Here is a 230,686-nt window from a genome sequence, read left to right on the forward strand (position 1 = left end):
ACGTATGATCGTGGATAAGTCGTTTCGGATCGCGCAAGTTGATAACCGTATTTATGGTTCGTTCATTGAACATCTAGGCCGCGCTGTATATGGTGGGATTTACGAACCCGGCCATGAAACCGCGGATGCAGGAGGTTTTCGTAACGACGTAAAGGAACTGATCAAGGAACTGGATGTCCCGATTATAAGATATCCCGGCGGGAATTTTGTATCGGGCTATAACTGGGAAGATGGCGTAGGTCCTGTTGCCGAACGGCCAAAGCGGCTGGAGCTGGCCTGGAGAACGCTGGAGCCGAACGATGTCGGCACGAACGAGTTTATATCCTGGGCCAAGGAAGTGGGTTCGGATGTCATGATGGCCGTGAACCTGGGTACTCGGGGGATCGATGCCGCCAGAAATCTGCTGGAATACACCAACCATCCCGGAGGCACATATTGGAGTGATCTAAGACGCAGTCATGGTTATGAACAGCCGCACAAGATCAAGACCTGGTGTCTTGGCAACGAGATGGATGGACCTTGGCAGATCGGACATAAGACCTCGACGGAATACGGCCGGCTTGCGCTGGAGACGGCAAAAGCCATGCGGCTTGTCGACCCGACCATTGAACTGGTTTCATGCGGAAGCTCGAGCACGGGGATGCCGACATTCCCTGAATGGGAAGCCGTGACGCTGGATCATACGTACGAGGCGGTTGATTACATATCGCTGCATCAATATTACGGTAACCGCGATAACGATACCGCCAACTATCTGGCCCTTTCCCTGGATATGGATCACTTTATTCATACGGTCAAATCCACCTGCGATTACATCAAGGCTAAGAAACGCAGCAAAAAGACAATGTATCTCAGCTTCGACGAGTGGAATGTCTGGTACCATTCCAATGACGCCGACAGGCAGATTGATCCATGGAGCATTGCTCCGCCGCAGCTGGAGGATGTGTATAATTTCGAGGATGCCATTCTTGTCGGCAGCATGCTGATCACCTTCCTGCGCCACGCAGACCGGGTGAAGATGGCTTGCCTGGCACAGCTCGTCAACGTAATCGCGCCGATTATGACCGAGAACGGTGGCCGTTCTTGGAAGCAGACGATCTTTTATCCGTATCTGCATGCTTCCAGATTTGGCCGGGGCGTATCGCTGCTGCCGATCGTTGAGTCACCGAAGTATGATTCCAAGGATTTTACCGATGTTCCGTATTTGGACAGCGCGGTTGTTCATAACGAAGAGGATGAAGAAATTACGATCTTTGCCGTGAATCGTCATCTGGAGGAAGCATTGGAGCTCGAATGTGATGTGCGCAGCTTTGAAGGCTACCGGCTGTTGGAGCATATCGTGATGGAGCATGAGGATCTGAAAGCGGTGAATACCGCATCCGAGGAAAGAGTCAAGCCTCATCACCAGGGTGGAGCTAAGCTTGATAATGGCATGGTTACCGCAAGGCTTGGCAAAGCATCATGGAACGTTATTCGCTTGAAAAAAGCTTAAGGAAATTCACGGGGCAGTTGAATCATGGGCTGCCCCATCTCCCAACTACTCATATCAAATTACACACATTATGAAAGCGCTTTATTTCTGGAGGAGAGCAGAAGTACGATTTTTGAAGTGTAGGTTTGTATGAACGAACATTAAGGGAGGTCCAGTAGGATGATGAAAAAATGGATGGTTGTATTCATGGTGTTATGTTTGACGCTGTTTCTGTGGGGGTGCGGTAAATCGAACAATGCCGGCGGCGAAACCTCGGTTCTGGATGGCGGGGCAGGGGAAAGCGCTACGGAGTTGTCTTATTGGACGTTTGTTGAGCTGCATGGACAGCATTTCGAGAAAATGCTGGGTAAATGGAACGCTGAGAATCCCGAACGCCAAATCAAGCTGAACGTGACGGTCATGCCGTATGACGACATGCATAACAAATTGTCTATTGCGGTTCAATCGGGGACAGGGGCACCCGACATTGCGGATATCGAGCTTGGGAAGTTTCCAGATTTCCTGTCCGGTACGCCGCAGCTGGAACCGCTCAATGACGTGATTGATCCATACCGGGATACCATCGTCAAATCCCGAATTGACTTATACAGCAAGGAAGATGTTAACTACGGCATCCCGACCCATGTTGGCGCATCCGTAGCCTTCTATAATACCGAGATTTTGGAGGAGGCCGGGGTCAACTTTGAGGATATCGTAACTTGGGAGGATTTCAAGCAGGCGGGTATCCAGGTGTATGAAAAAACGGGCAAGTACATGGGAACAGCCGATACAAGCGCAGCCTGGCAAGCTTCCATGCTATTGGCGCAGCAAGGCGCGGATCTGACGGACGATTCCGGCAATCCGATCGTGAACTCGGAAGCGATGGTGAAGGCCATGACGCTGCTCAAGGACTTGCAGGATAACAATGTCATAGCGACCATTGCCGGCGGCCAGCCCGATACCGAGGAAGCCTATGGGGAGTTTAATGCAGGAAATTACGCTACGGCCTTTATGCCGCTGTGGCAAATGTCCAGATACACCAACTACATGTCCGACTTGTCCGGGAAAATAGCCATCGCGCCGATTCCGGTCATTGAAGAAGGAATGCCAAGATCGGTTGGCGGCGGCGGCACCGGCACGGTCGTTACCAAGACCGCAAAAGACGTACAGCTGGCGAAAGACTTTCTGGCATTCGCCAAGCTGTCCCTGGATGCCAATAAAGAGATCTGGAACACGCTTGGATTCGATCCGGTTAATATGGACGTTTGGGACATGAAGGATGTTACGCACAATGCCGAGAATCAGTTCGTGAAATATTTTGTCAATAACCCGTTTGATGTGTTGAATGAGATCCGGGATGAAATCCGGTTAATCAAATCGACCTCCGCATCGCCTACCATCAACAACGTCCTGTGCACCACGACCTTCAACGAGATTTTTGAGGATGGCAAGGACATTACCGAAGCACTGAATGATGCCCAAAAGCAAATTGAACAGGAATTGAAATGACACTCGCTCATACGGTACTAAAACGAAGAGCTGCTCATGGATTCGTCGGTGAGCGGATCTCATTAAAGGAGTAGAATCATGATTAAAAAATTTCTGTACTCGCAAAAGGTTGCTCCTTACGTGTTTGTCCTGCCCTTTATTCTGGTATTCCTCATATTCTGGGTGTTTCCGCTGGGCAGCTCGCTTAGCATGAGCTTTCAGAAGACGCAGCTCGGGCAGGAGGCGGATTGGATCGGCTTGGCTAACTACGGGAAGCTGATGGGGGACGGCGTCTTTCTGAAGGCGGTGACGAACAGCGCGATATACATGATCCTGACGCTCCTTATCCTGATTCCGTTCCCCATGCTGTTTGCTGTGCTGATCAACAATAAGTTTATGTGGGGAAGAGAGTTTTTTAAGTCATCCTTTTTCTTCCCGGCACTGACGTCGGTTGTTGTAGCAGGCACCATTTTTCGGCTGATGTTCGGCGAGATGGAAGGGTCGCTCATTAACAGTATACTGGGGTGGTTCGGGATCGACCCGGTGAAGTTTCTGAAGGGACAGGTTACCGGTTTTATTGCTCTGGTGGCTCTTGCCACATGGCGGTGGACGGGAGTGAATATGCTCTATTTTTTATCTGGGCTCAAAAACATCCCGGGCGAATATTACGAGGCGGCATCCATCGATGGGGCTTCGGCCTTTCAGAAGTTTACCAAAATCACGATGCCTTTGTTGAAGCCGACCACGATTTATGTGTTAACGATCAGCATTTATGCGGGGCTTGCCATGTTTATCGAGAGCATGATGCTCTGGAACGGCAACAACTCCCCGAAAAATATCGGTCTCACGATCGTCGGTTATCTGTACCGTCAAGGCATTGAGAAGAACAATCTGGGTTATGCGGCCGCTGTAGGGATTGTGCTGCTGGCAATCACCATGCTCATTAACCTGACGCAGCTGAAGCTCTCCGGCATGTTCAAGAAGGAGGATTGAGGATGAGAAGAGAAACGCTGGTCAAAATAATCCTCTTCATTTTGTTCTCCATACTGTGCTTTCTAATCCTGGTCCCTTTCTATGCCGTCACCATTGCCTCGTTTAAACCCGGCGAGGATTTGATCCGGTATGGACTGAATCTGAAATTTGATCTGTCGGTGATGAGCCTGGACAATTTCACCTACCTGTTTACGGGCGATCACTCCTACTTCATGTGGTTTTTTAACTCCTTGCTCCTTACGGTGGTGCAGGTTACGTTAACCCTGCTGGTCAGTGCAACCGTTGCCTACGGGTTTGCAGCCTACGATTTCATCGGCAAGAACTTCTTGTTTATCTGCGTGCTTCTGATTATGATGGTTCCTTTTGAAATTCTTCTTCTTCCGCTATACTCCCTGACGTACAACCTGGGCCTAATGAATTCATATTCGGCGATAGTCCTGCCGGGGATCGCGAGCGCGGCCACGATTTTCTTCTTCAGGCAGTATTTAAGAGGGGTTCCAAAAGAAATGATTGCGGCAGGGCGGGTGGACGGCGCGACCGAATACGGAATCTATATGCGGCTGATCCTGCCTGTGATGAAGCCATCCTTCGCTGCTATGGCGATTCTGAACGGCATGAACAGCTGGAACAACTTTCTATGGCCGTTCATGGTGCTCAGCGACGATAGCAAGTATACCCTTCCGATCGGATTGAAGACGCTCTTGACCCCTTACGGGAACAACTATGATTTATTAATTGTCGGCTCCTTTTTCTCGATCATCCCGATCTTTATTTTATTCATGGCCTTCCAGAAGTATTTTATCGACGGAATGACGGCTGGGGCAGTGAAAGGATGATCGCTTGATTGACAGGAAGGACCCGACCTTGCAGGCGGCACCTCAAATCCGTTATGATACAAGGAAACCTGCGTGCTTATGTGTTTGATTTGATGAATGAGGTGAGCGTACCCTTGCATCCTGTAACTCGGGCTCTAATATGGATAGGTGGCGCTCTAATTGTGATCGGGCTGCTGTGGCCTGTCATTGGACGATTTGTCGGCCGGCTGCCAGGTGACATCGTGGTGGATAAACCCCATGTCAAAATTTATTTCCCGATTGTAACCTGCCTCGTCATCAGCGTGGTGGGCTCGTTGATTCTGTTTCTGATCCAGCAGTTTCGTAAATAGCAGGGATATCATAAGAAAAACGTCTTAGGGATGTTTTTCTTGTGATATCAGGAAGGCCTAAGCTTCGGAGTTTATACTCCTGATATCTTAAAAAAAACAGGCTGAAGTGACCCCCAAAAGTTAGACACGGTTATTTCATTAGGCAGCTTTCTCAAAATGAGTTCGGTACTGTACCGGACTCATTTTTAATTTTGCCTTTAACCGTTTGGTATTGTAGTATTCAACATACTTTTTCAGTTCTTCCTTAAAATGTTCCACACTTTCAAACTCTTTGTAGTACAGAAATTCCGACTTGAGAATGCCGAAGAAATTCTCTATGACGGCATTGTCGTAACAATTCCCTTTTCGTGACATGCTTTGGAGAATGCCACTCGACTTAAGCGCATGGCGATACGGCTTTATTTGGTAATGCCATCCTTGATCTGAATGAAGGAGAAGTTGGTGTTCTTCTGGCAGACGCTTCAGTCCTGCATCCAGCATCTCGGATACCAGAGAATAGGTTGGTCGTGAACCCATGGTATAGGAGAAATTTCCCCGTTGAATAAGTCCAAAATGGGCGATAGATACAGCTTTTCTCCAAATAACTTAAACTCCGTAATGTCCGTCACCCATTTCTCATTTGGCACCCCAGCCGCGAACTGGCGGTCCAGATGATTCGGTGCAATCTTGCCGACGGTTCCTTTATATGACTTATACTTTTTCATGCGAACCAGGCATTGAAGGCCCATCTTCTTCATGAGTCTCTGAACCTTTTTGTGGTTAACTTTCCACCCACGGACTGCCAGTTCATCACGAATACGGCGATATCCGTAACGTCCATCATGTTCCACGTAAATGGACTGGATTTCAGCCCCCAACTCGGCATTCGGATCTGGTTGGTTCATACGCTTTATAAGGTTGTAATAGGTGCTGCGCGGGATACCAGCCAGCTGTACGAGTGCCTTCACCGGATATTTATGCCTTAGTTGCCAGACGGCTTGTGCTTTGTCTTGTTTGGTGATTTTTCCTTGTTTCGAACTAAGGCATTCAACTTTTTTAGATACTCATTTTCCATTTCAAGCTGTTTGATACGTTCTTCGAGTGCTTCGACAGACCCTTGAACTATGGATCGTTTGGTAGACGAATTGGAATTTTTCTTCATGGATGGACGCCCTTTCTTTTTTGGCTCAAGGGCTTCTAAACCGCCTGTCTCCATCTTTCTCTGCCAGGAATACAGCATGGAGAAGTCCGGAAGCTTAAACAAAACAGCGGTATCCATGAGAGAAGCGTCTGATTGAGCCATATGATTGAGTACGTCCAGTTTAAAGCTTACCGGATAATTTGTATAGCCGTTAGTAAAGGCAGGCTCACCATGCATCTCATAGAGCTTCAACCAATATTGGAATTGAGACTTGGTAACGCCCATTTGATTTGCGTATTCTGTCTGAGATAGAAGATCGGAGTCATACCCTTGAATTAATGCCAATTTGCTATCCTTAGTAAATATAGTCATAAAAAAACTGCACCTCCAACTGTTAGATGTGTCTAACAATTGGGGTGCAGTTCATTTACATGTTAGAGAGAAACTTACTCCTGGATGATGGTAATCTCGGCATTCGGATCCAGGCTTCTCACAATGGATTTGAACCTGGGCATCTCCAAAATGTGAACCCGATAGACCAGCTGCCTCGAACCGATGGTGTCGCCATCATGCATAGCGTCATCTTTCGTGTCAGCAGCTTGGGAATCATACCCCATGATGGATTTCATGCTGTGTCTGATTACCGCTTCGCTCACGCTTCGAATCCGGACCTCACGTTTAAGCGGAAGGCTTGAAGTCGTAATACGTCCGGTCTCCAGCGCCATCAGGCAGGCGATCGCAGAGTACATCGCTCGTTCCCAGCCGAGCAGCAGTCCGGCCAATGACAGCACGAATGTATTGACCATGATATGGACGTATGGCAGCTTTAAACGGGTTAGCAGATGTGATATCTGCTGCGGCATCTTGGGCATTTGGAGTGTGTCCAGAACGACGCCGTAACGAAGGCCGAGTCCAATGCCCAGCCCAAGGATAATGCCGCCGATGCCTGCGCTCCCAATCTTGCTGTCAATGAGAGCGGGAACCGGAAAAAACAGGATCGAGCATACAGAAAAAGTAAGCAGCCCGACGGTGGCAATGACGGCTCTTTCACGGTTGGACCTACGGTAGACCAGCAGGAGCAGAGGCAGGTTTAATGCAAACAGAAACATGCCTGTATGAAGTCCCGTCAGATGCGAAGCGAGGGCAGAGATTCCTGTGACGCCGCCCGCGATGATGCCGCTGGGAACAAGAAATAAATCTAAACCGAATGCCGCTATCAGTCCTCCGATGGCAGCCATGCTCATTCTTCTTCGTGTACTTGCCTTATTTACGGCCTTTTGCGGACCGTTCGTTACCCGAACCGGGGCTTGAACCATAGGCAATGTACCCTCCTTTATCCGCTAGCACTTTCATCCTTTAGCTTCGGTTTAACCGGTTTCTTCTCCTTATAGTCTTTAAATTTAATGATTTTGTTCAAAAAGTTATACACATGCTTGGACTCCTTGGTGAGCAGCGGTCCGAGTATCGCCAGTATCAGCACATACAGGGCTGCAAACGGCTGAATGAAGGTTGCAAGTCCGCCCGCTTTACCCATATTCGCGAGAATAATGGAGAATTCTCCGCGAGATACGATGGTCAGACCGATATTGGAGGATGCTTTGGAGGACAATCCCGCACTGCGTCCTGCAAGCATGCCTGCAATAAAGTTACCAAGGAGCGTGATGATCACGGCGATCAGCGATAACCACACAGCTCCGCCAAGCTCGGAAGGTACAATCGTTAAACCGAAGCTAAAGAAGAATATGGCTCCAAAGAAATCACGGAATGGTAATATCAAATGCTCAATGCGTTCACGATGCTCTGTCTCAGCCAGGACAAGCCCGACGAGAAGAGCGCCGATGGCCTCAGCGACATGAATCGTCTCGGCGAATCCTGCGAGCAGGAACAACGCGCCAAAAACAACCAAGGCAAACAATTCGTTCGACCGTATATTTAATGCTTTATTCAGAAGTGGTACGGCTTTACGGCCAAGAATAAGGACAAGCAGCATAAATCCGAGGGCGATCACCGCAGATATCAGTACTCCGCCCAGCGATGATGATCCGCTCAATACGAGTCCGGAAAGAATAGAGATATAGACAGCCAGGAAAACATCCTCGAACATGATAATACCAAGAATCATCTCGGTTTCGGGATTCGCCGTTCTTTTCAGGTCAACCAGCACCTTCGCTACGATCGCGCTTGAGGAGATCGTGGTTATTCCCGCAACAATGAGTGTTTCCGCCACGGGGAAACCGGAAAAGATCCCGATCATCAGTCCAAGCGTAAAGTTAATGGCAATATAGATGCTGCCGCCGACAACGATGGACTTCCCTGATTTGATTAACCGGCCGACCGAGAATTCAAGGCCGAGATAGAACAGAAGGAACAGTACGCCGATGCGACCCATGAAGTCGATGAACGGGGCACTTTCTATAAAACGAAAATCGAATGATCCAAAATGAAAAGCATGAGGCCCTACCGCCATCCCCACCAGAATGTAGAAAGGGACGACGGAAAACCGGAGTTTAGCTGATAGCAACCCCGCCAGGGCGATCAGGAAAATCGCCAGTCCAACTTCTAAAACCAAATGATCCATTCATCAACCACGTCCGTTCATCAAGATTTGTTTAAATAGCCGCTGTTGTTGACGTTCACCGACGACAACGAGTGTCGAGTCCGTCGTAATAATAACGTCAGGTCCGGGATTGATTTGTTTACTGTTTTTATCAACTGTCGCAATGATGGTTGCACCTGAGGCTTGGCGTACGCCCAAATCACCAATCGATTTGCCAGCCCCGTAATAATGGGGCTCGATGCGATACCATTCGATAATCAATTCGTCCAGCGCGATGTCGATCGTTTCCAGCGCTTTAGGTTTATAAGTGAGACCGCCAACGATGGCGGCAATTTGGCGAGCCTCATCATCATCCAGGGAAATCATGGAGATGCTTTCGTCCGGATCGTCATGCTCATAATGGTACATTTCACGGCGGCCGTCATCGTGGATGATAATGACCAGTTTATCGCCTCCGCGGGTATCAATTACGAACTTCTTACCAATTCCGGGCAAATCTGTTTCGCGAACATGCATAGGTTAAAATCCTCCTAAAAATACACTTTTTTAGTTTTTTGCAGACCGGTCACACGGATCTCAAAATATACGCAGCCAAATAAAACAATCCATTCAGGATGAAATTGCACAGTCTTTAATAAACCCATGTGCATACGTAAATCATCACAGGTTGATCGTAGGGTTGCCTGAGAAATGAGAAATTGGGCGAATTTAAGAAACCGCAGTCAGTTTGAATGCGAAAAAGGGGAGGATACTAAACGAACTTCGATGTGTATTTAATGGGGAATAATAATAAAAGCCGGAGTCGAAGCGGAATGATCGGCCGATAAGGCAGACGTGTTTTGGGAGCCTGCAGCATGAGAACGGCCGACATCAATAAGAACAGCGGCAAGGCATTGCCGGCTGCCTTAAGTTTGGAGAGAATTTGCGAGTGTTTCAGAACAGCCGCTTTCAGATGATGGTCATGCTTGTATACATACCGCTCATCATGGGCTTCGCTGCTGTAGTACTCCTGGACGGGAATGTAAAGGGCAAATGCCGTGACCAGAACAAGTACCAGCATCCAAAGAATTCTTGCTGTTTTTAAGAAACAGTTCACGGTTACTCCCCCTTCGTCCCAAGCTTCTATGTTAATCATAACATAAAAATAATCGTTCTCAAAATGAGAACGATAAATTATTTTTGAACACTTTAACAGATTGATTATATTTTTTACATTATATTGAAACGGGACTTGTCTTACTTTTTACGAAGTTTATCGTAATTTTCCGTATCGGGATCGATATCGATTTTCGATTCATCTTTGTCTTCCAAAACGCCAAGGACCAGATCGTCGAGTTTGTCGGTTGCGGCTTGATCCGGACGATCGGGCTCGGGAATAGGGTCAACGCCGGGGAACTGTCCATCATATTCAGGTTTCTTTTTATTCATCAGGGTCTCATTCCTTTCTGGCAATATTTTGGCACAAAAGGATCTGTTATATGTAACGAATAAACGCGGGGGTTGAGAATGAAACAAGGCAAGCGATCATCAGCATGCAATAGTCTTTCTTTTATATTATGTAGCCCTCTATATATCCATCTGCTATATAAGAGATATGCTAGAATGTAGTGGAGGAATATTATACCAGGGGGTAATGTTAGTTATGAAGAAAAAAATGCTGTGCTGCACCATCGCTTTATTGCTTGTGTCCGGTTCGGTTGTTTCTGCTCATCCGGGAAGAACGGATGCCAATGGCGGGCATACCTGCCGTACCAATTGCGAACGCTGGGGTCTGTCTTATGGCGAGTATCATTATCATAACGGCGGAGGGAGCTCTTCAGGCAGCACATCGCCTTCATCGACGCCTAAAGCCAAATCATCGAAGAACAGTACGACAAAATCCGCTGTGCCGAAGCCGGCAGCGCCTGCTTATGCCAAGTCGGGTCTTAAAGTTTTCGTGAACGGCAGCGTGGTGAAGTTTGGCAGTGAGCCGTTGGTGTATAACAACGTCAATTTGGTGCCGCTGCGGGAAATCGCTGAAGGAATGGGAGCTGAGGTTACCTGGAATCGCGAAGCGGCCAGCATTGGCGTGCAAAGAGGCAATCATAAAATAACACTTACGATTGGCAGCAAAACCGTCTTTTACAACGGCAAATCGGAATCCGTTACGGTCGCTCCAAAAGTGATCGACGGCGTGACGTACGTTCCGATTCAGGTGTTTGCAAGAGGCCTTGGTGCTGGCGTGAACTATACCGATCATGATAAAATTCTGAGAATCTCCTTGTAGGAATAAAAATAAATTCTGCTTCAAACGGGTGAATAGAGAGGGGAGAGCATACTTGAGTTTTTTTGATAAATTTAAGGCCGGTGTGTCCGACGCCGGAAACAAAGCCAAAACGTTGGTGGAGATCAATCGGTTAAAGCTGCAAAACAACGGTAAAAAAAGCGACATCGATGAACAGCTTCTGGAAATCGGCAAGGTTGTATTTGCTGCAACCGAAGCTGGGAAGTGGCCGCCTGTTCAGGAAAGTATTCAGAGCTACGTGGCCAAGATTCATCAATTGAATTTTGAAATCGAACAAAATCTGCTTCAAATCGCCAATCTTACGGATGAGAAGGTATGCAGAGGCTGTGGAAACAGCTCCGCTATGAACGCTAAGTTTTGTGCCCACTGTGGCCGTACGTTCGAAGTGATCCAAGTGCAATCGGAAGAGCAGCCTAAAGAAATTCCGCTTCTGGAAGAAGGCAGCGGGCAAGAGGAACCGAAATAATATTATGGGTCTAACTGTCCTCACTATTTTGGGCGGGCCGATCACTTGGAGCGGGAGCTTATTCTTGCATGTGTGTTGTGCCAAACAATAACACGAGCTGTAAAAAGGGACGTCATGGTCCTTGATGTCAGGATGAATGTTTTTGTTATAGATAGAGCCGCACCCTGGTTTGGGAAGACCGGGGACGGCTCTTTTCTTTTTGTCCGGGGTGAAGGAAGCTGCAAAACATTACAGAATGATTATAAAGGTGAGCTAACTCACCATAAAATCGTTATATAGTAATATTAGCTTACTAGCTGAGGGAGTGAGGACATATGCCGATGAACAAGGCCTGTAATGATGAGTTATTTCAACATGGGAATCGAAGGGTGTCAAGGCTGCTTAAAGGTAACGTTCTATTGCTTCCCGTCTGTGTATTTCTGATGCTCCTTGCTGCCGGGTGTAACAAGACGGACTCTGAGGGAGAACATCCGCCGGAGAATCAACCGAAGAGCGCATCCATCAGCATCGTTATTTCCAGTCTCGGGATGACGTTTCCTGCCGGCATGGACGAGAATGACAATCCGTATCTGAATTACATTGAAGAGCGCACGGGACTTGAAATCGGAGTTAATCTTCCGCCGCCTGAGGTATACAACGAGAAGCTGGATGTCATTATGTCCTCCGGCAACTTGCCGGATATGCTTCATACGTATGAACCGGTGTGGTTCGACAATTATGTCAAACAAAAGGCATTTATGCCGCTGGATGAGTTAATCGACAAGCATGGTCCCCATCTAAAAGAGAAAATTCCGCCGGAGGTCTGGGATCGGGTTCGATATGGCGGTAAAATTTATGCGGTGCCAAGCTTGAATGAGGTGACCGGGGCAGAGCTAATGTATGTCCGAAAGGATTGGCTTGATCGGCTTGGCCTGGAACCGCCTGAAACACTGGAGGAATATTACGAAGTCATCCGTGCCTTCACGCTCGATGATCCGGACGGCAACGGCGTGCAGGATACGATCGGCCTTACCCTGACATCGAAGTTGGGCAGGTCTTCCCCGTTCTTCGGCGCCTTCGGCACGCAGCGGAATACGTGGTTTGAACGGGATGGGCAGTTGGTGAACGGAAGTATTCTGCCTGAAACAAAGGAGACCCTCGCGTTTTTTGCCAAGCTGTATCAGGAGAATCTGCTCGATCGGGAATTTCCTCTTAACCTGCAAAATAATCTGTTCGAAAAAATAGAAAATGGCACGGTGGGCCTCTTCTCCGCAGCTTGGTACGACACGCGGGGACCGATTGCGGCCAATATGAGCAAGGATCCGGAGGCAAAGTGGATTCCGCTACCGTATCCCACGGGACCGGACGGACTCAAAGGGGTAGAGGGCAAGGATATTATCCGCGGCTACAATGTCATTCCCGCCGAATCGGTGAAAGCAGCCGAAGTGATTAAGTTTCTGGACTTTATTGCCAGTGACTATAAGACGCTGAAGCTCGGCTTCGAGAACGAAATCTGGCGTTGGGAGGACGGGGCGATCGTGACGGATTTTGCGCTTCACGACAAGCATTTGTACCGTGGAATTTATCAGTCGCTTGTTGATGTGCCGGACCAAATGCTGTTTAAGGAGCGGCTTGACTCACTAGGCGATTTCAACCTATACAACAACTTGCAGATGATTCATTCGCATATAACCCCGAATGCATTTTATGGCGTTCCCACACCTGCCATGACGAAGTACAGCAATAAGCTTAAAAATCTGGAGGACGTGTTTACGAAGATCATTATGGGGCTGGAACCGCTGGATGCCTTCGATGACTATGTGAAGAGGTGGAAGGAAGAAGGAGGAGATGAAATCACGAAGGAAGTGAATGAATGGTACTCCAAACAATGATGTCGGCCGCCAAAGGAGGGGGGACTCGAATGATGGCGTTGATTCGCTGGGTACGGGATCGGTTTTCGCAAAATATTCAAACCCGCTTAACCGGTTATTTTCTGCTGATCCTGCTGCCGCTGGTCATCATCAGCCTGTTTGCGGTGGAACGGTCCCGGGATATTCTGTATGAACAGGCGGTCGAGCGGACGGAGATGGCGCTTTCGTCAGCGATGAATCATTTTGATCTGGCGCTGCAAAACGTGGAGGAGATATCCACCCTGATTGCAAGCGATCCTGGAATGAATGAGCTGTTGAACAAAAACAGCACCAACTTCTCCCCTCATTCGATCGTGGATTTCTCGGATATATTGGATCAGTTATTGAATTCCGTTTCGGTGAACCGGTTTGTATCCCAAATTTCGGTGTATCATCCGGCGTCCAGCAGGTTAATCTCTACTCATTATGGCGTCAAAGAGCTGACGGGTGAGACGCAGCGGGAATGGCTTGTCGAAGCTGCCCGGAGGAACGGAACTGGGATTTCCTACGTGATGTCGGAATCCCCAGTGGCGGAGGGTATCACTTTTGGCCAGATGACGAATACGGACAGCGTCTCCTTGATTCGTGCGATGGACCTGTACAACAGCGAGCGGCAGTCGAATCTGCTGGTGGTGTCCTTTAACAAGAGCAAGCTGTTAAATATCATCAAGACGCTGCTTCCCTCCGAGAACAGCCGTATCGCCCTGTTGAACGAAAAGGGACAAGTGGTGGTGGAGACAGGCAGAGTGCATGAGGATAACATTTCCGACAAGGATATGACCGTAGCGATTGACTCGGATTACTCCGCATGGCGCCTCGCGCTGGTTCAGCCGAAAAGCGAGCTGTACAAAGAGACTGATCAGCTGCGCCTGTTCACGGTTGCGATCATCGGGCTGAGCATCCTGCTGGCCATCATTATTTCATGGGTGGTTTACAGCGGAATTGCCTCCCCTGTGTTGAAGTTGTCGCGTGGGATGAAGCGGCTCAGCAGCGGGGAGCTGAATATTCATGTCGATACCAAGCGGAAGGACGAGTTCGGCTTTCTCATTCAGTCGTTTAACAAGATGGCCGTCGTACAGAAGCATCTGATCGAGGATCATTATGAGCAGCAGCTGCGATTAACGACTACCGAGCTGAAGTTTCTGCAATCCCAGATCAACCCGCATTTTCTATACAATACCCTCGATTCGATTTACTGGACGGCCAAAAACTACGATGCGGATGAGATCAGCGAGATGGTGATGAATCTGTCGAAGTTTTTTCGGCTGAGCCTAAATAAGGGCAGGCAGGTGTTCACGATTGAGGAGAGCATCACCCATCTGCACTACTATTTACGAATTCAGCAGCTTCGTTTCATGGACAATTTCACCGTGGATTATCACATTTCGAAAGAGAGTAAGGATGTTCCGCTCCTCAAGCTCCTGCTCCAGCCTTTGGTGGAAAATGCCATCATTCATGGCATGGAGGGTAAATCCTCCGGAGGGAGCCTGGTCATATCCAGCAGGATCGAAAAGGGGCAGACCGTGGTTATTAGCGTACAGGATAACGGGCCGGGGATTAAGGAAGAACGACTGCGTTATATCCAGCATGAGCTGGAGATGATGAGTTCGCGAAGCGTGCCGGCGTCTTCTCAGGATGAAGAGCATGTGAAGGATCTGTTCGGTCTTCGGAACGTGCTGAGCCGAATGAAGCTGTATTATGGGAAGGAAGCTCAACTCACGGTTCACAGTGTCTCAGGCGAAGGCACAACTGTCACGATCTCCATTCCACTGGATCGCTGCAAGGAAGTTAACCTGAAGTAGGTACTCATATATAGATCGCTCGAAAGGGAGGACCTGAATGAATCTCATGATTGTGGAAGACGAACCCCGGCTGCGTAATGCACTGGCTTACAATATCCCGTGGGACAAGCATGGAATTGAAGTGGTGGGTATGGCGTCCAACGGTGTCGAAGCCCTTGAGCTTGTAAGTCGGAAGAAACCGGATATAATGCTGATCGATGTGCAGATGCCTGAAATGGATGGATTGACGCTCCTTGGCGAGCTTCGAAGCCGGCAGGATATCAGCCGATTGACGAAAATGATCATTCTGAGCGGACATGACAACTTCGAGTTTGCGCAGCTGGCGCTGGAATACGGGGTGTCCAAATATTTATTGAAGCCCGCCGGCGAGGAGGATATTCTCGAAGCGGTCCTTGAAGCGAGGCAGCAGCTACGGGAGGATTTGGAGCAGTGGCAGCGCAAGGCGGCGTTGGAACAGAAATGGAAGGACAATCTTCCGCACTTGCAAAATCTCTTTTTTATTCAATGGGTCAGCGGTAAATATACAAAACCGGATGTTCTTAATAAGAGCAAGGAATTATATATTCCGTTGAAGGAGGACGACCGTATTGCGGTAGCTGTGGTGGACCTTGACCCGCTGCCGGAGTGTGAGACCCGGTTTCAACGGGGGGATGTCGAGCTGCTGCAGTTTACGATGCAGTGCCTGGCCAAGGAGCTGTTGTCCCATCCCTCTCTCTGGATCACGTCGGATTCCGGCAGTATGCTGCTGATGGTGTGGATCGTGGAGGAAAACCAAGACGCCAAGGAGGCTATGCTGCGGCTGAATGCGGATGTATCCAAGCTGCTCTCTCAGACGAGGGAAGTGCTGAAGTTAACGGCAAGCGCAGGCATCTGTGCATCCATCGGGACGATCGAGGAGATGAGTCTCTTGTATGCGCAGGCCTGCCGGGCGCTTCAGGAGCGCGTCGTGTATGGACACGACCTTGCGATTCCTTACCGGGAGCAGCTCCAGCGGGATATCCAGGGCGTGATCGTGCAGCAGAATCTGGAGAAGACGCTGGAGATCGCGCTGGAAACGGCCGACGAGACGAAAGCGCTGGAGGCGCTGAAGGGGTTATGGGAAGAAGCCTTCTCCAGATCCGAATCCTCGGACGAATTTCATGAGGCGGTTCTGTACATGAACAGCTTCTTTACCCGGATGATCCAGAAACAGGGCTGGACGGTAAAAAAAGTCGTCGGCGAGGATATCGAATATTTTCATAACGTCAAGCTGCTGAGCACCAAAATGCAAACCTGGTCGCTCTTGGAGCGCACGGTGAAGCATATCGTCTCCTTTATGAGCGAGCAGCGGAAAACGACGAGCAATCAGGTGGTGAAAGATATTCTGAACCTGCTTGAAGAGGAAATGGATCAGGAAATTACGCTGCATACGGTGGCGGACCGGCTTTATGTCAATTCTTCCTATCTTAGCCGGCTGTTCAAGCAGGAAATGGGGGTTGTCTTCTCGACCTATGTGCTGGAACGCAAAATGGAGCGGGCCAAGTCGCTGCTGCAGGAAGGACTTAAGGTGTACGATGCCGCCCGGCTGGTCGGGTACCGCGATGTCAGTTATTTCACCAAGGTGTTTCGGAAGTATTGGGGGGTGAATCCGGGGGAGTTTAAGGGGTAAGGGTGTGGGAGAGGCTGTACGGCACTATTGCACACATCTGAAAGTCCGCTGCGCGGTCGTATCGTTCTCCAATCTCTGTTGTCGCCGAATTTTCAGAATGATGATACAGCAGAAGAAATTCAGCTCCAGCCTATGCTTTCGATGCGAGTAGGGGAAGCGCAGCGCAGCAGAGCGCGCGCAGTTTACATAAACAAACCAAACGAGCCGTTCGGGGCATACATCCCGAACGGCTTGTTTGCTTTTACTCCCAGCCTTAACCATCGGCTGGACGGAAGTAATCACCCGCGCAACATGGTTGAGGCTAGGTTAGGCCAAGCTCGGAGCGGAGCAGCGTGGGCCTTGCTTGGCGATGAAGCACGGCAATGCCGTGTGCTTCGAATGCCAACTTCATTCCTGAGCCAAGCTTCAACGGAGCAGGCGGAATTGTTCTGGAGAAGCGGCAGCGGTCCCCTTTATTCCCGGATTTCAACATGGTTTTATTCATTCAGAAGAAATCTGGGGGTAACAGGGATCGGAAGAACAATCCGTATGCGGAGTGATGAACAAGCATCTTGATAATGAGTCAATGGTTTGTGCTGACTCATGTCCACGATTTTATGTTCTGATCGTCACAAGTTAACACCCCATGAAACACCCACCGCAACCTCATGGCACAATTACTGACGTCCATGCCCCAACACAACATCATATTACCATAAATAGTAATGATCCTCGCCTACTCAGTCCCTGCGCCGGGAATTACAATTTGTAGTAACCAAGGAGATTGAATCAATAGAAAGGGGGAGACGAGTCGATGAAACCCACGCTAGAACCATCGCCGGCACCGTATAGAGAGATGAAGAAAAAACGAGGGTACTGGGGCCGTTTAGGGTCGGACATATGGAAAGAGTGGGATCTTTATTTGCTGCTCGTACCGGGCATCTTGTTCATTTTGCTGTTCAAGTACACGCCGATGTACGGCATAACGATTGCATTTAAGGATTTCAACATATTCACCGGATTTGCCGACAGCCCGTGGGTGGGATGGAAGCACTTCGAGAAGCTGTTCACGTCGCCGGATTTTGCTCAGGTATTCAAAAATACGGTCATCATCAGCTTCCTGAAAATCGTGATCTTGTTTCCGCTCCCCATCATTATCGCCCTGATGCTCAATGAGCTGAGGAATATGGTATTTAAGCGCACGGTGCAAACCGTCATCTATCTTCCGCATTTCTTGTCCTGGGTCATCGTCGGCGGATTGTTTATCGATATCCTCTCAACAAACGGAGGAATCGTCAATAAAGTTTTGGTATCCCTAGGGATGGAGCAGATTGCTTTTTTCCTGGATAACAGCGTGTTCCGAGGCGTGCTGATCACCTCGGCAGGCTGGAAGGAAACGGGCTGGAGCACCATCGTATACTTGGCAGCGTTTACAATGATCGACCCGATGCTGTATGAAGCCGCGAAGATCGACGGGGCCGGACGATGGAAGCAGCTGTGGCACATTACGCTCCCGGGGATTGCCCCGATTATTGTCCTGATGTTTATCCTGCGGCTCGGAAACGTGCTGGAAGCGGGAACGGAACAGATTCTCGTCATGTACAATCCGGTGGTGTACCAGGTATCGGATGTCATTGGAACCTATGTATACCGGCAGGGTCTCGGGAACCAGGATTACAGCTTCTCGACCGCGGTTGGCTTGTTCGAAGCCGTTATATCCTTCACATTGGTCATCATGGGCAATGCCATGAGCAGAAAATACTTACAGCGCGGGATCTGGTAAAGAAAGGGTGGCGCAAATGGATCACAAAAAAGCTTTGGAAGGAACAAACACCACCCGAGGTGTCATCCAAACGTCGTTTTCGGAGAAATGCTTCTCGGTATTCAATTATACGTTCTTCATCATGATGGGCTTAACGACCCTGCTGCCTTTCATGAACCTGATCGCGAAATCCTTGAGCAGCGAGGGAGCCGTCATATCGGGTCAGGTTGGGCTGCTCCCGGTCGGGGTTCAATTCGAAACGTACAAGTACGTGCTGCAGGATTCCATGTTCTTGAATTCGCTCAAGGTATCCATTTTTCTGACGATCATCGGAACAGCTTGCAGCTTGTTTTTGACCACCCTGACAGCTTATCCGTTGTCCAAATACCGGTTGCGGGGACGGAAAGGCCTGCTGTTGATTTTCGTATTCACGATGCTCTTCAGCGGCGGACTGATTCCGACGTACCTGCTCATGCAAAATTTGAATCTGGTGAACTCCTTCCCGGTGTTATTCCTGCCGGCGATGGTGAACGTGTACAACATGCTCATCATTAAAAACTATTTCGAGGGGCTTCCGGATGAGCTGGAAGAGTCCGCCAAGCTGGATGGCGCGGGGAATATCCGTATCCTGGTCTCGGTCATTGTACCGCTCTCGCTTCCCGTTATGGCAACGATCGGATTGTTCTTTGCGGTTGCTTTCTGGAATGACTATTTTGCGGCGATGATCTACATTACCGACCCGGCGATCAAGCCGATGCAGCTGTACCTGAAGGAGCTGCTGGTTTCGTCCAGCGGGGACTTCCTGAAGGATAATGTCGACGCCGCGATTAATGCAACACCTCAGTCCATACAAGCTTCCTCGATCCTGCTGGCAACGATCCCGATTTTGCTGGTGTATCCATTCCTGCAAAAGTATTTTGTTAAAGGCGTGCTGGTAGGTTCGGTTAAAGGTTAGATTCATCAGAGCTTACTTAATAAAGGTGGTGATGCGCTTCGTATTGTCAGATGGCAGAATTCATTGAATTTCTCAATCACAAGGAGGGTTATCCATGATCAAGATTAAAAAATCCGCGGTACTGGCCGGGATTCTCGGATTCACGCTGGCGCTGTCCGGATGCGGCGGCGGGGGAGGCGGCACGACGGACACGCCGGCGGCTCAACCATCGGACACACCGGCAAGCACCCCGAAGGATGAGGGGAACAAAGACACAACGGCTGAAAAACCGGGTCTGCGCATGATCATGCAATATGGATTGTTTGATCCGAAGACTGAGTATGTGGCCAAGTACATCCAGGAAAGAACCGGATTCAATGTGGAATACGAACTGCTGCCGGCAGAGAACGCGGATGAGAAGCTGAACCTGCTCGTATCCAGTAAAGATAACTATGATTTGGTGAAATTGAATGCACTTCAGTTCTACAATCTGGCCTCTGCAGGAGCGCTCGAGCCGATCGATGAGCTTCTGGAATCCCACGGCAATTATATTAATCAATCCATTAAGCAGGAGTCCTTCGGCAGTGCCACCATCGACGGGAAGATTTACGGCATTCCCGAGACTGGGGCAGGAGTAAGTATCGGCGAGGCACTGGTGGTCAGACAGGATTGGATGGATGAATTAGGACTGTCCATACCGACGAACGCCGATGAACTGTACAATGTGCTCAAAACGATCAAAGAGAAGAAGAATGTTATTCCACTCACAGTGAGCAATAAGGCTCCAGCTATCTATGGTAACATTGCCGCAACATTTGGCGTTTTCACCGATTGGAAGGAAGTCGATGGCAAATTGGTGCATCGGGCTGAACTGCCTGAAATGAAAGAATATCTTACTTTTATGAACAAACTGTACAAAGAAGGATTGCTTGATACCGAGACTCCGATTAATACCGCACAGAAATCCATTGAAAAATTCTCGGGTGGTAAAGCTGCGATGTATGAACTGCCTTGGTGGAGCGCCGGGACAACGATTGAGGCACTGACGAAAAATTTCCCGGAAGCAAAAACATCCATTATCCCTTACCTGAAGGGCAAAGATGGTAAGGCTGCTATTGGAGTTAAAACGAATACAACTTGGTATGTGGCTATCCTGAAATCTTCGAAGAATAAGGAAGCTGCCATGGATTTCCTCAATGCGAAGTTGGAGCCTGAGACATTTAAAGGCATAGCCCTTGGTAAGGAAGGCGTACACCATGAAGTTAAGGATGAGAAATACTATCCGATTCTGCCGATATTTAACGATGAACTGAATAATGCAAGCAACTTCCTAACCGGGGTAGATGAAGAAAAGTATCCGATCTACTGGCAAGCACGTGTACGTAAAGATCCTGTTCTTCAGGCGCATTTCGAAGAGTATCAGAAAAATGCCGAAGGAATTATGGTTGTAGATCCTATGTCGACAGCTCCGCCTATTGATGCCGTATCCAAAAACCAGCTGAAATTGTCTACTATGCTCGATGACAATGTGCTGCAATTCATTTCCGGAGCGAAGCCGATTGATGCTTACGATCAATTCCTGGCTCAGTGGAGAGCCGAAGGTGGAGCCGATATGGTGACCGCAGCCAATGAATGGTTTCAATCCACGAAGTAAATGATTCATTTGAAAAAGCAGTCTGCGCTGGCGGCTGCTTTTTCAAAATTCGTAAAGGGGGTGACCGTTGAATTTCATATTCACGTGATCGTTCATTCTGAATAGGAGAAAGGTGGTAATCATTTGATGTATCGTTTATTTCGCAGGCGAATCGCGCTGTTTCTCAGTCTGTCACTGATCGTTTCTTTCATTGTTCCGGTTGGGTCTTCCGCGTTCGCGGATAACGAAATTCCTCCGGTTCAAAGCGCGGCTCCCGAACCGGTTACCCTGGTCTCCCAAGGCGGAGAGAGTCTGGAGTTCACGGATATCAACGTGGCTGGCGATACGGTGGAAGGGAAAAATGATTATTTGGCGCTGTATACCAGCGGCGTAGCGGTCACGGGTTCCGTATATAAAGATGAGGTATGGGTGCCTACGCTTCATGTCGCGGTCTCTGTGGATGCGAGCGGCATTGTCCAGAATGTGGTTGGACCGAACGGCGATCCTCCGACTTCTTGGGATCCGGGAACATTGCTTCCAATTCCGGCCGGTGGTTACGTTGTAGTGGCTGGCGGCACCCATGCGTGGGATCAATCCGTTTTTCAGAAACCTCTCTTCAATCATAACAAAACGGGAGATACGGTAAAGCTGATGCGGGCGGGCGAAGAAGTGACAGCGGCTGATTTCCTGCCGGAGCAGCCGGGGCCGGGTCCAGGGCCGGATCCGCTGCCACCCGAGCTGCATCTGATTACGCAAACTGATACGACTGTGGATATTCCGGTCATTGAGATAGCGGGTTTTGTGGCGAATTATGCCGCGGATCAGGATTTAAGCGTAACGGTTAATGGCGATGAAACTGCGATTACGGCGGAAGGCATGTTTCGCACGAATGTTTATTTGGAGCCGGGCCCGAACAAGGCTGAGGTGAAACTGTTTAAGGGAGATGGCGAACTGGCAGTCCAAACACTGAATATCGTGTACGAACCGATCGAGAACCAGGATTATATTGAAGTCGAAGCGGCACCGAAGGATATTACGATCGACATTGAAGGTCCGCGGAAGAAGCTGGACTATGTCGACAAGGATGTCACGGGCGTGCCAAACATCGTGGCGATTTTTACAAGAGATTACGGCAATTCCATCACGATTCCTCAGACCAATGTCGCCGTGCAGGTGGATGCCAACAACCGCGTATTACGGGTGATCAATCCTTCGATCAACGGGAAGCCGCCTGTATGGACAGGGCCGACCGAGCTTGAAATTCCCGAAGGCGGTTATGTGCTGATGGCACAGGATAACAGCTACGCAGGTAATAACATCAAGCGCTATTTGGCCGAGAATTTTAAGGTCGGGGATATGATCAAGCTGCGGAAGAACGGGGAAGTGGTTCAGGTACGCGATATCATGAGCGGCAATGGTCTTATTGCACGGCTCACGCTGGATAACCAGATGATGTACACCGTAACGGAAGGCAGCACCGCCATCACGGGGCGCATCGACAACATGGACGACATTACCGCGATCAAACTTCTTGTGAACGGTATCGAGGTTCCTTTTGAAGCGGATGGTACCTTCACGCATAACTACACGTTAACAAACGGCACCAATTATATCGAAGTCAAAGTAATGAAAAATGACATTGAGCAGGATGTGCGTCATCTTGCGGTGTTTGCAAGACCTGATTTCTCCCCGGAAAAAGAAGTCATTCTCTGGGTGGACCAGGCTTCCAATGTCAGAAAGTTTAAAACGAGCGAGGATGTTTTGGCATTCTTGCAAAAAGCCAAGGAAACGGGCGTTACCTCGGTGGCATTTGATGTGAAGGGCGTTGAAGGTTATGTCTCTTATAAAAAGAACGATTTGACGGGCAGACCTTATGTCAGCGAGATCAAGGCACCTGAAAAAGCAGGCGCAAGCCCGGATTTGGACCTCCTGCAGGAGTTTATTGATCATGGTCATGCACTGGGATTAGAGATTCATGCGGCGATCAACGTGTTTGCCGAAGGATCGATCGCCCATAACGAGTATGCGGTTCTGAACGATCACCTCGATTGGGAGGAACGTGTATATTTCGCGGAGAACAACGGCGAGATCAAGCGACTGCGCGAGAGCAAAAAGCAGGGCCTGGTAGCCTTCGTCAACCCGTCCAATGACGAGGTTCGCAATTATCAGCTTCGAACATTCGAAGAAATCATTAAGAACTATGATGTGGACGGCGTTGTCCATGACCGGAGCCGATATGACAACGAGGGGGCCGACTTTAGCGACGAGACCCGCGTGAAGTTCGAGCAGTTTTTGCAGGCCCGAGGCAGGCAGCTTAACCAATGGCCAAACGATATCTTTTACTATGAAAACAATGTTCGGGTATACGGTCCGCTGATTCAGGACTGGTGGGAATTCCGCTCGGGGACGATTCAGAGCTTTTTCGCCGAAGTGAAGGATCTGGTGGATTCCTATGAAGTTTCAACAGGCAGAAAGATCGAGGTATCCTCTTATGTTGGATCCTGGTATGAAACGTATTATTTGAACGGCGTGAACTGGGGCAGCAAGAACTTCCGGTTCAATCCCGCGCTCGGCATGCCGGACGAATCGGTGTATACGCCGGAATACTATCAAACCGGGTATATCGAGTATTTGGATTTTCTGATGATCGGGGCTTATCAAACCACCAGCCAGGAAATCCAGAAATATATAACGCTCGGCAATATCGTAACGAACGGTGAAATTCCGCTGTATGCAGGCATTGCCATGAACAATGTGCAGGCACCGGCCGTGCAGCGCGAAGTGTTCCAGGCGGGGCTGAAGTCCACGAACGGACTGATGCTGTTTGATGCATCCCAGGTCAACTGGCCGATCGCGGCGGCTGCTCTCCAAGATAAGGAGTGGGTGAAGGATTACCAGCTCGGCATGAGCTTGCCGGGAAGTCCGGATTCGTTCCTGGAAGGCAATTTCTATAATATCAACCGGATCGAGGGCAACGTCAACGTGATGACGGAAGCTTTCGGATACTCCACGGGTACGAACCGCTTCGGGGTTGAAGTGGTTGTGGATAATACGGGTCACGTGACGCGCGTAGTCAACCGGAACCAAGCGATCAACTGGAGCTGGGGAGCGCCCGAAGAGAATAACAGCGTTATTCCGCAGGGAGGTTTTGTCATTTCCACCCTGGACCCGTCAGGCACAAGAACGCTGCGTCAGCTCGTTGCCAATGCCTACAATACCGGGGATCAGGTTCGTTCAGCCGTATTAAGCGGGCTGATGGATGACGAGGGCAAAGAGACGCGCGACAGTCAGCTTGCGTTGAAAGGGCTTGTGGAAGTTCTCGGGCCCGGTAATGCAACTGTCAAGGTGAACGGCGCCGATGCGACTCTGTCGGCGAAAGGTGAATTTACAGCTAATGTGCCTCTGCAAACAGGCGTCAATTCGATTACCGTAGACGTGTTCGTTGACGAATTCAAAACCAACAGCAAGACGTTTGAGGTCATCCGGACTACTACAGGAGACGGCGGATCCGATCCGGGTACTCCGGGCGGAGGATCCGGTTCACCCGGTGGAGGATCGACAACACCACCTCCTAAACCGTCAGAGCCAGAGCGGTTGAGCATCAAGAAAGAGACAACACCGGGCGGTGGGACGGTTATCGTAGCGGATGCGAGCGAGAAGGGCATGCTCAGCGACGTGGCACGGCTCAGCAAGCTGCCGGCGGCTTCACGCGTGCTTACGTATTCGGTGGCCGACGCTTCGGATTCCGTCGTTCTTCACTTGCCGGTTCAAGGACTGAGTGCTGCCGTGAAGGACCTGCCGGGGGGCTCCATCGTGCTGGAATCCTCCCAAGGCCGATTGGAAATTCCGCTGCATTCGCTGTCGGAAGCTTTACAACAACGGGGTACGGCGGAAAGTCTGCAAATTCGCGTTGGTGTAGCTTCAAAAGAAGAAGAGGATCGGGTAAAGGCAGCGTTGGAGGCAGGAGCCTCCAAGCTGGATGCGTCACTTTCCATAAACTTGGCTTGGAAACAGGGGGATACGTTATCTGCGTTGCCGGCGCTTAAGGGACCTTACGCTAAGTTTACCAAGGTTCTATCCAGTGTCGTCAGCCCATCCCAAACGACGGTGCTGCGGATGGATCCGGCATCCGGCAAGCTGGTCTTCGTACCGGCACTCATTCGCACGTCGAAAGGCAAATCCGAAGCGGAGTTTAAGTGGAGGGAGAGCGGGGCCTATTCCGTAGTTTCCCATGCGAAGACGTTTGAGGATTTAAGCAGCCATTGGGCCCGCGAGGACATTACGCTGTTGGCCTCGAAACAATTGATCGAGGGATTAAGCGATACGCGTTTTGGTCCAAACGAGGCGATCACGAGAGCGCAGTTCACGGCGATGCTCGTCCGTGCGCTCGGATTGAAGGATCAGGGAGATCATGCGAGCTTCCAGGATGTGAAGGCAAACGATTGGTATGCAGCCGCAGTCGCTACGGCAGTGGAGCATGGGCTGATCGAAGGCTTCAGCAATGGTACGTTCCGTCCGAACGAGGAGATCACCCGTGAGCAGATGAGTGTCTTGCTGCTCCGTGCACTGAAGCTTGCCGGTGCGGATCTGGAGACAGGAAATACGGACACCAATTTGGAAGGGTTCAAGGATCGCGAACGCATTGCGTCCTGGTCCGAAGAGGCCGTGTCGGCCATCGTCAAATCCGGGTTGATGGAAGGACGTTCTTCTGACCGGTTCGTTCCGGAAGCCCATTCTACCCGGGCTGAGGGAGCGGTCGTATTAACTCGAATGCTGCAAATGGCTGAATTCATTAACCGTTAAACGCAGAAGACCCGTTCGTTAATAACGAACGGGTCTTTGTTGTACGTAAGGCTTTTGAAGTAACGTAGCAGTGAACTTGAAGTGCTACTTTTTTTGAAGAAGTCGCACTGGTCGCCCTGGGGTAGGGGAAATCCTCATAACAGCTTCATGATCCATCGTGGAATGTAGAGAATAACATCAAATATGAGAGTAGTGGTTATCTCCATTCGCTCCAATTTTGTTCTTCCGGGCCAGTAAATCTTTTTCATATGATGAACCTCATTTCAAGTGGATTTGTTGGACTCGTATCGAATCAAATTCTTAAAGATAAATACGCAGGGATTAAATGGAAGTTCCAGTGAATAAGAGGTAGTATATGTACAAGCCAAGTGTGAATTTTGGAATGCGGAGTTCCCAGCAGAAGAAAGCGTGAGTGAAATGGAATTAGAAGTTCAGGAGGTAGCGGAATGAGTAGAGATTGGCATGAGGATATGGAGTACTGCAATAGGCTAGATGACAAAGGCCAGAGTTTTATTTCGCCGGAGGTTTTAAAATACTGGCTCCAGCAAGCAGATGAAGAGAAAAAACGTGCAGATGAACTCAGTAAAGCAGTAGAAGAAGCCATCGAAATTTGTGAGCAGGTGGAGGACTCAAATGACCCGTTAGAGCTCCTTGAACAAGTGCTGATTCAATTGCAATTGGTGGCGTCCTTCCAAGGGAGGAAAAAGCATTATGCATAATAGTTAGCAATTGATAAATACAATACCCCGTATCCTTGGTCGGGGTGGCGTTATATGGTAATATATCCCTACAGACAGTTATATCATAATGGGGGTTATAAGGTACAGTATGATGAGCGGTCAGGTTGGTGTTCCTGAATCCGCATATGTAACCATCCTTGGTCGGGTACCTGTCCATATTTATAGAGCAGATACATAGCTTGAACATCGGTTAAAGGAGGCTGAAATGGGACAAGAGAATGAAATTCAAGAGCTTAAAGATCGATTGAATGCAGTGGAGCAGCAGTTGGAGAAGAGATCAAGGGGATTCAAAGCGCTTCGAACAGGCGTAATCATTATACTTGTTATTTTTCTGCTTTTGACACTTATTGGGATAATCCAATTTGTGAGTAGTGGTTAAAAGGCTGCCACAGGGTGGTCTTTTTCTTTTTCTGAAAATTAATCAAGCATGCGGATCGGGCAGCTCCTGAGCAGGATTTTTAGCCAATCAAAGACGTGTAGATGCGATTTGTCGAAGACTTTGAAAACAAATCCTACAACGTCAAAAATGGGATCATCAACGGCCTGCAGTCTGGTTTCCCTGACCTTGATGGCATCACGTAAGGACTGCAACGGAGTGATCTGATCATCGTAGCTGCGCGACCATTCGAGGGGAAGACAGCCTTCGCATTGAACGTTACTCAGAAAGTTGCCAAATCTACTGACGAAGCAGTGGCGTTGTCCAGTCTAGAGATATCAGAAGGTCAGTTCGCAAGACGGTTGGTGAGCTCCGAAGGGCAAATTATCGCCAATACAATCAACAATGGTGATATGCACGGCTCTGATTGGATCAAGATGGCTGAAGCGGTAGGAGTTCAAGGAGAAACCAATATCTTCTTGGATAACTCTTCTGGGATCAGCAGTCATGATATCTGCTCCAAATTTCGTAGACTGAAAAAGCAGCAGGGGCTCGCACTGGTCATGATTGCCCCGTTTTTTCAAAGTGGCGACTTTGCAAATCATCTACGATAACGACGGCTGACAGATAGTTAGAGGTTTTCGTGCTCCGTGGCTGGTCGAAGTCCACAAGAAAAAGGAGGGCCGAGCAAACATGGAAGTACGAAACGAAATCAAAAGGGTAATCGGAGACCTTTAAATGAAGGTAGAGTTCGTCGATAACGAAGCAACTGCTGCAGCTTACCGGTATGCCACCGAAGAGTTAAAGACGGTGGGGATATGAATCGATACGTATGAGTTGACCACTCAACGAAAACGGGGCTAGCTATATTGGACCCGAACGGTAACGTATTTATGAGGATCGAGATACAAGCGGACGGTGCGTTAGATGCTGCATGGATCAACGATGTAATTGTACGGACACTCCAGTTAATCATGCTACCCGATAAAGTGGCCATCGAAGGATTCTCTCATGGGTCGACTGGTTCGTTTGTAGGACGATAGTATGCAATAGGTTGTGCAATCCCCGTATCGGACTGCATGACGAAAGCAGAATTAAGTCGAAGTAGCACCTACCCAGCTCAAAAAATTCGCTACTGGGTTGGGGAAGGATCAAAAGAGGATTAGATCTTGCCTATATACAAACGTTGGATGGTATGGGAAGGAAATCTCATGCATTTAATAAATGAAATGACCCCCATATCCTTGGTGGGGCGGGGGTTAATCGGTAATATATTCCTCTCTATAATTATATCGTAAAGGGGATTGAGGGTAATGGCGATGGCATGGGGACAAGGAGAGCTCTTTCCAAAAGCAAATGAAGAGGTGCACAAAACTCCTGCTCGGAAAATATAAAGAGATGACGATGCCCTTAGCAGGATTTTGAAATAATCGAAGAAAATTTAAAACAATTGGCCATCGATGGTGAAGCTGCTCGCCGCAACGATCAGGAAGATCTGAATGCTGATAAGACGGCCAACGCTACGATTCTGATTGAAAAGCAGCGTTGGGTATATCAGAGATATCAGTTTTATACACATCAGCTCCGGAGGGCATTCGACTTGATCCAAGGTGATGATGAAAGGAAGGCTGTCGGCTTTTTTGAATGTGACTACATATTTTAAATTCTATTGAATAAAAAACTTTAGAATTTTGTAGTTATAAAGTGAAAGCCTCTTCAGAGAAAAAACGGCTTTGCTTATTTTTTTCGGTTTTTAAAATAAATCATGAAAGAAATTATAATTAGCAATATTCCTATTCCTATGGTGATATTACTTATATTCCAGATAAAATTAGGAGTGCTCAAAATTAAATATTTTAATTCGTTAGTATTAGTATCTAGTTTTAGGTAAAGTAGTATTTTTTCAAATAAGCCAATAACAACGATGAATATACCTGATAAAAAGATATTTGAGATATCTCTCAATTATAACTGACCTCCTTAGTTATTAAGATAAACCCAACCTGGTAACAGGTTGGGTTATTTATACTATTTTACTTTAAGACTATACCCCATATTCCATCTGCTTCACCAGAAGAAAGTTTAATAGGTGATTGCCCCCATACATCCTTAGTTCCTAATCTTTCATAGACACCATTGAAAATTCCAGCATATGTTATTGTTCCAACAGATACTTTATATCTAGGAGTGAATTGAAGATATCCTATTTCCCCTTTTGGAATGCTCCAACCATATGAATAGGTAACGGTAGCAGATGTAGACCAAGTAAAAGAAGCACCCATCTTAATATAATTCTTGTCTCCACCTGTTACGTTACTACTATAGGATTCAGTAGTTGTTTTACCATCTGCCTTATTTATTGTACAGTGAGTAGCGCTGTATTTACAGTCAATATCTGGAGTCATCTTTAATGGAGTTCCTAAGGAATTATAATTATTGGATTCTGTATAAAAGTCCATATTAATATAAGACAATGGGGTAACAGATTGATCTTGAAATGGTGATGATCCCGCAAGAATATTTTTTTTAGAATAATCGAGTGAATCGTTCAATAAATTTCTGTATTCCTCTAGGCTAACCTCAGATCCATCAAGATTGAATGCTTCGACGATGAAGGTATCATCTGTTTTATTATAAATAGCTGGTTTTCCATCTTTATCGACCAAGATATAATTTTCAGAATTATCATTAACGACATCGGCGTATGTGACATTATTAGATGCCACTCCAGAGAACAAGAATGTAAAACAGAGAGTTAGAACTAGTGTGATTTTAGACTTCATTTAGTAGACCTCCGAAATATAGATTTATTATTTGAAAGCTGCGCAGCAATTCAAAATAACCACCCAAATTATACTAATAATTTGAAATCATTACCATGAATATATTTGAATTAAAGCAATTAAATGTTAAAGTATTAAAAAATATTATAAAAAAGTAAAATATATCTTTTTACTTTATGTTATTTTTTATGAAGTAAATTAAGAAAGGTTATCAGTTAATAAGGCATCGTATTTTTGAAAAGTTATTGGAATTGAATGGAAAATGAACACAATATAAATAAGTATGACTCTACTAAAACACCGCTACGAATTTCTGTGATGGGATGTAAGCATAGAAAAAGACGAGAATGACACGCACGGCTGCATGAAGGCGGTATTTGACCGTTGCGTCGATTCTCCACAAGTTATTTCTAAGTGTGCAATTAAAAATATAACTCCCCGATTAGCAGAAAACATAGATCTAACACCGAAGAATTGGACCTTTGAAGGTTGGAATGACCAATCAAGCATGGGGCATTCTTGATACTTGGGAAAATGAAAGTAATTGGGTTTCTGGTGAGAAAAGAGAGTATGTTTTTGTTTATACCACTCAATACAAAAAATATCGTATTAATGTGACGGCTAACAACGGTGGTATATATGTAAGCATTGACGAATTAGAAATGATGAGTTAGATCACTGAACAAACTGAACCATCCACAGAGCCTACCGAACCTCTGACAGAGCCAGATAACAATCGCGCACTGCTTGAAACTACATTGCATGACGAGGCTATAAAATTTGATCTTTCAATGAGTGAAGTAAACGCGTTTATCAATTGGTATGAAGATAAAGCATCAGGAAGTGGCTCAATATCATTCGCTATTGATAAACATTGGAACAACGAGGGGCAATTTAAGTCCATGACGGCAAGATGGTCGCCATGTCGCTCAGCTACCGGTTAAGGGAATCATTATCGCCCCTTCGGCGGCTTCTTTTATTGCGGCCATCAAGAAGCGTGGTATCCTGCGTGTCATTAAGGCGGCAAATGAGGTTGTGAATGGGATCCATCACGTAGCTTCAGCATTAGTTGAAGGACTCATCAAAACAATGACTGCTTGCTGTAAAGAGACATTCCGGGAGTTTAGCTCCTATGTTTGGGATGAGAAGGCAGTTGCTTGCGGCGAAGATAAGCCGGTCAAAGAGAACGATCACAAAATGGACGGTCATCGTTATTTGTTCATACCATCGTGAAGCGTCGGGGTGGAGTGTTCTTCCCGGGGCAAGCGTGAAAGGAGGAAAACCGTGTCATTACTGTGTCCGACAAATGAATATCAAAAGGAAGTTGAAGACATTATCATCCGGGTGCCCTAACTGCCGCATCACTGGAGGAAATGGAGCCACTACGAATGAAGCATCAGGCTGGCTAAACAGTGTCATAACTCTTATTGTAGACTGGCGGAGCGAAAAGTTATGACCACAAGCCATGTCGCTCCAGATATATGTCTGGAGCTGGAGACAATAAATGCCGAGCAGTGTAGATTGCGATAGACCCGGGATCTCTGCACCCCCTATTCCATTTCCCTTCGGATTTGCTCCAGCATATCGCCGGCAAACGCGATGAGTTCATCCGGTTCGGAATCCGCAGATTTCTGAGCTCCGCCGCTATATTGATGCAAGGCACGTTCTATAATCCGATGATACCTGGGAGGAAGGGTGCGCAGACCCCATTCACCGCCTTCTTGTTTAGAGGAAACCACGCCGGCCTTTAGATAGTACAGCACTCGGCACAGGTTTAGCGTGTAGTACATAGGAGAGTCAGTGATGTCTTGTACCGCACCCTCCACGTCATGGAGAATGGCTTGTATGTAATGCTGCCGGTCAACGTGGGTAAAGATCTCTTGAACGGGTTTGCCGTATAGGGCAATGCCCCGATGAAAAATCACAGTGTAATGGGCGGCCAGGTCGGCGTCTTGGAATCCGCCGCATAGGTAATCGTCATCGGTCAGGTATTTCTCGCGATGAAAGGCGGAATAGTGGAATTCAAATGGAGGCGGATAGACGAGCTCCTGCAGACTGGATTCGAGGACTAGGCTCAGCTCCAACCCCTGTCGATTGGGCATTCCATCGTGGAACGCTATGATTTTTTTGGCCAGCCGTCTCATATGATCCCGGGTAAGCTTGTCCGCTACCACGAGCAGCAGATCGATATCGCTTGTGTCCGGGTTGAAGCAGCCCATAGCCAACGAGCCATGTAAGTAAATGCCGACCAGATTGTCGCCGAGCTCCTCCTTAAACAAGTCGACCGCTTGATCCAAAACCCTTTGCATGTCCACTCGCCCCCCACCTTTCACCCTGTAAGATATTTATCCATTATGTTCAGGAATTCTTTCCTTTGTCAATCTATTGATCCGTTCGTCCGTTTATAGTTGGAATTGGGGAGAGGGAGTCTAATAAAGCAAGCAGGGGATCTGAACGTACATATCGAAGTGAACACGTGACTATGTTTTATATTGAAAGGACGGAGTTATGAACATTTTTCATGCTGACCAACCAAGTCATATTGAAGTATATGCAATCAAGAATTCGGACCAAATTCACGATGAGACGTTCCGTGCCTTGTTCAAGACGTTATCGCCCGATCGACAGGATTATGTATCCAAATTCAGAAGAGCGAGCGATTATCAGCGATCAGTACTTGGTGATGCCATGGTCCATCGAATCCTTCGGGATAAGCTGGGACTTGATCCGATGCATATGGAAATCATAAGAAACGCATATGGCAAGCCGTTCTTAAAGGAGCATGACAACCTGCATTTTAACATCTCCCATTCCGGGCATTGGATTGTATGCGCCGTTAGCAGCACGCCGGTCGGGATTGACGTGGAGAAAATGGAGGCGATCGATATGGATATCGCCAAACGCTATTTTCATATAACCGAGTTTAACGCGCTGTTAGACTGTGATCCTTCCGTCCGGCTTTCCCGCTTCTTTGATCTATGGACGTTAAAGGAAAGCTATATCAAGGCCGTTGGCAAAGGCCTGCATTTGCCGTTGGATTCTTTTGCATTGGAGCTGCAAGGAAGCGGGTGGGCACCTGTGCTTGGCGAGGACGGAGAGACCTACTATTTTAAACAGTATGCGGTGGAAGAAGGTTACAAGCTGTCGGTGTGCGGCATTAGCCGTCATTTCCCTGAGGATGTCCAATTCGTAACCGCTGAGGAGTTATGAGTTACGAGATATAAGTTATGAACGGGACCGGGAAAAACCAGCCCAAGGACGGTGCCCTTGAGCTGGTTTCTTGGCGTTCTATAATAGAGGTGGATCAGACAGGGCGCAGTGCCGGCCATGCCAGCTCGATGCCTTCACTGACGAGCTTTTGCTGGAAGCTGGCGAGTCTTTCTTCGTCGTTCCGGACTTCCGTCGGCAGAATATCATGGTCCAGGCAGTAGCTGAGACAATATCCGGCGGCCTCGCCGATGTTCCATTCTACGGGATGCAGCCGGTAGCAGCCATTGGTAATGTGGGTGACCCCGATGTTTTTGCTGGCAGCCAGCACATTCTTCATCCGTTTCGGAATTAAGCTGCCCAGCGGGATTTGGAACGGCAGGGACGAGATATCAATGTATGGGCGCTCGCCCGTGCTCGGATGCAGATCGATCCGGTAACAGCCGATACCGACGGAATCAGGGAACGTTTCCGAAGCGCTGTCCGGCCGCGATTCGGTTGCCACATGCTGCTCCAGGACCGTGAACTCGGCCTGAATTCTTCTCGACTCACGGATGTAAGGATACATGGCCATCCCGTCTTCCGTTCCGACCACATCGGGACGCAGGCGAAGTCCGGGATAACCCTTCCCGCCATCCGGCCGCGGCACCTCGGTCTGCAGCCAATACAGCAGGGACAAGCTAAGCTGTTTGGCTTGATAGATATGATGGTCGACCTCTTCCTTCGGAACATCGATAATGGAGCCCAGCCAGTAGTCGTTTTGCGGCCAGTTCACAAGCGATACCGAGCTTTCGAACGTACCTTCCGCGAAATGTTTCGGGTCCAGGATTTGCCGGTATTGATAGAGCGGAAACTTACCGTGTCCCGGAAAGATCTCATACTCGACCGGCTCATTTGTGGACGGCTTGACGGCGGTCAGGCTTAACAGCTTATCCGGCCAGAAATCGGGTTTATATTCCCGCCAAAAATCGTAAAGGGCAGGCTTCTCGATCGTGTGGTCCTCCCCCTCCAGATAATCCACGGCAAAACAATACGTAAAGCCCTGCATGTCCTGCGGCAGCGGATCGCCGTCAACGGCATGCGGTTCCCCTGTTTGGGATTTGGACTCGGCGCCGGTAACATATTCGATGCCCGCCAGCGGAAGCAAATCGCCGAGCTCGGTGGCATCCACGAAGAACGGAGCGTGAAGCGTAATTTGATCCTGCGTCTCAAGATGACGAACGGTTACGTTGTTCACGCGATCCCCTGAAACGTCGGCAGACTCTGGCGCATATTGATAGAGGATCTTAAGCCGACCGCTGTGAATGTACGGGGCCAGCATTTGTTGCAGGACGGCGAGGGCCGTGCGCGGCTCATGGCACAGCCGGCTCACGATGCCGCTGCCGGGGTTTAATTGCACATTGGATCTTGCCTTGGGAGTCATGGGGAAGTAATCGCGATAGTACTGGCGGACGCCTTCGCGGAACTGCCGGTAGCTGCGCGTGCAACCAAAGGATTCAATCCACGGATGCTCGTCGGGCGGAACCGCCTGGCTGGTTAGCTGTCCCCCGATCCAAGTGGTCTCCTCGGTCATGATGACCGTCTTTCCTGATTTAGCGGCGGCAAGCGCAGCGGCAGTTCCCCCTGTCCCGCCGCCGAGAATGACGATATCGGCCTGCATTTCTCGTATCATTGACAGATTCTCCTTTTGGGATAGTTTCATAAATGATCCACAAGATAGCACCACAAACAAGTGACTATTCTAATTGTAGATTCTCTCCTGCAGGAAAAGTACGGGACACAGGTGACCTTTTTTGGTAATCTGATGCCGTTTTTTAAGGCTTATTGTCCGGTTTTGTATTTGCTGCGATATTGTCCGGGCGTCATCCCCTCCAGCTTGCGGAAGGAGCGGATAAAGTTCTGCGAATTGTTGTAACTTAGCTTCTCCGCAATATCCTTAATGGGCATGTCGGTTTCGACAAGCCATTTCTTGGACATTTTGAAGCGGTACTGGGACAGGTATTCGCTGAAGGACATATTGGTTTCTTTTTTGAACACGCTGCTAAGATAAAAATTGTTGTAATGGAGGCGGGAAGCACATTCCTCGAGTGTAATATTGCGATCAAACTCATTGCGGATAATCTCGATCATCTGCTCGGAAAGATTCTGGTATTGAGAGTCCTGGCGATCCCGGAATACACTAACCATCGGCCGGATGATGCGTGATTTAAACCAGCTTTCGATATCGTGATTGGTGTAGAGCCGAAGAAGCTCTTCCACGAGAGAGCTGTCCCGGATGTCGAGCTGCTCGAGCATGATCCCGTTCTCCTGCATTACGATCATCAAATCATTTAACAGCCGGATGAGCGAGATTTGATAATCATGCGGGGTCCGATCCTTCCGAAACACTTCGAGCAGCCACTGCTTTAGAAGCTCCACTGCTCGATCTTCATCAGCCAGCTTGATGGCATCAATCAGCTCGTTCTCCACCTGCATCGGGTAGAAATAGACCCGGGTGTGCTTGCCCGAGTTCAGGCTGAAATAAGGGATAATGACACCGGTTCCCAGCTTGATGCGGTGTTTAAGGGCTTCGAGCCCTTCCTGGTACGCGCGTGCCGTTTTGGATAGGTTCTCGTAAGGCAGACTGATGCCGATGCTGACCTCCAGATCGAGAACACTGCGCGTCGTCTTTTGGATCTCCTCCGATAATGTGTAGATATAGTCATTGAATTCTTCCAGCGTGATGCCGCCTCGTCCGATGAGCGTAACCTGCGTGAGATCGATAATGACAGAGGGGAGGCGATGGGAGGAGGGGATCATCTCCTCGATAATATTGTTGATGGCAAACAGCAGCAGGTCACTATCCTTGCGCTCATAGCGGGTTTCGTCCAGCATGTCGATCTGGAGGGTGAATACCGCCAGATGCTCCCAAGCGGATATTTGCTCCTTGAAGCCAAACAGCTCGATCTGCTCCATGACTTCCGGCGGACTGCTCTTGCCCAAAAACAGCTTTTGGAGGAAAAAGGTGCGCACCTGCTGGCTCGTCTGCCGAAGCTCGCTGCGGAGCTTCGTGTTTGAATTGAACATATCCCGGATATGCTCATCGATGATTTGCAGCTCGCTCTTTTTGTTGGCTTGGATTTCCGGCAGACGCTCCACGATATTTTCAAAAATGTGCCGGATTGGCGTGTACATCTTCCGCGTTCCAAGCCATACCAGCAGAATGCTGAAACCGATCATCAGCATGCAGATATACAGCGTAAACCAGCCGATGGAGCGGGACTCCTTGGTAATGGCGGACATTTCGGTAAAGGAGGCATACAACCAGCCGTTAAAATCGGACCGGACGAACGTTACGGACACCGGCTTGTTGTCAATCTTCGTCTCGAACTGCCCCGATTTACTGTCAAAATGGTCCAGCTCCGTCTCCGCATACCCGGTATCGGTCAGATATTGCCCGAGCTTTCCTTGCTCGGGATGTACAACGATCCGGTAATTATGGTCCAGAACCATCACCTCCCGGGTTTCGGGAGGGGTATCCATCATAGCCGCAAGACTGCAGCTGGGAATGGTGGCGAGTGCGACACCCCGGGCGCTGGAGGAGGAGAGCGGCATTTTCTTCACCAGCGCAATCGTGTAGGGGCAGGCATAACTGAGCGTATCGCTGGACCCGAGAGATTCCGTCTCGAGCATCACCCAATTGGAGTTCCCTTGAAGCTCCATGAGTGTCAACAGCGCATCCTTGGAAGCGTATTCATTAAATTTGTACATGCCCCGGTTATTGATCAGCCAGTTGGTTGTCGTGTTCGCAAGGATGACGTCTGTAACCTTGGTCTCCGGAGATTGCAGCAGACTCATCTCTTCTCTCAGTTTGTTATACAATTGGAAGTCATAATAGGACAGGGGCCGATACAACGCGCTTTGCAGAATATTGGAATTAATGACGTAATTCAGTGTATAATCCACAGTCCGCAGCACCTGTTCGAGATTGCTGTTCGTTTGATTCATAATCTGGATATTGCTGCTGTTGACGTGATTTTGGACGGAGGTGGATGATTTCATGAACGAGAAGAAGCCGAGGGCCACGAGAGGAATGATGCTGATGAAACAGCCGTACAGGACCATTTTAGAATAAAAGCTACTTTTTGGATGCAATAGGTACACCTTCCTGTTTAACAAAGTGTATAATCATTGTATGGGCAACCCGGGTTACATTCAATAATCATTTCAAAAAGAATAATCACTGTATTTGATCATCACGGTTTGTCATGAAAAAAGATGTACATATGTTAGGATCATCCCAAACACACGGGATCCGCAAGAAACATGGGGGAACGGAGGTAGAACGGATTGATGACCCGTCTGTCAAACTATGTCATTCTTACGCTTGCTATCCTGATGGTGTCGGCCGCGTGCATCAGCATGGCACGATCATCGGGAGCGGATGGCGGAAGTACGTCTTCTGATCGCAAAACCAGCATTTCAATTATGGCCAACCTGCACACCACCGAGGTTCCCTCCGATCGGATCGAGAAATGGATCGAGGAAAAAACGGGCGTGCAGCTTAACATTCAGTGGGTACCCGACGGGAGTTACGATGAGAAGGTGTTTGCTTCGCTTGCAACAGGGACTTTGCCGCAAGCGCTGTATCTGAAGAATGCCGCATCCTTATCCTATTTCAGGGATGAGATTCGGAGTGGGCTATTCTGGGAAATCGGCCCGTATCTTAAGGACTATCCGAATTTGCAGAGATTGAAGCCCGAGGTTTTGAAGAATACGGCCATCGACGGTAAATTGTACAGCCTGTACCAGGAGCGAGCCTTAGCCCGTTCAGGCATCATTTACCGTAAGGACTGGGCAGATCGGCTGGGGCTATCGGCACCGGAAACGCTTGATGATTTATATGAAATGTTGAAAGGGTTTACATATAACGATCCGGACAATAACGGTATCGATGACACCATCGGTTTGACGGATCGCAACGATTTAATCTACGGGGCTTTCAAGACGATCAGCTCCTATTATGGAACACCGAACAATTGGGGATGGTATAACGATTCATTGCAGCCGGAATTCGTCTTTCCGAAATATATGGAAACGATGAAGTTCTTCAAGAAGCTTCATAACGAAGGACTGATCAATGAAGACTTCCCGATTACCAGCAAGACCGACCAGCTGGAGCTGTTCGTAACGGGAAAAGCCGGGGTTTATATCGGCGCGATGGGAGATGTCCTGTCCCTGGAGTCAAGGCTGCTGGCGAATGATCCCAAGGCAGTGCTGGACGTTCACAATCGGGTTCTCGGGCCGGAAGGGTACGGGGTATGGGCTTCGCAGGGGTACGGGACGGTGATTCTGTTTCCGAAGTCCGCGATTGCTACGGAAGAGGAGTTGAAGAGCGTACTCTCCTTCTATGACGCGCTGATGAGTCCTGAACTTGCAAACCTGATGTATTGGGGAATCGAAGGGATCCATTATACCGTTCAGAATGGCAAAGCGATGGCGGTGGATGCCTTTGAATTAAGGGAAAAGGATGTAAAGCCCTATCAGGCTTTGATGACCGGAGGATTCAGCACCATACCGGGCATGCTGCAGCCGGTTAACACGAATCAGGTTAAGGATAAAGCCGAGCGGCTGATTTACGATAATGAGAGTTTCCTCATTTACGATCCCACCGCACCGCTGGAGTCTCCAATGTATAACGAAATCGGCGTCAGGTTGAATGAACGCATACGGGATGCCACCTATCAATTTATGTTAGGAATGATCGATGAGCAGGGTTTCGAAGCCGAGATCGACCGTTGGCTGGAAGAGGGGGGCAGGCAGATTATCGAGGAATATAATGCTTCCTACCGAAGCACGGTCGGACCCTATTTACATGATAAATACCGCTAGGGGATTAATTTCCCCGGCGGTATTTTTGTTTTGCAATGCGTGAGCGATCTCATTGACAATATAATCATTAGATTTGATTCCACAGCATTAAATATCGGGCGTGACCGAACTCTCCATATCCAATCTCAGGATTATATACGTACCGGGCTTCCCTCAACTAAGCTGTTTCTTGTCAGTCCCTATTCAAATTTAAAACGGAGGTCAGAAGATGAAGAAGAAGAAAGCCAGTACCATCCTGGCAATTGTAACCGCTTTATCCGTGTTGGCTGGCTGTGGCGGCAACTCCGCCCCTGCAGCAACCGGCAGCTCAAACGGAAGTTCGGCCCAAGGCGAGAACAAGAACGAACCGGTATCCATCTCGATTATGGCCAACCTCCATACCCCTGAAGTTCCCTCCGACATGATTGAGAAGCTGCTGGAAGAGAAAACGGGCACCAAGCTCGACATTCAGTGGGTGCCGGACGGCACTTATGATGAAAAGGTCAATGCCTCCTTTGCAACCGGAACGCTGCCGCAGGTGACGTATCTGAAGAATGCCGCTTCGCTTGTGAATATGCGTGATGCGATCCGTAACGGGCAATTTTGGGAAATCGGGCCATTGCTGGATCAGTATCCGAACCTCAGCAAGTTGAAACCTGAAGTGTTAAAGAACACGGCGGTGGACGGCAAAATCTATGCGCTTTACCGTGAAGTGCCTTTGTCACGCCAGGGCATCATTTACCGCAAGGATTGGGCCGACAAGCTTGGGCTCAGCGCCCCGACCAATGTGGACGAATTCTATAATATGCTGAAGCAGTTCAAGGAGAAGGATCCTGACGGCAACGGCAAAGATGACACCATCCCGCTGACGGATCGAAATGACCTGATTTATGGCGCGTTCAAAACGATCAGCTCGTGGCTCGGCACGCCGAATAACTGGGGCGAGAAGGACGGCAAGCTGGCTCCCGAATTTATGTTCCCCGAATATATGGAGACGATGAAATTCTTCAAGAAACTTCACCAGGAAGGCCTGATCAATCAGGATTTCCCGGTTACCAGCAAAACCGATCAACAAAATCTGTTCATTACCGGAAAGTCGGGCGTTTATATCGGAGCGATGGGGGACGTATCCAGCCTTCATCCCAAGGTCGTCGAAGTGAATCCGGATGCGGAGCTCGATGTTCAGAATAAAATCGAAGGTGGCCCGAATGGCTTCGGAATCTGGTCGGTTCCCGGCTATGGCTCGGTGATTCTCTTTCCGAAATCAGCTATCAAATCGGAAGAAGAGCTAAAGGATGTGCTTGCCTTCATGGATCAGTTGATGAGTCCGGAACTTGGCAACCTCATCTATTGGGGGGTTGAAGGACAGCATCACAAGCTGGAGGAAGGCAAGGTCATCCCTTCGGAAGACACGAAGCTGACTGATCGCGAAGTGAAGCCGTATCAAGCCATGCAGGTCGGCGGACCATTAACGATTGAAGGATTTTATGAGGCAAAGCATATGCTCCCGGTCAAAGCGAAATCCGAGGAAATGATTATGGAGAATAATGAATACCTCATAGAGGATCCTTCGGCTTCACTGGATTCCAAGACATTTAACGAAAAGGGCGTACAGCTGCAGGAGATGATTAAAGACGGCACGTATCGATTTATGCTTGGTGATATCGATGAGGCCGGATTCCAGGCTGTGGTGGATAACTGGCTTAAGAGCGGCGGTCAGCAAATCATCGATGAGTTCAACGTTTCCTACGAATCTTCCAAATAATGAACAAGCCAGCATCCCGAACGGCCGGAGACTGCAATGCTGCATTCTCCGGCAGGCTTCGGGACAGAAAGGAAGTCTGAGATCATGAGCGAAACCGCAGTGAAGACCGGGTTGAGCAAGAGCGCCCGTAAAATACCGGAGACCGGTCGAATGAGAAGAATAATAAAAAACCGGGCGATCTACCTCATGATTCTTCCGGGATTTTTATACTTCCTGATCTTTAAATATATCCCGATGTCGGGATTGATCATAGCCTTCCAGGATTATCAGGCTTATCTCGGCGTTACGGGAAGCCCCTGGGTGGGGCTCAAGCATTTTGAACGGCTGTTTACCGAGCCGATGTTTTTCACGATTTTGGGCAACACGCTGCTGCTGTTTTTCTTGAACCTGGCATTCTATTTTCCGGTGCCAATCATTCTTGCCTTAATGCTCAACGAGGTTCGGCGCGAAGTGTTTAAACGATTTATCCAGACGCTGGTGTACATTCCCCACTTCATGTCTTGGGTTATCATCGTATCCATTTCGTTTGTCATGTTATCGATGGATCGCGGCATCATTAATGAATTGCTGGTTATGGCCGGATTCGAAAAAATCAATTTTCTGATGAGCAGCGAATGGTTCCGGCCGATGTATGTCCTGCAGATTATCTGGCGGGAGGCAGGCTGGGGAACAATCATCTATTTGGCTGCCATGGCGGCGATTGATCCCGGCCTATACGAAGCGTCCCGGATTGACGGGGCCAGCCGCTTTCGGCAAATGTGGCATATTACGCTTCCTTCGATTCGAAGCGTGATCGTCGTTTTGTTGATTTTGAAAATCGGCGACGTGCTGGAACTTGGGTTCGAACATATCTATCTCCTCTTAAACTCGATGAACCGGGATGTGGCGGAGATATTCGATACGTATGTTTATACCGCAGGTCTTAAGCAAGGTCAGTTCAGCTTCAGTACGGCGGTCGGGTTCTTTAAATCGCTGATCGGTCTCATTCTGGTAATGCTGGCCAATTGGCTGGCCAAAAAAGCCGGAGAAGAAGGCATCTATTAACTACAGAAAGGTGGACCGCTATGGTACAAGATAAAACGATATCGAGCCGAATCTTCGATATCGTGAATTATACGCTGCTGTTGATCATTGGCCTGGTTACCATCCTGCCTTTCCTTCATGTCATCGCCGGATCCTTCACAACAGTGACGGAGCTGGCGCAGAAGCAGTTTGTCCTGTTTCCGACCGTTTGGTCCCTTGATGCTTACAAATATGTGTTTTCAACCAATACGGTATTTCGCTCGCTTGGCGTTTCCGTTGGAGTCACCTTCTTAGGCACCTTGTTCAGCATGCTGTTAACCTGCTTGATGGCCTACGGGCTGTCGCGCAGGGATCTGGATGGCCGAAATTTCATCATGTTCATGGTCTTGTTCACGATGCTGTTCAGCGGCGGAATGATCCCAACGTTTCTCGTGGTGAAGGAGATGGGGCTGATCGATACGTATGCGGCCCTGATTGTCCCGACGGCGATCAATGCCTTCAATCTTATCATCATGCGAAACTTCTTTCAGAACCTGCCTGAGGGACTGGAGGAATCCGCGAAGATCGACGGGGCCGGCGATTGGGGCATCCTGTTTCGAATCGTGATTCCGCTTTCGATGCCTGCCATTGCGACCATATCGCTCTTTTATGCGGTTACTTACTGGAACACGTATATGTCGGCGATTCTGTACCTGAATGATGCGGCCAAATGGCCGGTGCAGGTCATCCTGCGGCAGATCGTCATCCTGGCCAGCGGTTTGGCGGCGGACACCTCCGGCATGGACGAATTTGTCCGACCGCCGGAGCAAACGGTGAAGATGGCGGTCATCGTCATTGCTACGCTTCCGATTCTGTGCGTGTATCCGTTCCTGCAGAAGCATTTTGCGAAGGGTGCGCTGCTGGGTTCCATCAAGGGATAGAGAGGAGCGAAGGTTGGTGTTGGAAAAGAAACGATATGCGCCGATCATTGCCGGCAATTATGCGGACCCGTCGATCATCCGGGTCGGCGAGGATTATTACATGACGCATTCCTCCTACAAGCTGACGCCCGGGCTCGTCATCTGGCATTCGCGCGATTTGCTCAATTGGAGCCAAGTTGGGGCTGCGCTGCCCTACTACGAGGGGAATGTGTGGGCGCCGGATTTCGTAGCGCATAACGGGATGTATTATATTTATTATCCGGCTGGGCGGACGAACTGGGTCGTTACCGCGTCCAGTCCGGCGGGACCGTGGAGCAAACCGATCAATCTGGGGATCAAGGGAATTGATCCGGGGCATACGGCAGGACCGGACGGGAAGCGTTATTTGCATATGTCAGGCGGTGATTTTGTAGAGCTTACGGCGGACGGACTCGCGATCGCGGGTGAAGTCAGACATGTGTATAACGGCTGGCGGTATCCGGACGATTGGGTCGTGGAGGCGTACAGCCTGGAGGGGCCGAAAATTACCGTTCACGATGGTTATTACTATCTGACGGCAGCCGTCGGAGGGACGGCCGGTCCGCCTACAAGCCATATGGCTGTATCGTCAAGATCCAGAACGCCATGGGGGCCCTGGGAACACTCTCCGTACAACCCGATTATCCATACGGAATCCAGGGATGAACGCTGGTGGTCCAAAGGACACGCCTCGTTGATCGACTCGCCGGATGGCCAGTGGTGGATGGTCTACCATGCTTATGCCAATGGGTTCCATTCACTGGGCAGACAGACCTTGCTTGAACCGATCGAATGGACTTCCGATGGATGGTTTCGTGCTGCAGGAGGCCGTGAGAGTCTTATTGACCAGTACGATCGGCCGCATGATGATGGAAAAACCAATGCTGGGAATCAAGGAGCCTCATTCAGGGATCCCTTTGACGGTCCTGAGCTGGGGTTGCACTGGCAGTGCGAAGGCGTGGAGCCTTCTGCACGGTTCCGTCCGGGGAATCATGAATTGGTAGCCGAGGCCGCCTCCGAGGCAAAAGCTTCTCCGCTGCTCTATATGGCGGGCCATAAGCGTTATTCAGCAGAGGTTGAGATCATCGTGGAGGGTCCGGCAGAAGGCCGCCTGCTCCTCTATTATAACGATGCGGCATATCTTGGTATGGGAGTCAACGAGCATGGAGTGCGGCATTTCCGGTCATTCAAGAGCTACGGCACGATGCAGAACCATACTCGCAGGGCTTTTTTGCGGTTGGTTAATGATGCGCATATCGTTTCATTCTATTACAGCTTCGATGGGGTGGAATGGATCCGGTATGACAAAGTGGCGGATGTTTCAGGATTCCATCACAACACGTTTGGCGGGTTTCAGAGCCTCCGCATCGGACTGGATGCCGTCGGCAAAGGCACGGTGATTTTTCGGGATTTTTCATATAACGTCATAAGCAACTGAAAGAAGGGATAGGCCATGACAAAGGGATTAGAGAACATTCTGGAGGGGGGCGATAGGCTGTTTGAAGGTTTCTTCGAATGGCTCGAAGGACAATATGACGCTGCTTCCGGCGGTTTTTATTACGCCCGCAGTTCCAGGGATTCCGATGCGTTCACGCCGGACATCGAATCGACGGCACAAGCATTGGGCATTATCGAGCGCTGCGGACTTCGGCAAAGGCTGACCGATGACATCAAGGCGGATCTTGTGCGTTTTTTCCAGTCCAAGCAAGACCCTGGGACGGGGTATTTCTATGATGCTGATCCCAAGATGAGAAAAGACGATGTGATGGTGGGCCGTGCACTTGGCTACAGCGTAGGAGCACTCCGAACGTTGGGCGCATCCCCATTGCATCCGCTGCCGGGCAATCGGAATAGGGCTCCGGCATACTGCCGTTCTCCTAAGGCTTATGCGGAGTGGCTGCGTTCCATCAGTCTTGCGAACAGCTGGCGCGGCTGCGACCGGCTGTGTAACTCAGCCCCCTATTTATATCAGATGACGCCGGGGGATCGGGAGTCGTTCTTATCTGAAGCCCTATCTTATTTTGCAAGTATACAAGACCCCGAAACCGGGTTGTGGGGTGAAGGCACTCCTTATGTGCGAATATCGGGAACCTTCAAGCTGTTGACGTTCTATAATCGGTTTCAGGTTCCTCTGCCACGGACGCCGGAAATATACCGATCCCTGCAGCACGCTTTGCGGAGCGAGAATGCCGTTGATATGTGTTATATTCGGAACCCGATCAGCCTTCTGACCTCGATGAAGCTGCGGATTCCGGAAGAGGACGTTCTGGAGATCGCGGAAATCACCTTGCGGAACATGGCGCGGCTCAAGCGGGCGGACGGCGGCTTTTCCAGGGAAATCGATCATTCCCCGCCGGCACCGAATGTGGCTCAAGTGAAGCAAGGTGAGTATTATCCTGACATGCCGGAGGCGGTTCCACTGGGCAAGGGTGAGGTTGAAGGGGACATGAATGCGGGAACACAGGCGATTCTTATCCGCTATTCGCTGCATGAGCTCGGGGGGCTGCAGGGACGAAAGCTGGATATTGCGGATTCTGTGTTCTCATCTCTACGAGCAGGTACGGGCAGATGATCTATGAGCCAGGACCTCTAGATGTATTGGATCAGTCAGCCGGGATGACGCTCTGAATTTTTATGACTTGGATAATAGGAATACATAGCCCCTTCGGCGAAGAAGTATAAAGGTTTTTTTTATTTAATGAATCGATGAACACGTAAATTCGGTACTTGGATTAGCAGAGGAGGAGGATCATGGCGGAAATCGGCGTTTGGGAACAAGCGGAGCCCGGGGTGACAAGGAAGGTGTTTCAACCCGGAACGGGGCTGATGATGATGGAGGTGCATTTTGAAGAAGGGGCGGAAGGTGCCTGGCATAGTCATCCCCATGAGCAGATGAGCTACTGCCTGAAGGGTGCCATTGAATTTTATATCAACGGTGAGACGACCCTGGTGCGGCAGGGTGATACCATCGTCATTCCCGGCGGGGCGGAGCATGGGGTAAAAGCTCTGGAACCTTCCGCTCTTTTGGATACGTTTACACCGCTGAGACTGGATTTGCTTGGTCTCTGAGTGCCTAAAGCTAAAAGAAATGTTGAAGAAATGAATGAATAGACGACTGGATATGAAGACAGAAAGGAATGGATATGATGAATCTTTGGGAACAGAATATTCCAGGACAAGAATCGGTGGAAGAGAAGTTCACACCCTACATGACACCTTATCTATTACAAAATGAAACCCCTCACGGAGCCGTGCTTGTGCTTCCGGGGGGCGGGTACGAGCGGCGCGCGGATCATGAGGGTGATCCGATTGCCATGTGGCTGAATTCAATTGGGCTATCTGCCTTTGTCGTTCATTACCGTGTGGCCCCTTATCGCCATCCCTATCCGCTGGGCGATGCCCAGCGTGCAGTCCGGCTTGTAAGGCATCACGCCAAGGAGTGGAACATCGATCCGGATCGTATCGGAATCCTTGGGTTCTCGGCAGGCGGACATCTCGCGGCGAGCGCCAGCACTCATTTCGACGAAGGAAACCCGGAGGCCGTGGATGCTGTGGACCGGCAGAGCTCCCGCCCGAACGCTTCCATCCTGTGTTACCCGGTCATTTCTTTTAAGGATTATTACCATGAGGGCTCCATGTCCAGGCTGTTGGGAGAGAACCCGCCGGAAGAGTTGAGAAATGCGTTGTCGCTTGAGCTTGCGGTGAAACCGGAGACCCCTCCTTCCTTTCTATGGCATACCGCTGACGACGGCGCGGTTCCCGTTGAGAACAGCCTCATGTATGCCAAAGCGCTAAGCGAGCAGCGCATCCCGTTTGAGCTTCATGTTTTTCCGGAGGGCCGGCATGGTCTTGGTCTTGCGGAAGAAGATGCCAGTGTTTCGCAATGGACGGGCCTGTGCGCGGGCTGGCTGCAGAAGATCGGATTCCTGTCGCAAGCGGTCGTGCAGGGAAGGTAGGACTGAGCAGCATAACTTGAGAACTCATGCAAAAAAACAAGCTCATCTGATAAATTCAGATGAGCTTGTTCGCATAACCTAAAAATCAGGACCGGCCTCTAATCTCCTGTCGGAGGAACAGGACGTAAGAGATGGCGAAGCAGATCAGCGTGGCTGCGGTCAGTCCGGTAATTTGCGGCCAGACGAGCAGCAGGCTTTGACCAAACGGCAGCGGACTAGCAATGGCACCGTACACCTGCTCCTGCGTGAGCGGTCCGAGATTGCGGATGGACGGCATCAGCAGAGTGCTCGTTGCCTCATTAAACAGGGTATATGGCGACAGCCGGCCAAGCCAGAGCATCAGATTCTGATAGCTCACGACATCATGGGCCGTGGCTGAGGCGGAGTCCGGAGCCAATCCCCGTGCCAGCAATTGCAGGATCATATCAAAAAAGAAGCTGAAGAACAGCCAGACCGAAATGCTTGACAGGGCGGAAGTCGCCGGCTGGCGGAATCTTACGGAGAACATAATGGACAGATTCAGCCAGAAGCCAACGTAAAAAATGGTCACGACCAGAAAGCTGATGGTTCTCAAAAATTCCTCGAAGGTTGGCGGTATGCCGATAATCAGGGTGCCCAGCGCCATGGTCAGCAGCCCGAGCGTGATAAACATGATGCTGATCACGATCAGGGAAGCGGCGAACTTCGCATTGAGCAGGTCGTCGCGGTGAATCGGCTGGGCCATGATTCGGCTGAGCGTCCCTTTGTTCCGTTCACTGTTGATGGCATCAAAGCCCATGCCGATTCCGAGCAATGGACCTAAGAAACCAACAAATCCGATGAAGGTCGGAAGGGTTCCGTCCGAGAGGGTGAACAGTTTCAGGATGACAAAATCATCGACCCCGTTCTCCGAGCCGAGAGCTTCCCGGATGCTGTTCATAGCCGTATAAAGCGAAGCCACGCAGGTTAAGGCAATGATGCCCAGCAGTAATATGAAGCGCCAGCTCCAGATATGGTCCGCGATCTCTTTGCGGACCAGCACGCCGAAAGCTGAAGGCGTGGTCGATTTGACTGATTCTCCTGTCGCTGATTGACCGGGCGTGTTGGTTCGCTTGGAAAATGTTTTTTTGAAGTTTTCAGAGTAGGACTGCAGCCGGCGGCCAATGTCAGCCAGCTTATCCTGTACGCTCGGCACTCTTCGCTCTGCCATGCTCATCACCTCCTGCAAAATAACGGTGGTAGATTTCATCCAAACCGTACTGCTGGCGGTTCAGCGAGAATAGCTGGACACCTGCATTCACAACCGCTCGGGCAATTTCAGGGCTGCAATCCTTATCGGCCCGGATCAGAACCTTAGCTGGAAGGTCTCTGATCCGGGTGTCCGCATGCTTAGCCGGATCGCTTTCGACAGCCGGAACCTCGATCAGGTGAACCCCTTCGATAGCGCTGATCTCATCACGCAATTCGGGCCGCAGCTCATCCAGCTCCACCGTGATCATAATCGGATCATCGGCGAACAGGGTCCGGGACAGCCCCTCGACATCCCCTTCGGCGAGAAGCCGTCCCCGCACGAACAGGCCGACGCGGTCGCAAATCTGCTGAACCTGGTGCAGTTGGTGGGACGATAGCAGTACGGTAAGGCCCTGCTCACGGCTTAGCTTCCGGATCAAACGCAGCAGCTCCTCCATTCCTGTTGGATCGATGCCCAAGGTCGGTTCATCGAGGATGATAATCTCCGGGGATTTCATCAAGACGTCCGCGAGTCCGAGCCGCTGTCGCATCCCGCGGGAATAGGCTCCTGTCTTCTTATGGGCTGCCTGCGTGAGCCCGACTTGCTCCAACAGCTCCAGTGCCCTTTCCCGGGCTTGGGAATCGGGGATTCGATTCAGCCGGGCCGTTAGCATCAGGTTCTCCAATCCAGTTCGGTCCTCGTAAAAGCCGACGTCATCAGGCAGGTATCCGACCCGCCGCTTGACCGGGATCGGTTCTCTTGTCGGATTGAGGCCGAGCACGTTAATCGTTCCTGAATCCGGTTCGCTGAGTCCGAGCAGCATCAGGATCGTGGTGGACTTGCCCGCACCGTTCGGGCCGAGCAGACCGAAGATCTCGCCGCGTTTAATTTGGAGGGATAAACGGTCTACCGCCTTCGTTTCGTTGTAGCTCTTCGTCAATTCGTGAATGTCAATGACCGTATCCATCAAGGTTATCTCCTTCCGTATTTACGAATGAGAACATAGATGCCTCCCAGAATAGCAACGATGACAAGCACGCCGATCCAGCCCCACAGCATGGAGCCTTTGACGGCTACGCGGAATTGGGCGTCGGAGCTTGCTTCAGCCGCGGCAGCCTTCAGGCTGGTGACATAATCACCCGCAATGGCTTTGTCGCTTGACGTCAGTTTGGCCTCAACCGTTGTGGATTTGCCTGCGGGCAGATTTTCGATCGTTTTCGGGTTGAAGCTTACTTCCCAGTCCACCGGCGTATCGGAGCTAAGATTAATATCCGAGAGAGGTGCGGTCCCCGTATTCTTGACCAGCAGCTCAATGGTTTTGCTGCCGCCCGCATTGACGTTTGTACTGAGCAAACCGCTTGGTGTTGTAAGCTCCAGCCCATAAGATCCCGTAATGACGGCCTCCAGCGCAAGCTCGGAGGATGTCGATGAATTGGAGGCACGGATCGGAATGGAGAAGGAGCCTTCCGTCACTTCGGCAGGCGGTTTGATATCGACGGTGATAGATTGGCTTGCACCCGCTTCGATTTCGACGGAGGATACCTGCTTGCCGCCTGAGGTGAATGTAACGTCCCAACCGGCCTGAGCATCGGCCTGAAGGGCATAGTTTTGTTTATTGGCGGTTCGGTTTTGCAGATTCACCGTGTAGGTAAACGTGGAATCGGCATGCCCCTCCAGATTGGCTTGATCGGTTGTGAGCTCTGTTTGATAGGTTCCTTTTTCCGTGATATCCACGGTTAAAGGCAGACTGGCCATGGATCCCGCCGTTACTTGAAACCGATAGGAGCCTTTATCTACTTTAAGCGGTACGGTAACCTCCAAGGACACCGATTCCGATTCGCCCGGCTTCACGGACACTTCTTTCAGCTGCCAGCCTCCGCCGTTAAGCTTGGTGCTCCAGCCGCTCGGCAGGCTGTTGATTTGGAGCGGGACCGTAATGACGCCGCTCGTATTGTTTTTGACTTCAAGGGGATAATTGATGACTTCCCCCGGTGGAACGGAAATCGAGGTGTAAGGTGTGTACAAGGTGATTTCCCCGGCGGCGAACGCGGTATTTCCTCCACTTAACAAGTAAGTACCCAGGATGAACAAGAGCAGCAGGTTCAGCTGCTTGGCTCTCTTTCTAAGCAATTTCATGACACTACCCCTCCTAATTTATTGATTCATAATGAGTACGTTGGAAGCACCGGGTTTGGATTTATCGGAAAGATTAAAATTACCTAAAAAATTCATTAAAGGAAGCTGAAAAGTGACCCAATTTATTCAAAAGACAAGGAGCGTTTGCTAAAATATTGATCGAAAATGGCCGTGCGCAGGCAGGCCATCATGATGTGTGAGAGGAGAACAGGTAAGGAGGAGTTCGGGGATGAACGATCATTCTGCGATGTGGCTGGAGGAGATTGCAGAAGGTTCGGCCACAGCGTTCCGGCGCTTCTATGATACCCATGCCCGCCTGGTTTACCGGCTGGCTTTGCAGATGACCAAGGATCCGGCCGAGGCGGAGGAACTATGCCAGGATATCTTCATGGAAGTGCTGCATAAGGCGGATCAGTATGATCCCGCACGTGGCAGCGTTGAGGCTTGGCTGGCCGTGAGAACACGGTGCAGGGCGATGGATCGGCTGCGCAAACGGCAGCGTATGGCTGAAGCCGAATGGACGGAAGAGGCTCTGCCGGAAACGGTATGGAGCGAAGGTCAGGAATCGGTAGAGTTGGCCGCCTTGCGCCGGGTGGAGCTGGAGCAGGTAAAGGAGGCGCTTCAGGGGATTCCGCCCCTTCAGAGGATGGCGGTTTACGGGAGTTATGTCGAGCAGCGCTCCCACCGGGAAATGGCGGAATTGTTAAACCGGCCTGTCGGAACCGTCAAATCTTTAATCCGGTACGGCATCCACAATGTCAGGCGGCGGCTGGATGCGATGAGCGGGAAGGAAGGGGGGAGCTCGCAGCATGAAACATTCAAGGCAAGACCATGAGTTTCTCGCTCAAGACAACGTTGACTGCTCGTTATACCCCGAGGAAAAGCTTGTTGATTACGTTATGAAGCGATTGCCGTACGCGGAGAGCATGAATATCGAGCGACATCTTAAAGAATGTGAGATATGTTCCGGCACAGCGGCGGAATGGGCGAAGCTAATGGGGGCTGTAGATCTCGTCATGCCTTCTTATCCTGTCGATGAACATGAGTCACAGCTGGATCGAGGCTGTGATCATGGAGAACCACTCGTCAGATCGACACAGCCGGCAGGCGCGGGAATGGCCATGGGTGAGTCAACGAATAAGAATAAATTCTCTGATGAACCTAGGCCTCAAAGCCGGGTGCGCAGCAGGCTCATGCGTGCGGCTTATATACGGTCAATCCAAGGCCGACTCCGAATCAAAAAGCACGTTGTCCTGCAGGCGTTGTCGGGAGCGCTGCTCATTCTGTTGATTGCGGGTTTATTCGTCATGAAGGGAAACGAGGGGCAGACTCATGCGGCCTTCGAACATGCGGTGAGCCAGCGCATTGCCGATATGCAAAGCGAGGATACCGAGCGGTATGTCATACAGCCGATTGAACCTTTCTACGGCAGCGGCTCAGTATGGTTGAAACGCGGCTCGGGAGAAATGCTGATCGTTGTCAATGGCCTGCATTCCTTGGAGGAGAAAGACTATCAGGTGTGGCTTCAGGATGAGGATCGGCTGTCGAGCGCGGGTTTTATGCTAGTACAGGGCCCGCAGGGAAAGAGTTATTATTACGGTTACGGAGCAGAGAAAGCGAAGCGGATTGTCGTCAGCATGGAGCCCAAAGGGGGAAGCCGGAGACCGACAGGGCCCGAAGCCGTCCTGGTGAATATGGGGCCTTGATGCCCAGATATACAGGTGAAATGCGTGATCTGATCCAGGGGAACACCTTGTCTAAAAACAGGGAGTAAATGGAAGGCGGTGAATACGGGATGTGGCGCGCGGATGCTTTGCTGGAATCCATGTATAACGAAGCAATGGGACGAACGAAAGACAGGCAGGTTTCCATGAGTGCTGAAGAGCGCAAGGGGCATTTGAAGCAGACGCTTCGGCAATTGATCGGCGAATTCGAAGCCAATGAAGGGCACAAACCTGTACTGCTTGAGCAGGAGCGGTGTGACGGATATATTCGGGAGAGGGTAGAGCTATCCGCCATACCGGGCGTGTCCTTTGCGGCATATGTATTAATTCCGGAAGGGGATCAGATGAAGCCGATGCCGGCAGCCGTCGCCGTTCATGGTCATGGCTATGGAAGCAGGGAAATTGTCGGGCTGAGGCAGGACGGATCAAGCGATCCCGATACATCTGGTATACATCGGCATTTTGCTGTCCAGTTGGTACGACGAGGCATGGTGGTGATCGCTCCGGATGTTGCCGGTTTCGGTGAGCGGCGCCTTGATGCGGATCTCGCGCGGAATCCGGATGCCCCGAACTCCTGCCACCGGCTGTCCACCGGGCTCATGATGCATGGCAAGACACTCGCCGGTCTCCGCGTAGCCGAGACGCTAAAGGCATTGGAGTATGTGGCCGAGCGTCCTGAGGTTCAGGCTGACCAAATCGGCATCATGGGTTTTTCGGGAGGCGGGCTAATCTCGTTTTTGAGCGCGGCGCTGGATGAACGAATACGGGCTGCCGTGCTTGCCGGGTACCCTAATACTTTCAAGGACAGCATTATGGCGATGCAGCACTGTGTATGCAATTACATCCCCGGCATCCTGAACCACGCCGAGCTGCCGGAATGGTTGGGACTGATCTGTCCCAGACCCTTGTTTCTGGAGTCTGGAACCTATGATCGGATATTTCCTGCTGCCGGCTTTGAAGCAGCAGCTCATGAGCTCAGGGAAATATATCGGCGCACCGGTGCGGAGGAGAGGCTTCGAACCGATCTGTTCCCCGGAGCACACGAAATTAGCGGCCGGTATTCGTACGACTGGTTGTTTGAACGGCTAAGCAGCCCGGACTTGTGAAGGCTATCTAGTTTACCTAGCCTCTGCTTATCAGTACTTCGTGTGACAGGCCTTGCGCGTATGGACCGCAAGATTCATTAGTACAGGTAAATTAAAGCAAAAAGTGACTCCCAAATCATCAGGAGTCACTTTTTTTATATGTTAGCATGGTTGCGGCTTTAGCGTATTTCGTTTACTTCAAGCCAGCCTGCCAATCTTGGAGCAGGAACTCAGCATCGGTATTCAATGCTGTTTTGGCTTGATCACTGACGTTACGCCCCATCGCCTCCTTGTTCAGGTGCTTGGTGAAATTCAGCATATGCTTGACGGCCTGATCCCGTCTTCCCTTATCCAGATGATGCTGTACCTGGTTAAGTGCGTTGGTCAGCTGAGGAATGATCGCTCCGCGTACATCCCCTGAATCCACGAATCGGGCGATTAATTGCTTCATGGAATGCACGCTCGTGATGACTTGGAACTGGATTGTTTTCTGAAGCTTGTTACCGGACCGATCTTCAGTCGTAACGGTTGCCGTTATGTCGCCCAAATTCCCTGCCAGATCGATGTCGATGGCATCCTTGGTCAATGGATCCAGCGTATAGGCTTTGCCGTTGATGGTTATTTCGGCAAATCGAATGGCGGAAGTGTCCATGATTTTGAAGCTGAGGACCATGTAATCCTCCAAAGCATCGCCATCTTCCAAGCTCTTTCCATTGGCGGTCAGAGAGAAGGAAGGAGAATCGGTAACCTCGATGGTGACTCCCTGCGAAACATTCCCGGACCGATCAACGGACCGGATGAAGAGCGAGTAATCCTTGCCCGTCTCGATTCCCTGTATCACCGCTGTTTGAATTCCCCGATTCACCTCGATGACGTCGCCGACCTGCTGTCCATCGCTCCGCAGCGTAATTTGCACTTTTTGAGCATCGATATCATAGGGACCATCCCAAGTCAGCGTGATGCTGCCCTCGCCGCGCTTCGCCTGAACATTCTCTACCTCCCCGGGAGCAATATGGTCCTCTTCTGGTATAGGAGGAGGTGGAGTCTCTGTAAATACGGCCGGATCGCCAAATGTGAATTTATCAAAATTATATAACCAGTCTCCGCCTTTAAAAGACAGGAATACAATATGTTTTCCCGTTACAGGGGCAGTAACATCCGTCGAGAAAACTTTGAAATTCTGCCAACCTCCGGTCCCTGAGACGGTGGCTGTTGCAATGACCGGACCGCCCAGACTGTCCAGTCTGACCTCGACCGTCCCGCCAGCCGTGGCGCTGGCTGCGTTGACATGGAATTGCGTAGGGCTTTCGCTGCCAAAATCGATATAGTTGTACATGGCATAAGGGTTATTCGGACCAAACATTCCGGCCAGGTAAGTTTCCCCGCCGCCGGTTTCTCTGCCGAAGCCTACCCCGTTCGTATAGTTTTCAGCTTCCAGCTTGCCGGAAGCATCCCTTGCTTTTCCTTTCATGGTGGTAAAGGTGAACCACTCCAGATTGAGAGGATAGTCGCTGCCGTTTGCTCCCTTGAAAACCAGGTATACGTCATGAACGCCTACAGCCAAGCTGTCATCGATATTCGCCATGATATCGACCCAGTTATCCCAGCTTCCCAGCGCTGGAATCTGAACGACACCTGCGGTAGGTCCATCCAGACTGTCCAATTTAACCTCGATCGTTCCGCCTTGATTGCCGCTCGCCACATGAACAGTGATACCAGCCGCGCCGGATCCAAAATCAATTCCTTCATAAGAGGCATAGGCATTGTGATGGATTCCGTCCAAATACCCGAATTCGGCATGCTTGCTAAGTCCTTCGCTGCTGTCATAATTTCCGGCCTTCAGTTTGGCATAGGCGTCAGTTTCCGTCGGATCCGTGGTCGTAAATTGAATCCAGTTTAAATTGAATAGATAATCGTCATTCGTCTTGGTGAAGACAAGATACAGATCATGGACGCCAGTAATGGTGCTTGGCGCTCCTTGGTCATCCTTAAGGAGGGTGACGGCATCGATATAACGATTCCAGTCGCCCGTTCCCTCTACGTTCAACGTCCCGACTTTGGGGCCGTCCTTGGAATCAAGCCGGATCTCGATGTTACCTCCGCCCGTTCCGCTGGACGCTCTGGCAATGAAGCCGATCGCGCCTTCTGATCCGAAATCCACATTTTTGTAAGCGGCATATGAGCCATGCTGGATTCCGCCTAATTGCAGCGAGCCTTCGAACGCACCTTCCAGAACGAATCCGGTCCCGATATTGTAGCGTTCCGCTTCGATTTTCTCGAAGGGGTTTTTAACGGCGTAACGAAGCTCCGCTTCCATTGGCTTGATCACGTTTAAAGCTTGAACGGCAGCGGCTGAGGACCAGGATTCATAGGTTCCGGACAGCAGTTGTCCCGCCCAGTTCCCATCCACGATATGATCCGAATTGCGGTGGCTCCAGGCCATCTCGACATTGAATGCAAGCCATTCGTCGAATTCAGCGCTGAATTCCGGGTATTGGCCGGTTTCATCCAGCGTCTTTTGCAGATGGGCCAGATTTCGCATCAGGATCGTTTTGCCGCCTTTCAGATCTCCGTTAGGTCCTTCGTAATTCAACACCCCGTTTGAATCCACCAGATGGTTTTTGGTGAATTTAGCAGCCTTGACCGCGTCATCGAGGTAAACGGCATTTCCGGTCGCTTTATACAATCCAACGGCCGACCCGATGTATGTACCCTGATTGTAGTGGGTAGCATCCGGAACCGCGCCATGCTCAATTTCGATCCGGTCGAACACTTTTCCGTTTCCGTCCGTCAGCATCGTTTTGCCCCATCTGAATATTTTGGTTGCCGCGTTCAGATAATGTTCATCTTCCGTAATATCATAAAGATAAAGTGCAGCTTGCGCCGCCGGGAAATTAATGCATGCATTTTTGGTATTATGCTCGCTGTTCAGCCACCAAATGCCGCCGCTTGCGAACTCTTCATCCCACTGCGTATCGTACACAAAATCAAAATGATCTCTCGCGGCCTCCAAATATCTTGGATTCCCGGTGATTTGATAGGCTCTGGCGCTTCCCATCGCCCACCACATAATATCGTCATTGAACGGATTATTCGTCCAATCTTGTCCGTACTTCGCAACGGTGCCGTCATAAACATCGTCGATCTGCGTTTTAAGCTCGGCTTTCAAGGCGGGATCGGATGTATGCTGATACGCATCCATGACCAATTCCCACAGCTCTGCTTCCACCCAGAAGTCCTGATGCTTTTCGCGTTTGGAGTCCTTCCAGAACATCTTGGCGTTTGGATCCCAGAATGTATCGTTAAATGCTCTCATCGCTGTATCCCCATCCGATGCGGTATAGGCGTAGGCCTTGGACGATCCGATGCCGGGCATGGAGCCGAGCATGAGCGCGATAGCCAGAGGCACTGCCAGAAATTTGAATAGTTGACCTGATCTGAGTGACATGAATGTTCCTCCTTTATTTTCAAATCGAAGCCGATCCATTCCATTCATGATCGGCTTCATGAGTTTAGCGATCCCGGTTACTACCTACTTGCCGGTCGTAATCACTTTATTGATTTTTTCGGCCATCACATCCAGTTCGGTGATCGGGGCTTTGCCCATCAGAATGTTTTTCCATGATGCTTCGATGAACGGGTACGCTTTGCCTGCCCATGTCGACAGGAAACGAACCGGCTGCGTATTCTGGGATTTCAGGATATGATCAAGGCCTTCGCCCACTTCAGGATGTCCGGCCGTTTTCAGCGCTTCGTAATAAGCAGCGGAAGAGGCTTGATAGGCTGCAGGAGCCACCGGAGTTGAAGGGAGGACTTCCTCGTACATTTTGGAATCCAGGTACTTGAGCACTTTCCAGACCGCTTCCGGATTTTGGAGCGTTGCCGGACTGGACCAGCCTACGGCGTCATAAATCTCGGTCTGGCTGTTTACGACCGGCATGGGAGCGTAGCCCCATTCCAATTCTTTCGGAGCCGTGCGGATCAAGTCATCGGCTACCCACTGCCCCTGCAGGGTCATCGGGACTTTACCTTGTTTGAATGAACTCATGGCATTGGTTAAGTCAAAGGTCGGGGGATTCATATGGCCATTTGCAATGGCTGACTTATATTTCTCGACGCCTTCCCTGAACGGGTCGCTGATTTCCACCTTCGTTGGATTGATGATGGCATCAGCGAAGGGAGCACCGCCGGCGGAAACCGAATAGAGAGAGACGTGGAAAGGGTCAAGGGGGGCGTAATAACCGAATTGCTGCACACCGCCCTGATTGCTCGAAAGTTTCTCCATCGCCGTGAAGAATTCATCGTAGGTCCAGCCGATTTTCGGTTCCGGAAGGCCTGCATCCTGGAATGATTTTTTATTGTAAAAAATGCCGTAGGTGTTCAAGAGGCCTGGCAATCCGACCAGTTTGCCTTCATAGTACCAGCTGTCTACCACGCCGTCGTAAAAGCCTTCCATGAACGCTTTGTCCTGTGCTGCAAGCTCCGTCCAGTCATAGAGAAGTCCTTTGCCGGCATTATCGAGCAGCATGTCGTTACCGGTCATGAAGATGTCAGGCGCTTTCTTCGCCGTGATCATTCCGTTAATCTTGACACCGTAATTGTCCAATGGAGTAGGGATGAGTTTCACTTTGATGTCGGGGTTTTCCTCTTCGAATTTTTTCATGGATGCCATGATTTTTTCGTTCATGGCCGCCGACTCCCAGGTAATCATCGTGACTTCGACGGGTTTCTTGGACCCGGTGTTATCTTCCCCGGATGGCGTGTTTCCGGGGCTCGCCGGACTTGAGCTTCCGCCGCTGTTGCCGCCGCAAGCGGCTAGCAGACTTGAAAATAGCAGTAAAGCGATGATTCCACTGGCCCACCTTCTAACACCCTGTCTCATTGAAAGACCTCCCCAATGGCAATTTAATGAACTAAACATCCCATGTTTTTTACTTCAGTCAATCCCGGTCGGCATCACCTCCCAAATGGTCGGAAGCTTTACTTTAAACCCGCGGAATTCATGGAGCCGAGCCCCTGCATAAAAAACTTCTGGCCAAAGAAGAAGAGCAGCAGCATCGGCAGGATATAAATTAAATCCGCGGCCATGAACAGATTCCAGGCTGTCGCATAGGTGCCCGTATAGGTGGCCATCGCCAGCGACAACGTCCACTTGCTTGGATCGATAATATAGAGCAGAGGTTCCAAATATTGATTCCATGCCCCTTGGAATGCAAAGATCACCATGGTCATGATGACCGGCATGGACATCGGCACCAATACCTTGAGCAGCACATAAAGGTCCGATGCTCCGTCGATTTTGGCAGCCTCGTCAAATGAAACGGAGATCGTTTTGATATACTGGACAAACAGGAACGAGAACGTGGCGTTTCCAAAAAAGGCGGGCACGATAATCGGCAGCCAGGAATCGTACCATCCAATGCTGGTGTACAGGTTAAACATAGGGATCATGCCTACAAATCCGGGAAGCATAAGGCTCCCTATAAAAAGCGAGAACCACAGTTTACGTCCTGGGAACTTGAGCCGTGCGAGCCCGTAGCCCACCAGTACCGAGCTTATAATCTGTCCGATTGTGCAGGTAATCGCGATAAACAGGGAGTTGCCAAACGTTTGCCAAAAGTTGATTTCTTTTGTTCCGGTTACAAAATTGGACCAATGAAATTCCCGCGGAAACCATTCGGGCGGAATTTTGAACACATCATTGTTGCTCTTCAGCGCAATGGTAACCATCCAGAAGAGGGGGAACAGCATCGCAATGGCGCCGATCGCCAATAAGATAAAACGAATGGCGTCTATCCAGTTCAACCGTACTCTTCGCTTTACGCGTATGTCCGCTGTATTCAAATTTCCTCGTTGTTTGGGCCGTACTTCCGCTTGCATCATTTCTTACCCCCTTATTTGTCGCTTTCGTAATATACGAACCGGTTGGAGTACCGGTAAGAAATCACGGTAAAAATCATGATGATGACAAACAGTACCCACACCTCCGCGATGGCATAACCAAACATTCTTCCATTGAAGGCGTCGGTATAGATTTTGTAATTCAGCAGGGAGGTGGAAAAGTTCGGGCCGCCTCCGGTCAGCACCTGAACCTGGTTAAACGCCTGGAATGCGCCGATGATGCCGAGTATAAGCTGCAGGAACAGGATCGGGGTGATCATGGGCAGCGTAATGTTTAACGACATCCGCCACCTGGAGGCGCCGTCGACTTCCGCCGCTTCATACATTTCCTGGGGAACCGACTGCAGACCGCTCAGAAAAATGATGACACTGGATCCGACCTGCCATAAACCGATTAACACGATGGATGGAAGCGCTGTCGTTTCGCTGGTCAACCAAGTGCCCGGCGGCAGTCCGAACTCTCTTAGCAGCGAATTCGCCAGACCGTATTGCGGCTCATAAATAAATTGCCACAACGTGAGCGTGGCGATGGAGGGAACGACAACGGGAAGATAAAAGATCGTGCGGAACCATTTGATGCCGGTCAAGTTTTTGTTCAGCATCATGGCCAATAACAAACCTAGGATTAGCGATAAAGGAACACTCAGGATCACGAAGTAAAACGTTGCCCGGATCGAAGGCCAAAAAGCAGGATCCTCGGTGAAGAGGTATCTAAAGTTCTCAAAGCCGACAAAACGTGGGGAATCGTACCCGCTCCATTCTGTCAAAGCGTAATACATGGACGACAACAGGGGATAGGCGACAAAAACGCTGAAGCCGATAATGGACGGTAAAATGAACAGATATCCGATGACCCAGCCGCGAAGCTTCCTATTGGTTCCCATGGTGATCTCGATGACCTCCTCCAATATCATTCGCTTTGACTCGAATGCCGCAGTAATCCATGATCAGCTCGCAAAACATCATGTTAGCCCAGGAAAACCATGGGCGGGTATAACGTGCAGGGTCGTCGACCAGAAATCCTTCATGCATCATGCCGGTGCCTGCATCGGTATCCGCCATCAGCCGAAGCAGCCGAAATTTCTCTTCCCGATCGGTAGTCGTCAAGCCTTGAATCGCCAGCGCAATCGGCCAGATATAACGATCAGGCGTATGGGGGCTTCCAACGCCCGCAGCGGCAGTGCCCTGATAATAGTACGGATTGGCGCGGCTCAGCACGAACCTGCGGGTATTTTGATAGACCGGGTCATCAGCGCTTGTATAGCCCAAATACGGAATGGACAAAAGGCTGGGAACGTTGGCATCATCCATCAGCAGATGGTTTCCCATCCCGTCCGTTTCATAGGCATAAATTTTTCCATATTCGGGGTGATCAACCACGCCGTACGACGCAATGCCATGACGGATCTCATCGGCTAGTTTCTCCGCCTCCGCTTCCAATTCGGAATCGCGCAGGACTTCACGGCAAATCTCCGCCAGATAACCAAGCACAACGACGGCGAACATATTGGACGGTATGAGGTATCCGTAGGCGCAGGCGTCGTCGCTTGGGCGGAATCCGGACCAGGTCATTCCCGTGTAAGCCACCTCAGCCCCTTTTCCGCCGCGAGGCAGCGTGTCGCTTGGAGGACAATCGAAGCGTTCGAAGTAATACGGCGATTTCGATTCATGATGCTGCTCGGTTCGCCAGATGTCCAGAATGACCCTGGCGGCTGCATGGAACGTTTGATCCAGATGCGAGGTCCTGCCGGTTTCTTTCCATAACAGGTAAGCAAGCTGGAGGGGATAGCATAACGAATCGATCTCATATTTGCGCTCCCATAGCCATGGATTCATGGCGGTGCGGTCGTGCTGGTGGCCTTGACCGGAAGGCGAATCATTGAATGCATTGGCGTATGGATCAAGCAGGATGAATTCTGTTTGCCTGCGTACGAGCCCCTCGATCAAATCGGCCAGATTGTCGTCTTGACCCGCCGGAACGAGGAAGGGGCGGATTTGCGCAGCCGAATCCCTCAGCCACATGGCCGGAATATCGCCGGTAATGACAAAGGTGGTACCATCGGGCTGTCGTTGAATGGTTGAACTTAGGGTATTGTCCAGCATGTTTCTAAACATATGTCCGAGCTTCGGATAAGCTGAGGTACCTTCGATGATCGTGCGGTTCAAATCATGTAATACAGAAAAATAGTCCAACGTATACATGGTAAGCTCTGCTCCCTTCCATTCTTCAGGGTTGTTAATCATTTTGTAGGTCGTTATATAAAACGCTTACATTCAATATAATTACATACCAATTTAATGTCAATATATTATTTTAATTAAAATTATGGCTGTTATATTATATGGATGCAATGAATATCTTGTCGGTCATGCTGCCGGTTCTTAATTGTATATTTGCCAAAAGTCAACTTCCCTCGTTTTGATGTAGACATGCCGGATATTGAATGATTGATTTGAGGCAAAAGCATGAATTTATATTAGAAACATCCCGTGGCGGAAAAAGCAATTCATGGGGCGTTATGGCCTTATTTATAACATGATATATTAGTATGTATTGAAGGGGGTGACTCTTTGTCGCTGTTGTTCGCTGCTTGGTTGAGGAATCGGCAAACGTTTTTGCGAATCACTTTCCCGCGTACAGGCACTTCTGGGCCGTTGCCTACATACAATGAGAAGACCGAGAGACCGAGCGCGATAAGGGCCGGTTGCATTGTAACTTCGCAGGAGGTGTCCCAAAGTGCCTGGATTGTTTACCGCAATTGCTTTGTTCATAAAAGAGTTGACCCTGCTCGTTTCGTACGTGAAAAACAACGCGTTTCCCCAGCCTCTGACCGAGGAAGAGGAAGCTAAACATCTGCAGCGAATGGCCGAAGGCGATCCTCAGTCGCGGAATAAACTGATTGAGCATAATCTTCGGCTGGTCGCACACATCGTCAAAAAGTTTGATAACACCGGCGAGGATTTGGAAGATTTGATTTCCATCGGGACGATAGGACTCATCAAGGCGATTGAAAGCTTCAGGCCGAATAAAGGCACGAAGCTGGCGACATTTGCTGCCCGTTGCATAGAAAATGAAATACTGATGCATTTGCGTTCACTCAAGAAAACCCGCAAGGACGTATCCCTCCATGATCCGATCGGAACGGACAAAGAGGGGAACGAGATTACACTGATCGATATCCTCGGGACAGAAGCGGATGATATCGTGGACGCCGTGCAGTTAAAGATTGAGAAGAGTAAGATCTATCGGAACCTCGATATATTGGACGACCGGGAGAAGGAAGTTGTTATTGGTCGTTTTGGGCTGGAAGCGGGTGGAGAAGAACGGACGCAGCGGGAGATCGCCAAAGAACTCGGCATATCGCGCAGCTATGTGTCACGGATTGAGAAGCGGGCATTGATGAAGCTGTATCATGAGTTTTACAAGCAGAAGCGGTAGGAAGAAGCGGCGTGTTAACCGCTGATGACCGAAACGGGAAGTGGCTTTAGCTTGTTTTCGGGACTGAGATAACCCAATCTCATACTCACTGCCAAGAGGCTTCTTTCATGGGGGTCAGATGATTATTCTGTATGTGAGCTGAGGATTTGCTGGTTATCGTTTGAAATTATCATGAGCGGAACGTGGATAAAACATCAAGCGAGCGGCAGCCTGTGAGGCGCCGCTCGCTTGATTTATGTAGGGCTCAGTTTACCTGTCCTGCTGAGTGTACGCAGCCCAAAGTGCACATGCCGCTCGGATATGCGCTGCTGCCATTGCAGCACGCGGCGAATGGCTATCGGAGCGATCATGCTGCCGATCATCCCGAACAGATCGGATTGAAGCGCTTTTTGAGCGATGATGAACCCGCAAGAACCGCCGATAAATTCAATGGACATGTAGCGCTTTACACTCGATAACGTGACAACATAAATCACGAATTCATCCTGCTTCTTGTTGGACATGATGTCCTCCCCCACTCCTTCACGTCTATGTATTTGCCGACAACGGTTTTCTGTCTTCTGAGAAAGTGCGCTGACCGACGGTTTTTATATGCCATATTATGTATTTTTATAGGCCGTTATGCTTCCGATGTGGAAGATACAAGCCCTGTTACGACAAAAACCAACCGTCTTGTCCAAAGAACGACGGTTGGTTTTTAGGTTGGAGCTACTCGGGTTTCTGTTGTCCCGGATCCGCTTGAATGCTCTCGTCTTCACCGGGATACTCCCGCTCGATTCCCATGTGCAGGTTGCGATCCTCATAATCAAACCGATTAGGAGGACGTTGATCCTTCCGCCATGGACTGCTTTTACCAAGCGTTTCGGTCCGCAGGCTGGATCCGTAAGGACCCTCCGGGAATTCCTCCGCGGTTAAATCGTTTCGCTGGGACTCCACGGTAGATAGATCCGTAAATTTATCCCGTTCCTCTTTCTCAAATCCGTTCATACCTGAAACCTCCCGAAAAGGTACTTAACCTACCATTTCAGTGTTTCCCTGTACAGGTGGAATCATTCCGTTATGTGGCCTGGATCCTCTACTACAGTCCTGCAGCACCGAATACGCTATCGAAGGCTCGCCGTGATTTAGCAACCAATTCTTCAGGGGTCCCGGTCGGCGTGGAAGGCGTCAATATTTCTTGTGTCACCGGGCCTGCATAGCCGATATAATTCAGAGCCTGAAGGAACCCAGGCAGATTTATTACGCCTTCACCGGGATAAAGCCGGTCGTTATCAAGCACATCTCCCACGGGTATGTTCTTGGCATCGTTAATATGGACATGAACGATTTGTTCAGCGCGCAGCTGCCGGATATCCGCGACCGTCATCTCATTGGTGTACCAGTGATATGCATCATACAGCAGCCCGACATTCGGCTCCCCGATGGCATCAATCCAATCCAAAGTTTCTTGTACCGTCCAGATGAACGGGTTCTTCCATTGGGTGCGCAGATGATGCGGTCCTACGAACTCCAAGGCCAATCGAATTCCGTATGCCCCCAAAATGTTGGCACATGCCCGCAGTCTGGTGGTGGCCAGCGCCATGAAATGAGCAGCGGGTGCATCGGTGGAAGGAAGAATGTATGTACAGCACCGTGTGCAGCCGAGAGCCTTGGCGGCTGCTGCAGCTGCTGGGAGTTTCTCGAGGCCGCTTAGGAACTGCTCGTCCGTTCCTCTCCATTCTACGGGAAGGCCGATGGCCCCGATCTCCAGTTGCCGGGATTTCAACATATCGGCTGCCGCCTCCACGCCAAGGCGGTCTACAAGACCTTTGGCATCGATATCGATGCATTGGAAATCGTATTTGGCCGCGAGTTCGATAAACTGTAAATCGCTTTCAAGTTTTCCGAGTCCTGCGCTTGTTAAACCTTGCAGCATATTCATCGTCTCCATTCGCTATTAGATGTCGTGTTGCTAGAGGCGGGTCTTCGTTTATATCAACCCATTGGTTTCATAGTTTCTATTATGATATGTTCCACTTTATAAATCTATGATCACTTTTAATATTTTTTGAGAAAGATAGCGATTGGAGCCACTGCCGATTCGTTATTGTTGAGAAGGGTTTTAAATAAACCGCCATGAATTCCTACCGCTTCGAAGGGGATTACATATGTTTTGCCGAAATAACCATGTCATATGAACTTCCACTTTACTCGCGAAAAGGAGATTTAAACTCAGAATGAATACCATTGATCAGCGTAAGAACGAGCTTGGTAACTTGTATCCGGAGCCCACGATCGACGAGCAGGTTTTGAATCGATTTTGGGAGGAAGTATTGAAGTCGTATGGCAATAAGCCGCTCCACATGGTTAGTCAACCGGAAACGACGCCATATCCTTACATGGAAGTATCTAAGGTTACTTATCATGGTTATGATGATACGCCCATCCATGCTTGGTATATAACTCCCGCTAATCCTTCTGCGGACGAGAAGCCTCGAGGGTGTATCGTAACCTTCCCGGGTTATACCGGAGACCGTGGATTTCCGGAACGATATGCCCATTGGCTGATGCTCGGTTATGCGGTGTTTGCCGTGGACGTAAGGGGGCAGGGCGGCGAGACGGGGAATCTGCTTCCATTGGACAGCGGCGTGGTTAAGGGCTGGGTGACGCAGGGGCTTATGGATATTCGTCGCTCCTATTACATGGCAGTTGTAATGGATGCTGTGAGGGCAGTGGATGCGGCATCGGAGCAGCCTGGAGTGGATCCGAAAAAAATTGCCGTGGTTGGCGGCAGCCAGGGCGGCGGACTGGCACTGCTTGCAGGGGCTCTGAATCCGAAGGTCGCGGCCATTGTGGCGGACATTCCCAACATGTGCAGGATGGACTACGGGATTCTGCATTCGGCTAGCTCTTTGAACGAAATCGCCCAATACATAAAACGCTACCCGGAGCAATTGAATCAAATCCTGGAGCATCTCTCGTATTTCGACATGCTGAATCTGGCGCCGCGAATCCAGGTGCCGGTCATGGTATCCGTCGGTTGGAAGGATACGGTCTGCATGCCCGAAACCATATATGCCGCATACAACCGAATGAAAGCGGCAAAAGAAATAAGAGACTATCCGTTCTCTGGCCATGAAGTCAATGAGTACCAGAAGAGGGAGGGCGTCTTGTTCCTGGAACGGGTTTTTAACGGGAGATAGAACATGGAGACAGGAAGGGGGCAGCGCATGACGATTGCTCAGGACTGCTCTATATATAGCGTCAGTGGACAGAAGCAAACGAATCACATTTAAGTCTATGGTATATAAATGTTATATAAAATAACACGAATCAAATATTTGTTATCTTTTTTAACGTAGGTGTATTGACAATTACCCAAATTCACCTATAATTATACCCAAGGACAGAAAAAACTCGATAAACACCCTATACCTACCCCGGTCAATGTAATATTAATTTACACAAAGGGATGTTGAACCATGATGACAGCAGGCGAACTCAAACAGGATCTTTTGAGGGTTTACAACGCGATAAATAAGAAAATATTTAACGTGGGTGTAAAGCAGCAAAAAGTCGATTTCGTTGGCAACAAAATCATCATTGTATCGAGAAATAGTAGAGTCCCCGTCCTCAAACTGCTGGATGAGAATTACCCCCTCTCTACCCGGCAGTTGGACCACCTTTTATTCCAGGTGTTCAAGCAGGAGATTAAAGCTTCCCTGGAACAGCAGTTTCAATTTAAAATCATCTCCATTCTTAAAGACTATGATGCAGAGACCGAGTTTTCCGGTACCATCGTAATCTTGGAGAAGGAGGTCGAAGCATATCTGAACGACATGCCGGAACTCTTGTAGAGAGCGGGCCGATCGTCAGTTTAGTACCAAGGCACATACATGTGTGCGGCTTGGGGCTGGACTGGCGATTTTTTGTTACATCCGCTTTTGAAAATAAATGTCTGTTGTTTCTGAAAAAAATATGAAACTCAAAGGAGAGGGAGGAAGGGCCATGACTCACAAAATTGAAATTTCGGGTGTCAGCAAATGGTTTCGCCGAAACGGGGAAGAGATCCCGGCCATGCGGGAGACGAGTCTGGCGATTGAGGAGGGGCGTTTTGTCAGCATTATCGGTCCCAGCGGCTGCGGCAAGTCAACTTTGTTTAACATTATCGCCGGTTTGATGCCGCCCTCCACGGGCAAAGTGACGGCTGACGGAAAGGATATCGTCGGGACAACCGGTTATGTGGGCTATATGCTGCAAAAGGACATGCTTCTGCCTTGGCGCACTATCCTCGACAACATCATTCTGGGTATGGAGGTTCGGGGCGTACCCTACAAGGAAGCCGTGGAGAGGGCGCTGCCCCTGATGGATAAATACGGTCTGAAGGGCTTTGACAAGCATTATCCGAAGGAGCTTTCAGGAGGGATGAAACAGCGTGCCGCGCTGCTGCGGACGCTGCTCTACGACAGGGACATCATTTTGCTGGACGAGCCCTTCGGCGCATTGGATGCCCAGACTCGGCTGACCATGCAGAACTGGCTGCTGCAGATCTGGGAGGATTTTGGCAAGACGGTGCTGTTTGTCACCCACGACATTGACGAAGCGATTTATTTATCAGATGACATCTATGTATTCTCGTCCAGACCCGGGCGGATCAAGTCCAAAATTACCGTAACGATGGAGCGTCCCCGGAAAACGGAAGACATGACGTCTCCGGCCTTCATGGAGCTGAAGCATCATCTCATGGATTTACTGTCAGCTGGACAAGATGAAGAACAAATCTCTTAGGGAATAAAAAAATGAGGAGGGAACTGGAATGGAAACTGCACGCAAAGAGGCTTTTATCGTACATGCCGTGACGTCTGCGGAGCCTGCAGCGGGATCGTCCAAAAGGCCGGAGGTTGTGCCGTACATCTTGGATGAAGAGGCGCTGGAGCGCCGCAGAAGCCGGCGAATCGTTTGGGGGCGGGCCGCTGTGGCTGTTCTTGTTTTTCTGGTATGGGAGGTGTTCACCCGGATCGGCCTGCTGGATTCCTACTATTGGAGCAGCCCCAGCGCGATTCTTCGCACGACCTGGACCCAGATGACCGAAGGAACCCTTCTCCGGGACATTACGTATACATCCGGCTCGACGATTCTCGGTTTTGTGTTCGGAACCTTTCTCGGCGCACTGCTCGGACTGTCGTTCTGGTGGTCAAGATCGTATGCCGGCATCAGCGAGCCGTATCTGATCATTTTAAATGCGATGCCCAAGCTCGCACTGGCACCTGTACTCGTCATTCTGCTGGGAATCGGATTTTTTTCCAAGGTGGCGCTGGCTTTCTCTATGACGGTTGTCGTTTCGGCGCTTTCCGCATACAGCGGCGTGAAGAGTGTCGATCCGGATATGGAGAAGCTGATGTATTCCCTGGGCGCCAAGCGGTATCAGGTTTTTACCAAGGTTGTCGTACCATGGTCTATGCCCTGGATCATCAGCAGCTTGCGGATTAATATTGCCCTTGCGCTGGCAGGTGCCATCGTGGGCGAGTTCATCGCTTCAAGCCAGGGCGTCGGCCGGATGATTATGTATGCAGGAACGATACTGGATATCAACCTCGTGTGGGTAGGTGTCGTCGTCCTGTCGCTGCTGTCCATGGTGATGTACTGGGGCGTGGTGGTGCTGGAGAAGTGGTTATCCAAGGGATTGACCAAACAATAGACAGAATAACCGAACTCATTATTTCTATTAAAAGGGGAATTCATATGAACCAAAAAATGAAGAAACGTTCACTGCTGTTCGCACTGCTCATGGTCACCGGTCTGCTTGGAGCCTGCGGCAATGAAAAAAACGATAACAGCACCGCGTCCGCTTCCGGTGACGGGAAGCTGAAGAAAATCGTGATCGCCGAGCCGCTTCACTCCACGGGCTATCTGCCGATGTACGTCGCGCAGCGGGAAGGCTTCTTTGAGAAAAGAGGGCTCGACGTTGAGGTCATCCAAGCGGCCGGAGGAGCGCACGTAACCGCCGTGGTCAGCGGGGATGCCTGGGGCGTGATCGGCGGGACGGAGTCCAATGCCTTGGCTAACAACAATAATTCCGATCCGATCATTTCGGTCGTGAATGTCGTCAACCGGGCGAACGTGTATTTAATGGCCAAGAAAGGCACCGCACCTGCGAGCAATTCCCCCGAAGACCTGAAGGCATTTTTACAAGGGAAAAAGATTAACGCCGGTCGCCACGGCGGTACGCCCAACCTTCTAACCCGCTATCTCCTGATTCAGCTCGGACTCGATCCGGAGAAGGATGTGCAGCTGCTCGAACCGGCAGATGGCTCCACGGTGGTGACGATGGTCCAACAGGGCGCGGCTGACATTGCGAACGGAGCCGAGCCGCAGATTAGCGACGGGATATCAAAGAATGTATGGGAAGAGCCGTTTTACAAGTTTCATGATCTGGGGGATTTCTCGTACTCGGTTCTCAGCGTGAAGAAGTCAACCATCGAGAAGGACCCGGAAGCCGTTCAAAGTTTCACGGATGCCATGATCGAAGCGCTTGCAGTCGTGCAAACGGATAAGGAACTAGCCAAGAAGAATCTGATAGCCGAATTCCCGACGTTGTCCGATGATGCGATCCAAGCTGCCTTGGACCGGGCCTATGCCGACAATCTCTGGAGCTTGGACGGGATGATTTCGGAAGAGGCGTTGAAGCACGATATGGATGTCATGATCGAGACGGGGATATTTAAAGGGGACTATACCTATGATGCGCTGGTGGATATGCAGTTTGTAAACAATTCCAAGAAGTGATCGGAAGGTGCATGATGTACAAATACACGACCTGGAAGGGAGAGAGTCATGATGAAATCTTTAAATCAGCTGATGCTTGGCAGCAAAACGGCGGTTATGGTGGTCGATGTGCAAAATGATTATTGTCATCCCGAGGGGGCGCTGTCTCAAGCGGGCTGCGATGTTAGTGGGGTAGCGGAGATGATGCCGCAGCTCCATAAGCTGCTTCAGAGGGCCAGGGAGCTGAAGGTGCCCATCATTTTCATTCAGACGCTTCATGAGAAAGCGACGGATTCCGACGCTTGGACCACCAGGTCCTCGGGCCGATCGGCGAACGTATGCCGGAGAGGGAGCTGGGGCGCGGAATTTTACGAGGTATCGCCGAAGGAGGATGATATCATTGTCAATAAACACCGATACAGCGCTTTTGTAAATACTAGGCTGGATTCGGTATTAAAGACGCTGAAGATCGAGACCCTGATCATGACGGGAGTCAGCACCAATGTGTGCGTGGAATCGACGGCAAGGGACGGTTTTATGCTGGATTATCATATTGTGCTTACAGCGGACGCTTGCGCATCGTATTCTCCAGCGGCGCATGACATGACGCTTGAGAATATTGAAGGCTATTTCGGGAAAGTTAGTGAAGTGGCGGAGCTTATCGATATTTGGATGGATCAAATGCCTGAGGAGCCGCTGCGATCGATATCGACCGCTCAGCCTGCCGTTGGCTAGTTTGTCAGAACGTGGTTCAACTCATTGGGAAGCTCTCCGCATGCGGGAGCTTTTTCTATAAGCGGCACAGAAATTAATGAATAAAGCTGGTGAGTCCTGCATGAATAACAGATCAAGGATGATCGTCCAATATACCATTTGTTTAGGGGCATTTCTGTCCAATCTGTCGGCTGGCATGTTCAACATTGCGCTTGTTGATATCGCCAGAACGTTCGACTCCACCATCCCTACGGCCCAGTGGATCGTCACCGCTTATTTGCTTGTCATCTCCATATTGCTTCCTGTCATGGGAAAGCTGGGGGATATGCTGGGCCGGCGGAAAATACACAATATCGGCTATTTTGTGTTTATGGCAGGGGCGCTCTGCTGCGCCTTGTCACCTTCATTAAACGGACTGATATCTTCTCGAATTTTGCAAGGCGTAGGAGCGGCCATGTATCAGGCCACCAATATGGCGCTGATCGTCTCCGTATTTCCTAAGGAGCAGCGCGGCAAAGCGCTTGGGCTCATCAGCACGTTTGTTGCCGCAGGCTCGATGGTCGGACCGAGCCTTGGGGGAATACTGATTCAGTGGTTTTCGTGGCGGAGCAATTTCTGGCTGCTGACGGCCATATCTTTGATTGCATGGTTGTTCGCCCAGCGCTTCATTCCGAAGGACGAACCTGAAAAAGTCGTAAGCCGATTGGATGTGCCGGGGGCTGCTTTTTTTGCGATATCGCTAACCGGACTGGTTACGGCCGTGAATTTGGGGGCTCAGTGGGGCTGGGGTTCATGGGAGGTTTCGGTGCTGTTCATCGTGTTCGGTGCGGGAGCTGTCGCATTCATCGGATGGTGTCTTTCGTCGCGGTGGAAACGAGCAGGGGAAGGGAAACTCCCGTTTATGAAGCTGGACCTGTTTCGAGATGCAGGCGTTAGCGTGGGAATCATCATCACCATCATTACCTACATGGCGGCTTTCTCGGCTCAGCTTGTGCTGCCCGTGTTTTTGTTGAGCGAGCTTGGCGTTGAACCTGCTACGGCAGGGCTGATCATGATGGGATATCCGTTGTCGCTGATCATATTCTCGCCTCTGAGCGGGAGCCTGTCGGACAAGCTGGGGACATTCCCGTTATTGTCAGCCGGGCTGCTGCTCATGACAGCAGCGTTAACCGTGCTCGGTTTTGTATCGCCGGCATATCCGATCTTCTTTCTGATTGTGCTTATCGTCCTGCTCGGCGGTTCCATGGGCATCATTACGCCGCCGAACAATTCTCTGGTGATGGGCAGGACATCCAAAACGGACCTCGGCCTGATCAGCAGCATTTTGGCACTGTCGCGAAATCTGGGGATGATGTTTGGTACGGCGGCGGGAGGTGCCATGCTGGCGCTTCCAGCCCAAGGGGCAGGGGGGCTTACCGGATTTCGGATGATATTCGTACTGAATACGGCGCTGGTTGTCATCGTTTATGTAACGATGCTCATATCGTTTCGCTTTGGCAGGCATAAGGAGACGCTATCTTCTTAGAGGAAGGGAAAAGAGAAAAAGGGTATCCCGAGGTCTATTCCAGACCTGCAGGATACCCTTTTTTCATTTAGCTTACGCGCGGTCCAGAATCGTCTGAAGTGTCGTACGATCCAAACCTTTCACGAGCTTGATCAGAAGTTCTTTAGCAGCTTCGTAGTCGTCCGTGTGGATGATGGACGAAGATGTATGAATATAGCGGGAGCATATGCCGATGATGGTGGACGGAACGCCGATGCCGCTAAGATGCACTTGGCCTGCGTCCGTGCCGCCCGGCGAGACGAAGTATTGGTATTTGATTTTGTTGGTCTCCGCCGTATCTTGAACGTACTCTACCATGCCGCGGTGAGTCAGCATGGTCGGATCGAAGATGCGAAGCAGTGCGCCTTGACCCAATTGGCCGAACTGGCTCTTGTCACCCATCATGTCGTTCGCCGCGCTGGCATCCAGTCCGAAGAAAATATCCGGCTGAATCAGATTGGCTGAAGTACGTGCTCCGCGCAGTCCGAGCTCTTCTTGGACGGTTGCGCCGGCGTAAACGGTGTTAGGCAGCTTCTCGCCATGGAGCGCCTGTACAAGCTCGATCGCGAGGCCAACGCCATAACGGTTATCCCACGCTTTGGCCATGATTTTTTTCGGATTAGCGAGCGGCGTGAATTCACAGATCGGAACCACTTGCAATCCGGGACGAATGCCGAACGACTCTGCTTCCGCCTTGTTATCGGCGCCGATATCGATATACATGGTCTTGATGTCGACCGGCTTGCTGCGCTGCGCTTCATCCAGCAGGTGCGTCGGGATGGAGCCTACAACTCCGACGACAGGACCGTTGTCCGTGATGATTTGCAGGCGCTGAGCAAGCACGGCTTGGCTCCACCAACCGCCAAGCGGCTGGAAACGGACCATCCCCGCTTCGGTTATGCCGGTTACCATGAACCCGACTTCATCCATGTGACCGGCCACCATGACTTTTGGACCTTCATCGTTACCGCGAAGAACGGCGAACAGACTACCCAGCCGATCCTGCACGAACTCATCTGTATATGGCGAAAGGGCATTCTTCAACCAGGAACGAAGCTCCCTCTCAAAGCCCGGTGCAGCCGGGAATTCAGTCAAAGTACGAAATAATTCCAGTGTTGATTCATTCATTACGAAATCGCTCCTTTAGAAAAGGTATGTAAGAGTGTTTTCTTTTCTAGTATGCCCCTATACATCTGAAAAGTCTACAAAACCCGTGCCGCATAGGAGCACGTCATTTTAAAAATAAATGAAACAAGCACCCTGCACCCGGGATAGGAATACGATATAGAAACGAAGTGGAATTTTTGTCGTCCGAGGGAAGGGGCAGAGTATGAAGCACCATGGGATAAACGTCTATCATGCCGAAGTCAGAGAACTTCTGCTCATTATGGTCCTGTTCATCCTCCTCGTCATTTTGCTGAAATACATTCTTATATAATGACCGGCTCCAGCAACGATGGCAGGCGAGTCTTACTTCAGCTTTCAGGGATTCCTGGAGGCTGATTTTCGTGCGGGGCGACTTTTATGTTAGGACAAGCTGTGGTTGCCAAGTGAGAAGGATGATTTTCCAAACATAAAGGGAGTTCATTCAAAGCATAATGATATCGAGTGATATCCATAATGGCTCTTTAGCGTTTTTAAAGGATTCCATACTTAAATAAAAGCGGAGGTGTATTGAAATGTCAGGCTCTAACCAAAAGCCTAAGTCTGATATCACCACAATGAGCTCGGCAGAATATCAGGCGATTGCCAAAAAGCATGAACCTCCTCGCGCCGTACTTAAAAATTGTCTGCGCGCTTTTTTGATTGGAGGTCTCATCTGTGTGATCGGCCAATGCATTCAGCAGTTTTTTATGACCGTATTCGATATGAGCACCACCGAAGCGAGCAACCCGACAGTTGCCGTGCTGATTATACTCTCCGTCATTCTGACCTCCTTCGGCGTGTATGACAAAATCGCGCAATGGGCGGGAGCAGGCAGCGCCGTGCCGGTCACGGGGTTTGCGAATTCCATGTGCTCCGCTGCGCTCGAGCACCGCGCGGAGGGTTTGGTTCTTGGGGTCGGGGCCAGTATGTTTAAGCTGGCGGGATCTGTCATTGTATTTGGTACCGTGGCTGCGTTTATTATCGGTATCATTTACGCTATTTTTGGCATTGAGGGGAGGTAACGAGAGATGAAGGTGATCGGCCAAACCTGGCAGTTCGAGAACAAACCCGTCATTATCGGCACGGGGACGATTGTGGGACCTGAGGAAGGCGAAGGGCCACTCGCCGATGATTTCGACTATATCTACGACAATATTGAGATTAACGAAAAAACATGGGAAAAGGCGGAACGGAAACTGCTGGAGGATGCCTCGAGAAAAGCGGTTGAGAAGGCGGGCATCAAGGAAGACGAGCTGCAGTTTTTTGTGGGCGGGGACTTGATGAACCAGATCATCAGCAGTTCGTTTGCTGCAAGACAATTGGGTGTGCCTTACATCGGCGTATTCGGTGCTTGCTCTACATCCATGGAGAGCCTCGCGGTGGCCTCCATGCTCGTGGATTCAGGAGGGGCCAAGTATGTCATGGCCGGTACTGCAAGCCACAACTGTACGGTTGAGAAGCAGTTTCGTTATCCGACGGAGTACGGATCGCAGAAGCCGCCGTATGCGCAATATACAATAACGGGAGCTGGCTGCTCCGTCATTTCGGACAAGGGAGACGGCCCTGCTGTCACGTATGCCACCATCGGCAAGGTGGTGGATCTGGGCATCAAGGATCCGTTCAATATGGGTGCGGCGATGGCTCCGGCAGCAGCCGATACAATAACAAAGCACTTCAAAGACACAGGCCGGCAAGCGAAGGATTATGATCTGATCGTGACCGGTGACCTGGCCTCCGTGGGGCTTCCAATCGCGAAGGATCTTTTGCAACAAAACGATGTCATCATGGACGGTACGGTGTTTGCAGACTGCGGCTTAATGATTTACGACCTGGAAACACAAAAATACGTCAATGCAGGGGGCAGCGGCTGTGGCTGCTCGGCTGTTGTCACGTATGGCCATATTTTAAAACGGATGCGAAAAGGCGAATTGAAAAAGGTGCTGGTCGTTGCTACCGGGGCTTTGCTGTCGCCTCTTTCTTACCAGCAGGGTGAGAGCATACCGTGCATCGCTCACGCTGTAGCCTTAGAGATGGGAGGATAACACAATGCAGTTTCTATGGGCATTTATTATTGGCGGTCTGATTTGCGTCATTGGGCAAATTATGATGGACGTTATTAAACTAACGCCGGCACATACGATGAGTACGTTAGTAGTCGCCGGAGCCATCGCCGACGGGTTCGGATTATATGAGCCGCTTGTCAAATTCGCGGGAGCGGGAGCCTCCGTGCCGATCACCAGCTTTGGTAATTCGCTTGTGCATGGCGCATTGACGGAACTGGGGAGGGACGGCTGGATCGGGGTCGTGACGGGGATATTCGAAGTCACCAGTGCAGGGATATCCTCAGCGATCATTTTCTCCTTCCTGGCCGCTCTGTTTGTTCGTCCGAAGGGATAACCATCATCAACAAGAAGAAAAAGACCCTGGCATGATGCCGGGTCTTTTTCTGTTTAGAGCGGCGATAAAAAGGTGAATACCCAAAATATCTCATCGAATGTACTCCGGGACCTCGATCATGTACAATAGTACTAAAATAAGTATTTATTCCCTTACAGGAGGTTAGTCATACATGCCCGTAAGCCAAGAATCCATGAAAATCATTACCTCGGTGCGAACCAATCTGGAGTCGTGCCTGTTAGGCAAAGAATTTGAGATCCAATTACTCCTTACGGCGCTGCTCGCTGGCGGACATGTACTGATCGAGGATGTGCCTGGCACAGGAAAGACCCAACTGATCAAAGCATTAGCGAAATCCATGCAGGGAGACTATCGCCGCATTCAGTGTAACCCGGATATTCTCCCCAGCGATATAACGGGCGTGTCCGTGTTCCATCCTCGAGATGAAATGTTTTACTTCCGACCTGGTCCGGTCATGACCAACATATTGCTGGCGGATGAAATCAACCGGGCGACAACCAAGACGCAATCGGCCCTGCTTGAGGTCATGGAGGAGCGCAGCGTAACGGTGGATGGGGCTACTCACGAACTTCCGCATCCCTTCATGTTATGCGCGACCCAGAACCCGATCGATTTTGAAGGCACCTATATGCTCCCTGAAGCGCAGCTGGACCGGTTTATGCTGAAGCTGAGCCTGGGTTACCCTGATGCTGCTACGGAGAAGCAGCTGATGTACCGTTCACGCGACGGACAACTGGCGGATAAGATTCAGCCGGTGACACATATGGATACCATTTCGGCTATTCAACGCGAGATTCGCGAGGTATTCATCGGTGACCCGGTCGCCGATTACTTGCTGAATATTACCCGGTCGACGCGCGAGCATCCTTCCGTTATGCTGGGCGCAAGTCCCCGTGCGACGCTGTCATTCATGAATGCCGTTAAAGCCTATGCCTTCTTGCAAGAGAGGGATTACGTTCTGCCAGATGATGTGAAGACGCTGGCACCATACGTGCTTTCGCACCGGATCATGCTGCGTCCGGAAGCCAGGCTCGACAATGCGAGTCCCGAATCGGTGCTCGAGTTTATACTGCGTCAGGTCAAAGTGCCTGTTCAGATGGGGAGATAGGCATGCGCCGCGCGGTATCGTTATTTTTGAATGGCATGCAGCCGTCTAGACTCGCAGCGGTATTGGCGGTATGGTGCCTATGTCTTTTGTACGTATTATTTCAGGGGGGCAAAACCTCGCTCATGCTATTCTCCATGGTCAGCCTTCTGACGATCTATTTGATCGGTGCTGGCTTTGGCGGAGTCAATCGGGTGAAAGCCCAGCGAAGGGTGCTGGGAGGAGCGGAGCATGGGGGTGAACAGCTTCATGCCGGTGAACAGGTCCGCGTGAAGCTGGAGGTCCATGTTCCTGGTTTGCTGCCGATGCCCTATATGATCGTTCGTGAAGTATTGCAAAGGCATAACGGCGACTCCTGGTCTTTTGAAGATAGCGTCATTCCGAACCTTCGCGGTGCGGGCAAGCTTGTATTTCAGACCCCTCCGCTTGAACGAGGGCGGTACGCTTTTTCAAAGACAGAATGCATTAGTGAGGATATTTTCGGATTAATGGAGCACAAGGGACGCATTGAGGTTCAGACCGATTTCCGCGTTCTGCCGAGAACCATATATATTCCCAAATGGCAGCGAAACATACGGAATTCGAGATTGGGCGGTACACATACCACAATTTCGGCTTCCAGACGGGAAACCACACAGATCAACGGAGTCCGCGATTATGTGTACGGTGATCGGATCTCCCGGATACACTGGAATGCAACGGCGAAGACCGGCTCGTGGAAGTCGAAGGAATTTGAGCATGAATCCTTTCCCAGAACGATGATTGTGCTGGACTGTTCCGCGGACGGATATGCTCATGCCCAGCAGTTCGAGCTGGCCGTATCGGCAGCTGCATCGCTGATCGAATATGGTGCCAAGGAGCATGCAGGTACAGGCTTGTTCACGGCTACCCGAGAAGCTCAGATGTTCGCTCCCGCCGATCAAGCTGGAGAGCGGATGCGCATGATTCAGCATTTGGTTGACGTGGATTATGACCGTAAAACCAAATTGATTGCTTCCCTGGAGAAATCCTATCGCCATTTTCCAAAAGGGGCCCTGTTCCTGCTGATCAGCCCGATGAGCGGCAAGGACGCTTCAGAGATCATGCGCTGGGTTGAAACCCGGGGAATGAACCCATGTTTCTTGCAAATAACCAATTCCAATGAAACGAAAAAACGCGATGATTCCATTTCGCTTCTGCAATCCCGGGGGATTTCCAGCTATTCGGTTTCTTCCCTTGACGAGCTGCCGGCTGCGCTGGGAGGTGGTGCATGATGAAGTTGTGGCTGGACAAACTATCTACTACCTTCTTCAGTACTTTAACGATGCTATGGATCTGGATCATCGGGATGCAGTGGGTATCCTTTACCGAGACGATATGGCTCTCGGAAACGACAGCCATTGTTATTGCAGCATTAACCATTACGGCGGTTACCGAAGCGCTGCTTCCGATCAAGCAAGGTTACCGGGTGCTTATCCAGTTTATTTTGATCTTGTATTGTGTATACAGTTTGCTGAAAACTCACGGTAATCCGGTTCCTGTCCTTGGCGCTGAAGGCGATCTGACCGAGGAACTCATGTATCTTTTTCCATATTTGTGGTTTGCTATCGCCGCTTGGGCCGCTTTTCTGTTCCTTGCGCGGTGGGCCAAAACCAAGGGGCGCGTGCTTTTTGTAGTCGGGATCAACGTCATCGGTTTTGCCGTGCTGGATTCCTTTACAAAAATCGTGCTGTGGGATGAAATCGCTTGGGTTGTCGGAGCGGGTATGGGCTGGCTCGTATCCAGCCATTTTAACCGGTTCCGCAGACGCTTTCCGCAGGGATGGGTCAATTTATCAAAGTATCCGTTCAAGATTGTTGCCAACATCCTGGTCATCTTCTCTTTGATCATTGTAGCCGGTGTGAATATGCCGCACGTGAAGCCCACGTTAACCGATCCTTACACGGCGTGGCGGGAGTGGAACGGGGTGCCGTTATCCGGCGGCAGTACAACCGGTACCGGAACCCTTATCGAGTCACCGTCTGAAAGCATGTCCGGATATGGACGGGAGGACAACGACCTTGGCGGCGGTTTTAACTTTGACTATTCACCGGTGATGTCGATTACCTCGGATGAACGCAGCTATTGGCGAGGGGAAACCAGAGCCGTATACTCGGGAACGGGTTGGGCGGACGGAGCCAGCAGCCGGCGTTCCGGCACGGGCGTGGACATCGGGGAGGAATTGCCGGGGGAAGCCAGCGGATCCGTACCTACCAAAACATTGGAGCAATCGGTAACGATGCTGAGTGATACGGTGTATCCGGTATTGTTCGGCGCCTACTCCGTTCGTCAGCTGGAGAGCCTGGATGAGGATATCGATTCGGATCGGCTTAGCTGGGTGACCGAAGGCGCGGAGATGCATCTGGACGACGCTCGTAATGCGGACTACCCGAAGAGTTATACCTTAACGTCGGAAGTGCCGGTGATTCCCATCGATGAGCTGAGCACCAGAACTTATGATGAACTTTATTCCGGCTCGATTGACGATGCGTATATCCAGATGCCGAGAAACTTCCCTGACCGGGTGTCCGATCTGGCCGAAGAAATTGCCGCGGGCGGAGATACGCCGTATGAGAAGGTCATGCTCCTGCAACAATATTTAACGAGCAATTTCACCTATACCAATACGCCGGATCTTACACGCAAGAAGAGCGATGATTTTGTGGATGCGTTTCTGTTTGAAATCCAGGAAGGGTATTGCGATTATTTCTCGACCTCCCTGGTGATGATGACACGGTCGCTGGATATTCCTGCACGCTGGGTCAAAGGCTACGCGCCGGGAAGAATGACGGCATCGGAGTACGTTCCTCTCGAGGGTCAAACCTCGATTGAGCCCGGAAACTATACCGTTACGAATGCCGACGCTCATTCCTGGGTTGAAGTGTACTTCGGCGAATACGGCTGGGTACCGATTGAAGCAACACCGGGCTTTAGCATGCCGATTCTGACGGCTGACACAGACGCTGAGCCTGTCATTGAGGAAGAAGTTGAAGAAGAAGAGGCAGAGGACAAGGCTGCGCCAGCCGCTACCTCCGATCATCAGCAGCCCGGCTGGGTTAAAGTTGTTGTAACGGCCGCGGTGGTTGTTATCGTATTATGGATTCTGTACATCGTATGGCGAATGCGCATCAGCCTGCGTTTTGCCGGAGCGCGTATTCGGGCAGGCAAGCCGCTGACGGCCGCGGATAAAGTCATTGCCGAAACCGAACGATGGATACGTTCCGTACAGCGCAGAGGCTTGGTAAGGCAGGAACATGAAACCCTTCGTGAATCGGTAGGCCGCTGGGTAAGTGCACACCCTGAGCTGGGAGCGGAGCTGAGACCGCTGCTGCAGCAATTTGAAGCTGCCCGGTACAGCCCGGCTGAAGTGAAGGAAGAGCAATGGCGCTCCGTCCAACAGGATGCCCTGAAGCTGAAGAAGTCTATTAAGAAGGTTCGCATTGTATCCGAGAAACGGCTATCTACCTAATCCAAGAAGACAGACCGCGTGATGGTGGTTGTTCTTGCGTGTATCAGGATAACTCGGTATGAAACGTTCTGATATCGATGATTTCAAGACCGCCCGGTCCGCTTCCAAACAGCCGCCGGGTGGTCTTTTGCCGGTAAAGGCAGCGACGCGGTATACGGGAAGAAAAAGGCTCGTGATTATTTTTACTAAGGAACCGGAATATGGTATAGTTTTTCGTATGAAATTGAGGTGACGAACTTGTTTGAAATGTTAATCCCAAAGCTCCGTGTGAATACGGTTTTTGATATTAACCTTGAGGAATTATATGAGCAGGGGTATCGCGGAATCATTACGGATTTGGACAATACCCTTGTAGGGGCCAAGGCGCCGCTTGCGACACCGGAACTGGTCGTTTGGTTCAAAAGGGTAAAGGAGATCGGTTTCCAGCTCATCATCGTCTCGAATAACCAGCTTGAACGCGTGTCTAAATTTGCGACGCCGCTGGATATCCAGTATGTGCATGAAGCCCGTAAACCAAGTAATACCCCGTTCCGCAAAGCGATGAAAATGATGGAGCTCACGCCGGAGAAAACGGTTGTGGTCGGCGACCAGATGCTGACCGACGTTTATGGCGGGAATCGGCTGGGCCTGTATACGGTGCTGGTTATGCCTATCGCCATCAACGATGAGGGATGGTTTACGCGCCTGGTCAATCGCCGGGTGGAGCGGATCGCATTGACCCGTTTGCGCAAGAAAGGATTATGGATGGAGGAGGAACCGAAATCATGACGTTGCCTACTGGCGGAGAAGACATCAAGAAGTGCAGCGGCTGCGGCATACCGCTTCAGAGTGAAGTACAGGACAAGCCGGGCTATTTGCCGGAGAAGGCCTGGGACCGCGACCCGGTTATTTGCCAGCGCTGTTTCCGGATCAAGAATTATAATGAAGCCTCCTCGGTTGCCGTAGACCAGGATGAATTTTTACGGCTGCTGGGACAGATTGGCGGCAAGAATGCGCTTGTCATTCATATCGTGGACCTCTTTGATTTTGAAGGGAGCCTGATTTCGGGGCTGCAGCGGTTTGTCGGCAACAATCCGGTTATTCTGGCCGTTAACAAGACCGATCTTCTGCCGAAGGTCACCAATTGGAACAAGGTACTCAATTGGGTACAGAAGCAGTGCAAGGAGCATGGACTGAGAACGGAAGACATCGTGCTCTGCAGCGCGAAGAAGAATCAAGGCTTTGAGCGGCTGCTGGAGACGGTTGCGCATTATCGAGGAGACCGGGACGTCTACGTGGTTGGCGCCACGAATGTGGGTAAATCCAGCTTGATCAATCGTCTGATCCGCGACTACAGCGATTTGGATCAGGAGCTGACCGTTTCCCGTTATCCTGGAACGACGCTGGATATGGTCAATATTCCGCTGGATGACGGCCGGTATATTATAGATACGCCGGGCATCGTATACCCATGGCGCTACAGCGAGCTTGTGAGCCGTGAGGATCTGGGGACGGTCATGCCGGAGAATCCGCTGAAGCCGATGGTATACCAGTTGAACGAAGGGCAGACTCTGTTCTTCGGAGGTTTTGGCCGCTTTGATTTTCTGCAAGGCGAGCACCAATCCTTTACTTGCTTTATCAGCGGCAGATTAGGGATTCATCGGACCAAGCTGGAGCGGGCGGATTCGTTATTTGCCGAACATGCCGGAGAGCTTCTTTCACCGCCGACCAAGGAACGGCTTGAAGAACTGCCGGAATGGACAAGACATGAAATCCGTATTCCTAAGGGAACCCGCCAAGACGTGTTTATCTCGGGGCTCGGCTGGATCAAGATCAATGGTGAACAAGGTGCGCTTGTGGCGGTTCATGTACCTAAAGGAATCAAAGTTCTGTCGCGTCCATCCTTGATATAAGAGATAAAATCGCTTGGGTACAGCCTGGTTTATCATGGGAGAGATAGGGGAGAAATGAAAGTGAATCCAATGATCGAGCGTGATTATTTGCTCCTTGGCGTAATGGGGGACCCTATCGGTCACTCCAAATCACCGGCTATGCATGATGCGGCGATTACCGCCCTGGGATTGTCAGGGGCTTATGTGCCCCTTCATATACGTCCGGAGGGGCTTCGTGACGCTATCCATGCTGTCAGAGCCCTGGGATTCCGCGGAGTGAATGTAACGATCCCGCACAAGGTGGAGGTTATGGAGTATCTGGATGTCGTCGATGAAGGGGCCCGGCGCATCGGTGCCGTGAATACCATCGTCAACGACAATGGCAAATTGACGGGTTATAATACGGATGGCATCGGATATGTTCGTTCATTAAAGGATGAAGCCTGTCCGAACCTTAAAGGGAAACGCATCGTTGTTTACGGCGCCGGCGGAGCGGCCAGGGGAATCATCTACGCCCTTACCGGCGAAGAGCCTGAGAAGATTTCCATTGTGAATCGGACATCCGACAAAGCGCTGGCAGTGGCCGAGGAGTGGAGCTCGCTTGCTGACTTGAGGGGATACGGAGAGGATCATGCCAGGGAGGCATTGTCAGATGCCGATGTCTTGATCAACACAACCTCGGTGGGCATGTTTCCCCGGGTTTCCGAGCTTCCTGTTCCAGCGGAGTATATACCCGAAGGGATCGTTGTCAGCGATCTGATCTATAATCCGTTGAAGACCGAGCTGCTGCGGCAAAGCGAGCTTCGGCAATGCACGGTGCATGGCGGTCTCGGGATGTTCATCAACCAGGGGGCGTATGCATTTGAGTATTGGACAGGTCTGAGGGCGCCCGTACAGGCGATGAAGGAAGCGGTTCTGACCAGCTTCCAATCCGAGGTTTAATCTTGTGTTTATTGATTAATGCTTATGCAGAAGCTACAATATAGCTTTCGACAAGCTGCAGGCTTTAAGAGGTTGTTCAAAAAGTCCGATTTTGATAAGAAAACCAATCGAGGCAAATTCAAGGCTGAGCGACCGCGATTCAGAAGTTGGTTTTCTTGCGATATAGAATTTCATCAACTCCGTTGATAACTTATAAATCCTATATCTAACACGAAGTGAATCAAGAAGCAACTCGGCATCGAATCTTGAATTCAGCCGGGCCTTCCGGTGCTCACGTACAAACTACGTACGCTCCGCTCCTGACGTCCCTAGCTTCATCCAACTGAAGCGTTTTGAAAAAACGCACATCGGAAGCATAAGCCTCGGTGCTGAAAATCGACCTTTTTGAACACGCACTTTAATAATTGAATATTTAAGGAGTAATGACCAAGCATGTTAACAGGAAAGCAAAAACGACATTTACGTTCGCTTGCGCATCATCTGGATCCGCTGTTCCAGGTAGGCAAGGGAGGAAGCAATGAGCATCTGATCCGGCATATTTCCGAGGCCATTGAGAAGCGGGAGCTCATGAAAATATCCGTACTCAACAACTGTCTCGAAAATCCTCGCGAAATCGCCGAGGAGCTTGCTGAAGGTGCCGGGGCCGAGCTGGTACAGGTTATCGGCAAGACGATCGTGCTTTATAAAGAATCAAAAGACCACAAAACCATCGAGCTGCCGTAAGGGAGCCTTGATGGCGATTAGCTTAATGAATATAGAGAGACTCTCTTATTAGGGGAGGTGAACCCGGATGAAAATAGGGATAATGGGCGGAACCTTCGATCCCATTCATATCGGGCATATGCTCGCAGCCGAATCAGCTCGGGACGCTTACGGTCTGGAAGAGGTATGGTTTATGCCCAGCCACATTCCCCCGCACAAGGAAGATGCCGGCGTAACCGGCCTGATGAGGCTGGAGATGACCGCTGAGGCTGTAGCCGACCATCCATCTTTTCGTACATTGGATTGGGAAGTGAAACGCGGCGGCGTATCCTATACGGTAGACACGATCAGAGAGCTGAGGGACACGTATCCCGAGCATGACTTCTCGTTCATTATCGGGGCGGATATGGTAGCGTATCTTCCCAAGTGGAATCGGATCGGGGAGCTGGCGGAAATGCTCACTTTTATTGGGCTTAACCGTCCCGGAACCAAGCTATCGGTGGATGATCTGCCTGATTTCCTGCAAAAGGTGGTAGTGACAGCGGAGATGCCGCTGATTGAAATATCGTCCACCATGATTCGGAGCAGAGCCGCATCGGGCTTGTCCATCCGTTATATGGTCCCGGACCGTGTATACGATTATATTGTTAGGAGCGGTATTTATGGAGTACAGCCGTGATGAACTCATTCAAGCGGTATCCTCACAGATGCCGGCCAAGCGCTGGGAGCATACAAAAGGCGTAATGGAAACCGCGGTCATCCTTGCCAATCGGTTCGGGGCCGACCCGGTCAAGGCAGAATTAGCCGCCATCCTGCATGACGTGGCCAAATATTGGCCCGTGCAAAAGCTTCAACAAATGATGGTGGAGCATGCGCTATCCGAAGAGCTGCTCCGTTACGATAAGCAGCTTTGGCATGCTGAGGTAGGCGCGTTCGTAGCAGAGCACGAATATGGCGTAACGGATACCGATGTGCTTAACGCCATCCGTTACCATACGTCGGGGCGCGTCGGCATGACACTGCTTGATAAGGTGGTCTGCCTTGCGGATTATATGGAACCGGGACGGGATTTCCCCGGCGTGAATAATATTCGCGAACTGGCCAACCATAGCCTTGAAGAGGCGCTTGCAGCCGGTTTTGATTCGACGATTGGACATCTGCTTTCGCGCAGACAAATCATTTTTCCGTTGACGGTACTAGCCCGCAACGATCTAATTAAGCAATTGGAGGCGAATTCATGACGTTGAAACCGAATGAATTGTTAAATGTGGCAGTGACTGCCGCTGAAGATAAAAAAGCGATGGATATCGTGGTCCTGGATCTTAGAGGAATTTCCCTGATCGCAGACTATTTTGTCATTTGCCACGGTAACTCGGATACTCAGGTGCAGGCGATCGCAACTGAAATCCGTAAACAGGCTCATGATGCGGGAGTAGCTTTGCGCGGACTGGAGGGAATGGATGCAGCCCGCTGGGTGCTGATGGACCTCGGAGACGTGATCGTTCATATCTTCCATCGCGATGAGCGGGAATATTACAACATCGAGCGATTGTGGTCCGATGCTAAAGTGGTGGAGAACGTATGAGTCTGATTGCCGGCACATTAACGAAACTCGTCGTTTCCAGAGAAGTGTCCCCTTACGGTTATTTCCTGGATGGCGGAGATCGGGATGTGCTTCTTCACTATTCGGAGCTCACGGGTAAAATCGAACCGGGGGATACGGTCGAGGTCTTTATATTCTTCGATACGGAAGACCGCCTGGCCGCAACGATGAAGAAACCTTACCTTACGTTAGGTGAAACCGCTAAGCTTGAGGTGGCGGATGTTCACCCGCGCTTGGGATGTTTCCTCGAGATGGGGCTTGGCAGGCAGCTTCTGCTTCCGATCCGAGAATTGCCGGAGATGCGGGAGCTTCATCCTCAAGTGGGAGATCATGTATTTGTCATCATGGAGCATGATAAGCAAGGACGGCTCCGCGCGAAACTCGCCGGAGAACAAGAGCTTGCTCCGCTTGCGTTTCATGCGCCTGAATCGTGGAAGGGCCAGTGGTTCACTGCCCTGGTGTACAAACCGCTCCAGATGGGCACGTTTGTTATTATCGATGGCGGTGTGATCGGTTTCGGCGCCATTGGCATGATCCACTCCTCCGAACGGACGCGTATGCTGCGGCTTGGCGAAGAGGTGAAGGTTCGGGTAAGCCATATCCGGGAAGATGGCAGGGCTAACCTGTCGATGGTACCGCAAAAAGAGATTGGCCGGACGGATGATGCAGACCGACTGCTCGCTTTTCTGAAGGAGCGACCGGGCCATGCGATGCCGTATTCGGATGAAACGCCCCCCGACATCATCAAGCAGCGGTTCGGCATTAGCAAATCCGCCTTTAAACGCGCGCTTGGCAAGCTGATGAAGGACGGTTTGGTTACCCAAAAGGACAGCTGGACGTATATGGTCAATAAAGAGGAGAACTCCGGTTCAAACGAATAACCCGGCAAGGTAGGGGAAGCTTCTAAGGAAAGTGGTGTCATCATGTTGTCTTACCGCAAGTTTGCTTACGTATATGATCAACTCATGGAAGACATGCCGTACCCGGACTGGATTCGCTTTGCGAGAACGGCCTGGGATAAGCACGGAATGCCAAAAAGCGTCGTTGAGCTCGGATGCGGGACAGGCAGCATCACCATTCCGCTCGTAAACTCCGGTTTCGAGGTAACGGGAATCGATCTGTCGGCAGATATGCTCTCGGTTGCCAGACGCAAGCTGGAGGGTACACCCCAGGGGCATCGATTGTTCCGGGAAGGCAGCGTCCGCTGGGTCCAACAGGACATGCGTTCGTGGGAGCTGCCCGAGCAGGTGGATTCCGTCATTTCATTTTGTGATTGTGTGAACTACCTGCTGGAGGAAAAGGACATCCGTTCCGCTTTTACAAGGACCTACAACGGCCTCAAGGAAGGCGGCACGTTCCTGTTTGATGTGCATCACCCGAACACGCTCTTACGATATGACGCAGATCAGCCATTTGTGCTGGACGAAAGGGAAGTGTCCTACATTTGGACATGCGACATGGATGAACGCCGGATGGAGATCGAGCATCATCTTTCCATCTTTGCACGGGATGACCAGGATCCCACGGTCTACCGCCGCTTTGAGGAAACGCATGTGCAGCGGGGATATGACCCCGAATGGATGAAGGTCGAGCTGGTTAAGGCCGGATTCCGGGATGTGAAATGTTATGCCGATTTTGAGTGGGTGGAAGCGGGTCAGGATGCATCCCGGCTGTTCTACGTTGCCGTAAAATAAACGAATATCCTTTTACGAGAAGCACTTTCTTTAGTCGGTAGCGACGAGAGAAAGTGCTTTTTTATCGTCGAGCATGGATTCATTATATTCAAAGACACTTCTTTTCTGGTTTATTTGACTGTGGTTAAGGTTCGTTAGAAGGGATATGGGTTTGCTTCGGGGACTGTGCTACGATGAGGAATAGATAAGATGAACAGAAATGAGAGCGCTATCTCAAGGGAGGATTCCAGGCATCCGGTACGCTCTGTATGACCGTATTTGAGTTCAACGATGGTCAAATGATGCATAAACTAATCTATTGGGACGAGAAAGGATGAATGAGCATGAAACTGTCCGTATTCACAGTCGCAACTCCTGACTTACAGCCTGAGGAATTGGCAAAAGCCGCGGCGGATGCCGGTATTGAAGGAATCGAATGGCGCTTTAAGGAGATTCCGGAAGAAGCTGCAGGGGAGAAGCCCTCGTTCTGGCGGCATAACCGCTGCTCCATGGATCCGAACGGCACGCAGGAGGATTGGCTCGAGTTTCAGCAAGCGGCCGATAAGCATGGCAGGCGCAGTCTTGCGGTCGTTCCTTATTTGACATGCGGCGACGTGGAAGCGACGGAGAAGGTCATGCAGGCAGCCAAACTGATCGGAGCTTCATTTATTCGCGCGGGTATCCCGGGATACGACCGGAAGCGCAATTATAATGAGCTGTACGACCAGGCGGTTCGTTATCTCCATGAGGTGCAGGATCTCGCTGCGGCTTACGGGGTCAAAGCCGTGGTGGAAACGCACCATCTTACGATTGCCCCGAGCGCTGGACTGACGCACCGGCTTGTATCCCATTTTAATCCGCAGCATATCGGCGTGCTGTATGATCCGGGCAACATGGTCCATGAAGGTTACGAGAACTACCGAATGGGCTTGGAGCTTCTGGGTCCGTACCTGGCTCATGTCCATGTGAAAAACGGGGGTTATCACAAAACGGCTGCCGAGGATGGTACCTCTGCGGCGTGGTCCGGGGAATGGGTTCCACTTGACCAGGGGGCCGTGCCATGGAAGCAGGTCATACAGGATCTGCAATCGGTTGGTTACGAAGGTTACTACGGAATCGAAGATTTTAGCGGAACGTTTGAGTCTAGGGAAATGCTTCTTCGTTTTGCCGAGCAGATGAAGCTGTGGTCAGAGCAGAAACAAAACGCGTAGGTCACTTTTGAAGGAGGCTATAGACATGGAACAGGTAAGAGTAGGGGTAATTGGACTGGGGATGGGGTTTTCGCATGCCAGGTCGCTGGCGTCCGGGCGGATCAAGGGAGCGCGGCTTAGCGCTATATGCGATCTGAATCCGGCCAAACAGGAAGAAGCAAGGGCAACGCTGCCCTCGGACGTGAAAATATGGAGTGATACGAAGGCTATGATCTCCTCGGGGGAGATCGATGCCGTGATCATTGCGACGCCTCATTATGCCCATCCTCAAGTGGCGATTGAGTGCCTGAATCATGGACTCCATGTCCTGATCGAGAAGCCGGCAGGCGTTTACACGAAGCAAGTGCGAGAAATGAACCGCGCGGCAGAAGCCAGCGGCAAGGTGTTCTCGATAATGTACAACCAGCGCTGTAATCCGCTCTACAAGAAGCTGAAAGAGCTCATAGAAGAAGGTGAACTCGGGGAGATCCGGCGGATGAACTGGATCATAACGAATTGGTACAGGTCCCAGAGCTATTATGATTCAGGCGGATGGCGGGCTACCTGGGCGGGAGAAGGCGGTGGGGTCCTGATTAACCAGTCCCCGCATCAGCTGGACCTCTGGCAGTGGACGACCGGCATGATGCCAAAGAGAATTCGTGCTTTTTGCGCTTTCGGCAAGTACCGGAACATCGAAGTTGAAGACGATGTGACGGCTTATGCGGAATACGAGAATGGGGCTACGGCCGTCTTCATTACGACAACGGGTGAAGCGCCCGGAACCAACCGATATGAAGTGACGGGGGACCGCGGAAAAATCGTCATCGAGGACGGCAAGCTTACCTTCTGGCGCCTCCGAGTCCCGGAGCCGGAATTCAATCGGCAGTATACCGGGGGATTCGGCGAACCGGAATGCTGGAAATGCGAGGTGCCGATCTCGGGGGATAATCCGCAGCATAGCGGCATTATCCAGAACTTTGCGGATGCTATTTTGCATGGAACGCCATTGATTGCCCCCGGTGAAGAGGGAATCCACGGATTGACGCTGTCGAATGCCATGCATCTGTCCACCTGGACCGATAATTGGGTTGATCTCCCTCTTAACGAGGACCTGTATCACGAAATGCTGCAGGAACGGATCACACAATCTTCCGCTCAGAAAACGGTCAAGGAGATCGGGCCGGTGGATATGAGCAAGACGTTTGGAACCTACTAAATCACAATCAGGAGGCACGTGGTATGGACCGCAGTAATGGAATGCTGTATGCGCCGGTGGGCAAGGCCCAGCCGGTATGCAAGCCCGGAGAGTTTGTTTTTGCCGCTATGTCGCTGGAGCATGGACATATATACGGTATGTGTAACGGATTGATCGAGGCAGGGGCGACGCTAAAGTGGGTGTATGACCCAGATCCCGCGAAGGTTGCGGCTTTTTGCAAGGCTTATCCAAGTGTAACCGTTGCCTCGTCCGAGTCACAGGTGCTTCAGGATGCGGAAGTGCGTCTGGTAGCGGCTGCCGCCATTCCTTCGGAACGATGCGAGCTTGGCATGAAGGTCATGTCGCATGGCAAGGATTACTTTACGGATAAGACGCCTTTCACGACGCTGGAGCAGGTGAACGCTGCTCGCGCGAAAGCCGAGGAGACAGGCAAGAAGTACATGGTCTATTACAGTGAACGGCTGCATGTGGAGAGTGCCGTCCATGCCGGGAAGCTGATCCAGGACGGGGCGATCGGGCGAGTGGTGCAAGTGATGGGAACAGGGCCGCACCGTTTAAACGCATCCTCCCGTCCGGACTGGTTTTTCCGTCATCAACAGTACGGGGGGATTCTGTGTGACATCGGCTCCCACCAGATTGAACAATTTTTGTTTTTTGCGGGCTGCCGTGATGCCAAGGTGCTCAGCAGCAAGGTAGGGAATTACGCGAATCCGGATTACCCGGAGCTGGAGGATTTCGGAGATGCAACGCTTGTGGGAGACAACGGTGCCACGAATTATTTCCGAGTCGACTGGCTGACACCCGGGGGCCTTGGCACCTGGGGCGACGGAAGAACCTTTATTCTGGGGACGGAAGGATACATCGAGCTTCGCAAATACATCGATATCGCCAGGCATCCGCAGGGTGATCATCTGTACCTGGTTAATGGCGAGGGAGAATTCCATATGGAGCTTCAAGGCAAGGTGGGCTATCCATTCTTCGGGGAGCTTATCCTGGATTGTCTGGAACGCACGGAGCATGCCATGTCCCAGGAGCATGCCTTCAAAGCCGGAGAATTGTGCGTCATCGCCCAAAATGAGGCCGTGCGCATTCCATAAAATCATTTATAATAGAGAAAACCCCGTTACGTTGTGGGTTATATAACTCCAAAATCGCTAAAGGGGCGATTCTCTAGATGACCTCATCTGTCGATATGATGCCAGGCTTTGACCGCATGCAGCTGCAAGCGCCGTTTGATCTGACCTATTACAATGAACAGCCGCTGTCGGGAGGGCAGTTTCACTCGCATGCTTTTTATGAAATTTATTATTTCCATGAAGGACGCTGCACTTATTTGATCGGCGATTCCGTTTTCACCCTGAAACCGGGGGATCTGCTCCTGATGAACGGGCTTACGCTCCATTGTCCGAATGTTGAGCCCGATTCCAGATACGTCAGAAGTATTCTGCATTTCGATCCGGCCTGGATCTGCAAAGGGCTTTCGGAGACGGCCAAATCGATATTGCTGGATCCCTTCGAATCGCTGCGAAATCATCGCATGACACTGACAGGGGCCAATCGGGACGAATTCGAAGGCATGTTGGCCGATATACATCGCCTCTCGGCATCCACGGCCGGTTTTCGCCAGGAACGGATGACCTTGCGTATTCAGGAGATGATGTACGTCATCGCGGACTGGTGCCAGGACGCTGTGCAGGATCAGGACTCTATCTCCGAGAAAGAGCGGCATGTCCAGCATGTCGTATCGTTCGTCGAGGAACATTATATGCAGGATCTGACGCTGGAGCAAATTGCCCGCGATATGCATATTACGAAACACTATTTATCCTCCTTATTTAAGGAGGTTACCGGAACGACGGTGTTTAAATATTTGTATCACCGGCGGATTAACCAAGCTAAAATTTTGCTCAGGCTCCATCCGCATCTCAGCATCACGGAGATCAGCCAGGCGGCAGGTTTCAAGCATTTGGCTCATTTCAGCCGGATGTTCAAAGCCATGGTCGGGACGACGCCGGAATATTATCGCAGAAGCGGGGAAGAGCTTTCGTTGACTTGATCGGACTTTTTGGGTATAATAGCCACATTAAAACGGTAATATGAACGCGATGATGAGGATCAATCGTTCCACTTTCGATCATGCAGAGAGCCGGTGTCTGGTGAAAACCGGTTGACGATAGGAATGAACTCGCCTCGGAGCAATGGTGTTAACCCGGCCGCTGTATTTCGGCAGATTCGGCCGCTGAAGCATCGTCGTCTCATCCGCGATAAGGATGCAAAGGGAGTGAAAGGCAAAGCATGCCTTTGGCTAACTAGGGTGGTACCACGGGAATCAAACCTCTCGTCCCTAGCGATCAGCGCTATGGATGATGAGGTTTTTTTGTTTTTTTGGGCAACGGCACAGGCCTTGCCTCTTGACTGTGAAGGAGGAGCAATGGAGTATGACGGACAATCAACCAACCGGCCACGGCTATCAGCCGCAGGCCATCGAACCGAAGTGGCAGCAATACTGGGATGAGAACAAAACCTTTAAAACGGAAGATTCATCATCCAAACCGAAATTTTATGCGCTGGATATGTTTCCGTATCCATCAGGAGCAGGCCTGCACGTAGGGCATCCGGAGGGGTACACGGCGACTGACATCGTGTCCCGTTACAAGCGGATGCGCGGATACAACGTGCTTCATCCGATGGGATGGGACGCCTTCGGTCTGCCAGCGGAGCAGTATGCCATGGACACAGGCAAACATCCTCGCGAGTTTACCGTGCAGAATATCGATACGTTCCGCCGCCAGATCAAATCTCTGGGCTTCTCGTATGACTGGGACCGCGAGATCAGCACAACCGATCCGGAATATTATAAATGGACCCAGTGGATCTTTATCCAGCTTTATAAGCGCGGCCTTGCCTATGTGGCTGAAGTGCCGGTGAACTGGTGCGAAGCGCTCGGTACCGTGCTTGCGAACGAAGAGGTCATCGACGGCAAGAGCGAACGCGGGGGCCATCCGGTCGTACGTAAACCGATGCGCCAATGGATTCTGCGCATTACCGAATACGCGGATCGTCTCCTTGAAGATCTGGATGAACTGGACTGGAGCGAAAGCCTGAAGGATATGCAGCGCAACTGGATCGGCAAATCCACAGGCGCTGAGGTTCGTTTTGACATCGAAGGTTACGATGGTCATCTGGAGGTGTTCACGACCCGTCCGGATACGCTGTTCGGGGCAACCTACTGCGTTCTGGCGCCGGAGCATGACCTCGTAGATAAGATTACGTCAGCCGATCAGCGTGAAGCCGTCAAGGCTTATCAAGATCAAGCAGCACGTAAAAGCGACCTGGAGCGGACGGATCTGGCCAAGGATAAAACCGGTGTATTCACGGGTGCATACGCCATTAATCCGGTAAACGGCGCTAAAGTGCCGATCTGGATCGCGGATTATGTGCTTGCCGGCTATGGAACGGGTGCCATTATGGCGGTTCCGGGTCATGACAGCCGTGACTGGGAGTTTGCGAAGCAATTCGGTCTTCCGATTATTGAAGTCGTTCAGGGTGGAAATGTCGAGGAGGAAGCATACAGCGGCAGTGGCGCGCATGTGAATTCCGGCTTCCTGAACGGGTTGGACAATGAAGAGGCTATCCAGGCGATGAATGAATGGCTGGAGCAAGAGGGCAAGGGCAAGAAGAAGGTAACTTACCGTCTGCGCGACTGGCTGTTCAGCCGTCAACGCTACTGGGGTGAGCCGATTCCGATTCTGCATCTGGAAGACGGAACGATGAAGACCGTGCCTGAGGATCAGCTTCCATTGCTGCTGCCGGATGTGGATCAGATTAAACCATCCGGTACCGGCGAATCACCGCTGGCTAACGTTACGGAGTGGGTGGAAACGGTAGATCCCGAAACCGGCATGAAAGCCCGCCGCGAGACGAATACGATGCCGCAATGGGCAGGCAGCTGCTGGTATTACCTGCGTTATATCGATCCACGCAATAATGATGAATTGTGCTCCAAGGAGAAGCAGAAGGAATGGCTGCCGGTTGACCTGTACATCGGTGGTGTGGAGCATGCGGTGCTTCATTTGCTGTATGCTCGCTTCTGGCACAAAGTATTGTATGACCTGGGCGTTGTCGATACGAAGGAGCCTTTCCAGAAGCTGGTCAATCAGGGTATGATCCTGGGCAACAATAATGAAAAAATGAGTAAATCCCGCGGCAATGTCATCAATCCGGATGATATTGTTAACGAATACGGAGCCGACACGCTGCGTGTGTACGAGATGTTCATGGGGCCGCTGGAAGCAACCAAGCCATGGAACACCAACGGCGTTGAAGGAACGTTTCGTTTCCTCTCCCGCGTATGGCGCCTGTTTATCGGGGACGACGGTCAATTGAACCCTAAAATCGTGGAAGGCGAGGGTACGGATGATTTCAGACGTACACTGCACAAAACGATTAAGAAAGTGACCGAAGACTTTGAACATATGCGCTTTAACACAGCGATCAGCCAGCTGATGGTATTCATCAACGAGGGATACAAGACGGAAGAGCTTCCGCGCAAAGCGATGGAGAACTTCGTGCAGCTGCTTTCCCCGCTGGCCCCTCACCTGGCTGAAGAGCTGTGGAGCCGTTTAGGCTACACGGAGAGCGTAACCTACGTGCCATGGCCGGAGTATGACGAGGCTTGGACTGTAGAGGCCGAAGTGGAGATTGTCGTTCAAGTTAACGGCAAAATCGTAGAACGTGCCAAAATCTCGAAAGACATGGACCAAGAAGCCATGCAACAACATAGCCTCTCCCTTCCGAATGTCAAGCAGGCGCTGGAAGGAAAGAGTATTCGCAAAGTCATTGCCGTACCGGGCAAACTGGTCAATATCGTGGCCGGTTAATCGTAAAACCGAAGGCAGCATCCAGTTTTGCCAAATCCTCCTCATACTTGTCGTGTGTGGTTTGGATCAATTGGTAGAACAATCCGTTCAGGTTAGAATCCAGCAGTGCCAAAGCCTGAGCCGTGATGCCTCCGGGAACCGCAACCCGCTCTTGCAGCTGTTCGGGGGAGAAGCCCTCCTCCGTTAACAGCTTGCCGGTGCCAAGCAGCATTTCTCCGGCTAATGCATTAAGGGTTCTGCGGTCGATTCCGGTCATTTCAACGGCAGCGTCGATCCATTTTTCCATGAATAAACTTAAAAAAGCAGGTCCGCAGCTGGAGAAATCGGAAGTGATTCGCGTGTGCGATTCCAGTATCTCGAGCGGCCTGCTGATATAAGACAGGAGGCTTTCTATAAGCTGCCTGTCTTCTTCTTTTATTCGGGAACCGTACATGCATAACGATGCTCCGCCTCCGGTTAGGTTGGTGATGCTCGGTATGATTTTCGCCACCTTGCAGGGCAGCGATGATTCCAGATGGATCAGTTGGACCGGACTCGTGATGGATATGGCGATTTGCCGGACTTCAAGCCGATCTTTGATTTCGCTGATGACAGATTTGAATTCAAGCGGCTTTATACATAGGAATAGCAGGTCGCTCTGAGAAGCCGTCTCCGTGTTACAGCTGCATACCGTCAGACCGGGATGACGTTTTGCCAGCTGCATCGGCTTTTCAGGACTTCGGTTGCTGACCCGAATCTGCTCAGGCAGGAGTGCGCCCGATTGAATGAAGGCATCGATCAACAGACTACCCATGCTGCCCGTACCGATAAAACCGACCTTCATGTGTATGTTCCCTCCTTTCGCGCTTTACGGCAGAAATGTACCGTCCTTACGTTTAATGTATGCGGGGAAGATGCCGATTCATGACGGTTTTTCATGCGATTTCGGTGGGGAAACCGAAGAATATTCCTGAGTTTGTACAAAATGAACTTTAATGTTAAGGAGAGGTCAATCGATGAAAAGGATATCTTTAGGTTGGAGTCTTGCCGCAACGATTGCGGGCTGCGGGTTCATCTTGTTTGCCGGCGGTGTTGATCAGGGGATCGAGGGCTGGCAGCCGCTGAACGATCAGCTGGAGCAGGTGCTTGCGGCCGAAGAGAATGCGGGTGTGAAGACGTCCGGGGCTGATTCCCGGCAGAAGGATGTGGAACCGTCTGGAGCCGGAACGGATTCGAAGACTGCTGCAAAGAGCACGCAGGCGGGGCAGATCGAGCTTGCCAGTAATGTGAAGGACTCCATGCCAGACCAAGACCAAGGAGCGGCAGGGAGCGGTATAGCAGACCATACGGCATCGTCTTCTGCTTCTGGTCAACCTTCTTCGCCCCTTGTACCGCCTCAGGTTGAAGGTGTCACTCAGCATTTACAGCAACAAACTCCTGTTAACGGTGCAGCGCAGTCACCAGCAGCTACGGATCCATCCAGATTGATTAATGTCAACACGGCGGATGCTGCAACGCTTATGGAGCTGCCTGGCATTGGCGAAGCGAAGGCCAAGGCCATTATCGATTATCGGAATCAGTTCGGTCCATTTAAAAGTCAGGCCGACTTGATGAACGTAAAGGGCATCGGGCCCAAAATGCTGGAGAAGATGAAGCCTTACGTTGGACTTTAGCTATGTGCTACAATAAAGGCGATATTGATAAGGAACAGGTGACAGATGATGAGTGCAGATCAACGTAAAGATTGGGATACTTATTTCATGGATATTGCCTTTATGGTTTCAACCCGCTCCCAATGCCCGCGACGTCATGTCGGGGCGGTGCTGGTGCAGGGGAAGAAGCTGCTCGGGACGGCTTATAACGGCGCGCCGATGGGGGTGCCTGATTGCTCGGAAGCGGGCTGTATGATCGCCGAGGATTATGAACTGGTCGTGCAGGACGGCAAGGAGAGCATGGTGAAGAAACAGCGCTGCATCCGGACGATTCATGCCGAGCAGAATCTGCTGTTATTCACGGACCGGATCGATCGGGAAGGCAGCACGGTGTACGTGACGGATGAGCCCTGCTGGACCTGTGCGAATATGCTTGCCAACAGCGGCATTGTCGAGGTTGTGTTCCACCGTCCTTATCCGAAGGATTCGGGCAAGGTGTCCCGCATGATGGAACAGAAGGGGATTTTGTTCCGGCAGCTTGAAGCGTATGAGCCGCCGCGCGAAACCTTGATGACGGTAGCGGAATGATTCATGTATAAGGTTACGGAACAAAATGAATAGAAAGTCACAGAGGAAGGACCTTTGACTGCGATATGCAGGCAAGGGTCCTTTTTTATTTAATGATGAAGGGATTTGTTGGAATCATGAAGCGAAGGCCATTACTTGTGTTTACCGTGATGTGGGTAATCGGCAGCGGTGCTGCATGCCTGTACGACGGATGGAGGCTGGCCATGATTGCAGCCGGGCTGATTCTCATCCTGTTTGCTGTATGTCATTGGGCTGGGGCAGGGCGGCTTTTTACGCTCTGCATGCTGTTCTCCTTGTGCATGTCGGGTACTTACTGGGAATGGCATGACGCGGCCAATGTAAGTGATTTTGAGCCGGTCCTCTCAGGGGAGACATCGACGGACGCTGTACCTGTTACTGCCTTTGGTGTAATCACAACCCCAATAGAAGTGGATGGCGACCGCGCGGATTTCAATGTTGCCCTACATCAAGCTGATCTCAAGCTAACAAAGCCTCCAGAGTCCCAAAAACAAGCGAATCCGGAAAACGGCACCTTGCTGAAGACGGATGATATCGTCAGGGTTCAAGTGAAACTAATGGACAAAAAGGAGCTGGAGATAGTTCAGCGATGGCAGCGCGGGGACCGCGTAGAGCTGACCGGAGAGCTGCAAAAACCTGGAGAAGCTCGCAATTTTGACGGATTTAATTATGCTCAATATTTGCGAACCCAGAAGATTCATTGGATGATCAAAGTGAAGGGCTCTGACCTAGCGAAGGTCACCCCGCCTGACAGCTGGAATGTAAGTCATATTCTAAGATGGACGGATGCCGTTCGGCATAAGCTCGGGGGCAAGCTGGATCAATTGTATGGCGGAATCCATGCAGGGTATATGAAGGGACTTGTGATTGGCAATCAGGATGATTTGGATCCCGATACGTTTATGGAGTTCTCGCGTTTGGGGTTGACTCACATTCTTGCGATATCGGGCATGCATGTGGCAGTGATTGTGGGATGCCTCTTATTCGTATGCACAACCCTTCGAATGACGAGGGAGACCTCGCTGACTGTGGTTATGTGGCTGATTCCCGTTTATGTCCTGCTTACTGGGGCAAGTCCGTCTATTATCCGTGCCGGCATCATGGGGATGATCGGTTTGTATGCCGCACGGCGGCGACTTTTGAAGGATGGACTGCATATTCTTAGTGTTGCCGCGCTCGTCATGCTGCTGTGGAACCCGTATTTTCTCGTGAACGTCAGCTTTCAGCTGTCATTCATCGTAACGGCAGGCTTGATGATCTTCGTACCGAAGCTGATGCCGCTCCTGTCATTCTTGCCCCGCTGGCTTGCGGGAACCGTTGGAATCACGGTCGTAGCGCAGCTGATCTCCTTTCCCCTAACCATTTATTATTTTAACCAGGTGTCGCTGATATCTGTCTTCGCCAATTTGATCCTGGTTCCGGTGATTAGCCTTGTCGTTCTTCCGTTAGGAATGGTGTCTTTGCTGATGGGGTGGGTATGGATGCGCGGAGCTGGCTGGTTGGCAGCTGTGACCGAATGGTTAAACCAAATGACGTTCCGTGTCGTTGAATGGATGAATGGTTCATCCGCTTTGATGACGTTGTGGCCGTCCCCGTCGTTAGCCTGGATCTTATGTTATTTTGTTGTGCTGTATTCGCTGCTCTCCATTCTGAAGATGAGATCCGAAAATGGCGAAGGAGAGCGGAGCGGGGCGGACGATACCGTTCCATTGGAAGGACGCGAATCCTTGGATAGTAAAAGAGATTTGTCTGGGGCAACCGGCATGTTTCCGCTCGTGGATCAATGGGCCGATGCGTTGCGATGGAGAGGTTTTTTTCGCGCCAGTGATTATATTGAACGCTATGCAGCGAGAGCCGCGATCGTCCTGCTGTCCGCAGCTTTGGTTTTTTTGCTGTACGGCGGCTATCAATCTCCATCGATGCACGGAGCGGGACTCGTGCAATTTCTGGATGTAGGACAAGGGGATTCGATCCTGGTAACAACACCTGAGGGCAAGCATATTCTCATTGACGGTGGTGGAACGGTGAATTTTCGTAAGGAAAAGGATGCTTGGAAGGAAAGGAAGGCCCCGTATGAGGTGGGAGCGAAGGTGGTGGTTCCGCTGTTGAAAAAAAGGGGCGTGCACCAGCTTGAGGCTGTCATCATGTCCCATGGAGATCAGGATCATATAGGCGGTCTTCAAGCTGTTTTGCAGGAAATCCCGGTAAAATCAGTTGTGTTTAACGGGACCTTGACTGACTCCGCTTCCTTCCGGAAGCTGATGTTAACCGCCGTACAGCAGCACATTCCCATATACGAGGCTGGAGTGGATCGGGAAGTATGGAAGCTTGACAGCCATACGGAAATCCAATTTCTAGCGCCTATTTTCCCAGAAAGTGGAGAAACCATAAAACCATTACCGTTGATTAAGGAGCAGAATCATGCTTCACTAGTATTTGTCCTTCAAATGAACGGCAGCCGGATCCTGTTTACGGGTGACACAGACCAAGCTGCCGAACATAAAATATTGTTGTATCTAGAGGAACGTTCTTCACAAGATGATATCATTTCACGGCATGCTGCTGCCGGTGACCGCATCGATGTCATGAAGGTTGCCCATCACGGCAGCAAAACCTCGACATCCGCGCTATGGCTGAATGCATGGAAGCCGAAGGCAGCGGTTATTTCCGCTGGCGTCAACAATATGTACGGCCACCCTCATCCGGATGTGGTAGGACGGTTGGAACGTTCCACGAATCTCATCTATCAGACCAATCTTCACGGTGAAATACAGATGAGGATCAAGGATGGACATATTGACACGCGTACGAAGCTTCCTTGAATAAACAGCCTGCTGTCCTTGGGACATCAATTCGTAGTATGATCTTTAATAGGAAAAATGCAGCGGTGACTATAATCTTTATATTTGGTATAGTTAGATGAAGTTTCCTAAAAAAATAATAGGTTACATACTGCAACATTTTTTTAATTTTATCCGTCTGTATGTATGCAGGGAGAGGGGGATCCACTGTGGTGGAGCAGGGACTCATAAGAGCCGCTCAATCGGGCGATCGCGACGCTCTAATCACCCTATTGCGAGAAATTGAGCAACATGTTTACCGAACTGCTTATTACATTTTAAACAATGAACAGGATGCTATGGATGCAGCCCAGGAAGCACTTATACGTGTATATACGAAGATTAACTCCTACGAGGAGAAGGCTCAGTTCAAAACTTGGGTCCAACGGATTGTCACCAACATATGCATTGATAAATTCCGCAGGACAAAGCCGACGGTTTCCATCGATGAACATGATCTGGTGTTTCGGGATAATCTCGATGTAGAACGGGAAGTGATGTCGGGATATCTGGCTCAGGATATTCAGGAAGCCATTAATCAACTGCCGGACCATCATCGTACGGTCATTGTCTTAAGGTATTTGCAGGATCTATCCTACAACGAAATTGCTGATTGTCTGAACCTCCCGCTCAATACGGTAAAATCCTATTTGTTCAGGGCCAGGCAGCAGCTGCAGAATATGCTCCAAGAGCATCAGAAAGGTGGTGTATCAGGATGAATTGCCAAGAGGTGGTGGAACGTATGCACCGGTATTTGGACCGGGATCTCACTTCGGAGGAGACGGCCCAAATGTATCAGCATATTGCCGTGTGCCCCATGTGTGCGGAGACCTTTAATATATTGAAATCATTGAACAGAGAGCTTGAGGATCTTCCGGCCGTAACCCCGCCTGTCAGTCTGGTAGACGCTATCATGCCTAGACTGGATGCCATTGACCGTGATCGCCAGAACCTTGTCGTACCTCCAGCACTGAAAAGCCAGGAGCCAGCCGAAATGATGCCGGAAATGCGGCGTCCGCGACGTGCGGGCAGCTGGTGGAGCACGATTGGCGGTAGAACTGCTATCGGGGCCGCCGCGGCTGTACTTATTCTCGGCGTAGCGATTTTTAATAATGAACCGAAGATGTTATCCGATGCGGAGCTTCCATACGAAGAGGCTAGCACGACCAGTGCCGGGGCGAATGACGAATCGGCTGCCACGCAGAATCAGGAAATGGCTCAGCCGTTTGCCGCCGAAGGCGGCACGGAGACGGGTGGCGAATCGAATGATGGGAACGATTCATCCGCAAGTCTGCGGAGTTCGCCATCGGAATCGTCACCGGAAGCCAATTCCGACCCTGCCTCGAATGATACGAAGGCAACACAGGAGCCATCGGATGCGGCTGATGGCACCAGTAAAGATGTTACAGCACCCGATAAACCGGTTCAGATGAAAGATGTTGGGGAACCCCAAGCGCCAGACCAACCTGCAACGAGCAACAATGAGGTGCCAAAAACCGATACCGGAAGTCCGTCTGACCCTCCGGCGAATGAACCTGAGCAGAGTTCTGAAACCATGGATGTCCAGACGTCACCTACGGAACCGGATACCACGTCTGAGATGCTGCCTCCAATTAGCGATCCTGCCGGTGATGCGGTCATGGAAAGCGCCGAATCATCCGACAGGTCATCCGGATCGTACCAAGGACTGGCGATGGTGCCGGAACAGTGGTCGTCCCCGGACGGTCTCTACCGAGCCTCGCTCGAGGCCGATCATCTGATTATCTATCGTCTGCCATCGGGAAGCCAAACTTCGCCTGATGCGGTTGAAACGGTTGAGACAATTCCGCTCGGCGGAAGCTGGGTATCCGGTCAATGGTCCGAGGATGGCTTAACGTTCAAGTATAAGGTGCAGACCGATAACGAATTGGTTGAATCCGTCTATTCCATTGAGAAGTCCCCGCCACCGGCATCTACGGGGCAGAAGCAGCCTAAATCATAGAGATGTTCAGAGAAATGTTCAGAGATATATACAATCGGTGCACCAATGCCGGGAGATATGAATACACTATATATTAGAGAGAGCATGATACCAACTACCGTCGTATGACCGGCGGCGAGGTGTTTCTAGAGCATACTTGCCGGCGTTTATATAGATGTGTTGGGACGAAGGGACCTTGCCGCTGCCAAAGCCGAGGTCTCTTTGTTTTCGTGCGGACGATTGCATTTTTATCTTGTCGTCTCGCATTCAGGCACACTTTTTTGGTATAGTGTACAGAGTAGAAAGGGGGGACGCCGATGGATGCCAAAGCGGCGGCCAAGGCGGTTAAGCAGGGAGAGGTGTCTGCCGTCTATTTGTTGTATGGCAGCGAGAAATTTCAAATGAAGGAATTCGCCGAATTTCTGGAAGCCCAGCTAATCCCGAAAGAAGACCGTGATTTTGCCCTCGTTCATATGGATTTAGGGGAAGTTCCGATTCAAACCGTTATTGAAGAAGCGGAGACGGTTCCTTTTATGGTTCAAAAAAAACTGATCATGGTCAGGGATACGGCTTTTTTTACCGCAGCAAAAGATAACGGGAAAGTGGATCATCGTCCAGAGGCTTTGCTGGACTATTTGACCAATCCTGCTGATTATAGTGTGATTGTCTTTATGGTTGGACAAGAAAAGCTGGATGAACGGAAGAAGGTAGTCAAGGCAGTCAAGAAATCGGGGGTTGCTTTGTCCTTCATGCCTTTGGGCGGGGAGGATTTGCTTCGCTGGGTGGACAAGCAGGTAAAGAAAAGCGACTGCACGTTGCGGGAAGGTGCGGCGGAAGCGATCGTGCGAAATGCGGGAACCAGCCTTCAGGCATTATCAGGTGAGATCGAAAAGCTGTGCTTATATGCTGGCGCTGGCGGCGTGATTGATGTCGCAACCGTGGATATGCTGGTGGCGCGCAGTACGGAACAGAATGTATTTGCGCTTGTAGAGGATATTGCGAATCTTCGATTGGACAAGGCGCTCGGAATTTATTACGAACTGCTGAAGCAGCGCGAGGAGCCGATCAAGATTGCTGCGCTGATTACCAGACAGTTCCGGATTATTCTGCAGGTGAAGACTTTATCCACCCAGAGCTACTCACAGCAGCAAATTGCATCCCAGATCGGATTGCATCCCTATGCGGTGAAGATTGCGGGCGAGCAAGCCCGAAAGTTTGAGACAGCTCGCCTTGAAGGCATACTGAACCATCTGGCGAATCTGGATTACCAGATGAAGACCGGGGCCGTGGATAAGGTGCTGGGCATTGAATTGTTTTTGCTGCGGCTTGGTGCGTAAAGACCATCCGCAACAAGTTAAGAGCGTACGACTGCGGGAGCAGTCATACGCTCTTTTTCTTTCGAGATCAGAAAGCATGGACAACAGAGCCTTACCGACCTGATCCCGCAAGAAAAACAGTCCGCTATAAGCGGTCTGTCTACGAGAAGAGCATGTCGATCAATGTACCACAAAAAGCCCTGAGCAGCGTGAACTGTTCAGGGCTTTTTCCATGTCGTATTCAACAAACGTTACTTACGCTTGGGACGTAAGAGCGTTCAGTCTTTTCGCCAGACGGGACTTTTTGCGGGCAGCTGCGTTCTTATGGATCAGGCCCTTCGTAACGGCTTTATCAAGCTTCTTGGAAGCAGCTTGGAAAGCAACTTTAGCAGCTTCGATTTCTGTACCGTTCAACGCTACGTCAGCAGTTTTAACAGCTGTGCGAAGCGCGGATTTTTGAGAAATGTTAAGCGCGTGGCGTTTGTCACTTGTCTTTACACGTTTAATCGCGGATTTGATGTTTGGCATTACATTCACCTCCTGTAAGGCATTTCAATAGAGCGAAATGATTCACAACTTAAAATATTTTAGCATGGGGGTGGACAAAAAGCAATACTCATTCGGACTTCTGCATAATCTCTCCCGTACTCTCGCACACTACTAGCAATATGAGGAGGAGTGTGAATTTAGATGGATCTGGATCTGCAAAAATATTCGGTCCGAACGGACCTGGCGGTGGAATCAAGAGAACTGGCGGGAGGAAAAGGCAATGCGCCTATTCCTGGTGTGATGGAGGATGTGGTGCAGGAGGACGGAATCAAGATTACAAGGCTGGACGTGGAAAACGAAGCAGCCTCTACGCAAATCGGCAGAGTGAAGGGCCATTACGTCACGTTGGAGGTGCCCGATCTTCGCAAGGGGGATACGGAGCTTCAAGATCAGGTGTCCGTTGTCTTCGCCCGTGAGTTCGAGGCATTCATGTCCCGGATCGGGATCGGACCCAAGGCAAGCGTGCTCATTGTCGGGCTTGGCAACTGGAATGTGACGCCGGATTCGCTGGGACCGCTTGTGGTGGAGAACGTGATGGTCACCCGTCAGTATTTCGAGCTTATGCCGGATCGGGTAGCGCCAGGTTATCGTCAGGTTAGTGCCGTAGCGCCTGGTGTGCTCGGTCTGACAGGGATTGAATCCAGCGAAACGGTTCAAGGGATCGTGGAACAAATCCGTCCTGACCTGATCATCGCCATTGATGCTCTGGCTTCGCGTTCGCTGGAGCGTGTGAATACGACCATCCAGATTGCGGATATCGGGATCCACCCCGGCTCTGGTGTCGGCAATAAACGCAAGGGATTGACGCAGGAGATTCTTGGAGTTCCCTGCATTGCCATCGGTGTTCCAACCGTCTGCTATGCTTCCACCATCGTTAATAACGCAATTGAGCTCATGAAGTCCCATTTTGGCGAAGGTGCGCCGGAGACGGGCAAAATTATGGGTATGCTTCATGATATACCCGAAGGTGAGCGCCTCGCGCTGGTGAAGGAGGTGCTGGAGCCGCTGGGCCATGACCTTATCGTAACGCCTAAGGAGATTGACGAATTTATAGAGGACATCGCCAATATCGTCGCAACCGGCCTGAATGCAGCGCTGCATGAGGCTGTGGATCCCGGCAATGTAGGTGCATACACGCACTAACCCGGTATAAAAGCTCCGAATCTATCGGAGCTTTTATATTTTTCATGGATCTAGTTCTATCGATTCTCCCCGGTTCATAGATTTGAAATATAAGAGATTACGAAAGTCGCGGGAACGGCGGAATGATGGCCGGATAGGTCCCGGCGAACCGAGGAGGACATCGTTATGAACAATCGCAAGTTTCGCATCTGGAATATTGCCAGGCTGAAGCGTAAGGTCATGGAAGGTCTGAGCATGGGTCGAACGCTCATTATACTGATGCTAGGCTCTCTTATATTTTTTATTTTGCTAGGGCTTGGAGGGATGGCGGAACAGCGGATGAATTCCTCGCCCGTGTCGTCCATGAAAGGATTGGCCGCTTCGTTATCCAGCCATTTTTTCATCGATATGATCGGCATGGAGATGCCGCATATGACGGCTTCCAAGGAGACCTCAAGCTTCTCCGGCGAGAAAATGTCGACCTTCGTCTTTGAATTGCTCACGAGCGTGAACCCGAGGGACCCGAAAAGCCTGCTTGCGGGCGAATTGCCCGGCATGAAGGCAAATCAACCGGTGCAGCTGTCACATGGCTCCGGGAACGAGGATGGGGAAGCACCGGCGGATTACCGGCCGGATCCCGCCGAGGAGCAGGCGGAAGGCGACCCTGCTGATGCCGGGGAAGAGCCGCCGCAAGGCGGTCGGGGTATCGGCAATGAAGATAATGGCGAGGATGTCCCGGATCAGGGCACGGAAGACGAGCCTGGCAGTAAGAATGACCCTGGAAGCACCTCCAAGGATGGAAAGTCTACGAATGGAAAGAAAGCCGTACTCATCTATCATTCGCACCCACAGGAAGCATATAACCCGCTGCTAACGCATCCATCCGATAATCCGGGGGCTGTATCCCCAAGCAAGAACGTCATGCTGGTGGGCAGCTTTCTGAGTAAAAGACTTGAGGCCAACGGAATTGGGACCCTGCATGATAAAAGTGACTATCAATCTACCATTGAAGGATACAATTATAACTTTTCTTATAAATACTCGCGCCAGATGGTCATGGAGGCCATGTCCCAGAACGACGGCATTCATTACCTGATCGATATCCATCGGGATTCGCAGCGGTATAACAAAACGACGGCAACCGTAAACGGCGTTAACTACGCCAAGGTTTACTTCATCATCGGTCATGCGAACGAGAACTGGAGACAGAACGAGGCGTTTGCAAGCAAAATCAATGCCAAGCTGGAAAAATCCTATCCTGGGGTGTCTCGAGGCGTGTGGGGCAAATCAGCGGATCAAGGGAACGGGGAATATAATCAATCCCTGTCGCCAAACAGTATTCTGATCGAAATCGGCGGCATCGATAATACGAAGGAAGAATTGCAGCGGACAGCTGAAGCGTTGGCGGACATCATTGCAGATGTGTACTGGCAGGAGCAAGAGGCGGAGAAAGCCAGCGTGAAAAAAGACAACGATCAAACGAAGAAGCAGTCCGTTTCCGCGGGAACCAAGGGCGGAAGCAAAAAAGGAACAGAGGATCAAGCAGCCAAAGCAGGCTAACAGCTCGGCGGTAAGTGCAAGTGCGCCAAGTGTGAACGGGTAAATCGGGGAGGGACTCAGTGATGTCAAGAATGGGAAAACGGTTGGTGGCTCTTATCATATGGACAGGCATCGGCATATTGGTCGGCATGCAGCTTGGCGGGGCAAAAGCACCAGTACCGGCAGACGGTACCGGAGCCGTGCAAACTGTGCAGCAAAACCATGCTCAGGATCCGCAAGGCGGGGCTGCTCAAGGGAATGGATGGGGAGGGACACGCAAGACCCCTCCCGTATCAGAGTCCGCTGTTCTAGAAGAAGATGCTCGTAAGACCTTGCCCGAATATGAGCCGACGCCTAGCGACATCCTGCTTCCCGAGCGTTCGCAACCGCCTGCCGATGTGCTGGCCGATAAGACGGCAGGTCTGCTTCAGCAGTTGTCTGACAAAAGCATACGCTGGGTCGTATCGATGTTCGGATCGATCACGGAATAAATTCACCTTTATTCTCAGCATTGCTGTGCATCCCCTCAACTGGTATAATAAGTTGATTCAAACATCTGGTGGTTGTTGGGGGTTAGGCATGACAGACGTACAAGCAAGACAACAAAAAATTCGTAATTTCTGTATCATTGCACATATAGACCATGGGAAATCGACGCTTGCTGACCGTATATTGGAATTTACGGGCGCATTAACTTCGCGTGAAATGCAAGAGCAGGTACTGGATCAGATGGATCTGGAGAGAGAACGCGGGATTACCATCAAGCTGCAGGCGGTTCGCCTGAATTACAAATCCGATGACGGCGAGGAGTATATATTGAATCTGATTGATACTCCAGGGCACGTCGACTTTACGTATGAGGTATCCCGAAGCCTGGCCGCTTGTGAAGGCGCGCTGCTCGTAGTTGATGCTGCACAGGGAATTGAAGCGCAGACATTGGCCAACGTATATCTGGCACTGGATAACAATCTTGAAATTCTGCCTGTCATTAACAAGATAGACTTGCCAAGCGCCGATCCTGAGCGGGTGAAACAGGAAGTTGAGGATGTCATCGGTCTGGATGCCAGCGATGCCGTATTAGCTTCTGCCAAGGCCGGCATCGGAATCAAGGAAATTCTGGAGCAGGTGGTTCAGAAAGTTCCTGCGCCAACCGGCGATTCGGAAGAACCGCTGAAAGCGCTGATTTTCGACTCCCATTATGATCCTTACAAAGGCGTTATCGTATATGTGCGCGTTATTGACGGAAGCATTAAAGCCGGCTCCAAGATCAAAATGATGGCTACCGGCAAAACCTTCGAGGTCATTGAGGTGGGGGCGTTTAAGCCGCGCATGTCCATCGTGGACGAGCTTAACGTCGGCGATGTCGGTTTCATCGTGGCTGGTATCAAGAGCGTTGGCGATACGCAGGTCGGTGATACGGTAACGGATGCCAAGCGTCCGACGGCCCAGCCGCTTCCGGGTTACCGCAAAATCAACCCGATGGTATTCTGCGGACTGTATCCAATCGAAACGTCAGACTACAATGATCTGCGCGAGGCGCTTGAGAAGCTGCAGCTTAATGATGCATCGCTCAGCTTTGAGCCGGAGACATCCAGCGCGCTCGGATTCGGTTTCCGTTGCGGATTCCTTGGCCTGCTGCACATGGATGTCATCCAGGAGCGGATTGAACGAGAGTTTAACATACCGCTGATTACGACTGCGCCGAGCGTTATTTACCGCATTACGCTGACGAACGGAGAGCAGATCCAGATCGATAACCCGTCTCATTATCCTGAGGTGGGCAAGGTCGATTATGTCGAAGAGCCTTATGTTAAAGCAGGCATTATCGTTCCGAACGATTATGTCGGAGCGATCATGGAACTCTGCCAGAATAAACGCGGCGAATTCGTAAACATGGAATACCTGGACACAACGCGCGTTACCATTACCTATGAAATTCCGCTGTCGGAAATCGTGTATGATTTCTTCGACCAATTGAAATCGAGCACCAAAGGATATGCTTCATTCGATTATGAGCTGTCCGGGTACCGTCGATCCAATCTGGTCAAAATGGACATTTTGCTCAATGCCGAGCAGGTGGATGCCTTGTCCTTTATCGTGCACAAGGACCGTGCTTATCACCGCGGGCGGGCGATTTGCGAGAAGCTGCGTGAGCTGATTCCTCGTCAAATGTTCGAAGTGCCGATTCAAGCTTCTGTCGGTACCAAGGTTGTTGCCCGTGAAACGGTTAAAGCGATGCGCAAAAACGTCCTTGCCAAGTGTTACGGCGGTGACATCTCCCGTAAACGGAAACTCCTTGAGAAGCAGAAGGAAGGTAAGAAACGGATGAAGCAAGTCGGCAGCGTTGAAGTGCCGCAGGAAGCCTTCATGGCGGTACTGAAAATCGACGACAAGTAAATTTTGCATAGGAATGCCAGCCCAAGAGTTAACAGGGTAGGCTGTCCTGCGTATATAGTCTTATGAAGTAAATGATGGGAAAGCCGATTCTCGGCTTTCCTTTCTTTCATTCCAAGAAGCATAGCGTTATAGTAGAGAAGGAACTTTCGAGAAGTTACTTAAAAGAGGTTGTTCAAAAAGTCATCTTTTGATCACGAAGCAGCACATGAAGCTTAATCGACATCGAATATTGAATTCAGCCGGGCCTTCCGGTGCTCACGTAGGTTTTGCCTACGCTCCGCTCCTGACGTCCCTAGCTTCATCCAACCTTCTCGGTGCTGAAAACCTGACTTTTTGAACTCGCACTTAAAGTAAGTCATGCCAGAGGTGTACATGAGGGGGCAAGAAAAGAATGACGGCAAACGATCAACGGACGGAAGCGGTGTACATCCACATTCCGTTTTGTACCAATAAATGTTTTTACTGCGACTTCAATTCCTACGTGTTGAAAGATCAGCCGGTAATGGATTATCTTCGCGCGCTGGATAAGGAAATGGAGCTGACCGTTAAGGCCAACCCGCCTGGACGAATCAAAAGCATATTTGTAGGCGGCGGGACTCCAACGGTGCTGAAGCCGGATGAAATGGAATACTTCTTGCAGAGCGTGAAGCGCCATTTTCCGGAATGGTCCGATGACATTGAATTTTCGATGGAAGCCAATCCCGGCACTACGGATTTGGAGAAGCTGTCCGTCATGCGCGAAGGCGGCGTGAACCGCATCAGCTTCGGGGTGCAGGCCTTCCAGAACAGCTTGCTGACCGGCATCGGTCGGATTCATGATACGGATGATGTGTATCGAAGTCTCGAGAACGCCAGAAGAGCAGGCTTTGATAACATGTCCATCGATTTGATGTTCGGGCTCCCGAACCAAACCTTGGACATGCTTGCGGAAAGCGTGGATAAGGCGCTGGAGCTTGGACTCCCGCATTATTCAATCTACAGCCTGAAGGTTGAAGAAAACACGCTGTTCCATACGATGTACCAGCGAAACCAGCTGCCGCTTCCGGATGAGGAGGACGAGCTGAATATGTATCTTCTATTAATGGAGCGGATGCAGGCTGCCGGATATAAACAGTATGAGATCAGTAATTTTGCCAAACCCGGCTTTGAGAGCCGGCATAATATGACGTATTGGCGCAACGAGGATTATTATGGCTTGGGCGCGGGAGCGCACGGATACATTGGTCGTCAGCGCCATGTAAACATTAAAGGCGTCAACCCATATAATGAAGCAGCGAATCAAGGACTTCCGCGATTGGAGAGCTTTGAGGTATCAAGAGAAGAAGCGATGGAGGATTTCCTCATGGTTGGGCTCCGAGTCCTGGATGGCGTTTCGCGCAGCCGGTTCCGGCAGCAATTCGGGATTTCTATGGAAGAGGTATTCGCCGGCCCGCTGAATAAAATGGTAGGTGCGGGACTTCTCGATTCCACGGATGATGGATATAAACTGAGCAGTAAAGGCATTCTGTTCGGCAACGATGTGTTTGCCGAATTTATAGGCAGCTTGTCAACAAATTAATCTATTGAACTTATATGCGCTCTGTTGTATATTTATTCATAACATGACGGAGCGTGTAAAGGGGAGACGGACAACAATGTCGGCGGTATGCAGAAAGGCGAAGTTAGAAGATGTCGAGCCGCTGTATCAGATGATTCAGGGTTATGCGGAAAAGGGCATTATGCTGCCCCGGTCCAAAAAAGTGCTGGAGAAACAGATCGGGGAATTCGTTGTGGCCGAGTCTGAAGGGAACGTGATCGGCTGCGGTTCCTTGTGCCAGCTGGGAAATGATCTGGTAGAGATTCGTTCACTCGGCATCTCCGATGGTTATAAAGGGCAAGGAATCGGCTCCATGCTGGTGGATTCCCTTCTGGAAGAAGCGAAACGGCGCGAGCTTCCGAAAGTGATGGCCTTGACGTACGAGGTATCCTTTTTCATCAAAAACGGCTTTGCCGTTGTGGAAAAGGAGATTTTCCCGGAGAAAGTGTGGACCGACTGCATTCACTGCAAGAAGCAGCACGCTTGTGACGAAATAGCTGTTCTTAAAGTACTGAACTGACTTGACAATCCTCAGGTCGGTTTGGTATTTTTGTTATATCGGTTAGCACTCGATGGCGATGAGTGCTAACGAAAGTGAAATTAAGCAGTCAGCAAGGAGGGGAGCGACATGTTAACAGATCGTCAACGCATGATTTTGAATGCCATTGTGGATGACTATATCCGTTCTGCCGAGCCGGTTGGTTCAAGAAGCATTTCCAAACGCGGGGATGTCGGATACAGTCCGGCAACCATTCGTAACGAGATGGCTGATCTGGAGGAACTCGGATTTCTGGAGCAGCCTCATACATCAGCTGGACGAATTCCGTCACATAAAGGATATCGTTATTATGTTGATCATCTCACGTCGTCGTTTTCCTTGAACCCTGCGGAACTGCATATGATGAAATCCTTTTTTGCAGAAAAGCTGAACGTGATGGAGCAGATGATACAGCATACAGCTGGCATTCTGTCTCAAATGACTAATTACACTTCCATCCTGCTGGGACCGGAAGTTTTTCATACGTCTTTGCGTCATTTCCAGCTTCTTCCTCTCCATGAGGATCAAGCGGTAGCCATCATCGTAACCAGCACAGGGCAAGTCGAGAACAAGATTGTTTCGATTCCGCAGGGTGTGTCCGTTTCCGATCTGGAGCAAGTGGTCAATCTTCTGAACAAGAAGCTGGTCAACGTGCCTCTATATAAACTCAAGACCCGTTTGTATACGGAGATTGGCGAGGAAATGCAGCGGCATATTTCACATTATGAAGACCTCATGAGTATGCTGGATATCGCCCTTAACAATGAACCGGACCATCGCGGCGTATATCTTAGCGGCACGACCCACATGCTGAATCAGCCGGAGTTCAAGGATGTGGATAAGGTAAGGGAGATTTTCGAGCTTCTGGAACAGACACCCGCACTGTTGAAACTCATGGCTCCTGCTCCCGGTGAGCATGGTGTCCAAGTGAAGATCGGTACGGAAAATACGCATGAAGCGATTTCCAATTGCAGTTTGATTACTGCGACTTATTCGATAGATGGAAAAGCGCTCGGTTCGATTGGTATTCTCGGTCCTACAAGAATGGAATATGCACGGGTGATCGGCATCTTGAACGTGTTATCCCATGATCTGACGAAGCTGCTGTCACACTGGTACAAATAAAGGAGTGAGACAGATGAGCCAAGGACAACATAGCCAAGTGGACGGAGATGAACGTTATTCTACGCTATTAAACAACAGTAATGCCGTCCGGGCCGTCACGTCCGCTGTAGAAGGCACGCTTGGACCGAAGGGGCTCGACGTGATGCTGGTAGGTCCCCGCGGCGAAGTGGTCATTACCAATGACGGGGTAACGATTCTGGATAAAATGGATGTCACCCACCCGGCTGCCCGCCTTCTCATTCAGGTGGCAAGAGCGCAGCAGGAGAAAATCGGCGACGGAACCACAACGGCTACCGTGCTTGCAGGAGCACTTGTGCAGGAAGGGGTTTCCCGCATCACCCGCGGGGTGCCTGCATCCAAGGTGGTGGAGGGGCTGCGTCAAGGAATCGAGAAGTCGATGGAGCTGTTAACCAAGCGGGTTCGGCTGATCGACGGATTGGATGATCCGCTGCTGGAACGGACGGTGTACGTTGCGGGGCGTGAACGGAAGGACATCGTGGAGCTGATTATGCAAGCTGCGAGGAAAGCCGGAATCACCCGTCTTCAGGATCCTTCCTACTCGCTCGCGGACAGTATAATTGCCCTGGAGAATGCCGAGAATGAAGTGTTTGAGGGGGTTCTGCTCCGGCAGCGACCGATCTTCGCCCGCGAGTCCAGGTCATATGACGATGCAAAAGTGTTGGTGCTGTTTGATTCCCTGGAGCCGGATGAGATCGATGAAGAGGCGCTCACAACCGAAGCCGGATTTGCGCAATATATGGATCTCCGAAAAGTGTTCGCTTCAGATTTGGAGAGATTGTCCGAGCTGTCCGTAAAACTCATCCTGCTTGAAAAAGGCATCCACCCGGATGCGGAGCAGTTTTGCCTGGATCACGGCATGATGGTTGTACCGCGCGTCTCCCGTGCGGATCTTCGCCGGGTAAGCGACATGACGGGAGCTACTCCCATACGCCGCAAGGCGTTACATAAAGACTCGAAGGAGCTTGCGGTCCTTCTGGGTGATACCCCGCGTGTCGCTTATGATGAAGGCATCGAGAAAATCCGGCTGTCCTGCGGCAGCCAAGACAAGGACCGTATCGTGACGGTCATTGTTGGGGCAAGCACTTCCGAGGTCGTAGGCGAAGCGGCCAGAATCGCTGGGGATGCGGCCTCGGCACTGCAGGCTGCCGTTTCCGGAGGGGTGCTTCCGGGCGGCGGGACAAGCGAACTCGCGGTGTCCTACGAGTTGGAACGGATCCGGGAGGCTCAGAAAGGCATGGAAGCCTTCGGCATGGAAGCCGTTTCGGCGGCTTTGCGCAAGCCGATGTCGCAGATACTTCTCAATGCCGGTTACAACCCGCTCGAGAAGATGGAAGAAGTGCGCGCTGCGCAAATCCGTGCAGACTCTGATTGCATGGGTATTGATTGCGACAGCGGCCGGGTTGTCGATTATGAGGAGCTGGGCGTGCTGGATCCGGCACCGGTTAAACTTCACGGCTTGCGGGCAGCCGGTGAAGTCGCAGCAGCCGTGCTGCGGATTCATCACGTCATCAAGATGAAAGAAATAGGCGAATAACGCTTAAGGTATAGAACAAATCACGGATAGACTGTTTTAGACTATGAAGGAGGTGAAGGCGTCTTGAATAAAGAGCATAAGGATGCCGTTCAAGATACAGTTACAGAAGAAATGATGGAAGAAACTTTGGAGAACACGCCAAATACGGGTGAGCGCGAGTCTGCAGAGGAAGCCGTAAATCCCGAACAGGAGATTCCTGTAACGGAATCGGCGGATGAAGCAGGTTCAGCAGAGCTTGAGAAGCTTCAGGCTGAGGTGCTGGAGCACCAGCAGCGTACCCTGCGAGTTCAAGCGGATTTTGACAACTTCCGTCGTCGCACCCAGAAGGAGAAAGAAGATCTGGGCAAATATGCATCTTCCAAACTGATTACGGAGCTTCTGCCCGTCATCGACAATTTTGAGCGTGCCCTTCAGGCATCCGAGGAGAACCCGGAGTTTGAATCCTTCTCCAAGGGAGTCAGCATGATCTTCCGCCAGTTGGAATCGGTCCTTGCTACCGAAGGCTTGACCGCGATGAAGAGTGTAGGCGAGCCGTTCAATCCGGAGTATCACCAAGCGATCATGCAGGTGGAAAGCGATGAATACGAGGAAGGCATCGTGGTTGAGGAAGTGCAGAAGGGGTATATGCTTAAAGATAAAGTGTTAAGACCTGCGATGGTTAAAGTGAGCATGTAAGCGACTTTCGATAGTCGTTTATCATATAAAAAATTGATGAAGATCATGCGAGGATTCGTGTGAATGAATAAGGAGGAAATTTTTACATGAGCAAAGTTATTGGTATCGACTTAGGAACAACCAACTCCTGCGTAGCCGTAATGGAGGGTGGGGAAGCAGTAGTTATTCCGAATCCGGAGGGTGCTCGTACGACTCCATCCGTTGTCGGATTTAAGAAAGACGGCGAGCGTATCGTTGGGGATACAGCGAAACGTCAAGCGATCACCAACCCGGATCGTACCATTATCTCTATTAAGCGTCATATGGGTACAAATCACAAAGAATCCATCGACGGCAAAGACTACACGCCGCAAGAAATCTCTGCTATCATTCTGCAGAAGCTGAAATCCGATGCGGAAGCTTATCTGGGCCAACCAGTAACCCAGGCGGTTATTACGGTTCCAGCATACTTTAATGACAGCCAGCGTCAAGCGACCAAGGATGCCGGTAAAATCGCGGGTCTTGAAGTGCTGCGTATCGTCAACGAGCCGACCGCTGCTGCATTGGCTTACGGCATGGAGAAATCCGAAGACCAAACCATCCTGGTATATGACCTTGGCGGCGGTACATTCGACGTTTCCATTCTAGAACTGGGCGATGGCTTCTTCGAAGTAAAAGCAACCAGCGGGGACAACCAGCTTGGCGGCGACGACTTTGACCAAGTGATCATTGACTACCTGGTAGCCGAATTCAAGAAAGAGCAAGGCATCGATCTCAGCAAAGACAAAGCAGCTGTTCAACGTCTGAAAGACGCTGCGGAAAAAGCGAAAAAAGAATTGTCCGGCGTACTGACAACCACGATTTCGCTGCCGTTCATCACCGTTGCTGACGGCGTGCCTCAGCATCTTGAGATTAACCTGACTCGTGCTAAATTCGAAGAATTGTCTGCTTCCCTGGTAGAGCGTACGCTTGGCCCGACTCGTCAAGCGCTTAGCGATGCAGGTTTGACCGCTAACGATATTCACAAAATCGTCCTTGTCGGCGGTTCCACTCGTATTCCTGCCGTACAGGAAGCGATTAAGAAATTGACAGGAAAAGAGCCTCACAAAGGCGTAAACCCTGACGAAGTGGTTGCGCTTGGAGCAGCCGTTCAAGCCGGCGTATTGACAGGTGACGTTAAAGACGTCGTGTTGCTCGACGTAACTCCGTTGTCCCTCGGTATCGAAACCGCAGGCGGCGTATTCACCAAAATGATCGACCGCAACACGACGATTCCAACAAGCAAATCCCAAGTATTCTCCACGTATGCCGATAATCAGCCGAGCGTTGAAATTCACGTGCTGCAAGGTGAACGCGAAATGGCTGCCGGCAACAAAACGCTGGGACGCTTCATGCTTGGAGACATTCCTCCAGCACCGCGCGGCGTGCCGCAAATCGAAGTTACCTTTGACATCGATGCGAACGGTATCGTAAACGTATCGGCGACGGATAAAGGTACTGGCAAGAGCCAGAAGATCACGATCACGTCCTCCAGCGGCTTGAGCGATGCTGAAGTTGAGCAAATGATGAAGGACGCTGAGCTTCATGCTGAAGAAGACCGTAAACGCAAAGAGCTGGTAGAAGCTCGCAACAATGCGGACCAACTCGTATACACGACCGAGAAAACACTCAAGGATCTAGGCGACAAAGTCGACGCTTCCGAAGTGGAAAAAGCGAACGAAGCGAAAGACAAAGTGAAGAAGGCCCTTGAATCCGATAACCTCGAAGAGATTAACGCTTCGGTAGAGGAGTTGACTCAAATCGTACAGCAGCTGTCCGTAAAGCTGTATGAGCAAGCAGCACAACAGGAACAGCAAGGTGCTGAAGGTGCTGACGCCGGCGCTCCTAAGAAAGACAATGTCGTAGATGCAGATTACGAGGTTGTTGACGAAGATAAAAACAAAGGTTAATCTGAATAGATTGTATGGGAAGGTCAAAGCTGCGCATCTTCGCACTTTGGCTTTCCTTATGTAAAAGAGTAATAAAGAGATTGGGGTGAAACCGTGGCTGATAAGCGTGATTATTATGAGGTGCTCGGTGTCGGCAAGGATGCATCGGACGATGAAATCAAGAAGGCGTACCGCAAAATGGCTCGCCAATATCATCCGGACGTGAACAAAGCGGCTGACGCGGAAGCCAAATTCAAGGAAGTGAAAGAGGCTTACGATGTATTGAGCGATGGTCAGAAGCGTGCGCAATATGACCAGTATGGTCATATCGATCCGAACCAAGGTATGGGCGGAGGCGGTTTCTCCGGTGATTTCGGCGGTTTTGGAGATATATTCGATATGTTCTTTGGCGGTAATGGTCGCCGTGATCCGAATGCGCCTCAGCGGGGGAACGATCTGCAATATACGATGACGGTTGAATTTAAGGAAGCGGTATTCGGTAAGGAAACGGATATCACCATTCCGAGAACGGAGACATGCGATACATGTCACGGCTCCGGTGCGAAGCCGGGCACGCAGCCGCATACATGTTCGGTGTGTAACGGCAGCGGGCAGCAAGAAGTCGTGCAAAATACGCCGTTTGGACGTATGGTAAACCGTCGCGCTTGCTCGAACTGTAACGGAACAGGGAAAATCATCAAAGACCGCTGCTCGACTTGTAACGGCAACGGCAAAGTGAAGAAGCAGCGCAAGATTCATGTTCGCGTGCCTGCTGGTGTGGACGACGGAGCTCAGCTTCGCATGACAGGTGAAGGCGAAGGCGGCTTCCGCGGCGGCCCGGCCGGTGACTTGTATATCGTCATCCGCGTGAAGCCGCATGACTTCTTCGAACGCGAAGGGGACGACATTTATTGCGAAGTGCCGCTTACCTTTGCTCAGGCTGCGCTTGGCGACGAGATTGAGATCCCGACGCTGACGGAGAGAGTGAAGCTGAAGATTCCGGCCGGTACGCAGACGGGAACCTTCTTCCGCTTGAAAGGCAAAGGGGTGCCTCGGCTTCGCGGCATGGGACAGGGTGACCAGCACGTCAAGGTTGTGGTCGTTACGCCAAGCAAGCTGAGTGATGATCAGAAAGAGCTGCTTCGTCAGTTTGCTTCCCTTGATGGCGAACAGACCCATGAGCAGGAACAGTCTTTCTTTGACCGTGTTAAAAAAGCATTCCGCGGTGACTAATACAAACTTATGGGGTTAATCCCCCTCATAGCTTAAAGAACAGCAGCAGGCTTAAGGTGATCAACCTTCGGCCTGCTGTTTTTTTGTTTCTGGGGACGGAAGGGAGCTTTAGGTGGTCTGCCAGCTTAAACAGCCGATTCCTCAAGAATAAAACACTTGACGATGAAGCAACCTAGGGAAGTTCCATCTAGGAAGTTGCAATCTTGAATTAGGAAATGCAGGTGAAATGAAGTGGCAGAGAAAAATATTTTGGCGTATTTTAAAAGCCCGGAAGAAGCCCAGCATGCTGCCCGCAAATTGCAGTCGCTGCGCGTTGCCGATATGTCCATCGACCGGTTTAGCGCCGATCCCGGCGGGGAGCTCAACAATCCGATGAATCCGTTGACAGGCAACATTGCAAGCTTAACAACGCTGACCTTAAATGCGGATATTTCGGGGCCGGGAGCCGGAATTCTCGGGGCGGCGGATCCGTCCGCCAGCGGGATGAGCAGCGGCGGGGAGGACGGAACCGAAGGCCGGGATATTTTGCTGACGGTTGTATTGGACGAAGGCGTATTTCCGCAAGCCATGCGGTTAATCGAAGAATCCGGCGGCATGATTTAAGGTAAGGACGGCTCTGATCTTTTATTTTGGAAAGGAGAACGGCATTCATGATGAGACGCGTAAAAAAAGGGAAAATCTCGAGCAAAACCGAGAAAATGATTGCCCTTCAATCCGCTAAGGCGGAGGATGTTGAATTTTCGGCCATGGAAGCCGATCACGATGATGTGGAAGCGCTGCGCAGAAGCGAGGCGGCGGATGAACGCCAATTGAAGAAAATTCTCGATGAAACCAGTAAAAATGTAGATTAGTCGTTATGGCTTCAGCGTTTGAAAGAGCCCTCTTACCTTTCTTGTTACGGAGGTGGTAAGCAGGGCTTTTTTGTTGAAGAGATAAGAAAGTATAAACTTCGGAGGATAGCCATCCTTATTCCGCAAGTAAAACTTCCGCCATATGAGGTCTGTCTTCTGTGAAAGTACGCTGATAGACGTATTCCGCATTTGACCGATTTGTAAGTAAAGTCCTCATGGTATTTTAGTACAAACTTTGTATCCGGGGTCCTCAATATAGTACAATAATAACTATGTATGAATGAGGAGGAACAGTAGCACATGTTATGGCATGAATTAACGATACATACCACGGAGGAAGCCGTGGAGATGATTACGAATTTCCTGCATGAGGCGGGAGCCGGAGGCGTTTCGATCGAAGAATCCGGTACGACAAACAAGAAGCGGGACACATCCCTTGGACAGTGGTTTGATGAGATCGTTCCGTTTAACGATATTCCTGAAGGGCAAGCCGTAATCAAAGGGTACTTTGATGAGACGGTGACCTTGGAAGCGATCCGTGATGAGATAACGCCGCGCGTGAATGAACTGAAGGAATTTGGGATTGATACAGGTGAAGTCAGGTATGAGATGAAGACCGTCGATGAGAATGAATGGGCAACGGCCTGGAAGCAGTATTTCAAACCGATCCGTGTATCCGAGCGATTGACAATCAAGCCGACATGGGAAGAGTACACGCCGGAATCCGATCAAGAATCGATTATTGAGCTGGACCCGGGCATGGCATTCGGCACTGGAACGCATCCGACGACTTCGTTATGCTTGCGCACACTCGAGATGGTGATCAAGGGTGGAGAGGAAGTCATAGATGTCGGGACAGGCTCTGGCATACTTTCCATCGGCGCCGCGCATTTGGGAGCTTCACGGATACTGGCTCTCGATCTGGACCCGGTTGCTGTATCCAGCGCAATGGAGAATACCCGTCTTAACGGTTTGGAAGATCGGATTACGGTCAAGGAAAGCGATCTGCTCTCTGTAATCACCAATCAATCCGATTCATCCGATCTGGGCGTGACGCTTCCGGTACAAGTTGTAGTGGCTAACATTTTGGCTGAGGTCATCCTGTTGTTTGTAGACGATGTATACCGGGCTCTTCGGCCGGGAGGCGCTTATATCGCCTCGGGCATTTACAAGAACAAAGAAGAGATCGTAGAAAAGGCGCTGATTGCCTCCGGTTTCGAAATTGCCGACATCTGCCGCGAGGATGATTGGGTTGCGTTCGTGGCGAGGAAAAACTGATTATGGAGTTTTTGGACCAACTGTTATTTTATCCGCTGGAACAACTTCCTTTTTATCTGATTGCTTTAATTATTGCCTTTACCGTGCATGAATTCTCGCATGCCTATTTTGCGAATAAATTCGGAGACCCAACGGCCAAGCTGCTGGGAAGGGTTACACTGAATCCGGCGGTACATTTTGATTTTCTGGGGATTATTCTCTTGCTGATTGCAGGTTTTGGCTGGGCACGGCCGGTACCGATCAATCGTGAGAACTTCAGCAACCCGCGCCGAATGAGCATCATTGTGGCGGCGGTGGGTCCGCTGAGTAATCTTATGTTAGGTATACTTGGTGCGCTCATTTATGCTGTTCTGTACCAAACCGGGATTATTCCTCCAGAGGGAATTACCAAGACGGATCAAGCGGTGCATTTGTTCTTTAATATATTTATATTGCTCAACTTCTTTCTATGTCTGTTCAATCTTGTTCCATTGCCTCCGCTGGACGGCTACAGGGTTCTTGAGAATGCGTTGCCTCCGCGTCTCAGTGCGAGGATTCAGAAGTTTGAGCAATGGTCGATCCTTTTCTTCCTGTTGATCATATTGTTGCCCGTGTTCCAGGATTATACGATCAAGCCCCTGTATGATGCGGCACATGCGCTGTCTTCCAAATTTTTGGACATGTTCATTATGATGACCGGCGGTTACAGGCTCTGATTTACTCTGGTCAGTTAGCACGAAAAGTTGTATGATGTGGTTTGGCGATTTTGGAGTTAGGTGAGGTTAAAGATGCAGCGATATTTTGTCACTCCCGAACAATTCGAGGGAGACCGTGTTGAGATTACGGGCGATGACGCCCGTCATATTACCAAGGTCATGCGAGGCAGGCTTGGTGATAAATTGATTGTAAGCGATGGGGCATCCCGCGAAGCCATGGTGGAGATTGAAAGCATCGAGGCGGCCAGTGTCATTGCCGTTGTAATTGAACCCATGGAGATGACCCAGGAACCGCGTCTGCAAGTGAGCATCGCTCAAAGCTTGCCGAAAGGCGATAAGATGGAGACCGTCATCCAAAAGTGCACCGAGATCGGCGCGGTGTCCTTTGTGCCCTTTTTATCGGACAGAACGATTGTTCAGTACGATGCCAAGAAGGAAGGAAAGCGGCTGGAGCGCTGGCGCAAGATTGCGAAAGAGGCGGCTGAACAGGCGCATCGTAACCGGATACCGTCTGTTGAACAGCCTTTGTCGTGGAAAAATCTGCTTGCAGCGTTTTCCGGCTATGATGCCGTATATTTTTGTTATGAAAAAGAGCATGGCTCCCAGCTGAGGGACGTGCTGAAGCCTTTTGTAGAGCAGGCGCTGTCGAATTCGGCCGAGAAGGCGAGCTTGCTGCTGGTCGTTGGACCCGAGGGCGGCTTTACGGAAGAGGAATGCCGAGCCGCCGAAGATGCAGGAGCCGTATCCGTTGGACTTGGAAGACGGATCCTTCGCTGCGAGACTGCCGGTATGACGGCGCTTGCCTGCGCACTATATGAATCTGGAGAAATGGGGGGCGTTTGAACATGCCATCCGTAGCGTTTTATACGTTGGGTTGCAAAGTCAATTTTTACGATACCGAGGCCATCTGGCAATACTTCAAAAATGAAGGCTACGACCAGGTGGACTTCGAACAAACCGCAGATGTTTATTTGATTAACACCTGCCACGTTACCAATACAGGGGATAAGAAGAGCCGTCAGATGATCAGACGCGCGGTTCGCCGCAATCCCGAGGCCATCGTGGCTGTAACGGGCTGCTACGCCCAGACCTCGCCTGCAGAAATTCTGGATATACCGGGTGTGGATCTTGTGATCGGGAACCAGGATCGCGATAAAATCATGGATTTCATCCATGATATTGAAAAGACGCGTCAGCCGATTAATGCTGTTCGCAATATTATGAAGACCCGGGTATTTGAGGAAATGGACGTTCCGGATTTCGCAGAACGCACTCGTGCATTTCTGAAAATCCAGGACGGATGCAACAACTTCTGTACGTTCTGCATTATCCCTTGGTCCCGCGGTTTGTCACGCAGCCGTGATCCGAAGAGCATCATCAAACAGGCGCATCAGCTGGTTGGAGCAGGGTATAAGGAAATCGTGCTGACCGGTATTCACACAGGCGGATACGGAGATGATCTTGAAGATTACAGATTGTCCGATTTGCTGTGGGATCTTGACCGGGTAGACGGTTTGGAACGGATCCGCATCAGCTCCATCGAAGCAAGCCAGATCGATGAGAAGATGCTGGATGTGTTGAACCGCTCCAGTAAAATGTGCCGCCACCTTCACATTCCGCTGCAAGCGGGGGATGATACGGTACTGAAACGGATGCGCCGTAAATATACAACCGAAGAGTTCTATAACAAGATGGGCTTGATTCGTCAAGCGATGCCCGATGTAGGCATTACGACGGACGTTATCGTTGGCTTCCCTGGCGAAACCGACGAGATGTTCCGTAACGGTTATGATCTGATGAAGGCAATTCAGTTCTCCGAGATGCATGTATTCCCGTATTCGAAGCGTACCGGCACGCCGGCGGCACGGATGGAGGATCAGGTGGACGAGGAAGTGAAGAATGCACGTGTGCATGATTTGATTGACTTGTCAGAGCAGTTGCAGCTTGCTTATGCTGAACGTTTTGTGGGTCAGATTCTGGAAGTGATACCGGAGCGCGAATACAAGGGAGCTCCTAACGGCGGAAAGATGCAGGGGTACAGCGATAATTACCTGCAGCTTGTATTCAACGGATCGCCTGATCTCGAAGGCAAACTGTGCCGCGTAAAAGTAACCAAAGCCGGTGTGAATGAATGCGAGGGTGAACTCCTCAGCGTCATGGATCATGGACTAAAGGCAGCTGCCCAGTAATTCCAATAGCGGCCATACCAGACAAGGATTTCATTTCCTGGCTACCGGAAGTGGAATCCTTGTTGTACATGAAGGAGGAATAGGAACATGACATATACACAGATTTCCGCAGGCGGCGTGGTATACCGTCATCATGAAGGGGCGCTTCAGATCCAGCTTATTTTGGACCGTTATGGAAAAACCTCGCTTCCCAAAGGCAAGATGGAAGCCGGTGAAACCGTCGAGCAAACGGCACTTCGAGAGATTTGCGAGGAGACAGGTATAGTCGGATCCATCACCTCTCCAGTGGACATTATTGCATATAAATACCATCATCCCGAGTTCGGCCAGGTGGACAAGGAAGTTCATTACTATCTGGTTAAGGCAGAAAAAGGCAGCTTAAAACCCCAAATCGAGGAAATCAACGGGGTGGACTGGTTCGAGCCTTTGGCCGCATGGAGGAAGCAGCGCAGCAACGGATATAATAATAATGATATCATCCTGCGTAAAGCGCTAACGCTGCTCGAGGTTAGCGTTCCTGCGGATGAAGATATGAAATTTTAGGTCTGTGCCCGCTTGTTCCAGAAGGGCAGATAGCATAGTGGGAGCGCGATAAGCGAGCATACGATATTAAACAAGGTTTGCGCATGGGCGATTTGCCCGGCCGGATCCGCTGCTAACCATCCGGATACGGCAGTTAAGCCCGATATGAACGGGGTAAAGAGCAGGACTCCGCCGATATTCAGCCCCATATGGGACCATGCCACGAATCGCCCTGCTCGGGTACTGCCGATGGCTGCGATAAGCGCTGTGGCGCAGGTGCCGACATTGGAGCCAAGAACGATGGCAACGCCGATCTCCGGAGGCAGGGCGCCACTGGCTGCAAGCCCCATAGCCATAGCGATGACAGCGGCACTGCTGTGCATCAGAGCAGTCAATATCGTTCCGGCTGCAATGCCCCAGAGGACGCTCCGCGAAGCGTGGTCCAGGAACCATTGGAACACACCGAGGCTCTGAAGGGTCGGGCCGATGGATTGCATGAATTGTATAGCAAGCAGCACCAGCGAGAATCCGGCGACAGCAAGGCATAAAAACTGGCTGCGGATCAAATTGTTTTTTAACTTGTCGTAGCTCGAAGGCGCGCGCTCGCTGACGAGTACGGCCCCGACCCATAGCATTAGCGAGAGGACAAGCAGCGGCATGGCGGCTTGTCCAATCTGGAGGCTGATGAGCTCGGTGGTTACCGTTGTGCCGATGTTCGTGCCGAGAATAACGCCCAGGGTACCGGCGAGGCTTAACAATCCGGCATTGGCAAAACCGATTGCCAGCACGGTTACGGCGGTACTGCTTTGCAACAGAGCCGTAACCGCCGTGCTGGCGATCATGCCCTTAAGGGGCGTGGATGTCGCTTTATGGAGCCACTTATGCAGCAGCGGACCGGCCCAGCGTTGAAGGGCAACCTCCATGACCTTCATGCCGAACAGGAACAGGACAAGACCATAACAGATGGGAAACCAGAGTGAGGATAGCATGATGTTCTCCTTTTAGAGGTTGTTCAAAAAGCTCTCTTTTGATAAGAAAACCAATCGAGGCCAATCAAGGATGAGCGACCGCGATTCAAAGGTAGGTTTTCTTGCGATATAGAATTTCATCAGCTCTGCTGATAACGAATAAATTCTATATCTAACACGAAGTAAATCAGGAAGTCACTCAGCATCGAATTTTGAATTCAGCCGGGCCTTCTGGTGCTCACGTACCAAACGTACGCTCCGCTCCTCAGTCCCTTGCTTCATCCAACCTTCTCGGTGCTGAAAACCGACCTTTTTGAACACGCATTTTTAGTGAAATAAAGTGGGGATATGAAGCATCCGCTGCTGTGAAAGTCAGGCGATAAACTTTTTTTCTTAATTACGTATATGACCCTTGGCGGACATGCATGCCTATGGAAATGGCCAGGGATAACTTAAGGAGTGAAATACAGTGCCATCGGTAATTTTGGAGCGCAGTCGAAAAAAGAGACTGGAGCAGGGGCATCCCTGGGTTTATAAAAGCGAGATTGCCTCTGTTGAAGGTGAACCCAAGCCGGGGGATATCGTATCGGTACTAAACCATCAAGGCCGCTTTCTCGCCTCCGGTTATTACAACCCGCAATCGCAAATCACCGTACGCACCGTTTCGTACGAGCCCGTTGAGACGATGGACAAGGCTTTTTTCGCCGCCAGGTTTCAGGAATGCCTGAAACACCGGGAACGGTTTATCGGAGATGAGAACGCCTACCGGCTGGTATATGGCGAGGCGGATTTTCTGCCGGGGCTGATTGTGGACCGTTTTGATGACGTACTGGTCATGCAGCTGCTGACGCTGGGGATGGATCGCTGCCGTGAGGACATCGTGAACGCGCTTGTCGAGGTGGTCCAGCCGAAAGGAATCTATGAACGAAGCGACGTGTCCATCCGGGAACTGGAAGGGCTGGAGCAGCGCACGGGTATTCTATACGGGGAATGTCCTCGCCACGTCACGGTGACGGAGAACGGCCTAAAGATCAAGGTGGATATCGAAGAAGGCCAGAAGACGGGATATTTCTTTGATCAGCGCGAGAACCGGGCATCCATTAAACCGTTAATGAATGGTTGGGGAAGCCGCAGCGGGATCACGCTCCAGACGGTGGAACGAGACGGTGAGAAGAAGACCTTACCGGTGAACAAAAGCGGAAAGGAAGTTACTTTTCCTTATTGGGATGGAGCCACGGTGCTGGAATGCTTTTCGCATACGGGAAGTTTCACGCTGCATGCCTGCCTTTATGGCGCCAAGAAAGTGACCTGCCTTGACATATCGGAGCATGCCATTGAAAGCGCCAAAGAGAATGTGGAATTGAACGGATTCCAGGAGCGCGTGGAGTTTGTAGTGGACGATGCCTTCCAATATTTGCGCAATCAGGTGAAAGGGCTGGAGGAACGCGAGTTGCGTGCGCAAGGGGATCAGAAAGTGGATACCTCCAAACCGCTGACCGCAGGAGGCGGACGTTCCTGGGATGTGGTTATTCTGGACCCGCCGGCTTTTGCCAAAACCAGGTCTGCCGTTAAAGGGGCTTGCCGCGGATATAAGGACATCAATCTTCATGGCATGAAACTGGTGAATGAGGGCGGTTATTTGGTTACGGCAAGCTGCTCGTACCATATGCGGCCGGATTTGTTCCTGGAGACCATTCAGGATGCGGCAAAAGACGCCGGAAAAATTCTGAGACTCGTGGAATGGCGTGCGGCTGGCAAGGATCATCCGCAAATTCTCGGGGTCGACGAGGGGCATTATTTGAAATTTGCCGTGTTTGAAGTGCGCAGCAAATCGAAACTTTAAAGTGCAGCAGCACGGTAGAAGCGAAGGATCTTGCCATGGTGGGTGAACCACAATGGCAGGGTCCTTTTTTTGTATGCCCGCAATAATTTGGAATGGGAATGAAATCCAAACGTATGTTCCATCAAACGATACTTATGCTATACTAGTAATCAGCATCTTTTTTGATAGAGAACGAACCAAGACAGGGATTTTATATGAATTTTGATGCATTTGACTAATAGATTCAAGGGCATGATTTCACCGGAAACGCAGCTGTTTTGAAGGGTGAAGGAGTCCTTTTCGGAGACGATGTAAAGGAGGCATAGCATGAGCATTCAATTTGTTATTGGCAGGTCGGGCAGCGGCAAGAGCACGTCGATCCGCCAAGAGATGATCGAGCGATTGGAGCAAGATCCCAAGGGGAATCCGATGATACTGATCGTTCCCGAGCAAGGGTCCTATGAAGCGGAGCATGCACTCGTTAATGCGGGAGGCATTCGCGGGATGATGCGCGCGCAAGTGCTCAGTTTCCGTCGACTGGCTTACCGTGTCATGCAGGAAACCGGCGGGGCCGCGAAGGTGGCGATCAGCGAAGAAGGCAAGCGCATGCTGCTGTACAAAATTTTGCGGAGGCGCAAAGAAGAGCTTCAATTGTTCGGTGCTTCGGGAGAGCAGCATGGATTTGTCGGTAAGCTGAGCGAGCTGTATACAGAAATGAAGCGCTATTGCATTGATGCTGCCTGCGTGGAGGAGCAGCTGGGACAGATGCTGTCAGGCTCTGGGAATTCTCCGATGCTTCGGCGCAAGCTGGAGGACATCGTAACGGTTTTTCGCGATTTTGAGCTTGAGATTTCAAGGTTCTACATGGATGAGGAAGATACGCTGGCCTCATTGGCAGAGGGCGTGACCCAATCAGAGTATATCAAGCGCGCGGACATTTGGATCGATGGCTTCCATGGCTTTACGCCGCAGGAGTACCGGGTGCTCCGGGAAATTATGACGCATGCCAACCGCGTAACGATTGCGTTGACACTGGACAAGCCTTATACGAACGGGAATGTTCCGCATGAGCTGGATCTCTTTCATCCTACCGCGGTGACGTACATAAAGCTTGAAGGCATTGCCGATGAGATGGGGTTGGATATGGAGCATCGTATTCTGCAACCCGATGTTCTTCCGCGGTTTCAAGAGTCCCCTCTGCTTGCCCATCTCGAGCGCGGTTATGATCGGAAGAAACGTTGGACGGAAGCTGCCCGTGACGGAGTTACAGTGAGCCATCCGGACGGCAGCAGGGCAGGTCTTCTTCTGCATGCTGCCAGTCACCGCCGGGCTGAAATTGAAGGGGCTGTACGCGAAATGGTGCGTCTCGCTCGAGAAGAAGGAGCAAGATACCGGGAAATGGCCGTGTTTGTCCGGAATATGGGAGAATATGAGCATCTGATAGGTCCTTTGTTCAGGGAACACGGCGTTCCTTATTTTCTGGATCAGAAGCGAAGCGAACTCCATCATCCGCTGGTCGAATTTATTCGCTCTGCGCTGGATATCATCGGACGCCGCTGGCGTTATGAGGACGTATTCCGCTGTGTGAAGACGGATCTGCTGCTGCCGCTGGACGGATCGCTTACCCGTGAGGACATGGACCGTCTGGAAAACCATGTGCTGGCTTCCGGAATCCAGGGCACACGCTGGACGGATGGACGCCCTTGGAAGGGAATTCCAAGTCTCTCATTAGAAGACGGAGAGAGTGAGGTGCGAAATCCGCATGGGATGCAGGCGATTGAGTATGCCAGAAAGGTGATTACGGAGCCGCTGCATGCGTTTGAGAAGCGGATGAAGAAGGCAACGAATGCGATGGATCAGAGCACGGCAGTCTACCGGCTTCTGGAGGAAGCCGCTGTTCCTGAGAAGCTCGAGCTGTTAAGCCGCGCTGCCCTGGATGCCGGGCGTCCTGAGGAAGCCAGGGAGCATCGCCAGGTATGGGGGGCAGTGCTTGACCTGCTCGATCAGATTGTGGAGATGATGGGTACGGAGAAGCTCAGCACCGAATTGTTCACGGGCGTGCTGGGTACGGGACTTACGGAGATGAAAATGGCTCTGGTGCCACCTTCTCTGGATCAAGTGCTGATCGGCAGCATGGATCGGACACGGACGGGCGGGGTGAAATATGCTTTTCTGCTCGGCATTAATGATGGTGTTCTCCCAGCCCAGTTCCAGGACGATGGGATCCTGACAGAACCGGAGCGTGTTCAGCTCGAAGACCGCGGCTTGGAGCTTGCTCCAAGCATATCCCGCAGACTGCTGGATGAACGGTTCCTGATTTATAATGCTCTGACTTCGGCCAGTAATCAGCTGTGGGTCAGCTATCCTGCGGCGGACGATGAAGGCAAGACGTTGCTGCCATCCGAGGTCATCCGCCATTTGAAGCTGATGTTTCAGATGGAAGAGGTACCATTGTTTCCAAGACCGCATGCCGGGCAATCAGCCAGTGAGCAGGAGCATTATGCCGCCCGTCCGGATAAGACGCTTGCTTATTTAACGGGGCGGCTTCGTGACTGGAGGAATGGTGAGGAGATTCCGGACTTTTGGTGGCATGTGTACAACTGGTATGCGGAACAGCCGGAATTAAGGCCACGTCTTTCTTCGATGCTCTCGTCCTTGTCTTACCGGAATGAAGCCCGGCCGCTTAAGCAGGAAACCAGCAGGCAGTTGTACGGAACGAAGCTGCGGACAAGCGTATCCCGGATGGAGCGCTTTGTTTCGTGTCCTTTTTCCCATTTTGCTTCTCATGGTTTGAAGCTGAGAGAACGGCAGTTGTACCGTCTTCAAGCTCCTGACATTGGGCAGCTGTTTCATGCTGCCTTAAGCAGCATGGCCGTGAAGTTTCAATCACAGCATCGAAGCTGGGGAGACCTGACCGCGGAGGAATGCCTGCGCGAGGCGGAAGCAACAGTCGATCGGCTTGCACCCATGCTGCAGGGTGAAATTCTACTGAGCTCCAAGCGATATGGATATATTTCGCGCAAGCTGAAAAACATCGTGGGCAGAGCGTCCGTAATTTTGGGTGAACAAGCAAGGCGCGGCAAATTTGAGCCGATCGGTCTCGAGCTCGATTTCGGTCCCGGGAAGCCGCTGCCGCCGCTGACGTTTGAATTGCCGAACGGGGTCAAGATGGAGATTGTCGGGCGCATTGACCGGGTTGACATGGCACGCGGAGAGCATGGGATCATGCTTCGAGTCATTGATTATAAATCCAGCCAGAAGGATCTGCGGTTGCATGAGGTCTATTACGGGTTATCCTTGCAGATGCTGACCTATCTGGATGTGCTGCTGACGTTTGCGGAGGACTGGCTCGGCGAACAGGCCTTGCCTGCGGGAACCTTGTATTTCCACGTTCATGATCCAATCCTGCAATCCGCAAACGGCATGACGCCGGAGCAGGCGGCAGAGGAGCTGCTCAAACGATACAAAATGAAGGGCCTGCTGCTGGCAGACCGCGAAGCGGTCTCCCTCATGGACTCGTTCCTTGAAAAAGGACATTCGACCATTCTGCCCGTCGCCGTCAAAACGGACGGCAGCTTCTACAGCAGCGCGGCCGTGGCAACGCCTGACCAGTGGAAGACCTTGTTGTCCGCCGTGCGGGAGAACATGCTGAATATCGGCTCCAGAATTACGGGAGGCGATGTCGCGATTGTGCCGTACCGGATTCAGCAGGAGACTGCCTGCACGTACTGTTCCTTCCGGCCTGTATGCCAGTTCGACGACGCAATTGAGGGCAGCGAATATCAGCTGCTCGGTAAACCGGGTAAAGATCAGGTTTGGGAGATGCTTGGACATCCGAAGGGAGGAGAGAGCCGGTGAGAGAGATGATAGCAAAACCTGAGGGCAGCATGTGGAGTGACGACCAGTGGAAAGCCATCGCGCTCTCGGGCGATGACATGTTGGTTGCAGCTGCGGCTGGTTCAGGGAAGACCGCCGTGCTGGTTGAACGGATCATTCGCAAAATCCTCGACGATTCCGCGGGGTTCAGCGTTGACCGGCTTCTTGTGGCTACGTTTACCAAGGCAGCGGCTGCCGAAATGCGGGGACGGATCCGGGAAGCGCTTGACCGTGAGCTGGACCGGGATCCGGACAACGAGCATATTCGGCGCCAGCTCGCTTTGCTTGGCAGGGCGTCGATTACAACGCTGCACTCCTTTTGCATGGAAGTCATTCGGCGATATTATCAGTTAATACCTCTGGATCCGGGATTCCGCATTCTGAATGAACATGAGGCGGATTTAATGCGGCAGGATTTGCTGGAGGAGCTGTTCGAAGAGAAATACGGCGAGGCCGAGGACGATTCGGAGAGCCGTTTTGTAAGATTGGCGGACTGGTTTAGCGGCGAGCGAACAGATGACGCGCTGTACCGACTCGTGCAGCGTCTCTACGATTTCTCCCGCAGCCATTCTTGGCCGGCACATTGGCTTAGGGAAACGGCTGCCGGCTTCCAGGTGCAAGATACGGAGGCTCTTGGGCAAACGCCATGGGTTCAAAGCATATTGGCGGATGCGCGGTTGGCCTTGAATGGAGCAGCTGGCTTGCTGCAACAAGCCAGAGCAATCGCGATGCAGCCGGGAGGTCCTGCGCCGTATGTGGACAATCTGGATGACGACTTGCGCCTCGTCGTCTCCCTGCTCGAGGCCATCGATATTTCGCCGTGGGAATCGTTGTACGGCATTTTCCGCGAGGTGTCTTTCGGCAAGCTCAAATCCGTTCGGAAGGATGAGGTGCTGCCGGAGCTCCAGGAACAGGTTAAGGAATTGCGCGATAACGTGAAGAAAATTGTTAACGAGCTGAAAAGTGCATTGTTTGGCCGTCCGGCATCGGAGTTTTTACAGGAACTTCACACGGCAGCGCCGCTGATGATGGAGCTGGCCGAGACGGTTATCGCTTTTGGCGAGCGATACCGGGAGGCCAAGGCAGCCAAAGGCATGGTCGACTTTAACGACCTTGAGCATTATTGCCTCCATATTCTTCGCCACCCCGATTCCGTGCCGGGCCATATGATGCCTTCCGATGCGGCGATGGAATATCGCGAGCAGTTTGATGAAGTGCTGCTTGACGAATATCAGGATACGAATAGCGTACAGGAAGACATTGTACGATTGATCTCCCGGGAAATGCCGGGCAACCGGTTTATGGTCGGAGACGTGAAGCAGAGTATTTATCGGTTCCGCTTGGCGGAGCCGGGACTGTTTCTCGATAAATATAAGACGTTCTCTTCCGACGCGAGCACGGCTCAAGCCGGCATTCGGATTGATTTGGCCCGTAATTTCCGCAGCCGGATGGAAGTGGTGGATGCCGTCAATTTGCTGTTCCGGCAGATCATGAATGAATCCGTAGCCGAGATTGCCTATGATGCCCGGGCTGAGCTTGTATGCGGCGCTTCCTTTCCGGAGCAGGAGATTCAGGATGGGACGAACCCTTACATCCCTGAATTGCTCCTGATTGACCGCCTTGGAAAAGGGGGGGAGGAGCAGTCCGAAGACTCGGCTTCCGAGGAAGACGGGGCTCATCTTGAGGTTGAGGCGCTTGAAATGGAAACCGCCCAGTTGGAGGCTCGCGCCATTGCCCGCAGAATCCGTGAGATGACAGGCGAAAGCGGGAAGCCGCTCATGGTGTACGATAAGGGACTGAAATCGATGCGGCCCGCAGGGTACGGGGACATGGTTATTTTGCTGCGCTCAGCCATGGTATGGGCACCGTTAATTATAGAGGAGCTGCGTCAGGAAGGAATTCCGGCGTTTGGCGAGCAGAACAAAGGATATTTTCAGGCGACGGAAGTGGAGATCATCTTATCGCTGCTGCAGGTGATTGATAATCCTCGGCAGGATATTCCCCTGGCTTCCGTATTGCGCTCGCCCATCCTCGGATTATCCGAGGAAGAGATGGCACAGGTGCGCCTGTGTGCCAAAGGGACTTATTACGATGCGCTTCAAGCGGCAGTCGCGTTAAGCAGCGTCCCGTCGGTCATGGATTCGGCGCGCCCTGTGGGCTTAGTGGATGGCAAATGGACCCCAGGCGTAGAACTGGAAGGCTTGGCCGAAGCAGCAGCAGGTCATGAGCTTGTGGTTGGCAGCCTTCTTTCGGATGCTCCGCCATCAGCGGAAGGTGAGAATATCGAGATATCCCCGGAGCTTGGCTCAAAGCTCGGATTGTTTATGGATCGGCTTCAGCGCTGGCGGCAGGAAGCCCGCCAAGGAAGTTTGAGCGATCTGATCTGGCGAATTTACAGTGAAACGGGCTATTTGGATTGGGTCGGCGGTCTGCCCGGCGGCAAGCAGCGTCAGGGCAATCTGACTGCTTTGTATGACCGGGCCGTGCAGTATGAACAGGATACAGCCTCCAGAGGGCTCTTCCGCTTCCTGACCTTTATCTCCCGGCTACGGGAGCGAGGCGGGGATCTCGGCACGGCCGGCGGTACGGAAAGTCAGGGCAACGCGGTGCGCCTGATGACCATCCACAAGAGTAAGGGGCTGGAGTTCCCGGTCGTTTTTGTAGCGGGATTATCCAAAAATTTCAACCAGCAGGATTTGAATTCCCCTTTCCTGATGCATAAGGAGCTAGGCTTTGGACCGAAGTTTGTGGATGAAGGCATGCGCGTTAGCTATCCGACGCTGCCTAATCTGGCGATCCGGCGCAGGTCACAGCTGGAGCTGTTGGCTGAGGAGATGCGTGTGCTTTACGTTGCCCTTACCCGGCCTAAAGAGAAAATGATCCTGGTCGGCACGGTGAAGGATTTGCCGAAAAAGGTAACTGTGTGGGCACAAGCCGACTTTAACCCGGAGCTTCTTCTGCCGGATTACGTCCTTGCCCGGGGCCGGAGTTACTTGGATTGGATCGGCCCGGCCGTGATTCGCCATCCATCCGCGGGTGTGCTCCGCGAAAAAGCGGGTTTATCCGGGGAGACAAGCTCACGCGTGTTGGGGAAAGATCGATCGCAATGGATATTTTCGATCGAGACGCCGGAATCCTTGGCGCAGGGCATGACCGGCATTGAGGAAGACACGCGGGCGGATAGCGACGATCGGATGAATAAGCTGAGTGCCCTGCGCAAGCTCGAGCCGATTGTTCCGGTGGCTGGTATAGCCGAAGCGGAAGATAAAGGTGGAGAAGGTCAACGTGCAGGCATCTATGAGCGTTTGTCTTGGAGTTATCGATATGAAACGGTTAGTCAAATTTCTGCCAAAACGTCCGTAACAGAGATGAAGAAACTGCTTGCCTTACAGGACAGCCCCTCCCTGGATCTGCTTCAGGAGCAGGCTGTACAACGTCAGAGCAAGGAAAATATCGGGGGAGACGCTTCTTTCACACTGAACTTGCGGCGGCCGAAATTTATGGAGTCAACGAAGCTGACACCCGCGGAACGGGGAACCGTGTATCATACGATCATGCAGCATGTGCCTCTTCAACGACTGGAGGGAGCTGCGGAACCGACGCCGGAGATCGAAGACACGATCCGCTATCTTGTAGAAAAAGAAATCATAACCGGTGAGCAGGCAACCGCGGTGGAAGCTCGGGAGATCAGCTGCCTTTTTGATTGCGAGGTAGGGAAGCAGCTGCTGAATGCAGAGGATGTCTGGCGCGAGATGCCGTTTTCATATGCACTCCCGGCAGCTGAAGCTTATCAAGGGCTCGCTTTCATGGACCAAATCTCGGACCAAGCGGCCGAAGCAGCCCCGGATGTGCAGCTCCTTCAGGACGAAACCGTCCTGATCCAAGGGGTTGTGGACTGCCTGTTCAGGCATAACGGAAGGCTTGTGCTGCTGGATTATAAAACAGACCGGGTGCTGGAGCATCGCGGGGGCGTTACGGCCTTGGCCGAGCAGTATCGCTTTCAGCTGGATCTATATGCGAAGGCCTTGGAGGATATTTTAGGCGAGCCCATTCATGAAAAATGGCTGTACTTTTTTGATGGGGGACATGCCGTTCAACTATAGTCAATTCTATTGATTTGATATAGAAGTTTGAAGCGGGAGAGGAGATTAGCGATGCGTATTTTGCATACCGGAGACTGGCATCTGGGACGCACGCTCGAAGGCCGGAGCAGGCTTGCCGAGCAGGAGCGCTTTCTGGATGAGCTGGTTAAGCTGGCAGATGAAGAGCAGGCCGATCTGATCCTCATGGCGGGGGACGTCTATGATTCCGTAAATCCGCCTGCGGCAGCAGAGCAGTTGTTCTACGATGCGGCCGCCAGGCTTACGGAGGGGGGGCGCCCCATGGTGGTCATTGCAGGCAACCACGATCAACCGGAACGGGTTGCATCGGTCACGCCGCTTGTTGCAACCAGAGGCATAACGCTCATCGGGACTCCTGTTGCCGATGCGGTTACGGTTGCAGCGGCACGTACCGGGGAAACGGCCAAGATTGCGGCACTCCCTTATCCGTCGGAGGCCAGGCTCAATGAGCTGCTTTCGATCGATGGAGATGAGGATCAGCTCCGCCGTGCCTATAGCGAGAGAGTCGGACAACTGATGAGGAAGATGGCGAGGGATTTTTCTCCGCAGACGGTCAATCTGGCCATGAGCCATATCTATGTGCTTGGCGGCGTCGAGAGCGATTCCGAGCGACCGATTCAGGTCGGTGGAGCGTACACGGTTGACCCGTTGGCACTTTCTGTAGGTGCATCCTACACGGCCCTTGGCCACCTGCATCGTTCTCAGGCAGTAAAAGGGGAGGGGATCATCCGCTACAGCGGTTCACCGCTGGCCTATAGCTTCTCGGAAGCGGGACAGGCCAAATCGGTGACCCTGGTTGACGTATCGCCAGGAGGAGCCCCCGTGATCGAGGAGCTGTTTATTAGCAGCGGCCGCCCGCTTGTTCGCTGGAAGGCCAAAGGCGGCCTGGAAGAAGTGTATCGGTGGCTGGATGAGGGGCGTGATCCTGGAGCATTCATAGATCTGGAGGTATCCCTAACGGAGGCCATGGGGCTTGCCGACATTCAGCGACTTCGAAAGAGCAGGGACGGCATTGTTCACATTCGTCCGGTTTACCCGGAGATGGAGGCGCTGGAGCTGGAGAGCGAGCGCTCCCGGCTGCCGCTGCCGGACCTGTTCCGAAAGTTCTACCAGCGGCAAACCGGCGGGGCGGAGCCCGAGGATCATCTGGTCGATTTGTTTCTGGAGCTTGTAGAGGAAGAGGAGCCTGACGGGACGGAGGTGAAGTCGTAGATGAAACCGATCTTGTTGAAATTATCCGGACTGCAGAGTTATCGAGAACCGCAGGAGATTGATTTTGAGACGTTGTGCGAAACCGGACTCTTCGGTATTTTCGGACCGACGGGAAGCGGGAAATCCACACTGCTGGATGCTATTACTTTAGCCATGTACGGAAAGGTGGAGCGTGCGGTTAACGGAACCCAGGGCATCATGAACCATTCGGAGGACAGCTTGTCCGTCTCTTTTACGTTTGAGTTGTCCTCCGCTGCCGGACTGGAGCGATACCGGGTAGAGCGCCGATTCAAACGGGTCAATGAGCTCTCCATCAGCAATACGGTGAGTCGGTTTATCCAAGTTACCCCCGATGGGGACCAGGTGATGGCGGATAAACTGGCCGAAGTCACCCGCTGCGTAGAAGAGAAAATCGGACTTAAAATGGATGATTTCACCCGTGCGGTCGTTCTTCCTCAAGGTAAGTTTGCTGAATTCCTCTCCCTGAAGGGGAGTGAGCGTCGGCAGATGCTTCAGCGGCTGTTTCATTTGGAACGGTACGGAGACCAGCTTGCGATCAAGCTCAGCCGCCGCGTGAAGGATACAGAGGGTTCGCTGAAATCCGTCGAAGCTGAACAGCAAGGGCTGGGCAGTGCAGGCAAAGAAGCTCTGGCGGAAGCGACTACGGTGCTGGAAGAAGCCAAGAAACACGCGGCGTCATCACGGAATCTTCTCCAGGCCGCCATCGAAGCCCATGAAGCTATGGGGAAAATCCGTGAGTTGGATATGGAAAAACGGCGGCTCCAAGGGAAGCTGGATGAACTTGCCCTTCATGAGGAAGAGATGAAGCAGTTGGAACGACGGCTTGAGCTGACAGGGGCGGCAGCCGCAGTTCTTCCTGCGCTGGAAGCTTGGCGCGAATCCGGCAAGGTCTGGGATCATCGGAGGCAGATTGCCGAAGGACTCACCGCGCAAGCCGCATCCGCTCAGAACGCGGCCGAGCAAGCCGTCAAGGCGGATGAAGCTGCCCAGGCAGCTCTTCGGGCCGAGGAGCCGAAGCTGGTGCTTCGGGAGCAGCAGCTGGAGCAGGCTGTTTTATTGCAGCGGGAACGTGATGGATTACGCGAAGAACTGATTAGGCTGGATGCACAGCGAGTGGACGCACGCAAAGAGCTTGATGGAGTAACTGCCCAACTGCAGAAGGAGCAGGTGCTGCTCGAACGGGGGCAAAAGCGGCAGGAGGAGCTGCAGACCAAGCTGAAAGGGCTTGAGATCCGCTCTGGTGAGCGTCAAGCGCTTCATATGGCGATGCAGAAGGTCCAAGCCCTTGAGTCGGCCGGCAGACGGAAGCAAAAGGCTGAGCTCGAGTTAAAATCGCAGGAGAGCAAGCTGAAGGAGCAAGAAGCAAGCCTTATTGCCCTGCAGAAGCAGGAGCAAGAATTGCAGCGGCACTACATACAGCTCTCCGTGCAAGCTGACAGCTTGCAGCGTGATGCAGCCGAAGCCTCGTCGTTTGCCGACCGGATGGCGGCCGCGGCAGCTCAGGTAAACCAGGCGATGAGCGACTCGCTTCGCAACAAGCAGCTTCATGCGCTGTCCCTTTCGCTCGCCGCCGAGCTTCGGGAAGGAGCTCCTTGTCCGGTTTGCGGAAGTGAACATCATCCTCATCCTGCTGCCTCATCAGGGCACACTGAAGATCATCTTGATGAGACCCTGAATCAGCTGGCACAGATCACTCATCAGATCCAGGAGGCCAGATTAACCCTGCGGGGGCAGCTTAACGAAGCGGAGGCGCTGGCAAGCCAAACGCGTTCGCAGATTGAGCCGTATGCAGATGACGAACTGCTTGCCGTCAAACTAGCCGGGCAGGAGCAACAAGGATGGATGGAGGCAGCAGTGTCAACGATACCAGCCGCTGATCAACCGTACGATGTAGAAAAGCTGGCTTCAGACACGGCATGGCTCATAAAAGCAGCCGAAACCCAGGCTGCAGCCATCGGGCAATGCCGTACGGAAGCCTCCAAGGTACAGCAGAGCCTCTTCACATGCCAGCAGGAGCTTATGAAACAGAGCGCTGCGCTTGAGAATGGTCAAATGACTTGGAACCAACTTCGGGATCAGCTGGCAGGACTGGAAGCTGAAGCTGAAGGCATTTTAACCTCCTGGCAGGAAGTTAAGCCGGACTTCTCTCTGGAGGAGGCAGCCGGCCGTTTTCAGCTCATGCAAGAGAAGGATGCGGAAGCCGAGTCCATAAAGGAAGGGCTGGAGCGCAGCGTTCCATTTATTGAGGAGAAGAAGCAGGCCGTCCTTCGCTTGGAGCAGCAGCTTCGTGAGCTGGAGAAGCAGCTGATTCAATGGGATGCTCAGCGTGAGGGAAAAGCGGATGGACTGAAGGATAAGGAAGAGCGTCTCCGGGCATGGATCGGCGACCGGTCGGCTGAAGAGCTGCTCGGAGAATGCCGGTCCAGAATGACCCTGCTGAAGGAAGCTGCTGAACAAGCCAGAAGCGAGTGCAGGAAGGCAGAAGAAAAGGCTCAGCATGCAGCCAAGGAAGCGGCTCTTGCAGAACAGGCTGAGAGATCTGCGCAGGAGCAGCACCAAGCTGCCAAGCGTGTCTGGGAGAACCAGCTGGCAGCCTCACCGTTCGCTACGGAGCTTGCCGTCCTGGAAGCCTGTCTAAGTGCGGAAGAAAGTGAACGATGCGCACAGTTAGTGAAAGCCCATCGGGAAGGACAGCGGGAATGGACGCTGAGGCTTCGCGACGTCGAGCAGAAGCTTGGTGCGAGCCCTTTTCATGAAGAGGAGTGGCAACGGTGCACAGCCGAGCTTCAGGCGGCCCGTACAGCCGATGAGGAGGCCCTTCAGGCGAGAGCCCGAGCCGAGCGTGACTTGGAGGACCTGAACAAACGTCACATCCGGTTTATGGAATTGGAAGAGCAGCGTCTTAACCTTCAACGAGAGAGCGAGCGCTTGTCCAAATTGCAGTCCTGCTTGCGTGGAAACGCATTTGTTGAATATATTGCGGAAGAACAGCTGATGCAGGTGAGTCAGTCGGCTTCCCAGCGTCTTCGTTATTTAACCAAGCAGCGCTATTCGCTTGAGGTGGATTCCGGTGGAGGCTTCGTCATTCGGGACGATGCCAACGGCGGCGTCCGGCGTCCGGTATCCACGTTATCGGGCGGCGAGACATTTCTGACCTCATTGGCCTTGGCTTTGGCACTCTCGGCACAGATTCAGCTGCGCGGGCAATATCCGCTGCAGTTCTTTTTCCTCGACGAAGGGTTCGGCACGCTGGATCCGGAGCTGCTGGAAACGGTCATCACCGCGCTTGAGCGGCTCCATACCGATAAGCTGACCGTTGGCATCATCAGTCATGTGCCCGAGCTTCGGGCGCGTCTGCCGCGGAAGCTGGTCGTACGGCCGGCGGAGCAAGCGGGAGCCGGATCGCAGCTTGCGATCGAATCAATGTAGCACGGTTGATGTGATCTACATCACGGAAACAGCTACATGGCGCTGTTATAGTACAGATAAGCCGACATATATAAGAAGCACCGGGCAGGCGCTTGATCATGAGAGATTCCAATCTTTTCCCTTGCTCTCGTGATGAAGCGCCTCCTTACTGGACAGCTGCGTTCCAGTGGTGCTTCTCTTTTTTTTGTGTATGCCTTAATGTCATCTCATTGGACGCACTGCCTAATTTCTTATATGATAAAAGCATGTAAACGTATGAAAGGTGTGACCGTGATGGATTGTCTTTTTTGTAAAATCGTAGAAGGGGAGCTTCCTTCCACGAAAGTACTCGAGAATGATAAGGTGCTTGTGTTTCAAAACATTAACCCGGAGGCGCCGGTTCATGTTCTGATTATTCCCAAGAAGCATATCGCATCCATGAACGATATTCAGGATGAAGATTTGCTGCTGATTGGCGAGATGCACAAAGCGGCGAAAGAAGCCGCTGCCAAGCTGGGCATTGCGGAAAGCGGTTATCGGTTAATTAACAACTGCGGACCTGATGGGGAACAATCGGTGTTTCATGTGCACTATCATCTGATGGGCGGTCGCCGTTTAGGCGCTTTAACAGGCATTTCGCCCGCGCATACATAACATCAGGCCAATGAAGAAATAGATCAGCCTCGCAGCGGAACGTCGCTGTGGGGTTGTTCCAATTCCTGAGACTATTGTAAAATAGACGCCTAAGGTTGACACCTTATTTCCGTTTGCCCTATAATGAAGTTTGATGAACCGTGTTAATGCTCTTGGACGGTCTGGTCGGAGGGAGGGAAAACTGGTGTCTGAAACTAAAGTTCGCAAAAACGAGACAATTGATGCTGCACTTCGTCGCTTCAAGCGTTCCATTGCTAAAGATGGCGTATTGGCTGAAGTGAAGAAACGCAAGCATTATGAAAAGCCAAGCGTAAAGCGCAAGAAAAAGTCCGAGGCTGCTCGTAAGAGAAAGTTTTAGGAGGATCTGAACTAGCATGAATCTTAGCGAACGATTGAACGAAGATATGAAGCAAGCGATGAAGAGTAAGGACAAGTTCAAACTCTCAACGATTCGAATGGTTCGTTCGACGATAAAAAATCTTGAAATAGATTTGAAACGAAGTTTGGATGACAACGAAGTGCTTGATATTTTTAGTCGTGAAATCAAACAGCGCAAAGATGCCCTCCAAGAATTTGAAAAAGCGGGACGCGACGATCTTGCCGCCGATGCAAAAGCAGAAATTGAGCTCCTAAGCGCCTACCTCCCGGAACAGCTTACTGAAGAAGAAATTAAAGTCATTGTACAGCAGACCATCCAGGAAACCGGTGCTTCTTCAAAAGCCGAGATGGGTAAAGTAATGAGCGCTCTCATGCCGAAAGTTAAAGGGCGTGCAGATGGAAAGCTTGTCAATCAAGTTGTTCAACAATTTCTGTAACAACATAAGTGAAACACCCCTTGTTTTCTCAAGGGGTGTTTTTTCTTTTTATCCGGGGGATGTATTCATGAACCGCCTCTTTGCGATGGTTTTTTCTAAGGATGGGCATACTTTTTGAAACGAAATCTTTTCTGATTCGTAGTAACTACCATATGAGGGCAGATAGATACATATGCTTATGCAAAAGGCAGGTCGCTGAACCCGTTTTGTCGAAGTATAGGGGTACAGATGGCTTAATACGTCGAAAAGGAGGGGAACAGATGAGCAGACCGTTATGGATCCGCAAATTCCTGACATTCACGGCAGCCGTCGTTATGATGCTGATATCGATCGGTATGTATGTAGGTCCGATGAAATCCGCGGTGGCTGCTAACATCGGATCGGTGTATGTCATTCCGGTCAAGCAGCAGATCGAGCGCGGCTTAACCAGCTTCATGGAGCGCGGATTTAAGGAAGCCGAGAAGATGGGGGCCGGACTGATCATCGTGGAAATTGATACGCCGGGAGGCCTGGTCGACCAAGCGGGTAAAATTGCATCCTTGATGAAGGCCAGCGATATTCCGATTGTGGCTTACATCACGGGTGATGCCGCATCTGCTGGGAGTTACATTGCGCTGAACGCAGACAAGATTGCCATGGCGGAAGGCACCATGATTGGCGCGGCTTATATGGTGGATGCCAGGGGGAATCCGATCGAGGATGCCAAGATGGTTTCCTGGTGGAAAACAAGCATGGCGAGTGCCGCTGAAGCTTCAGGTCGAAATCCGGAGATTGCCAAGGGGATGGCTGATCTCAAGATGAAGATTGATCTACCTGACATCGGATTGACAAAGCAACCCGGGGAGATCATATCGTTGACGCATGATGAAGCGCTGAAGACGGGTTATGCGGATACGATTGCGAACAGCACAGAAGAAGTCATCACGTGGATGGACTACTCCACGCAGGACATATTTCGGATGGAGCAGACCTTCTCAGAGAAGCTGGCTACCTTCCTCACGCATCCCGGTGTCATGGCGCTCCTGCTCTTCATCGGTATTGCAGGTGTCATTATCGAAGTGATAGTTCCGGGTTTTGGTGTGCCGGGAATTCTAGGGGTGACCGCATTTGTGCTGTATTTCTTCGGTAACCAGGTCGCAGGATTTGCCGGTTGGGAGAACTGGCTGCTGTTTGTGATCGGTATCGTGATGCTGGCGATGGAGCTGTTTGTGCCAAGCTTCGGGATACTGGGCATCATAGGATCAGCCAGCTTGATTGCCGGCGTTGTTATGGCGGCCTACAGCACGTCTCATGTGGCTCTATCCCTAGGTATTGGGGCGGCTTGTGCTCTGGTGGCTATCATCGTGGTCGCTCTCGTATTTAAGGAACGGGGAATATGGCGGAAGTTCATACTCAGTGACAGCTTATCGAAGGAGCAGGGGTATGTTCCGAATGAAGACCGGGATGTACTTATCGGTCTGGTCGGCACATCGATCACGCCGCTGCGACCGGCTGGAACGATGGAGCTTGAGGGACGACGCCTTGATGTAGTTACCCTTGGAGGTTTTATCGATTCCGGTCGTCCGGTCCGTGTCATCAAGACGGACGGCACCAGAATTGTCGTAGAGGAAGAAAAAGGGTGAACCTCGTCACAGAATTGTGTAGTATTAAAAGGGCTAATGTTTAAGCGTTCAAGTGAGAAGCGTAAATATTTTAAAAATGGAGGGTGAAGTAAATATGGATGGTTCTTTGATACCAGTACTACTAATCGGGGTTGTCGCGATCATTGTGCTAAGCGTGTTTTTCAGTTTCTTTCCGTTAATGCTCTGGATCTCGGCGATCGCTTCCGGCGTTCGCATCGGGATTATTACGTTGGTGGCCATGCGACTGCGGCGCGTAACGCCGAGCCGGATCGTGAATCCGCTCATCAAGGCGACAAAAGCAGGTCTAGGCCTGAATATTAACCAACTCGAGAGTCACTATCTCGCTGGCGGTAACGTTGACCGGGTGGTTAATGCCTTGATTGCAGCCCAGCGTGCGAATATTCCGCTCGAATTCGAAAGAGCTGCTGCGATTGACCTGGCAGGACGCGATGTTCTGCAGGCTGTTCAGATGAGCGTTAACCCGCGTGTTATCGAGACACCGGTTGTAGCAGCTGTTGCTAGAGACGGTATTGAAGTGAAGGTTAAGGCTCGTGTTACCGTTCGTGCCAACATTGACCGTTTGGTCGGGGGTGCTGGCGAAGAGACGATTATTGCTCGTGTCGGCGAAGGGATCGTAACGACGGTAGGTTCCAGTAATTCGCATAAAGATGTTCTTGAAAATCCGGATCTGATTTCGAGAACGGTTTTGTCCAAGGGACTCGACGCGGGAACAGCATTTGAAATTCTGTCCATCGATATCGCGGACGTGGATGTAGGCAAAAACATCGGTGCGTACTTGCAGACCGAACAGGCGGAAGCCGATAAGCGTATTGCCCAGGCGAAGGCGGAAGAACGCCGCGCGATGGCGGTAGCCCAAGAGCAAGAGATGAAGGCTCGCGTCGTAGAGATGAGAGCACGCGTTGTGGAATCGGAATCCCAAGTTCCGCTGGCTATGGCTGAAGCGCTTCGCAGCGGCCAATTGGGCGTGATGGATTATATGAACCTGAAGAATATCGAAGCCGACACGCAGATGAGGGGTTCCTTCGGTAAGATGGGTGAGAATAATGACAATTCCGGAGACAACAAAACCAAGTAACGATGAGGTGAGCCTATAGTGAGCTGGTTAATCGAAAATTTTTACATTGTAGCTGTTATAGGCTTCTTCATCATCTCCGCCCTCGGAAGACGCGGGAAGAACCCTGAGGAGGGGAAGAATCCCCGTATGCCGTCCTTCGGCGGCGAAGGGGACCGTCCTGCAAGACCGGGGCAGCAGCGGCCTGAAGCAAGACGGGTACAGACGACTCCGCAAGTCTCCCGTCCGGCACCTGTTCAGGAAAGCACCCGGATCGAGCGGATGGATGAAGAAGAAATGGATACCGGCAACGGATACTCTCTTGAACATCAAGAGATTGACCGAGCCAGACGTGAGGAAGAGATGAGGTCTCGACCTGACAGCATAGATCATAGACTCGAGATGATGGAGAAGGATTTGAACCGAATTCACTCGAATTTGAACCGGATGACCATCGCATTGCCTGAAACGGTTGTCGAAAGCCGGGATGAAGATCATGAACAGTCCAGGGGCAGTGGATCGTTTCTTGCAGAGCAAGCTCGAAACGGCATTGTTTGGGCCGAAATTCTGGGAACTCCGCGTGCCAAGCGCCCCATGAATCCTCGTCGTTAATTTGGCGGTTTCTTAAGGGACATTCGACCCGATTACTTGAATAAGATATGCGTAAAAATACAATTCATAGATTCATAGAAGCGGGAGACCGCCTTGTCGGATTTTTTTGACGGGGCGGTCTTTTTACTTTTGATCTCATAAAACGGCTTTCTGGGGCATAAGGTGTACAGTACAGGAAGGGGGAAAGTCTCCATATGTCCCGCATCAGCCGCAAGCTGCAGAAATGGACCCAAGAAATGCTTGATTTGCCACAGGACCTGTTATTTGATTTGCCGCGGTTGACCCTGATTGGCAATAAAGAGCTGCATATCGAAAATCATCGCGGAGTCAGGCATTTTTCCGAGGAACGACTTGTGTTGTCTTTAACGCAGGGGTCTTTGGAGATTTCGGGGACCGGACTTGCGATTCAGGCTATTCAAAGCCATGAAGTGACCATCATTGGCACCATTCATCATATTCAATACATAGGAACGGGGGAGAAACCGTGAAGATTCCGACGATGATCCATCTTCGAGGATATGTGAAGCTCGCTGTTCGCGGTGAGCATGTGGAAGCATTCATCAATTCATTGGCGGAGGCGGGGATTCCGGTTTGGGATGTAACACCGACAGGGGCCCACTCAGCAGAGCTTAAGCTGCTGCTGAAGGATTTCAAAGGGCTCCGTCCACTGTTAAAACGGACAGGCTGCCGTACGCGGATCAAGGGGCGTTACGGATACCCCTTCAAAGCCCGCCGCGTGTTGAAACGCAAAGCGTTTGTTATCGGCGTTGTTGCGTTTTTTATGATCCTGCTCACGCTTTCCTCGATGGTATGGAACGTGGAAGTCGAGGGGAATGAAACGATCGCTTCGGAGGATGTGCTTGATGCGGCCAAGTTGGAAGGCATTTATCCGTTTCAATGGATATTCAAGCTGCAATCGATGGACAAGCTGTCCGGGAATATGACCGCCCGCCTCCCGGGGACTTCATGGGTAGGGGTGGAACGAAACGGGACGCGCATTCGCATACAGATTGTAGAGGCGGCCGTACCGGAGAAACCGCCGCTCCAGAGTCCGAGGCATCTAATCAGTACGCAGGACGCTGTGATCACCCATATTTACGCCGAGAAGGGGGTCCCTAAAGTAGGGATTAACAGCCGGGTGAAGAAAGGCGACATTCTGATTTCCGGTGTCCTTGGGGACGAGGAAAATTCGGAACGAATTGTAGCCAAAGGGGAAGTGAAAGGCCTTGTATGGCATGAATACGATATCGAAATCCCATTGGTGAAGACCCATAAGGTGTATACGGGGGAAGGAAAGAAGCGTTCGTATATCGTATTTGGCGATCGGGCCGTCCAGCTGTGGGGATACGGGGATATTCCGTTTTCGCAGCAGGAGACCTTGACCTTCTATGATCCGCTTACGTGGAGGACGCGCGTGCTTCCGCTGGGCTGGATGACGGAAAAAATCATGGAGGTTACCGAGGTGCAGCGGACCATAAGCGAGGATGAAGCGAAAAAAGAGGGAATCGAGGGGGCACGCCGGGATATTTTGGCGAAATATGGGACCGATTCGAGATTTGTAAGCCAAAAAATTTTGCATGATAAGAAAGAGAATGGTAAAGTTTATATGAAAGTGCTTTTTGAGGTGGAAGAGACCATCGCGAAAGAACTTCCCATAGTATACGATCAAGGAGAATGAGGCTATTTGTCACAGCAAACGACCAGCATTCAAATTTTACTTCAAAGCGCGTCAGAAGGTCTGTCATTATTCGGACCACAAGATACATTTCTGAAATTAATCGAAAAAGAAATTCCTGCGACGATAGATTCACGGGAAGCGGTCATCACGATTCGTGGGCAACATCGGAATGTGGAGAGTCTTCAGCAGCTGTTTGAAGTGCTGCTCCAGCTTGTGCGCAACGGCTACATTTTGACCGAGCGTGATATCCTTTATGCTGTAGAACTCGCCAAGGATCTGAGAGCTGATCAATTGCTGGATCTGTACAAGGGCGAAATTACGACAACCTTCAAGGGCAAGCCTATTCGTGTAAAAACCATCGGTCAGAAGCACTATGTGACCACCATCAAAAAGCGGGATGTTGTATTCGGTATCGGTCCTGCCGGAACAGGGAAAACCTACTTGGCTGTCGTTCTGGCTGTTGCCGCGCTGAAGGAAGGATCCGTCAAAAGGATCATTCTGACAAGGCCGGCAGTAGAGGCTGGAGAGAGCCTGGGCTTCCTGCCGGGTGATCTGCAGGAGAAGGTTGATCCTTACCTCAGACCATTGTACGATGCCTTATACGATGTTATGGGCCCGGATCAAACGGCCAAGGCGCTGGAGCGTGGATTGATTGAAATTGCGCCGCTTGCTTACATGCGCGGGCGGACGCTGGATGATTCATTTATTATTTTGGACGAAGCACAGAACACCACGCCGGAACAGATGAAGATGTTTCTGACACGGCTTGGATTCGGCTCGAAGATGGTCATCACCGGGGACGTGACCCAGATTGACCTGCCGCGGGGCAAGAAATCAGGACTTATCGAAGCTAAAACGATATTAAGCGGAATTGAGGAAGTCGGATTCGTCTATTTTGCCGAACAGGATGTTGTACGTCACTCTTTAGTACAAAAAATCATCGTCGCTTATGATAAAGCAGCAGAAAACCAAGATTAAAGGGGATTGTCGCAATGGCCTCCAAAGAACCATCGACGGACAAGTCCATATGGGGTAAAAACAGCGGATGGAAATATAGCGTGGCAACACGCTATATTCTGTTTTTGCTGCTTGCTTTACTCTTTTATATCAGTCTAGCATCCAAGCTTTTGCCGGAACGCTATGACATACAGGTCAATACGAAAAGCGAAAAGAACATCGTAGCGCCCGTGCAGATTGAGGATAGCAAAGCAACGCTTAAGGCACAGGAGGCGGCGGCGGAGAACGTCCAGCCGATTTACCCTCTCGTTCCTCTGCGGAATGACGTCTTGGTCACGCAAATCCTTGACCGCATTGAACGTTTGAATCAGGACGTCGATATCAGCTCTGGCGAAAAGGTCGAAATTTATCGTAATGAAATTCCGAGGATGGCTCGAGAATTCGTGCAAAACTTCGTGTCGGCCAACAGCACGAATGAAGCTTATTCCAAAGAGCTGCTTCAGGAAATGCAGCGGGTCATCGAAGAACAAACCTATCGGATCCCCGAGGAAACGTTCATTAAGATACCGAGGCTGAATTCGGAAGATATTATTCAAATGAAGCCTGTAGCTCGCGAGATTGTATCCAGGCTGATGCTGAACGAAATCGTGGATGCCGATACGGCCCGTACCCGCGTGGCGGAACGAGTGAACACAAGCTCGTTGAATGATCGGACCGCCAGGGAAGTCGTTCAGGAATTGGCAAGTTTAACGATAACGGCCAATAAATTCTATGACGAGGTTGCCACCAAGAATGCAAAGGTTGAGGCCCGGGAGAATACTCCGCCCGTATTTATCAAACAAGGGGATATCCTCGTGGCGAAGGGTCAGCTTATCACGCCGGAGCTGTACGAGCTGCTTGGCAAAAATGGTCTGCTGAAGGACGACATTAACTACTGGCCGGAGCTGGGAGTTCTTCTCCTCTCTGTCCTGCTGTCGCTGGGCATACTGACTTTCATAAGACAGTCGGAACCAGGCAAATTTAAATACAACAACTCGCAGCTGTTAATGCTGGTCCTGGTGTATGTGATCACGCTGATTCCGATGCATTTGACAGCATTTTTGCAAAGCGATTCCCAGATGTACGTTGGATATCTTGCGCCTGTTGCGATTGGCGCGATTCTGGTTACCCTGCTGCTGGAAACCTCGCTTGCCTATTTCAGCGTCATCATTTTCAGCATCATGGCAAGCGTCATATTGAATGTCCAAGGCGAATTGTTTGACTTCAAATTCGGGTTATTTGCAGCCGTGACTTCCTGCGTGGCGATCTTCTCGATTCACCGCGCGAGCCAGCGGTCGACGATGCTGAAGGGCGGCATTATGGCTTCTCTCTTTGGCGCATTGATCGTGTTTATCATGCTGCTGCTCAATAACGATACGTGGACCACGAGTGAAACGCTGTATTCGATCGGTTTTGCGATTGCGGGCGGATTGCTAACGGCCATCCTGGTCATCGGATTAATGCCGTTCTTCGAAGTCACCTTCGGTATTTTGTCGGCACTGAAGCTGGTGGAATTATCGAACCCGAACCATCCGCTGCTCCGCAAACTGTTGACGGAGACGCCGGGCACTTATCATCACAGTGTCATGGTCGGAAACTTGTCCGAAGCGGCGGCGGAAGCGATTGGCGCCAACGGACTGCTGTGCCGCGTCGGATCCTACTATCATGATATTGGAAAAACCAAGCGTCCGATCTATTTTATCGAGAATCAGAACAATATGGAGAACCCGCATGACTCCATTGAACCGAAGCTGAGCAAATCCATTATCGTTGCACACGCAAGGGATGGCGTGGAAATGCTCAAGGAGTACAAGCTGCCTAAACCGATACGAGATATCGCAGAGCAGCATCATGGCACAACGTTTTTACACTATTTTTATCATAAAGCGGTTCGCCAGGCGGAGGAGCAGAGCATAGAACTGGATTTCACCGAAGATGATTTCCGTTATCCAGGGCCGAAGGCTCAATCCAAGGAATCCGCGATTGTCGGCATAGCCGACAGCGTGGAAGCGGCTGTTCGTTCATTGCGTAAACCGACGGTGGAACAGGTTGAATCGATGATCGAGAAGATCATCAAAGGCCGCCTGGATGACCACCAGTTTAATGATTGCGATTTAACGATGAAGGAACTGGACATTATCGCCAAGACGTTAAAGGAGACGGTGATGGGGATTTTCCATTCCCGGATCGAGTATCCTGAGGATGTGAAGCGTCCCAAGCCGACAGCGCCAAATGGTGATAACCCGACCGCTTCCGAGACATCGGCAACGAGTGAGGAACAGAGAAGGAGCGTATAAGAATGAGCCTGCAGCTGGCATGGAATAATGAACAAGAGGATTTTCAGATTAGCGAGGATTTGATCGCCTTGCTTGAAGTGATTCTTCAGAAGGCCGGAGAGGCTGAAGGCGTTACCGACGGCGAGGTTGATCTGACTTTCGTCGATGATAAACAGATCCATGAATTGAACCGGGAGTACCGGGGAATCGATCGTCCGACCGACGTCCTCTCCTTTGCGATGAATGAGATTACGAACGATGAGCTCGAGATCATTTATGAGCTTGAAGAAGGAGAAGAACTGGAGAGCGTGCCGGATGTTCTGGGTGATATCATTATCTCGGTCCCTCGGGCGAAGCTGCAAAGCGAAGAATACGGTCATTCCTTGGAACGGGAACTCGGTTTTCTGTTTGTTCACGGATTTCTGCATTTGCTCGGATATGATCATCAGGATGAGGCGAGCGAAGCGGAAATGATGGGCAAGCAGGAGGCTGTACTTGCAGAAGTAGGATTGACAAGATAGTGAAGCCGCACAGACAATCGTTATACAGGGCATTTGGGTGCGCGATCCGCGGCATCTTGACGGCTGTACAAACGGAACGCAATATGAAAATCCACATTGCTGCTGCCTTGATTGTATTCATCGCAGCAGCTTTGCTGCAATTGGACCGAATGAGCTGGTTGTTTTTGGTATTGGCGATTGCCCTCGTATTTATCGCGGAGCTGGTGAATACTGCGGTAGAGGCCATTATCGATCTGATCTCGCCAGAAGAACATGTTTTAGCTCGGGTGGCTAAGGACACAGCAGCCGGTGCAGCGTTAGTTGCAGCGGTGTTTGCCGTCGTAACTGGCATTCTGGTCTTCTATGAACCGGTATGGGAATGGATACAATCAATGACAAGTTGAACATTAGGAGGAACTGGATATGGATGCAGGATTGTTAATGCAGGAAGCGATTAAAGCACGTACGCGCGCTTACATACCCTATTCAACATTTGGTGTAGGGGCGGCTCTGCTCGATTCGCGCGGAGAGGTACATCTTGGGTGTAATGTTGAGAATGCCGCATACGGTCCTACCAATTGCGCTGAACGCACGGCATTGTTCCGTGCGATTGCCGATGGTCATGAAGCAGGGAGCTTCCAGGCGATTGCCATCGTTGCTGATACAGATGGCCCGTGCACGCCGTGTGGGGTATGCCGGCAAGTGCTGGTGGAGCTGTGTAAACCCGATATGAAGGTGATCATGGGGAATATGAAGGGTGACATCAAGGAAACGACCGTCAGTGAACTGCTGCCGGGCGCGTTTGGTCCTTGGGATTTAAACAAACAGTAAGTTTGCAATTGAACAGGATCGAACCAAGGTTTCAGAAACAACATGTATATACAGGACAGTAGCGGAGGAATCGTATGCAAAAAAAACAATTTAAGTCCGGGTTTGTGGCTATTATCGGAAGACCGAATGTAGGGAAATCAACGCTGATGAACCAGGTGATCGGTCAAAAGATTGCCATCATGTCGGACAAACCGCAAACAACAAGAAATAAAATTCATGGCGTTTATACGACGAACGAATCCCAAGTGGTTTTTCTGGATACACCGGGCATTCATAAACGTCAATCCAAGCTTGGGGATTACATGAACCAGACCGCTTTAAGCACGCTGGGTGAGGTTGAAGCCGCGTTGTTTCTGGTAGACGCTTCCGAGGGCATCGGCGGGGGAGACCGTTACATCGCCGAGCAGCTGCAGAAGATCAAGACTCCGATCATCCTGGTCATGAACAAAATCGATAAGATTGAGCCGCCCGCTCTGCTCCCACTGATTGAGCAGTATCGGAAGCTGCATGATTTTGCAGAGATCGTCCCGATTTCCGCCAAGCTCGGCAACAATGTCGACACGCTTCTTGAACAAATTCAGAAGTACTTGCCTCCAGGCCCGCAGTATTATCCTGAAGACCAAGTGACGGATCATCCGGAGCAGTTCGTGTGCGCAGAGCTGATTCGCGAGAAAATTTTGCACATGACAAGAGAGGAAGTTCCTCACTCCATTGCGGTTACGATTGAGGATATGCGGGTGGAGGAGAACGGAACCGTATATATTTCAGCCGTGATTTTTGTGGAACGCGACTCCCAAAAGGGTATCATTATCGGCAAGCAGGGTGCTCTGTTAAAAGAGGTTGGCAGACAAGCCCGTCAGGACATTCAAAGACTGCTCGGGTCCAAGATTTTCTTGGAGCTCTGGGTTAAAGTTAAAAAAGATTGGCGTAACCAAGAACGCGTTCTTCGCGATCTCGGATTTCACCGCGGGGAATAATAGAGCCGCTGTGCAAATTCGAGGTAAATCATACACGGCAGTCGCCTGCCAACAATTGCATTTCATAAATCTGCTCTAGGCGCACATCCTAATTTTCGTAGATGCGAAACGCCATTTCCGAAGAGAGGATGAATACGAATGCGAGATTTTTCGTGGAAGTATTTTGCGATGACTGGAGATGTCGATGCGTATTTGCTGTATAAGGAAACCGAGGGTGAGTCGGTTCTTACAGCTGCATCCGTTGAAGATGAGGCGGCCCCGCATGAAGAAGACGAGTAATCATTGGTTGTTCCAGGAATGGTTGGGGGAAAGCGCATGCTATATCGGGCGGAAGGGATCGTCATCCGCAGCATGGACTACGGCGAAGGGAACAAAATCATTACACTTTGCACCAAAGAATCGGGCAAGGTAGGCGTGCTGGTCAGAGGAGCCAAGAAGGTGAAAAGCCGTCATGCTGCTCTGACGCAGCTGTTTACTTATGGAGAATATGTGTTCTTCCGGAATGGTACCGGGCTCGGCAATTTGAACGCCGGTGAGATTATGGAATCTCACCACGGGCTCAGGGAGGATCTTATCAAAGCCGCCTATGCTTCTTATGCCTGCGAGCTCTTGGATCGGGTGCTGCAGGATGAGGAGACGGGCGCTTTTTGGTTTCATCAGCTCAAAGCCTGCCTGGAAGCCCTTCAGGAGGATAAGGATCCCCAAATTATCATCAATCTGTATGAGATGAAAATTTTGCAAGCGGCAGGGTACGGGCCGGAGCTGGATGTTTGCATTTCATGCAATCAATCCAGAAAAGACGAGGATATGCTGGTGAGTCCCCGCCTTGGCGGCGTCCTGTGCCGTTACTGCAAACATCTGGATCCGCCGGCAATGGCGATCTCGCCCAGAACGCTGAAGCTGCTGCGCCTGTTTGGACGGCTGGATTTAAGACGGTTGGGCAATGTGGATGTGAAGGACGAAACGAAGGCCGAGCTCAAAAAGGTTATGCGAGCTTTGATGGATATGCAGCTTGGGCTGCGTTTGAAATCGCAAAATTTTTTGGATCAAATGGACAAGTATGATATTTGACGTAAGATATAGAATGAGGTATTATATTTATCAGTTTATTAGTTTTTTGAATACTGACATGCATTGAACGGGAAAGTAGTGAATAGTCGATCCGTGAAAGCGAGCCGGGGGTGGTGGAAGCCTGGTAGGAGATATTCATGAACAGGGCACCCGGGAGCATGATGAAACGATAAAGTGGGCTTTACTGATCGCTGAAGACTAAGATTATGTCTGCGACGCAGCAGGGCCAAGTAGGGTGGAACCGCGGGAAGCTACAGCTCTCGTCCCTATGTCTGTACAACAGGCGTAGGGCGAGAGCTTTTTGTTGTACAGAGAATCGATAGGCATGGTGGAATGAATTTGAAAAAGAATGTAAAGGAGCTAAAAATCATGAATTTCCAGCAGATGATTTTGACGCTGCAGCAATTTTGGGCGGAACAGAATTGTATCATCGTGCAGCCGTACGACACGGAAAAGGGTGCAGGTACAATGAATCCGATGACGTATTTGCGTTCGATCGGACCCGAGCCCTGGAATGTGGCTTATGTGGAGCCTTCCCGTCGCCCGGCTGACGGCCGTTATGGAGAGAATCCGAACCGTCTGTATCAGCATCACCAATTTCAGGTCATTTTGAAACCTTCACCGGACAATATTCAAGAGCTGTATTTGGAGAGCTTGAAGCGTCTTGGCATCAATCCGCTCGATCATGACATCCGTTTTGTTGAGGACAATTGGGAAGCGCCGACACTTGGTGCATGGGGCCTTGGCTGGGAAGTTTGGCTGGATGGTATGGAAATTACGCAGTTTACGTACTTCCAGCAGGTTGGCGGCATCGACGCAAGTCCAGTCGCTGTAGAGATTACCTATGGTATGGAGCGGCTTGCATCCTATATCCAGGATAAAGAGAATGTGTTTGATCTGGAATGGGTAGACGGCATCACCTATGGAGATGTATTCCATCAGCCGGAATTCGAGCATTCAAAATACACTTTTGAAGTGTCCGACGTTAAAATGCTGTTTACGCTGTTTAACATGTATGAAGAAGAAGCGAATAAAGCGATGAACCAAAATTTAGTATTCCCGGCGTACGACTACGTACTAAAATGCTCGCACACGTTTAACCTGCTGGATGCCAGAGGCGCGATCAGCGTAACGGAGAGAACGGGATACATTATGCGCGTGCGAAACCTGGCTCGTCAGGTTGCAGCCACGTATTTGGAAGAGCGCGAGAAGCTGGGCTTCCCGCTGATTAAGAAAGGGGGCGCAGACCATGTCTAAGGATTTATTGTTTGAAATCGGTCTGGAAGAAGTCCCGGCGAGATTTCTGCGCGCCGCGATGGAACAGCTTCAGGACAAATTGGTCAAATGGCTGGATGCTTCCAGAATCGGGCATGGAGAAGTAACGGCATATGCTACGCCGCGCCGCTTGGCGGTATGGGTACAGAACGTTGCGGATAAACAAGAAGACGTCAGCGAGGAAGTGAAGGGGCCTTCCCGCAAGATCGCGTTGGATGATAGCGGACAGTGGAGCAAGGCAGCGCTTGGTTTTGCAAAAAGCCAGGGCGTTGATCCTGAGAGTTTTACCTTTAAGGAGCTCGGCGGGGTAGAGTATATCTATGTGACGAAAAACAGCGTTGGCGTGGATACGAAGTCGATCCTGCCTGAAGGACTACTTGGCATTTTGACTTCGATGACCTTCCCGAAAAATATGCGCTGGGGCGCGCACGAATTTAAATTCGTTCGTCCGATTAAGTGGATGGTCGCTCTGCTCGGCAGTGAGACCATAGATCTGGAAATTACGGGCGTGAAAGCTGGGAACGTGACCCGTGGACATCGTTTCCTTGGCGGAGAGGCCGTTATTCCTGAGGCATCGGCTTATCGCGACGTATTGCGCGAACAGCATGTCATCGTGGACGTGAATGAACGCCAAGAGATGATTGTGTCGCAGATCCAGGCATTGGCCCAAGAGAAAGATTGGAATATCGCCATCAAGGACGATTTGCTTGAAGAGGTATTATTCCTTGTAGAGACGCCAACCGTGCTGTACGGATCATTCGACTCCTCATTCCTCCATATTCCGCAGGAAGTATTGATTACTTCCATGCGTGAGCATCAACGGTACTTCCCTGTGCTGGATAAGCAAGGACAATTGCTTCCGTTCTTTGTCACGGTGCGCAGCGGGGACAGCCGTTCCCTGGACGTTATCGCTAGAGGGAATGAGAAGGTGCTGCGAGCCCGTTTGTCGGACGCGAAATTCTTCTATGAGGAAGATCAGAAGCTTCAGATCAAAGACGCCCTATCGAAGCTGGAGAGCATCGTGTTCCATGAGGAACTGGGGACCATCGGCGATAAAGTCCGCAGAATCCGCCGGATTTCCGATCAGTTGTCCGCGAAGCTTAGCATTTCGGCTGACGAAGCAGATTCCGTGAGTCGTGCGGCCGATATTTGCAAATTCGATCTGGTGACCCAGATGGTTTACGAATTCCCTGAACTGCAGGGTGTAATGGGTGAGGATTACGCAAGAAAAGCCGGTGAGAAGGAGCAGGTGGCCAAAGCGGTGTTTGAGCATTACCAGCCTCGCTTCGCCGGTGACGCGGTGCCTTCCACCTCGGTCGGATCCATCGTGAGCATTGCGGATAAAATCGACACGATCGTGGGCTGCTTCTCCATCGGCATCATTCCGACAGGCTCCCAGGACCCTTACGCGCTGCGCCGTCAGGCGGCGGGCATCGTTCAGATTATCCTGGAGCACAAACTCCCGGTAACGTTATCGGATGTCTTCGGTGTGGCCCTGGAGGTTCACGAGAACATTCGCGTATTGAAACGCTCGACGGACGAAATCCGTAAGGACCTTAAAGAATTCTTCGGACTTCGCGTGAAGAAGCTTCTGTCCGAAGATCAGCGTTATGATGTGGTGGATGCCGTAATTACCGCAGGATTTGATCATGTGGTGTCGGTTGTATCCCGCGGTCATGCGCTGATGGATGCTGTCGATCATGTCCAAGACTTCAAAACGACGGTAGAATCCTTCAACCGGGTTAGCAATTTGGCTGCCAAGGCCGGCAAGGCTGCTGTCAATCCTGAATTGTTTACGGAAACGGAAGAAGGCAAGCTGTACGAAGCTTGGAACGCGATTCGCGACGATTATCATGCTGCGCTGCAAGCTGCTGACGGCGAACGTTCATTGTCCTTGCTGGGTGGACTCAAAGAACCGATTACCGGATTCTTCGACTCCGTAATGGTCATGGCAGAGGATGAAGCGGTTCGGGCCAATCGTCTTGCACTGCTCTCCGGTATCGATGGAGATTTGAAGCGATACGCCGATTTCACGAAATTGGTGTGGTAGTAGTGACAGCATGATTTTACTAATGGTATAATGCATTGTTCAGTGAAAGCGACAGCCCGCGGTTATGCACGGGATGGCGCTTTCGCTATGAACGGCCTGAATCAAGCAAGTGCTGGGTCATTGTTTATTTGAAGAGATAAGAAGGTATAAGCTTCAGAGGCTTACCATCCTTATCTCGCAAGAAAAACTTCCGCTATACGCGGTCTGTCTCCTGTGAAAGTACGACGATAGACGTTTTTCTTAGAAGAAGGATTTTAATCTGCCAAAGACGTATATAATAATATACAGCGTAAAGATGAATCCAAGATTAACGATAAGAGCCGGTGATGCGAATGAACGAAAGCAACTCCATTTCGATTGCGGTTGACGGTGATGCATGTCCAGTCAAGAAGGAAATCGCAGAGACAGCTCGTACATTTCGTGTGCCGGTACTGCTTGTTTCTTCCTATGATCATCTGCAGCAGGCAGAAGAAGGGGTTACGACGGTCCAGGTGGATCGGAGTGATCAAAGTGCGGACCTATACATCGCTAACCACATATCCAGGGGGGATATCGTGGTAACGCAGGATTATGGACTGGCTGCACTTGCGCTTGCCAAATCATGCCATGTGATATCCTTTCGTGGTCGTATTTTCCATAATGCGGATATCGATTTCATGCTGGATTCCCGTCACCATCTGGCTAAGGCGAGGAAGCAAGGAAAGTATGGCAAAGGGCCCAAAAAGCTGCTTGACGAAGACCGGATTTTTTTTCAACATAAACTGACAAAACTTTTGCATGAATTGCAGGAGAATGTCCACCCGTAGCGAATACTATTTACGTGCCAAAAGAGATGAAGGTGGTTTGGATGAGTACCGGACAAGGTAATATTCCGGATGATGTCATTGAGGAAGTACTGGCCAAGAGCGATATTGTGGACACGGTCAGCAAATACGTGCATCTTACCAAACAGGGGAAATACCTGAAGGGCTTGTGCCCGTTTCACTCAGAGAAGACTCCTTCCTTTACGGTTACACCGGAACGCCAAATCTTTTACTGCTATGGTTGCGGTAAGGGCGGAAACGCCATTAAATTTAGAATGGAAATCGAAGGATTTTCTTTTCCCGAAGCCGTAAAGACAATGGCAGAAGAGAATGATATCTCGTTGCCGGAAGGTCAAGGAGTTCCCGTAATTCCTCGTAATCCGGAAAAAGAACGTTTGCTTGAAGCCTATGAGCTTAGCGCCAAGCTGTACCATTTCCTGCTTAAGAACACGGAGCATGGTACGGAAGCCATGAAGTATTTACGATCCCGCGGAATGAGCGACAAAATGATTGACCAGTTCCAAATCGGTTATGCTCCTGATCGTTGGGACACGCTTGTACAATTCCTGACGAAGCGATCCTTTGACTTGAAAGAGATGGAAAAGGGCGGTTTATTATCCGCAAGAAATGAACAGGAAGGCTATCTCGACCGTTTTCGCGGACGCATCATGTTTCCGATACATGACCGCAGCGGCAAGGTCATCGCGTTTGCTGGCAGAATACTGGGGGACGGTCAACCGAAGTACCTAAATTCCCCGGAGACACTTCTATTTAATAAGAGCCGCACACTGTACAACCTGCACCAGGCCAAAACATCCATACGCAAATTGCGTCAAGTTCTGTTATTCGAAGGTTACGGCGATGTGATTTCGTCATGGGAAGCAGGACTACAGAATGGTGTGGCAACCATGGGAACCTCTCTAACGGAAAACCAAGTGGCAATCATGAAATCGGTGGCTGAAGAAGTTGTTGTTGTCTATGACGGTGATAAAGCCGGCATGGCTGCTGCGTTAAAAGTCATTCCAATGCTGGAAGGCGTTGGTCTCAGAGTACGAATCGCTTTGGTGAACGAAGGAATGGACCCGGATGATTATATCCGCAAATTCGGTGCCGAGCGTTTCAGGCATGTAGTAGAAACAGCTGTTTCAACAACAAAATTTAAACTTATATATCTGAAGAAAAACCATATACTGCTAGAAGAAGATGGTAAGATTGCGTACGCCAAAGAGGCATTGCCCATTATCGCCGTACTGAATTCCTCGACTGAACGAGAAGTTTACTTGAGGGAGTTGTCCTCCGAGCTTCATCTTTCCTACGAGAGTCTTAAGCAGGATTGCAATCTGCTTCGGCAATCGATGCAAAAAAAGATGGGCGATGGGGATAATAAGGAAAAAAGGTGGAATAATGGTAGGCATAAAAAAGGGCGCCAGCCCGCCCCGGTACTTCTGCCTGCTTACCATGCTGCAGAGCGGCGGCTGCTGTCGCTGATGCTGCAGGATGCGGAGGCCGCGCGATACGTTGGCGATCGCCTGGGAGAAGCGTTTAATATTGAGGATCATGCGGCAATTGCTGCTTATCTATATGCTTTTTACGCACAGGGTAAATCTCCGGATATCAGCCGTTTCATGTCATCGCTCCACGACGATCGTTTGGAAATGACGGTCAGCTCGATCATGATGATGGAAGCACCAGCCGAGTGGAATGTTCAAGTGCTCGATGATTGCATACGTGAGGTGCTGAAATTTCCGCAGCAGAGAGAGATCGACCAGAAAAAAGAAGAGATGATTAAAGCGGAGCGCTCAGGAGATTTTTTGCGAGCCGCACAAATTGCAAGTGAGATTATCGCCCTAGAAAGACAATGAGGCCCCGCGCATTGCTGTTTCTAGGGAGGAGGGAGTCGAATGATGGCGAATGATCAGCATACTGAACTAGAAACGGAATTTACGCTGGATCAAGTCAAGGATCAGTTGATTGAACAGGGTAAAAAGAGATCCGTATTGAGCTATAAAGATATTATGGAGAAATTATCGCCATTTGATCAGGATACGGAGCAGATGGAAGAGTTCTATGAGCAGCTGGCCGACCTGGGTATCGATGTAGTTAATGAGAATGATGAAGAGGGTACTCACCGGCAAGCGGGAGATTCCGAATCCCATGATAATGAGGATTTTGGGTTTGACGACGATCTTTCGCTGCCTCCTGGGATCAAGATTAACGACCCGGTACGGATGTACTTGAAGGAAATTGGCCGGGTTCCGCTGTTGTCAGCAGATGATGAGATTGAACTTGCCAACCGGATTGAACAGGGAGATGAGGAAGCCAAGCGCCGTCTGGCTGAAGCCAACCTGCGTCTCGTTGTAAGTATCGCGAAGCGTTACGTCGGACGAGGAATGCTGTTCCTGGATTTGATTCAGGAGGGCAACATGGGCTTGATCAAAGCCGTGGAGAAGTTCGATTACAAAAAGGGTTTCAAATTCAGTACGTATGCGACTTGGTGGATTCGCCAAGCGATCACGCGCGCTATTGCTGACCAGGCCCGTACCATCCGAATTCCCGTGCATATGGTCGAGACCATCAACAAACTGATTCGTGTATCCAGACAGCTTCTGCAGGAGCTCGGACGTGAGCCTTCGCCGGAGGAAATTGCTGCCGAGATGGAACTCAGTGTTGAGAAAGTCCGGGAGATTATGAAAATCGCCCAGGAGCCGGTTTCGCTGGAAACGCCGATCGGTGAAGAAGATGATTCCCACCTCGGAGATTTCATCGAGGATCAGGAAGCACTCGCTCCTGCTGACGCAGCAGCTTACGAGCTTCTGAAGGAACAGCTCGAAGATGTGCTGGATACGCTGACAGAGCGCGAGGAGAATGTGCTTCGTCTTCGTTTCGGACTCGATGATGGCCGCACCAGAACACTGGAAGAGGTCGGCAAAGTGTTCGGTGTTACCCGCGAACGGATTCGACAGATTGAAGCGAAAGCGCTCCGTAAGCTTCGTCACCCGAGCCGCAGCAAACGGTTAAAGGATTTCCTCGAATAGCTTAATCCACGGACCTTCTGCAGTAACGGCAGCAGGTCCTTTTTTTCGAATTTATGCATGGCATGTATGAGTTTCTTGGTTATGGAATTTCTTCCTGCATTTGTTTTATTGGTCTTTATTTTAGCTCTTTTCCAGACCCATTGCAAATGAACAGGCACGATGTTTTTCAACCGGATTTACCGGTTTGCAGTTTGGTATCGTCTCTGTTAGGGTAAGGTATAGATCGTGATTTGGACGAAAATATGGAATGGTAAGGTGTATCGACCGTGAAATTATCAAGAAGATTAACGAAAATACTGGAGAAGATTCCACGCGGCAGCCGACTTGCTGATATCGGTTCCGACCATGCACTGCTGCCTGTGGCTGCCGTAGAGAGCGGAGCAGCCATTCAAGCGATCGCCGGTGAGGTCAATCCCGGCCCTTATGATGCTGCCGTCAAGCAGGTCATCGAATCAGGGATGACTGAGGTCATCAGCGTGCGAAGAGGAGACGGTTTGAACGTACTCTCAGCCGGTGAGGCCGACGTTATTACGATTGCCGGTATGGGTGGCAGCTTGATTGCAGCGATTTTGGACCGCGGCATCGATAAGCTGACAGGCGTCCGCAGGCTGGTCCTGCAGCCGAATGTGGGAGAAGATATCTTGCGCAAGTGGCTGTACTCCCATGGCTGGGTGCTGATTGAGGAATGGATCCTGGAGGAAGACGGCAAAATTTACGAAGTGCTGGTCGCCGAGCCTTCGCATACAACAGACCTGACGAATGAGCAGGTTTACAAGGATAGAGCGATTGGGGGCGGTCTCCGATTATCTACGGACTGGCTTTTCCGTATGGGACCTTGGCTCACGCAGTCCCCGAATCCGGTTTTCTATGATAAATGGAAATCGGAGATAGAGAAGATGGAGTATATTCTTCTATCGCTTTCGCGTTCAGATCTCACCACGGCAGCCGACAAGGCGAGTGAGATTCGTTCGGATATCGAGTTTATTCAGGAGGTGCTGGCATGCTTGCCAAAGGACAAACCGTAATTCAATATATGGAGCAATTGGCCCCGAAGCACGTGGCCGAACCCGATGACCGGATCGGACTCCAGCTTGGAACATTGCAAAAGGACATTCGCACCGTGCTGATTGCTTTGGATGTCAATGATGAAGTGGTGGATGAAGCCATTGAGATTGGGGCTGATCTGATTATCGCGCATCATGCGATTATATACCGTCCGCTGAAGCAGCTGCAGACGGATACACCGATGGGCAAGGTGTATGAAAAGCTGATCAAACACGATATCGCGGTATATATAAGTCATACCAATCTCGATGTAACCGAAGGCGGAATGAACGATTGGATGGCGGAGGCCTTGGGAATCGAGAATACGTCGCCTATCCATGACATGCATAATGAACAGTTATCCAAGCTGGTGGTATTTGTGCCGAAGAGTCATCATCAAGAGGTGCTCGATGCTGTGCTCGGCGCCGGTGCAGGCTGGATCGGAAATTACAGCCACTGCAGCTTTAACATTGAGGGTTTTGGCACCTATGTTCCGCGAGAAGGCAGCAACCCATTTCTAGGTCAGGAAGGCAAGATGGAACGTGCTAATGAGGTTCGGATCGAGACAATTGTTCCTCATGCCATCCGCAACAAAGTGATCCAGGCGATGCTGAAGGCGCATCCTTATGAAGAGGTTGCGTATGATCTGTATGCCATGGACCTTAAAGGGAGATCCCTTGGTCTTGGCCGGGTTGGTAAGCTAAAAGAGCCTATGACGTTGGCTGAGCTGGTAGACGTGGTCAAAGAAAAGCTGGAGGTTCCACATGTTCGTGTTGTAGGAGAGCTCGACCGCACCATCCGCAAGGCGGCCGTCATCGGGGGATCCGGAGGACGCTACATGATGAAGGCACTGTTCCGTGGAGCGGATGTGCTGGTAACCGGAGATGTTGATTATCATACGGCACAGGATGCGCTCGCAGCAGGACTTACCATCATTGATCCGGGTCATAATGCCGAGAAGATTATGAAGGTCAAGGTCGCCGAGTGGATGGAACAGAAACTGCAGGAACATAAGTATGAAACCCGAGTTGTTGCTTCCCGCATCAATACGGAGCCATTCCAGTTCGTGTAAGGAACAGAAATGTAAGGCAAGGAAAAGAGGCCTCATTCTGACACCGCCTGACAATGAAGAGTGCTTAGGCCAAGCTGGGAAAATAATCAGCTATTGTTAATGTTTAATGGGTTGTGTACCGCTTCAAATCACTGTATAATATGTAATGTTGTCCGGAAAGTTTGACAGACAATCGCTGGCGGCTCTAAGCCGCGAGAGGAAAGTCCGGGCTCCATAGGGCAGGGTGCTGGATAACGTCCAGTCAGCGCGAGTTGAAGGATAGTGCCACAGAAATGGACCGCCGATGGCCGCCTTAGGGTGGCACAGGCAAGGATGGAACCGAGGTGTAAGAGACCCCGAGGAACGCTGGTGACTTCGTTCCTGGTAAACCCCACCTGGAGCAAGACCTAATGGGACGCAGTCTCTTTCGAGGAGACAGCCTTAGCCCGAGGCGCGTCCGGGTTGGTCGCTTGAGTCGATTAGTAATGATCGGCCTAGATAGATGATTGTCGCTCATGGTGGCAGGGTAGTTCCCGTTATGACCACGAAGAGCACAGAACCCGGCTTACGGAAAGCTTTCCCAACTGAACAACATATTGCTTTACTAATACCGCTATGGTACAAACGCGTATTTTCTTTGGACTCCTCGTGAGGGGTCTACAGGAAATGCGCGTTTTTTCATGATATCAGAAGTTATAAACTTCGAAGCTTGGGCCTTCCTGATATCGCAAGAAAAACTTCCTCTAACCGCGGTCTGTCTTCTGAGAAAGTACGTCGATAGACGTTTTTCTTTAGGTTTCGCGAAAATATTGGCAGATCATGTGTCCTGTACGGATAATCGTCCATACCAAATAGCCCTTGGGATAATAAGCTATAATCATCAACGGAAAGGAGATGCAAAAAAACATGTCTTGTCATAAAGAAAATCCATGTCCTCCTGTGTCACCGATTGTGTGCGAGCCGATCGTTGTCGTTAGAGACCACTATGTACCGCAAATCGTACCCGTTATTCATCCGATTAAAGTGGTGGATAAGATTCACTGCGTACCTGTAGAAAAACATATATACACGTACAGCGAAGAAGAAGTCGTGAGCGACAATGCAGGCTATGGTGGAGTTACGGTCTCCGGTAAGCGTTCGAAGAAAGCTGCAGTACGTACTAGCCGTTCCCGCCGGAAGAAATAAATGTAAGTGCTCTTGCCTCCGATAGGAATAAAGCAGCTAACGCGATCGAGGCGGAAGCTGCTTTATTTCGTGTATTTTATTCGTTGGAGCCGTTTAATTTGCGAAGTTCCTGCTCCAGATTCTGAAGCGTTTGACCCGGCCACATTTGAAGAGGGACATCGGGGGCGCCAACTGCTTTCAAGGATTGGAAAATATCAATCTGACCATGACCGTAATATTTATCTTTTCCTTTATCGCCTAGATCGACCGTTTGGTTTATCATGACGTCCATGACTTCCTGATTGGTCAGATCAGGGTTAAGGGAACGAATGAGACCCGCCATGGCGGCTGCATGAGGGCTGGCCATGGAGGTTCCGGATAAAGCCGCATATTGATTCCCTGGAAACGTGCTTGCAATATTGGTCCCGGGAGCAGCCACATCGATATAATCGCCGTAGTTCGAGTATTCTGCCCGCTTCTGATTGGAATCCGTTGCGGCGACAGCCAGCACTTCCGGATAGGCGGCAGGATAACCAGGGCGCTCCGTGTTGTCATTGCCTGAGGCAGCAACAAGAACAACGTCGCGATCATAAGCATATTTCACGGCATCGTGCAGGAACTGGGAGTCCGCATAGTTGCCAAGACTCATATTGATCACCTTGGCTCCGTGATCCGTGGCCCAAATTATGCCTTCTGCGACGGCATAGGTTGTTCCTGATCCGGATCCGTCTAGTGCTTTGACCGGCATGATTTTGTTATACCAGCTTACCCCGGCAACACCTTCACCGTTGTTGACCAGGGCACCGATGATCCCGGCTACATGCGTCCCGTGACCCACATCATCCAGCGGCTGTTTGTCCTTCTCGACGATGTTGTATCCTTCCACCAACTGTCCATCCAAATCGGAATGCTGAAGATCCACACCAGTGTCAATTACGGCGATGATGACATCTTCACTGCCTTTGGACAGATCCCAGCCCCGGTTCGTCTCAATGACGGGCAGATTCCACTGATATTGAGAAAACAGCAAATCATTCGGGATATTGACTTGCTCATTCGCTCCATCCGGCAAGAAATCCGAGTTTATTCTGGATTGAGGGGGGCGATCATTGGTTAAATAGATGTAGTGAGGCTCAGTATACTTCGTTTTCCACTTCTGCTCGAAATAGGAGCGGAGTTTATGGTAGTCCATATCTTTGGAACGAAAAACATAGGCATAGCCAAGTTTCCTCGGAGTGTCACATGATATCTCCTTAGAGATGTTGAGGAGCTGCTGCTTAGACGGCTCATTCTGAAAGGACACCACAATTTCATTTTCGTAAAAGTGACTGGCCTTTTCATTATCGTGTCCCGTTTTGACGGTAATATCGGAGAGGGTATCCGCATGAATGGATTCGACCTTGAATTTACCTTCCTTCGGGTACGGAATTAAGCGAAGATTCCGTTTCTGGTGATTGCTTACTTCATGCAGTACGCCTTGATTAACCAAAGCGGCGGCGCCATATTTGCCATCCTTGGACGGCTCGGCAACAACAAAATAAGGCTGCCCCGCGACATTGAACTTGGGTGAATCGTAAGATTCTCCCCGTTTCAGCTTTTGCTGTGCCATTTGGAAATGATGAGTGATCAGATTCTTATCTTTTTTGTTCAGTTTGGGAAGCAGACCCTGTACATCCGTCATTTTGTTTTGCTTGAGGTTATACCACCGTACTTGCTGAAAATGCTTGTGCAGCTTTTGTTCTTTTTGCGTATAGGCTTTTATTTGACCCGAACTGCGCAAAGCGTTATTGTTCAGCATTTTGCGCAGATGACCTTTTGCATCAAGACGGTTGAGTTGATCCGTCGCATGGAGATCGCTTTGCATGGTAAAGTGTTTAGCCTTGTTCTCCTGCTGGGGCCTTAAAGGCTGTGTTGGTTCAGCCGTGGGAGCCGGCTGTTTTGAACCGGGGATGAACAGTAAGATCAGAAGCGCGCCAATAACTGACGCTGCACCTAAGATGCTCCATAGGGTACGGGATTTCACAAGTTTTCCTCCTCGCCGCATTCATGATTGAAGTAGTCTTAGCGTGGGGAGAGTGAATCCTTTTTATGCGTTCCATATCATGAGTAAAACGGATGGGAAGGCGCAAAATGAAAAGCACTAAAAATAACCTTGTAAGTGTATTCATGATAGGGATTTCGTTATCCCAAAATTTGTGTTAGGATAGTACATATTATAACGACCGCCAGGCTATATGACCTGTAGGGTCACGACCATTTAAGGGGGATCTATCGTAATGCCAGCAGACAATCTTCAGAATTTATGCTCGGAGTCCAGAGAAAAGTTGAAATCTGCTATTTCGATTATGGAAACGTTTTTGAATGAACATGCTTTATCTCAATTGGTAACGGAACAAGACGAGGAAACCGTTCATTTTTACAAAGGATTTCTGTCGGATGTTCGCCATTTGCTTGTGTTTTCTGAAGTTTCCTATGAGAAGCTTGGTGTTGTACAGCGTCGCCCTAATTTTGATATCGATTTTGCCGAGAAGGCTTTGTATAATTTGTATCACCGCTGTGTCAACAGCTTCTTCTATCCCAAAAATGAAAGTTATTCCGAAGATGGTCGTTACGCCTATACCGGACAGGATGCGATTCGTTTCCGGAAGAAGCCGGTTCGTCCTGCCCGTGATGTCATTATGAACATTACCAAGATTTATGAGGAGCTCCGCGATGATCTTGCTTACTACGAAAGCGACTATTTGACGGAACGCCGTATGCAATCAGAGAAAAGACACGCATAGCATAATAAGGAACATTCAAGAGATGCCAACCATTGGCATCTCTTTTTGCGTTTCGCTGCTTAGGCACCAACTGACAATCGTTCTTGTGCATACCGGCAGTAAACTAAGGAAAAAATGTTGACGAGGTGATGCCAAAATGGCCAACGAAGCCAAACCATTAGTGAAGTGTAGTGTCAGCAATTGCCATTACTGGGGAGAACAAAACCTATGTCATGCCGAGATGATCATGATTGAAATTGACCGTCATGCGAATGTAAAACTCAATGAAGAGTATGGAGCAGAGCCCTATGTAGACGACCATCAGGATGTTGCTGACAAGTCTTCCGAGACCTGCTGTTTGACCTTTAAGCCGAAGGGCTGACGGGAAATAAGCCGGATAAAGTCCGGGTGCCGGGCACTTTAGGATGATGGAAATGGAGGAAGCTAGTTTATGGATAAAAAACATCGCAAGCATAAAATGAAGGTTGTAGAAGGCAAGCGAAACCGGATAGACTTCCCGCGCAAAGATCACCGTGAAGAATATGCAGCCGAGGTGGCTCCCCCTGTGGATGCTTCGGCACGAAGAGTGGACGAGGATAAGGCAGACGTCTCTACCGGTCGTACCGTCGGATATGTGGGCTTGGTATTAGGCATCGCCTCCTTGTTCATGTGGTCGGTAATCCTGGGACCCATCGCTGCGGTTGTTGGATATTACGCCTACAGCAAAGGCAGCAAAACGACAGGCGCCTGGTCGATCGGACTCGGCATATTGGCAACGCTCAGTTATTTTATCTTGATTCCTTTCAGTAGATAATTCATTTGATTATGGTGAACATAGGGCGAATCAACCAGAACGGTTGATTCGCTTATTTTTTTGCCGAATAGGTATAGCAGATTGTTCCAGTTCCATGATAAAATAAAGGACAAGTTTGAAATTTCGCTGCAGAAAGTGAGTTAAACGATGCAAATAGATCCGATATCATGGAAGCAAATGACGGATATACCACAGATGAATACGAATTCCACCGAGTCGGCAACCGGATTTGTCAATGTGCTAAGCAGCCTGCTTACCGAAGATTCCACCTCCAAGCCGGTCGAACGTTCGATTACACAGCTTGCGCCTGGCGTAACCTTTAAGGATGGGCTGTTATGGCAGCAGCTAGGAGCTGTAGATGAATCTGCTTCGTCTTTACCAATGGAGGGGGTCGTCCATGACACAGGAGCAACAAAGCCAACGACCTTTGAGGATTTAATTACGGCGGCCGGGGAACGCTATGGCGTGCCGGTATCGCTGATCAAAGCGGTCATCGATGCGGAATCTTCCTTTAATCCAAACGCGGTGTCCTCTGCAGGCGCCAAGGGGCTGATGCAGCTGATGGATGGCACAGCAAGGGGACTTGGGGTAAGCAACCCTTTTGATCCGGCTCAGAATATCGAAGGTGGTACTAAATATCTGTCCAATCTGATTCAGCGGTTTGGCGGAGAAATGGCTATGGTACTTGCAGCGTATAATGCAGGTCCAACCCGTATCGCGAATTTGGGTGTATCCAGTGATGAAGAGCTGATGTCCGTTGCTCATGAATTACCCGAGGAAACCCAAGCATACATCGGTAAAGTCATGAATGCACAATCAAAATACATGTTATAAACCCGCACGGGGATAAATAGGAAGATGATAGAAGATCAAACGATACATGCCGCTTTCCGATCTAAAGATGGAGTGCGGCTTTACCGTTTGGTCTTTTTGTGTAAATATAAAGGTCTGGAATAATAAGTTTTACAACGTGCGATGCGTATGATGGAAAGGGGAAATTACCTTGATATATTGGGATCACGCTGCTACGACCCCTCCCTATGATGAAGTAGTGGACACGTTGGCAGAAGTCATGAAAATGCATTATGCGAATCCGTCAGCACTTCATCGTTCAGGCGAGGCTGCCGCTAAACTGTTGAAAAAGGCAAGAGAGGTATGTGCAGCCGCGCTGGACGTTCAGCCGACGGAGATCGTATTCACTTCCGGGGCAACTGAAGGCAATAACATGGCGATTAAAGGGGCTGCAATGCAGTACAGCAGCCGTGGCCGGCACATCATCACGACGGGAACAGAGCATCCTTCCGTATATGAAAGCTGCAAGCAGCTGGAAACGCTTGGATGGGAAGTGACTTATCTACCGGTAGATGCCGCCGGCGTGGTGGATCTGGCTGCCTTGACGGAAGCTGTGCGCAAAGATACCGTGCTCGTCAGCATCATGCATGTCAATAATGAGACCGGGGCCGTCCAGCCGCTGACTGAAGTGGGTCGTATCGTTAAGGAGCGAAATTCACGAACGCTGCTGCATATCGATGGGGTACAGGGATTTGGCAAATTGCCGGTGACACTCTCCCAGTGGCAGGCCGACTTATACAGCCTGTCTGCCCATAAATTCAACGGTCCGAGAGGAATGGGCGTGCTATATATTAGGCAAGGCGTGCAATTGTTCCCGCTGGTATCGGGCGGATCGCAGGAGAATGGACACCGGGCAGGAACGGAGAATGTTGCCGGAGCGGTAGCGATGTCGAAGGCCATGCGATTATCCAGAGAACGCCAGCCCGAGTTTTATGCAAGGATGACGGAAATAAGAGAACTTCTGGTTCAGGGCATCCGCAAAATCCCGGGATTGGTGTTAAACAGCAACGAACAAAATGCGCCTCATATCATTCATTTTTCGTATCCGGGACTAAAACCCGAGGTGATGGTCCATGCTCTGGAAGAGATGGGCATGCTCGTCTCAACCAAATCCGCTTGCTCCTCTAAATTAAGCGAGCCCAGCCGGGTCCTGTTAGCGATGGGGAAGGACATGGACGTTGCTTCCTCCGGAATTCGCATCAGTCTCGGCAAAGAGCATCAGCTCGGCGATGCAGCGCGGCTTGTCGAAGTCTTGGCAAAAGTTTGCGGGAACCTGCGTCCCGTTATAGAAAGAGAGGGTAACCGGAGATGACCTACGATAAACTGCTGCTTCGCTTTGGCGAATTTACTCTAAAAGGCAAAAACCGCAACCGATTCGAGAGATCGGTCTTGAATCATATTCGAAGCGTGCTCAAACCGTTTCCTGGAGCGAAAATCGTTAAGGAATACGGCCGTTTGTACGTCGAGCTTAACGGAGAATCTCCCGAGGCCTTGATCCATGTCCTTAAAAAAGTATTTGGCCTTGTATCCATCAGTCCAGTTCGTGTATGTCCTTCCGAGCTTGACCGTATTATCGAAACCGCGATTGACTTTGTGGGACAGAAGGAACTGGCTGACCCGTCGACCTTCAAAGTCAATGCGAGAAGGGTGTGGAAACAATTTCCTCATTCCTCGCAAGAGATGAATCATTTAGTCGGATCGCCCTTGCTGCGAACCTATCCACAGCTTAAAGTAAAGGTAAAGCAGCCCGATATGGAGCTTCGTGTGGAAATTCGGGAGAACGAGACGTATCTGTACTATGAAGTGATTCCCGGCGCCGGCGGATATCCGATTGGTACGAATGGGAAGGCCATGCTGCTTCTATCGGGGGGGATCGACAGTCCTGTAGCGGGCTGGTCAGCCATGCGCAGAGGACTTGAAATTGAGTGCGTACACTTCTACAGTTTTCCCTACACCAGCCAACTTGCGAAGGAAAAGGTAATGGAGTTAACAAGGCTGTTATCGGGCTACACCGGGAAAATCAAGCTGCACCTCGTTCCGTTCACGGATGTACAGACTTCGTTTGTCGGCATCGGCCAGGATAATCTGATCATTACGTTTATGCGCAGAGCGATGCTGCGGATTGCTTCCTCGCTTGCTGAGCGGGAAGGGGCATTGGCGATCGTGACGGGTGACAGTCTCGGACAAGTTGCCAGTCAGACGCTGCCCAGCATGAATGTGATCGGCAGAGCCACCGAGCTGCCGCTGCTGCGGCCGCTCGTTATGATGGATAAGAACGATATCATCAACACTGCAATGGACATTGGTACATTCGAGACATCGATATTGCCGTATGAGGATTGCTGTACGCTGTTTGTGCCTAAATCGCCCACCACCAATCCGAATTTGAAGATCATCGAGAAGGTGGAGGCTTCCATTCCCGAGCTGCCTGCACGGATTCAAGCAGCCATTGAAGGTACGGAGACGGTGGTTATTACCCCGGACAGTAACATCGGTGAGCTTGAAGAAAAGCATGCGGAGCCCGTCGTAAACGAAGACTGGTTCTAATCGAGTATCAAGCGAAGGTAACAAGGGTTGAGTAAACCGGACGAGTGTGCGCAGGTTTAAACATAAACAACACCCCAAAGCTTCTTAGAAAGCCTTGGGGTGTTGTTTTTTTTGTATGCGTATGGACTTTTAATTATGACTGGCTGGATGACTGACGGCGTCCGGCAGATCTTTTTTTCAGATGTCCTGCAGTCAGCACACCGACAATGATGGCAGCAATGAAGAGATATTTAATAATCTGGTGCGCTTCGAAATATCCCATAAAATGCTTCTCTTCGGTAATCATGGAGGACGCCGTGTACGCAAGTACCGCAGAACCTACATAGATAATCCATGGGAAACGGTTGATCAGTTTGATAAACAGCGTGCTGCCCCATACCACGATAGGTACGCTGATGAGCAGGCCCAGCGTTACAAGGATCATATTGTGTTTCGCAGCGCCGGCAACGGCAATGACATTGTCCAGGCCCATAGCGGCATCCGCTACAATGATCGTACGAATAGCAGCGCCAAGGCTTTTCCCGGCTTTGATATTGCCATGGTCATTATTGTCGTCGGTCATCAGCTTGTAGGCAATGCCAATCAGGAGCACGCCTCCCACAAGCAGTAACCAAGGAATGTTAAGCAGCCAGACAACGAGGATGGTGGCAATGATGCGAAGAATAACAGCTCCGGCCGTGCCGTAGATAATTGCTTTTTTCTGGGTTTCCTTCGGAAGATTGCGTGCTGCAAGACCGATCACAATGGCATTGTCCCCGGCCAAGATCAGATCCAAAAATACAATGTTGATTAATGCAAGAAAAAATTCAGCGGCTGTGGTTTCCATGAATGTCACTCCTCTTAGAATACGGTCCCACCATTAAACAAAAGTGGATTTATTATAGGCCTATTTTTCCCGATGTGCAAGCATAGCCTGGACAATTTCCACATATGTGTAAAGTGGGGGGTGTTGTTTTAGTGGAGACGATTTTTTTGTTGGGACAGATATTGATGATCAATCTTGTACTCAGTGGCGACAATGCGCTGGTCATCGCGATGGCCAGCAAAGACCTTCCCGAAATACACCGCAGACGGGCGGTCTGGATCGGGACCGCAGGGGCTGTTCTCTTACGGTGTATTCTGACTTTTTTGGCGGTTTTGCTGCTGAAAATTCCATTTTTACAGGCTGGCGGCGCCTTATTGTTGATCTGGATCGCAGTCAAACTCATGATGCAGAAGGAGCATGACCATGCAAACTTGGCCAAAGCTTCAACGATATGGGCTGCAGTCAATACGATATTGATTGCCGATTTCGTGATGAGCCTGGATAATGTCTTGGCCATTGCAGGGCTTGCAAAAGGCGATCTCGCCTTGATTGTCATCGGAATATTATTAAGCATTCCCATCGTTGTATGGGGAAGCGGGATGATCGCAAGCCTGCTTCACAAGTTTCCCGTGCTGCTTTACATAGGTGCCGGTATTCTAGCTTTTACAGCAGGCGAAATGCTCATACAGGATTCCCGCGTAGGGCTGCTTCTGGCTTACTGGATGCCTTATGCCCACAATCTGCTGCCGATTGTCATTGCAGGTGCCGTCGTTCTCATTGGCGGATTACAGACGGTGAGACGGCCCTTGTAACGGGAGTCTATTTTAACAACCCTTTGGCGGCATATGAGGAAAGCATAGGAAAAATGGATGATTGCTCGTGCAGTCGTCCATTTTTTGTTGGGTCCATACAGGTATATGGGACGGGGAAAGGATATTTCAAGTGGAACAAGCTCGGGATATGGTTTTTTTTGTCGGTTTGGGCTAAAATTAACGTAACAGCTTCTTTTAGAAACCGCTATTTTTGGTGATACATATATTGAAGAGAGGGTGATCAAATGTCCTCCAGAAAAGATTTGGCGCTGGGTATTTTCATCGTTGTTGCTGGAGTCGTTATTTTGCTCGGCAAGCTTGGTGTATTTGGATTTTTGGGAAGAACGTTATGGCCGCTCGTCCTGCTGCTGCCGGGTATTTTTTTGCATATCATGTTTTTTGGTCGCCGTGCCACTGCCGCGGTTCTGATTCCAGGCGGCATTCTGACGGTATATGGTCTTCTGTTCTTCATATGTATTATTGGGGGATGGGGACTGATGGCTTCATTATGGCCTGTGTTAATTCTCGGCGTGGCTGTCGGCTTGTATGAATATTATCTGTACGAGAGCCCGCGACCAGGCGCTGCGCTGCCGGTTGCGCTTGGACTGACAGTGCTTTCTGTTTTGATTTTCTTCTTCACCTGGCTTGAGACTGGAGCGTTCTACATTATTGCCCTGATCCTGATTGCAGCGGGCGTTTGGATGATCTTCGGGCGCAATCGTTCCGGGCGCAATAATAAATGGAGCAGAGGCTGGTAATTGGTAAGAGGTAAAAGTTGCTGGAAGTTTTCTGAAAAGACTTGATTTTCCCGCTCGTTTACCTATATTATAGGATGTATGTTGAAGCGTCGGCATGTCGTCCGGCGCTTTCTTTGTGGCTCATTCGAACAGAAGGGATTTGAGATATATTTATGCAATCAAGAGATCAGATTCGCAACATTGCCATTATTGCTCACGTTGACCATGGCAAAACAACACTTGTAGACCAACTGCTGCAGCAGTCCGGTATTTTCCGGGAGCATGAGACGCTGCAGGAACGCGCGATGGATTCCAATGATTTGGAGCGCGAACGCGGAATTACCATCCTAGCCAAGAATACGGCTATTACGTATAAAGATTTCTTGATTAACATCGTGGATACACCTGGACACGCCGATTTCGGTGGTGAAGTTGAGCGTATTATGAAAATGGTTGACGGCGTTCTGCTCGTTGTTGACGCTTATGAAGGATGTATGCCTCAGACCAAGTTTGTGTTAGGTAAAGCTCTTGCACATAACTTGACTCCAATCGTCGTTGTGAACAAGATTGACCGTCCGGCCGCCCGCCCAGCTGAAGTGATCGATGAAGTGCTGGATCTGTTCATTGAGCTTGGTGCGAATGACGACCAATTGGACTTCCCCGTTGTATATGCATCTGCCTTAAACGGTACTTCCAGTATGGATCCCGAGAAGCAAGATGATAACATGCTTGCTCTTTACGAGACCATTATTGACCATATCCCTTCCCCTACAGAGAAAGTGGACGAGCCTCTCCAGTTCCTCGTTACCTTGATGGATTACAATGAATATCTTGGACGTATCGCCGTCGGACGCGTGAACCGCGGTGTTATTAAGCAAGGCCAACCGGTTACCGTTATGCTTCGTGACGGCTCGACCAAGAATGCTCGTATCGAGAAGCTGTTCGGCTTCCAGGGATTGAAGCGGATCGAGGTTGCCGAAGCAGGCGCAGGTGACATCGTGGCGATTGCAGGGATCAAAGACATTAACATCGGAGAGACCATTGCAGATCCACAGCATCCGGAGGCATTGCCTGTCCTTAAAATTGATGAACCAACCCTGCAAATGACGTTCCTTGTTAACAACAGTCCTTTTGCCGGACGCGAAGGCAAATGGGTAACATCCCGTAAGCTGCGTGACCGTCTCTTTAAAGAACTGGAAACGGACGTAAGTTTGCGAGTGGATGAGACGGACAGCCCTGATGCTTATATCGTATCGGGACGCGGTGAGCTTCACCTCAGTATTTTGATTGAGAATATGCGCCGTGAAGGTTATGAGCTTCAAGTTTCCAAGCCTGAAGTTATCGTAAGAGAAATTGATGGCGTCAAAATGGAGCCGATCGAACGTTTGATGATCGATGTACCAGAAGAAAGCATGGGCTCCGTTATGGAAAGCCTTGGAACACGCAAGGCTGAAATGGTGAACATGGTGAATAACGGAAATGGCCAAGTGCGTCTGGAATTCTTGATTCCTGCTCGCGGACTTATCGGTTACCGCACCCATTTCCTGACCCTCACACGCGGTTATGGCATCATGAACCACGCATTCGACAGCTACGGTCCGCTTATCGGCGGTCAAGTGGGTGGACGTCACCAAGGTGTGCTGGTTTCCACGGAGAACGGATCTTCAACGTTCTATGGCATGATGTCGGTCGAAGATCGCGGTACCCTGTTCCTGGAACCGGGGACTGAGATTTATGAAGGTATGATCGTCGGGGAGCATACCCGCGATAACGATATCGTCGTTAATATTTGTAAAGAGAAGCAATTGACCAACGTTCGTTCGGCAACGAAGGATGACACGGTTAAATTGAAAACACCGGTTATTTTCTCACTGGAGCAGGCCCTTGAATACTTGAACGACGACGAGTATTGCGAGATTACGCCGAAGTCCGTTCGTCTTCGCAAGAAGATTTTGAACAAGAGTGAGCGCGAACGTGCAGAAAAACATCGTAAAATGGCGCAAGCAAATCTATAATAGATAGAGATCGACTTGTCCAAAAGGAGTGAACCTATCATGCAAGAATGGTTTGCCTCGCACCCACTCATCTCTTATATCGTGATTTTTGTGCTGATCACCTACGTTTACAACAAGGTATTCCGGGTGAAGCAGAAGCTCCCTCTGTTGAAGGAGATTCTCCTGTATATCTTGATGGCCTTGGGTTCGGCGATACTGCTTGTGTTTCAGATTGATAAGCTGCCGATTATCCAGTGCTTGTTAGTAGCAGTGGCATTGATGCTGATGGTGCGTATTCGATATTTTGTTGAAGATCGTCAGAAGAAGAAGGCTCAGACCGAACCAAAATCATAAGTTGATGTAGATTTTTATAAAAAGTGCCTGTATTTTGAATCCGGCAACTTTTTGTCAATCCCCTTCGTTTATAAGAGAGAGAAGTTAACCAAGGTCCGGTAAATGCTTCGTAATTTGAAGCGTTTATCGGACATTCATCTAATTTGAATGAAATCAGGTGTTATGATATGAATCCTACTCATACCAATCTCCCTCCGAGAGCCAAAAGTGGGGGGAAGGGCAAGAAACAGCCAGTTCCAAAAAAGAAAAAAAGCGCATGGAAATCATTTTTTAAACTCATTCTTATCGTCTTGTTAATTGCAGTTCTGGCTGCAGCAGGTTATGCTGGCTACTTGTTCTTCAAAGGCAATGAGATCATTGAAAAAAGCGGGATCGACAAACCTGTAGCTCCAGGCCAATCTGCAAAAGAAAAACCGATCACGGTGCTTCTCCTGGGAACGGATCATCGCCCGGAAACGGGGACTTACTTGACGGATGTGGTCATGGTCGCCACCATGCATCCGGAAACCAATACGTCGACGCTGGTTTCTCTGCCGCGGGATACGCTCATTGAACTCGAGGGATATAAAGCGACGAAGCTGAACGCTTATTACCCAAGGTTTAAAGCGGCTTACAATGCTGCGGAGAAAAAGGAACCGGGCAGCGGCATTCCGGCTGAAGAAGAAATGAAAGTCATGATGAGCAAGTATCTTGGCGTTAATATCGACTATGTAACGGTTATCGATTTCCAGGGATTCCGTGATGTGGTGGATACCTTTGGCGGCGTAGATGTCAACGTTCAATACAATATGTGTTACCGCGATACTGCCGACGGGACCGACATTAACCTCACGGTGGGACCTCAGAAGCTGGATGGCAAGAAGGCGCTGGATTATGTTCGTTACCGTAAATCCAGTGACAGCTGTTCGCCAAGAACGAAGGAGTCAAGCGATTTTGAGCGTAATGCCCGCCAAAGCGAAGTATTGCATTCCCTGCTCGATAAGATGAAATCGCTCGGAGGCGTTGCGAAGGTGGGCAATGCTCTGGATGCGGTCAGCGATAACATGACCACCGATTTCGAGCAGGAGCAGATCCGGAATTTGATTGCGACTTATTATGATATCGGAAAAGATGATGTGAAATTCATGCCGGTTACAGGCAATTGGAAGAGCCCTTATGTGTATATAAGCAGCAGCGAGCTGGATGCAGCCAGACAAGCGCTGCAAGACGAGCTTGCCGGCAAGCATAACGCTGGCGAGCAGGGGACAGAAGCGGATTCTGCAACAACTCCGTGACAATTGAAGGCAAGTTTTATTGTATGCTATAATACAATGTATCAGATGGAGATCATTGTACAGGAGGCCGAAGGCATGTCCTACCTTATGATGCATACGACACACCCATTGATCTGTACTCGGCAGACGGATTACCCTGCCCATGGATTTGTGGTAGCAGATTCCATGTGGGGATGGGAGCCTTTCAAATGTCATCCTTCTGATTCCATGTCTTCTCAGGCGTGTTCATTCGACATGGGTGTCAATTCCACACCGAACAGGCTGCAAAACTCTGAATATGATACGGGTCACGACGCCTCTGGCGAAGCAGAAATGCTCGCTAAAGGCGTTGTTATGACCTTAAAAAAAGCCCAGTGAGCTTCACTGGGCTTTTTTGTATGAAATTTGGAGACAGGTGACGGACAAACTCGGGTTATGACAGGATTTGTCTTCTTGCCTATTTATTACGGTTCGGGTTGGCTGGTGCATTACCCCGATTATTCGGATTTACCGTTTGTGCACCGTTATCTTGTGCATTACGATCACGAGGTGTTACATCTTTAGGCAGCTGAGGAATGATGCGGCCTACGATGTCAGCGAGTTCACTGGCAAGTCCTGAAACCGGATTTCCCTCCTGAATATGCCGGCCAAGATCGGCAATCCGGTTTGTAACGTCTAAATCAGCCGTAACAAGTGCATTGGCACCTGCCGGATCGGATTGAAGGGCTTCCGCGACTGTGTATTTAATGGTTCCGACTTCTGCCCGATCTAAATTTCCATCTACATTAAGTCCAACAACAGCCGTATTTCCCATGACAACACAGTTTGCGTTTTTAACGCCGGGCACACTCTCTGCCAGTGATTTGAGGTGATTTGCGGTTGTAGCGTCAACTTGTCCGTTGTTATTGCCAACCTGTCCCGTATTCGTGTTATCCGGAGTCCAGCCGTCTACATTGTTAGTGGTATAACCTCTGTTTTCATTCATATTCTGAACATTGTTAGCAGTGGTTCCATTGGTTTGATTACGAGGAGAGGGTGATGCATTGTTATTGGCGGTCCCGCAGCCTGCGAGCAACAACACCGCTAGCATGATGGATAGAGCAGCTCTCATGGATTGATCTGTCCTTTCGTAGTAGAGTTCGCTAAATTACACCAGTCGCTACGCTTATTATGTCCGGGACGGAAAGGTTTATGTGTGTACCTGATGAAGAAGCAGTGGAGGGATAAGATGAAAAAAATATTTGTGCTGGATACGAACGTATTGCTGCATGATCCTCAGTCGATCTATGCATTCGAGGAGCATGAAGTCATCATTCCTGCGGTGGTTCTTGAAGAGATTGATTCGAAGAAGCGAAACGCGGATGAAATTGGCCGAAATGCCCGCACGGTCTCCCGATTGCTCGATGGGCTAAGAGAGCAAGGTCATCTTCATGACGGAGTTCTTCTGGAGAACGGCGGGACGTTGAAGGTTGAGCTGAATCATCGCAGCTTCGTCAAGGTACAGGAGTTATTTAGCGAAGCATCCAACGACAACCGAATTTTGGCTGTCGCGTTAAATTATAAATTGGAGGAGGAGCCGAAGGAGGACGGAAGACCCGTCGTTCTGGTCAGCAAGGATGTGCTTGTTCGAATTAAAGCGGATGTCCTCGGACTCACGACCCAGGATTATTTATCGGACCGTACAGCCGATCCAAGTGAATTGTATCCTGGATTCTCTACCTTAAAGGTACATCCTTCGGTGATCGATGAATTCTACAGCTATCGTTATTTGCCGATTAAACCTCTTCAATTGTCTTATCCGCTTTATCCTCATGAATTTGTTATTCTGAAGGATGAGATGGGGACTGGAAAGTCAGCTCTCCTTCATGTGAATGAGGATGCAACCAGATTGGAGCCGCTCCATTTAAGCAACGAACCTGTATGGGGCATCAGCGCCCGCAACGCCCAACAGCGTATGGCGATTGAGCTTCTTCTAAACGACGATATTCCGCTAGTCACCATTACCGGGAAAGCCGGAACGGGAAAAACCTTGTTGGCATTGGCAGCAGGCCTATCCAAGGTGGAGGATGAGCATAAATACAAAAAACTGCTCATTGCGCGTCCGGTCGTTCCGATGGGGAAGGATATCGGTTATTTGCCTGGCGAAAAAGAAGAGAAACTAAGACCATGGATGCAGCCGATATATGACAATCTGGAATATTTGTTCGACACCAAGAAATCGGGTGATATCGATAAAATATTGATGGGGCTCGGCAGCATCCAGGTGGAAGCACTGACTTATATCCGGGGCCGCTCGATACCAGGCCAGTTCATCATTGTGGATGAAGCCCAAAACTTATCCCGTCATGAAGTCAAAACGATTGTTTCCCGGGCGGGAGAAGGAAGTAAGGTGATCCTCATGGGAGATCCGGAGCAGATTGATCATCCCTACCTGGATGCTGTGAGTAATGGGTTGACCTATGTGGTTGAACGATTCAAGCAAGAAAATCTGAGCGGGCATATTACGCTGACTAAAGGGGAACGCTCCAAGCTGGCTCAGCTGGCTGCCGACTTGTTATAACCTTATATTTCCCGAGAAATGATTCCTTAAAATAACTTGTAGGTTTAAGACTGTTCCAGATTCATAGGACAGTCTTTTTTCCTTCCCATCGTAACTAGTAAAATCTGGACTGAATAATTAACAAAAAAGATAGGACAAGAGTACTAGAAGTTTGGTAAAATAAGGGCATGCGACTATTGAAGGAGTGAAGATGGGATATGAAGCGGAAGAAATATTGGTTCTTATTTGCCATTTTACTGTTGTCTTTATCCAGTTTATCTCCCAGCTTTGACTTCACTCATCACACTAGACGGGAGCCCCCGGGGGATGAGCCTAATCCTCCGCAGCAAAGACCGGAAGTACCGGAGACCGATATGGGTCCGATCAAGGTCGGTGTTCAGGTAAAGCCGGATGAACTGAGACAACTAAAAGCTCTTAATGAGCGTTTTATGGAAGAGACCGGTGCTGAGGTTGAAATCTTGCCCTTGGAAACGAGTGAAACAAGCAAAGAGTCGTTTCTGCTCGAGATGTCCCTTGGTGAAGGACCTGATATTGTATTAACGGATTCACACTTTATTAAAGCGCTTGCAATGAGTGGATGCCTACTGCCTGTTGATGCTTCTCAGGGCACGCTGCCGGGTGAAGACATCTTGAATGGCCTTCTGCCACCGCTGCAGTGGAACGGGTATCAATGGGGAATGCCGTTTGATATAGACCCCTATATTATGACCTGGCAGACCAAGGGGAAGGACGGAGAACCTTTTAAAATGCCACAGAGCCGTCAGGCATGGCAGGAATATTCGGAGCTGCATAAAGTAAGTCCTATCCTCTTATTTGATTCGAATGATCCTTACGCTTTCGGTGCGGCGGTTCATTTGCTCGAAGGTGATCCCTCCATGCCGGATCAAGAGGTTCTTCATATGCTGATTCGCAATCAGGGAAGATGGGAAGAATCAGAGCAAGGCGCCATGGAAGCAGAGGTTAATGACCAAGCGTTGACCACCACCGCTAAGACGGAAGCAGCCGTGGTCATCAGGCCGTATTCGAGCTTATCAGATCAAGATGACAACGGAATGTCGCTTGCATTGGCAATGGGGAAGGCCCGTCTGGATACGCCGGTTGTCCGAACCCGAAGTTTTGCTGTAGCCGCACACACGGAATCATCGACACTTGCCATGAAATGGATTACGTATATGACCGGCAAAGAGATGCAGCGTGAATGGAGCAAAGCGGCGGGAACGCTCCCCGTTATTTCGGAGCTGTATGTCACGGGTACAAACCTAAGTGATCGGGGCATTTGGCAAAAGGCGGCCGTTCCAGCCCAGGTGCTGCTCTCCAGGAATGAGCCGGCTGCTTTGGATTTTGGGGAGTCGGAAGATTTCCAAACGTATAGCGAAGCAGCCAATCGACTGCTGCTTGGCGAAATCACGATAGAAGAATATATGAAAATGTACACGCCTGCTCAACCATAAAAGAAAAAGCTGCCCAAGCGTGAACTGCACCCCCATTGTTAGACATATCTAACAGTTGGAGGTGCAGTTCAGCGAAGGGCAGCTTTTTTCTATAAATCCAGCTCCATTTTGACCACTAATCTTTGATCTTGGCTGGATACCTGCGTTGCTTTTAAGAAAGACACCAGCTGCTTGGGATAAAAGTTCATGTCGAATTCTTCCTGCAGCGCTTTGCGCGTGGTGTCAGGCAATTCCAGCCGATTGAACACAAGTTTGTCGACTTGGAACATGATGGCATTCTCCGGTTCGTTAATCACGGTGTATTTTCCTTCAATCAGAAGCGAGAGATTTCCGCTCTCACCCGAAGCAATTACTTTTCCATCGTCAAAATGGAAAGCAAAGCTGTTAAAGATTTCATCTTCAGATCTTAAAAATGCGTTGAGATCATCCTCATGGATATCGATGGTGTACTCCTTGCCGTTTGTTTTCAACATATTCTTGCTTCCCTGAACAAATTGCGGCAAATTCTCCATGGCGCTGGCTAAAGCCTGGAAGTGACGCTTTACCTCATACAGGCCCACGTTCTCCCAATAAAGGGTGAACTCCTCAATCAATTTCTTCATGGCATCCGGGTTGCCGCTGGCTGTCAGTGCTCCGTCAACCTGCTGTTCAAGCGCCACCACCCGTTCACGCTGCTTGACAAGGCTGTCCTTTACATCGACGAGCTGAGAAGCATTGCGTGCGGCTTCAGCCTGGGCGGAGGCAAGGGAGCGGTACTGAAGGTTATATTCCGCAAGTGTATCCCGATCATTTTGAATAATCATATCGTAAAAGTCCATGATCCGGAAAAAACCGGCTAAGTCTTTTGCAGACAACAGCATGAAGAATAAGTTATCCCGCTCACCCATGTAATATGACCGAAGGACGGCAGCCGCCCGATCTCGCCGGTCTTCGATTCGCAAGCCCATATCCTGAATTTTAATTTGCAGTTCGCTCTGGAGCTGCTGCAATTCGGCGATACGTTTGGTTATCCGTTCGATTTCATGATCGATCTCCACAATGGAGAGGCTGTCCTCCAGAAGTTTGCGCGCCTCTTCCGAATCAGGCATAACCGGGCTTGCATCCTGCTCGGAATATACGGAAGCGGGAGCTCCTATGAAGCAGAACAACAGGGTTATACACAGCATGACCGGGAGGAGAGGTTGTTTTATTCGTACATTCAAACGGGAGTCCTCCTTGAATGGTTGTTAGTCGAAAGGAATCCAACCGCTGTTTGTCCCTTCATTTTAACCAATATATGACGTATACGACTCAATTATCAACCTTTGGGCATTAAAAAAGCGATCCGGCAGCTAAAGCACCTGATCGCTCTTTTAAGTACTCTCATTCTCTAATCGCAAGGAAAATCCACCAGCGTGCCCCAGTTTGTCCAGGTTGAGCGCCGGCGGATTACAAACATCGCTTGCATGGTTTACCTATTAGAGTGGTTTGCCCATAATGAAGACCGTCCAATAGCTAAAGCCTGTGAAGGTCACGATCATATAAGCCCAGAAGAGAAGAATATAGGTTCTCTCCGTGAATTTCAAATATCCCAGGATCACGAAAAATGCAGTCTGCAGGAAGAAAAGCAGTGCCATTTCAATATGATCTCCGGCAAAGGCCATCAACCCGATAGTCAGGGTGAAAAAGCCAAGGACTCGAAACATCCGTGCCACGATTATATCCTCCTCTCGTATGTACGCACATAATGCTGCTATGAACATTATAGCGTTATGGGAAAAACGTGTAAACGCCTAACTCAAGAAAACCCTTTATTTTTTATTATTAACCAGAAGCAGGACGTTAAATTCGTGAATAATTTGGACGAATCTTCCCTTTTGCCTTCGTAAGAGTATGATCTGTAATCAAAATGGAAATACATTTTAGTATCAAATAGATTCTATGAACTCTATGAGAGGCATAGAAATGAATTAAGCAGTTTTTATACCCTATTCAGCAGCCGATTTACGGTATTGAAGACGGTTATTTTAGGATGTCGTTAGGAGGGTTTTATGGTATGTCAGCAGTGAGACAGGATGCATGGAGTGCAGAGGACGACCTAATATTGGCGGAGGTGACCCTTCGTCATATTCGTGAGGGCAGCACCCAATTGGCTGCCTTTGAGGAAGTGGGAGAAAGAATCGGCCGGACATCGGCGGCTTGTGGATTTCGTTGGAACAGCTGCGTTCGCAAGAAATATGAGGATGCTATCAGCTTGGCGAAATCTCAGCGTCAAAAGAGAAGTTATTATAAAAAACAGCCTTCGGTAAGCGGACCGCAGGTTGCCGGTTTGGCTGCTCCGGAACTGGAGCACGATGTCTATAAGAATGATGGTGCAAGCGAAGAAACACTGTCCATCGATGCCGTTATCCGTTTCCTTCGTCAGTGGAAGGGCGGGCTTCAGGAAAGTTCACGTCAGTATAAATTGCTTGAGAAGAACTTGCGTGAAAAAGAGGAAGAGCTTTCAAGACTCCGCAGTGAGAATCAAAGGTTATTGAAGGAAGTCAGCGAAGTGAAAACGGACTATCATGTGGTCAATGACGATTATAAGGCACTGATTCAGATTATGGATCGGGCACGCAGACTTGCTTTCTTAAATGAAGAAGACGAGGAACTTAAGACACGCTTTAAAATGGACGCAAATGGTAACCTAGAACGAATTGAATAGGTAAAGATTATCTTGCTCCAGCCGTAACCCGCATTAGTGCATTTCATGCGCTTGGCGGGTTATTTGTGCGTATAGGAGATTATTCTGATATATACTAGGACTAGTACTTTGTGGTTGATTACAATAATGGGGGATTATCATGAATATCCATATTATCGGAGCCGGCTCATTGGGGCTGTTATATGCGGGAAAACTTGCGGATTCAGGCTGCCGTGTCACGCTATGGTGTCGAAGCGAGGAGCAGGCGGACAAGCTTCGGGCTTCCGGCATAACCATCGAGGAGCCGGGCCGGCACCAGGTCGTTGACGCCCATGCTTTCTCGGTCAGCTCATGGTCATCCTTTGCCGAGTCGGGTGGCGGGGCCGATGCGGATTATCTTTTCCTCATGCTGAAGCAGCAAGGGATCGAAGAGATGGCAACGGAGATGCTGGCTCTATTTGGGCAAGATCACCGCAGACTCCTATGTTTTCAGAACGGTACAGGCCATATGGAGCGGCTTCAGGACCTGCTGCCGATGTGGACGCTCTACGCCGCCATTACGACGGAAGGGGCCAAGCGTACAAGCAGCGTCTCCGTTTTGCACGCCGGTCACGGAACGACGACAATCGGCAAAATGAAACCTGCCGGGAGCTCATTAGATGCCTTCTCTCAGGATGATCATGAAATTAAGCTTGTTAAACAGCTGAATAGAGCAGGATTTGAAGCTTTTTTGTCGAATGAAATGGATGAGATGATTAATCGTAAACTGCTGATCAACGCGGTCATTAATCCTTTGACAGCATTGTGGCGGATTCCTAATGGAGAGCTGTTAACTTCCCCAGAACGAGTCAGGCTTATGGAGCAGTTATATAATGAAGGGATCGCCGTATATGAAGCGGCTGGAATTCCTTATGGAAGCGGGCTTTGGGAATGGATCCTATCCGTCTGCCAATCGACTTCAGGTAACACGTCTTCCATGCTTAAGGATGTAATGGACGGCAGAACGACGGAGGTTGCCTGGATTAACGGTAGCATTGTCCGTTTGGGTCAAAAATATGGCATTTCTGTGCCAAAACACGAGCTGATCACACAGCTCATCGAGGGGATGAATACATAGGGGGTCTTTAGCATGGGTTTTTTGCAGGGGCTGTTTCACACATTAAGTCTTTTTCCGTTCATTCCGTTTTTACTGGTGTATTTCATTGTCTTGCAAAGAAATAAAAATCGAAAGCAAGCGCTGGAGCTGGCCATGGATGTAACCACATTTTTCATGCTGTTTTCCGTCTCCGCCTTGTTTAATAATACATTCCAGTCCAAATTCGGGTTCTATCTCATTCTCCTCATGCTGCTCATTGCAGCGGGGCTGATCGGCAGTGCGCAGAACCGCTGGAAAGGCAAGGTTAACGGTAAGAGGCTGCTGCGCGCCGTGTGGCGTCTGGGTTTTGTCAGCATGAGTTTTGGTTATGTGGTTTTTACATTTTTTGGTCTCCTCTCCTACATAATTAAGATGATGTAAGTACAATCTAATAACTAGTATTATATGATAAATCTGTTTGATCTCTGGGTCAGGCAGATTTTTCAATTTATTGATTTCTGGATTTTTTTGACCACTGGTTGTATAATCGATAAGCATATACCTAAAATCTATGAGGGGGATACCGCAAGATGAAGAAACAAAAGAAATTACTGCTTCTCATGACGCTAATTCTTGCTTTCAGCTCGGTTTTGGCAGCGTGTGGAGCTGACAAGAACGAAGGCGCTAATAACGGCGGAACGGCGGACAAGCCTAAAGAGCAAGTCTTCCGTATGAACCTTGCTTCCGACCCTCCTACATTGGATCCGGGCTTGGCTCAGGATAACACGTCGAATACGGTAATCAGTGCTGTATTTGAAGGTTTGGTTCGCAAGGGTGCAGATGGCTCTGAAGAGCCTGGCGTAGCCGAAAAATGGGATATTTCTGAAGATGGATTGAAATATGTCTTCACCCTTCGCAAAGATGCCAAATGGAGTAACGGCGATTCAGTAACAGCCAAAGATTTTGAGTATGCATGGAAACGCGTACTTGATCCGAACTTTACTCCTGCATCACCATATGCGTATCAGCTCTATTACATCAAAAACGCTGAAGCTTACAATCTTGGAGAGATCAAAGACGCCAATGAAGTCGGCGTAAAAGCAACCGATGACTATACGCTCGAAGTTACGCTGGCAAACCCAACGCCATACTTCCTCAGCTTGATGTCATTCCAAACCTACTTCCCGATTCACAGCTCTGTTGAAGGTAATGCTTCTTGGGCAACGAAACCGGAAACATTGATCGGTAATGGTCCGTTCAAAGTTTCACAAATGACCAAAGGTCAAAAGATCGAGCTTGTGAAGAACGACCAATATTGGGACAAGGATGGAATCAAACTTGAAAAAGTTCAAATGAGTATCGTGAACAGCTCGGCAACTGAACTTTCAAGCTATCGTAACGATGAATTGGATTATGCAGGACATCCAACAGGAAACATTCCGACGGATCAGCTCAATGCGATCAAGAAGGAATTGGGCGATGAACTGATGATCAAAGGGATTTCATCAACGTATTTCTATATCTTTAACACAACAGAAGAACCATTTGACAACGTGAACATCCGTAAAGCATTTGCCATGGCGATTGATCGTCAGGCGATCGTAGAGAAAATCACGCAAGGTGGACAACTTCCTGCACACGGTTTTGTTCCTCCTGGTATCAAAGGTGAGTCCGACGAGTACCGTAAAGAGGTGCCGGATACTTACTTCGATGAAAATCTTGAAGAAGCTAAGAAACTGCTCGAGCAAGGTATGAAGGAAAAAGGCTATACCACATTGCCGGAAGTTACTCTGATCCATAACTCCGATGACAACCACAAGAAAATTGCGCTTGCTATCGCAGATATGTGGAAGAATAACCTCGGTGTTACTGTGAAGGTACAAAACCAAGAGTGGGGCGTATTCCTGAAGAACCGTACGGATTTGAACTATCAAGTTGCCCGTTCCGGTTGGGGAGCAGATTATAACGACCCGATGACTTATATCGATATGTGGACATCCAACGGTGGTAACAACGATACTGGCTTCAAGAACGAAGAATATGACAAACTTGTGAAGGATGCTTATGCAACTAGCGATAACGCTAAACGCATGGAGCTGATGTCCAAAGCTGAGAAAATTCTCGTTGAAGAAAACCAAGTTGTAATGCCGATCTACTATTACTCCAGCGTGTCCTTGGTTAAACCATGGGTGAAGAATCTGCATCTGGATTATAAGGGTGATATCGATTTCACACGTGCATATATTGAGTAGTCTTTTGTAAAACCATTTATAAAAGGTTACGGTTCGGGATATATATGTGGGGCATTTAAACCTCATATATATCCCGATTTTTTTGTATGAGCGCAAGGTTTCCAAATCTTGTGTCCGTTGGTGAAAGTTAAGGGATGCCAGTTCCGTTCTAGAATAATACAATTATATAGACGGCTTGGTTTAGAACAACTGATCAGGAGGCTAGCGAAATGCTGAGGTATGTGGCGAGTAAGTTTTTTTATATGCTTGTATCGTTGTTCATACTGATCTCAGCCACTTTTTTTCTTATGAAAGCCATACCGGGCGATCCGTTTATGGGAGAGAAAAAGCCATCGCCTGAAATTTTGGCGAGGCTGATGGAGCAGTATGATTTAGATAAACCGGTATTTCAGCAATATACGAAATACTTGGGCAATATCGTTCAAGGTGACTTTGGTTTGTCTATGAAGAAACAGGGACAGTCCGTCACGGATATTATTGTTGACACATTTGGCCCTTCACTCCGATTGGGTCTTATCGCGATCGTAGTATCCGTTATCGTGGGTGTCCTGCTAGGGATGCTTGCAGCTCTGTATCACCGCAAGCTGATTGACAACATCGCCATGATCATCTCGGTTCTCGGCATCGCAGTACCGAGTTTCGTGCTTGCATCATTGTTGCAATACGTTCTCGCAGAGAAAGCGGGCATTTTCAATGTTATGGGCTTTGAAGGTCCGCTCGACTACGTGCTCCCTGTTATGGCCCTGTCAGCTCAACCGATTGCGTTTATCGCACGATTAACGCGATCCAGCATGCTGGAAGTGCTGCATTCGGATTATATCAAGACGGCGAAGGCCAAGGGTCTCAACTGGTTCGCCATTATGTTCCGTCACGTCATCCGTAACGGCATCTTGCCAGTCGTAACGTACGTCGGGCCAATGACAGCGAACATCATTACCGGTTCGGTCGTTATTGAACAGATCTTCGGCATTGGCGGCATTGGCAAACAGTTTGTTGAAAGTATCACAAACCGCGATTATACAGTCATTATGGGGATTACCATATTCTACGGCATCTTGCTGATGCTGGCGCGTTTCGTTACAGATATCGTATATGTATTTGTGGATCCACGCATTAAATTGACCGGCGGAAAGGAGAGGTAGACATGGAGAAAGAACAAAGTATGCCTCATCCTGCGGCACTAAACTTAAAGCCTGAAGATTTTCAGAAAATTGGTCCTGATGAGAAACAATCCGAGGTAATACAGCGTGAAAGTTTGTCCTCCTGGAGAGATTCCTGGGAAAGATTGCGCAAGAACAAGCTTGCTATGACGGGCTTGGTTATTATGATCTTGATTGTCATCATGGCCATTATCGGCCCGATGATCTCGAACTATGATTATGAAACGAATGATTTGATGAATACGAATATGCCGCCTTCATCAGAACATTGGTTTGGAACCGACGATCTGGGCCGCGACGTTTTTGTTCGTACCTGGATGGGAGCTCGGATATCCTTGACCGTTGGTCTTGCAGCTGCTGCGATTGACTTGATGATTGGTGTAATATATGGCGGCATCATGGGTTATTTCGGTGGCCGTGTCGATGAGTTCATGAATAAGTTTGCAGAAATTTTGTATTCCATTCCGTATCTGCTCGTTACGATTTTGTTGCTGGTTGTATTCGAACCAAGTTTAGGAACGATCATACTCGCCTTAACCATCACCGGGTGGATTAACATGTCCTGGATTGTGCGGGGCGAGATTATGCAGCTGAAGAGCAGAGAATATGTCCTCGCCTCACGTTCGATGGGAGCTGGAACCGCGCGCCTGTTGTTCCGGCATTTGATTCCGAATGCGATGGGTCCGATTATCGTTACCTTGACCCTGTCGGTTCCAAGCGCGATCTTTGCCGAGGCATTCCTGAGCTTCCTGGGTCTTGGCGTTCAAGCACCGGTTGCTTCATGGGGCTCCATGATTAATGATGCCCTGTCCGGATGGATGTACTATCCATGGCGGATGTTGTTCCCTGCTCTATTTATCAGCTTGACGATGTTAGCATTTAACATTTTCGGTGATGGATTGCGTGATGCGCTTGATCCGAAATTGAAAAAATAGGAGGTGGGAAGGTATGGAACCGATCTTGCAGGTAAAGGACCTCAACGTATCGTTTCGTGTTCGCGGCGGTGAAGTAAAGGCAGTCCGCGGCATGAATTTTGAAGTCGGCAAGGGGGAGACGGTTGCCATCGTCGGTGAGTCCGGAAGCGGTAAAAGTGTTACCGCCCAGACCATTATGCGATTGATTCCGTCCCCGCCCTCAGAAATAAAAAAGGGTGAGGTCATTTTCCAAGGACAGGACCTTCTCAAAAAAACGAATAAACAAATGGAAGCGATTCGCGGCAAGGATATTGGAATGATCTTTCAGGATCCGATGACATCGCTGAATCCGACCATTAGAATAGGCAAACAAATCACAGAGGTGCTGATCAAGCACCAGGGAATGTCTTTCGCCGAAGCCAAAAAACACGCTATAGAAATGCTGAAGCTGGTGGGTATCAAAAATGCGGAGGAGCGCTTCAATCAGTATCCGCATGAGTTCTCCGGCGGTATGCGTCAGCGTGCAATGATCGCCATTGCGCTTGCATGTAAGCCGACCCTGCTGATTGCGGACGAACCGACAACGGCACTCGACGTGACCATTCAGGCACAGATTATGGACGTTATGAAGGAAATGCAGGAACGTTTGGGCACATCGATCATTCTGATCACGCATGACCTCGGCGTTGTTGCCGGCATGTGTGACCGTGTCATCGTCATGTATGCAGGTGAAGTGGTGGAAACGGGAACGAAATGGGAGATTTTCAAAAATCCGCAGCATCCTTACACCAAAGGGTTGCTTCGTTCCATGCCGCGTCTGGATCAGAAGAAAGACGAACCGCTCATTCCGATTATCGGAACACCGCCGGATCTGATTAAACCACCTGTAGGCTGTCCGTTCGCTGCTCGCTGTGACGAAGCTATGCGAATTTGTGAACGGGTGGATCCAGGCGCAACGGAATTCAGCGACACGCACACGGCGCGCTGCTGGAATCTGCATCCGATGGCGAAGGAGGCCCAAGGTTCATGAAGGATAACCACTTGATTGAGGTAAAAGGCCTGAAGAAGTATTTTAACGTGGGCAAAGGCCAGGTTCTTAAAGCGGTTGACGATCTGAATTTCTTTATTCGTGAAGGCGAAACGCTTGGTATGGTGGGAGAGTCGGGTTGCGGTAAATCCACTGCAGGACGGACGATTCTCCGCCTTTATGAGCCTACGGCCGGCAGCGTTAATTTTAACGGAACGGATATTTACAAGCTGTCTCCGGGCAAAATGAAGGCGATGCGCCGCGATATGCAGATGATCTTCCAGGATCCGTATGCCTCGCTGAACCCAAGATTCACAGTGTCGGATATTATCGGGGAAGCTCTGGATATTCACGGTATGGCCGGCAGCCGCGCCGAACGCAAGAAGCGGATTGAGGAGCTGCTGGATATGGTCGGCTTGAATAGTGACCACTCGACGCGCTACCCTCATGAATTCTCGGGCGGTCAGCGTCAACGGATCGGGATTGCCCGTGCTCTCGCGGTGAACCCTAAATTTATCATCTGTGATGAGCCGATCTCGGCGCTCGACGTTTCGATTCAGGCGCAGGTTGTTAACCTGCTTAAAGATTTGCAGGACCGACTTGGCCTGACCTATCTCTTCATTGCGCATGACCTGTCCATGGTTAAGCATATCAGTGACCGGGTAGCGGTTATGTATTTGGGTAAAATGGTGGAGCTGGCAGACAGTGAAGAGCTGTATGCAAATCCGATCCATCCATATACCAAAACCTTGTTGTCCGCGATTCCGATTCCGGATCCGGAAATTGAGGCAAACAAAAAGCGGCTCAAGCTGGAAGACGATATGCAGGGGCCGATTTCAGCTGCCAAAGGCGAAGACGGAACGGTTCAACTGGACGTGAAGGATTCGGAATTGGTTGAAGTGTCCAAAGGACACTGGGTTGCAAAAGCCTACGCTTGAATAAACGGACCTCAGTATGAGGAAGCAGCTTCAAGAATAGCCGCTGGCATCGTGCCGGCGGCTTATTCTTTTCCTTTGACGCAGAATGCCAACATTCGGTACAATCAAGAAAGGCAAAATAATATAGAAGAAATTAAATTTAAGCACAATCTAGATTTGGTTGCGACGTAGAATAGGAGGCATACCTCATGAATATCGTTCCGGAACCATTATCCCTCGCTTCGCGTCTCGCTCAGGATTATATTCATCATTTCGACCGGGTAAGCGGGTTCTACGGTGAAGATTACCGCGGCGAGCACAGCTTTGCAGAGCGGGTACAATGGCTGGATCTTTCTGAAGACAAGCGAATTCAGCGTAAAGCGCTGGTGGATTGTCTTCGGACGTACAATAAGAAACACAATGATCATCCCGCTGTACATAAATCACTCCAACTTCTGGAGCGGCCAGGAACGGTTACGATGGTTGGTGGACAACAAAGCGGTTTGTTCACTGGACCTCTGCTTGTCATATATAAAGCAATTACCGTTATTCAAGCGGCCCGCGAGGCGGAAGAGCGCTTGAAACGTCCTGTCGTGCCTGTATTTTGGATCGCCGGGGAGGATCATGATTGGGATGAAGTGAATCATACGTACTTCCTGAATCAGGATCTGCAGCTTTCCAAGATCAAGCTTGATGCCAAGGACGGACTCAGGACGTCAGTTAGTTATACTGACGTTGCTGAGGAAGATTGGAATTCGATGCTGGCAGAGCTTCAGACTCAATTGGCAGACAGCGAATATAAGGCGGATCTGCTGAAGATGGCGAGGGAATCGCTGAACGGTTCGGCCGGGCTCAGCGAGGCATTCGCTAAACTGATCAGCTATCTGTTCGGCAAATATGGGCTGATCCTCCTGGATTCGGCAGACCCGGGACTTCGGGCGTTGGAAGTACCCATATTCGAATCATTGATTACCCGCAGTGAACAAATGGGACTTTCGTACCAGCAGGCTGCGAGGGATATCGCGGGTCAGGGTTATGAAGTCCAGGCTGATGTATCCGAGAATGGGGCTAACTTGTTCTACTTGCATGAAGGCAGACGCTTGTTGCTTTACCGAGAAGGACGTGTATTCTCAGACCGGAAAGGCATCGTTTCGCTGACGGAAGATGAACTGCTTCGGGATTTGCATCAGCACCCTGAACGCTTCAGCAACAATGTGTTGACCCGTCCAATCATGCAGGATTCACTGCTGCCCGTGCTCGGGACGATACTCGGTCCAGGCGAGATTTCCTATTGGGCGATTACGCGTTATGCATTCTCCGACTTGGGTTTGCAGATGCCGCTGATCATCCCAAGAATGTCATTCTCCATCGTAGATGGAACTGTCCATAAGCTGATGGAGAAATACGGATTGTCCTTCGAGGATGTCCAGCTTCACTTGTCTGAGAAGCGTGAGGCTTGGCTTGCCAGCAAGGACGAGCTGAATTTGGAAGCACGATTCAGTCAAACCCGGGAACAATTTGAAGCATTATATCAGCCTTTAATAGAAGATCTTGGCAAAATGCAAAGTGGACTGTTAAAATTAGGTCTAACCAATAAAGATAAAATATTGGAGCAGATGGATTACCTGTTAAGTAAATCCCGGAATGCCTTGGAACAGCAGCATGAGGCCGCACTGGCACAGTGGAAGCGCATTGAACAGACGTTGTTGCCGGAAGCGAAACCTCAGGAGAGGGTATACAATATCCTGGAATACATGAATCGTTATGGATTGAATCTGGTGGATCGCCTGATGGAAATCCCATACGCTGCTTCGGGCATTCACAGGGTCGTTTACGTATAACGATCAGGAATTCAAACATCAGATCATAGGAGGCCGTTAAATGAGCTCATCATCCATACAAACCAGCAATATTACCGACTTGAAACTGGCACCGGAAGGTCATTTGAAAATTGATTGGGTGAAGGCGCATATGCCGGTATTGAACCGGGTGCGTGAACAATTCGAGAAAGAACAGCCATTCAAAGGGTTGAAAGTCGCCATCTCCTTGCATCTGGAAGCCAAGACCGCTTATCTGGCGAAAGTCATTCAGGCCGGCGGAGCTGAAGTGACGATTACGGGAAGTAATCCGCTGTCAACTCAAGATGATGTATGTGCCGCATTGGTAGAAGACGGGATCACGGTGTTTGCCAAGTATAACCCGGATCCTAAGGAATACAAGCAGCATCTCATTTCAACACTGGAGACCAGACCGGATCTGATCATCGACGACGGCGGGGATCTCGTTACGATCCTGCACTCCGAGCGTACCGATCTGCTTGAAGGAATTCGGGGCGGAGCGGAAGAGACAACGACAGGCATCCTGCGACTGAAATCTTTGGAGAAAGAAGGCTCTCTCAAATTTCCGATGGTTGCCGTGAATGATGCATACTGCAAATACTTGTTTGATAACCGTTACGGTACCGGACAATCGGTCTGGGACGGAATTAACCGGACGACCAACCTGGTGGTTGCAGGCAAGACGGTTGTTGTCGTAGGGTATGGCTGGTGCGGCAAGGGCGTGGCCATGCGTGCCAAAGGTCTTGGTGCCAACGTTATTGTGACCGAGATTGATGCGATTAAGGCCGTTGAGGCTTATATGGACGGCTTCCGCGTCATGCCAATGCGCGAAGCGGCCAAATTGGGAGACTTCTTTGTAACCGTCACGGGTAACCGCGATGTCATCAGCGGGGAAGACTTTGATGTCATGAAGGACGGTGCCATTTTATCCAATGCCGGTCACTTCGATGTGGAAGTCAATAAACCGGATTTGTCAGAACGGTCTCAATCGGTTCGGACGGTTCGGCGCAATATCGAAGAATATCACCTGAAAGATGGCCGTAAGATTTATTTGCTTGCCGAAGGCCGTTTGGTGAATCTGGCGGCAGGTGACGGACATCCGGCGGAAATTATGGATATGACGTTTGCGCTCCAGGCACTGTCGCTCAAACATGTGAATGATCACTACAAGAACATCGGTAACCGCGTTGTAAATGTTCCTTACGAATTGGATGAACAGGTTGCCTTGTATAAACTGGAAAGTCTAGGTATTACAATCGACAGCCTGAGCGCTGAGCAGAAGTCTTACTTGGACAGCTGGGCTCAGCACTAAACAGCAGCAGCCTTAGATCATTTGCAAACCTCCTTTCCATCCCCATGCGGGATGAAAGGAGGTTTTTTGTGCGAATGTTCTGAGAGAAAGTTCCAAAAAAACAAATGCTCGATAGAAGGTATTTGATTCTTGACGCCGAATCTATTATCCTAAAGTGGTGGAAAGTGGTGCAAAGTGGGGAATCGGGGTTAAGGGGTGGAGTGCCTGATGTTCATGGGGGAGTTTCAACATAGCATCGACGATAAGGGGAGAATCATTATCCCTGCTAAGTTTCGCGACCTCCTGGGCACCTCGTTTATCGTAACCCGCGGATTGGACAATTGCCTCTTTGTATACCCCAAAGATGAATGGGCCATCATGGAACAGAAGCTCAAATCCCTGCCGCTCATGAAGTCGGATGCACGCGCATTCACCCGGTTTTTTTTCTCCGGGGCGACGGAATGTGAGTGGGATAAACAGGGAAGGGTAAATTTGCCGGGCAATTTGCGCGAGTTCGCCAAGCTCGAGAAGGAATGCGTCGTCATCGGCGTATCGAGCCGAGTGGAGATCTGGAGCAAGGAGCAGTGGCAGAATTACTATCAGCAATCGGAGGAAGCATTCAATGACATTGCTGAGAAGCTGGTAGATTTTGATTTTGATTTATAACCAGCTAGGAACATCGTATTGAAATGGACAAGTTACACTTAAAATCATGAATGAGACACAATGGAGGGCTGCAGCTTTGTTCCATCACATCACAGTGCTTAAGCAAGAAGCGACAGAAGGGCTGCGCATCAAACCAGACGGTATATATGTTGACTGTACGCTCGGGGGAGCAGGGCACAGCTCGCTGATTGCTTCCCAACTAAGTTCGAATGGTCGGTTAATCGCATTGGATCAGGACGATTGGGCTTTGAATAACGCCCGGGAAGTCATGAAGCCGTATGTGGACCGGATCACGCTCGTCAAAACCAATTTTCGTGATTTGGAGGAAGTGCTCCGTAACGAAGTGGAGGTTGACGAGAACGGGCAGCCGCAAGTTGACGGTATACTGTTCGATTTGGGCGTATCTTCTCCGCAGTTCGATGAAGGGGAGAGAGGGTTTAGTTACAATCATGATGCCCCGCTGGATATGCGGATGGATCAATCCGCCGAGCTTACCGCAGCCAAGATTGTAAACGAATGGCCGGAACAGGAAATTGCGCGAATATTGTATGAATACGGTGAAGAGAAATTTTCAAGGCGGATTGCCAAGGTCATTGTTGAAAGAAGGGCACAGAGCCCTATTCAGACAACCGGCGAGCTTGTCGAGATGATTAAGGAAGGGATTCCGGCCGCAGCTCGTAGAACAGGCGGCCACCCGGCCAAACGAAGCTTTCAAGCGTTTCGTATAGCGGTAAATGATGAGCTTGGCGCATTCAAAGACGCGCTTCACCAAGCAGTGCGATGTCTTGCACCGGGAGGAAGAGTGTCGGTCATCTCGTTTCACTCGCTCGAAGACCGGATATGCAAACAGATTTTTAACAGTTACATTCCCAAGTGTACATGCCCTCCAGATTTTCCGATGTGTGTATGCGGAGGTGGCCAAGGTGAGCTGAAGTTGGTGAACCGTAAACCGCTTATCCCCTCTGCGGAAGAGATTGAGAGTAATCCAAGGGCGCGTTCGGCGAAGCTGCGGATTGCGGAGAAACTGTAGAAACATAAAATCCCTGAAGAAGGAGAATCAGCCATGGCTTACACGCGCGGCAATTTAGCCGTACAGGAGAGACAGAAGGAAACGCAGCAGTCCGCTTATCTCGAGAAGACAAAAGTCGTCAAACGTCGTTCCCAGCTTCCGCAAAAAGAAAAGCTGCTGTATTTGTTATCCGTGGTATTTGTGGTTGCCGTCATGGGCGTCATTGGCATGAGTCATGTTCATTCCTATGACTTGAACCGGCAGATCCAGTCGACGGAGAACGACATACTCCAAGCGAAACGAGATATTAATCAGCTTCAGGTTGAGAAGCAAACACTGGAGACGCAAATATTGGACAAGGCCAAAGAGCTGGGCTATGTCCCTATTGATAACAATAATACGATCCATCTATCACCGGTCTCGGGGTCATCCGAGACACAGAATTCGGACTCGGGACAAAATGATTGAAGTGTGAGGTTTTGACCGATGATAAAAAAAATCAAACTGCGTACCGTGCTAATAGGGGGATGTATAACCCTCTTTTTTGCTTTATTGATTGGTCGGGTGTTTTGGCTGCAGGTGATCGATAACGACTTCTGGAAGGAACAAGCTTTATCGAAATGGTCGCGTAAACAGGATCTTCCAGCCACGCGAGGAACGATCACGGATCGGGACGGCGATATTCTTGCCATGGATGCGCCTGCCTTTACAGTTATTGTGAATCCTGCGGTCATTCAGGCTAATGGCATGGAGAATGAGGTCGTAAAAGGACTGCATGAGATTCTCGACAAGGATGAGGACGAACTCCGTGAACTGGTTAAAGCTAAAGACGATAAGGGCGAATACCTCAAGGGCCGCGAAGTCCGCAGCGAGGGATGGAAGATTGACCAGGAGAAGATGGAAGAGGTTAAAGCGTTTAGTGAAAGCTTGAATAAAAAATTAAAGGCAACCGGTAAAGTTCCCGATTCGGGCATCGGCTTTCAGCGAGAGTCAAAACGATTTTATCCACAAAAGACAGTGGCTGCACATATCTTGGGATATACCGATCGCCAGGGCAAGGGTATCGGGGGCATTGAGCAATTTTATGACGACAAGCTGAAGGGAACCGATGGATTCGCTTCTTACAAGAGTGATAAGAAAGGGGTCAAGCTCCCGAGTGAAGACGATTTATACCAGCCTGCAATAAATGGGAATAATTTAGTACTGACGACAGACGATACAATCCAGTATTATATCGAGGAAGCGATGCGCGACACGTATAACCAATATAAACCAATCAGTATGACGGTAATCGCAGCGGATCCGAACACGATGGAAATACTGGGAATGGCCAATATGCCGACTTTTGATCCCAATACATATTCGAAATGGAATCAAAAGAATTTTATCAATCATGCCGTGCGGTCCATCTATGAGCCGGGATCAACTTTCAAAATTGTTACGCTGGCCAGCGCAGTGCAGGAAAAGCTGTTTAGCCCGGGTGCGATTTATCAATCCGGATCCATAAGAGCGGGTGGAAGAACCCACCGGGACATTAACAGCGTAGGCTGGGGCCCTATTACCTACCTCGAAGGCGTGAAAAGGTCGAGTAACGTGGCATTTGTAAAATTGGGTTACGAAATGCTCGGCAAGGAACGATTTACCAACTATATTCGGGATTTTGGGTTTACGCAGAAAACGGACATTGATCTTCCGGGGGAGATTCTCGGTACCTTAAATATGACTTATGACTCCGATATTTCAACCATGACCTACGGATACGCCGTATCCGTAACGCCTATTCAACAGATTGCGGCCATTTCAGCCGTTGCCAACGGAGGCAAGCTCATGCAGCCTCATATGGTCAAGCAGATCGAGGACCCCAACACGGGCAAGGTTGAGAAAATCGAACCGAAAGTCGTGCGCCAGGTCATATCTCCTGAGGCCGCAAGAGAGACAGGGACTTACCTTGAGCAAGTTGTAGCTGACCAGGTAAATGGTACAGGAAGGCTTGCATATATCGACGGCTACCGGGTTGCGGGCAAAACCGGTACCGCTATAAAATCCGGCGGCGGATATAAAGACCGTACGAAACAAGTCGTTTCATTCATCGGGTACGCTCCCGTCGAGAATCCGAAGATAGCCGTGCTGGTCATTATCGATGAACCTAACGTTGAAAAGGGCGGCGGTACGTTGGCGGCACCTATATTTAAAGAGATCGTATCCAAGACATTGAATTATTGGGGCGTTCCCAAATCGAATGTAAAGCAGGATAAAGAAAAAACGAATTCAGTAACATCGCTGAAGGATTCCCTGAAGGCACCGGATTTTACGGGGTTGAAGCTGAGTGACGTAAAAGCCAAGCTGTTGAAGGATGGCGTGGCGTTTGAGACCTTGGGCAACGGAAATACGGTGAAGGAGCAATACCCGCCTGCCAATGCGATCATTAGTGCAGGACAACGGATTTATCTTCTTACAGAGGATAGTCCAACGATGAAAATCCCGAATTTAGAGGGTGAATCGCTTAGGGACGCCATGGAAGTGCTCACCTTGATGAAAGTAAAGGTTAATGTTCAGGGTGAAGGCTACGTTGTTTCGCAATTGGAAGCCAAGGAGAATGGCCAGCGAATTGTGCAGTTAACGCTGAAATCGGCTCAAGAGTTAATCACGGGAAGCAGCGGCTCTGATGAAACATCATCCGATGGCAGCGAGGAATCCAGTGGTGATGAATCCAACGATGAGGAAACAGAAGCAACAGGCAAGACCGAAGGGGAATAGCTTGTTCTAACCCGGGTTTGTCCCGAATACTCATGTGAAGAACGCATATCATGAGCTTTCGGGTTCAAACAGGGAGGGAAGCTTAGGTGAAAGTATCCAAGGTATCGCAGCGGAGAAGGCTGCTCTGGAGCCTGCTGCTGCTGCTCCTGCTGTTCTCAGCACTGATTATCAGACTGGCTTATGTGCAGATTGGGAAAGGCGCGGAGCTGTCGGCGAAGGCGGAGGATCTCTGGCGCCGCGACATTCCGTTTGCGGCACAGCGTGGTGAAATTTTGGATCGTAACGGAACCGCATTGGTTACGAATATAACGACACCGACCATTTGGGCGATTCCTGTACAAATCAAAGATCCGGACCATACAGCCGAGACGTTGTCCGGGCTGATCAGCATGGACAAAGCCGATATCAAGAAAATCATTACGAAACGTTCGAGATTGGAACGGATAAATCCCGGTGGACGAAAAATTACGATGGAGCTGGCTCAGGAAATTCGTGATTTGAAGCTGCCGGGTATCGTTGTTGCTGAGGATAACAAACGGTATTATCCCTATGGCGATCTCGCAGCCCATATTTTGGGGTTCACGGGAGCCTACAGCCAGGGACTCACCGGGCTGGAAGCCATGCATGACGACAAGCTGAAGGGCTTCGAAGGCGGAATATCCTATCTGTCCGATGCGGGCGGAAGAATCATGCCGGGCTCCTCGGAGAAATACGTAGAGCCCCGCGACGGTCTGAATCTGGAGCTGACGATCGATAAATCGATTCAGTCCATAATGGAGCGGGAGCTTGATCAAGCGATGGTGAAGTATCAGGCGAATGGGGCTTGGTCGATCGCCATGAATCCCAAGACAGGCGAGATTTTGGCAATGGCCAGCAGGCCAGGGTATTCTCCTGCCAATTACCAGGAGTTTTCAGCCGAGACGTACAACCGCAACCTGCCGATCTGGATGACCTATGAACCAGGATCGACATTCAAGATTATTACGCTTGCCGCTGCCCTTGAAGAGGACAAGGTTGACCTGAAGAACGACCACTTCTTTGACAGTGGGGCGGTAGAGGTCGGTGGAGCGAGACTGCGCTGCTGGAAAAAAGGCGGCCATGGCAGTCAGACCTTCATGGAGGTTGTTCAGAACTCCTGCAACCCGGGCTTCGTCGCGTTAGGTCAGAAGCTGGGCAAGGAAAGCCTGTTTCAGTATATCCGCGATTTTGGCTTCGGGGCAAAGACGGGCATCGATTTGAATGGGGAAGAGAATGGGATCCTGTTCAAACTCGACAATGTCGGTCCTGTTGAGCTGGCGACAACGGCATTTGGGCAAGGGGTATCGGTTACGCCGATCCAGCAGGTTGCTGCAGTGTCTGCCGCCATTAACGGCGGCAAATTGTTTAAGCCGCATGTGGCCAAGGCGTGGGTCAATCCAGAAACGGGAGAGACGGTCGAGGAAATCAAGCCGGAGCTTGTCAGACAAGTGATCTCGGAGGAAACATCCAAGCAAGTCCGCGAGGCACTCGAGAGCGTCGTTGCTAAGGGGACCGGGCGCCCTGCCTTCATCGACGGCTATCGAGTCGGAGGGAAGACGGGAACCGCCCAGAAGGTTATTAACGGCCGGTACTCATCGACCGAGCATATCGTATCGTTCATCGGATTCGCGCCTGCCGATGATCCTGAAATTGTGGTGTACACGGCGGTAGATAATCCGAAGGGCATTCAATTCGGTGGCGTCGTGGCTGCTCCGATCGTGCAGAATATCCTGGAGGATGCGCTGCATTATATGAATGTTCCGCCGCGTAAAGACCAGCTTGCCCGTGAATACAAGTATGGTGAGACACCAACCGTGACTGTACCGAACCTGGTCGGAGCTACGGTTCAGGATCTGTATGAGGATCTGAATATGAATTTCATGCTGGCCAAGTCCGGGACCGGCAACACAGTGATTTCCCAGGCGCCGAAGCCGGGAAGTCGGGTAGAGCGAGGGTCTACCATTCGGATCTATATGGGTGAAGACCCCGAGGGAACCAAGCACGAACATTAAGGCATCATCCGATTCGGGAGCGAGGGCGGATGATGCAGATATATAGAGAGAGGGATAACAATGAAATTGAAGCAATTATCATCCGTATTGGCGGCTGCTGTTATCGAAGGATCCGGAGAAGTTGAAATCACGGGGATTGAAACAGACTCAAGACAAGTGAAAGCGGGGGATTTGTTCATTTGTCTGCCGGGCCATACGGTAGATGGACACCAGTTTGCTGCCCAGGCCGCTGACCAAGGCGCTGCGGCATTGGTTGTTGAGCGAAAGCTTGAGGTCGACCTTCCGCAAGTCATCGTGAGGGACAGCCGCTTTGCGATGGCGGGTTTGGCGAACGCCTTTTATAATCAGCCGAGCTCCCGCATGAAGATGATTGGCGTAACCGGAACGAACGGCAAGACTACGACAACGTATTTGATCGAGACGATCATGAATGATTACGGTTTGAAGACCGGATTGATCGGCACGATTCAGATGAAATACGATGGTCAGTCCTTCCCGATGCCAAGAACGACGCCAGAGGCGCTGGAGCTCCAGCGTTACTTGAACGATATGGCGAACGCAGGCACCGAGTGCTGCGTGATGGAGGTATCCTCGCATGCGCTCGAACAGGGGCGGGTAAAGGGAACGGACTTCCGAACGGCTATATTCACAAACCTGACGCAGGATCATCTGGACTACCATCATACGATGGAAGAATATCGCGGGGCAAAAGGGTTATTTTTCTCCCGGCTGGGCAACGCTTTTGCCAAGGATGAACCATCACGCAAATATGCCGTCCTGAATGCGGATGATGAGGCTTCGGCTTATTTTGCGAAGCAGACGGCGGCGGAAGTGATTACCTATGGTTTGGGAGAAGATGCGGATATACGGGCAAGCAACATCTCAATCACCGCTCAAGGCACCTCGTTCCATGTGGATACCTTCCGCGGCAGTGCGGATATTGCGATTCGAATGGTAGGGAAATTCAACGTGTATAATGCCATGGCCGCGATCGCTGCCGCGCTTCTTGAGGGAATCCCTCTCGAGGATATCAAGAACAGCCTGGAGTCCGTGCCCGGCGTTGACGGCCGCGTTGAGGTCGTGGATGAAGGTCAGCCGTACGCCGTGATCGTTGATTATGCGCACACGCCGGACGGACTCGAAAATGTACTGCGTACCGTTAATGAATTCGCTGAGGGCCGAGTGCTTACGGTATTCGGCTGCGGCGGCGACCGGGATCGGACCAAACGGCCGATCATGGGTAAAATTGCTGCGAAATATAGCGATGTTGTATTGGTGACTTCCGATAATCCCCGCACGGAAGATCCGGATTTGATCCTGAAGGATATCGAAGCCGGCTTGATTGAGGACGGGGTGTCAACAGAAAGCTACAAACTCATCGTTGATCGCCGGAAAGCGATTGAAAAGGCTATTGAAATGGCAAGCCCGGGCGATGTAGTATTGATTGCGGGGAAAGGTCATGAGACCTACCAGCTGATTGCGGGCGAAGTGCTAGATTTTGACGACCGCATCGTAGCCAAAGACGCGATAAGGGGCAGACAATAGTGATCCATAAATCATTAAAGAGCATCGCCGACATGTGCGGCGGGACGCTCTCACGTAACCAAGATGACAATATTATCATTCAAGGGGTCGGTACCGACTCCCGAACCATACAGCCGGGAAATTTGTTTGTTCCGATTGTTGGCGAGAAATTTGACGGGCATGCGTTCGCGGAGAGCGTGCTCGCCAGCGGAGCCGGCGCAGTGCTCTGGCAGAGAGATCATCAACCGATTCCCGATCTGCCGCTCATTCTCGTGGAGGATACGTTAACGGCGCTCCAGACGCTTGCGGCGGCCTATTTGTCCGAGAGCAGCGCCAAGGTGGTGGGCATAACCGGCAGCAACGGCAAAACCACCGTGAAGGACATGGTGTCCGCACTGCTTGAAACCACGTTTAACGTTCACAAGACGCAAGGCAATTACAACAATCATATCGGTCTTCCGTTAACCGTCCTCGCGATGAAGGAAGACACCGATATTATCGTGCTTGAGATGGGCATGAGCGGACGTCACGAGATTGAACTCCTTTCGAACATTGCTCATCCGGATATGACGGTGATTACCAACGTGGGGGAAGCGCATCTGCTTCAGCTCGGTTCGCGCGAAGAAATCGCCCGCGCCAAGCTTGAAATTATTAGCGGCATGAAGCCGGGCGGCTTGCTGATCTACCATGGGGACGAACCGTTGATCCGCCAGGTGCTTGCTGAAGAAACTACGGTGAAGCCAGAAGGGCTTCGAACATTTACGTTTGGCAATCAAGAAACCAATGACGATTATCCGACGGGACTTATGTTCCATGCAAGAGGAATCATCTTCACTTCGAACCGGCATGCGGGCGAAGGCTTTAGCTTGCCGCTTCTCGGGCGTCATAACGTAGTCAACGCGCTTGCGGCGATGGCTGTAGCAGCCCATTTGGGAATCGGCGATGAAGCTATTCGCAGCGGGTTTGCCAATCTAAAACTGTCGAGCATGCGGATCGAAGCCGTGGAGACTGCGTTCGGGGTCACCGTGCTGAACGATGCTTATAATTCGAGTCCTACCGCGGTCAAGGCGGCATTGGACGTGCTTGGTGATATGAAAGGCTACCACCGGCGAATTGCCGTTCTCGGGGACATGCTGGAACTTGGTCAGCGTGAAGAAGAATTCCATGCCGAGATTGGAGATTACTTATCTCCGGACAACACGGATCTTGTGTTCACCTTCGGCCCATTGTCTCTTCACACGGCTATGAAAGCGAAAGACCGCTTTCCTGAAGGAGCAGTGCTTCCGTTTACGGATAAAGAAAAACTGATCGAAGCCTTGCTGGAGCGGGTAACGGAGAAGGATATCGTATTGGTGAAAGCCTCGCGCGGCATGAGGCTGGAACACGTAGTTGACGCGTTAAAGGCGCTGCCTGGCGGCAACAACGGAGTGAGGGGGTGAGCTGATGGACTTTCAATTGCTGTTATTAACAATCGGTGTAGCGTTTGTGCTTGCGGTGATATCGGCTCCGCTGCTCATTCCGCTGCTGCGGCGGATGAAGTTCGGCCAGCAGGTTAGGAACGACGGTCCGCAGAGCCACTTGAAAAAAGCCGGAACGCCAACGATGGGCGGCGTTGTGATTCTGCTTGCTTTTACACTGACTTATATTAAATTTTCTCCTGTCGATACTGATTTCTATGTGATGATCGTAGCGACGCTCGGTTTCGGTTTGATCGGCTTTCTTGACGACTATATTAAGATCGTATTTCGCAGATCATTAGGACTCACGGCCAGGCAGAAGCTGTTTGGACAGCTTCTGTTTTCCGGCATTATGTGCTGGCTGTTGATCTCCAACGGCCATAGCACGGCGATAAGCGTTCCAGGAATGGATTGGTCCTTTGATTGGGGGCCGTGGTTCTATTATCCGTTTATCGTAGTCATGATGCTTGCGGTCACCAATGCGGTCAATTTTACCGATGGAGTGGACGGTCTGCTGTCCGGTGTCAGTGCGATTGCCTTTGGCGCTTATGCCATTGTGGCGATCCAGTCTACGTCGTTCGCGGCGGCATTCTGCGCAGCGGCGATGATCGGTGCGGTACTCGGTTTTCTGGTATTTAACGCTCACCCTGCTAAAGTGTTCATGGGAGATACAGGGTCTTTAGGAATCGGGGGCGCTATTGGCGCCATAGCGATCGTAACCAAGAGCGAGCTGCTGTTCCTCATTATTGGCGGGGTATTCGTCATAGAAATGTTATCCGTTGTGCTTCAGGTGGTTTCCTTCAAAACCAGAGGCAAGCGAATATTCAAAATGAGCCCGATCCATCACCATTATGAATTATCCGGGTGGTCGGAGTGGCGCGTCGTGTTTACATTTTGGGCCGTGGGACTGATACTTGCGGGACTCGGACTTTATATCAACAAGGGGTTGTAACATATGAAGCAGCTAGAAGATTATCGGGATAAGCATATCGTCGTACTGGGACTGGCCAAAAGCGGAGTACAGGTAGCTAAAGTGCTGCATCAAGCCGGAGCCTCCGTCATTGTGAACGACAGAAAGGAAAGAGAACAGTGTCCTGAAGCTTCGGAGCTCGAGGCTTTGGGTATTTCTGTTATTTGCGGTGGACATCCCGATGATCTTATTCATCCCGGTGTAACGCTTCTTGTCAAAAATCCCGGAATTCCGTATTCCGCCCCGCCTGTTCAAAAGGCGCTGGAGCTTAAGATTCCTGTCGTGACCGAAGTTGAAATCGCCTATCACCTGTGTGAAGCACCGATCATCGGCATCACAGGCTCGAATGGCAAAACAACGACGACAACCTGGGTAGGCAAGCTGCTGGAAAAAGCGGGTCTATCCCCGATTGTAGCCGGTAATATCGGCACGCCTCTATCCGAGGCTGCAGCAGAAGCAACTGAAAACAATTGGATGGTCGTTGAGCTGAGCAGTTTTCAGTTAAAAGGAACAGAGGAGTTCAGGCCGCGTATTGCCTGCCTTCTCAACATTGCGGAAACGCATCTTGATTACCATGGCGGGATGGATGATTATGTTGCATCCAAAGCCAAGCTGTTCGCCAACCAGACTGCAGATGATACCGCTGTGCTCAATTGGGATGATCCCGTGTGCAGAAACCTTGTTCCGTATATCAAGGCGCGCATCGTGCCTTTTTCGATGAGTGAGAGCCTTCGTGAAGGGGTTCACGTAATGCCGCCATATGTTGCCGGTACCCAGGACTCGGACGACGACGATCAGGGGCGTACGCTGATTTATACAGATGGCGAAGGGTTTACGCATGAGATCATCCGTGTGGAGAACATCGGACTGCCCGGAAGATTTAATGTAGGGAATGCATTGGCTGCCTGTGCGATCGCCATAGCGGCCGGCGTTGCCCCCGATAAGCTGGAAGAAGCTTTATCCAGCTTCCGCGGTGTTGAGCATCGCCTGGAATACGTTGCCGAGCTTCAGGGCGTATCCTATTACAATAACTCGAAGGCAACGAACTCCAAGGCGACGCACATGGCATTGACTTCGTTCAAGGAGCCTATCATATTAATCGCAGGCGGGCTTGACCGCGGGTCGGATTATGAGGAATTGATTCCTTCCTTGCAAGGACGGGTGAAAGCCGTCGTGCTTCTTGGCGAAACGAAGGAGAAAATCGCGAAGGCTGCTGCCAAAGCCGGATTAAAGGACATCTTCCTCGTCGATAATGGGAAGGACGCCGCCGCGACTTTGACCTCGGCTGTCCAGAAGGCTGCCGGGCTCGCACAGAGCGGGGATATTGTTCTACTATCTCCCGCATGTGCGAGCTGGGACATGTTTCCTTCCTTCGAGGATCGAGGACGCATTTTTAAAGAGGCGGTGCATAACCTTTAAGTAGGGGGGTGGATAAGCCCCTACTAAGGATGTACGAGGTGGCCTTTCCATGAACAAGAACCGCCAGGCGCCCGATCTGTGGCTGCTTATCTGTATTTTGGCCCTGCTGGCCATCGGAATCGTCATGGTATACAGCGCAGGATCCGTCCTCGCATTTCATGACTATGGCGATAAGTTTTATTTTGTGAAGCGTCAGCTGTTTTTTGCCTGTTTGGGGCTTGCTGCCATGTACTTCACATCGAGGACCGACTATCGGGTTTGGAAGAAATACAGCAAGCTTGCATTGCTGGTCTGCTTTTTTATGCTGATTATCGTACTTATTCCAGGGATCGGCGTTGTTCGCGGCGGAGCCAGAAGCTGGCTCGGCATCAGCTCGTTCGGAATTCAACCCTCCGAGTTTATGAAGCTGGGCATGATTCTGTTTCTATCACGCTGGCTCAGTAAGCAAGATTATGATATTACGTCTTTTACCAGGGGGCTTTTGCCGCCGCTTGGTTTAATCGGACTGGCATTCGGATTGATTATGCTGCAGCCTGATTTGGGTACGGGTGCCGTTATGCTTGGAGCTGCGATGATGATTGTTTTTACCGCAGGGGCACAGATGAAACATCTGGGCTTTCTCGCATTAGGCGGGGTTGCCGGTTTCATTGGCTTGATTCTGACAGCCCCCTACCGGCTGAAGCGGATAACCGGGTTTCTCGATCCATGGTCCGATCCGCTTGGCGCAGGCTATCAGATCATCCAATCCCTCTATGCCATAGGGCCGGGTGGACTCGGCGGGCTCGGGCTTGGCATGAGTCGCCAGAAGTACGCCTATGTACCTGAGCCGCAGACTGATTTTATTTTTTCGATCTTGGCCGAAGAGCTTGGATTCATTGGCGGTTTGATTGTACTGCTCTTGTTCGCTGCCTTGGTGTGGCGGGGCATGAGAGTGGCCATGACGGTATCCGACGGCTTTGGAAGTCTGCTGGCTGTTGGGATCGTGGGCATGGTCGCCATACAGGTCGTTATCAATATCGGTGTCGTTATCGGTTTAATGCCGGTGACAGGGATTACGCTGCCGCTCATCAGTTACGGAGGCAGCTCATTGACGCTGATGCTGACGGCGCTGGGCATTCTATTAAATATTTCCCGTTATGCGAGGTGAAGGGTATGCGTGTCGTATTGACCGGCGGCGGAACGGGGGGGCATATTTACCCCGCCGTTGCCATTGCAAGACAATGTGAGAAGGAAAATCCGAAAACGGAGTTTTTATATATCGGAGGTACGCGGGGTCTCGAAAGCAAGCTGGTGCCCCAGGAGAAGCTGCCGTTTGAGAGCATCGATATCACGGGGTTCCGGCGCAAGCTGTCGCTGGATAACGTGAAGACGATCATGCGTTTTTTCAAAGGCGTGAAGCGATCGAAGGCCCTGCTGAAGGAATTTAAACCCGATGTCGTGATCGGTACCGGAGGTTATGTGTGCGGTCCGGTGGTTTATGCAGCGGCCAAGCTCGGGATACCAACCATGATTCATGAGCAGAATGCGATTCCCGGCCTCACCAACCAGTTCCTCAGCCGCTATGCGGATACGGTGGCGGTCAGCTTTGAGGGATCGGAGTCTTCCTTTCCTAAAGCCAAAAGAACGGTATATACAGGAAATCCACGTGCGACAACGGTATTATCCGCCAATCGTGAACGTGGATTTGCTACGCTCGGCATTCCGGTGGACAGCCAGGTCGTACTGATCGTCGGCGGAAGCCGGGGTGCCAAGGCGATCAATAACGCGATGATCGGGATGGCGCCGTTCATACAGAAGCTGCCGGGTGTACATTTCGTGTTTGTTACGGGCGAAACTTATTTTGAGAACACGCGTGAATCCATTCTGTCCCAGCTCGGTACCATGCCGAATCAACTTCATATCGTGCCATACGTTCATAATATGCCGGAAGTGCTTGCGGCTACTTCGCTGATTGTAAACCGTGCGGGAGCTTCATTCCTGGCGGAGATTACATCGCTTGGCATTCCATCCGTACTTATCCCTTCACCTAACGTCACCAATAACCATCAGGAGGCAAATGCGAGGCAATTGGAGGAAGCGGGTGCGTCCAGCATGATTCTTGAAAAGGATTTGACGGCGGAATCGCTGTTCGCAAAGCTTGAGGAGATCATGACCAGTCGTACTTCCAGAGAGGCGATGTCCGCGGCTGCGAAAAAGCTCGGCAAACCGGATTCGGCATCCGTCATGGTTCAAGAAATCCGCCGGTTAACCGGCAAACGCTAAATCGGCTGGGCGATTGTCACACACCTATGGAGCCTGACATAAGATACTCTATAATCGTGACACACCCATGAGGCCGGCATTACTGACAGCGGCCATCTCTTCATCCAGTTGAAGGAATGGCCTTTTGGTTTTGAAAGTCAAGGGGAGGTTTATTTAAAATGCAGCAGTGGAAATCGCTACTATCAGAGGCCAATATCGGAACAGTGTTATGGAATGAACCGCTGGCAAAATATACGACGTGGAAAATAGGCGGACCAGCCGATTGCCTGATTATACCTGAGAACAAGGAACAGCTCAGGGAACTGGTCACCCTTCTCCATGCCCATCACATACCTTGGACACAATTGGGCCGCGGTTCAAACATGTTGGTTGCCGATAAAGGCATTCGGGGAGCGGTCATCAAGCTGGGCCAGGGATTTGAGGGGCTTCATTTTGACGGAGAGACGGTAACTGCAGGCGGCAGTCTGTCTTTTGTCAAGCTCAGTGTTCTGGCCGGAAAAGAAGGATTATCCGGTCTTGAATTTGCCGGAGGCATTCCTGGATCGGTCGGAGGGGCCGTCTATATGAATGCAGGTGCCCATGGGTCTGATGTGTCACGCATATTCAAGTCCGCTGACATTGTACTGGAGACAGGGGAATTGGTTACGTATGCTGCGAAAGATATGGCGTTTGATTACCGACACTCCATTCTGCATGAACGAAAAGGGATTGTGACTGAAGCGGTATTTGGGCTCCGTCAAGGAGACCGCAAAGAAATTTCAGCTGTTATGGCCTCCTACAAGGACCGTCGCCGGCGTACACAGCCGCTCCAATCCGCAACGGCAGGCAGTGTTTTTCGCAACCCGCCCGGTGACCATGCCGCGAGGTTGATCGAGGCTGCCGGTCTTAAGGGCCTGCGGATCGGGGGCGCAGAAGTTTCTTTACAGCATGCCAATTTCATTGAGAATACCGGTCAAGCGACAGCAGAGGACGTGCTCGCTTTGATGGAACGTATTAAGGAAACCATCTCGGAAAAGAACGGAATTCACATGGTGCCTGAGGTGTACGTTCTGGGCGAGCGGTAAACTCGGAGGTGATACATTGGACAAATTGGTGATTGAGGGTGGAAGGCCCCTATCTGGAACCATTCGTATCCATGGAGCAAAAAATGCAGCTTTACCTATTCTAGCAGCTAGTCTTCTGGCAGAAGGGACTGTAAGATTAAGCAATGTCCCGCACCTGCTGGATATTGAAGTGATGCTCAGCATTCTCAGCCGTCTTGGCTCCAAATGCAAGCATGAGCTGGAGACGGTTACCGTGGATACCTCGTCTGCCAATTCGTTTCATGTCCCGGAAGATTTAATGAAGCAGATGCGATCCTCCATCTTTTTGATGGGACCTCTGCTGGCCCGTTTTGGTGAAGTGACGATCTATCAGCCAGGGGGCTGCGCGATCGGAGAACGCAAGATCGACCTCCATCTTCAGGGATTGCAGGCGCTTGGTGCGGAAATCGAGGAGAGTAACGATAAGATCCATTGCAGGGCAAGCCGGCTGGTCGGAACGGATATTCATCTGGATTTTGCCAGCGTAGGGGCAACGGAGAATATCATGATGGCAGCAGCAACGGCGCTTGGCACAACGGTGCTCACCAATGCCGCCAGAGAGCCTGAAATTCAGGACCTTCAGCATTTCCTGAACAAGATGGGAGCGAACATTATCGGCGCAGGAACGGATACCATCACGATCCATGGCGTGGAGCGTCTGGAGCCTTGCGAGTACGAGATTATACCGGACCGGATCGTAGCCGGCACCGTCATGATCGCAGCAGCTGTCACCCGCGGTAGTGTAACGCTTACAAAGACCAATCCATCTCATTTAACTTCCCTTATACATGTGCTAAAGCGCGCCGGTGTTCAAACCAGTATATGCAATGATATAATAAACATAAGCTGTATGAGCCGTCCTAAAGCGGTGGAACGTATCGTGACTTCACCGTATCCTTCGTTCCCGACTGATTTGCAATCTCAGGTTATGGTCCTGCTGTCCTTGGCGGACGGATTTAGCGTGATGAAAGAGACGGTATTCGAAGGACGGTTCAAGCATGTGGAGGAACTCTCCCGTATGGGGGCGGACATTTCCACGGATCTGAACTACGCGTTTATACGCGGTGTTCAGAGAATTTATGGAGCTACGGTGGAGGCAACCGATCTTCGGGCTGGAGCGGCGCTCGTCATTGCCGGTTTGGCCGCGCAGGGAACGACCGTGGTGGAGCAAGTTCACCATATTGATCGCGGTTATGATCGTATTGAAAACATGTTCCAAGGTTTAGGCGCCCGGATCTATCGTCAATCTCCGGTGCCAAAACCGCTTGATTTAGCCAATTGAGGTCCTGGGCTTCCCCTCCGAACAAGGAGGGGATAACAGGTCTTTATGGAGAGAGTGGATATGTCCAAGACACATATGCCTGTCCTGAAGCAGGACAAGCCTAAACCGAAAACAGCCAAAAAAATCATATGGATACTTTTGCTGCTGTTCGTAGCCCTGCTGACGATTCTGTTTTTTCGGTCGTCAGTCAGCCAAGTTACCGAGATTCAATTTACAGGCAATACGTTTAATACCAATGAGCAGCTTATCAAGCAAAGCGGACTCCACATCGGAGACCAGTACTTTGGCGTTGAGCCGAAAGATGTGCAGGAACGGCTGATGAAGCTCGGAACGATTAAGTCGGCTGAAGTGGTCAAGAGCTTTCCGGGCGAAGTCAGCATCGTGGTAACGGAACATCCTACGGTGGCCTACGAGCTGTCCGACAGCGGGGAACTTCAAGCCATACTGGCAAGCGGTAACTCGGTTCCGGTTACAGCGAGCGGTATTGCCGTTGAGAAGCCTATTTTGACCAATTGGGATCCAGGCGACCCCAACAAGGCTGTGCTTAGCGAAGTGCTTGCGGAGATTTCGGGCAGCCTGACCTCCGATATCTCGGAAATCATGCCGTCACCGACGCTATCTTTTCCGGATCGGATCAAGATGTATACACGTTCCAAATTCGAAGTTATCACTTCGGTCTCCTTGCTCCGTGACAAAGTAGAATATCTGAATCAGGTTACCGAAATGGAGCGGCCGGGTGTGATTACGATGCTGGAAGCAGACTCTTACGTGCCGTTTGTAGAAGAAGTTGGAGAAGACGCGGAAGAAGGGCAATAACCCCCTACTCAGGGATTGGAATAAATGGTACAATTGAAAGTATTGACAACTTGTTTCGGCTCTTCTTTTTTGAATGACTTTTACGGCCTGTTATAGCAAATGTTGGCAGTAAAAAAAATGTTGAAAAAAGAGGGAAAGACCCACGAGTGTTGAATAAGTAGAAATGTATTCTTTATAATCAAAATTAATTTGCTAAAAACAGGAGGTGCCAGGGCTTGAGCAACAATGACATCATTGTTAGTTTGGACATCGGTACATCCAAAGTTCGTGCTATTATTGGGGAAGTTAATAATGGAACCTTTAATATTATTGGAGTTGGATCTGCCGACTCGGAGGGAATTCGCAAAGGTGCAATTGTAGATATCGACCAGACCGTACAATCCATTCGCAGCGCTGTTGATCATGCGGAGCGTATGGTCGGTATTCAAATATCCGAAGTATATGTCGGCATTTCTGGAAATCATATCGGACTTCAATCCAGCCATGGAGTTGTGGCAGTATCGAACGAGGATCGCGAAATTGGTGAAGAGGACATCGACCGCGTGCTGAAAGCAGCGGAAGTCGTGGCGCTTCCTCCGGATCGTGAAATTATCGATGTGGTTGCTAAACAGTTTGTAGTTGACGGTTTGGAAGGAATCTCTGATCCGCGAGGAATGATCGGCGTAAGACTAGAAGTTGAAGCGACGATTATTACTGGCGCCAAAACGGCAATACATAACCTGTTACGTTGTGTGGAGAAATCAGGTCTGAAAGTGAAGGATCTGGTGCTGATTCCGCTTGGTGCCGGACAGCTGGCCTTGTCCAAGGATGAGAAAACGATGGGTTCGGTGCTGGTTGACGTCGGGGCGGGCTCAACCACGTTGGCTGTGTTCGAAGGAGGCAGCATTGCCGCAACTTCGACGCTTCCGGTTGGTGGAGATTTCGTGACAAATGACATTGCTTATGGCCTGCGAACGCTGACGGATCAAGCAGAAAAGGTTAAACTGAAGTACGGATGCGCGCTGATCGAGAGTGCCGCACACGAAGTAACGTTTAAGGTAACAAGAATTGGAAGCAATGTGGACAAGGAGTTCACTCAGGAAGATCTGGCAGCTATCATAGAACCTCGCGTTCAGGAAATTTTCCAATTGGTGCGCCAAGAAATTAAGCGCTTGGGTTACAGCGAGCTTCCTGGTGGTTATATACTTACTGGGGGCACTATGTCCATGCCTGGTGTGCTGCAGGTGGCACAAAATGAGCTGGCGACTTCCGTACGGATTGCGGTTCCTGATTTCATCGGTGTTCGTGATCCGGGATACTGCAGCGGAGTCGGCATCCTCCATAATGCAATCCGGAACGTACGTGTACGCAATACAGGAGGAAGCAACAACAGCAGCGGAAATAGCAAGAAACCGGTGAACCGCGCTAAGCAGCAAAGTCCTGTCGCAGCAACTCAGGAGACCAGCCAGAAGCCGGGATTTATTGAACGCTTGAAAAAGATGTTCAGCGAGTTTATATAGCGGATTCATTCGACTGTGGACGTGCCATCCACGCACATTGAGGGGGAGATGGATTAGATGTTGGAATTTGATTTTGAAATGGAGAGCTTAGCTCAAATAAAAGTAATCGGAGTAGGTGGCGGCGGCAGCAACGCCGTTAACCGAATGATTGAGAATGGTGTGCAGGGTGTTGAATTCATTACGGTCAATACGGATGCTCAGGCACTCCACCTTGCCAAATCCGAACATAAACTGCAAATCGGGGACAAGCTCACTCGCGGACTTGGTGCCGGCGCCAATCCTGACGTAGGCAAGAAGGCTGCGGAAGAATCCCGCGATTTGATCATGAACACCCTGAAGGGTGCCGATATGGTATTCGTTACGGCCGGTATGGGTGGCGGAACCGGAACGGGTGCTGCTCCTGTCATTGCTGAAATTGCTAAGGAGTGCGGAGCATTAACGGTTGGGGTTGTCACTCGTCCGTTTACGTTCGAAGGACGCAAGCGTGCTTCCCAAGCGGAGCTTGGCATTGAAGCATTGAAAGAGAAAGTGGACACACTCATCGTCATTCCGAATGATCGCTTGCTGGAGATCGTGGATAAGAAGACACCGATGCTGGAAGCGTTCCGAGAAGCTGATAACGTATTGCGTCAGGCCGTTCAGGGCATTTCTGATCTGATCCAAGTGCCGGGTCTGATCAACCTTGACTTTGCCGACGTGAAAACGATCATGACAGAACGCGGCTCGGCTCTGATGGGTATCGGACTGGCTACGGGTGAGAATCGAGCCTCCGAGGCTGCCCGCAAGGCGATCATGAGCCCGCTGCTTGAAACCTCTATCGAAGGTGCTCGCGGTGTGATCATGAATATTACGGGAGGGACCAATCTTTCCTTGTATGAAGTGAATGAAGCGGCCGAGATTGTAACATCTGCTTCTGATCCGGAAGTGAACATGATCTTCGGTGCGATCATTGAGGAAAGCATGAAGGATGAAATCAAAGTAACGGTTATCGCTACCGGCTTTGAGAGCAAGCCTGCTCAAATCCCGCCGGTACGTCGTCCTGGAATGCCACAAGGGGAACAACAGCAACAACAGCAGCCGGAAACGGACAAGAGTAATGTAAATCTGAAGCCGTTTGGCAATCAGAGCAGCAATGATCAGCTTGATATTCCTACTTTCCTTCGCAATCGTTCCCGCAATAATGATTAATAACGGTAAGCCTGTGCTTCGTCATCATGATGAAGACAGGCTTATTTTTATATCCACGCCTCGTCATCTTCCTTTTATTTCATTTACAAAGCCAACAGCTGATGCTGTCACACTTTCACGAATGAAAGTCCAATCAGCAATTACTGTGGAAATTAAGGATATTCCCCGAGCTTTCCTGCCAAGATAGAGATCGCCGATAACGCCAAGAGGCTGCTCCTGGTACAGGTCTCTAAAAACTGCCCTTCATCGACAAAAAAAGTCTGTAATCCGCCCACAGGTTTAGACAGACTTTGAATTCTATTCTTCTTATACTAGTAACATCTCCCGTTGCCCAGAAAACAACAGAAGGATAACCCAAGTGATTCTTCGACTAGGCAGGTGAACAACCTGGTTGTTTATATTGATCTCATATTTTTGGCAAACCTCGTCATTGACGGCATGTTGCTGGCTTTGACCGCCTGGATGCGCAGGGTCAAGCCAAGGTGGTGGAGACTTGTATTATCCTCTGTGGTAGGCGCACTGTATGTCGTCATGATGTTTGTCCCGCAACTTTCATTTTTGTTTACTTTTCTCATCAAATTTGGACTCTCCTTGATCATGTTATGGATTGCTTTCGGCTTTGCAAGCTTACAGAGTTATCTGCGATATTTGGGAGCATTTTATATGGTGAATTTTGCGGCGGCCGGAGGCATTATCGGTGTTCATTACCTGGTCCAAAATTCGGGAGAACTGTTTAGCGGGATATGGTATACAACATCGGGAGGGCTATCGTTTGAATTGAAGGTAGGATTCTGGTTTGCGTGCATTACCTTTTTTGTAGTTGTATTCGCATTTAAAGCCGTTCAGACCACGAAACGTAAAACCGAGAACCGGGAGGCCTTATTGGGAGAAGTGTCGGTATGGATCGGCAGCGCCAAAATATCCTGTGCGGGGCTGCTCGATACAGGTAATCAATTGAGTGATCCCTTAACTCGCACGCCGGTTATGGTGATGGAAGCAGCACTGTGGGAAGCCCACCTGCCTCAGGGATGGAGCAAACAGTTGATGGAGGGGGAACCGGACAAATTAATCATGGGGCTCGCGGCAGAGGAATTTGAATGGCAAGACCGTCTGCGGCTTGTTCCCTATCGCGGAGTCAACCGGGGGGCCGCCTTCATGCTTGCGTTAAAGCCCGACATGGTACGGATCGAACTGGGGGGATTTGAATATTCGGCATCCAAGGTGTTAATTGGTCTTGATGGCGGGACGCTCTCAGGTGACAGGGCATACAGGGCCATTATCCATCCGGCATTAACGGAAGGAGAAGGTACGCCGAAGATGAATGCCAATTCAAACAAGCCGGTGTCCGATGGAAGCTGCAAATCCGAGGTGGACGCTTCATCGCTCAATGGGGGGACCGGACCGGAATCAAGTGCAGCCAAGAACGCAGGATGATAACCATGAAGCCATTTTCATAGTGTTAGAGTTTGCCATTAATACGGCGGACTCATGAATAAGTCTTTGAAAACCTTTATGACATTTCCAGAGCATGCCGGACTAGAAGAATTGAAATCACGTTTATGAAGCCAGTTATCCCTACGGGAAAACGTTTAGGAGGATAAGAGATGCCCGTTAAATGGAGATTAGCATTGCAGCTGCAGTATTATCGCGTACTTTTTTTGCTAGGCCTGAAGAGTCAGGAAATCTACTATATCGGAGGAAGCGAGGCGCTCCCGCCGCCGCTTACGAAAGAGGAAGAGGAGTTCTTGCTCAAGAAGCTGCCTACCGGGGATGCAGCCACCCGTGCCATGCTTATCGAACGTAACCTGCGTCTGGTCGTTTACATTGCCCGCAAATTCGAGAACACCGGCATTAACATCGAGGATTTGGTATCGATTGGTGCCATCGGTTTGATTAAGGCGGTGAATACGTTTGACCCGGAGAAAAAAATCAAGCTGGCTACATACGCCTCGCGCTGTATTGAGAACGAAATTTTGATGTATTTGCGCCGGAATAACAAAACCCGCAGCGAGGTTTCTTTTGACGAACCGCTGAATATCGATTGGGACGGCAATGAATTGCTCTTGTCCGACGTTTTGGGTACTGAGAATGACACCATCTACCGTAATATCGAGGAGCAGGTCGACCGGAAGCTGCTGCAAAAAGCGCTGGATAAATTAAGCGACCGGGAACGCATGATTATGGAGCTTCGTTTTGGACTTCAGGACGGTGAGGAAAAGACGCAAAAAGACGTGGCAGATCTGCTTGGAATCTCACAATCCTACATTTCCCGATTGGAGAAGAGAATAATAAAGAGGCTCCGCAAAGAATTCAACAAGATGGTGTAACTGGAAATCGTAAGGAATAAAATAGCCCCCCTCGGAGATAATGTACAGTAATGTTTCTCCTTGGGAGGTTAGTCATCATGACGCGAAACAAAGTTGAAATTTGTGGTGTGGATACGTCAAAACTGCCTGTTCTGACGAATGTGGAAATGAGGGAACTGTTTCATAATCTGCAGCAGAACAATGAACGATCGGCTCGAGAAAAACTGGTGAACGGCAACCTGAGACTGGTGCTCAGCGTCATCCAAAGGTTTAACAATCGGGGAGAGTTTGTTGATGATCTGTTTCAGGTGGGCTGCATCGGATTGATGAAAGCCATCGACAATTTTGATTTATCGCAAAATGTTAAATTTTCCACTTATGCCGTACCGATGATTATCGGAGAAATACGTCGATATTTAAGGGACAATAACCCGATTCGCGTCTCCCGATCACTGCGTGATATTGCTTACAAAGCACTTCAAGTCAGGGATCAGCTGACAAATGCGAACTCGCGTGAACCGACGATTTTTGAAATTTCCGAAGCGCTGAACGTGCCCAAGGAAGACGTTGTTTTTGCACTAGATGCTATTCAAGATCCCGTTTCGCTGTTTGAGCCGATTTATCATGACGGTGGCGATCCGATTTATGTGATGGATCAAATCAGTGATGATAAGAACAAAGATGTGTCCTGGATTGAGGAAATTGCGCTCCGGGAAGCGATGCACAAGCTCGGACAACGCGAGAAAATGATTTTATCCATGCGGTTTTATGAAGGCAAGACCCAGATGGAGGTTGCGGATGAAATCGGCATCTCCCAAGCTCAAGTGTCCCGCCTGGAGAAGTCAGCGATCAAGCAGATGCAGAAGCACGTCAAAACGTAAGAAGACCAGCAATCAAACGAACAGATAACGATCCCGTTTATGGGATCGTTTTTTTAATTTTAGATAAGCTATTTTATCTAAGCGGCTCATATATTGAACAGAGGGATATGGATTGAAGATGGACGGACGGACGGCTGACCTTCAAATACATCTAAGGTGTGATGCTCATGATACCTGATAATCAAATGGTGGGGAAAAAGATGAAAATTTCCGATTTTCAAACGAAGGATGTTATTAATATCATTGATGGCAAACGGCTCGGACAGATCAGCGATCTGGAGCTGGACTTGCGGCAGGGCCGGATCGAAGCGATTGTGGTGCCAAGTTACGGTAAATTTATGGGGCTGTTCGGCGGCGGGAGCGACCTGATCATTCCGTGGCGGAATATCGTCAAGATTGGTTCGGATGTCGTCCTTGTCAAAATGGAGGAATTGCGAAGAACGCCCGATGATCAGGAATCGGTGGAATACCTGGACCGGCCGGACCGGCGATCCTTCTAAACAGAGGATCCGGTTAATGTGTCTCCGGCGTGGGTTTTCTGTTACACTGGTCATAGAGGTGGGATACGCATGGAACCGTTTGTTAGACAAGATCAGCAGACACCGAGTCTGTTTGTGCTTGAAAAATGGAGTGGGGGATCAGGAAGCGCCGCAATCACGGCCGGCTTCACAGGCCGGCATGGCGGCGTAAGCCGAGCCCCCTATGATAGTTTGAATTTGGCCTTTCATGTCGGAGACGAGCCGGGTGACATTGTAGAGAACCGGAAACGAACCGCTGCGGCATTGGGTTTTTCTCTGGAAGACTGGACTTGCGGTGAACAGGTCCATGATGTTCAGATTGGCGTGGTTCATGATAAGGACAGGGGCAGAGGAAGTTTGGACCGAGCCTCGGCTTTTCAAAATACGGATGGACTTGTAACCGATGTTCCCGGCGTTTTATTGACGTCCTTCTACGCGGACTGCGTGCCGCTTTATTTTTGGGATCCGGTTACGGGTGCTGTCGGTTTGGCACACGCTGGCTGGAAGGGGACCGTGGGAAGCATCGCTGAGAAAATGGTCGACAGGATGGTTGTGGAATACGGAAGCTTGCCTCAGCACATTCACGCTGCGATTGGTCCATCCATAAGCGAGTGCTGTTACGAGGTGGATGATCGGGTCATGGATCGTGTCCGCGATATCGGAATCGAGGGAAACACATCCGAGAAAGTTACAAATTCAGCTTTTTATATCGACAAGGGACACGGGAAATACATGCTGAACTTGAAAGAAATAAACAGACACATTATGATTAAAGCAGGAATATTGGCGGAACATATCGAATGTACATCATGGTGTACAAGCTGCAATCATGATCTGTTCTTCTCTTATCGTAAAGATGGGGGGACAACGGGTCGTATGGCAAGTTGGATCGGGATGAGAAAGAGGTGAGTCGTCCCTTGAGTTTGAAGGAACGTATCGATCGAGTGGAACAGCGAATCACGGAGGCTTGCGCAAGAAGCGGCAGGAATCGGAATGATGTAAATATCATTGCGGTTACTAAATATGTCTCCTTGGATATGACAGCTTCGGTACTGGATCAGGGACTGCAGCATATCGGCGAGAACCGCTGGCAGGATGCCCAGGCGAAATGGAACGCTCTTGGAAGCCGCGGCACATGGCATTTCATCGGCCATCTTCAGACCAATAAGGTTCGGGATGTCATTGATAAATTTCAATATATTCATTCGCTTGACCGCTTGTCTCTGGCCCATGAGCTGGAGAAGAGGGCTGCTGCGCTGGATCTGCAGGTATCCGCCTTTATGCAGGTCAATATCTCGGGCGAGGAATCCAAGTATGGTTTGCCTCCTGAGAAAGCAGCCGAGTTTTTGAAGGAAATCAACAGTCTTTCACACGTAAAGGTGACCGGACTCATGACCATGGCTCCATACGAATCGTCAGCGGAGCAGACGCGTCCTGTATTTCGTGGTTTAAGACAACTAAGAGATGAGCTGAACAAGCAGGCGCTTACGGCGGAGCCATTGACCGAATTGTCCATGGGCATGTCCAATGACTTTGAAGTAGCCATAGAGGAAGGGGCGACCTGGGTGCGTCTCGGCTCGATTTTAGTAGGGAAAGAGGAGGATTGACGATGGGCGTGATGAACCGGTTTATGAATTTCTTGGGACTGCAAGAGGAAGAAGAAGTTGTGGAACGCGAGGTACTGGCCTCGCAGGAAGAGCCGGTGGAGGCAACGCCGTTTGATCATCGGAAGAACCAAAAAAGCGGCAATATCGTAAGCATTCATTCACAGAAGAACGTGAAGGTTGTATTAGTGGAGCCTCGTTCATATGATGAAGCACAGGAGATTGCAGATCATCTGCGGTCATTCCGAACGGTTGTGGTCAACCTGCAGCGTGTGAGGAATGATCAGGCGCTGCGTATTATCGATTTTCTCAGCGGAACCGTGTATGCGCTTAGCGGCGGAATCTCGAAGGTGGGCGGGAACATCTTCCTATGCACGCCGGATACCGTGGAGATCCAAGGTTCGATCTCGGAGATTCTAGCAGACGAGCATGAATATAACAGAATGAGGTGATTTAGGCTTTGACCTACGAAATTTACAGTATCGTTGGAACGCTGTTCCAAATTTATTTTTACATGATCTTGGTCTACGTCTTAATGTCATGGCTTCCTAATGTACGAGAAAGCTTTATCGGCGAGCTGCTTGGCAAGCTTGTAGAGCCCTATCTTGCACCATTTCGCCGGTTTATTCCGCCGATCATGGGCATGATCGATATTTCCCCCATTGTCGCATTGTTCGTGCTGCAGCTGGCACAGCGTGGTGTGTACGCAATTCTCGGATATTTCCTATAGCAGGTGAATGAGCGATGAAACTGGACATCTATGATCATTTTCACAAGGATGAACGGGAGTTTGTGGACCGGGCTTGGGAGTGGGTTGTCAATGCCGGACAATATCATGAAGCGAAACTGACGGATTTTCTGGATCCTCGTCAGCGATTCATTCTGGAATCGCTCGTGAATCGTCATCCGGATGTGCATGCCATGTTTGATGGTGGACATGCTGATGCAGAACGCGTTCGGGCGTGGATCGCTCCGGATTACCGAGCGCTTGAGGGCGAGGATTTCAAGATGAAGGTGCTCAGCATTTCTTCCGGAGATCAGAAGTTTCTGGAGCTGGAGCATGGCGACTACATGGGTTCGATTCTGGGTCTTGGCATTAAGAGATCGAAGATTGGTGACATCCATGTGCTCGCGGACGGCTGCCATGCGGTCGTAGCCGACGATATCAGCGCGTTTCTCCATCTGAATCTCAGCCAGGTCCACCGGGTGCATGTGATGACGGAACTGCTGCCAATGGACAAGCTTGAAGTTGCCCGCACGAATTTCGAAACGATGGATATTACGGTATCTTCCATGAGACTGGACGGAATCGCCAGCGATGCATATCGAATCAGCCGTACGAAAATCGTGGTGCCGATCAAGGCTGGCCGATGCCGCGTGAACTGGAAAGTGGAAGAGGACCCCTCAACGAATTTAAAAGAAGGCGATGTCGTTTCCATCCAAGGCTTTGGACGGTTTAAAGTTTTGGAGACAGGAAGCCTGACGAAAAAAGGGCGGTACCGTATCAAGGTTGGGAAATATGCCTGACCTTTGAAGGAATTGCCGTTTTTTTGTCGAATGAGTACAAAGTGTCATTCAAAATAACAATGGATTTACCGATAAATCGTAAATGACCGCTATTGTCTTCACGGACGGGTGGTTTGGCTAACACAGCGGATGAACCGTCCTGTAAGGCCCATATATTTAGGAGGTGCACACCATGCCATTGACGCCGCTTGATATACATAACAAGGAATTTGCTCGTCGAATTCGGGGTTATGATGAGGACGAGGTCAACGAGTTTTTGGATCAGATTATTAAGGATTATGAAAGTGTGATCCGGGAGAACAAAGAGTTGGGCAACCAGCTTATTGCGATGCAAGAAAGACTGGATCATTTTTCGAATATTGAGGAAACCTTGTCTAAGACCATCATTGTCGCTCAGGAGGCGGCGGATGAGCTGAAGAACAACGCGAAGAAGGAAGCCCAGCTGATCATTAAGGAATCCGAGAAGAATGCGGATCGGATCATTAATGATGCGCTCGGTAAATCCCGCAAAATCGCGCTTGAGGTTGAAGAACTGAAGAAGCAGGCTTCCATCTACCGCACCCGCTTCCGCTCCCTGGTTGAGGCGCAGCTGGAGCTGTTGAAACAAGAAGGCTGGGAGACGCTCGAGAACCGGGAACCGAGTCTTGAACCAAAAGAAGTATACTAGGCGGGTATCCGGTTGACTTTTTCCGCGAAAGAGTCTATAACTAATAACATATTGTTGATTCATACAACCATTCGTTGATGGGAATAGTACGCGAAGGATCTGTCCCTCAGAGAGCCGGCAGTTGCTGAAAGCCCGGCGTTCAGACCAAGCAGAAGATCATCCCGGAGAAGTGAAGCTGAAGCGTTTAACCGCGTGTGTAAGCTGAACCGTCAGCCGAACGTTATATCGGACCTTGCCTATTACGAACAGGCATGGACATTGAGGTGTCGCTTGGGCAGACTTCCATTTGAAGTCGGCCGTGCGAAATTAGGGTGGTATCGCGAGAACAGGTTCTCGTCCCTTGGGGGATGAGGCCTTTTTTTATTTTCACAGAACATTTACGAAGTGAAAGGAAGATCTGTATGAACAGAGTAGACGTCAAGGAGAAAGCGCGGGCCAGAGAGCTGCGCATCTTGAACAAATGGAACGAGGAGAACACGTTCAAGAAATCAATCGAGCTGCGGGCCGGCAAGCCGAATTATGTATTCTACGAAGGTCCGCCGACCGCTAACGGCGCACCGCACATCGGTCACGTGCTTGGCCGCGTCATCAAGGATTTTGTGGGCCGTTATCAGACGATGAAGGGCTACCATGTCGTTCGGAAAGCGGGCTGGGATACGCACGGGCTTCCGGTTGAGCTTGGCGTAGAGAAGCAGCTTGGCATCTCCGGCAAGCAGGAGATCGAGAATTATGGCGTTGAAGCTTTTATCAAAAAATGCAAAGCCAGCGTATTTGAATATGAGCACAAGTGGCGCGAGCTGACTGAGGCGATTGCTTATTGGACCGATCTGGATCATCCGTACATCACACTTGAGAACAACTATATCGAGAGTGTATGGAACATTTTGGCGACGATTCATGATAAAGGCCTTCTGTACCGCGGTCATCGCGTGAGCCCATACTGTCCTTGCTGTCAGACCACGCTCAGCTCCCACGAGGTGGCGCAAGGTTATGAGGATGTTAAAGACCTTAGCGCAACGGCTAAATTTAAGCTGCATGACAGCGGAGAGTATGTACTGGCATGGACAACGACGCCTTGGACGCTTCCATCCCACGTGGCACTGGCTGTGAATCCGGATATGGATTACGCCCGCGTCGAGCAGGAGGACGGCATCTATATCGTGGCTAAGAATCTGGTAGAGGATGTCATGAAGGGCGACTTTACCGTTCTGTCCACGCTGAAAGGTTCCGAGCTGGTCGGCAAGACTTACGATCCTCCGTTCCCGTATGTAAAAGCGGAAAAAACGAATCTCATCGTCGGCGCTTCATTTGTTACCGATGCAAGCGGTACGGGGATTGTGCATATGGCTCCTGCGCACGGTGAAGACGACTATCGCGTATGCCGTGAGAATGGCATCAGCTTCGTGAGTGTCGTGAACGGCCAAGGCCGTTATACCGATGAAGTGACGGATTTTGCCGGACGCTTCGTGAAGGATTGCGATCTGGACATCGTGAAGGCTTTGTCTGAAAAAGGACTTCTGTACAGCAAGGAGAAATACGAGCACAGCTATCCATTCTGCTGGCGCTGTAAATCCCCGCTGCTCTATTATGCGATGGAGAGCTGGTTTATCGAAACGACAGCGGTTAAGGATCAGTTGATCGCGAACAACAATGAGGTCACCTGGTATCCGGGCCATGTGCGCGAAGGCCGCTTCGGCAAGTTCCTTGAAGATCTGGTCGATTGGAATATTAGCCGGAACCGTTATTGGGGAACACCGCTTAACGTATGGGTCTGCGATTCTTGTGAAGGGCAATTCTCGCCGCACAGCATTGCGGAGCTTCGGGCTAACGCCGTAGGCGAGGTAGCGGAGGATCTGGAGCTGCATAAGCCGTATGTGGATGAAGTGAAAGTGAAATGCCCTCACTGTGAAGGCGGCGTCATGGAACGGACCTCGGAAGTCATCGACGTATGGTTTGACAGCGGATCGATGCCGTATGCACAATACCATTATCCATTCGAGGACAAGGAGAAATTCGAACAGCAGTATCCTGCCGATATGATCTGCGAAGGGATCGACCAGACGCGTGGATGGTTCTACAGCTTGCTTGCCGTATCGACCCTCTTCACGGGTAAAGCGCCTTATAAAGCAGTTATGGCCACAGGACATATTCTTGATGAAAACGGACAGAAGATGTCCAAATCCAAGGGCAACGTCATCGATCCTTGGGAAATCATCGAAGAGTACGGCACGGATGCGTTCCGTTGGGCGCTGCTCGCTGACAGTGCACCATGGAACAGCAAACGTTTTTCGAAAGGAATCGTCGGCGAAGCCAAATCCAAGGTTGTCGATACGCTGGTGAACACCCATGCGTTCCTGACATTGTATGCCGGCATCGATGGCTATGATCCGAAGGAGCATGACTTCAAGGGATCGAACCACAAGCTGGACCGCTGGATTCTGTCCCGACTGAACAGCTTGATTCAAGTGGTTGACAAGGGACTGGCCGTGAATGATTTCCTGAATGCGGCCAAAGCAATCGAAGCTTACGTGGATGAGCTGAGCAACTGGTATATCCGCCGCTCGCGCGACCGTTTCTGGGGCAGCGGACTCGGGGAAGATAAGCTGGCCGCATACGGGACGCTTACACACGTGCTGCTGACTCTCTCCAAGCTGATGGCACCATTCACGCCGATGCTGTCCGAAGATATCTTCGTCAACTTGGGCGGCGGTGAGAGCGTGCATTTGGCCGACTTCCCGCAAGCCGACGAGGTGTTGATCGACAAGGCGCTCGAGCAGGACATGGAGACGGCTAGACAGATCGTAGAGCTTGCGCGCAATGTCCGCAACGAGACCGGGATCAAAACGCGCCAGCCGCTGTCTGAGCTCATCGTATCCATGGATCGCGAGTTTGACCTTGCGGGATATGAAGACATCATCAAGGATGAGATCAACGTCAAAGCGATTGAGGTGGAGACCAGCGACAGTGGTTTCGTTGATTTCACGCTGAAAATGAACCTAAAGATTGCAGGCAAGAAATACGGTAAAAATATCGGCTTCCTGCAAGGGTTCCTGAAAGGCATGAGCAGTGACGAGACCCGCAAGGTGGTCCAAACGGGCGGCGTGAACGTGACATCGCCGGAAGGTGAAGAATTACAGATCACATCTGAAGAGCTGCTGGTGGAGAAGAAGGCGAAGGAAGGCTTTGCATCCGCTTCAGGTTATGGATTAACCGTTGCGCTTAATACGGATATCACGCCGGAGCTCGAGCAGGAAGGCTGGGTTCGCGAAGTGGTGCGTGCCGTACAGGATACGCGGAAGAAGCTGGATCTGCCGATCGAGAAGCGGGTGAACTTGACCCTCGATACGGATGAAGAGCTTCAAGTTGCGATCGCCGCATTTGAAGATGTGCTGCGTGAGAATGTCCTAGTGAACGATTTGCAATTTGGACAAAGCGAAGACATGGAGCGGGTTGAGCTTGGCGGCAAAACCATCGGCATCCACATCGCCTAAGTTATAAATTGGTTATAAAACACTGCCCTTATCTACAGGGGCAGTGTTTTTTTGTATTCATAAAAAATATCGAATACTTAAGGGTGTTCTCACAAACGAATGAGATGCTTCCCATAGATGCATAATAATCAGCGAATTGATATGTAATGGTAAGCAGATTACGAGCATACAAGGTAATGTAGCTGCTCTGGGTCTATAATTTGAAGTCGATTAGTTTAGGCAAAGGGGCGGTAGAAATGGCGGAGAAGCCGGATGCTGGGGTGCCAACTGAACAAAAAAAATCACTTGAGGAAGAGCGGGACCAATTGAGCGCCATACACCGCATGACCACGGACATAGCACAGCAGCTGGAGAAGGCTCGGATCGCGGAGTATACCCAGCTGCTGAACCGCCCATGGAAGTTGATTTGGACCAATTTGCTGGCCGGGTCGGCCCGCGGTGTGGGAATCGCGATTGGCTTTACCTTTTTTGCGGCGACCATTATCTATGTCCTTCAGGCACTTGGTGCATTGAATTTGCCTATTATCGGCGACTACATTGCAGATATTGTCCGGATCGTTCAGCGTCAGCTTGAGCTGACGTGAGTGATCTATATGAATATGTAATGCCCGGCAGCCGCTGAGATTTCATAATACGCTGCCGGTCGTAAACGCTTATTTAACTGAAGGATTCATTATCATCATCAGGATCGCCATGGGGATCAAGCAGGTAGCTTCCTTCGCCCCGGTTTAGGTAATCGACATATTGCGGGCTTCGTACGATAAACACCTCGGAGCCATCGATATTGGTTGCAACGAAATTTTCATACACTTCAACAAATCCGCCTTGATCATCGCCATTCTCGATATCCATCTCGTTATAACTGTCAATTTCGTTGCCTTCCGCCAGCGCAGGGGAGTTGGAGTTCCCCCAGCTTTCAACAATCTGCCAGGCGTCCTCGCCATCAAACGCAGCATAATCGTGCTCATCCATACTGGATTTTCCAAAAGCGGGGGCAAGGACTTCCTCCTCAACCGGACGATCGCGGGAGACTCGTTCGCGAGGCGTGTCCTTTACACAATATTGTGTGTCCGGGAGAACCTCCAACCGTTCGTATGGAATTGGCTGGCCGCAGGTAAGACACACGCCGTAACGGCCGTGATGAATCGCTTCAAGTGAAAAAATAACCCGCTGCAGCTCCTGATCCACCCTATCCTGGAGTGCAAGATCTTTTTCTCGTTCAAACATCTCACTTGCCAAGTCCCCGGGATGGTTATCAATATGGGACAGCTCGCCGGTCATATCTCGCTCTGATTCCCCCAGCCCATGCTGGTCGTTATATACCATGCGCCGTTCAAGCTCAACCTTTCGATCCATCAGCTTTTGTTGTAAATTATTGAGTTGCTCCTGAGTTAGATGCGACATGTCAGGCTCCTTTCATGGTCCGAAGTTGACCTTCTGGTTCATGTGTATAGAGTGCACCCATTGAGATGGTTTTACTGACGGAAAATGTTCTCGTGATTGGACAGGAATGGACGATTTCTGAGCCGCTGTGCTACAATAAGACGAGTTACGGACCGATCAGCGAGGTGATCGTCTGATTGGAGAAGACAAGAACGGAGTGACATAAACAAGTGGTGTATTATTTGATTGCATTTGTTTTATTTCTTATCGATCAGGGAACCAAGTACTTGATTGCTTCGAACCTTGAGATGTATGAACAGATCCCTGTGATTGGGGACTTCTTCCTGATTACGTCCAGCCGAAACCGGGGAGCCGCGTTTGGCATACTGCAGGATCAATTATGGTTCTTCATTATTGTGACGCTAATCGTTGTGGGCGGAATTGTCTGGTATCTGCGGAAGGTATCGAAGGAAGGACGGAAGCTGCTGCCTACCGCTCTTGCGCTCGTGCTTGGCGGGGCACTCGGAAACTTCATCGATCGCTTGTTGACGGGGGAGGTTGTCGATTTCCTGCAATTTAATTTTGGCAGCTACACATTCCCGATTTTTAATATTGCCGATTCTTGTATCGTCATCGGTGTGGGATTGATCATATTGGACACGCTTCTGGAAGGAAGACGCGAGAAGATAAAGACAACAAGTGAAGTTTCTGGCACAGAAGGGAATGAATAATGTTGCAAGACGGTATGGATACAGGTTCGGAATGGACAGGTGAAACGGGGCACGAATCGGAAGCTTTCGAATGGTTGGTGGATGCCGAATCTGCCAAAACCCGTATCGATAAATACATAACGGAGAGCCTCGGTGAGGATGTCTCGCGCTCCCAGGTGCAGTTATGGATTACGGATGGACATGTTTTCGTGAATGAAGGTCCGGTTAAGTCCAATTACAAGGTGAGTCAGGGTGACCGCATCCTGCTGAAAATTCCTGAGCCATCGGCAGTAGAGATTATTCCGGAAGATATCCCGCTTGAGATCGCGTATGAAGATGCGGATGTCATTGTTGTGAATAAACCTCGAGGGATGGTGGTCCATCCGGCTCCGGGACATTCGTCAGGGACGCTTGTGAATGCGTTGATGTTTCACTGCAACGACTTATCGGGCATTAATGGGGAGCTTCGCCCCGGCATCGTCCATCGGATTGACAAGGATACGACCGGTCTGATTATGGCAGCGAAGAATGATAAAGCTCATGCTTCTCTTGCCGCCCAGCTGAAGGATCACAGCGTGAACCGCCGTTACTTGGCCTTGGTGCACGGCAACATCAGTCATGATCAAGGCACTATTGACGCTCCGATCGGCCGCGACGCGCAGGATCGTAAACTGTATACCGTCACAGACCGGAACAGCAAACATGCGGTGACTCATTTTACCGTAGTGGAACGGTTCGGGGATTACAGTCTTCTCGAGCTGAAGCTGGAGACGGGACGTACGCATCAAATCCGCGTGCATATGAAGTATATCGGCCATCCTCTCGTAGGTGATCCTGTATACGGCAAGAGCAAGGGGATTAAATTAAACGGTCAGGCGCTTCACGCCGCCATTTTGGGTTTTGTCCATCCCTCTACGGGGGAGTACATGGAGTTTTCGGCACCGATGCCGGATGATATGGAAGAACTGTTGACGATTTTAAGGGGCCGCTAGCGGTCCCTTTTTGCATTTATAGGTTTTGGGGTCCCCGCAAAGCATTTGGAATAAGCATCGAAGCATAGGCTCCACTTTGTGGGGCTATTTCTCTTGCCATCCAAACCATGGATATGTTATAGTGACGATAACTTTAATGAAGGAGGTGAGCAGGATGAATATCGAGATGGTTAACAACCGTATTAGCCAGCTGCCTATAGCTATGGCTGGCATTGTTCATGCATTTCTCTACAACGGGAGAGGTCTGTCCAATTTTAATGATACGGTTTGTACCATCGCGAGAAGTCACCTGCCTGCCTACACGGATTAAGCCTATTTAAGGCTTACTATTCTTAAGGGTCTGCGGAGCTTGCTCTGTGGGCCCTTTTTGCGTTTGCAGTCCGGTCTTCTCCTTAATTTATACGCTTTGCGAACGAGTTGAATTGTTTGCAGCAAACAGGAGGAAACCTAGAATGAATATGATCAATGTACAGAAACTGACGCAATACCACGGTGCTCATCTGGTGCTGGACCAGATCTCGTTTGAAATACAGGAAGGCGAGAAGGTCGCGCTTATCGGAAGGAACGGCAGCGGAAAGTCGACGCTGATGCGCCTGCTAGCGGGTCTGGATCAGCCCAACGAAGGGCTGCTGGCCATCAAGAAGGGGGCGAAAATCGGATATTTGGAGCAAATCCCGAGCCATATGGATACCTGGACGGTGCAGGATGTACTGGCACAGGGGTTGCGTCACTTGAAGGATTACCGAGCGGAAATGACGGAGCTTGAGGAAAAAATGAGTGACCCGGACATCGCCGGAGATTCTGAGCTGCTCGATCGAGTGCTGCGGAAATACTCAGCGCTTCAGGAACGGTTTGAAACAGAGGGCGGCTATGAGCTGGAAGCAAGCATCGATAAAATCGCTACCGGGCTGCAAATACCCAAGAGTGAGTACGGATCGGCTTTTGGTTCGTTGTCGGGTGGAGAACAGACACGTGTCGTGCTGGCATCGCAGCTGATTGTACAGCCGGATTTGCTCCTGCTCGATGAACCAACCAACCATCTGGATTTAGCACGCACGGAATGGTTGGAGGAATTCTTGCGCGAATATTCGGGAACTTGCGTCATTATCTCTCACGACCGATATTTTCTGGACCGGGTGGTGTCCAAAACGATAGAGATTGAAGATGGCGAGGTTTTCACTGCTCATGGCGGCTATACTGCGTTCATGAAAGATAAGGAAGAGCGATTGCTGCAGCAGTTCGCCGAATATCAAGAGCAGCAGAAAGTTATCAAGAAGATGAAGGAATCCATCAAGCAGCTTGAAGAATTCGGCCGGATTGGCGGCAATGAGAAGTTTTTCAAGCGCGCGGCCTCCATGAGACGGGCATTAGAGCGGATGGAGCGGGTCAAGCGCCCCGTGCTGGAACGAAGACAGGCTGAGTTTGACCTAAATCCTCAGGATCGTTCCGGCCGCCGCGTGGCATACTTTGAACAAGTTGAGGTTTCCTATGGGAATCAGGCGGTGCTGAGGGGGGCATCCGGTCTAATCGAATTCGGCGAGAAAATCGCGCTGATGGGCTCGAACGGCAGCGGGAAAACAACGCTTTTTAAAGTGCTGTTGGGCGAGCTGACACCCGATTCCGGTTCGCTTGAACGGGGTTCGCGTGTCGATGTCGGTTACTTGGCTCAGCAGGAGGAACCGGACAATCCGAAGGCAACGGTGCTCCAATATTTCCGGGAGAAGGCTGGAGTCGAAGAGGGAGAAGCCCGAGGGATATTGGCAAGGTATCTGTTCTATGGCGCGTCCGTATTCAGATCGGTGGGGCAGCTGTCCGGAGGGGAATGGACACGATTGAGACTCGCGCTGCTCATCCATCAGAAGCCGAACCTGCTGCTTCTGGATGAACCCACGAACCATCTGGATATTGCCTCCCGTGAAGCGTTGGAGGATGCATTGCAGTGTTATACGGGGACCATTCTTGCCATTTCCCATGACCGTTATTTCGTGAATCAAGTGTCTCGCAAAGTGTGGGATTTAAATCAAGGGAAGCTGACGGTCTATCATGGAAATTATGATGATTTCCGGGATAAGAAAGAACGGCTTGAAGCTGAACTACAGGCAAAGGATTTATCAGCAGGGAGAGAGGGTGTCTCGAAACAGAAGGCGGAGCCGCAGCCCCAAGCGAAGGATAGCCCTGCTCTGCTTGCCAAGAACGTAAATGCGGATCGTTCTTCCGCCGAAAGGGCCAAATGGTTGGAGGAGGAAATTGCACGTATTGAGACCCGCATTCGGCAGCTTGACGTCTGGCTTGAGAGTGAAGGCGGCGATTTACACGAGGATACGGATCTGTCGCTGCTCGAGCAGCGCTGGAACGACCGAGAGCTGTTATCCGCGAGTCGTGACGAGCTCCTTGCGGAATGGCTGGATCTGACTTAAAGTACGAATTCGAATATGAACACCATATGATTTACCAGCTCCGACCAGCCGGAAAAGTACAAATCATTTGATATATAATGCATGGCTCCAGTTATGATTTTCCTGCATATTTAGGATGAGTATGAAAGCTAGAGTAGGAGATGAATACAAATCATGAGCATGGATAAATATCAGGAAACGTACATTCAACAGAACTTTGCCATCCGGATCGGTGGTGCTAATTATGGCAAAGATACAGCCATTTATAAATTCGAGAAGATCAAAAGAGCCAAGGCAGCGGCGAAGCAGGAGCATCCTGGCACGGAGCTGATCGATATGGGGGTTGGCGAGCCGGATGAGATGGCGGATGCAGGCATCGTGGCGAAGCTGGCAGAAGAAGCAGGGAAGCGGGAAAATCGCGGCTATGCGGATAACGGAATTCCCGAGTTCAAGGAAGCAGCCGTTCGCTACTTGAAGAATGTATTTGGCGTAGAAGGCATTGATGCCGCTACAGAGGTTCTTCATTCCATCGGTTCCAAGCCTGCATTGGCGATGCTGCCATCCTGCTTCATTAATCCTGGGGACATCACCATCATGACGGTTCCCGGATATCCTGTACTCGGTACGCATACCAAGTATTTGGGCGGTGAAGTTTACAATGTGGAACTGAAAAAAGAGAACGGATTTTTGCCGGATCTCAGCTCGATCCCTGAGGACATTGCCCGTCGTGCCAAACTGCTCTACCTGAACTATCCGAACAACCCGACGGGTGCCAGCGCAACGGTCGAGTTTTTCACCGAGGTCGTTGAGTGGGCCCGCAAGTATGGTGTTGTAGTTGTCCATGACGCTCCTTATGCGGCGCTGACTTACGACGGCTTGAAGCCGCTCAGCTTTCTCTCCGTCCCCGGCGCGAAGGATGTTGGCGTGGAGCTTCATTCTCTGTCCAAATCTTACAACATGACGGGATGGCGCATTGGTTTCATCGCCGGTAATCCGCTAGTGGTTAAAGCGTTTGGCGATGTGAAGGACAACAACGATTCAGGACAATTCATCGCCATTCAAAAGGCTGCCGCATACGGTCTGGACAATCCGCAAATTACGGAGAAGATCGCTGAGAAGTATTCCCGCCGCCACAATATGCTGGTGGACGTGTTGAACGGGCTTGGTTTTACAGCCGAGAAGCCGAAGGGCTCCTTCTTCCTCTACGTTGAAGCTCCAAAAGGCGTTAAAGGCGGGCGCCGTTTTGAGTCCGGCGAGGATTTCTCCCAGTATCTGATACGCGAGAAATTGATCTCCACCGTACCTTGGGATGATGCGGGACATTTCGTGCGCTTCTCCGTTACCTTTATTGCTGACGGTGAGGAAGAAGAGAAACGCGTCATTTCCGAAATTCGCAGAAGACTTAGCGATGTTGAATTTGAATTTTAGTGATATGTTATAACTCCGCTTGGTACGCGACATCATACGACTTGAATACTGTTGACATCTCCTGTAGGGTCTGTCATAATGAATTCAATCGAATAGCACCTTTAAATCAGTCCCGTGAGGCTGGCAAGGTAACGTGAACCGAGGTTCATTAACAGAAGGCATAGCTCTGTCTGCGGATAGAAACTGCGCTTTCCACACTATCTCTATGAGATCAACTCCTTGTCCAGCCGGGCAAGGAGTTTTTTTGTGTGTAATGAACTCACGGATCGTCTGAACTACAAAGGGCTAATCAAACGTTTAGAAGGAGGACTTAAGGATGAGCAACGAACAGCATGTGATTATGGACGAGACGGCCATCCGCCGCGCCCTAACGAGAATTGCCCATGAAATATTGGAAAAGAATAAGGGGATTGAGGACTGCGTCCTGGTCGGCATTCGCACACGCGGCGTGTTCCTAGCTCAGAGAATCGCTGAGCGAATGAATGAGATTGAAGGCACGCCGATTCCATGGGGAGAGATCGATGTGACTTCCTACCGCGATGACCGAGACAGCAAAGAAGCCGCTGCAGAACGGGGAGCAGGAGCGAAGCTCAGCCTGGAACATCTGAACATTCATGACAAGAAGGTTATTTTGTTCGATGACGTGCTGTACACCGGACGGACGATTCGGGCTGCGATGGATGCCCTGATGGACTGTGGACGGCCTAGAATGATACAGCTGGCGGTTCTGGCAGACCGCGGACATCGCGAACTGCCGATCCGGCCGGATTATATCGGCAAGAACGTTCCTACCTCCAAACATGAGGAAATTACGGTTGCACTAACCGAAATCGACGGCAAGGATGAAGTGACCATTAGCCAAAGAGAGGAACGATAACCATGACGACAGCCATTTCATTGAAAGAACGTAGCCTCTTAGGTTTGAAGGATATTAGCAGAGAAGAGATTGGATCGATCCTGAGTCGGGCGTCATATTGGGAAGCACAGTCCGAGAAAGTGGTGCCGGTACTTAAATCGAAATTTGCGGTTAATATGTTCTTCGAGAACAGCACCAGAACGAGATTTTCGTTTGAAATGGCTGAGAAAAGACTCGGCGCCGAGGTGATGAACTTTGCAGCGGCAGCCTCCAGCGTTGAGAAGGGCGAGTCCATCTACGATACCGTGAGGACACTGGAATCCATGGGGATCGATGCGGGCGTCATCCGGCTGAAACCCTCCGGAGTACTGCAGGAGCTGGCCAAGCGGATCTCGATCCCGCTGGTCAATGCGGGGGACGGCAACAACGAACATCCTACCCAGGCGCTGCTGGATCTGTACACGATGAAGAAATGCTTCGGAGAGCTTAAAGGATTGACGGTATCCATTATCGGGGACATCAAGCATAGTCGGGTTGCACGATCAGACCTGTGGGCACTGCAGAAGTTCGGAGCTCATGTGCAATTCTGCGCACCTGAATCGATGCAGGCACCAGAGCTAGCCCAGTATGCACCCTATGTCTCGATGGAGAAGGCACTGAAGGCAGATGTGGTGATGATGCTGAGGGTTCAGCTGGAACGCCATAACGAAGGTGTATTCAAATCCAGCGCGGAATACCGGCAGCAGTATGGTTTGACGGAAGAACGGGCGGCCAAGCTGCCCGGGCATACGATGATTATGCACCCGGCACCGGTGAACCGGAACGTTGAAATCGACGATGCGGTCGTGGAAAGTCCCAAATCGATGATATTCAAGCAGATGGCAAACGGTGTGCCGATTCGCATGGCGGTTATGGAACGGGCGATGGGCTGATTCGAAATGCGAAATACGGTGTACAGGATGAATGAATATTAATATTTATACACAAATATGAATTTTTATTATACAATATACAAAGAAGCGAACGGTGCTTCTACTGCGGAGGGGACCAAGATGCAAATGCAAGTGATAAAGAATGCCAAAGTGATCAATGAACAAGGACAGCTCGAAGATAAACATATCGTCATTGCAGACGGATTGATTCAGTCGGTTACGAGTGATCTCGCAGCTTTGCCGGAACTTGGCGAGAACGTTCAGATCATCGATGCCGAGGGCAAACTGGTCACACCGGGATTCATCGATATGCATGTGCACTTGAGAGAGCCGGGTTATGAGCACAAGGAAACGATCGAGAGCGGCAGCCGCTCGGCAGTGAAAGGCGGATTTACAACCATCGCCTGCATGCCGAACACAAGACCGGTGACCGATTCGCCGGAAACCGTGAAGCTTGTGCTGGATAAGGCTAGCGAAGCGGGGCTGGTCAAGGTGCTGCCTTACGCTGCCATTACGAAAAACGAGCTGGGCCGAG

203 protein-coding genes, 1 other RNA gene, 1 pseudogene and 1 other annotated feature (1 of these 206 only partly in view) are annotated in these 230,686 nt (G+C 50.4%); of the genes and pseudogenes, 174 read left to right on the forward strand and 31 right to left on the reverse strand.

Features of this window, described 5'->3' with window-relative positions; genetic code table 11:
- Window positions 1-4 precede the first annotated feature (4 nt).
- The 5 genes from MKX98_RS08890 to MKX98_RS08910 all read left to right on the forward strand — a co-directional run bounded on the left by MKX98_RS08890 (window position 5) and on the right by MKX98_RS08910 (window position 5,117).
- Window positions 5-1,492, forward strand: a complete 1,488-nt coding sequence (locus MKX98_RS08890; protein WP_339224366.1) for an alpha-N-arabinofuranosidase — start codon at window positions 5-7, stop codon at window positions 1,490-1,492.
- Between the two features lie 159 nt (window positions 1,493-1,651).
- Window positions 1,652-2,980 (forward strand): extracellular solute-binding protein, encoded by a 1,329-nt coding sequence (locus tag MKX98_RS08895; RefSeq protein ID WP_194541557.1) that lies wholly within the window; start codon window positions 1,652-1,654, stop codon window positions 2,978-2,980.
- A gap of 78 nt (window positions 2,981-3,058) precedes the next feature.
- Window positions 3,059-3,952, forward strand: a complete 894-nt coding sequence (locus MKX98_RS08900) for a sugar ABC transporter permease (protein ID WP_339222663.1) — start codon at window positions 3,059-3,061, stop codon at window positions 3,950-3,952.
- A 2-nt stretch (window positions 3,953-3,954) separates the two neighbouring features.
- Window positions 3,955-4,788: a carbohydrate ABC transporter permease gene (locus tag MKX98_RS08905; protein WP_071222826.1), complete on the forward strand. Its 834-nt coding sequence runs from the start codon at window positions 3,955-3,957 to the stop codon at window positions 4,786-4,788.
- A gap of 113 nt (window positions 4,789-4,901) precedes the next feature.
- Entirely contained in the window at window positions 4,902-5,117 is a 216-nt protein-coding gene (locus MKX98_RS08910; RefSeq protein ID WP_339224367.1) for a DUF2905 domain-containing protein, read from the forward strand.
- Window positions 5,118-5,255: 138 nt separating this feature from the next.
- Here MKX98_RS08910 and MKX98_RS08915 read toward each other — a convergent pair.
- The 6 genes and pseudogenes from MKX98_RS08915 to MKX98_RS08940 all read right to left on the reverse strand — a co-directional run bounded on the left by MKX98_RS08915 (window position 5,256) and on the right by MKX98_RS08940 (window position 10,222).
- A pseudogene (locus tag MKX98_RS08915) lies at window positions 5,256-6,609 on the reverse strand (IS3 family transposase).
- A 74-nt stretch (window positions 6,610-6,683) separates the two neighbouring features.
- A complete protein-coding gene (locus tag MKX98_RS08920) occupies window positions 6,684-7,553 on the reverse strand; it encodes a YitT family protein (protein ID WP_339224369.1) in 870 nt (289 codons plus the stop codon).
- Window positions 7,554-7,570: 17 nt separating this feature from the next.
- Window positions 7,571-8,815 carry a cation:proton antiporter gene (locus tag MKX98_RS08925; RefSeq protein WP_194541559.1) on the reverse strand — a complete coding sequence of 415 codons (1,245 nt, stop codon included), beginning with the start codon at window positions 8,813-8,815 and terminating at the stop codon, window positions 7,571-7,573.
- Between the two features lie 3 nt (window positions 8,816-8,818).
- The gene (locus tag MKX98_RS08930; RefSeq protein ID WP_339222665.1) at window positions 8,819-9,310 is read right to left on the reverse strand and encodes a cation:proton antiporter regulatory subunit; all 492 of its coding nucleotides are present in this window, start codon (window positions 9,308-9,310) and stop codon (window positions 8,819-8,821) included.
- Between the two features lie 235 nt (window positions 9,311-9,545).
- Window positions 9,546-9,890: a hypothetical protein gene (locus tag MKX98_RS08935; protein ID WP_339222667.1), complete on the reverse strand. Its 345-nt coding sequence runs from the start codon at window positions 9,888-9,890 to the stop codon at window positions 9,546-9,548.
- 140 nt (window positions 9,891-10,030) lie between these two features.
- Window positions 10,031-10,222, reverse strand: coding sequence for a hypothetical protein (locus tag MKX98_RS08940; RefSeq protein WP_071222831.1), 192 nt, complete (start codon window positions 10,220-10,222; stop codon window positions 10,031-10,033).
- A gap of 214 nt (window positions 10,223-10,436) precedes the next feature.
- Between MKX98_RS08940 and MKX98_RS08945 the strand changes: the two genes are divergently transcribed.
- The 14 genes from MKX98_RS08945 to MKX98_RS09010 all read left to right on the forward strand — a co-directional run bounded on the left by MKX98_RS08945 (window position 10,437) and on the right by MKX98_RS09010 (window position 28,773).
- Entirely contained in the window at window positions 10,437-11,060 is a 624-nt protein-coding gene (locus tag MKX98_RS08945; RefSeq protein ID WP_339222669.1) for a copper amine oxidase N-terminal domain-containing protein, read from the forward strand.
- A 52-nt stretch (window positions 11,061-11,112) separates the two neighbouring features.
- Window positions 11,113-11,544, forward strand: coding sequence for a zinc ribbon domain-containing protein (locus MKX98_RS08950; RefSeq protein ID WP_339222671.1), 432 nt, complete (start codon window positions 11,113-11,115; stop codon window positions 11,542-11,544).
- Window positions 11,545-11,858: 314 nt separating this feature from the next.
- Window positions 11,859-13,415, forward strand: coding sequence for an extracellular solute-binding protein (locus MKX98_RS08955; RefSeq protein WP_194541563.1), 1,557 nt, complete (start codon window positions 11,859-11,861; stop codon window positions 13,413-13,415).
- A 29-nt stretch (window positions 13,416-13,444) separates the two neighbouring features.
- Window positions 13,445-15,235 carry a sensor histidine kinase gene (locus MKX98_RS08960; protein WP_339222673.1) on the forward strand — a complete coding sequence of 597 codons (1,791 nt, stop codon included), beginning with the start codon at window positions 13,445-13,447 and terminating at the stop codon, window positions 15,233-15,235.
- Between the two features lie 37 nt (window positions 15,236-15,272).
- Window positions 15,273-16,883, forward strand: coding sequence for a response regulator (locus MKX98_RS08965; RefSeq protein WP_194541565.1), 1,611 nt, complete (start codon window positions 15,273-15,275; stop codon window positions 16,881-16,883).
- A 27-nt stretch (window positions 16,884-16,910) separates the two neighbouring features.
- Window positions 16,911-17,438: a hypothetical protein gene (locus MKX98_RS08970; protein WP_339222675.1), complete on the forward strand. Its 528-nt coding sequence runs from the start codon at window positions 16,911-16,913 to the stop codon at window positions 17,436-17,438.
- Window positions 17,439-17,676: 238 nt separating this feature from the next.
- Window positions 17,677-18,645, forward strand: coding sequence for an ABC transporter permease subunit (locus tag MKX98_RS08975; RefSeq protein ID WP_220686096.1), 969 nt, complete (start codon window positions 17,677-17,679; stop codon window positions 18,643-18,645).
- 16 nt (window positions 18,646-18,661) lie between these two features.
- A complete protein-coding gene (locus MKX98_RS08980; protein ID WP_194541567.1) occupies window positions 18,662-19,579 on the forward strand; it encodes a carbohydrate ABC transporter permease in 918 nt (305 codons plus the stop codon).
- A gap of 94 nt (window positions 19,580-19,673) precedes the next feature.
- The gene (locus tag MKX98_RS08985; protein WP_220686095.1) at window positions 19,674-21,212 is read left to right on the forward strand and encodes an extracellular solute-binding protein; all 1,539 of its coding nucleotides are present in this window, start codon (window positions 19,674-19,676) and stop codon (window positions 21,210-21,212) included.
- Window positions 21,213-21,338: 126 nt separating this feature from the next.
- The gene (locus tag MKX98_RS08990) at window positions 21,339-25,994 is read left to right on the forward strand and encodes an S-layer homology domain-containing protein (protein WP_220686094.1); all 4,656 of its coding nucleotides are present in this window, start codon (window positions 21,339-21,341) and stop codon (window positions 25,992-25,994) included.
- Window positions 25,995-26,440: 446 nt separating this feature from the next.
- Window positions 26,441-26,713 (forward strand): hypothetical protein, encoded by a 273-nt coding sequence (locus tag MKX98_RS08995; protein ID WP_194541570.1) that lies wholly within the window; start codon window positions 26,441-26,443, stop codon window positions 26,711-26,713.
- Between the two features lie 226 nt (window positions 26,714-26,939).
- Window positions 26,940-27,113: a hypothetical protein gene (locus MKX98_RS09000; RefSeq protein WP_181469968.1), complete on the forward strand. Its 174-nt coding sequence runs from the start codon at window positions 26,940-26,942 to the stop codon at window positions 27,111-27,113.
- Between the two features lie 227 nt (window positions 27,114-27,340).
- A complete protein-coding gene (locus MKX98_RS09005) occupies window positions 27,341-27,724 on the forward strand; it encodes a DnaB-like helicase C-terminal domain-containing protein (RefSeq protein WP_233355166.1) in 384 nt (127 codons plus the stop codon).
- A gap of 836 nt (window positions 27,725-28,560) precedes the next feature.
- On the forward strand, window positions 28,561-28,773 hold the full coding sequence (locus MKX98_RS09010) for a hypothetical protein (protein WP_194541571.1): 213 nt from the start codon (window positions 28,561-28,563) through the stop codon (window positions 28,771-28,773).
- A gap of 370 nt (window positions 28,774-29,143) precedes the next feature.
- On the opposite strand, the gene MKX98_RS09015 is transcribed toward MKX98_RS09010, so the two are convergent.
- A complete protein-coding gene (locus MKX98_RS09015) occupies window positions 29,144-29,893 on the reverse strand; it encodes a hypothetical protein (protein ID WP_339222680.1) in 750 nt (249 codons plus the stop codon).
- Between the two features lie 494 nt (window positions 29,894-30,387).
- Here MKX98_RS09015 and MKX98_RS09020 point away from each other — a divergent pair, with 494 nt between their 5' ends.
- Entirely contained in the window at window positions 30,388-30,567 is a 180-nt protein-coding gene (locus MKX98_RS09020; protein WP_194541573.1) for a hypothetical protein, read from the forward strand.
- A gap of 876 nt (window positions 30,568-31,443) precedes the next feature.
- On the opposite strand, the gene MKX98_RS09025 is transcribed toward MKX98_RS09020, so the two are convergent.
- The gene (locus MKX98_RS09025) at window positions 31,444-32,202 is read right to left on the reverse strand and encodes an aminoglycoside adenylyltransferase domain-containing protein (protein WP_259445405.1); all 759 of its coding nucleotides are present in this window, start codon (window positions 32,200-32,202) and stop codon (window positions 31,444-31,446) included.
- A 199-nt stretch (window positions 32,203-32,401) separates the two neighbouring features.
- Here MKX98_RS09025 and MKX98_RS09030 point away from each other — a divergent pair, with 199 nt between their 5' ends.
- Window positions 32,402-33,103 carry a 4'-phosphopantetheinyl transferase superfamily protein gene (locus tag MKX98_RS09030; protein WP_220686092.1) on the forward strand — a complete coding sequence of 234 codons (702 nt, stop codon included), beginning with the start codon at window positions 32,402-32,404 and terminating at the stop codon, window positions 33,101-33,103.
- Window positions 33,104-33,197: 94 nt separating this feature from the next.
- Here MKX98_RS09030 and MKX98_RS09035 read toward each other — a convergent pair whose 3' ends face one another.
- Both MKX98_RS09035 and MKX98_RS09040 read right to left on the reverse strand, forming a co-directional pair.
- Window positions 33,198-34,772, reverse strand: a complete 1,575-nt coding sequence (locus MKX98_RS09035) for an FAD-dependent oxidoreductase (RefSeq protein WP_339222685.1) — start codon at window positions 34,770-34,772, stop codon at window positions 33,198-33,200.
- A 149-nt stretch (window positions 34,773-34,921) separates the two neighbouring features.
- A complete protein-coding gene (locus MKX98_RS09040) occupies window positions 34,922-37,234 on the reverse strand; it encodes an AraC family transcriptional regulator (RefSeq protein WP_339222687.1) in 2,313 nt (770 codons plus the stop codon).
- Window positions 37,235-37,432: 198 nt separating this feature from the next.
- Between MKX98_RS09040 and MKX98_RS09045 the strand changes: the two genes are divergently transcribed.
- From MKX98_RS09045 to MKX98_RS09080, 8 genes are all read left to right on the forward strand, one after another.
- Window positions 37,433-38,971, forward strand: coding sequence for an extracellular solute-binding protein (locus tag MKX98_RS09045; protein WP_339224372.1), 1,539 nt, complete (start codon window positions 37,433-37,435; stop codon window positions 38,969-38,971).
- A 208-nt stretch (window positions 38,972-39,179) separates the two neighbouring features.
- Window positions 39,180-40,715 (forward strand): extracellular solute-binding protein, encoded by a 1,536-nt coding sequence (locus tag MKX98_RS09050; protein ID WP_220686088.1) that lies wholly within the window; start codon window positions 39,180-39,182, stop codon window positions 40,713-40,715.
- Between the two features lie 150 nt (window positions 40,716-40,865).
- On the forward strand, window positions 40,866-41,759 hold the full coding sequence (locus MKX98_RS09055) for a sugar ABC transporter permease (RefSeq protein ID WP_233355169.1): 894 nt from the start codon (window positions 40,866-40,868) through the stop codon (window positions 41,757-41,759).
- Window positions 41,760-41,779: 20 nt separating this feature from the next.
- Window positions 41,780-42,658 (forward strand): carbohydrate ABC transporter permease, encoded by an 879-nt coding sequence (locus MKX98_RS09060; RefSeq protein WP_071222846.1) that lies wholly within the window; start codon window positions 41,780-41,782, stop codon window positions 42,656-42,658.
- Window positions 42,659-42,674: 16 nt separating this feature from the next.
- Window positions 42,675-44,114 (forward strand): family 43 glycosylhydrolase, encoded by a 1,440-nt coding sequence (locus MKX98_RS09065; protein WP_339222690.1) that lies wholly within the window; start codon window positions 42,675-42,677, stop codon window positions 44,112-44,114.
- A gap of 15 nt (window positions 44,115-44,129) precedes the next feature.
- A complete protein-coding gene (locus MKX98_RS09070) occupies window positions 44,130-45,248 on the forward strand; it encodes a hypothetical protein (protein ID WP_339222692.1) in 1,119 nt (372 codons plus the stop codon).
- 179 nt (window positions 45,249-45,427) lie between these two features.
- Complete coding sequence (locus MKX98_RS09075) at window positions 45,428-45,745, forward strand: cupin domain-containing protein (protein ID WP_194541578.1); 318 nt, start codon at window positions 45,428-45,430, stop codon at window positions 45,743-45,745.
- 77 nt (window positions 45,746-45,822) lie between these two features.
- Window positions 45,823-46,632: an alpha/beta hydrolase gene (locus tag MKX98_RS09080; RefSeq protein WP_194545097.1), complete on the forward strand. Its 810-nt coding sequence runs from the start codon at window positions 45,823-45,825 to the stop codon at window positions 46,630-46,632.
- Between the two features lie 85 nt (window positions 46,633-46,717).
- On the opposite strand, the gene MKX98_RS09085 is transcribed toward MKX98_RS09080, so the two are convergent.
- From MKX98_RS09085 to MKX98_RS09095, 3 genes are read right to left on the reverse strand one after another with little or no spacing between them, the layout of a single operon-like run.
- A complete protein-coding gene (locus MKX98_RS09085; RefSeq protein ID WP_339222694.1) occupies window positions 46,718-47,821 on the reverse strand; it encodes an ABC transporter permease in 1,104 nt (367 codons plus the stop codon).
- Window positions 47,787-48,809: an ABC transporter ATP-binding protein gene (locus MKX98_RS09090; protein ID WP_339222696.1), complete on the reverse strand. Its 1,023-nt coding sequence runs from the start codon at window positions 48,807-48,809 to the stop codon at window positions 47,787-47,789. Before MKX98_RS09090 ends, MKX98_RS09085 begins: the two co-directional genes overlap by 35 nt.
- A gap of 5 nt (window positions 48,810-48,814) precedes the next feature.
- Window positions 48,815-49,978, reverse strand: a complete 1,164-nt coding sequence (locus MKX98_RS09095; protein ID WP_339222698.1) for an NEW3 domain-containing protein — start codon at window positions 49,976-49,978, stop codon at window positions 48,815-48,817.
- Window positions 49,979-50,207: 229 nt separating this feature from the next.
- Between MKX98_RS09095 and MKX98_RS09100 the strand changes: the two genes are divergently transcribed.
- The 3 genes from MKX98_RS09100 (at window position 50,208) to MKX98_RS09110 (ending at window position 52,808) form a co-directional block, all read left to right on the forward strand.
- Window positions 50,208-50,813, forward strand: a complete 606-nt coding sequence (locus MKX98_RS09100; protein ID WP_339222700.1) for a sigma-70 family RNA polymerase sigma factor — start codon at window positions 50,208-50,210, stop codon at window positions 50,811-50,813.
- Window positions 50,788-51,684 (forward strand): anti-sigma factor, encoded by an 897-nt coding sequence (locus MKX98_RS09105; protein ID WP_339222702.1) that lies wholly within the window; start codon window positions 50,788-50,790, stop codon window positions 51,682-51,684. The genes MKX98_RS09100 and MKX98_RS09105 overlap by 26 nt, the downstream gene beginning before the upstream one ends.
- An 89-nt stretch (window positions 51,685-51,773) precedes the next feature.
- The gene (locus tag MKX98_RS09110; RefSeq protein WP_339224375.1) at window positions 51,774-52,808 is read left to right on the forward strand and encodes an alpha/beta hydrolase family protein; all 1,035 of its coding nucleotides are present in this window, start codon (window positions 51,774-51,776) and stop codon (window positions 52,806-52,808) included.
- Window positions 52,809-52,980: 172 nt separating this feature from the next.
- Here MKX98_RS09110 and MKX98_RS09115 read toward each other — a convergent pair whose 3' ends face one another.
- From MKX98_RS09115 to MKX98_RS09135, 5 genes are all read right to left on the reverse strand, one after another.
- Complete coding sequence (locus tag MKX98_RS09115) at window positions 52,981-56,235, reverse strand: carbohydrate-binding protein (protein WP_339222704.1); 3,255 nt, start codon at window positions 56,233-56,235, stop codon at window positions 52,981-52,983.
- A gap of 84 nt (window positions 56,236-56,319) precedes the next feature.
- Window positions 56,320-57,669: a sugar ABC transporter substrate-binding protein gene (locus MKX98_RS09120; protein WP_339222706.1), complete on the reverse strand. Its 1,350-nt coding sequence runs from the start codon at window positions 57,667-57,669 to the stop codon at window positions 56,320-56,322.
- A gap of 98 nt (window positions 57,670-57,767) precedes the next feature.
- A complete protein-coding gene (locus tag MKX98_RS09125) occupies window positions 57,768-58,670 on the reverse strand; it encodes a carbohydrate ABC transporter permease (protein WP_339222708.1) in 903 nt (300 codons plus the stop codon).
- An 11-nt stretch (window positions 58,671-58,681) separates the two neighbouring features.
- On the reverse strand, window positions 58,682-59,572 hold the full coding sequence (locus MKX98_RS09130) for a sugar ABC transporter permease (protein WP_071222856.1): 891 nt from the start codon (window positions 59,570-59,572) through the stop codon (window positions 58,682-58,684).
- Entirely contained in the window at window positions 59,559-60,890 is a 1,332-nt protein-coding gene (locus tag MKX98_RS09135; protein ID WP_339224377.1) for a glycoside hydrolase family 125 protein, read from the reverse strand. Before MKX98_RS09135 ends, MKX98_RS09130 begins: the two co-directional genes overlap by 14 nt.
- 535 nt (window positions 60,891-61,425) lie before the next feature.
- Between MKX98_RS09135 and sigK the strand changes: the two genes are divergently transcribed.
- Window positions 61,426-62,127: an RNA polymerase sporulation sigma factor SigK gene (sigK, locus tag MKX98_RS09140; protein ID WP_006208952.1), complete on the forward strand. Its 702-nt coding sequence runs from the start codon at window positions 61,426-61,428 to the stop codon at window positions 62,125-62,127.
- A 233-nt stretch (window positions 62,128-62,360) separates the two neighbouring features.
- Here the strand turns inward: sigK and MKX98_RS09145 are convergent, their stop codons facing one another.
- The 3 genes from MKX98_RS09145 to MKX98_RS09155 form a co-directional block, all read right to left on the reverse strand.
- A complete protein-coding gene (locus tag MKX98_RS09145; protein WP_339222711.1) occupies window positions 62,361-62,630 on the reverse strand; it encodes a hypothetical protein in 270 nt (89 codons plus the stop codon).
- A gap of 205 nt (window positions 62,631-62,835) precedes the next feature.
- Window positions 62,836-63,114, reverse strand: coding sequence for a hypothetical protein (locus MKX98_RS09150; RefSeq protein ID WP_220686078.1), 279 nt, complete (start codon window positions 63,112-63,114; stop codon window positions 62,836-62,838).
- A gap of 91 nt (window positions 63,115-63,205) precedes the next feature.
- Window positions 63,206-64,042 carry a sugar phosphate isomerase/epimerase family protein gene (locus MKX98_RS09155; RefSeq protein WP_194545102.1) on the reverse strand — a complete coding sequence of 279 codons (837 nt, stop codon included), beginning with the start codon at window positions 64,040-64,042 and terminating at the stop codon, window positions 63,206-63,208.
- Between the two features lie 301 nt (window positions 64,043-64,343).
- Here MKX98_RS09155 and MKX98_RS09160 point away from each other — a divergent pair, with 301 nt between their 5' ends.
- From MKX98_RS09160 to MKX98_RS09190, 7 genes are all read left to right on the forward strand, one after another.
- Window positions 64,344-65,309 carry an alpha/beta fold hydrolase gene (locus MKX98_RS09160; protein ID WP_220686077.1) on the forward strand — a complete coding sequence of 322 codons (966 nt, stop codon included), beginning with the start codon at window positions 64,344-64,346 and terminating at the stop codon, window positions 65,307-65,309.
- A 279-nt stretch (window positions 65,310-65,588) separates the two neighbouring features.
- Window positions 65,589-65,963: a DUF2294 domain-containing protein gene (locus MKX98_RS09165; protein WP_194541595.1), complete on the forward strand. Its 375-nt coding sequence runs from the start codon at window positions 65,589-65,591 to the stop codon at window positions 65,961-65,963.
- Window positions 65,964-66,114: 151 nt separating this feature from the next.
- Complete coding sequence (locus MKX98_RS09170; RefSeq protein ID WP_194541596.1) at window positions 66,115-66,894, forward strand: ABC transporter ATP-binding protein; 780 nt, start codon at window positions 66,115-66,117, stop codon at window positions 66,892-66,894.
- Between the two features lie 28 nt (window positions 66,895-66,922).
- Entirely contained in the window at window positions 66,923-67,804 is an 882-nt protein-coding gene (locus MKX98_RS09175; RefSeq protein WP_194541597.1) for an ABC transporter permease, read from the forward strand.
- A 44-nt stretch (window positions 67,805-67,848) separates the two neighbouring features.
- The gene (locus MKX98_RS09180; protein WP_220686076.1) at window positions 67,849-68,892 is read left to right on the forward strand and encodes an ABC transporter substrate-binding protein; all 1,044 of its coding nucleotides are present in this window, start codon (window positions 67,849-67,851) and stop codon (window positions 68,890-68,892) included.
- 51 nt (window positions 68,893-68,943) lie between these two features.
- Window positions 68,944-69,606 (forward strand): cysteine hydrolase, encoded by a 663-nt coding sequence (locus tag MKX98_RS09185; RefSeq protein WP_220686075.1) that lies wholly within the window; start codon window positions 68,944-68,946, stop codon window positions 69,604-69,606.
- A gap of 100 nt (window positions 69,607-69,706) precedes the next feature.
- On the forward strand, window positions 69,707-71,110 hold the full coding sequence (locus MKX98_RS09190; RefSeq protein ID WP_220686074.1) for an MFS transporter: 1,404 nt from the start codon (window positions 69,707-69,709) through the stop codon (window positions 71,108-71,110).
- A gap of 72 nt (window positions 71,111-71,182) precedes the next feature.
- On the opposite strand, the gene MKX98_RS09195 is transcribed toward MKX98_RS09190, so the two are convergent.
- A complete protein-coding gene (locus tag MKX98_RS09195) occupies window positions 71,183-72,256 on the reverse strand; it encodes a M42 family metallopeptidase (RefSeq protein ID WP_194541600.1) in 1,074 nt (357 codons plus the stop codon).
- A 551-nt stretch (window positions 72,257-72,807) separates the two neighbouring features.
- On the opposite strand from MKX98_RS09195, the gene spoVAC reads away from it, so the two are divergent.
- From spoVAC to leuS, 20 genes are all read left to right on the forward strand, one after another.
- Entirely contained in the window at window positions 72,808-73,296 is a 489-nt protein-coding gene (gene spoVAC, locus MKX98_RS09200; protein WP_071222874.1) for a stage V sporulation protein AC, read from the forward strand.
- 6 nt (window positions 73,297-73,302) lie between these two features.
- A complete protein-coding gene (gene spoVAD / locus MKX98_RS09205) occupies window positions 73,303-74,316 on the forward strand; it encodes a stage V sporulation protein AD (protein ID WP_071222875.1) in 1,014 nt (337 codons plus the stop codon).
- Window positions 74,317-74,320: 4 nt separating this feature from the next.
- Entirely contained in the window at window positions 74,321-74,671 is a 351-nt protein-coding gene (gene spoVAE / locus MKX98_RS09210; protein ID WP_015734153.1) for a stage V sporulation protein AE, read from the forward strand.
- Between the two features lie 172 nt (window positions 74,672-74,843).
- Window positions 74,844-75,800 carry a MoxR family ATPase gene (locus MKX98_RS09215; protein ID WP_216533775.1) on the forward strand — a complete coding sequence of 319 codons (957 nt, stop codon included), beginning with the start codon at window positions 74,844-74,846 and terminating at the stop codon, window positions 75,798-75,800.
- A 2-nt stretch (window positions 75,801-75,802) separates the two neighbouring features.
- The gene (locus tag MKX98_RS09220; RefSeq protein ID WP_339222718.1) at window positions 75,803-77,050 is read left to right on the forward strand and encodes a DUF58 domain-containing protein; all 1,248 of its coding nucleotides are present in this window, start codon (window positions 75,803-75,805) and stop codon (window positions 77,048-77,050) included.
- Window positions 77,047-79,284 (forward strand): transglutaminase domain-containing protein, encoded by a 2,238-nt coding sequence (locus MKX98_RS09225; protein ID WP_339222719.1) that lies wholly within the window; start codon window positions 77,047-77,049, stop codon window positions 79,282-79,284. Before MKX98_RS09220 ends, MKX98_RS09225 begins: the two co-directional genes overlap by 4 nt.
- 237 nt (window positions 79,285-79,521) lie before the next feature.
- The gene (locus tag MKX98_RS09230) at window positions 79,522-80,052 is read left to right on the forward strand and encodes a YqeG family HAD IIIA-type phosphatase (protein ID WP_009592142.1); all 531 of its coding nucleotides are present in this window, start codon (window positions 79,522-79,524) and stop codon (window positions 80,050-80,052) included.
- A complete protein-coding gene (yqeH, locus tag MKX98_RS09235; protein WP_194541604.1) occupies window positions 80,049-81,176 on the forward strand; it encodes a ribosome biogenesis GTPase YqeH in 1,128 nt (375 codons plus the stop codon). Before MKX98_RS09230 ends, yqeH begins: the two co-directional genes overlap by 4 nt.
- A 54-nt stretch (window positions 81,177-81,230) precedes the next feature.
- Window positions 81,231-82,097, forward strand: coding sequence for a shikimate dehydrogenase (locus tag MKX98_RS09240; protein ID WP_339222722.1), 867 nt, complete (start codon window positions 81,231-81,233; stop codon window positions 82,095-82,097).
- Between the two features lie 432 nt (window positions 82,098-82,529).
- A complete protein-coding gene (gene yhbY, locus MKX98_RS09245) occupies window positions 82,530-82,820 on the forward strand; it encodes a ribosome assembly RNA-binding protein YhbY (protein WP_339222723.1) in 291 nt (96 codons plus the stop codon).
- Window positions 82,821-82,887: 67 nt separating this feature from the next.
- Window positions 82,888-83,478: a nicotinate-nucleotide adenylyltransferase gene (locus MKX98_RS09250; RefSeq protein WP_339222724.1), complete on the forward strand. Its 591-nt coding sequence runs from the start codon at window positions 82,888-82,890 to the stop codon at window positions 83,476-83,478.
- A complete protein-coding gene (gene yqeK, locus MKX98_RS09255; protein ID WP_194541607.1) occupies window positions 83,462-84,040 on the forward strand; it encodes a bis(5'-nucleosyl)-tetraphosphatase (symmetrical) YqeK in 579 nt (192 codons plus the stop codon). The genes MKX98_RS09250 and yqeK overlap by 17 nt, the downstream gene beginning before the upstream one ends.
- Window positions 84,037-84,384 carry a ribosome silencing factor gene (rsfS, locus tag MKX98_RS09260; protein ID WP_071222884.1) on the forward strand — a complete coding sequence of 116 codons (348 nt, stop codon included), beginning with the start codon at window positions 84,037-84,039 and terminating at the stop codon, window positions 84,382-84,384. The genes yqeK and rsfS overlap by 4 nt, the downstream gene beginning before the upstream one ends.
- Window positions 84,381-85,283, forward strand: coding sequence for a S1-like domain-containing RNA-binding protein (locus tag MKX98_RS09265; RefSeq protein ID WP_194541608.1), 903 nt, complete (start codon window positions 84,381-84,383; stop codon window positions 85,281-85,283). Before rsfS ends, MKX98_RS09265 begins: the two co-directional genes overlap by 4 nt.
- A gap of 42 nt (window positions 85,284-85,325) precedes the next feature.
- Window positions 85,326-86,096 carry a class I SAM-dependent methyltransferase gene (locus MKX98_RS09270; protein WP_216533790.1) on the forward strand — a complete coding sequence of 257 codons (771 nt, stop codon included), beginning with the start codon at window positions 85,326-85,328 and terminating at the stop codon, window positions 86,094-86,096.
- A gap of 323 nt (window positions 86,097-86,419) precedes the next feature.
- Window positions 86,420-87,286: a sugar phosphate isomerase/epimerase family protein gene (locus MKX98_RS09275; protein ID WP_339222726.1), complete on the forward strand. Its 867-nt coding sequence runs from the start codon at window positions 86,420-86,422 to the stop codon at window positions 87,284-87,286.
- 25 nt (window positions 87,287-87,311) lie between these two features.
- Entirely contained in the window at window positions 87,312-88,481 is a 1,170-nt protein-coding gene (locus tag MKX98_RS09280) for a Gfo/Idh/MocA family oxidoreductase (protein WP_220686070.1), read from the forward strand.
- Between the two features lie 23 nt (window positions 88,482-88,504).
- Entirely contained in the window at window positions 88,505-89,578 is a 1,074-nt protein-coding gene (locus MKX98_RS09285) for a Gfo/Idh/MocA family oxidoreductase (protein WP_220686069.1), read from the forward strand.
- A 77-nt stretch (window positions 89,579-89,655) separates the two neighbouring features.
- Window positions 89,656-90,537 (forward strand): AraC family transcriptional regulator, encoded by an 882-nt coding sequence (locus tag MKX98_RS09290; RefSeq protein WP_216533798.1) that lies wholly within the window; start codon window positions 89,656-89,658, stop codon window positions 90,535-90,537.
- A gap of 40 nt (window positions 90,538-90,577) precedes the next feature.
- Window positions 90,578-90,830 (forward strand) — a binding site (T-box leader).
- Between the two features lie 89 nt (window positions 90,831-90,919).
- The gene (leuS, locus tag MKX98_RS09295; RefSeq protein WP_194541614.1) at window positions 90,920-93,361 is read left to right on the forward strand and encodes a leucine--tRNA ligase; all 2,442 of its coding nucleotides are present in this window, start codon (window positions 90,920-90,922) and stop codon (window positions 93,359-93,361) included.
- On the opposite strand, the gene comER is transcribed toward leuS, so the two are convergent.
- The gene (comER, locus tag MKX98_RS09300) at window positions 93,342-94,184 is read right to left on the reverse strand and encodes a late competence protein ComER (RefSeq protein ID WP_071222895.1); all 843 of its coding nucleotides are present in this window, start codon (window positions 94,182-94,184) and stop codon (window positions 93,342-93,344) included. The genes leuS and comER overlap by 20 nt on opposite strands.
- Window positions 94,185-94,356: 172 nt before the next feature.
- Here comER and MKX98_RS09305 point away from each other — a divergent pair, with 172 nt between their 5' ends.
- The 6 genes from MKX98_RS09305 (at window position 94,357) to holA (ending at window position 101,735) form a co-directional block, all read left to right on the forward strand.
- Window positions 94,357-95,013, forward strand: a complete 657-nt coding sequence (locus MKX98_RS09305; protein WP_220686068.1) for a ComEA family DNA-binding protein — start codon at window positions 94,357-94,359, stop codon at window positions 95,011-95,013.
- 48 nt (window positions 95,014-95,061) lie between these two features.
- The gene (locus tag MKX98_RS09310) at window positions 95,062-95,580 is read left to right on the forward strand and encodes a dCMP deaminase family protein (protein ID WP_100535884.1); all 519 of its coding nucleotides are present in this window, start codon (window positions 95,062-95,064) and stop codon (window positions 95,578-95,580) included.
- A gap of 116 nt (window positions 95,581-95,696) precedes the next feature.
- Window positions 95,697-98,420 carry a ComEC/Rec2 family competence protein gene (locus MKX98_RS09315; protein WP_339222730.1) on the forward strand — a complete coding sequence of 908 codons (2,724 nt, stop codon included), beginning with the start codon at window positions 95,697-95,699 and terminating at the stop codon, window positions 98,418-98,420.
- A 188-nt stretch (window positions 98,421-98,608) separates the two neighbouring features.
- A complete protein-coding gene (locus MKX98_RS09320) occupies window positions 98,609-99,157 on the forward strand; it encodes a sigma-70 family RNA polymerase sigma factor (RefSeq protein ID WP_036644490.1) in 549 nt (182 codons plus the stop codon).
- The gene (locus MKX98_RS09325) at window positions 99,154-100,419 is read left to right on the forward strand and encodes a zf-HC2 domain-containing protein (RefSeq protein WP_339222732.1); all 1,266 of its coding nucleotides are present in this window, start codon (window positions 99,154-99,156) and stop codon (window positions 100,417-100,419) included. Before MKX98_RS09320 ends, MKX98_RS09325 begins: the two co-directional genes overlap by 4 nt.
- Before the next feature lie 296 nt (window positions 100,420-100,715).
- Window positions 100,716-101,735, forward strand: a complete 1,020-nt coding sequence (holA, locus tag MKX98_RS09330) for a DNA polymerase III subunit delta (protein ID WP_220686066.1) — start codon at window positions 100,716-100,718, stop codon at window positions 101,733-101,735.
- A gap of 234 nt (window positions 101,736-101,969) precedes the next feature.
- Here holA and rpsT read toward each other — a convergent pair whose 3' ends face one another.
- Window positions 101,970-102,242 carry a 30S ribosomal protein S20 gene (gene rpsT / locus MKX98_RS09335; protein WP_053489175.1) on the reverse strand — a complete coding sequence of 91 codons (273 nt, stop codon included), beginning with the start codon at window positions 102,240-102,242 and terminating at the stop codon, window positions 101,970-101,972.
- 162 nt (window positions 102,243-102,404) lie between these two features.
- On the opposite strand from rpsT, the gene gpr reads away from it, so the two are divergent.
- From gpr to MKX98_RS09425, 18 genes are all read left to right on the forward strand, one after another.
- Window positions 102,405-103,406, forward strand: a complete 1,002-nt coding sequence (gpr, locus tag MKX98_RS09340; RefSeq protein WP_194541618.1) for a GPR endopeptidase — start codon at window positions 102,405-102,407, stop codon at window positions 103,404-103,406.
- Window positions 103,407-103,571: 165 nt separating this feature from the next.
- On the forward strand, window positions 103,572-104,945 hold the full coding sequence (locus tag MKX98_RS09345; RefSeq protein ID WP_194541619.1) for a stage II sporulation protein P: 1,374 nt from the start codon (window positions 103,572-103,574) through the stop codon (window positions 104,943-104,945).
- 62 nt (window positions 104,946-105,007) lie between these two features.
- Entirely contained in the window at window positions 105,008-105,415 is a 408-nt protein-coding gene (locus tag MKX98_RS09350; RefSeq protein ID WP_233354798.1) for a hypothetical protein, read from the forward strand.
- A gap of 88 nt (window positions 105,416-105,503) precedes the next feature.
- Window positions 105,504-107,321: a translation elongation factor 4 gene (gene lepA / locus MKX98_RS09355; RefSeq protein ID WP_194541621.1), complete on the forward strand. Its 1,818-nt coding sequence runs from the start codon at window positions 105,504-105,506 to the stop codon at window positions 107,319-107,321.
- Window positions 107,322-107,712: 391 nt separating this feature from the next.
- Window positions 107,713-108,879, forward strand: a complete 1,167-nt coding sequence (gene hemW / locus MKX98_RS09360) for a radical SAM family heme chaperone HemW (protein ID WP_339222736.1) — start codon at window positions 107,713-107,715, stop codon at window positions 108,877-108,879.
- A 76-nt stretch (window positions 108,880-108,955) separates the two neighbouring features.
- On the forward strand, window positions 108,956-109,417 hold the full coding sequence (locus MKX98_RS09365) for an N-acetyltransferase (RefSeq protein ID WP_100535892.1): 462 nt from the start codon (window positions 108,956-108,958) through the stop codon (window positions 109,415-109,417).
- A 108-nt stretch (window positions 109,418-109,525) separates the two neighbouring features.
- Window positions 109,526-110,560, forward strand: coding sequence for a heat-inducible transcriptional repressor HrcA (hrcA, locus tag MKX98_RS09370; RefSeq protein WP_071222916.1), 1,035 nt, complete (start codon window positions 109,526-109,528; stop codon window positions 110,558-110,560).
- Window positions 110,561-110,573: 13 nt separating this feature from the next.
- On the forward strand, window positions 110,574-112,115 hold the full coding sequence (locus MKX98_RS09375) for a TCP-1/cpn60 chaperonin family protein (RefSeq protein WP_194541623.1): 1,542 nt from the start codon (window positions 110,574-110,576) through the stop codon (window positions 112,113-112,115).
- A 63-nt stretch (window positions 112,116-112,178) separates the two neighbouring features.
- Window positions 112,179-112,790 carry a nucleotide exchange factor GrpE gene (gene grpE / locus MKX98_RS09380; RefSeq protein WP_339222741.1) on the forward strand — a complete coding sequence of 204 codons (612 nt, stop codon included), beginning with the start codon at window positions 112,179-112,181 and terminating at the stop codon, window positions 112,788-112,790.
- Window positions 112,791-112,876: 86 nt separating this feature from the next.
- Window positions 112,877-114,718: a molecular chaperone DnaK gene (gene dnaK / locus MKX98_RS09385; RefSeq protein WP_194541625.1), complete on the forward strand. Its 1,842-nt coding sequence runs from the start codon at window positions 112,877-112,879 to the stop codon at window positions 114,716-114,718.
- Between the two features lie 93 nt (window positions 114,719-114,811).
- The gene (gene dnaJ / locus MKX98_RS09390; protein ID WP_071222920.1) at window positions 114,812-115,930 is read left to right on the forward strand and encodes a molecular chaperone DnaJ; all 1,119 of its coding nucleotides are present in this window, start codon (window positions 114,812-114,814) and stop codon (window positions 115,928-115,930) included.
- Window positions 115,931-116,161: 231 nt separating this feature from the next.
- Window positions 116,162-116,533: a hypothetical protein gene (locus MKX98_RS09395; protein WP_113058333.1), complete on the forward strand. Its 372-nt coding sequence runs from the start codon at window positions 116,162-116,164 to the stop codon at window positions 116,531-116,533.
- Between the two features lie 47 nt (window positions 116,534-116,580).
- Window positions 116,581-116,781, forward strand: coding sequence for a YfhD family protein (locus MKX98_RS09400; RefSeq protein WP_009590798.1), 201 nt, complete (start codon window positions 116,581-116,583; stop codon window positions 116,779-116,781).
- A gap of 300 nt (window positions 116,782-117,081) precedes the next feature.
- A complete protein-coding gene (gene prmA, locus MKX98_RS09405) occupies window positions 117,082-118,059 on the forward strand; it encodes a 50S ribosomal protein L11 methyltransferase (RefSeq protein ID WP_220686061.1) in 978 nt (325 codons plus the stop codon).
- A 2-nt stretch (window positions 118,060-118,061) separates the two neighbouring features.
- Entirely contained in the window at window positions 118,062-118,754 is a 693-nt protein-coding gene (locus tag MKX98_RS09410; protein ID WP_194541627.1) for a site-2 protease family protein, read from the forward strand.
- A 72-nt stretch (window positions 118,755-118,826) separates the two neighbouring features.
- The gene (locus tag MKX98_RS09415; RefSeq protein ID WP_339222745.1) at window positions 118,827-119,597 is read left to right on the forward strand and encodes an RsmE family RNA methyltransferase; all 771 of its coding nucleotides are present in this window, start codon (window positions 118,827-118,829) and stop codon (window positions 119,595-119,597) included.
- A 2-nt stretch (window positions 119,598-119,599) separates the two neighbouring features.
- Window positions 119,600-120,943 (forward strand): tRNA (N(6)-L-threonylcarbamoyladenosine(37)-C(2))-methylthiotransferase MtaB, encoded by a 1,344-nt coding sequence (mtaB, locus tag MKX98_RS09420; protein ID WP_194541629.1) that lies wholly within the window; start codon window positions 119,600-119,602, stop codon window positions 120,941-120,943.
- 87 nt (window positions 120,944-121,030) lie between these two features.
- Complete coding sequence (locus MKX98_RS09425; protein ID WP_194541630.1) at window positions 121,031-121,486, forward strand: NUDIX domain-containing protein; 456 nt, start codon at window positions 121,031-121,033, stop codon at window positions 121,484-121,486.
- Here MKX98_RS09425 and MKX98_RS09430 read toward each other — a convergent pair.
- The gene (locus MKX98_RS09430; protein ID WP_220686060.1) at window positions 121,483-122,454 is read right to left on the reverse strand and encodes a Na/Pi symporter; all 972 of its coding nucleotides are present in this window, start codon (window positions 122,452-122,454) and stop codon (window positions 121,483-121,485) included. The two genes, MKX98_RS09425 and MKX98_RS09430, sit on opposite strands and share 4 nt — an antisense overlap.
- Before the next feature lie 448 nt (window positions 122,455-122,902).
- Between MKX98_RS09430 and MKX98_RS09435 the strand changes: the two genes are divergently transcribed.
- The 30 genes from MKX98_RS09435 (at window position 122,903) to MKX98_RS09580 (ending at window position 160,440) form a co-directional block, all read left to right on the forward strand.
- A complete protein-coding gene (locus MKX98_RS09435) occupies window positions 122,903-124,276 on the forward strand; it encodes a class I SAM-dependent rRNA methyltransferase (RefSeq protein WP_339222748.1) in 1,374 nt (457 codons plus the stop codon).
- 306 nt (window positions 124,277-124,582) lie between these two features.
- The gene (gene addB, locus MKX98_RS09440; RefSeq protein ID WP_339222750.1) at window positions 124,583-128,113 is read left to right on the forward strand and encodes a helicase-exonuclease AddAB subunit AddB; all 3,531 of its coding nucleotides are present in this window, start codon (window positions 124,583-124,585) and stop codon (window positions 128,111-128,113) included.
- 5 nt (window positions 128,114-128,118) lie between these two features.
- A complete protein-coding gene (gene addA / locus MKX98_RS09445) occupies window positions 128,119-132,234 on the forward strand; it encodes a helicase-exonuclease AddAB subunit AddA (RefSeq protein ID WP_339224380.1) in 4,116 nt (1,371 codons plus the stop codon).
- A 51-nt stretch (window positions 132,235-132,285) separates the two neighbouring features.
- Complete coding sequence (locus MKX98_RS09450; protein ID WP_220686057.1) at window positions 132,286-133,464, forward strand: exonuclease SbcCD subunit D; 1,179 nt, start codon at window positions 132,286-132,288, stop codon at window positions 133,462-133,464.
- Window positions 133,465-136,914 (forward strand): AAA family ATPase, encoded by a 3,450-nt coding sequence (locus MKX98_RS09455; protein WP_339222753.1) that lies wholly within the window; start codon window positions 133,465-133,467, stop codon window positions 136,912-136,914.
- Window positions 136,915-137,187: 273 nt separating this feature from the next.
- Window positions 137,188-137,547: a histidine triad nucleotide-binding protein gene (locus MKX98_RS09460; RefSeq protein ID WP_071222932.1), complete on the forward strand. Its 360-nt coding sequence runs from the start codon at window positions 137,188-137,190 to the stop codon at window positions 137,545-137,547.
- Between the two features lie 184 nt (window positions 137,548-137,731).
- On the forward strand, window positions 137,732-137,905 hold the full coding sequence (gene rpsU, locus MKX98_RS09465) for a 30S ribosomal protein S21 (RefSeq protein WP_005547957.1): 174 nt from the start codon (window positions 137,732-137,734) through the stop codon (window positions 137,903-137,905).
- A 16-nt stretch (window positions 137,906-137,921) separates the two neighbouring features.
- Window positions 137,922-138,362 (forward strand): GatB/YqeY domain-containing protein, encoded by a 441-nt coding sequence (locus MKX98_RS09470; protein WP_006209020.1) that lies wholly within the window; start codon window positions 137,922-137,924, stop codon window positions 138,360-138,362.
- A 260-nt stretch (window positions 138,363-138,622) separates the two neighbouring features.
- Window positions 138,623-139,984 (forward strand): nodulation protein NfeD, encoded by a 1,362-nt coding sequence (locus MKX98_RS09475; RefSeq protein ID WP_339222757.1) that lies wholly within the window; start codon window positions 138,623-138,625, stop codon window positions 139,982-139,984.
- Between the two features lie 94 nt (window positions 139,985-140,078).
- On the forward strand, window positions 140,079-141,080 hold the full coding sequence (gene floA / locus MKX98_RS09480; RefSeq protein WP_071222934.1) for a flotillin-like protein FloA: 1,002 nt from the start codon (window positions 140,079-140,081) through the stop codon (window positions 141,078-141,080).
- An 18-nt stretch (window positions 141,081-141,098) separates the two neighbouring features.
- A complete protein-coding gene (locus MKX98_RS09485; protein ID WP_194541637.1) occupies window positions 141,099-141,668 on the forward strand; it encodes a hypothetical protein in 570 nt (189 codons plus the stop codon).
- Window positions 141,669-141,862: 194 nt separating this feature from the next.
- A complete protein-coding gene (yqfC, locus tag MKX98_RS09490; RefSeq protein ID WP_071222936.1) occupies window positions 141,863-142,156 on the forward strand; it encodes a sporulation protein YqfC in 294 nt (97 codons plus the stop codon).
- Entirely contained in the window at window positions 142,153-143,346 is a 1,194-nt protein-coding gene (gene yqfD, locus MKX98_RS09495) for a sporulation protein YqfD (protein ID WP_339222761.1), read from the forward strand. The genes yqfC and yqfD overlap by 4 nt, the downstream gene beginning before the upstream one ends.
- 6 nt (window positions 143,347-143,352) lie before the next feature.
- Window positions 143,353-144,324 carry a PhoH family protein gene (locus tag MKX98_RS09500; RefSeq protein WP_113060209.1) on the forward strand — a complete coding sequence of 324 codons (972 nt, stop codon included), beginning with the start codon at window positions 143,353-143,355 and terminating at the stop codon, window positions 144,322-144,324.
- A 14-nt stretch (window positions 144,325-144,338) separates the two neighbouring features.
- On the forward strand, window positions 144,339-146,639 hold the full coding sequence (locus tag MKX98_RS09505; protein WP_194541639.1) for an HDIG domain-containing metalloprotein: 2,301 nt from the start codon (window positions 144,339-144,341) through the stop codon (window positions 146,637-146,639).
- A gap of 2 nt (window positions 146,640-146,641) precedes the next feature.
- Window positions 146,642-147,139 carry an rRNA maturation RNase YbeY gene (gene ybeY / locus MKX98_RS09510; RefSeq protein ID WP_194541640.1) on the forward strand — a complete coding sequence of 166 codons (498 nt, stop codon included), beginning with the start codon at window positions 146,642-146,644 and terminating at the stop codon, window positions 147,137-147,139.
- On the forward strand, window positions 147,139-147,522 hold the full coding sequence (locus MKX98_RS09515; RefSeq protein ID WP_339222765.1) for a diacylglycerol kinase family protein: 384 nt from the start codon (window positions 147,139-147,141) through the stop codon (window positions 147,520-147,522). Before ybeY ends, MKX98_RS09515 begins: the two co-directional genes overlap by 1 nt.
- A gap of 19 nt (window positions 147,523-147,541) precedes the next feature.
- Window positions 147,542-147,949 carry a cytidine deaminase gene (cdd, locus tag MKX98_RS09520; RefSeq protein WP_071222942.1) on the forward strand — a complete coding sequence of 136 codons (408 nt, stop codon included), beginning with the start codon at window positions 147,542-147,544 and terminating at the stop codon, window positions 147,947-147,949.
- A gap of 74 nt (window positions 147,950-148,023) precedes the next feature.
- Window positions 148,024-148,926 carry a GTPase Era gene (gene era / locus MKX98_RS09525; protein ID WP_071222943.1) on the forward strand — a complete coding sequence of 301 codons (903 nt, stop codon included), beginning with the start codon at window positions 148,024-148,026 and terminating at the stop codon, window positions 148,924-148,926.
- 138 nt (window positions 148,927-149,064) lie between these two features.
- Window positions 149,065-149,205 (forward strand): YqzL family protein, encoded by a 141-nt coding sequence (locus MKX98_RS09530; RefSeq protein ID WP_074961956.1) that lies wholly within the window; start codon window positions 149,065-149,067, stop codon window positions 149,203-149,205.
- 36 nt (window positions 149,206-149,241) lie between these two features.
- On the forward strand, window positions 149,242-149,997 hold the full coding sequence (recO, locus tag MKX98_RS09535; protein ID WP_194541641.1) for a DNA repair protein RecO: 756 nt from the start codon (window positions 149,242-149,244) through the stop codon (window positions 149,995-149,997).
- Window positions 149,998-150,366: 369 nt separating this feature from the next.
- Complete coding sequence (gene glyQ, locus MKX98_RS09540) at window positions 150,367-151,254, forward strand: glycine--tRNA ligase subunit alpha (protein WP_071223067.1); 888 nt, start codon at window positions 150,367-150,369, stop codon at window positions 151,252-151,254.
- A complete protein-coding gene (gene glyS / locus MKX98_RS09545) occupies window positions 151,247-153,322 on the forward strand; it encodes a glycine--tRNA ligase subunit beta (protein ID WP_220686052.1) in 2,076 nt (691 codons plus the stop codon). Before glyQ ends, glyS begins: the two co-directional genes overlap by 8 nt.
- Before the next feature lie 326 nt (window positions 153,323-153,648).
- On the forward strand, window positions 153,649-154,128 hold the full coding sequence (locus tag MKX98_RS09550) for a YaiI/YqxD family protein (protein ID WP_339224382.1): 480 nt from the start codon (window positions 153,649-153,651) through the stop codon (window positions 154,126-154,128).
- Between the two features lie 41 nt (window positions 154,129-154,169).
- Window positions 154,170-155,987, forward strand: a complete 1,818-nt coding sequence (gene dnaG / locus MKX98_RS09555; RefSeq protein ID WP_194541643.1) for a DNA primase — start codon at window positions 154,170-154,172, stop codon at window positions 155,985-155,987.
- Between the two features lie 42 nt (window positions 155,988-156,029).
- On the forward strand, window positions 156,030-157,160 hold the full coding sequence (rpoD, locus tag MKX98_RS09560) for an RNA polymerase sigma factor RpoD (protein ID WP_071223068.1): 1,131 nt from the start codon (window positions 156,030-156,032) through the stop codon (window positions 157,158-157,160).
- A gap of 266 nt (window positions 157,161-157,426) precedes the next feature.
- A complete protein-coding gene (locus MKX98_RS09565) occupies window positions 157,427-158,185 on the forward strand; it encodes a tRNA (adenine(22)-N(1))-methyltransferase TrmK (RefSeq protein ID WP_194541644.1) in 759 nt (252 codons plus the stop codon).
- Window positions 158,161-159,276: a Nif3-like dinuclear metal center hexameric protein gene (locus tag MKX98_RS09570; RefSeq protein WP_194541645.1), complete on the forward strand. Its 1,116-nt coding sequence runs from the start codon at window positions 158,161-158,163 to the stop codon at window positions 159,274-159,276. The genes MKX98_RS09565 and MKX98_RS09570 overlap by 25 nt, the downstream gene beginning before the upstream one ends.
- A gap of 156 nt (window positions 159,277-159,432) precedes the next feature.
- An RNA gene (gene rnpB / locus MKX98_RS09575) (RNase P RNA component class A) lies at window positions 159,433-159,838 on the forward strand.
- A 323-nt stretch (window positions 159,839-160,161) separates the two neighbouring features.
- The gene (locus tag MKX98_RS09580) at window positions 160,162-160,440 is read left to right on the forward strand and encodes a hypothetical protein (protein ID WP_194541646.1); all 279 of its coding nucleotides are present in this window, start codon (window positions 160,162-160,164) and stop codon (window positions 160,438-160,440) included.
- Between the two features lie 76 nt (window positions 160,441-160,516).
- Here the strand turns inward: MKX98_RS09580 and MKX98_RS09585 are convergent, their stop codons facing one another.
- Window positions 160,517-162,442 (reverse strand): S8 family peptidase, encoded by a 1,926-nt coding sequence (locus tag MKX98_RS09585; RefSeq protein WP_220686050.1) that lies wholly within the window; start codon window positions 162,440-162,442, stop codon window positions 160,517-160,519.
- Between the two features lie 253 nt (window positions 162,443-162,695).
- Here MKX98_RS09585 and MKX98_RS09590 point away from each other — a divergent pair, with 253 nt between their 5' ends.
- The 6 genes from MKX98_RS09590 (at window position 162,696) to thiI (ending at window position 167,394) form a co-directional block, all read left to right on the forward strand.
- Window positions 162,696-163,202 carry a YpuI family protein gene (locus tag MKX98_RS09590; protein ID WP_071222952.1) on the forward strand — a complete coding sequence of 169 codons (507 nt, stop codon included), beginning with the start codon at window positions 162,696-162,698 and terminating at the stop codon, window positions 163,200-163,202.
- Between the two features lie 136 nt (window positions 163,203-163,338).
- On the forward strand, window positions 163,339-163,563 hold the full coding sequence (locus MKX98_RS09595; RefSeq protein ID WP_006209042.1) for a DUF1540 domain-containing protein: 225 nt from the start codon (window positions 163,339-163,341) through the stop codon (window positions 163,561-163,563).
- Window positions 163,564-163,632: 69 nt separating this feature from the next.
- Entirely contained in the window at window positions 163,633-163,995 is a 363-nt protein-coding gene (locus tag MKX98_RS09600) for a hypothetical protein (RefSeq protein WP_194541648.1), read from the forward strand.
- Between the two features lie 147 nt (window positions 163,996-164,142).
- On the forward strand, window positions 164,143-164,829 hold the full coding sequence (locus MKX98_RS09605) for a lytic transglycosylase domain-containing protein (protein ID WP_194541649.1): 687 nt from the start codon (window positions 164,143-164,145) through the stop codon (window positions 164,827-164,829).
- Window positions 164,830-164,998: 169 nt separating this feature from the next.
- Entirely contained in the window at window positions 164,999-166,159 is a 1,161-nt protein-coding gene (locus MKX98_RS09610; protein ID WP_339222773.1) for a cysteine desulfurase family protein, read from the forward strand.
- Window positions 166,156-167,394, forward strand: a complete 1,239-nt coding sequence (gene thiI, locus MKX98_RS09615; protein WP_220686048.1) for a tRNA uracil 4-sulfurtransferase ThiI — start codon at window positions 166,156-166,158, stop codon at window positions 167,392-167,394. Before MKX98_RS09610 ends, thiI begins: the two co-directional genes overlap by 4 nt.
- 133 nt (window positions 167,395-167,527) lie before the next feature.
- Here the strand turns inward: thiI and MKX98_RS09620 are convergent, their stop codons facing one another.
- Window positions 167,528-168,220: a TerC family protein gene (locus MKX98_RS09620; protein ID WP_071222957.1), complete on the reverse strand. Its 693-nt coding sequence runs from the start codon at window positions 168,218-168,220 to the stop codon at window positions 167,528-167,530.
- A gap of 131 nt (window positions 168,221-168,351) precedes the next feature.
- Here MKX98_RS09620 and MKX98_RS09625 point away from each other — a divergent pair, with 131 nt between their 5' ends.
- The 6 genes from MKX98_RS09625 to MKX98_RS09650 all read left to right on the forward strand — a co-directional run bounded on the left by MKX98_RS09625 (window position 168,352) and on the right by MKX98_RS09650 (window position 173,727).
- Window positions 168,352-169,011: a TerC family protein gene (locus MKX98_RS09625; protein WP_194541650.1), complete on the forward strand. Its 660-nt coding sequence runs from the start codon at window positions 168,352-168,354 to the stop codon at window positions 169,009-169,011.
- Between the two features lie 245 nt (window positions 169,012-169,256).
- Window positions 169,257-169,769 (forward strand): hypothetical protein, encoded by a 513-nt coding sequence (locus MKX98_RS09630; RefSeq protein ID WP_071222959.1) that lies wholly within the window; start codon window positions 169,257-169,259, stop codon window positions 169,767-169,769.
- A 152-nt stretch (window positions 169,770-169,921) separates the two neighbouring features.
- Window positions 169,922-171,763: a translational GTPase TypA gene (typA, locus tag MKX98_RS09635; protein ID WP_071222960.1), complete on the forward strand. Its 1,842-nt coding sequence runs from the start codon at window positions 169,922-169,924 to the stop codon at window positions 171,761-171,763.
- 39 nt (window positions 171,764-171,802) lie between these two features.
- Window positions 171,803-172,096 carry a YlaH-like family protein gene (locus MKX98_RS09640; protein WP_076320612.1) on the forward strand — a complete coding sequence of 98 codons (294 nt, stop codon included), beginning with the start codon at window positions 171,803-171,805 and terminating at the stop codon, window positions 172,094-172,096.
- Window positions 172,097-172,263: 167 nt separating this feature from the next.
- Complete coding sequence (locus tag MKX98_RS09645) at window positions 172,264-173,370, forward strand: LCP family protein (protein ID WP_339222777.1); 1,107 nt, start codon at window positions 172,264-172,266, stop codon at window positions 173,368-173,370.
- 45 nt (window positions 173,371-173,415) lie between these two features.
- On the forward strand, window positions 173,416-173,727 hold the full coding sequence (locus tag MKX98_RS09650) for a hypothetical protein (RefSeq protein WP_339222779.1): 312 nt from the start codon (window positions 173,416-173,418) through the stop codon (window positions 173,725-173,727).
- Window positions 173,728-173,806: 79 nt separating this feature from the next.
- Here MKX98_RS09650 and MKX98_RS09655 read toward each other — a convergent pair whose 3' ends face one another.
- The gene (locus tag MKX98_RS09655) at window positions 173,807-174,460 is read right to left on the reverse strand and encodes a YhcN/YlaJ family sporulation lipoprotein (RefSeq protein ID WP_339222781.1); all 654 of its coding nucleotides are present in this window, start codon (window positions 174,458-174,460) and stop codon (window positions 173,807-173,809) included.
- A gap of 117 nt (window positions 174,461-174,577) precedes the next feature.
- Between MKX98_RS09655 and MKX98_RS09660 the strand changes: the two genes are divergently transcribed.
- Window positions 174,578-175,909, forward strand: a complete 1,332-nt coding sequence (locus MKX98_RS09660; protein WP_194541654.1) for a PhoH family protein — start codon at window positions 174,578-174,580, stop codon at window positions 175,907-175,909.
- Between the two features lie 197 nt (window positions 175,910-176,106).
- Window positions 176,107-177,360 carry an extracellular solute-binding protein gene (locus MKX98_RS09665; RefSeq protein WP_339222783.1) on the forward strand — a complete coding sequence of 418 codons (1,254 nt, stop codon included), beginning with the start codon at window positions 176,107-176,109 and terminating at the stop codon, window positions 177,358-177,360.
- Between the two features lie 89 nt (window positions 177,361-177,449).
- On the opposite strand, the gene MKX98_RS09670 is transcribed toward MKX98_RS09665, so the two are convergent.
- Entirely contained in the window at window positions 177,450-178,562 is a 1,113-nt protein-coding gene (locus tag MKX98_RS09670) for a hypothetical protein (protein ID WP_194541656.1), read from the reverse strand.
- A gap of 255 nt (window positions 178,563-178,817) precedes the next feature.
- Window positions 178,818-179,054, reverse strand: coding sequence for a DUF2626 domain-containing protein (locus tag MKX98_RS09675; protein WP_006209059.1), 237 nt, complete (start codon window positions 179,052-179,054; stop codon window positions 178,818-178,820).
- A 341-nt stretch (window positions 179,055-179,395) separates the two neighbouring features.
- Between MKX98_RS09675 and MKX98_RS09680 the strand changes: the two genes are divergently transcribed.
- From MKX98_RS09680 to MKX98_RS09865, 38 genes are all read left to right on the forward strand, one after another.
- The gene (locus MKX98_RS09680) at window positions 179,396-180,046 is read left to right on the forward strand and encodes an RsfA family transcriptional regulator (RefSeq protein ID WP_071222968.1); all 651 of its coding nucleotides are present in this window, start codon (window positions 179,396-179,398) and stop codon (window positions 180,044-180,046) included.
- A gap of 139 nt (window positions 180,047-180,185) precedes the next feature.
- A complete protein-coding gene (locus MKX98_RS09685; protein ID WP_339222786.1) occupies window positions 180,186-181,142 on the forward strand; it encodes a 2-dehydropantoate 2-reductase in 957 nt (318 codons plus the stop codon).
- A 12-nt stretch (window positions 181,143-181,154) separates the two neighbouring features.
- A complete protein-coding gene (locus tag MKX98_RS09690) occupies window positions 181,155-181,541 on the forward strand; it encodes a DUF3397 domain-containing protein (RefSeq protein WP_339222788.1) in 387 nt (128 codons plus the stop codon).
- Window positions 181,542-181,690: 149 nt separating this feature from the next.
- Window positions 181,691-183,352, forward strand: a complete 1,662-nt coding sequence (locus MKX98_RS09695; RefSeq protein ID WP_194541659.1) for a peptide ABC transporter substrate-binding protein — start codon at window positions 181,691-181,693, stop codon at window positions 183,350-183,352.
- 209 nt (window positions 183,353-183,561) lie between these two features.
- Window positions 183,562-184,494, forward strand: a complete 933-nt coding sequence (locus tag MKX98_RS09700) for an ABC transporter permease (RefSeq protein ID WP_071222972.1) — start codon at window positions 183,562-183,564, stop codon at window positions 184,492-184,494.
- Between the two features lie 2 nt (window positions 184,495-184,496).
- Window positions 184,497-185,447, forward strand: a complete 951-nt coding sequence (locus MKX98_RS09705; RefSeq protein WP_071222973.1) for an ABC transporter permease — start codon at window positions 184,497-184,499, stop codon at window positions 185,445-185,447.
- A 13-nt stretch (window positions 185,448-185,460) separates the two neighbouring features.
- Window positions 185,461-186,456 (forward strand): ABC transporter ATP-binding protein, encoded by a 996-nt coding sequence (locus MKX98_RS09710; RefSeq protein WP_194541660.1) that lies wholly within the window; start codon window positions 185,461-185,463, stop codon window positions 186,454-186,456.
- Window positions 186,453-187,391 carry an ATP-binding cassette domain-containing protein gene (locus MKX98_RS09715; protein ID WP_071222975.1) on the forward strand — a complete coding sequence of 313 codons (939 nt, stop codon included), beginning with the start codon at window positions 186,453-186,455 and terminating at the stop codon, window positions 187,389-187,391. Before MKX98_RS09710 ends, MKX98_RS09715 begins: the two co-directional genes overlap by 4 nt.
- A gap of 188 nt (window positions 187,392-187,579) precedes the next feature.
- A complete protein-coding gene (gene bshC / locus MKX98_RS09720; protein ID WP_339222792.1) occupies window positions 187,580-189,211 on the forward strand; it encodes a bacillithiol biosynthesis cysteine-adding enzyme BshC in 1,632 nt (543 codons plus the stop codon).
- Between the two features lie 40 nt (window positions 189,212-189,251).
- Window positions 189,252-190,520 carry an adenosylhomocysteinase gene (locus tag MKX98_RS09725; RefSeq protein ID WP_220686040.1) on the forward strand — a complete coding sequence of 423 codons (1,269 nt, stop codon included), beginning with the start codon at window positions 189,252-189,254 and terminating at the stop codon, window positions 190,518-190,520.
- 207 nt (window positions 190,521-190,727) lie between these two features.
- On the forward strand, window positions 190,728-191,165 hold the full coding sequence (gene mraZ / locus MKX98_RS09730) for a division/cell wall cluster transcriptional repressor MraZ (RefSeq protein WP_009590832.1): 438 nt from the start codon (window positions 190,728-190,730) through the stop codon (window positions 191,163-191,165).
- 76 nt (window positions 191,166-191,241) lie between these two features.
- Window positions 191,242-192,195: a 16S rRNA (cytosine(1402)-N(4))-methyltransferase RsmH gene (gene rsmH / locus MKX98_RS09735; RefSeq protein ID WP_339224386.1), complete on the forward strand. Its 954-nt coding sequence runs from the start codon at window positions 191,242-191,244 to the stop codon at window positions 192,193-192,195.
- A gap of 33 nt (window positions 192,196-192,228) precedes the next feature.
- The gene (locus MKX98_RS09740; RefSeq protein WP_220686039.1) at window positions 192,229-192,642 is read left to right on the forward strand and encodes a cell division protein FtsL; all 414 of its coding nucleotides are present in this window, start codon (window positions 192,229-192,231) and stop codon (window positions 192,640-192,642) included.
- Between the two features lie 18 nt (window positions 192,643-192,660).
- Window positions 192,661-194,931, forward strand: a complete 2,271-nt coding sequence (locus MKX98_RS09745) for a penicillin-binding transpeptidase domain-containing protein (RefSeq protein WP_339222797.1) — start codon at window positions 192,661-192,663, stop codon at window positions 194,929-194,931.
- An 86-nt stretch (window positions 194,932-195,017) separates the two neighbouring features.
- Window positions 195,018-196,961: a stage V sporulation protein D gene (locus MKX98_RS09750; protein WP_194541664.1), complete on the forward strand. Its 1,944-nt coding sequence runs from the start codon at window positions 195,018-195,020 to the stop codon at window positions 196,959-196,961.
- Window positions 196,962-197,021: 60 nt separating this feature from the next.
- The gene (locus MKX98_RS09755) at window positions 197,022-198,506 is read left to right on the forward strand and encodes a UDP-N-acetylmuramoyl-L-alanyl-D-glutamate--2,6-diaminopimelate ligase (RefSeq protein WP_220686037.1); all 1,485 of its coding nucleotides are present in this window, start codon (window positions 197,022-197,024) and stop codon (window positions 198,504-198,506) included.
- Window positions 198,506-199,924: a UDP-N-acetylmuramoyl-tripeptide--D-alanyl-D-alanine ligase gene (murF, locus tag MKX98_RS09760; RefSeq protein WP_339222800.1), complete on the forward strand. Its 1,419-nt coding sequence runs from the start codon at window positions 198,506-198,508 to the stop codon at window positions 199,922-199,924. The genes MKX98_RS09755 and murF overlap by 1 nt, the downstream gene beginning before the upstream one ends.
- A 4-nt stretch (window positions 199,925-199,928) precedes the next feature.
- Complete coding sequence (mraY, locus tag MKX98_RS09765; RefSeq protein ID WP_339222802.1) at window positions 199,929-200,894, forward strand: phospho-N-acetylmuramoyl-pentapeptide-transferase; 966 nt, start codon at window positions 199,929-199,931, stop codon at window positions 200,892-200,894.
- A gap of 3 nt (window positions 200,895-200,897) precedes the next feature.
- The gene (gene murD / locus MKX98_RS09770) at window positions 200,898-202,331 is read left to right on the forward strand and encodes a UDP-N-acetylmuramoyl-L-alanine--D-glutamate ligase (protein WP_339222803.1); all 1,434 of its coding nucleotides are present in this window, start codon (window positions 200,898-200,900) and stop codon (window positions 202,329-202,331) included.
- A 49-nt stretch (window positions 202,332-202,380) separates the two neighbouring features.
- Window positions 202,381-203,478, forward strand: a complete 1,098-nt coding sequence (gene spoVE, locus MKX98_RS09775; protein WP_071222986.1) for a stage V sporulation protein E — start codon at window positions 202,381-202,383, stop codon at window positions 203,476-203,478.
- Window positions 203,479-203,483: 5 nt separating this feature from the next.
- Window positions 203,484-204,593, forward strand: a complete 1,110-nt coding sequence (murG, locus tag MKX98_RS09780; RefSeq protein WP_339222804.1) for an undecaprenyldiphospho-muramoylpentapeptide beta-N-acetylglucosaminyltransferase — start codon at window positions 203,484-203,486, stop codon at window positions 204,591-204,593.
- Between the two features lie 158 nt (window positions 204,594-204,751).
- The gene (gene murB / locus MKX98_RS09785; RefSeq protein WP_071222988.1) at window positions 204,752-205,657 is read left to right on the forward strand and encodes a UDP-N-acetylmuramate dehydrogenase; all 906 of its coding nucleotides are present in this window, start codon (window positions 204,752-204,754) and stop codon (window positions 205,655-205,657) included.
- Between the two features lie 16 nt (window positions 205,658-205,673).
- Window positions 205,674-206,957 (forward strand): UDP-N-acetylglucosamine 1-carboxyvinyltransferase, encoded by a 1,284-nt coding sequence (gene murA, locus MKX98_RS09790; protein WP_071222989.1) that lies wholly within the window; start codon window positions 205,674-205,676, stop codon window positions 206,955-206,957.
- 60 nt (window positions 206,958-207,017) lie between these two features.
- Window positions 207,018-207,773, forward strand: a complete 756-nt coding sequence (locus MKX98_RS09795; RefSeq protein ID WP_339222807.1) for an FtsQ-type POTRA domain-containing protein — start codon at window positions 207,018-207,020, stop codon at window positions 207,771-207,773.
- Between the two features lie 215 nt (window positions 207,774-207,988).
- Window positions 207,989-209,272, forward strand: a complete 1,284-nt coding sequence (ftsA, locus tag MKX98_RS09800) for a cell division protein FtsA (RefSeq protein WP_194541670.1) — start codon at window positions 207,989-207,991, stop codon at window positions 209,270-209,272.
- Window positions 209,273-209,329: 57 nt separating this feature from the next.
- Window positions 209,330-210,460, forward strand: coding sequence for a cell division protein FtsZ (ftsZ, locus tag MKX98_RS09805; RefSeq protein ID WP_194541671.1), 1,131 nt, complete (start codon window positions 209,330-209,332; stop codon window positions 210,458-210,460).
- Window positions 210,461-210,847: 387 nt separating this feature from the next.
- Window positions 210,848-211,894, forward strand: a complete 1,047-nt coding sequence (gene spoIIGA, locus MKX98_RS09810) for a sigma-E processing peptidase SpoIIGA (protein ID WP_339224387.1) — start codon at window positions 210,848-210,850, stop codon at window positions 211,892-211,894.
- A gap of 170 nt (window positions 211,895-212,064) precedes the next feature.
- A complete protein-coding gene (gene sigE, locus MKX98_RS09815) occupies window positions 212,065-212,787 on the forward strand; it encodes an RNA polymerase sporulation sigma factor SigE (protein WP_071222992.1) in 723 nt (240 codons plus the stop codon).
- A gap of 77 nt (window positions 212,788-212,864) precedes the next feature.
- A complete protein-coding gene (sigG, locus tag MKX98_RS09820) occupies window positions 212,865-213,647 on the forward strand; it encodes an RNA polymerase sporulation sigma factor SigG (RefSeq protein ID WP_006209087.1) in 783 nt (260 codons plus the stop codon).
- A gap of 200 nt (window positions 213,648-213,847) precedes the next feature.
- Complete coding sequence (locus MKX98_RS09825) at window positions 213,848-214,147, forward strand: YlmC/YmxH family sporulation protein (RefSeq protein WP_233354800.1); 300 nt, start codon at window positions 213,848-213,850, stop codon at window positions 214,145-214,147.
- A gap of 69 nt (window positions 214,148-214,216) precedes the next feature.
- Entirely contained in the window at window positions 214,217-215,074 is an 858-nt protein-coding gene (pgeF, locus tag MKX98_RS09830) for a peptidoglycan editing factor PgeF (protein ID WP_339222810.1), read from the forward strand.
- Window positions 215,075-215,082: 8 nt separating this feature from the next.
- A complete protein-coding gene (locus MKX98_RS09835) occupies window positions 215,083-215,772 on the forward strand; it encodes a YggS family pyridoxal phosphate-dependent enzyme (RefSeq protein WP_339222812.1) in 690 nt (229 codons plus the stop codon).
- Between the two features lie 2 nt (window positions 215,773-215,774).
- A complete protein-coding gene (locus MKX98_RS09840; RefSeq protein WP_009589651.1) occupies window positions 215,775-216,221 on the forward strand; it encodes a cell division protein SepF in 447 nt (148 codons plus the stop codon).
- Window positions 216,222-216,229: 8 nt separating this feature from the next.
- Entirely contained in the window at window positions 216,230-216,499 is a 270-nt protein-coding gene (locus tag MKX98_RS09845; protein WP_194541674.1) for a YggT family protein, read from the forward strand.
- 14 nt (window positions 216,500-216,513) lie between these two features.
- A complete protein-coding gene (locus MKX98_RS09850; protein ID WP_194541675.1) occupies window positions 216,514-217,296 on the forward strand; it encodes a YlmH/Sll1252 family protein in 783 nt (260 codons plus the stop codon).
- A 172-nt stretch (window positions 217,297-217,468) separates the two neighbouring features.
- Window positions 217,469-217,963 carry a DivIVA domain-containing protein gene (locus MKX98_RS09855; protein WP_071222998.1) on the forward strand — a complete coding sequence of 165 codons (495 nt, stop codon included), beginning with the start codon at window positions 217,469-217,471 and terminating at the stop codon, window positions 217,961-217,963.
- Between the two features lie 401 nt (window positions 217,964-218,364).
- Entirely contained in the window at window positions 218,365-221,454 is a 3,090-nt protein-coding gene (gene ileS, locus MKX98_RS09860; protein WP_339222817.1) for an isoleucine--tRNA ligase, read from the forward strand.
- 236 nt (window positions 221,455-221,690) lie between these two features.
- Complete coding sequence (locus tag MKX98_RS09865; RefSeq protein ID WP_071223000.1) at window positions 221,691-222,038, forward strand: DUF5665 domain-containing protein; 348 nt, start codon at window positions 221,691-221,693, stop codon at window positions 222,036-222,038.
- A 73-nt stretch (window positions 222,039-222,111) separates the two neighbouring features.
- On the opposite strand, the gene MKX98_RS09870 is transcribed toward MKX98_RS09865, so the two are convergent.
- Complete coding sequence (locus MKX98_RS09870; RefSeq protein WP_220686031.1) at window positions 222,112-222,858, reverse strand: TraR/DksA C4-type zinc finger protein; 747 nt, start codon at window positions 222,856-222,858, stop codon at window positions 222,112-222,114.
- Between the two features lie 209 nt (window positions 222,859-223,067).
- On the opposite strand from MKX98_RS09870, the gene lspA reads away from it, so the two are divergent.
- The 8 genes from lspA to MKX98_RS09910 form a co-directional block, all read left to right on the forward strand.
- Window positions 223,068-223,568: a signal peptidase II gene (lspA, locus tag MKX98_RS09875; protein ID WP_194541678.1), complete on the forward strand. Its 501-nt coding sequence runs from the start codon at window positions 223,068-223,070 to the stop codon at window positions 223,566-223,568.
- Window positions 223,569-223,582: 14 nt separating this feature from the next.
- Window positions 223,583-224,539: an RluA family pseudouridine synthase gene (locus tag MKX98_RS09880; protein WP_233355171.1), complete on the forward strand. Its 957-nt coding sequence runs from the start codon at window positions 223,583-223,585 to the stop codon at window positions 224,537-224,539.
- Between the two features lie 154 nt (window positions 224,540-224,693).
- Window positions 224,694-224,849 (forward strand): hypothetical protein, encoded by a 156-nt coding sequence (locus tag MKX98_RS09885; RefSeq protein ID WP_201259437.1) that lies wholly within the window; start codon window positions 224,694-224,696, stop codon window positions 224,847-224,849.
- A 142-nt stretch (window positions 224,850-224,991) separates the two neighbouring features.
- Window positions 224,992-226,956 (forward strand): ABC-F family ATP-binding cassette domain-containing protein, encoded by a 1,965-nt coding sequence (locus MKX98_RS09890; protein ID WP_339222821.1) that lies wholly within the window; start codon window positions 224,992-224,994, stop codon window positions 226,954-226,956.
- Between the two features lie 153 nt (window positions 226,957-227,109).
- The gene (locus tag MKX98_RS09895; RefSeq protein ID WP_220686028.1) at window positions 227,110-228,363 is read left to right on the forward strand and encodes an LL-diaminopimelate aminotransferase; all 1,254 of its coding nucleotides are present in this window, start codon (window positions 227,110-227,112) and stop codon (window positions 228,361-228,363) included.
- A gap of 316 nt (window positions 228,364-228,679) precedes the next feature.
- On the forward strand, window positions 228,680-229,240 hold the full coding sequence (pyrR, locus tag MKX98_RS09900; RefSeq protein WP_113057195.1) for a bifunctional pyr operon transcriptional regulator/uracil phosphoribosyltransferase PyrR: 561 nt from the start codon (window positions 228,680-228,682) through the stop codon (window positions 229,238-229,240).
- 2 nt (window positions 229,241-229,242) lie between these two features.
- Window positions 229,243-230,151, forward strand: coding sequence for an aspartate carbamoyltransferase catalytic subunit (locus MKX98_RS09905; protein WP_339222823.1), 909 nt, complete (start codon window positions 229,243-229,245; stop codon window positions 230,149-230,151).
- 120 nt (window positions 230,152-230,271) lie between these two features.
- A protein-coding gene (locus MKX98_RS09910) for a dihydroorotase (protein ID WP_339222825.1) crosses the window boundary here: on the forward strand, window positions 230,272-230,686 show its beginning. It continues 887 nt past the right edge of the window; only the first 415 of its 1,302 coding nucleotides appear in the window; it begins with the start codon at window positions 230,272-230,274; the stop codon falls past the right edge of the window.

The sequence above is a fragment of the Paenibacillus sp. FSL W7-1332 genome, from assembly GCF_037969785.1.
In the GTDB taxonomy this organism is placed as follows: domain Bacteria; phylum Bacillota; class Bacilli; order Paenibacillales; family Paenibacillaceae; genus Paenibacillus_AQ.

Bases quoted from the DNA above. Each gene is read 5' to 3' on its own strand.
- MKX98_RS09645 (WP_339222777.1), top strand. From the start codon at position 172,264: ATGAATCCTACTCATACCAATCTCCCTCCGAGAGCCAAAAGTGGGGGG.
- MKX98_RS09895 (WP_220686028.1), top strand. From the start codon at position 227,110: ATGAGCATGGATAAATATCAGGAAACGTACATTCAACAGAACTTTGCC.
- MKX98_RS09505 (WP_194541639.1), top strand. From the start codon at position 144,339: ATGGCCTCCAAAGAACCATCGACGGACAAGTCCATATGGGGTAAAAAC.
- MKX98_RS09305 (WP_220686068.1), top strand. From the start codon at position 94,357: ATGAAAAGGATATCTTTAGGTTGGAGTCTTGCCGCAACGATTGCGGGC.
- MKX98_RS09590 (WP_071222952.1), top strand. From the start codon at position 162,696: ATGCCAGCAGACAATCTTCAGAATTTATGCTCGGAGTCCAGAGAAAAG.
- bshC (WP_339222792.1), top strand. From the start codon at position 187,580: ATGAATATCGTTCCGGAACCATTATCCCTCGCTTCGCGTCTCGCTCAG.
- MKX98_RS08945 (WP_339222669.1), top strand. From the start codon at position 10,437: ATGAAGAAAAAAATGCTGTGCTGCACCATCGCTTTATTGCTTGTGTCC.
- rpsT (WP_053489175.1), bottom strand. From the start codon at position 102,242: ATGCCAAACATCAAATCCGCGATTAAACGTGTAAAGACAAGTGACAAA.
- MKX98_RS09350 (WP_233354798.1), top strand. From the start codon at position 105,008: ATGTCAAGAATGGGAAAACGGTTGGTGGCTCTTATCATATGGACAGGC.
- MKX98_RS09080 (WP_194545097.1), top strand. From the start codon at position 45,823: ATGAATCTTTGGGAACAGAATATTCCAGGACAAGAATCGGTGGAAGAG.
- gpr (WP_194541618.1), top strand. From the start codon at position 102,405: ATGGATCTGGATCTGCAAAAATATTCGGTCCGAACGGACCTGGCGGTG.
- MKX98_RS09375 (WP_194541623.1), top strand. From the start codon at position 110,574: ATGAGCCAAGGACAACATAGCCAAGTGGACGGAGATGAACGTTATTCT.
- MKX98_RS09725 (WP_220686040.1), top strand. From the start codon at position 189,252: ATGAGCTCATCATCCATACAAACCAGCAATATTACCGACTTGAAACTG.
- pgeF (WP_339222810.1), top strand. From the start codon at position 214,217: ATGGAACCGTTTGTTAGACAAGATCAGCAGACACCGAGTCTGTTTGTG.
- MKX98_RS09185 (WP_220686075.1), top strand. From the start codon at position 68,944: ATGAAATCTTTAAATCAGCTGATGCTTGGCAGCAAAACGGCGGTTATG.
- MKX98_RS08920 (WP_339224369.1), bottom strand. From the start codon at position 7,553: ATGGTTCAAGCCCCGGTTCGGGTAACGAACGGTCCGCAAAAGGCCGTA.
- MKX98_RS09365 (WP_100535892.1), top strand. From the start codon at position 108,956: ATGTCGGCGGTATGCAGAAAGGCGAAGTTAGAAGATGTCGAGCCGCTG.
- MKX98_RS09650 (WP_339222779.1), top strand. From the start codon at position 173,416: ATGGAGATCATTGTACAGGAGGCCGAAGGCATGTCCTACCTTATGATG.
- MKX98_RS09055 (WP_233355169.1), top strand. From the start codon at position 40,866: ATGAGAAGAATAATAAAAAACCGGGCGATCTACCTCATGATTCTTCCG.
- MKX98_RS09740 (WP_220686039.1), top strand. From the start codon at position 192,229: ATGGCTTACACGCGCGGCAATTTAGCCGTACAGGAGAGACAGAAGGAA.
- MKX98_RS09145 (WP_339222711.1), bottom strand. From the start codon at position 62,630: ATGTCCAACAAGAAGCAGGATGAATTCGTGATTTATGTTGTCACGTTA.
- rsfS (WP_071222884.1), top strand. From the start codon at position 84,037: ATGACGTTGAAACCGAATGAATTGTTAAATGTGGCAGTGACTGCCGCT.
- MKX98_RS08900 (WP_339222663.1), top strand. From the start codon at position 3,059: ATGATTAAAAAATTTCTGTACTCGCAAAAGGTTGCTCCTTACGTGTTT.
- MKX98_RS09155 (WP_194545102.1), bottom strand. From the start codon at position 64,042: ATGCTGCAAGGTTTAACAAGCGCAGGACTCGGAAAACTTGAAAGCGAT.
- addB (WP_339222750.1), top strand. From the start codon at position 124,583: ATGAGCATTCAATTTGTTATTGGCAGGTCGGGCAGCGGCAAGAGCACG.
- MKX98_RS09160 (WP_220686077.1), top strand. From the start codon at position 64,344: ATGAATACCATTGATCAGCGTAAGAACGAGCTTGGTAACTTGTATCCG.
- yqeK (WP_194541607.1), top strand. From the start codon at position 83,462: ATGGAGTACAGCCGTGATGAACTCATTCAAGCGGTATCCTCACAGATG.
- mraY (WP_339222802.1), top strand. From the start codon at position 199,929: ATGGACTTTCAATTGCTGTTATTAACAATCGGTGTAGCGTTTGTGCTT.
- MKX98_RS09175 (WP_194541597.1), top strand. From the start codon at position 66,923: ATGGAAACTGCACGCAAAGAGGCTTTTATCGTACATGCCGTGACGTCT.
- ybeY (WP_194541640.1), top strand. From the start codon at position 146,642: ATGAGCCTGCAGCTGGCATGGAATAATGAACAAGAGGATTTTCAGATT.
- era (WP_071222943.1), top strand. From the start codon at position 148,024: ATGCAAAAAAAACAATTTAAGTCCGGGTTTGTGGCTATTATCGGAAGA.
- MKX98_RS09450 (WP_220686057.1), top strand. From the start codon at position 132,286: ATGCGTATTTTGCATACCGGAGACTGGCATCTGGGACGCACGCTCGAA.
- MKX98_RS09460 (WP_071222932.1), top strand. From the start codon at position 137,188: ATGGATTGTCTTTTTTGTAAAATCGTAGAAGGGGAGCTTCCTTCCACG.
- lepA (WP_194541621.1), top strand. From the start codon at position 105,504: ATGACAGACGTACAAGCAAGACAACAAAAAATTCGTAATTTCTGTATC.
- MKX98_RS09190 (WP_220686074.1), top strand. From the start codon at position 69,707: ATGAATAACAGATCAAGGATGATCGTCCAATATACCATTTGTTTAGGG.
- rpoD (WP_071223068.1), top strand. From the start codon at position 156,030: ATGGCGAATGATCAGCATACTGAACTAGAAACGGAATTTACGCTGGAT.
- MKX98_RS09600 (WP_194541648.1), top strand. From the start codon at position 163,633: ATGGATAAAAAACATCGCAAGCATAAAATGAAGGTTGTAGAAGGCAAG.
- cdd (WP_071222942.1), top strand. From the start codon at position 147,542: ATGGATGCAGGATTGTTAATGCAGGAAGCGATTAAAGCACGTACGCGC.
- MKX98_RS09165 (WP_194541595.1), top strand. From the start codon at position 65,589: ATGATGACAGCAGGCGAACTCAAACAGGATCTTTTGAGGGTTTACAAC.
- MKX98_RS09655 (WP_339222781.1), bottom strand. From the start codon at position 174,460: ATGAGAGCTGCTCTATCCATCATGCTAGCGGTGTTGTTGCTCGCAGGC.
- mraZ (WP_009590832.1), top strand. From the start codon at position 190,728: ATGTTCATGGGGGAGTTTCAACATAGCATCGACGATAAGGGGAGAATC.
- MKX98_RS08955 (WP_194541563.1), top strand. From the start codon at position 11,859: ATGCCGATGAACAAGGCCTGTAATGATGAGTTATTTCAACATGGGAAT.
- MKX98_RS09275 (WP_339222726.1), top strand. From the start codon at position 86,420: ATGAAACTGTCCGTATTCACAGTCGCAACTCCTGACTTACAGCCTGAG.
- addA (WP_339224380.1), top strand. From the start codon at position 128,119: ATGATAGCAAAACCTGAGGGCAGCATGTGGAGTGACGACCAGTGGAAA.
- MKX98_RS09240 (WP_339222722.1), top strand. From the start codon at position 81,231: ATGAAAGTGAATCCAATGATCGAGCGTGATTATTTGCTCCTTGGCGTA.
- MKX98_RS09865 (WP_071223000.1), top strand. From the start codon at position 221,691: ATGGCGGAGAAGCCGGATGCTGGGGTGCCAACTGAACAAAAAAAATCA.
- yhbY (WP_339222723.1), top strand. From the start codon at position 82,530: ATGTTAACAGGAAAGCAAAAACGACATTTACGTTCGCTTGCGCATCAT.
- MKX98_RS09695 (WP_194541659.1), top strand. From the start codon at position 181,691: ATGAAGAAACAAAAGAAATTACTGCTTCTCATGACGCTAATTCTTGCT.
- holA (WP_220686066.1), top strand. From the start codon at position 100,716: ATGGATGCCAAAGCGGCGGCCAAGGCGGTTAAGCAGGGAGAGGTGTCT.
- MKX98_RS09035 (WP_339222685.1), bottom strand. From the start codon at position 34,772: ATGATACGAGAAATGCAGGCCGATATCGTCATTCTCGGCGGCGGGACA.
- MKX98_RS09890 (WP_339222821.1), top strand. From the start codon at position 224,992: ATGAATATGATCAATGTACAGAAACTGACGCAATACCACGGTGCTCAT.
- MKX98_RS08890 (WP_339224366.1), top strand. From the start codon at position 5: ATGATCGTGGATAAGTCGTTTCGGATCGCGCAAGTTGATAACCGTATT.
- sigG (WP_006209087.1), top strand. From the start codon at position 212,865: ATGACGCGAAACAAAGTTGAAATTTGTGGTGTGGATACGTCAAAACTG.
- MKX98_RS09580 (WP_194541646.1), top strand. From the start codon at position 160,162: ATGTCTTGTCATAAAGAAAATCCATGTCCTCCTGTGTCACCGATTGTG.
- MKX98_RS09050 (WP_220686088.1), top strand. From the start codon at position 39,180: ATGAAGAAGAAGAAAGCCAGTACCATCCTGGCAATTGTAACCGCTTTA.
- glyQ (WP_071223067.1), top strand. From the start codon at position 150,367: ATGAATTTCCAGCAGATGATTTTGACGCTGCAGCAATTTTGGGCGGAA.
- MKX98_RS09410 (WP_194541627.1), top strand. From the start codon at position 118,062: ATGGAGTTTTTGGACCAACTGTTATTTTATCCGCTGGAACAACTTCCT.
- MKX98_RS09425 (WP_194541630.1), top strand. From the start codon at position 121,031: ATGACATATACACAGATTTCCGCAGGCGGCGTGGTATACCGTCATCAT.
- MKX98_RS08980 (WP_194541567.1), top strand. From the start codon at position 18,662: ATGGATCACAAAAAAGCTTTGGAAGGAACAAACACCACCCGAGGTGTC.
- dnaG (WP_194541643.1), top strand. From the start codon at position 154,170: ATGAGTACCGGACAAGGTAATATTCCGGATGATGTCATTGAGGAAGTA.
- MKX98_RS09220 (WP_339222718.1), top strand. From the start codon at position 75,803: ATGCGCCGCGCGGTATCGTTATTTTTGAATGGCATGCAGCCGTCTAGA.
- MKX98_RS09415 (WP_339222745.1), top strand. From the start codon at position 118,827: ATGCAGCGATATTTTGTCACTCCCGAACAATTCGAGGGAGACCGTGTT.
- murD (WP_339222803.1), top strand. From the start codon at position 200,898: ATGAAGCAGCTAGAAGATTATCGGGATAAGCATATCGTCGTACTGGGA.
- MKX98_RS09660 (WP_194541654.1), top strand. From the start codon at position 174,578: ATGAAAAAAATATTTGTGCTGGATACGAACGTATTGCTGCATGATCCT.
- MKX98_RS09755 (WP_220686037.1), top strand. From the start codon at position 197,022: ATGAAATTGAAGCAATTATCATCCGTATTGGCGGCTGCTGTTATCGAA.
- spoVE (WP_071222986.1), top strand. From the start codon at position 202,381: ATGAACAAGAACCGCCAGGCGCCCGATCTGTGGCTGCTTATCTGTATT.
- MKX98_RS09715 (WP_071222975.1), top strand. From the start codon at position 186,453: ATGAAGGATAACCACTTGATTGAGGTAAAAGGCCTGAAGAAGTATTTT.
- MKX98_RS09640 (WP_076320612.1), top strand. From the start codon at position 171,803: ATGCAAGAATGGTTTGCCTCGCACCCACTCATCTCTTATATCGTGATT.
- MKX98_RS09885 (WP_201259437.1), top strand. From the start codon at position 224,694: ATGAATATCGAGATGGTTAACAACCGTATTAGCCAGCTGCCTATAGCT.
- MKX98_RS09710 (WP_194541660.1), top strand. From the start codon at position 185,461: ATGGAACCGATCTTGCAGGTAAAGGACCTCAACGTATCGTTTCGTGTT.
- MKX98_RS08985 (WP_220686095.1), top strand. From the start codon at position 19,674: ATGATCAAGATTAAAAAATCCGCGGTACTGGCCGGGATTCTCGGATTC.
- MKX98_RS09150 (WP_220686078.1), bottom strand. From the start codon at position 63,114: ATGAACGGATTTGAGAAAGAGGAACGGGATAAATTTACGGATCTATCT.
- MKX98_RS09705 (WP_071222973.1), top strand. From the start codon at position 184,497: ATGGAGAAAGAACAAAGTATGCCTCATCCTGCGGCACTAAACTTAAAG.
- MKX98_RS09075 (WP_194541578.1), top strand. From the start codon at position 45,428: ATGGCGGAAATCGGCGTTTGGGAACAAGCGGAGCCCGGGGTGACAAGG.
- comER (WP_071222895.1), bottom strand. From the start codon at position 94,184: ATGAAGGTCGGTTTTATCGGTACGGGCAGCATGGGTAGTCTGTTGATC.
- MKX98_RS09090 (WP_339222696.1), bottom strand. From the start codon at position 48,809: ATGGATACGGTCATTGACATTCACGAATTGACGAAGAGCTACAACGAA.
- MKX98_RS09400 (WP_009590798.1), top strand. From the start codon at position 116,581: ATGATGAGACGCGTAAAAAAAGGGAAAATCTCGAGCAAAACCGAGAAA.
- spoVAD (WP_071222875.1), top strand. From the start codon at position 73,303: ATGAAGGTGATCGGCCAAACCTGGCAGTTCGAGAACAAACCCGTCATT.
- MKX98_RS09550 (WP_339224382.1), top strand. From the start codon at position 153,649: ATGCGAATGAACGAAAGCAACTCCATTTCGATTGCGGTTGACGGTGAT.
- MKX98_RS09215 (WP_216533775.1), top strand. From the start codon at position 74,844: ATGCCCGTAAGCCAAGAATCCATGAAAATCATTACCTCGGTGCGAACC.
- MKX98_RS09595 (WP_006209042.1), top strand. From the start codon at position 163,339: ATGGCCAACGAAGCCAAACCATTAGTGAAGTGTAGTGTCAGCAATTGC.
- MKX98_RS09665 (WP_339222783.1), top strand. From the start codon at position 176,107: ATGAAGCGGAAGAAATATTGGTTCTTATTTGCCATTTTACTGTTGTCT.
- MKX98_RS09745 (WP_339222797.1), top strand. From the start codon at position 192,661: ATGATAAAAAAAATCAAACTGCGTACCGTGCTAATAGGGGGATGTATA.
- MKX98_RS09180 (WP_220686076.1), top strand. From the start codon at position 67,849: ATGAACCAAAAAATGAAGAAACGTTCACTGCTGTTCGCACTGCTCATG.
- MKX98_RS08925 (WP_194541559.1), bottom strand. From the start codon at position 8,815: ATGGATCATTTGGTTTTAGAAGTTGGACTGGCGATTTTCCTGATCGCC.
- MKX98_RS09685 (WP_339222786.1), top strand. From the start codon at position 180,186: ATGAATATCCATATTATCGGAGCCGGCTCATTGGGGCTGTTATATGCG.
- MKX98_RS09125 (WP_339222708.1), bottom strand. From the start codon at position 58,670: ATGATGCAAGCGGAAGTACGGCCCAAACAACGAGGAAATTTGAATACA.
- MKX98_RS09085 (WP_339222694.1), bottom strand. From the start codon at position 47,821: ATGGCAGAGCGAAGAGTGCCGAGCGTACAGGATAAGCTGGCTGACATT.
- MKX98_RS09840 (WP_009589651.1), top strand. From the start codon at position 215,775: ATGGGCGTGATGAACCGGTTTATGAATTTCTTGGGACTGCAAGAGGAA.
- MKX98_RS09135 (WP_339224377.1), bottom strand. From the start codon at position 60,890: ATGTATACGTTGGACTATTTTTCTGTATTACATGATTTGAACCGCACG.
- MKX98_RS09325 (WP_339222732.1), top strand. From the start codon at position 99,154: ATGAATTGCCAAGAGGTGGTGGAACGTATGCACCGGTATTTGGACCGG.
- MKX98_RS09045 (WP_339224372.1), top strand. From the start codon at position 37,433: ATGACCCGTCTGTCAAACTATGTCATTCTTACGCTTGCTATCCTGATG.
- floA (WP_071222934.1), top strand. From the start codon at position 140,079: ATGGATGGTTCTTTGATACCAGTACTACTAATCGGGGTTGTCGCGATC.
- prmA (WP_220686061.1), top strand. From the start codon at position 117,082: ATGTTATGGCATGAATTAACGATACATACCACGGAGGAAGCCGTGGAG.
- MKX98_RS09850 (WP_194541675.1), top strand. From the start codon at position 216,514: ATGAAACTGGACATCTATGATCATTTTCACAAGGATGAACGGGAGTTT.
- typA (WP_071222960.1), top strand. From the start codon at position 169,922: ATGCAATCAAGAGATCAGATTCGCAACATTGCCATTATTGCTCACGTT.
- MKX98_RS09270 (WP_216533790.1), top strand. From the start codon at position 85,326: ATGTTGTCTTACCGCAAGTTTGCTTACGTATATGATCAACTCATGGAA.
- MKX98_RS09680 (WP_071222968.1), top strand. From the start codon at position 179,396: ATGTCAGCAGTGAGACAGGATGCATGGAGTGCAGAGGACGACCTAATA.
- MKX98_RS09110 (WP_339224375.1), top strand. From the start codon at position 51,774: ATGTGGCGCGCGGATGCTTTGCTGGAATCCATGTATAACGAAGCAATG.
- ftsZ (WP_194541671.1), top strand. From the start codon at position 209,330: ATGTTGGAATTTGATTTTGAAATGGAGAGCTTAGCTCAAATAAAAGTA.
- MKX98_RS09285 (WP_220686069.1), top strand. From the start codon at position 88,505: ATGGACCGCAGTAATGGAATGCTGTATGCGCCGGTGGGCAAGGCCCAG.
- MKX98_RS09825 (WP_233354800.1), top strand. From the start codon at position 213,848: ATGAAAATTTCCGATTTTCAAACGAAGGATGTTATTAATATCATTGAT.
- MKX98_RS09570 (WP_194541645.1), top strand. From the start codon at position 158,161: ATGCTTGCCAAAGGACAAACCGTAATTCAATATATGGAGCAATTGGCC.
- MKX98_RS09290 (WP_216533798.1), top strand. From the start codon at position 89,656: ATGACCTCATCTGTCGATATGATGCCAGGCTTTGACCGCATGCAGCTG.
- MKX98_RS09060 (WP_071222846.1), top strand. From the start codon at position 41,780: ATGGTACAAGATAAAACGATATCGAGCCGAATCTTCGATATCGTGAAT.
- recO (WP_194541641.1), top strand. From the start codon at position 149,242: ATGCTATATCGGGCGGAAGGGATCGTCATCCGCAGCATGGACTACGGC.
- MKX98_RS08965 (WP_194541565.1), top strand. From the start codon at position 15,273: ATGAATCTCATGATTGTGGAAGACGAACCCCGGCTGCGTAATGCACTG.
- MKX98_RS09195 (WP_194541600.1), bottom strand. From the start codon at position 72,256: ATGAATGAATCAACACTGGAATTATTTCGTACTTTGACTGAATTCCCG.
- MKX98_RS09470 (WP_006209020.1), top strand. From the start codon at position 137,922: ATGAATCTTAGCGAACGATTGAACGAAGATATGAAGCAAGCGATGAAG.
- MKX98_RS09020 (WP_194541573.1), top strand. From the start codon at position 30,388: ATGACCAATCAAGCATGGGGCATTCTTGATACTTGGGAAAATGAAAGT.
- MKX98_RS09105 (WP_339222702.1), top strand. From the start codon at position 50,788: ATGAAACATTCAAGGCAAGACCATGAGTTTCTCGCTCAAGACAACGTT.
- MKX98_RS08960 (WP_339222673.1), top strand. From the start codon at position 13,445: ATGATGGCGTTGATTCGCTGGGTACGGGATCGGTTTTCGCAAAATATT.
- MKX98_RS09870 (WP_220686031.1), bottom strand. From the start codon at position 222,858: ATGTCGCATCTAACTCAGGAGCAACTCAATAATTTACAACAAAAGCTG.
- MKX98_RS09250 (WP_339222724.1), top strand. From the start codon at position 82,888: ATGAAAATAGGGATAATGGGCGGAACCTTCGATCCCATTCATATCGGG.
- ileS (WP_339222817.1), top strand. From the start codon at position 218,365: ATGAACAGAGTAGACGTCAAGGAGAAAGCGCGGGCCAGAGAGCTGCGC.
- MKX98_RS09120 (WP_339222706.1), bottom strand. From the start codon at position 57,669: ATGAGACAGGGTGTTAGAAGGTGGGCCAGTGGAATCATCGCTTTACTG.
- MKX98_RS08895 (WP_194541557.1), top strand. From the start codon at position 1,652: ATGATGAAAAAATGGATGGTTGTATTCATGGTGTTATGTTTGACGCTG.
- dnaK (WP_194541625.1), top strand. From the start codon at position 112,877: ATGAGCAAAGTTATTGGTATCGACTTAGGAACAACCAACTCCTGCGTA.
- MKX98_RS09015 (WP_339222680.1), bottom strand. From the start codon at position 29,893: ATGAAGTCTAAAATCACACTAGTTCTAACTCTCTGTTTTACATTCTTG.
- MKX98_RS09630 (WP_071222959.1), top strand. From the start codon at position 169,257: ATGTCCTCCAGAAAAGATTTGGCGCTGGGTATTTTCATCGTTGTTGCT.
- MKX98_RS08930 (WP_339222665.1), bottom strand. From the start codon at position 9,310: ATGCATGTTCGCGAAACAGATTTGCCCGGAATTGGTAAGAAGTTCGTA.
- MKX98_RS09855 (WP_071222998.1), top strand. From the start codon at position 217,469: ATGCCATTGACGCCGCTTGATATACATAACAAGGAATTTGCTCGTCGA.
- MKX98_RS09905 (WP_339222823.1), top strand. From the start codon at position 229,243: ATGACGACAGCCATTTCATTGAAAGAACGTAGCCTCTTAGGTTTGAAG.
- MKX98_RS08975 (WP_220686096.1), top strand. From the start codon at position 17,677: ATGAAACCCACGCTAGAACCATCGCCGGCACCGTATAGAGAGATGAAG.
- MKX98_RS09265 (WP_194541608.1), top strand. From the start codon at position 84,381: ATGAGTCTGATTGCCGGCACATTAACGAAACTCGTCGTTTCCAGAGAA.
- MKX98_RS09475 (WP_339222757.1), top strand. From the start codon at position 138,623: ATGAGCAGACCGTTATGGATCCGCAAATTCCTGACATTCACGGCAGCC.
- mtaB (WP_194541629.1), top strand. From the start codon at position 119,600: ATGCCATCCGTAGCGTTTTATACGTTGGGTTGCAAAGTCAATTTTTAC.
- MKX98_RS09025 (WP_259445405.1), bottom strand. From the start codon at position 32,202: ATGCAAAGGGTTTTGGATCAAGCGGTCGACTTGTTTAAGGAGGAGCTC.
- MKX98_RS09000 (WP_181469968.1), top strand. From the start codon at position 26,940: ATGGGACAAGAGAATGAAATTCAAGAGCTTAAAGATCGATTGAATGCA.
- MKX98_RS09315 (WP_339222730.1), top strand. From the start codon at position 95,697: ATGAAGCGAAGGCCATTACTTGTGTTTACCGTGATGTGGGTAATCGGC.
- MKX98_RS08940 (WP_071222831.1), bottom strand. From the start codon at position 10,222: ATGAATAAAAAGAAACCTGAATATGATGGACAGTTCCCCGGCGTTGAC.
- sigE (WP_071222992.1), top strand. From the start codon at position 212,065: ATGCCCGTTAAATGGAGATTAGCATTGCAGCTGCAGTATTATCGCGTA.
- MKX98_RS09455 (WP_339222753.1), top strand. From the start codon at position 133,465: ATGAAACCGATCTTGTTGAAATTATCCGGACTGCAGAGTTATCGAGAA.
- MKX98_RS09430 (WP_220686060.1), bottom strand. From the start codon at position 122,454: ATGCTATCCTCACTCTGGTTTCCCATCTGTTATGGTCTTGTCCTGTTC.
- MKX98_RS09310 (WP_100535884.1), top strand. From the start codon at position 95,062: ATGAGTGCAGATCAACGTAAAGATTGGGATACTTATTTCATGGATATT.
- MKX98_RS09700 (WP_071222972.1), top strand. From the start codon at position 183,562: ATGCTGAGGTATGTGGCGAGTAAGTTTTTTTATATGCTTGTATCGTTG.
- MKX98_RS09095 (WP_339222698.1), bottom strand. From the start codon at position 49,978: ATGAAATTGCTTAGAAAGAGAGCCAAGCAGCTGAACCTGCTGCTCTTG.
- hemW (WP_339222736.1), top strand. From the start codon at position 107,713: ATGACGGCAAACGATCAACGGACGGAAGCGGTGTACATCCACATTCCG.
- MKX98_RS09345 (WP_194541619.1), top strand. From the start codon at position 103,572: ATGAACAATCGCAAGTTTCGCATCTGGAATATTGCCAGGCTGAAGCGT.
- MKX98_RS09030 (WP_220686092.1), top strand. From the start codon at position 32,402: ATGAACATTTTTCATGCTGACCAACCAAGTCATATTGAAGTATATGCA.
- leuS (WP_194541614.1), top strand. From the start codon at position 90,920: ATGACGGACAATCAACCAACCGGCCACGGCTATCAGCCGCAGGCCATC.
- MKX98_RS09070 (WP_339222692.1), top strand. From the start codon at position 44,130: ATGACAAAGGGATTAGAGAACATTCTGGAGGGGGGCGATAGGCTGTTT.
- MKX98_RS09530 (WP_074961956.1), top strand. From the start codon at position 149,065: ATGCGAGATTTTTCGTGGAAGTATTTTGCGATGACTGGAGATGTCGAT.
- MKX98_RS08995 (WP_194541570.1), top strand. From the start codon at position 26,441: ATGAGTAGAGATTGGCATGAGGATATGGAGTACTGCAATAGGCTAGAT.
- MKX98_RS09795 (WP_339222807.1), top strand. From the start codon at position 207,018: ATGTCCAAGACACATATGCCTGTCCTGAAGCAGGACAAGCCTAAACCG.
- MKX98_RS09605 (WP_194541649.1), top strand. From the start codon at position 164,143: ATGCAAATAGATCCGATATCATGGAAGCAAATGACGGATATACCACAG.
- yqeH (WP_194541604.1), top strand. From the start codon at position 80,049: ATGACGTTGCCTACTGGCGGAGAAGACATCAAGAAGTGCAGCGGCTGC.
- hrcA (WP_071222916.1), top strand. From the start codon at position 109,526: ATGTTAACAGATCGTCAACGCATGATTTTGAATGCCATTGTGGATGAC.
- MKX98_RS09280 (WP_220686070.1), top strand. From the start codon at position 87,312: ATGGAACAGGTAAGAGTAGGGGTAATTGGACTGGGGATGGGGTTTTCG.
- thiI (WP_220686048.1), top strand. From the start codon at position 166,156: ATGACCTACGATAAACTGCTGCTTCGCTTTGGCGAATTTACTCTAAAA.
- MKX98_RS09115 (WP_339222704.1), bottom strand. From the start codon at position 56,235: ATGTCACTCAGATCAGGTCAACTATTCAAATTTCTGGCAGTGCCTCTG.
- yqfC (WP_071222936.1), top strand. From the start codon at position 141,863: ATGTCCCGCATCAGCCGCAAGCTGCAGAAATGGACCCAAGAAATGCTT.
- spoVAE (WP_015734153.1), top strand. From the start codon at position 74,321: ATGCAGTTTCTATGGGCATTTATTATTGGCGGTCTGATTTGCGTCATT.
- MKX98_RS09690 (WP_339222788.1), top strand. From the start codon at position 181,155: ATGGGTTTTTTGCAGGGGCTGTTTCACACATTAAGTCTTTTTCCGTTC.
- MKX98_RS09170 (WP_194541596.1), top strand. From the start codon at position 66,115: ATGACTCACAAAATTGAAATTTCGGGTGTCAGCAAATGGTTTCGCCGA.
- MKX98_RS09880 (WP_233355171.1), top strand. From the start codon at position 223,583: ATGGATACAGGTTCGGAATGGACAGGTGAAACGGGGCACGAATCGGAA.
- MKX98_RS09620 (WP_071222957.1), bottom strand. From the start codon at position 168,220: ATGGAAACCACAGCCGCTGAATTTTTTCTTGCATTAATCAACATTGTA.
- MKX98_RS09225 (WP_339222719.1), top strand. From the start codon at position 77,047: ATGATGAAGTTGTGGCTGGACAAACTATCTACTACCTTCTTCAGTACT.
- glyS (WP_220686052.1), top strand. From the start codon at position 151,247: ATGTCTAAGGATTTATTGTTTGAAATCGGTCTGGAAGAAGTCCCGGCG.
- MKX98_RS08990 (WP_220686094.1), top strand. From the start codon at position 21,339: ATGTATCGTTTATTTCGCAGGCGAATCGCGCTGTTTCTCAGTCTGTCA.
- MKX98_RS09130 (WP_071222856.1), bottom strand. From the start codon at position 59,572: ATGGGAACCAATAGGAAGCTTCGCGGCTGGGTCATCGGATATCTGTTC.
- spoVAC (WP_071222874.1), top strand. From the start codon at position 72,808: ATGTCAGGCTCTAACCAAAAGCCTAAGTCTGATATCACCACAATGAGC.
- murG (WP_339222804.1), top strand. From the start codon at position 203,484: ATGCGTGTCGTATTGACCGGCGGCGGAACGGGGGGGCATATTTACCCC.
- MKX98_RS09100 (WP_339222700.1), top strand. From the start codon at position 50,208: ATGAACGATCATTCTGCGATGTGGCTGGAGGAGATTGCAGAAGGTTCG.
- murB (WP_071222988.1), top strand. From the start codon at position 204,752: ATGCAGCAGTGGAAATCGCTACTATCAGAGGCCAATATCGGAACAGTG.
- pyrR (WP_113057195.1), top strand. From the start codon at position 228,680: ATGAGCAACGAACAGCATGTGATTATGGACGAGACGGCCATCCGCCGC.
- MKX98_RS08905 (WP_071222826.1), top strand. From the start codon at position 3,955: ATGAGAAGAGAAACGCTGGTCAAAATAATCCTCTTCATTTTGTTCTCC.